Annotated in this window: 230 protein-coding genes and 2 pseudogenes (2 of these 232 cut by a window edge); 117 read left to right on the top strand and 115 right to left on the bottom strand. The window is 63.4% G+C overall.

Annotated elements, in window-relative coordinates; translation table 11 throughout:
- Positions 1–1,009, top strand: the 3' portion of a protein-coding gene (locus AB7290_RS25480; protein WP_354080438.1) for a hypothetical protein. It extends 848 nt beyond the left edge of the window; only the last 1,009 of its 1,857 coding nucleotides appear in the window; its start codon lies off the left edge, out of view; the stop codon is at positions 1,007–1,009.
- A 1-nt stretch (position 1,010) separates the two neighbouring features.
- Here AB7290_RS25480 and AB7290_RS25475 read toward each other — a convergent pair whose 3' ends face one another.
- From AB7290_RS25475 to AB7290_RS25465, 3 genes are all read right to left on the bottom strand, one after another.
- Entirely contained in the window at positions 1,011–1,865 is an 855-nt protein-coding gene (locus AB7290_RS25475) for a TorF family putative porin (protein WP_161495860.1), read from the bottom strand.
- A gap of 83 nt (positions 1,866–1,948) precedes the next feature.
- Complete coding sequence (locus AB7290_RS25470; protein WP_144030784.1) at positions 1,949–2,632, bottom strand: VIT1/CCC1 transporter family protein; 684 nt, start codon at positions 2,630–2,632, stop codon at positions 1,949–1,951.
- Positions 2,633–2,804: 172 nt separating this feature from the next.
- The gene (locus AB7290_RS25465; RefSeq protein WP_085402224.1) at positions 2,805–4,295 is read right to left on the bottom strand and encodes an MFS transporter; all 1,491 of its coding nucleotides are present in this window, start codon (positions 4,293–4,295) and stop codon (positions 2,805–2,807) included.
- 469 nt (positions 4,296–4,764) lie between these two features.
- On the opposite strand from AB7290_RS25465, the gene guaB reads away from it, so the two are divergent.
- The 3 genes from guaB (at position 4,765) to AB7290_RS25450 (ending at position 8,046) form a co-directional block, all read left to right on the top strand.
- Positions 4,765–6,258 carry an IMP dehydrogenase gene (gene guaB / locus AB7290_RS25460; protein ID WP_028150953.1) on the top strand — a complete coding sequence of 498 codons (1,494 nt, stop codon included), beginning with the start codon at positions 4,765–4,767 and terminating at the stop codon, positions 6,256–6,258.
- A gap of 225 nt (positions 6,259–6,483) precedes the next feature.
- On the top strand, positions 6,484–7,506 hold the full coding sequence (locus AB7290_RS25455) for an NADP-dependent oxidoreductase (protein WP_085402225.1): 1,023 nt from the start codon (positions 6,484–6,486) through the stop codon (positions 7,504–7,506).
- Between the two features lie 243 nt (positions 7,507–7,749).
- Positions 7,750–8,046, top strand: a complete 297-nt coding sequence (locus tag AB7290_RS25450; protein ID WP_085402226.1) for a hypothetical protein — start codon at positions 7,750–7,752, stop codon at positions 8,044–8,046.
- A 10-nt stretch (positions 8,047–8,056) separates the two neighbouring features.
- On the opposite strand, the gene AB7290_RS25445 is transcribed toward AB7290_RS25450, so the two are convergent.
- From AB7290_RS25445 to AB7290_RS25400, 10 genes are all read right to left on the bottom strand, one after another.
- A complete protein-coding gene (locus AB7290_RS25445) occupies positions 8,057–9,121 on the bottom strand; it encodes a LacI family DNA-binding transcriptional regulator (RefSeq protein WP_085402227.1) in 1,065 nt (354 codons plus the stop codon).
- A 41-nt stretch (positions 9,122–9,162) separates the two neighbouring features.
- Positions 9,163–10,191: a succinylglutamate desuccinylase/aspartoacylase family protein gene (locus tag AB7290_RS25440; protein ID WP_085402297.1), complete on the bottom strand. Its 1,029-nt coding sequence runs from the start codon at positions 10,189–10,191 to the stop codon at positions 9,163–9,165.
- 61 nt (positions 10,192–10,252) lie between these two features.
- Entirely contained in the window at positions 10,253–10,597 is a 345-nt protein-coding gene (locus AB7290_RS25435) for a RidA family protein (protein ID WP_085402228.1), read from the bottom strand.
- 58 nt (positions 10,598–10,655) lie between these two features.
- Entirely contained in the window at positions 10,656–11,453 is a 798-nt protein-coding gene (locus AB7290_RS25430) for a transporter substrate-binding domain-containing protein (protein WP_085402229.1), read from the bottom strand.
- Positions 11,454–11,484: 31 nt separating this feature from the next.
- A complete protein-coding gene (locus AB7290_RS25425; RefSeq protein ID WP_085402230.1) occupies positions 11,485–12,213 on the bottom strand; it encodes an amino acid ABC transporter ATP-binding protein in 729 nt (242 codons plus the stop codon).
- Positions 12,200–12,850, bottom strand: a complete 651-nt coding sequence (locus AB7290_RS25420) for an amino acid ABC transporter permease (protein ID WP_014495918.1) — start codon at positions 12,848–12,850, stop codon at positions 12,200–12,202. The genes AB7290_RS25425 and AB7290_RS25420 overlap by 14 nt, the downstream gene beginning before the upstream one ends.
- A gap of 10 nt (positions 12,851–12,860) precedes the next feature.
- Positions 12,861–13,520, bottom strand: coding sequence for an amino acid ABC transporter permease (locus AB7290_RS25415; protein ID WP_063983789.1), 660 nt, complete (start codon positions 13,518–13,520; stop codon positions 12,861–12,863).
- Between the two features lie 11 nt (positions 13,521–13,531).
- Positions 13,532–14,827 carry an alanine racemase gene (locus AB7290_RS25410; protein WP_085402231.1) on the bottom strand — a complete coding sequence of 432 codons (1,296 nt, stop codon included), beginning with the start codon at positions 14,825–14,827 and terminating at the stop codon, positions 13,532–13,534.
- Between the two features lie 141 nt (positions 14,828–14,968).
- Complete coding sequence (locus AB7290_RS25405) at positions 14,969–15,811, bottom strand: metallophosphoesterase family protein (RefSeq protein WP_085402298.1); 843 nt, start codon at positions 15,809–15,811, stop codon at positions 14,969–14,971.
- A 70-nt stretch (positions 15,812–15,881) separates the two neighbouring features.
- A complete protein-coding gene (locus AB7290_RS25400; protein WP_085402232.1) occupies positions 15,882–16,496 on the bottom strand; it encodes an acriflavin resistance protein in 615 nt (204 codons plus the stop codon).
- A gap of 167 nt (positions 16,497–16,663) precedes the next feature.
- On the opposite strand from AB7290_RS25400, the gene AB7290_RS25395 reads away from it, so the two are divergent.
- The gene (locus tag AB7290_RS25395; RefSeq protein ID WP_085402299.1) at positions 16,664–17,038 is read left to right on the top strand and encodes an MAPEG family protein; all 375 of its coding nucleotides are present in this window, start codon (positions 16,664–16,666) and stop codon (positions 17,036–17,038) included.
- 111 nt (positions 17,039–17,149) lie between these two features.
- Entirely contained in the window at positions 17,150–18,448 is a 1,299-nt protein-coding gene (locus tag AB7290_RS25390; RefSeq protein ID WP_085402233.1) for an RsmB/NOP family class I SAM-dependent RNA methyltransferase, read from the top strand.
- A gap of 225 nt (positions 18,449–18,673) precedes the next feature.
- Here AB7290_RS25390 and AB7290_RS25385 read toward each other — a convergent pair whose 3' ends face one another.
- From AB7290_RS25385 to AB7290_RS25375, 3 genes are all read right to left on the bottom strand, one after another.
- On the bottom strand, positions 18,674–18,883 hold the full coding sequence (locus AB7290_RS25385) for a cold-shock protein (RefSeq protein ID WP_008141931.1): 210 nt from the start codon (positions 18,881–18,883) through the stop codon (positions 18,674–18,676).
- Between the two features lie 265 nt (positions 18,884–19,148).
- Entirely contained in the window at positions 19,149–19,481 is a 333-nt protein-coding gene (locus AB7290_RS25380; RefSeq protein WP_085402234.1) for a DHCW motif cupin fold protein, read from the bottom strand.
- Positions 19,482–19,750: 269 nt separating this feature from the next.
- On the bottom strand, positions 19,751–20,122 hold the full coding sequence (locus AB7290_RS25375) for a nuclear transport factor 2 family protein (protein ID WP_085402235.1): 372 nt from the start codon (positions 20,120–20,122) through the stop codon (positions 19,751–19,753).
- Between the two features lie 148 nt (positions 20,123–20,270).
- On the opposite strand from AB7290_RS25375, the gene guaA reads away from it, so the two are divergent.
- On the top strand, positions 20,271–21,869 hold the full coding sequence (guaA, locus tag AB7290_RS25370; protein ID WP_085402300.1) for a glutamine-hydrolyzing GMP synthase: 1,599 nt from the start codon (positions 20,271–20,273) through the stop codon (positions 21,867–21,869).
- A gap of 510 nt (positions 21,870–22,379) precedes the next feature.
- On the opposite strand, the gene AB7290_RS25365 is transcribed toward guaA, so the two are convergent.
- Positions 22,380–22,886 carry a YkgB family protein gene (locus AB7290_RS25365; RefSeq protein WP_085402301.1) on the bottom strand — a complete coding sequence of 169 codons (507 nt, stop codon included), beginning with the start codon at positions 22,884–22,886 and terminating at the stop codon, positions 22,380–22,382.
- A 47-nt stretch (positions 22,887–22,933) separates the two neighbouring features.
- Complete coding sequence (locus tag AB7290_RS25360) at positions 22,934–23,470, bottom strand: carboxymuconolactone decarboxylase family protein (RefSeq protein ID WP_085402236.1); 537 nt, start codon at positions 23,468–23,470, stop codon at positions 22,934–22,936.
- 130 nt (positions 23,471–23,600) lie between these two features.
- Between AB7290_RS25360 and AB7290_RS25355 the strand changes: the two genes are divergently transcribed.
- A complete protein-coding gene (locus AB7290_RS25355; protein ID WP_085402237.1) occupies positions 23,601–24,596 on the top strand; it encodes an AraC family transcriptional regulator in 996 nt (331 codons plus the stop codon).
- A gap of 80 nt (positions 24,597–24,676) precedes the next feature.
- Here AB7290_RS25355 and AB7290_RS25350 read toward each other — a convergent pair whose 3' ends face one another.
- The 4 genes from AB7290_RS25350 to AB7290_RS25335 form a co-directional block, all read right to left on the bottom strand.
- Positions 24,677–25,774: an alkene reductase gene (locus AB7290_RS25350; RefSeq protein ID WP_085402238.1), complete on the bottom strand. Its 1,098-nt coding sequence runs from the start codon at positions 25,772–25,774 to the stop codon at positions 24,677–24,679.
- A 70-nt stretch (positions 25,775–25,844) separates the two neighbouring features.
- Positions 25,845–26,519, bottom strand: a complete 675-nt coding sequence (locus AB7290_RS25345; RefSeq protein WP_085402302.1) for a peroxiredoxin-like family protein — start codon at positions 26,517–26,519, stop codon at positions 25,845–25,847.
- Positions 26,520–26,669: 150 nt separating this feature from the next.
- On the bottom strand, positions 26,670–26,987 hold the full coding sequence (locus tag AB7290_RS25340) for a hypothetical protein (RefSeq protein WP_144030786.1): 318 nt from the start codon (positions 26,985–26,987) through the stop codon (positions 26,670–26,672).
- Between the two features lie 357 nt (positions 26,988–27,344).
- Positions 27,345–28,226, bottom strand: coding sequence for a LysR family transcriptional regulator (locus AB7290_RS25335; RefSeq protein ID WP_085402240.1), 882 nt, complete (start codon positions 28,224–28,226; stop codon positions 27,345–27,347).
- 94 nt (positions 28,227–28,320) lie between these two features.
- On the opposite strand from AB7290_RS25335, the gene AB7290_RS25330 reads away from it, so the two are divergent.
- From AB7290_RS25330 to AB7290_RS25315, 4 genes and pseudogenes are all read left to right on the top strand, one after another.
- The gene (locus AB7290_RS25330; protein WP_085402241.1) at positions 28,321–28,551 is read left to right on the top strand and encodes a hypothetical protein; all 231 of its coding nucleotides are present in this window, start codon (positions 28,321–28,323) and stop codon (positions 28,549–28,551) included.
- Between the two features lie 44 nt (positions 28,552–28,595).
- Positions 28,596–28,739 (top strand): hypothetical protein, encoded by a 144-nt coding sequence (locus AB7290_RS25325; RefSeq protein ID WP_161495861.1) that lies wholly within the window; start codon positions 28,596–28,598, stop codon positions 28,737–28,739.
- Between the two features lie 57 nt (positions 28,740–28,796).
- A pseudogene (locus AB7290_RS25320) lies at positions 28,797–29,009 on the top strand (patatin-like phospholipase family protein); the annotation flags it as partial.
- 416 nt (positions 29,010–29,425) lie between these two features.
- Positions 29,426–29,950, top strand: coding sequence for a DUF3734 domain-containing protein (locus AB7290_RS25315; protein WP_434057401.1), 525 nt, complete (start codon positions 29,426–29,428; stop codon positions 29,948–29,950).
- Between the two features lie 31 nt (positions 29,951–29,981).
- On the opposite strand, the gene AB7290_RS25310 is transcribed toward AB7290_RS25315, so the two are convergent.
- The 5 genes from AB7290_RS25310 to AB7290_RS25290 all read right to left on the bottom strand — a co-directional run bounded on the left by AB7290_RS25310 (position 29,982) and on the right by AB7290_RS25290 (position 33,239).
- Entirely contained in the window at positions 29,982–30,383 is a 402-nt protein-coding gene (locus tag AB7290_RS25310) for a hypothetical protein (protein WP_085402242.1), read from the bottom strand.
- Positions 30,380–31,303, bottom strand: coding sequence for an alpha/beta fold hydrolase (locus tag AB7290_RS25305; RefSeq protein WP_161495862.1), 924 nt, complete (start codon positions 31,301–31,303; stop codon positions 30,380–30,382). Before AB7290_RS25305 ends, AB7290_RS25310 begins: the two co-directional genes overlap by 4 nt.
- A gap of 11 nt (positions 31,304–31,314) precedes the next feature.
- On the bottom strand, positions 31,315–31,797 hold the full coding sequence (locus AB7290_RS25300) for a WD40 repeat domain-containing protein (RefSeq protein ID WP_161495863.1): 483 nt from the start codon (positions 31,795–31,797) through the stop codon (positions 31,315–31,317).
- Between the two features lie 349 nt (positions 31,798–32,146).
- Positions 32,147–32,350, bottom strand: coding sequence for a hypothetical protein (locus AB7290_RS25295; protein WP_434057402.1), 204 nt, complete (start codon positions 32,348–32,350; stop codon positions 32,147–32,149).
- Complete coding sequence (locus AB7290_RS25290) at positions 32,325–33,239, bottom strand: acetyl-CoA C-acyltransferase (protein WP_441254085.1); 915 nt, start codon at positions 33,237–33,239, stop codon at positions 32,325–32,327. The genes AB7290_RS25295 and AB7290_RS25290 overlap by 26 nt, the downstream gene beginning before the upstream one ends.
- Before the next feature lie 344 nt (positions 33,240–33,583).
- Here AB7290_RS25290 and AB7290_RS25285 point away from each other — a divergent pair, with 344 nt between their 5' ends.
- The 11 genes from AB7290_RS25285 (at position 33,584) to AB7290_RS25235 (ending at position 44,221) form a co-directional block, all read left to right on the top strand.
- Entirely contained in the window at positions 33,584–36,433 is a 2,850-nt protein-coding gene (locus tag AB7290_RS25285) for an ATP-binding protein (RefSeq protein ID WP_354080409.1), read from the top strand.
- Between the two features lie 187 nt (positions 36,434–36,620).
- Positions 36,621–37,004: a nuclear transport factor 2 family protein gene (locus tag AB7290_RS25280; protein ID WP_144030787.1), complete on the top strand. Its 384-nt coding sequence runs from the start codon at positions 36,621–36,623 to the stop codon at positions 37,002–37,004.
- A 509-nt stretch (positions 37,005–37,513) separates the two neighbouring features.
- Positions 37,514–38,089 (top strand): carboxymuconolactone decarboxylase family protein, encoded by a 576-nt coding sequence (locus AB7290_RS25275; RefSeq protein ID WP_094184169.1) that lies wholly within the window; start codon positions 37,514–37,516, stop codon positions 38,087–38,089.
- Between the two features lie 140 nt (positions 38,090–38,229).
- Entirely contained in the window at positions 38,230–38,787 is a 558-nt protein-coding gene (locus tag AB7290_RS25270; RefSeq protein ID WP_094184174.1) for a YkgB family protein, read from the top strand.
- A gap of 81 nt (positions 38,788–38,868) precedes the next feature.
- Positions 38,869–39,444 (top strand): carboxymuconolactone decarboxylase family protein, encoded by a 576-nt coding sequence (locus AB7290_RS25265; protein WP_085402247.1) that lies wholly within the window; start codon positions 38,869–38,871, stop codon positions 39,442–39,444.
- Between the two features lie 64 nt (positions 39,445–39,508).
- A complete protein-coding gene (locus AB7290_RS25260; RefSeq protein WP_085402248.1) occupies positions 39,509–40,213 on the top strand; it encodes a glutathione S-transferase N-terminal domain-containing protein in 705 nt (234 codons plus the stop codon).
- 35 nt (positions 40,214–40,248) lie between these two features.
- Positions 40,249–41,073: an alpha/beta fold hydrolase gene (locus tag AB7290_RS25255; RefSeq protein WP_085402249.1), complete on the top strand. Its 825-nt coding sequence runs from the start codon at positions 40,249–40,251 to the stop codon at positions 41,071–41,073.
- 12 nt (positions 41,074–41,085) lie between these two features.
- Entirely contained in the window at positions 41,086–42,027 is a 942-nt protein-coding gene (locus AB7290_RS25250; RefSeq protein WP_085402250.1) for a D-2-hydroxyacid dehydrogenase family protein, read from the top strand.
- A 46-nt stretch (positions 42,028–42,073) separates the two neighbouring features.
- Positions 42,074–43,219, top strand: a complete 1,146-nt coding sequence (locus tag AB7290_RS25245; RefSeq protein ID WP_085402251.1) for an SDR family oxidoreductase — start codon at positions 42,074–42,076, stop codon at positions 43,217–43,219.
- Between the two features lie 17 nt (positions 43,220–43,236).
- Positions 43,237–43,986 carry an SDR family NAD(P)-dependent oxidoreductase gene (locus AB7290_RS25240; protein WP_085402304.1) on the top strand — a complete coding sequence of 250 codons (750 nt, stop codon included), beginning with the start codon at positions 43,237–43,239 and terminating at the stop codon, positions 43,984–43,986.
- A gap of 13 nt (positions 43,987–43,999) precedes the next feature.
- Complete coding sequence (locus AB7290_RS25235; protein ID WP_085402252.1) at positions 44,000–44,221, top strand: DUF2798 domain-containing protein; 222 nt, start codon at positions 44,000–44,002, stop codon at positions 44,219–44,221.
- Positions 44,222–44,870: 649 nt separating this feature from the next.
- Here AB7290_RS25235 and AB7290_RS25230 read toward each other — a convergent pair.
- Positions 44,871–45,869, bottom strand: coding sequence for an AraC family transcriptional regulator (locus tag AB7290_RS25230; RefSeq protein WP_085402253.1), 999 nt, complete (start codon positions 45,867–45,869; stop codon positions 44,871–44,873).
- Between the two features lie 297 nt (positions 45,870–46,166).
- Here AB7290_RS25230 and AB7290_RS25225 point away from each other — a divergent pair, with 297 nt between their 5' ends.
- The 13 genes from AB7290_RS25225 to AB7290_RS25165 all read left to right on the top strand — a co-directional run bounded on the left by AB7290_RS25225 (position 46,167) and on the right by AB7290_RS25165 (position 61,174).
- On the top strand, positions 46,167–46,646 hold the full coding sequence (locus tag AB7290_RS25225) for a helix-turn-helix domain-containing protein (RefSeq protein ID WP_085402254.1): 480 nt from the start codon (positions 46,167–46,169) through the stop codon (positions 46,644–46,646).
- Between the two features lie 56 nt (positions 46,647–46,702).
- On the top strand, positions 46,703–47,812 hold the full coding sequence (locus AB7290_RS25220; protein ID WP_354080403.1) for an HlyD family secretion protein: 1,110 nt from the start codon (positions 46,703–46,705) through the stop codon (positions 47,810–47,812).
- Between the two features lie 257 nt (positions 47,813–48,069).
- Positions 48,070–48,753, top strand: a complete 684-nt coding sequence (locus AB7290_RS25215; protein WP_434057404.1) for a hypothetical protein — start codon at positions 48,070–48,072, stop codon at positions 48,751–48,753.
- A 225-nt stretch (positions 48,754–48,978) separates the two neighbouring features.
- Entirely contained in the window at positions 48,979–50,409 is a 1,431-nt protein-coding gene (locus AB7290_RS25210) for a DUF1254 domain-containing protein (protein WP_085402256.1), read from the top strand.
- Between the two features lie 296 nt (positions 50,410–50,705).
- Positions 50,706–51,887, top strand: a complete 1,182-nt coding sequence (locus AB7290_RS25205) for a helix-turn-helix domain-containing protein (RefSeq protein ID WP_349642898.1) — start codon at positions 50,706–50,708, stop codon at positions 51,885–51,887.
- A 357-nt stretch (positions 51,888–52,244) separates the two neighbouring features.
- On the top strand, positions 52,245–52,988 hold the full coding sequence (locus AB7290_RS25200) for an outer membrane protein (RefSeq protein ID WP_085402306.1): 744 nt from the start codon (positions 52,245–52,247) through the stop codon (positions 52,986–52,988).
- 80 nt (positions 52,989–53,068) lie between these two features.
- Entirely contained in the window at positions 53,069–53,785 is a 717-nt protein-coding gene (locus AB7290_RS25195; RefSeq protein WP_085402257.1) for an outer membrane protein, read from the top strand.
- A gap of 27 nt (positions 53,786–53,812) precedes the next feature.
- The gene (locus AB7290_RS25190) at positions 53,813–54,289 is read left to right on the top strand and encodes a DUF992 domain-containing protein (RefSeq protein WP_085402258.1); all 477 of its coding nucleotides are present in this window, start codon (positions 53,813–53,815) and stop codon (positions 54,287–54,289) included.
- Positions 54,290–54,374: 85 nt separating this feature from the next.
- The gene (locus tag AB7290_RS25185) at positions 54,375–54,701 is read left to right on the top strand and encodes an HdeA/HdeB family chaperone (RefSeq protein WP_245344133.1); all 327 of its coding nucleotides are present in this window, start codon (positions 54,375–54,377) and stop codon (positions 54,699–54,701) included.
- A 51-nt stretch (positions 54,702–54,752) separates the two neighbouring features.
- Entirely contained in the window at positions 54,753–54,902 is a 150-nt protein-coding gene (locus AB7290_RS25180) for a DUF992 domain-containing protein (RefSeq protein WP_414645581.1), read from the top strand.
- 4 nt (positions 54,903–54,906) lie between these two features.
- On the top strand, positions 54,907–56,244 hold the full coding sequence (locus AB7290_RS25175; protein ID WP_085402261.1) for a TAXI family TRAP transporter solute-binding subunit: 1,338 nt from the start codon (positions 54,907–54,909) through the stop codon (positions 56,242–56,244).
- A gap of 1,061 nt (positions 56,245–57,305) precedes the next feature.
- Positions 57,306–60,182, top strand: a complete 2,877-nt coding sequence (locus tag AB7290_RS25170; RefSeq protein WP_354080397.1) for an ATP-binding protein — start codon at positions 57,306–57,308, stop codon at positions 60,180–60,182.
- 2 nt (positions 60,183–60,184) lie between these two features.
- Positions 60,185–61,174, top strand: coding sequence for a zinc-dependent alcohol dehydrogenase family protein (locus AB7290_RS25165; RefSeq protein WP_085402264.1), 990 nt, complete (start codon positions 60,185–60,187; stop codon positions 61,172–61,174).
- A 66-nt stretch (positions 61,175–61,240) separates the two neighbouring features.
- On the opposite strand, the gene AB7290_RS25160 is transcribed toward AB7290_RS25165, so the two are convergent.
- The 8 genes from AB7290_RS25160 to AB7290_RS25125 all read right to left on the bottom strand — a co-directional run bounded on the left by AB7290_RS25160 (position 61,241) and on the right by AB7290_RS25125 (position 69,602).
- Positions 61,241–62,431 (bottom strand): L-dopachrome tautomerase-related protein, encoded by a 1,191-nt coding sequence (locus AB7290_RS25160; RefSeq protein ID WP_094184175.1) that lies wholly within the window; start codon positions 62,429–62,431, stop codon positions 61,241–61,243.
- Positions 62,432–62,460: 29 nt separating this feature from the next.
- On the bottom strand, positions 62,461–62,901 hold the full coding sequence (locus AB7290_RS25155) for a GlcG/HbpS family heme-binding protein (protein WP_085402266.1): 441 nt from the start codon (positions 62,899–62,901) through the stop codon (positions 62,461–62,463).
- Between the two features lie 54 nt (positions 62,902–62,955).
- Positions 62,956–63,783 (bottom strand): glycine betaine ABC transporter substrate-binding protein, encoded by an 828-nt coding sequence (locus tag AB7290_RS25150; RefSeq protein ID WP_201266200.1) that lies wholly within the window; start codon positions 63,781–63,783, stop codon positions 62,956–62,958.
- Positions 63,780–64,334, bottom strand: coding sequence for a cupin domain-containing protein (locus AB7290_RS25145; RefSeq protein WP_338699991.1), 555 nt, complete (start codon positions 64,332–64,334; stop codon positions 63,780–63,782). Before AB7290_RS25145 ends, AB7290_RS25150 begins: the two co-directional genes overlap by 4 nt.
- Before the next feature lie 24 nt (positions 64,335–64,358).
- Positions 64,359–65,372: a zinc-binding alcohol dehydrogenase family protein gene (locus AB7290_RS25140; protein ID WP_165123312.1), complete on the bottom strand. Its 1,014-nt coding sequence runs from the start codon at positions 65,370–65,372 to the stop codon at positions 64,359–64,361.
- Positions 65,373–65,408: 36 nt separating this feature from the next.
- On the bottom strand, positions 65,409–67,004 hold the full coding sequence (mdlC, locus tag AB7290_RS25135) for a benzoylformate decarboxylase (protein WP_085402268.1): 1,596 nt from the start codon (positions 67,002–67,004) through the stop codon (positions 65,409–65,411).
- A gap of 29 nt (positions 67,005–67,033) precedes the next feature.
- Positions 67,034–68,437: an NAD-dependent succinate-semialdehyde dehydrogenase gene (locus AB7290_RS25130; protein ID WP_338699997.1), complete on the bottom strand. Its 1,404-nt coding sequence runs from the start codon at positions 68,435–68,437 to the stop codon at positions 67,034–67,036.
- Between the two features lie 67 nt (positions 68,438–68,504).
- Complete coding sequence (locus tag AB7290_RS25125; protein WP_441254074.1) at positions 68,505–69,602, bottom strand: enolase C-terminal domain-like protein; 1,098 nt, start codon at positions 69,600–69,602, stop codon at positions 68,505–68,507.
- A 340-nt stretch (positions 69,603–69,942) separates the two neighbouring features.
- Between AB7290_RS25125 and AB7290_RS25120 the strand changes: the two genes are divergently transcribed.
- Positions 69,943–70,629 (top strand): nuclear transport factor 2 family protein, encoded by a 687-nt coding sequence (locus AB7290_RS25120; RefSeq protein ID WP_144030788.1) that lies wholly within the window; start codon positions 69,943–69,945, stop codon positions 70,627–70,629.
- Between the two features lie 36 nt (positions 70,630–70,665).
- Here the strand turns inward: AB7290_RS25120 and AB7290_RS25115 are convergent, their stop codons facing one another.
- A complete protein-coding gene (locus AB7290_RS25115) occupies positions 70,666–71,691 on the bottom strand; it encodes an AraC family transcriptional regulator (RefSeq protein WP_441254071.1) in 1,026 nt (341 codons plus the stop codon).
- A 102-nt stretch (positions 71,692–71,793) separates the two neighbouring features.
- Between AB7290_RS25115 and AB7290_RS25110 the strand changes: the two genes are divergently transcribed.
- Positions 71,794–72,675, top strand: a complete 882-nt coding sequence (locus AB7290_RS25110; protein ID WP_085402272.1) for a LysR substrate-binding domain-containing protein — start codon at positions 71,794–71,796, stop codon at positions 72,673–72,675.
- A 2-nt stretch (positions 72,676–72,677) separates the two neighbouring features.
- Here AB7290_RS25110 and AB7290_RS25105 read toward each other — a convergent pair whose 3' ends face one another.
- Together AB7290_RS25105 and AB7290_RS25100 are read right to left on the bottom strand one after the other, a co-directional pair.
- Complete coding sequence (locus AB7290_RS25105) at positions 72,678–73,661, bottom strand: L-dopachrome tautomerase-related protein (RefSeq protein WP_441254069.1); 984 nt, start codon at positions 73,659–73,661, stop codon at positions 72,678–72,680.
- A 1,706-nt stretch (positions 73,662–75,367) separates the two neighbouring features.
- Positions 75,368–75,637, bottom strand: coding sequence for a hypothetical protein (locus tag AB7290_RS25100; protein ID WP_441254067.1), 270 nt, complete (start codon positions 75,635–75,637; stop codon positions 75,368–75,370).
- Positions 75,638–75,810: 173 nt separating this feature from the next.
- Between AB7290_RS25100 and AB7290_RS25095 the strand changes: the two genes are divergently transcribed.
- Positions 75,811–76,650 (top strand): hypothetical protein, encoded by an 840-nt coding sequence (locus AB7290_RS25095; RefSeq protein WP_085402276.1) that lies wholly within the window; start codon positions 75,811–75,813, stop codon positions 76,648–76,650.
- A gap of 128 nt (positions 76,651–76,778) precedes the next feature.
- Positions 76,779–77,975: a hypothetical protein gene (locus AB7290_RS25090; RefSeq protein ID WP_441254065.1), complete on the top strand. Its 1,197-nt coding sequence runs from the start codon at positions 76,779–76,781 to the stop codon at positions 77,973–77,975.
- A 373-nt stretch (positions 77,976–78,348) separates the two neighbouring features.
- Here AB7290_RS25090 and AB7290_RS25085 read toward each other — a convergent pair whose 3' ends face one another.
- Together AB7290_RS25085 and AB7290_RS25080 are read right to left on the bottom strand one after the other, a co-directional pair.
- The gene (locus AB7290_RS25085) at positions 78,349–78,948 is read right to left on the bottom strand and encodes an NADPH-dependent F420 reductase (protein WP_085402309.1); all 600 of its coding nucleotides are present in this window, start codon (positions 78,946–78,948) and stop codon (positions 78,349–78,351) included.
- Positions 78,949–78,964: 16 nt separating this feature from the next.
- Positions 78,965–79,699 (bottom strand): SDR family NAD(P)-dependent oxidoreductase, encoded by a 735-nt coding sequence (locus AB7290_RS25080; protein ID WP_085402278.1) that lies wholly within the window; start codon positions 79,697–79,699, stop codon positions 78,965–78,967.
- Positions 79,700–79,989: 290 nt separating this feature from the next.
- Here AB7290_RS25080 and AB7290_RS25075 point away from each other — a divergent pair, with 290 nt between their 5' ends.
- Positions 79,990–80,886 carry a LysR family transcriptional regulator gene (locus AB7290_RS25075; RefSeq protein WP_085402279.1) on the top strand — a complete coding sequence of 299 codons (897 nt, stop codon included), beginning with the start codon at positions 79,990–79,992 and terminating at the stop codon, positions 80,884–80,886.
- Positions 80,887–81,139: 253 nt separating this feature from the next.
- Here AB7290_RS25075 and AB7290_RS25070 read toward each other — a convergent pair whose 3' ends face one another.
- A complete protein-coding gene (locus tag AB7290_RS25070) occupies positions 81,140–82,210 on the bottom strand; it encodes a phosphatase PAP2 family protein (protein ID WP_441254062.1) in 1,071 nt (356 codons plus the stop codon).
- A gap of 372 nt (positions 82,211–82,582) precedes the next feature.
- On the opposite strand from AB7290_RS25070, the pseudogene AB7290_RS25065 reads away from it, so the two are divergent.
- Positions 82,583–82,855, top strand: a pseudogene (locus tag AB7290_RS25065) (MFS transporter); the annotation flags it as partial.
- 49 nt (positions 82,856–82,904) lie between these two features.
- Here AB7290_RS25065 and AB7290_RS25060 read toward each other — a convergent pair.
- From AB7290_RS25060 to AB7290_RS25045, 4 genes are all read right to left on the bottom strand, one after another.
- Positions 82,905–83,399 (bottom strand): DUF302 domain-containing protein, encoded by a 495-nt coding sequence (locus AB7290_RS25060; protein WP_085402281.1) that lies wholly within the window; start codon positions 83,397–83,399, stop codon positions 82,905–82,907.
- 63 nt (positions 83,400–83,462) lie between these two features.
- Positions 83,463–84,338, bottom strand: a complete 876-nt coding sequence (locus AB7290_RS25055) for an alpha/beta fold hydrolase (RefSeq protein ID WP_085402282.1) — start codon at positions 84,336–84,338, stop codon at positions 83,463–83,465.
- Positions 84,339–84,513: 175 nt separating this feature from the next.
- Positions 84,514–85,284 (bottom strand): alpha/beta hydrolase, encoded by a 771-nt coding sequence (locus tag AB7290_RS25050; RefSeq protein ID WP_441254060.1) that lies wholly within the window; start codon positions 85,282–85,284, stop codon positions 84,514–84,516.
- A 166-nt stretch (positions 85,285–85,450) separates the two neighbouring features.
- On the bottom strand, positions 85,451–85,576 hold the full coding sequence (locus AB7290_RS25045; protein WP_354080456.1) for a hypothetical protein: 126 nt from the start codon (positions 85,574–85,576) through the stop codon (positions 85,451–85,453).
- On the opposite strand from AB7290_RS25045, the gene AB7290_RS25040 reads away from it, so the two are divergent.
- The 9 genes from AB7290_RS25040 to AB7290_RS25000 all read left to right on the top strand — a co-directional run bounded on the left by AB7290_RS25040 (position 85,520) and on the right by AB7290_RS25000 (position 96,273).
- Positions 85,520–86,464, top strand: a complete 945-nt coding sequence (locus AB7290_RS25040) for an AraC family transcriptional regulator (RefSeq protein ID WP_354080452.1) — start codon at positions 85,520–85,522, stop codon at positions 86,462–86,464. The two genes, AB7290_RS25045 and AB7290_RS25040, sit on opposite strands and share 57 nt — an antisense overlap.
- 259 nt (positions 86,465–86,723) lie before the next feature.
- Positions 86,724–87,020, top strand: coding sequence for a hypothetical protein (locus AB7290_RS25035; protein ID WP_085402283.1), 297 nt, complete (start codon positions 86,724–86,726; stop codon positions 87,018–87,020).
- 101 nt (positions 87,021–87,121) lie between these two features.
- Positions 87,122–89,407 carry a hypothetical protein gene (locus AB7290_RS25030; protein WP_085402284.1) on the top strand — a complete coding sequence of 762 codons (2,286 nt, stop codon included), beginning with the start codon at positions 87,122–87,124 and terminating at the stop codon, positions 89,405–89,407.
- A 184-nt stretch (positions 89,408–89,591) separates the two neighbouring features.
- Positions 89,592–90,485: an APH(6)-I family aminoglycoside O-phosphotransferase gene (locus AB7290_RS25025; RefSeq protein WP_441254057.1), complete on the top strand. Its 894-nt coding sequence runs from the start codon at positions 89,592–89,594 to the stop codon at positions 90,483–90,485.
- A 256-nt stretch (positions 90,486–90,741) separates the two neighbouring features.
- Entirely contained in the window at positions 90,742–92,661 is a 1,920-nt protein-coding gene (locus AB7290_RS25020; protein WP_085402286.1) for a Vps62-related protein, read from the top strand.
- 103 nt (positions 92,662–92,764) lie between these two features.
- A complete protein-coding gene (locus AB7290_RS25015; protein WP_085402287.1) occupies positions 92,765–94,024 on the top strand; it encodes a serine hydrolase domain-containing protein in 1,260 nt (419 codons plus the stop codon).
- Positions 94,025–94,230: 206 nt separating this feature from the next.
- Positions 94,231–95,109 carry an AraC family transcriptional regulator gene (locus AB7290_RS25010; protein ID WP_085402288.1) on the top strand — a complete coding sequence of 293 codons (879 nt, stop codon included), beginning with the start codon at positions 94,231–94,233 and terminating at the stop codon, positions 95,107–95,109.
- Between the two features lie 139 nt (positions 95,110–95,248).
- Positions 95,249–95,911 carry an SRPBCC family protein gene (locus tag AB7290_RS25005; RefSeq protein WP_085402289.1) on the top strand — a complete coding sequence of 221 codons (663 nt, stop codon included), beginning with the start codon at positions 95,249–95,251 and terminating at the stop codon, positions 95,909–95,911.
- Positions 95,911–96,273: an ArsR/SmtB family transcription factor gene (locus AB7290_RS25000; protein WP_071914801.1), complete on the top strand. Its 363-nt coding sequence runs from the start codon at positions 95,911–95,913 to the stop codon at positions 96,271–96,273. Before AB7290_RS25005 ends, AB7290_RS25000 begins: the two co-directional genes overlap by 1 nt.
- A 95-nt stretch (positions 96,274–96,368) precedes the next feature.
- Here AB7290_RS25000 and AB7290_RS24995 read toward each other — a convergent pair whose 3' ends face one another.
- Together AB7290_RS24995 and AB7290_RS24990 are read right to left on the bottom strand one after the other, a co-directional pair.
- Positions 96,369–96,878, bottom strand: coding sequence for a GFA family protein (locus AB7290_RS24995; protein ID WP_085402290.1), 510 nt, complete (start codon positions 96,876–96,878; stop codon positions 96,369–96,371).
- A gap of 195 nt (positions 96,879–97,073) precedes the next feature.
- Positions 97,074–98,045: a LysR family transcriptional regulator gene (locus AB7290_RS24990; protein ID WP_085402291.1), complete on the bottom strand. Its 972-nt coding sequence runs from the start codon at positions 98,043–98,045 to the stop codon at positions 97,074–97,076.
- 150 nt (positions 98,046–98,195) lie between these two features.
- Between AB7290_RS24990 and AB7290_RS24985 the strand changes: the two genes are divergently transcribed.
- A complete protein-coding gene (locus AB7290_RS24985) occupies positions 98,196–98,621 on the top strand; it encodes a hypothetical protein (protein WP_201266202.1) in 426 nt (141 codons plus the stop codon).
- 162 nt (positions 98,622–98,783) lie between these two features.
- Entirely contained in the window at positions 98,784–99,302 is a 519-nt protein-coding gene (locus AB7290_RS24980; protein ID WP_085402292.1) for a hypothetical protein, read from the top strand.
- A gap of 147 nt (positions 99,303–99,449) precedes the next feature.
- Here the strand turns inward: AB7290_RS24980 and AB7290_RS24975 are convergent, their stop codons facing one another.
- From AB7290_RS24975 to AB7290_RS24955, 5 genes are all read right to left on the bottom strand, one after another.
- On the bottom strand, positions 99,450–99,836 hold the full coding sequence (locus AB7290_RS24975) for a hypothetical protein (RefSeq protein WP_085402293.1): 387 nt from the start codon (positions 99,834–99,836) through the stop codon (positions 99,450–99,452).
- Positions 99,837–100,196: 360 nt separating this feature from the next.
- Positions 100,197–101,621 carry a H(+)/Cl(-) exchange transporter ClcA gene (gene clcA / locus AB7290_RS24970; protein ID WP_245344136.1) on the bottom strand — a complete coding sequence of 475 codons (1,425 nt, stop codon included), beginning with the start codon at positions 101,619–101,621 and terminating at the stop codon, positions 100,197–100,199.
- A gap of 205 nt (positions 101,622–101,826) precedes the next feature.
- Positions 101,827–102,090, bottom strand: a complete 264-nt coding sequence (locus tag AB7290_RS24965) for a hypothetical protein (protein WP_085402311.1) — start codon at positions 102,088–102,090, stop codon at positions 101,827–101,829.
- Positions 102,091–102,450: 360 nt separating this feature from the next.
- Positions 102,451–104,124, bottom strand: coding sequence for an arylsulfatase (locus AB7290_RS24960; RefSeq protein ID WP_085402295.1), 1,674 nt, complete (start codon positions 104,122–104,124; stop codon positions 102,451–102,453).
- Positions 104,125–104,420: 296 nt separating this feature from the next.
- Entirely contained in the window at positions 104,421–105,422 is a 1,002-nt protein-coding gene (locus tag AB7290_RS24955) for an ABC transporter substrate-binding protein (protein WP_085402296.1), read from the bottom strand.
- A 255-nt stretch (positions 105,423–105,677) separates the two neighbouring features.
- Here AB7290_RS24955 and AB7290_RS24950 point away from each other — a divergent pair, with 255 nt between their 5' ends.
- Positions 105,678–106,661: a hypothetical protein gene (locus AB7290_RS24950; protein WP_085398141.1), complete on the top strand. Its 984-nt coding sequence runs from the start codon at positions 105,678–105,680 to the stop codon at positions 106,659–106,661.
- Between the two features lie 448 nt (positions 106,662–107,109).
- Here the strand turns inward: AB7290_RS24950 and AB7290_RS24945 are convergent, their stop codons facing one another.
- The 4 genes from AB7290_RS24945 to AB7290_RS24930 all read right to left on the bottom strand — a co-directional run bounded on the left by AB7290_RS24945 (position 107,110) and on the right by AB7290_RS24930 (position 112,576).
- Positions 107,110–107,724: a tetratricopeptide repeat protein gene (locus tag AB7290_RS24945; protein WP_085402793.1), complete on the bottom strand. Its 615-nt coding sequence runs from the start codon at positions 107,722–107,724 to the stop codon at positions 107,110–107,112.
- Positions 107,725–108,189: 465 nt separating this feature from the next.
- Entirely contained in the window at positions 108,190–109,140 is a 951-nt protein-coding gene (locus AB7290_RS24940) for a transglycosylase SLT domain-containing protein (RefSeq protein WP_354075983.1), read from the bottom strand.
- 752 nt (positions 109,141–109,892) lie between these two features.
- A complete protein-coding gene (locus tag AB7290_RS24935) occupies positions 109,893–111,635 on the bottom strand; it encodes an adenylate/guanylate cyclase domain-containing protein (protein ID WP_094184233.1) in 1,743 nt (580 codons plus the stop codon).
- Between the two features lie 443 nt (positions 111,636–112,078).
- The gene (locus tag AB7290_RS24930) at positions 112,079–112,576 is read right to left on the bottom strand and encodes a peptide deformylase (protein ID WP_085402796.1); all 498 of its coding nucleotides are present in this window, start codon (positions 112,574–112,576) and stop codon (positions 112,079–112,081) included.
- Positions 112,577–112,654: 78 nt separating this feature from the next.
- Here AB7290_RS24930 and AB7290_RS24925 point away from each other — a divergent pair, with 78 nt between their 5' ends.
- Both AB7290_RS24925 and AB7290_RS24920 read left to right on the top strand, forming a co-directional pair.
- Positions 112,655–113,239 carry a TetR/AcrR family transcriptional regulator gene (locus AB7290_RS24925; protein WP_085402797.1) on the top strand — a complete coding sequence of 195 codons (585 nt, stop codon included), beginning with the start codon at positions 112,655–112,657 and terminating at the stop codon, positions 113,237–113,239.
- 104 nt (positions 113,240–113,343) lie between these two features.
- Entirely contained in the window at positions 113,344–113,922 is a 579-nt protein-coding gene (locus AB7290_RS24920; RefSeq protein ID WP_085402798.1) for a hypothetical protein, read from the top strand.
- A gap of 17 nt (positions 113,923–113,939) precedes the next feature.
- On the opposite strand, the gene AB7290_RS24915 is transcribed toward AB7290_RS24920, so the two are convergent.
- Positions 113,940–114,401 (bottom strand): cupin domain-containing protein, encoded by a 462-nt coding sequence (locus AB7290_RS24915; protein ID WP_085402799.1) that lies wholly within the window; start codon positions 114,399–114,401, stop codon positions 113,940–113,942.
- 323 nt (positions 114,402–114,724) lie between these two features.
- Here AB7290_RS24915 and AB7290_RS24910 point away from each other — a divergent pair, with 323 nt between their 5' ends.
- The gene (locus AB7290_RS24910) at positions 114,725–115,945 is read left to right on the top strand and encodes an MFS transporter (RefSeq protein WP_085402800.1); all 1,221 of its coding nucleotides are present in this window, start codon (positions 114,725–114,727) and stop codon (positions 115,943–115,945) included.
- 6 nt (positions 115,946–115,951) lie between these two features.
- Here AB7290_RS24910 and AB7290_RS24905 read toward each other — a convergent pair whose 3' ends face one another.
- From AB7290_RS24905 to AB7290_RS24895, 3 genes are read right to left on the bottom strand one after another with little or no spacing between them, the layout of a single operon-like run.
- Positions 115,952–116,830: a bifunctional helix-turn-helix transcriptional regulator/GNAT family N-acetyltransferase gene (locus tag AB7290_RS24905; RefSeq protein ID WP_085402801.1), complete on the bottom strand. Its 879-nt coding sequence runs from the start codon at positions 116,828–116,830 to the stop codon at positions 115,952–115,954.
- A gap of 52 nt (positions 116,831–116,882) precedes the next feature.
- Positions 116,883–117,296, bottom strand: coding sequence for a cupin domain-containing protein (locus AB7290_RS24900; protein ID WP_085402802.1), 414 nt, complete (start codon positions 117,294–117,296; stop codon positions 116,883–116,885).
- Between the two features lie 32 nt (positions 117,297–117,328).
- Positions 117,329–117,730, bottom strand: coding sequence for an Ohr family peroxiredoxin (locus AB7290_RS24895; protein ID WP_085402803.1), 402 nt, complete (start codon positions 117,728–117,730; stop codon positions 117,329–117,331).
- A 147-nt stretch (positions 117,731–117,877) separates the two neighbouring features.
- Between AB7290_RS24895 and AB7290_RS24890 the strand changes: the two genes are divergently transcribed.
- A complete protein-coding gene (locus AB7290_RS24890) occupies positions 117,878–118,348 on the top strand; it encodes a MarR family winged helix-turn-helix transcriptional regulator (protein WP_085402804.1) in 471 nt (156 codons plus the stop codon).
- 78 nt (positions 118,349–118,426) lie between these two features.
- On the opposite strand, the gene AB7290_RS24885 is transcribed toward AB7290_RS24890, so the two are convergent.
- Together AB7290_RS24885 and AB7290_RS24880 are read right to left on the bottom strand one after the other, a co-directional pair.
- The gene (locus tag AB7290_RS24885) at positions 118,427–118,582 is read right to left on the bottom strand and encodes a hypothetical protein (protein ID WP_094184234.1); all 156 of its coding nucleotides are present in this window, start codon (positions 118,580–118,582) and stop codon (positions 118,427–118,429) included.
- A 100-nt stretch (positions 118,583–118,682) separates the two neighbouring features.
- On the bottom strand, positions 118,683–119,036 hold the full coding sequence (locus tag AB7290_RS24880; RefSeq protein WP_014495871.1) for an MmcQ/YjbR family DNA-binding protein: 354 nt from the start codon (positions 119,034–119,036) through the stop codon (positions 118,683–118,685).
- A gap of 70 nt (positions 119,037–119,106) precedes the next feature.
- Here AB7290_RS24880 and AB7290_RS24875 point away from each other — a divergent pair, with 70 nt between their 5' ends.
- The 3 genes from AB7290_RS24875 to AB7290_RS24865 all read left to right on the top strand — a co-directional run bounded on the left by AB7290_RS24875 (position 119,107) and on the right by AB7290_RS24865 (position 121,076).
- Positions 119,107–119,658, top strand: coding sequence for a carboxymuconolactone decarboxylase family protein (locus AB7290_RS24875; RefSeq protein ID WP_354075974.1), 552 nt, complete (start codon positions 119,107–119,109; stop codon positions 119,656–119,658).
- 127 nt (positions 119,659–119,785) lie between these two features.
- Entirely contained in the window at positions 119,786–120,412 is a 627-nt protein-coding gene (locus AB7290_RS24870) for a PadR family transcriptional regulator (RefSeq protein ID WP_085402806.1), read from the top strand.
- A gap of 19 nt (positions 120,413–120,431) precedes the next feature.
- On the top strand, positions 120,432–121,076 hold the full coding sequence (locus AB7290_RS24865) for an O-methyltransferase (protein ID WP_085402807.1): 645 nt from the start codon (positions 120,432–120,434) through the stop codon (positions 121,074–121,076).
- Here the strand turns inward: AB7290_RS24865 and AB7290_RS24860 are convergent.
- Complete coding sequence (locus AB7290_RS24860; protein ID WP_085402808.1) at positions 121,057–121,290, bottom strand: tautomerase family protein; 234 nt, start codon at positions 121,288–121,290, stop codon at positions 121,057–121,059. The two genes, AB7290_RS24865 and AB7290_RS24860, sit on opposite strands and share 20 nt — an antisense overlap.
- A gap of 117 nt (positions 121,291–121,407) precedes the next feature.
- Here AB7290_RS24860 and AB7290_RS24855 point away from each other — a divergent pair, with 117 nt between their 5' ends.
- The 11 genes from AB7290_RS24855 to AB7290_RS24805 all read left to right on the top strand — a co-directional run bounded on the left by AB7290_RS24855 (position 121,408) and on the right by AB7290_RS24805 (position 129,623).
- Complete coding sequence (locus AB7290_RS24855) at positions 121,408–122,301, top strand: LysR family transcriptional regulator (RefSeq protein WP_063983747.1); 894 nt, start codon at positions 121,408–121,410, stop codon at positions 122,299–122,301.
- Between the two features lie 250 nt (positions 122,302–122,551).
- Entirely contained in the window at positions 122,552–124,216 is a 1,665-nt protein-coding gene (locus AB7290_RS24850; protein WP_085402809.1) for an acetolactate synthase large subunit, read from the top strand.
- Between the two features lie 180 nt (positions 124,217–124,396).
- Entirely contained in the window at positions 124,397–124,744 is a 348-nt protein-coding gene (locus AB7290_RS24845) for a Lin0512 family protein (protein WP_063983745.1), read from the top strand.
- A gap of 4 nt (positions 124,745–124,748) precedes the next feature.
- Positions 124,749–125,438: a GNAT family N-acetyltransferase gene (locus AB7290_RS24840; protein WP_085402810.1), complete on the top strand. Its 690-nt coding sequence runs from the start codon at positions 124,749–124,751 to the stop codon at positions 125,436–125,438.
- A 73-nt stretch (positions 125,439–125,511) separates the two neighbouring features.
- Positions 125,512–126,696: a serine hydrolase domain-containing protein gene (locus tag AB7290_RS24835; RefSeq protein ID WP_094184236.1), complete on the top strand. Its 1,185-nt coding sequence runs from the start codon at positions 125,512–125,514 to the stop codon at positions 126,694–126,696.
- A 95-nt stretch (positions 126,697–126,791) separates the two neighbouring features.
- A complete protein-coding gene (locus tag AB7290_RS24830) occupies positions 126,792–127,001 on the top strand; it encodes a YgaP family membrane protein (protein ID WP_085402812.1) in 210 nt (69 codons plus the stop codon).
- Positions 126,998–127,519: an RNA polymerase sigma factor gene (locus AB7290_RS24825; RefSeq protein WP_071914752.1), complete on the top strand. Its 522-nt coding sequence runs from the start codon at positions 126,998–127,000 to the stop codon at positions 127,517–127,519. The genes AB7290_RS24830 and AB7290_RS24825 overlap by 4 nt, the downstream gene beginning before the upstream one ends.
- A 3-nt stretch (positions 127,520–127,522) precedes the next feature.
- Positions 127,523–127,870, top strand: a complete 348-nt coding sequence (locus AB7290_RS24820) for a carboxymuconolactone decarboxylase family protein (protein WP_085402813.1) — start codon at positions 127,523–127,525, stop codon at positions 127,868–127,870.
- Positions 127,871–127,898: 28 nt separating this feature from the next.
- Positions 127,899–128,564, top strand: coding sequence for a DUF429 domain-containing protein (locus AB7290_RS24815; RefSeq protein WP_085402814.1), 666 nt, complete (start codon positions 127,899–127,901; stop codon positions 128,562–128,564).
- A gap of 118 nt (positions 128,565–128,682) precedes the next feature.
- Complete coding sequence (locus tag AB7290_RS24810) at positions 128,683–128,826, top strand: hypothetical protein (protein ID WP_201266211.1); 144 nt, start codon at positions 128,683–128,685, stop codon at positions 128,824–128,826.
- Positions 128,827–128,918: 92 nt separating this feature from the next.
- Entirely contained in the window at positions 128,919–129,623 is a 705-nt protein-coding gene (locus AB7290_RS24805) for a glutathione S-transferase family protein (RefSeq protein WP_085402815.1), read from the top strand.
- A gap of 2 nt (positions 129,624–129,625) precedes the next feature.
- On the opposite strand, the gene AB7290_RS24800 is transcribed toward AB7290_RS24805, so the two are convergent.
- The 3 genes from AB7290_RS24800 to AB7290_RS24790 all read right to left on the bottom strand — a co-directional run bounded on the left by AB7290_RS24800 (position 129,626) and on the right by AB7290_RS24790 (position 131,630).
- Entirely contained in the window at positions 129,626–130,408 is a 783-nt protein-coding gene (locus AB7290_RS24800) for a sulfite exporter TauE/SafE family protein (RefSeq protein WP_085402816.1), read from the bottom strand.
- A gap of 3 nt (positions 130,409–130,411) precedes the next feature.
- On the bottom strand, positions 130,412–131,044 hold the full coding sequence (locus AB7290_RS24795; protein WP_085402817.1) for a TetR/AcrR family transcriptional regulator: 633 nt from the start codon (positions 131,042–131,044) through the stop codon (positions 130,412–130,414).
- Positions 131,045–131,258: 214 nt separating this feature from the next.
- Positions 131,259–131,630, bottom strand: coding sequence for a tRNA-binding protein (locus AB7290_RS24790; protein WP_085402818.1), 372 nt, complete (start codon positions 131,628–131,630; stop codon positions 131,259–131,261).
- Between the two features lie 104 nt (positions 131,631–131,734).
- On the opposite strand from AB7290_RS24790, the gene AB7290_RS24785 reads away from it, so the two are divergent.
- Positions 131,735–132,088 carry an ArsC family reductase gene (locus tag AB7290_RS24785; RefSeq protein ID WP_014495852.1) on the top strand — a complete coding sequence of 118 codons (354 nt, stop codon included), beginning with the start codon at positions 131,735–131,737 and terminating at the stop codon, positions 132,086–132,088.
- A gap of 54 nt (positions 132,089–132,142) precedes the next feature.
- On the opposite strand, the gene AB7290_RS24780 is transcribed toward AB7290_RS24785, so the two are convergent.
- A complete protein-coding gene (locus AB7290_RS24780; protein ID WP_085402819.1) occupies positions 132,143–132,835 on the bottom strand; it encodes a hypothetical protein in 693 nt (230 codons plus the stop codon).
- Positions 132,836–133,137: 302 nt separating this feature from the next.
- Between AB7290_RS24780 and AB7290_RS24775 the strand changes: the two genes are divergently transcribed.
- The 7 genes from AB7290_RS24775 to AB7290_RS24745 all read left to right on the top strand — a co-directional run bounded on the left by AB7290_RS24775 (position 133,138) and on the right by AB7290_RS24745 (position 139,631).
- Positions 133,138–133,893: an ABC transporter ATP-binding protein gene (locus AB7290_RS24775; protein ID WP_063983735.1), complete on the top strand. Its 756-nt coding sequence runs from the start codon at positions 133,138–133,140 to the stop codon at positions 133,891–133,893.
- Positions 133,886–134,632 (top strand): ABC transporter ATP-binding protein, encoded by a 747-nt coding sequence (locus AB7290_RS24770; protein ID WP_071914738.1) that lies wholly within the window; start codon positions 133,886–133,888, stop codon positions 134,630–134,632. The genes AB7290_RS24775 and AB7290_RS24770 overlap by 8 nt, the downstream gene beginning before the upstream one ends.
- A gap of 48 nt (positions 134,633–134,680) precedes the next feature.
- Positions 134,681–135,901: an ABC transporter substrate-binding protein gene (locus AB7290_RS24765; RefSeq protein WP_071914736.1), complete on the top strand. Its 1,221-nt coding sequence runs from the start codon at positions 134,681–134,683 to the stop codon at positions 135,899–135,901.
- A 72-nt stretch (positions 135,902–135,973) separates the two neighbouring features.
- Entirely contained in the window at positions 135,974–136,837 is an 864-nt protein-coding gene (locus tag AB7290_RS24760) for a branched-chain amino acid ABC transporter permease (RefSeq protein ID WP_063983732.1), read from the top strand.
- 1 nt (position 136,838) lies between these two features.
- Positions 136,839–137,807, top strand: coding sequence for a branched-chain amino acid ABC transporter permease (locus AB7290_RS24755; RefSeq protein WP_085402820.1), 969 nt, complete (start codon positions 136,839–136,841; stop codon positions 137,805–137,807).
- Between the two features lie 156 nt (positions 137,808–137,963).
- Positions 137,964–138,608 (top strand): DUF47 domain-containing protein, encoded by a 645-nt coding sequence (locus AB7290_RS24750; RefSeq protein WP_014495845.1) that lies wholly within the window; start codon positions 137,964–137,966, stop codon positions 138,606–138,608.
- A gap of 15 nt (positions 138,609–138,623) precedes the next feature.
- A complete protein-coding gene (locus AB7290_RS24745) occupies positions 138,624–139,631 on the top strand; it encodes an inorganic phosphate transporter (RefSeq protein WP_008143644.1) in 1,008 nt (335 codons plus the stop codon).
- Here the strand turns inward: AB7290_RS24745 and sugE are convergent.
- Entirely contained in the window at positions 139,624–139,938 is a 315-nt protein-coding gene (gene sugE, locus AB7290_RS24740) for a quaternary ammonium compound efflux SMR transporter SugE (protein ID WP_014495844.1), read from the bottom strand. The genes AB7290_RS24745 and sugE overlap by 8 nt on opposite strands.
- A gap of 158 nt (positions 139,939–140,096) precedes the next feature.
- On the opposite strand from sugE, the gene AB7290_RS24735 reads away from it, so the two are divergent.
- From AB7290_RS24735 to AB7290_RS24700, 8 genes are all read left to right on the top strand, one after another.
- Positions 140,097–141,716: a peptide chain release factor 3 gene (locus AB7290_RS24735; RefSeq protein ID WP_085402821.1), complete on the top strand. Its 1,620-nt coding sequence runs from the start codon at positions 140,097–140,099 to the stop codon at positions 141,714–141,716.
- 232 nt (positions 141,717–141,948) lie between these two features.
- Positions 141,949–142,527, top strand: a complete 579-nt coding sequence (locus AB7290_RS24730; RefSeq protein WP_085402822.1) for a hypothetical protein — start codon at positions 141,949–141,951, stop codon at positions 142,525–142,527.
- 166 nt (positions 142,528–142,693) lie between these two features.
- Entirely contained in the window at positions 142,694–143,278 is a 585-nt protein-coding gene (locus AB7290_RS24725; protein ID WP_063983728.1) for an NnrU family protein, read from the top strand.
- Positions 143,279–143,353: 75 nt separating this feature from the next.
- Positions 143,354–144,946: a class I adenylate-forming enzyme family protein gene (locus tag AB7290_RS24720; RefSeq protein ID WP_085402823.1), complete on the top strand. Its 1,593-nt coding sequence runs from the start codon at positions 143,354–143,356 to the stop codon at positions 144,944–144,946.
- 167 nt (positions 144,947–145,113) lie between these two features.
- The gene (locus AB7290_RS24715) at positions 145,114–145,767 is read left to right on the top strand and encodes a tetratricopeptide repeat protein (RefSeq protein WP_085402824.1); all 654 of its coding nucleotides are present in this window, start codon (positions 145,114–145,116) and stop codon (positions 145,765–145,767) included.
- A 44-nt stretch (positions 145,768–145,811) separates the two neighbouring features.
- Positions 145,812–146,363 carry a hypothetical protein gene (locus tag AB7290_RS24710; protein ID WP_085402825.1) on the top strand — a complete coding sequence of 184 codons (552 nt, stop codon included), beginning with the start codon at positions 145,812–145,814 and terminating at the stop codon, positions 146,361–146,363.
- 49 nt (positions 146,364–146,412) lie between these two features.
- Entirely contained in the window at positions 146,413–147,795 is a 1,383-nt protein-coding gene (gene der / locus AB7290_RS24705) for a ribosome biogenesis GTPase Der (RefSeq protein ID WP_085402826.1), read from the top strand.
- Positions 147,792–149,048 carry a TCR/Tet family MFS transporter gene (locus AB7290_RS24700; protein WP_085402827.1) on the top strand — a complete coding sequence of 419 codons (1,257 nt, stop codon included), beginning with the start codon at positions 147,792–147,794 and terminating at the stop codon, positions 149,046–149,048. Before der ends, AB7290_RS24700 begins: the two co-directional genes overlap by 4 nt.
- A gap of 112 nt (positions 149,049–149,160) precedes the next feature.
- On the opposite strand, the gene AB7290_RS24695 is transcribed toward AB7290_RS24700, so the two are convergent.
- From AB7290_RS24695 to radA, 6 genes are all read right to left on the bottom strand, one after another.
- Positions 149,161–150,387 (bottom strand): ABC transporter substrate-binding protein, encoded by a 1,227-nt coding sequence (locus tag AB7290_RS24695; RefSeq protein WP_063983724.1) that lies wholly within the window; start codon positions 150,385–150,387, stop codon positions 149,161–149,163.
- 166 nt (positions 150,388–150,553) lie between these two features.
- On the bottom strand, positions 150,554–151,717 hold the full coding sequence (locus tag AB7290_RS24690) for a hypothetical protein (RefSeq protein WP_085402828.1): 1,164 nt from the start codon (positions 151,715–151,717) through the stop codon (positions 150,554–150,556).
- A 78-nt stretch (positions 151,718–151,795) separates the two neighbouring features.
- The gene (locus tag AB7290_RS24685; protein ID WP_085402829.1) at positions 151,796–152,536 is read right to left on the bottom strand and encodes an SDR family NAD(P)-dependent oxidoreductase; all 741 of its coding nucleotides are present in this window, start codon (positions 152,534–152,536) and stop codon (positions 151,796–151,798) included.
- Between the two features lie 216 nt (positions 152,537–152,752).
- Complete coding sequence (purF, locus tag AB7290_RS24680; RefSeq protein ID WP_063983721.1) at positions 152,753–154,258, bottom strand: amidophosphoribosyltransferase; 1,506 nt, start codon at positions 154,256–154,258, stop codon at positions 152,753–152,755.
- Between the two features lie 29 nt (positions 154,259–154,287).
- The gene (locus AB7290_RS24675) at positions 154,288–154,917 is read right to left on the bottom strand and encodes a CvpA family protein (protein WP_063983720.1); all 630 of its coding nucleotides are present in this window, start codon (positions 154,915–154,917) and stop codon (positions 154,288–154,290) included.
- 166 nt (positions 154,918–155,083) lie between these two features.
- The gene (gene radA / locus AB7290_RS24670) at positions 155,084–156,532 is read right to left on the bottom strand and encodes a DNA repair protein RadA (RefSeq protein ID WP_085402830.1); all 1,449 of its coding nucleotides are present in this window, start codon (positions 156,530–156,532) and stop codon (positions 155,084–155,086) included.
- Positions 156,533–156,732: 200 nt separating this feature from the next.
- Between radA and AB7290_RS24665 the strand changes: the two genes are divergently transcribed.
- Together AB7290_RS24665 and AB7290_RS24660 are read left to right on the top strand one after the other, a co-directional pair.
- On the top strand, positions 156,733–157,890 hold the full coding sequence (locus AB7290_RS24665) for an ABC transporter substrate-binding protein (protein ID WP_245344182.1): 1,158 nt from the start codon (positions 156,733–156,735) through the stop codon (positions 157,888–157,890).
- Positions 157,890–159,968, top strand: a complete 2,079-nt coding sequence (locus AB7290_RS24660; protein ID WP_085402832.1) for a putative bifunctional diguanylate cyclase/phosphodiesterase — start codon at positions 157,890–157,892, stop codon at positions 159,966–159,968. The genes AB7290_RS24665 and AB7290_RS24660 overlap by 1 nt, the downstream gene beginning before the upstream one ends.
- Before the next feature lie 6 nt (positions 159,969–159,974).
- Here AB7290_RS24660 and AB7290_RS24655 read toward each other — a convergent pair whose 3' ends face one another.
- The 8 genes from AB7290_RS24655 to AB7290_RS24620 form a co-directional block, all read right to left on the bottom strand.
- The gene (locus tag AB7290_RS24655; RefSeq protein ID WP_354075950.1) at positions 159,975–160,700 is read right to left on the bottom strand and encodes a sulfite exporter TauE/SafE family protein; all 726 of its coding nucleotides are present in this window, start codon (positions 160,698–160,700) and stop codon (positions 159,975–159,977) included.
- Positions 160,701–160,804: 104 nt separating this feature from the next.
- Complete coding sequence (rpiB, locus tag AB7290_RS24650) at positions 160,805–161,251, bottom strand: ribose 5-phosphate isomerase B (RefSeq protein ID WP_085402833.1); 447 nt, start codon at positions 161,249–161,251, stop codon at positions 160,805–160,807.
- 68 nt (positions 161,252–161,319) lie between these two features.
- Entirely contained in the window at positions 161,320–162,114 is a 795-nt protein-coding gene (locus AB7290_RS24645) for a transporter substrate-binding domain-containing protein (protein ID WP_085402834.1), read from the bottom strand.
- Positions 162,115–162,133: 19 nt separating this feature from the next.
- Positions 162,134–162,892, bottom strand: a complete 759-nt coding sequence (locus AB7290_RS24640) for an amino acid ABC transporter ATP-binding protein (RefSeq protein ID WP_085402835.1) — start codon at positions 162,890–162,892, stop codon at positions 162,134–162,136.
- A gap of 1 nt (position 162,893) precedes the next feature.
- Positions 162,894–163,562 carry an amino acid ABC transporter permease gene (locus AB7290_RS24635; RefSeq protein WP_071914693.1) on the bottom strand — a complete coding sequence of 223 codons (669 nt, stop codon included), beginning with the start codon at positions 163,560–163,562 and terminating at the stop codon, positions 162,894–162,896.
- 7 nt (positions 163,563–163,569) lie between these two features.
- Complete coding sequence (locus AB7290_RS24630; protein ID WP_085402836.1) at positions 163,570–164,253, bottom strand: amino acid ABC transporter permease; 684 nt, start codon at positions 164,251–164,253, stop codon at positions 163,570–163,572.
- 10 nt (positions 164,254–164,263) lie between these two features.
- Positions 164,264–165,217: an NAD(P)-dependent oxidoreductase gene (locus AB7290_RS24625; RefSeq protein ID WP_283808582.1), complete on the bottom strand. Its 954-nt coding sequence runs from the start codon at positions 165,215–165,217 to the stop codon at positions 164,264–164,266.
- The gene (locus AB7290_RS24620; protein ID WP_071914689.1) at positions 165,217–165,957 is read right to left on the bottom strand and encodes a FadR/GntR family transcriptional regulator; all 741 of its coding nucleotides are present in this window, start codon (positions 165,955–165,957) and stop codon (positions 165,217–165,219) included. Before AB7290_RS24620 ends, AB7290_RS24625 begins: the two co-directional genes overlap by 1 nt.
- A 181-nt stretch (positions 165,958–166,138) precedes the next feature.
- Here AB7290_RS24620 and AB7290_RS24615 point away from each other — a divergent pair, with 181 nt between their 5' ends.
- The 3 genes from AB7290_RS24615 to AB7290_RS24605 all read left to right on the top strand — a co-directional run bounded on the left by AB7290_RS24615 (position 166,139) and on the right by AB7290_RS24605 (position 167,815).
- Entirely contained in the window at positions 166,139–166,456 is a 318-nt protein-coding gene (locus AB7290_RS24615) for a hypothetical protein (RefSeq protein ID WP_085402838.1), read from the top strand.
- A gap of 77 nt (positions 166,457–166,533) precedes the next feature.
- Positions 166,534–166,902: a GFA family protein gene (locus tag AB7290_RS24610; RefSeq protein ID WP_085402839.1), complete on the top strand. Its 369-nt coding sequence runs from the start codon at positions 166,534–166,536 to the stop codon at positions 166,900–166,902.
- Positions 166,903–166,999: 97 nt separating this feature from the next.
- Positions 167,000–167,815, top strand: a complete 816-nt coding sequence (locus AB7290_RS24605) for a DUF4886 domain-containing protein (RefSeq protein WP_085402840.1) — start codon at positions 167,000–167,002, stop codon at positions 167,813–167,815.
- Between the two features lie 106 nt (positions 167,816–167,921).
- Here the strand turns inward: AB7290_RS24605 and AB7290_RS24600 are convergent, their stop codons facing one another.
- Positions 167,922–168,698 (bottom strand): exodeoxyribonuclease III, encoded by a 777-nt coding sequence (locus tag AB7290_RS24600; RefSeq protein ID WP_354075944.1) that lies wholly within the window; start codon positions 168,696–168,698, stop codon positions 167,922–167,924.
- 68 nt (positions 168,699–168,766) lie between these two features.
- Entirely contained in the window at positions 168,767–169,216 is a 450-nt protein-coding gene (locus tag AB7290_RS24595) for a hypothetical protein (RefSeq protein ID WP_144030804.1), read from the bottom strand.
- Between AB7290_RS24595 and AB7290_RS24590 the strand changes: the two genes are divergently transcribed.
- The gene (locus AB7290_RS24590; RefSeq protein WP_071914679.1) at positions 169,215–169,439 is read left to right on the top strand and encodes a cysteine rich repeat-containing protein; all 225 of its coding nucleotides are present in this window, start codon (positions 169,215–169,217) and stop codon (positions 169,437–169,439) included. The genes AB7290_RS24595 and AB7290_RS24590 overlap by 2 nt on opposite strands.
- A 150-nt stretch (positions 169,440–169,589) precedes the next feature.
- Here the strand turns inward: AB7290_RS24590 and alr are convergent, their stop codons facing one another.
- Complete coding sequence (gene alr, locus AB7290_RS24585) at positions 169,590–170,867, bottom strand: alanine racemase (RefSeq protein ID WP_354076020.1); 1,278 nt, start codon at positions 170,865–170,867, stop codon at positions 169,590–169,592.
- A gap of 46 nt (positions 170,868–170,913) precedes the next feature.
- Positions 170,914–172,422, bottom strand: coding sequence for a replicative DNA helicase (locus AB7290_RS24580; protein WP_063983703.1), 1,509 nt, complete (start codon positions 172,420–172,422; stop codon positions 170,914–170,916).
- Positions 172,423–172,963: 541 nt separating this feature from the next.
- On the opposite strand from AB7290_RS24580, the gene AB7290_RS24575 reads away from it, so the two are divergent.
- From AB7290_RS24575 to AB7290_RS24560, 4 genes are all read left to right on the top strand, one after another.
- A complete protein-coding gene (locus AB7290_RS24575; RefSeq protein ID WP_085402844.1) occupies positions 172,964–173,167 on the top strand; it encodes a transcriptional regulator in 204 nt (67 codons plus the stop codon).
- A gap of 312 nt (positions 173,168–173,479) precedes the next feature.
- Complete coding sequence (locus AB7290_RS24570) at positions 173,480–174,454, top strand: hypothetical protein (protein WP_085402902.1); 975 nt, start codon at positions 173,480–173,482, stop codon at positions 174,452–174,454.
- Between the two features lie 108 nt (positions 174,455–174,562).
- Entirely contained in the window at positions 174,563–175,159 is a 597-nt protein-coding gene (locus tag AB7290_RS24565) for a TetR/AcrR family transcriptional regulator (protein ID WP_085402903.1), read from the top strand.
- Between the two features lie 10 nt (positions 175,160–175,169).
- Positions 175,170–175,637, top strand: coding sequence for a PaaI family thioesterase (locus tag AB7290_RS24560; protein WP_085402845.1), 468 nt, complete (start codon positions 175,170–175,172; stop codon positions 175,635–175,637).
- A gap of 36 nt (positions 175,638–175,673) precedes the next feature.
- Here AB7290_RS24560 and rplI read toward each other — a convergent pair whose 3' ends face one another.
- The 4 genes from rplI to rpsF form a co-directional block, all read right to left on the bottom strand.
- Positions 175,674–176,276, bottom strand: a complete 603-nt coding sequence (gene rplI, locus AB7290_RS24555) for a 50S ribosomal protein L9 (protein WP_085402846.1) — start codon at positions 176,274–176,276, stop codon at positions 175,674–175,676.
- Positions 176,277–176,324: 48 nt separating this feature from the next.
- Positions 176,325–177,302 (bottom strand): hypothetical protein, encoded by a 978-nt coding sequence (locus tag AB7290_RS24550; RefSeq protein WP_085402847.1) that lies wholly within the window; start codon positions 177,300–177,302, stop codon positions 176,325–176,327.
- 128 nt (positions 177,303–177,430) lie between these two features.
- Entirely contained in the window at positions 177,431–177,670 is a 240-nt protein-coding gene (rpsR, locus tag AB7290_RS24545; protein WP_007592020.1) for a 30S ribosomal protein S18, read from the bottom strand.
- A 5-nt stretch (positions 177,671–177,675) separates the two neighbouring features.
- Positions 177,676–178,182 carry a 30S ribosomal protein S6 gene (gene rpsF / locus AB7290_RS24540; RefSeq protein WP_014495806.1) on the bottom strand — a complete coding sequence of 169 codons (507 nt, stop codon included), beginning with the start codon at positions 178,180–178,182 and terminating at the stop codon, positions 177,676–177,678.
- A gap of 345 nt (positions 178,183–178,527) precedes the next feature.
- Here rpsF and AB7290_RS24535 point away from each other — a divergent pair, with 345 nt between their 5' ends.
- The 9 genes from AB7290_RS24535 to gmk all read left to right on the top strand — a co-directional run bounded on the left by AB7290_RS24535 (position 178,528) and on the right by gmk (position 187,133).
- Positions 178,528–179,232, top strand: a complete 705-nt coding sequence (locus tag AB7290_RS24535) for a TetR/AcrR family transcriptional regulator C-terminal domain-containing protein (protein WP_085402848.1) — start codon at positions 178,528–178,530, stop codon at positions 179,230–179,232.
- 3 nt (positions 179,233–179,235) lie between these two features.
- Positions 179,236–180,261, top strand: coding sequence for a fatty acid desaturase family protein (locus AB7290_RS24530; protein WP_441254027.1), 1,026 nt, complete (start codon positions 179,236–179,238; stop codon positions 180,259–180,261).
- Positions 180,262–180,433: 172 nt separating this feature from the next.
- On the top strand, positions 180,434–181,393 hold the full coding sequence (gene fabD / locus AB7290_RS24525) for an ACP S-malonyltransferase (protein ID WP_085402904.1): 960 nt from the start codon (positions 180,434–180,436) through the stop codon (positions 181,391–181,393).
- 12 nt (positions 181,394–181,405) lie between these two features.
- A complete protein-coding gene (gene fabG / locus AB7290_RS24520) occupies positions 181,406–182,143 on the top strand; it encodes a 3-oxoacyl-[acyl-carrier-protein] reductase (protein WP_085402850.1) in 738 nt (245 codons plus the stop codon).
- A gap of 307 nt (positions 182,144–182,450) precedes the next feature.
- Positions 182,451–182,690, top strand: a complete 240-nt coding sequence (locus AB7290_RS24515; RefSeq protein WP_008130699.1) for an acyl carrier protein — start codon at positions 182,451–182,453, stop codon at positions 182,688–182,690.
- 108 nt (positions 182,691–182,798) lie between these two features.
- A complete protein-coding gene (gene fabF, locus AB7290_RS24510; RefSeq protein ID WP_085402851.1) occupies positions 182,799–184,064 on the top strand; it encodes a beta-ketoacyl-ACP synthase II in 1,266 nt (421 codons plus the stop codon).
- Between the two features lie 125 nt (positions 184,065–184,189).
- Positions 184,190–185,467, top strand: coding sequence for an endolytic transglycosylase MltG (mltG, locus tag AB7290_RS24505; protein WP_085402852.1), 1,278 nt, complete (start codon positions 184,190–184,192; stop codon positions 185,465–185,467).
- A gap of 115 nt (positions 185,468–185,582) precedes the next feature.
- Positions 185,583–186,470: a YicC/YloC family endoribonuclease gene (locus AB7290_RS24500; RefSeq protein WP_063983695.1), complete on the top strand. Its 888-nt coding sequence runs from the start codon at positions 185,583–185,585 to the stop codon at positions 186,468–186,470.
- Positions 186,471–186,473: 3 nt separating this feature from the next.
- Positions 186,474–187,133, top strand: coding sequence for a guanylate kinase (gmk, locus tag AB7290_RS24495; RefSeq protein ID WP_085402853.1), 660 nt, complete (start codon positions 186,474–186,476; stop codon positions 187,131–187,133).
- Here the strand turns inward: gmk and AB7290_RS24490 are convergent.
- The 17 genes from AB7290_RS24490 to lptF all read right to left on the bottom strand — a co-directional run bounded on the left by AB7290_RS24490 (position 187,066) and on the right by lptF (position 201,919).
- The gene (locus tag AB7290_RS24490) at positions 187,066–188,319 is read right to left on the bottom strand and encodes a hypothetical protein (protein ID WP_085402854.1); all 1,254 of its coding nucleotides are present in this window, start codon (positions 188,317–188,319) and stop codon (positions 187,066–187,068) included. The genes gmk and AB7290_RS24490 overlap by 68 nt on opposite strands.
- 151 nt (positions 188,320–188,470) lie before the next feature.
- Positions 188,471–188,983 carry a hypothetical protein gene (locus AB7290_RS24485; protein WP_063983692.1) on the bottom strand — a complete coding sequence of 171 codons (513 nt, stop codon included), beginning with the start codon at positions 188,981–188,983 and terminating at the stop codon, positions 188,471–188,473.
- Positions 188,984–189,011: 28 nt separating this feature from the next.
- Positions 189,012–190,358, bottom strand: coding sequence for a caspase family protein (locus AB7290_RS24480; RefSeq protein WP_085402855.1), 1,347 nt, complete (start codon positions 190,356–190,358; stop codon positions 189,012–189,014).
- A gap of 189 nt (positions 190,359–190,547) precedes the next feature.
- Entirely contained in the window at positions 190,548–190,769 is a 222-nt protein-coding gene (locus tag AB7290_RS24475) for a hypothetical protein (protein ID WP_085402856.1), read from the bottom strand.
- Positions 190,770–190,830: 61 nt separating this feature from the next.
- A complete protein-coding gene (locus AB7290_RS24470; protein ID WP_166095994.1) occupies positions 190,831–191,007 on the bottom strand; it encodes a hypothetical protein in 177 nt (58 codons plus the stop codon).
- A gap of 34 nt (positions 191,008–191,041) precedes the next feature.
- Positions 191,042–191,233 carry a hypothetical protein gene (locus tag AB7290_RS24465; RefSeq protein WP_085402857.1) on the bottom strand — a complete coding sequence of 64 codons (192 nt, stop codon included), beginning with the start codon at positions 191,231–191,233 and terminating at the stop codon, positions 191,042–191,044.
- Positions 191,234–191,339: 106 nt separating this feature from the next.
- Positions 191,340–191,555: a DUF6894 family protein gene (locus AB7290_RS24460; RefSeq protein ID WP_063983687.1), complete on the bottom strand. Its 216-nt coding sequence runs from the start codon at positions 191,553–191,555 to the stop codon at positions 191,340–191,342.
- A 48-nt stretch (positions 191,556–191,603) separates the two neighbouring features.
- Positions 191,604–192,314 (bottom strand): Crp/Fnr family transcriptional regulator, encoded by a 711-nt coding sequence (locus tag AB7290_RS24455; RefSeq protein ID WP_085402858.1) that lies wholly within the window; start codon positions 192,312–192,314, stop codon positions 191,604–191,606.
- A 242-nt stretch (positions 192,315–192,556) separates the two neighbouring features.
- Positions 192,557–192,793 carry a hypothetical protein gene (locus AB7290_RS24450; protein ID WP_028157550.1) on the bottom strand — a complete coding sequence of 79 codons (237 nt, stop codon included), beginning with the start codon at positions 192,791–192,793 and terminating at the stop codon, positions 192,557–192,559.
- A 70-nt stretch (positions 192,794–192,863) separates the two neighbouring features.
- Positions 192,864–193,016, bottom strand: a complete 153-nt coding sequence (locus tag AB7290_RS24445; protein WP_085402905.1) for a Flp family type IVb pilin — start codon at positions 193,014–193,016, stop codon at positions 192,864–192,866.
- Positions 193,017–193,193: 177 nt separating this feature from the next.
- Positions 193,194–194,252: an alcohol dehydrogenase gene (locus tag AB7290_RS24440; protein WP_085402859.1), complete on the bottom strand. Its 1,059-nt coding sequence runs from the start codon at positions 194,250–194,252 to the stop codon at positions 193,194–193,196.
- Between the two features lie 22 nt (positions 194,253–194,274).
- Entirely contained in the window at positions 194,275–195,132 is an 858-nt protein-coding gene (gene rsmA / locus AB7290_RS24435; RefSeq protein WP_085402860.1) for a 16S rRNA (adenine(1518)-N(6)/adenine(1519)-N(6))-dimethyltransferase RsmA, read from the bottom strand.
- Entirely contained in the window at positions 195,132–196,166 is a 1,035-nt protein-coding gene (gene pdxA / locus AB7290_RS24430; protein ID WP_085402861.1) for a 4-hydroxythreonine-4-phosphate dehydrogenase PdxA, read from the bottom strand. Before pdxA ends, rsmA begins: the two co-directional genes overlap by 1 nt.
- Positions 196,166–197,101 (bottom strand): SurA N-terminal domain-containing protein, encoded by a 936-nt coding sequence (locus tag AB7290_RS24425; RefSeq protein ID WP_085402862.1) that lies wholly within the window; start codon positions 197,099–197,101, stop codon positions 196,166–196,168. The genes pdxA and AB7290_RS24425 overlap by 1 nt, the downstream gene beginning before the upstream one ends.
- A gap of 68 nt (positions 197,102–197,169) precedes the next feature.
- The gene (locus AB7290_RS24420; RefSeq protein WP_085402863.1) at positions 197,170–199,656 is read right to left on the bottom strand and encodes an LPS-assembly protein LptD; all 2,487 of its coding nucleotides are present in this window, start codon (positions 199,654–199,656) and stop codon (positions 197,170–197,172) included.
- On the bottom strand, positions 199,656–200,753 hold the full coding sequence (gene lptG, locus AB7290_RS24415; protein WP_063983680.1) for an LPS export ABC transporter permease LptG: 1,098 nt from the start codon (positions 200,751–200,753) through the stop codon (positions 199,656–199,658). Before lptG ends, AB7290_RS24420 begins: the two co-directional genes overlap by 1 nt.
- Complete coding sequence (lptF, locus tag AB7290_RS24410) at positions 200,750–201,919, bottom strand: LPS export ABC transporter permease LptF (protein ID WP_085402864.1); 1,170 nt, start codon at positions 201,917–201,919, stop codon at positions 200,750–200,752. Before lptF ends, lptG begins: the two co-directional genes overlap by 4 nt.
- A 341-nt stretch (positions 201,920–202,260) precedes the next feature.
- On the opposite strand from lptF, the gene AB7290_RS24405 reads away from it, so the two are divergent.
- The 6 genes from AB7290_RS24405 (at position 202,261) to AB7290_RS24380 (ending at position 211,802) form a co-directional block, all read left to right on the top strand.
- Entirely contained in the window at positions 202,261–203,760 is a 1,500-nt protein-coding gene (locus tag AB7290_RS24405; RefSeq protein ID WP_085402865.1) for a leucyl aminopeptidase, read from the top strand.
- A 6-nt stretch (positions 203,761–203,766) separates the two neighbouring features.
- Entirely contained in the window at positions 203,767–204,219 is a 453-nt protein-coding gene (locus AB7290_RS24400) for a DNA polymerase III subunit chi (protein WP_014495779.1), read from the top strand.
- A 166-nt stretch (positions 204,220–204,385) separates the two neighbouring features.
- Positions 204,386–204,874 (top strand): hypothetical protein, encoded by a 489-nt coding sequence (locus AB7290_RS24395; protein WP_201266216.1) that lies wholly within the window; start codon positions 204,386–204,388, stop codon positions 204,872–204,874.
- 483 nt (positions 204,875–205,357) lie between these two features.
- The gene (locus AB7290_RS24390; protein WP_085402867.1) at positions 205,358–208,207 is read left to right on the top strand and encodes a beta strand repeat-containing protein; all 2,850 of its coding nucleotides are present in this window, start codon (positions 205,358–205,360) and stop codon (positions 208,205–208,207) included.
- 27 nt (positions 208,208–208,234) lie between these two features.
- Positions 208,235–210,367: a type I secretion system permease/ATPase gene (locus AB7290_RS24385; RefSeq protein WP_441254018.1), complete on the top strand. Its 2,133-nt coding sequence runs from the start codon at positions 208,235–208,237 to the stop codon at positions 210,365–210,367.
- Complete coding sequence (locus AB7290_RS24380; RefSeq protein ID WP_085402869.1) at positions 210,354–211,802, top strand: HlyD family type I secretion periplasmic adaptor subunit; 1,449 nt, start codon at positions 210,354–210,356, stop codon at positions 211,800–211,802. The genes AB7290_RS24385 and AB7290_RS24380 overlap by 14 nt, the downstream gene beginning before the upstream one ends.
- Positions 211,803–211,908: 106 nt before the next feature.
- On the opposite strand, the gene AB7290_RS24375 is transcribed toward AB7290_RS24380, so the two are convergent.
- The 5 genes from AB7290_RS24375 to AB7290_RS24355 all read right to left on the bottom strand — a co-directional run bounded on the left by AB7290_RS24375 (position 211,909) and on the right by AB7290_RS24355 (position 215,892).
- Positions 211,909–213,771 carry an ABC-F family ATP-binding cassette domain-containing protein gene (locus AB7290_RS24375; RefSeq protein ID WP_085402870.1) on the bottom strand — a complete coding sequence of 621 codons (1,863 nt, stop codon included), beginning with the start codon at positions 213,769–213,771 and terminating at the stop codon, positions 211,909–211,911.
- Positions 213,772–213,828: 57 nt separating this feature from the next.
- Positions 213,829–214,002 (bottom strand): hypothetical protein, encoded by a 174-nt coding sequence (locus AB7290_RS24370; protein ID WP_166096073.1) that lies wholly within the window; start codon positions 214,000–214,002, stop codon positions 213,829–213,831.
- 216 nt (positions 214,003–214,218) lie between these two features.
- Positions 214,219–214,473: a hypothetical protein gene (locus AB7290_RS24365; protein ID WP_014495771.1), complete on the bottom strand. Its 255-nt coding sequence runs from the start codon at positions 214,471–214,473 to the stop codon at positions 214,219–214,221.
- A gap of 257 nt (positions 214,474–214,730) precedes the next feature.
- Positions 214,731–215,276 carry a hypothetical protein gene (locus tag AB7290_RS24360; protein ID WP_354115639.1) on the bottom strand — a complete coding sequence of 182 codons (546 nt, stop codon included), beginning with the start codon at positions 215,274–215,276 and terminating at the stop codon, positions 214,731–214,733.
- Positions 215,251–215,892 (bottom strand): DUF5343 domain-containing protein, encoded by a 642-nt coding sequence (locus AB7290_RS24355; RefSeq protein ID WP_085402871.1) that lies wholly within the window; start codon positions 215,890–215,892, stop codon positions 215,251–215,253. Before AB7290_RS24355 ends, AB7290_RS24360 begins: the two co-directional genes overlap by 26 nt.
- A gap of 380 nt (positions 215,893–216,272) precedes the next feature.
- Here AB7290_RS24355 and ndk point away from each other — a divergent pair, with 380 nt between their 5' ends.
- The 4 genes from ndk to AB7290_RS24335 all read left to right on the top strand — a co-directional run bounded on the left by ndk (position 216,273) and on the right by AB7290_RS24335 (position 221,457).
- Entirely contained in the window at positions 216,273–216,695 is a 423-nt protein-coding gene (gene ndk, locus AB7290_RS24350; protein ID WP_027535388.1) for a nucleoside-diphosphate kinase, read from the top strand.
- A 41-nt stretch (positions 216,696–216,736) separates the two neighbouring features.
- Positions 216,737–217,597, top strand: coding sequence for a TerC family protein (locus AB7290_RS24345; protein ID WP_085402872.1), 861 nt, complete (start codon positions 216,737–216,739; stop codon positions 217,595–217,597).
- 635 nt (positions 217,598–218,232) lie between these two features.
- Positions 218,233–220,278 carry a TonB-dependent receptor gene (locus AB7290_RS24340; RefSeq protein ID WP_085402907.1) on the top strand — a complete coding sequence of 682 codons (2,046 nt, stop codon included), beginning with the start codon at positions 218,233–218,235 and terminating at the stop codon, positions 220,276–220,278.
- Between the two features lie 12 nt (positions 220,279–220,290).
- Positions 220,291–221,457 carry a PepSY-associated TM helix domain-containing protein gene (locus AB7290_RS24335; protein ID WP_085402873.1) on the top strand — a complete coding sequence of 389 codons (1,167 nt, stop codon included), beginning with the start codon at positions 220,291–220,293 and terminating at the stop codon, positions 221,455–221,457.
- 96 nt (positions 221,458–221,553) lie between these two features.
- Here AB7290_RS24335 and ppx read toward each other — a convergent pair whose 3' ends face one another.
- Together ppx and AB7290_RS24325 are read right to left on the bottom strand one after the other, a co-directional pair.
- Positions 221,554–223,056 (bottom strand): exopolyphosphatase, encoded by a 1,503-nt coding sequence (gene ppx, locus AB7290_RS24330; protein WP_041957841.1) that lies wholly within the window; start codon positions 223,054–223,056, stop codon positions 221,554–221,556.
- Positions 223,057–223,071: 15 nt separating this feature from the next.
- A protein-coding gene (locus AB7290_RS24325; protein WP_085402874.1) for an RNA degradosome polyphosphate kinase crosses the window boundary here: on the bottom strand, positions 223,072–223,317 show its final stretch. It continues 1,947 nt past the right edge of the window; only the last 246 of its 2,193 coding nucleotides appear in the window; the start codon falls outside the window, past its right edge — the gene reads right to left on this strand; the stop codon is at positions 223,072–223,074.

Below are 223,317 nucleotides of genomic sequence, written 5' to 3'. Positions count from 1 at the left end.
CATCAGAAACGAACTCGCCGCCAACCAGAGTTATAACGGCAAGACGCTGGAAATGGCCGGGCCGGCCCTGGTCGGACTGAGCTTCAACTATTATCCGGCGGAGAATCTTCCGACGCTGGAGGAAGTCTTCCTCGACCAGACCTTCAATCCGCTGGCAGACACTTACTTGGCAAAATTCAACGCGCGGCTCGATCGTTTTTCGTTCCACTATTACGGCTCGACAGACGGCACCGGCGGTTTCGCGTTCTTCGACAATCTGGTCGACAAGGCCAAGGCCAAGCTGGACGCCTTGAAGAAGAACAATGCCAACATGCCCGACGTTAAACTGTTCCTGTCGGAATGGGGCCCTACGGCCTATGAGGCGACTGACGTCAATTATTCGCACAAGGGGGCGGCCTGGACGGCGGCGTTCCTGTCCGAAGCCGTGAAAAAGAAGATCTCGATGGGGTCTTACCTCATTATCGGCGACGGCCAGGGGGATCCGAACATCACACCTTTCCTCGGCCAGGCCAGCCTGCTGCACAAGGTGCCGCATGGCGATAACCCGGCCGATTACTACCCGAAGCCGGTCGCGAACCTCTTCAAGATGTACAACAAGATGTCCGGCCAGCGCGTGCAGGCCGCTCTCACCGGCGGGGCGGGCTCCCACCTCAACGCGTTCGCGACCTGGGATGGCGCTAACTCGACCGCGAACATCATGGTCTACAACTATGATCCGACACGTGTCTTCGGCAACAACATTTCGACCGAGACGCCGGAGGGGATTTCGCTTGAGGTCGACAACCTGCCGTTCAGCGACGGCTCGACCGTGACGATTGAGCGCTACCTGATCGATGCGAATACCAGCAACCTGGCGAAGTTCTATTCCGATCCGACCCACCCCGATCCCAACCTGCAGAGGATATTGCTGCAGCGAACGATCAAGAGCGGAAAGCTCGTCCTCACGGGCGACGCGCTCGGGTTGGGTGTCGTGCTCTACCGCATATTGCCGCCGACGGTGGTTCCCTAAGTTAGTTGAACGCAAACCAGACCTTGGCGACGAACGTCGCGCCGCACCAGTTCGAGACCAGGCCGTCCGGGTTGGTGATCGGATTGGCGCGGCCGCCCGGCCGCGCATTTGGATCGCCTGTAAAGACGAAGCAGTTTTCCTTCGACAGATTGGTGTCGTAGTAGCGCAGATCGAGGTTGAGCGCCTTGTGCGTGAACGTCACGCCGGCCTGCCAGTTGAGATAGGCGGGCAGCGGGAAGCCGCCGAGTTGCGGGGTCTGGTTGCCAAACCAGGAATAGCCGGCGGCGGTGGTGAACGACACGGTCAGGTTCTGCAGCAGAAGCCGCTCCGGCACGTCGAAGCCGACTCCGGCCGCCACATATTGGCTCCAGGCGCCGGTGTTCGAGACGTTCGGAGAATAGGCGTAACCGCCGGCGACGCGGAACTGATCGCCGATGCGTCGATCGCCGCGGACCACGATCTCCCAATAATTGATGCCGTTGGTCTCGCCAGGAAGTCTTTCACCGGGATAGGCGAAATAGGTCGCCCCAAGATCAAAATCGATCGTGGCAATCTGCGGGCGCATGCCGGCGGCAAAGGTGAGTTCGGCGGCCGGTTGGGTCGGCAGCTTGACGGTGGCGACCGTTGTGCCGGCGTAGAGCGGGCCCCATCTCGTCTCGAAGGCGGCGCCGGCTGCGGGGCCATGATCGGACAGCGTGGTCCCGCGATAGATGTAGTCGGATGCAAGCCCCGCGCGAGCGCTGAATTCGAGCTCGTCGGCAGGCGTTGCGTGGGTGGTGTCGGCCGCCGACCAACCGCGGTTGCCGAGGCCGAGCGCCCCGGCCGGGGATTGGGCCAGCGCCAAACCGCCGGTCACGGGTGCAAGCCACAATCCGGCCAGCGCGGCAAATAAGGCGCCGCTTGCACCCCGAAACGATGTTTCGTGTCGCCGCAAGTCGATCATCCTCCCAGAGCGACCGCGATGCCAACCAGCGTACTACCGACAGCCACCATCGCAAGTCCCGCCACCGAAGGCCGCAGCCCGCTACGAACCCCGAACACGTAACCGCAACAGAACAGCATCACGATGGCGACGGCGTAGGAGACGCGCAGCGCTAGTCTGGCGTCGCTCAGGAACAGGAACGGGATGACCACCGGGAAGGTCGACAGGAAGCTCAGCAGGCAAAGGCCGAGCGCTCCGACCCAGTCGCGCTTTGTCAGCCCCGGACCGGGGGCCGGCTCAGGCAATTGTTGCAACCGTTTCCGCATCGATTCCAACTGCTCTACGGGCAGCATGGCCGACAATTCCGGCGGCAGCGCGTCGGCAATGACGCGGCGCGCTGCTTCGGGATCCGGCGCCTTCCGTATCGCGCGGAGGGTCAGAACCTTGTTTCCCCGGTCATTGATGCGCGCCAGCAGATAAAGACCGCCGTCAACGATGCCCCATGCGAGATTGCAGCCGAGTGCGCCGATCAGCATTGTTTGAATATTGATATTGGTCCCGGTCGCGACACCAAGCGAGCAGATGAAGGTAAGGGCCATGATCAGCCCGAACAAAGTCTCCGAGATCCGTTCCATCGGATCAAGTATGCTCCCGAACGGCGTATCCGGTCCCAATAAAGCCATGGCTTGGTCTTCGATCACCGATTGCAGGTGTCATCGAGGCTCATGTCCGGCTTTCGCTCCTTGAGCTAGGTCAAGGTGGCTGGGCACGAGTGCTGGGCCGACCGGCCGGCGGACGCCGCCCGTGCCCGCCACATCGTGGACGATTTTACGACGTCGGGTTCTGCGGACGTCGCTCGGGCCTGATAGCGCTTTATCCCAGCCGCTGGTCCCGCACGTCCTGCGTATCCTCCGTCGCCGTCTTGACGGCGGCGGTCGCGGCGCTCTTTGCGGCCCCCTTGCGGCTGGCGATCTCCACCGCCTTGCGGCCAGAGATCTCGTGGCCGGCGTCGGCGGGCATCTGCCAGAAGAACCAGCTCGACGCCGCCGAGGTCAGCGCGATCACGACGAAGGCCGGCGCGAACACGGTGGCGTCGATCTCGCTGACATGGTTGAACCACATCGTCGTTTCCACGCAGGCCGCGCCGACCGCGACGCCGGCGGAGACCGCGAGCTGCTGGTTGACGCTGACCAGCGTGGTGGCGCGGCTCATCTGCGCGGTCTCGACGTCGGCATAGGCCACCGTGTTGATCGCGGTGAACTCCAGCGAGCGGAAGAAGCCGCCGACCACCAGGATCACCATGATGATGAGCAGCGGCGTCGTCACCGTGAACAGTGCGCAGACGCCGAGGAAGAACGCGCTGACGATCGCGTTCACCGTCATCAAATTGCGGAAGCCGAAGGTGCGGATGATGCGCGCGGCCAGCGTCTTCATGCCCATGGCGCCGAGCGAGGAGCCGAAGGTGACGAGGCCGGAACGGAAGGGCGACAGCCCGAATCCGATCTGCATCAGCAGCGGAAGCAGGAACGGTAGCGCGCCGATGCCGAGCCGGAACATGAAGCCGCCGAAAACGGCCGCGCGCAGCGTCGGCAGCTTCAGCAGCGAAAAATCCAGCACCGGCGAACCCGTCCGCCGCGCGTGCAGGACGTACAGTGTCATCGAGATCGCTCCGCCCACGACCAGCGCCGCGACCGTGCTCCAGGGCAGAAGGTTGAGCCCGGCGACGGAGAGACCGAACGCGATGCCGGCGAGGCCAACGCCCGCGAGCACCATGCCGTAAAGATCGAACGGTTCCCGCGTCTCGCTCTTGATGGGATCGATGAAACGCAAGGCCATGAAGATGCCGAGCAGCCCGATCGGAATGTTGATCAGGAAGATCCAGTGCCATGACGCATAGGTCGTGATGAAGCCGCCGAGCGGCGGGCCGATCACGGGGCCGATGAGGGCAGGGACCGTCACCCAGGCCATTGCGTTGACCAGCGCGCTCTTGTCGACCGAGCGCAGCAGCACCAGGCGCCCGACCGGCGTCATCATCGCCCCGCCCATGCCCTGAAGGATGCGCGCGAATACGAAATCGGTGACAGAGGTCGAGAGTGCGCAGCCGATCGAGCCGACCATGAACACGCCGACCGCGATCGCGAACACCATGCGCGCGCCGAACCGGTCCGCAGTCCAGCCGCTCGCCGGGATGAACACCGCGAGCGACAGCAGATAGGAGGTGATGGCAAGCTTGAGCGTCAGCGGGCTCGTGCCGATGTCGGCCGCGATCGCGGGCAGCGAGGTGGCGATCACCGTCGAATCCATGTTCTCCATGAAGAGAGCGGTGGCCACGATCAGCGGGATGACGCGTTGCTTGTCGACCATGACGGATTGGTAATGAAAATCAGAAGGAAAGGTGGACTTGCGGCTTATCACCGCCGCTCCGCCGGGACCATTGCGGATCAACGCATAGCACCTAAATCCTGCGTAACAACGGTGTGACCCTCGACGGCGGGTGCGCGCGCTCCCTCGTCATTCCGCGGCGCGCCCCTTGGCGGGCCCGGAATCCATCGGGCCCCAGAGACCGCTGCGAGATGGATTCCGGGCTCGCGACTTCGTCGCGCCGGGGAATGACGAGAGGGGCCGCCACCCGGCCATCCACGCCGAATTTACTTAAAAAGCCTGTGCATGGCTGGCCGGCGGTCCGATTTGCTTTGATTCGTCGCGTGGCCGTGCTATCGACCCGCGTCAACCCCAACTATGGGCTCCGATTCTCCGGCGATGCCGCAAGGCACGCTGAGGGCGGCGCTCATCCATAGCTATTTGCGGCAGGGCCGCAGGAAGGAGTTGGCAGATGGCCACGGTGCAACTTCAAGGCATTCGCGAAGCCTTTACGTTCGACGACGTGCTGTTGAAGCCGGGCCTGTCGGACGTCATGCCGGGCGAGGTCGACATCCGCTCCCGCGTCACCCGCGCCATTCCGCTCAACATCCCGATCATGGCCTCCGCCATGGACACGGTCACTGAAGCCCGCATGGCGATCGCCATGGCGCAGGCCGGCGGCCTCGGCGTCATCCACCGCAATTTCGATCCCGAGGGGCAGGCCGCCCAGGTCCGGCAGGTCAAGCGCTACGAGTCGGGCATGGTGGTGAACCCGCTCACCATCAGCCCCGAGGCCACGCTCGACGATGCGCTCAAGCTGATGAGCGACCACGGCATCTCCGGCATTCCCGTCGTCACCGGTGCGAGCAAGAATACGCCCGGCAAGCTGGTCGGCATCCTCACCAACCGCGACGTGCGGTTTGCCACCGACCGCCGGCAAAAAGTCTCCGAGCTGATGACGCATGATGGCCTCGTCACGGTCCGCGAGAATGTCAGCCAGGACGAGGCGCGGCGGATGCTGCACCAGCATCGCATCGAGAAGCTGCTCGTGGTCGACGAGCAATATCGCTGCGTCGGCCTGATCACCGTGAAGGACATGGAGAAGGCGGTCGCCCATCCGCTCGCCTGCAAGGACGCGCAGGGCCGCCTGCGCGTCGCCGCCGCCACCACCGTCGGCGACACCGGCTTCGAGCGCACCGAACGGCTGATCGATGCCGGCGTCGATCTCGTCGTCGTCGACACCGCGCACGGCCATTCCCGCCACGTGCTGCATGCGGTCAATCGCATCAAGCGCCTGTCCAACTCCGTCCAGGTCGTTGCCGGCAACGTCGCCACCACCGAGGGCGCGCAGGCGCTGATCGATGCGGGCGCGGACTGCATCAAGGTCGGCATCGGCCCGGGCTCGATCTGCACCACGCGCATCGTCGCCGGCGTCGGCGTTCCCCAGCTCACCGCGATCATGGATGCGGTCGAGGCTGCAAAGAAGTCCGACATTCCTGTCATTGCCGACGGCGGCATCAAGTTCTCCGGCGACCTTGCGAAAGCGCTCGCCGCCGGCGCCGACATCGCCATGGTCGGCTCGCTGCTCGCGGGCACCGACGAGACCCCCGGCGAAGTGTTCTTGTGGCAGGGCCGTTCCTACAAGGCCTATCGCGGCATGGGCTCGGTCGGCGCGATGGCGCGCGGTTCGGCCGACCGCTATTTCCAGCAGGACATCAAGGACACGCTCAAGCTCGTGCCTGAAGGCATCGAGGGCCAGGTGCCCTACAAGGGTCCGGTCGGCAACGTCATGCACCAGCTCGCCGGCGGCTTGCGCGCCGCGATGGGCTATGTCGGGGCAAAGGACATGAAGGACCTGCACGACAAGGCCCAGTTCGTCCGCATCACCGGCGCGGGCCTGCGCGAAAGCCACGTCCACGACGTCACGATCACGCGCGAGAGCCCGAACTATCCGGGCGCGGGTTAGGCGCTCCGCATTCGGCTGCGCGTCGGTTTCGGCGCGCTCGCCTCGATGACGGTGTCATTCCCCGCGGAAGCGGGGAATCCAGTACGCCGCGGCTTCTCGGTTCAATCACAGCCGCCTCTGGAATACTGGATCGCCCGCTTTCGCGGGCGATGACAGCGAGTGTTGGGATTTGCTTCATTCCCACGTACCTCCTAAATGACTGCAACAAGTAGTCAGGAGGAAGCCATGTCCCAAGCAAAACGCATCGTTCTCGCCGCGCGTCCCGTCGGCGAGCCAAAGCCATCCGATTTCCGCATCGAGGAATTCGCGATTCCGGCGCCCGGCGCGGGTGAAGTCCTGCTGCGCACGATCTGGCTCTCGCTCGATCCCTATATGCGCGGGCGCATGAGTGACGGTCCGTCCTACGCAGCACCTGTGCCGGTCGGCGGCGTGATGGAGGGCGAGGCAGTCAGCGAGGTCGCGGCCTCCAACAATCCTGATTTCGCCAAGGGCGACATCGTGCGAGCCCGTACCGGATGGCAGTCGTACGCGATCTCGAACGGCAAGGGCTTGATCAAGGTCGATCCGAAGCTCGGTCCGATCTCGACCTCCATCGGTGTGCTCGGCATGCCCGGCATGACCGCCTATACGGGCCTGCTCGACATCGGCAAGCCGCAGGAAGGCGAGACCGTCGTCGTCGCCGGTGCCTCCGGTGCGGTCGGCTCGGCCGTCGGCCAGATCGCGAAGATCAAGGGCGCGCGTGCAGTCGGTATCGCCGGCGGCAAGGACAAGTGCGACTACGTGGTGAAAGAGCTCGGCTTTGACGAGTGTCTCGATCATCGTGAAATCGATTTCGCCGCGAAGCTGAAGTTTGCCTGCCCGAAGGGCATCGACGTCTATTTCGAGAATGTCGGCGGCGCCGTGTTCGAGGCGGTGTTCCCGCTGCTCAATCCGTTCGCGCGCGTGCCGGTCTGCGGCCTCATCGCCCATTACAACGACACCGAGGCCAAGCCGCCGAAATGGGCTGCCAGCATGATGCGCGCGACCCTGACCAAGCGGCTGACCTTCCGCGGCTTCATCGTCTCCGACTTCGCCAACCGCCATGGCGACTTCCTGCGCGACATGTCCGGCTGGGTCCGCGACGGCAAGGTCAAGTACAAGGAGTTCGTCACCGAGGGCCTGGACAGCGCACCCGGCGCCTTCATGGGGCTCCTGAAGGGCGCCAATTTCGGCAAGCAGCTGGTGCGGGTCGGGCAAGATAAGGCGTAAAGCGTTTTCGAGCGAAGTGGGTACCGGTTCGCGTGAAGAAAACGCGCCAAACGAGACGCTAGAGCCCCGGAACGGGGCTCTATTTGCAAGGCCTAGTTGCAAAGGCGTCACACGCCGGACATCGATGGTTAACAAAGAGTGACCGATCGGCCACACCTGCCCGCAAAAGCCGCAGGTGTGACCGTCGGTTCATTGACGGCTGAGCGAAGGCATTGAATCATCGCGCATATTTTAGGTGCTGCGATGTTAGAGATTGGTATTTTCAGCGTAATCCTTCTGGCTGCCGGCTATTGGGCGACCCTGTTCGTCATGGGCCGTCGCGACGACGTCATCCATGGCAAGTTCGTCCACGTCGACGAGGAGGGCGATTTCACGCCAGCCGCGATGCCGGCGCCACCACCGCCATTCCCGAAACGTCCGGGCAAAGCTGCGCAGCCTGACAAGGTCCAGCCTGCGAAGGCGGAGGCGAGGCCGGTGAACAGCGATGCGCTGCAATCGCTGCTGGCTGCGATCCAGCAGGATCTCAAGACCATCGCCTGATCTGCGACGCTCAGACGCTGCCGCGCTCGACCAGGAACAGCTCGACGGCGAGCCGCTGCTCGGCGCGCGGCGTGCCTGATAGCCGCGCCAGAAGCAGTTCGCCCGCGATCCGTCCCACGGCCGCCGCATCGAACGAGATGGTGGTGAGACCGGGCGTGATCTGATCGGCGACGTCGTTGTCGCCGAAGCCGAGCAGCGCCAGATCGCGCGGCACCGAGAGGCCGCGGGCGCGGGCCTCGATCAGCGCGCCGGTCGCGAGCAGATCGTTGGCGCAGAACACCGCATCGACGTCGCCGCCGCGTTCGAGCAGGGCGGTGAAGGCGGCGCGGCCGTCGACGAGGCCCGTGATCTCACCGACGCCGATCTCGTGGACGATCTTGAGGCCGAGCTTTGCCGCTGCGTCCCGAAAACCGTCGCGGCGCAGCGCGCCACGGCCGCTGCTGCGTCCGATGAAGGCGACGCGGCGATGTCCGCCCTCAGCCAGCCTGCGCGCCGCCATCGCGCCGGCATCCGCATTGGGCAGGCCGACCAGCATGTCGATGGGGTCGCGCGGAAACGCCCAGGTCTCGATCACGGGAATGCCGAGCTCGAGCAGCGCGGCGCGATTCTCCTCGAGCTCGATCACGCCGGTGAACATCACTGCTGCGGGGCGGATGCCGCGCAGCGACTGGATCATCGCGACTTCCTTGGCATAGGAGTAGGAGGTCTGGCCGACCAGCACCTCGAAGCCTTCCGGCTCCAGCGTGGCGGCGAAGCTGCGCACCGCGAGCCCGAACTGCTGGCTGAGAATGTTGGAGACGAAGGCCATCACCACATTCGAGCGCCCCGAGCGCAGCGCGCGCGCATGCGGGTTGGAGGCGTAACCGGTCGCCTCGATCACTTCGAGGATACGCTCGCGAGTCTCGCGATTGACCTTCTCGGGGTGGCGTAGCACCCGCGACACCGTGATCGGCGCGACGCCCGCACGCTCCGCGACCTCCTCGATGCGCGGCGGCCGCCCGCTCGCGCTGGCGCGGCCGGGCGGCGCTGGAATGCGCACAACGTCGTCATAGGTCGGCTTTGCCGGATCGGTCATCGAATCCCGAGTGTAATCGCAGTCGGTATCGTCTCCAAAACTCAGCGCGCCGGCAGCTCGTCGCGCGACAGCGCGCGGCCGACCTGGACCAGGCAGTCGCCGCTCTGGCTGTCGGTGTGCAGGCGCTGCGAGATCACGATGCCGTCGGCGGGGAAGCGCAGCACCTCTTCCGGCAGCTCCGGGCGCTCGAAATCATGGTACCAGCCGGCGACGTCGCCGGCCGCAACCCGCGTGCCGACCATGACGGCGGGCTCGAACCAGCCGCGACGGGTCGCGAACACCGCCTGCGCATGGCTTTGCAGCGCCAGCAATTCGGTGGCGCGCTCGACCGGCGCGTGAGGGCCCAGCACCGGCGCCTGGACGATGCTGAGCGCGAGCAACAGCCGGTCGATCGCGCGCGCCGTGAGCGCCATGGTCTGCGGCGTGACGGTGCCGCCGCCGCCGAATTCACCGGAGAGCCCGATCGCGCCGGCGCGTGCAGCCGCGGCCATCGAGGTCGGAGCGGTCGCGCCGTTTTCGGCGACGAAGGCGAAGGGCATCCCCAACCCCTCCATCAGGCGCAGCGCGTGGCCGAACATCTCGGGCGTGCCCTGCCGCTCGATCAGCGCGCAAGGCACATGCGCCATCGAGGTGCCGCCGGAATGGATGTCGAAGACGACGTCGTGCCGCGGAAACAGCTCGTGCTCGAGGAAGTGCGCAAGCCGGAAAGTCGGCGTGCCCGCGGCATCGCCGGGGAAGGCGCGGTTGAGGTTGCCTTCGTCGAGCGGCGAGCGGCGCCGCGCCGCCATCACGGCTGGCCAATTGGCGAAGGGCAGGATGGTGATCTCGCCTTTGACGTCCTTTGCATCGAGCCGGCGATACAGCCGCGTCAGCGCGATCTCGCCCTCATATTCGTCGCCGTGATTGCCGGCCATCAAAAGCAGTTTTGGCCCGGCGCCGTTCTTGATCCGGAAGATCGGGATCTTGAGCTGGTAGTAGGGGGAGCGATCGATCGAGAATGGAATGCCGAGATGGCCCGACCATTTCTGGTCCTTCTCGAAATCGATCTCGTGGAAAAGTCCGGTATGCATGGCTTGCCTCGCGGCCGCGCCGTCGCCGGCGCCGGCCAAAGGTTGAAAGGATGGCGGCGCCCTAGAGCAAGGCGACAGCGGTCAGCTCGACGCGCAGGTCGGGATCGGCGAGGCGGGCTTCGACGCAGGCGCGCGCCGGCGGGTTGGCCGGATCGATCCAGGCATCGTAGACCGAGTTCATGGTGTCGAAGTCGGTGATATGAGGCAGGAAGACGTTGACCGCGATCAGCTTGGAGCGGTCCGAGCCGGCCTCCTTCAGCAGCGCGTCGATCTTGGCGAGCACCTGCTGGGTCTGCGACACGATGCCGGCCTTGCGGTCATCGGCAACCTGGCCGGCGATGTGCACCATGCCGCCGGCGGCGACGGCCTGGCTCATGCGCGAGCCGACGACGTAACGTTTGATCATCTCGAAATTCTCCTCGTGAAGGTTGGCTCCCGCATCGGTGCGGGAGCCGTGTGCTAGCTCACAGCGTCGGCAGCGTTTGCTCTTCCTTGAACCATTTCAGCTGAAGTGCGCCGAGCTTGCCGTTGAGCTTGTTGAAGAAGATGTCGGTGTTGATCCAGTTGAGCAAGTTCTGCTCGCCCTGACGCACGCCGACATGGGCCGGCGACTGGCGGATCAGGAATTTCAGCTCGACTTCCTTGGTCGGGTTCTGGTCCTGCACCTTCAGCGCGATGGCGCTGTTCTCGGCGAAGGTATCGGCCTGTCCCGCGAGAAACGCGGCGAGCGCGGCCGGCGTATCCTCGAAGCGCACCAGCTTCACCTTCGGCGCGTTGTCGGTGAGCCAGACGTCGAGCGTCGAGCCCTTGGACACGGCGACGCTGCGGCCGTCGAGATTGTCGGGCTTCTTGCCGGTGGCGGCCGGAATTGCCTTGGCGCCGTAGACGCCGAGGTTCACCACGGCATAAGGCTGCGAGAACATCACCTGCTGGGCGCGCTCTGGCGTCGCGCCGAGGCCCGCGATCAGGATGTCGATCTTGTCGGAGAGCAGGCTCGGGATGCGCGCTGCGCCCGTCACCGGCACGAGCTCGAGCTTGACGCCCATATCGGCGGCGATCAGCCGGGCGAGATCGGCATCCAAGCCTGCGATCTCGCCCTTGTCGTCCTTGAAGCCCCACGGCGCGGCATCGGTCAGCAGGCCGACGCGCAGCTTGCCCGCGCCGAGCACGTCCTGGAGCTTGTCGGCCTGTGCGAGGGTCGGGGCAGCGAGCACGGCGAGCGCGGTGGCTGCGATCGCAAAGAGGGACTTCAGTTGTCTCATGACTCTCTCCTGGTGGCGGATGGCTGGTTGATCATTTGGCGGACGCGATGAAGCTGGCGAGCTCGGGGGTTTCAGGATTGGCGAACAGCTTTGCCGGCGGTCCCTGTTCCCAGACGCGGCCCTGATGCATGAAGACGATGCGGTTGGCGACGTTGCGGGCAAAGCCCATCTCGTGGGTGACGAGGATCATGGTCATGCCCTGCTTCGCCATCGCCTCCATCACCTTCAGCACTTCGCCGACGAGCTCGGGGTCGAGCGCGGAGGTCACCTCGTCGAACAGCATGAGGTGAGGGGCCATGGCGAGGCAGCGCGCGATGGCGACGCGCTGCTGCTGGCCGCCGGAGAGCTGCTCCGGCCAGGCGTCGATCTTGTCGGCGAGACCGACCCTGGTCAGCACGTCGTCGGCAAGCGCCCGCGCGCGGGCCTTGTCGGTGCGGCCGGTGAGGAGCGGAGCCAGCGTGATGTTGCGCTCGACCTTCAGGTGCGGAAACAAGTTGAATGCCTGGAACACGATGCCGACGCGCTGACGGAATGCCTTCAGGTCAGGCATCCTGGCGTGGACCTTCTCGCCCTCGACGCGGATCTCGCCGGAATCGACGGTCTCCAGTGCATTGATGCAGCGGAGCAGGGTCGACTTGCCCGAGCCGGAGCGGCCGATGATCGTGACGATCTCGCCTTCCTCGACGTCGAGCGAGACGCCCTTGAGCACCTCGACCTTGCCGAATGTCTTGTGCACGTCGCGGATTTCAACGAGAGCCATCGAGGCGGGCCTCCAGAGAGCGGGACCAGAGCGTGAGCGGCAGGCACAGCGCGAAATAGATCGCGGCGACCAGCGCGTAGGTGAGCAGCGGCTGGAACGTCGCCGCGCTCACCACCTGGCCGGCGCGGGCAAGCTCGACGAAGCCGAGGATCGAGGCGAGCGAGGTGCCCTTGATGAGCTGCACCAGGAATCCGACGGTCGGCGGCAGCGACAGCCGCAGTGCCTGCGGCGCAATGATGTGGCGGAATTGCTGCCAGGCGGAGAGGCCGAGACAGCTGCCTGCCTCCCATTGCGCCTGCTTCACGGCTTCCAGCCCGCCGCGCCAGATCTCGCCGAGGAAGGCGGCGGTGTAGAGCGTGTAGGCGACGGTGACGGCAACGAGGGCCGGCACCTGGATGCCCAGGAACATCGGCATGCCGAAATAGAAGAAGAACAGCAGCCCGAGCAGCGGCACGCTTTGGACGATCTGGATGCACGCCGCCATCGTCCAGCGGAGCCCAGCGAAGCGGCTGATGCGGCCCGTGGCGAACGCCAGCGCCAGCGGCGCACCGAAGGCGAGCGCGAGCACGACGAGCGCAACTGTCCAGCGCAACGCGGCGAACAGCGAGACGAAATCGATGAGGGTGAAGGATCGCATCGCTTTCCCCTCAGCGCCGCCGCGGCCAGCGGAAGGCCGCCAGACCGATGATGGCGAACAGCGCCTTGAACGACATCGCCATCGCGAAATAGACCACGCAGATCACCGCATAGACCTCGAAGCTGCGATACGTGCGGCTCTCGATGAAGCCCGCGACGTGGAACAGCTCGTCGGCTGCGACCTGCGAGGCGAGCGAGGTGCCGAGCAGCAGCAGGACGAATTGGCTGGTCACGGCCGGATAGGCGTTGCGCAGCGCCGGCGGCAGCAGGATGTGACGGAACACCTGCCAGCCCGACAGGCCAAGGCACTGGCCGGCCTCGATCTGGTTCTTCGGCACGGAGTCGAGGCCGGCGCGGATGATCTCGACCGAATAGGCGCCGAAATAGAGCGAGAGCGCGACGGCGGCGGCTTCGAACGCCGGCAGCTTCAGGCCGAAGTTCGGCAGCACGAAGAACACGATGAAGATCTGGATCAGCGACGGCGTGTTGCGGAACAGCTCGATGTAGCCGCGCACCAGCCAGCGCAGTGGCGTGATGCGGCCGTTCAGCGCGACCGCGCCGGCAACGCCGATCAAAAGCCCGGCCAGCGCCGCGATCACCGTCAGCTCGAGCGTGACGATGGCGCCGTCGATGAGCTGGTTCTGATAGCGCCACAGCGGCAGGAAATTCATCGGGCCCGCTCTCAGCCGAACTGGGTGGGCAGGGCGCGCGTGACGATGCCGCCGGCGTCGAGGCCGAGGATCACGCGCCAGCGGTCGAGGCAGGTGCAGGGATGCGAGATGCCGAAGGCGATGACGTCGCCGACCGCAAGCGTGCCATCGGGCGCAACGGACAGGAATGCATGCTGGTCATTGAGACGGGTGACCGACAAGGTCTCGGCGAGCCCCTGCTGCGCGACGCCGTCGCGGAAGACGTGTAGCGGCACCGGCAATCCCTGATCGAAGGAGGCATCGCGCATGCCGAAGCCGGCGATCGCAAGACCTGCTTCCGGCCGCGACAGCACCTCGGCCCAGAGTTTAAGCGCAGGTTGGAAACCTTCGACCGCCGAATGCCGCGCGCCGTCGATGACGAGACCGCCGCGACGGTCGAGCTCGGCGAAGGCGCGCGCGTAAATGCCGTGATCGCCGAAGAACAGCGCGCCTGAGCGCAGCAGGACGCTGGCGTTGCCGTCTGCCTGCGCGCTTGGTACGAGCGCGCGGGCGACGACGTCGAAATAGGCCGAGCCGCCGGCGCTGACGATCAGCGGCCGGCCCGGGGCAGCATGACGTACCAGCGCGAAGGCGGCGATGGTGCGCTCCATCAGCGCCGCGATCGCGCGCATCGTCTCGTCGGCATCGGGCGTTGCGACCGCGCCTTCGTAAGTGGCGACACCGCCGAGCATGAGCCGGTCGGCCGCGAGCACGGCTGCGATCGTCGCTTCGACCGCGGCGCGATCGCGCGCGCCGGCCCGGCCCGCGCCGAGCTCGACCAGCACGGACAATTCGCTGCGGCCCGCAATCCGGGCCGCTTCAGCCAGTGCTGCGACCGCCGCCGGTGAATCCGCGAAGGCGTGAAATTCGACGTCGGGATAGGCGCCGAGCAACGCGCCGAGCCGCCGGCCGGCCGCGAGGCCGCCGATTTCGTTGGCCAGCAGCAGGCGCCGCTCCCCGCTCGCGAGCAGCACGGCGGCCTGCTGGATGTTGGCAACCGTCGTGCCCCAGGCGCCGGCCTCGCGCAGCGACCGCGCGAGCTCCGGCGACATCGGCGTCTTGGCGTGGGGCGCAACGGCAACGCCGGCGCTCTCGCACCAGCGCAGGAAGAGGTCGCGATTGGCCGCGAAGGCGGCTTCATCGAGGGTGAGGGCGGGCAGAGCGAGATCGCCGCGGCAAGGCTGCCAATTCTGGCCGGCGATCTCCTCGATCGGCAGGCCATCGACCAGGGGGATGCCCCGCGTGGTCGTTGAAAGACGTTGGCTCTCCCACCTGGACAAGAACTGCATCGTCGCTCCCTCAGCGACCCCTCGACCGCTAGGGAACGATAGGTCGGAATGACAACGTTGTCATTAGCGGATTCTAGCCAATCTTGGTGCGAATTCGATGCAGTGAGGTAATTAGGTAAGGTGTTGTGCCCGTGAATTGGGCTAGTGCTCACCGCCCATCTGGGCGAGCAGCTCCTCGATATCGACATCGACCTGGCCCGCGGCCCTGACGTGACGAACTTCAAAACTGTTCGGCTGGAAGCGGTATTCGACGAGCCCGACTTCCTTGATCGCGATCCGGTCCTGGCGCGCGTCGTTGATCCTGAAGCCGGCCGACGGCGCCCAGACATGGCGGGTGTGGCGGTAGGTGAAGTCGCGCCGCTGGTGCACGTGCCCGCTGGCGATGAGCCGCAGGTCCACAGTCGAGAACATCTCGATCAAGCGCGCGCGTGCCGGCTGCGGCACGTAGCGAATCGAGGTCTCCGGCGTCTCGGGGTCGTCGGGCAGGTTGAGAAACATCGGCTTGTGCACGAACAGCGCGACCGGCCTGCCGTTGATGCGCGCCATTTCCCGGGACAACCAGTCGAACTGCTCGGCCTCGAAGGCGAGCCCTGAATTCATCACCAGCGAGTTGAGGCCGATGAAGTGCCAGCCGGCCGCTTCGAATGACCAATGGTCTTCGCCGATGATGTCGCGGAATTGTTGGCGGTGCTTTTCCTCAACCGGCGGCTTGGGCGCAGGCCCGATCGCGGTCGGATTGTCGCCGATGTCGTGATTGCCGGGGAGGTAGCGGCAGGCGACGGGCAGGGCGGCGTGCCGGCTCTTGGCGAATTCGACATCGTCGCGACTTGTCGGCCCGTCGAAGGAGACGTCGCCGGTGTTGACGACGAGGTCGGGCCTATCAGCGTCGATGTGTTCGCTGACGCGATCGAAATTGGCGATCAGGCCGGGGAAGCGCCGGCCGAGATGGGTGTCGGAAATCTGCGTGAGGCGAAATTCGGACATGGGATGAGCATACGCGTTGTCGCACGTCGGAACGATGACGGCGCGCGCATGCATCGCCATGAAACAAAGTTTAAAGCACGCGATAGCGGATCGTGTAGGCGTCCTGCGGCGCGACGCTGCCGGTTGCCGGCGAGGCGATGCGGTCGGCGAGGTGCCAGGGCCCGAACTGCTCGGACCGATGCGGCTCGGCGGGCAGGCGGAGGCGGAATTCGAACGTGCCCTTGCCGGGCAGGTTCACGACCAGCACGCGGTCGGCGGTGCGGTGGTTGAGCGCCACGGCGCCGCGCAGCACCGAGCGGCCATCACCGAGCTCGCGCACGCCATCGACCAGCGCCAGCGTCTGGTTGCGATCGGTGTGCAGCTCGATCTGGCTGTCGGACACCGCTGTGAGCGTTTCCCTCGGCATCCGGATCTCGAACTCGACCGCCGGCTTGGAGGGATTGAGGCCAAGATAGGCCAGCGCGGCGTGGCGCATGTCGTAGGCGGCGAAGGCCAACAGAGCGAGGGCGGCGAGAGTGGCGAGGCCATGCCTGACGACGTCGCGCCAGCTCCGGTAGCTCAGGCGGAAGTACACCGTCATCGCCAGCGCGACCGCGAGCGCCGCCGCCATGCCTGAGAGCGCCGACATCAGGACGCCGAGCCGGCCGTCCGCGGATTCGGTCAAAAGGCTGGAGAGGGTGTTCATGTCAGCCTCTTGGCGCTAGCTCGCCTTGCGGCCCCGGGGACCGAAATCGCTTTAACTATCGGCCTTTGGTCGCGGGACCGGGAACACCGGTTCAACTCGTTGATTGTCAGCGCCAGCAGTCGCGGCTAATGACGGTCCGCGGTGTTCCGCCTGACGGGAAAGTTCCGATGTCCATCCAAATGGTTTTGCTGCCTGTCTTCGTGCAGGTCGGTCTCACCTTCGCACTCCTGATCGGAATGGCGCTGGCGCGCCGGCGCTCGCCGGTTTCCGGCGAGACCAAGAGCCGCGACATTGCGCTCGGCGAGCAGTTCGACTTGCCGGTGCTGTTCTACGCGCTGATCGCGCTGGCGCTGCCCTTGCGCCATGCCGATCTCTTCATCGTGCTCATGTCCTGGGTGTTCGTGGTGACGCGGTTCGCCCATGCCGGCGTGTTCGTCTCCTCCAGCGATCTCGGCCGGCGCTCCACGATCTGGCTCGCGGGCGTGCTTGTGCTGCTCGCGATGTGGATCTACTTCGCGCTGAAGATGCTGTTGCTGATCTAGGCGCGCGCATGATCCGGACCCGGAGGGCCGCGTTAGCGCAAAGTGGATACCGGTTTTCCGACAAGTTCATGCGCAAAACAAAACTAGCCAATCCTGACCTGAAAGATTCAAATGACTCCCGCTGCCCGGCTGTCCGCAGCCATCGAACTGATCGACACCATCGAGAAGGACCGCGTGCCGGCGGCCAAGGCGCTCAAGGAGTGGGGCACCGCGCACCGCTTCGCCGGCTCCGGCGACCGCGCCGCCATCGCCGGCCTCGTCTGGGACGTGCTGCGCCGCTATGCCTCGAGCGCCTTCCTGATGGATGCCGATACCGCGCGCGCCCGGCTGATCGGCATGCTCCGCCTCGAGCGCAACATGGACGCGGCCACCATGGGCGCGCTGTTCGACGGCAGCCGGTTTGCACCGGCGCCGCTGACCGAGGCCGAACAGGCCGCGCTGGCCTCGCGTTCCCTCAAGGACGCGCCAGCTGCGATCGCCGGCGACTATCCGGACTGGCTCGACCCGTACTTTACGAAAGTGTTCGGCGAGGAGCGCGCCGCGGAGGCGGCTGCGATGGCGAGCCGGGCGCCGCTCGATTTGCGCGTCAACACGCTAAAATCCAATCGCGACAAGGTGCTGCGCGGGCTTGCTCATCTTCATGCGGAACCGACGCCATGGTCCGCAAACGGCCTGCGCATCGAGCTTTCGGCCGATGCGCGCAACCCCGGCCTCCAGGCGGAGGAGGATTTCATCAAGGGCGCCGTTGAAGTTCAGGATGAGGGATCGCAGCTTGCGGCCAGCTTCACCGCGGCAAAACCCGGCGAGCAGGTGATCGATCTCTGCGCCGGCGCCGGCGGCAAGACGCTGGCGCTCGCAGCCATGATGCAGGGCAAGGGACGGCTGATCGCCACCGACAGCGACAAGCGCCAGCTTGCCCCGATCCACGAACGCCTGTCGCGCGCCGGCGTCCACAATGTCGATGTCCGCACGCCCAAGGGCGAGGCCGATCCACTGGCCGACATCAGCGGCACCGCCGACCTCGTCGTAATCGATGCGCCCTGCACGGGAACCGGCACTTGGCGCCGCAACCCCGACGCCAAATGGCGCATGCGCCCCGGCGCGCTGGAGATCCGCCTGCGCGATCAGGCCGAGGTGCTGGCGCGCGCCGTGCCGCTGGTCAAGGCCGGCGGCCGCATCGCCTACATCACCTGCTCGGTGCTGGCGGAAGAGAACGGCGAGCAGGTGAGGGCGTTCACCGCCCGCCATCCCGAGTTCGCGGTGGTGCCGCCCGAGCAGACCGCAAGCGTGCTCTGGGACAAGGCGGAGGATTTCGCAAAGGCCGCGCTGCAGTCGGACGAAGGCTGGCTGATGACGCCGCGGCGAACGGGGACGGACGGGTTTTTCGTGTCGGTGTTGAAGAAGACGTAGCTCTCGTAGTGACCCTCGTAGGGTGGGCAAAGCGAAGCGTGCCCACCATTCGTAGTGTGAAAGATGGTGGGCACGGCGCGCGAAGAGCGCGCCTTTGCCCACCCTACGGCACCGCGTGTGCCGCGCCGCAGTTCCCCAAAACAAAAGCCCCGCGAACCGAAGCTTGCGGGGCTTTCTAACTCGACGTTCTGCCGGTACGTCCGTGGTCAGTACGGTGCGTGGGCGTTAGCCGACGCGGAGATTGTCAGCCGACGACTTGCCGCTGCGGCGGTCGGCGACGATGTCGAACGAGACCTTCTGACCCTCGTTGAGGGAGGAGAGGCCAGCGCGCTCGACGGCGCTGATGTGAACGAACACGTCCTTCTGGCCGTCATCCGGCTGGATGAAACCATAACCCTTTTGGGTGTTGAACCACTTCACGGTGCCCATAGCCATGGGAATTTCCTTTAGTTAGTTAGAGAGGATACGCACGTGGACCGGTACGCAAAATGGCGCCCATGATCCTGTTCAGTCGATGTTTGGGGAAGTCATCTGAAGCGTGCGCGCCCGTCTGCAACGAAGCGAAGCGGCCCAGTCGTTCGGCCAAGTATCGATGATCACAATATAGCGAGAATTTGGGGCTACTTCAAGGCACCACCCGTGGGCCGGCATGTGGCGCGGCTTTGCTATTTTGCGGTGCAAATGAGCCGCCCGACAGCCCTCAATCCACGATGAAAAGCGTCTCCCCCGTGGCCGTCGAGGACCGGTGCGCGGCGTCGCCGAAGTCCGAGACCTGGTAGCTCATCCCCGCGGTGAGCTTGAATTTCCGCCCGTCGCGCAGCTCGCTGTCGAGCTCGCCTTCGAGCACGTAGAGCACGTGGCCGCGGTCGCACCAATGGTCGGCGAGATAGCCCGGCGAATACTCGACCATCCGCACCCGGAGATCGCCGATGTTGAGCGTCCGCCACTTGGCCTGCCCGGTCTCGCCGGGATGCGTGGTGACCTCGACCTTGCTCCCGTCTGTGACGGTGAAGGGGGAGGCGGGGAGTTTCATGGGGAATCCTATGTCAGAGCCGGCGGGCGCAGTGTTAGCGCACGCCCGTCCGGCCGTCTCCGTCCTTGCGAGCTTGGGGCATGCGCGTCCCTCACTCTCGCTGTCATCGCCCGACTTGATCGGGCGATCCAGTATTCCAGAGGCCGCGCCGTGATGCGGAAAAGCCGCGGCGTACTGGATTCCCTGCCTGCGCGGGGAATGACAGCGGCGGATGAGGCGGCACCGTCTGCACACAATAAGCGCGTGGCCGACAGCAATGCGCGCAAGCGTCACTGCGCCAAATGGTTCGCCGACCCCTGCACGATCAGCCCCGCATCATTCACCCGCAGATACTCGCAGATCTTCTTCCCCCGCTCGTTCTCGTAAAACACCACGACGCTATCAGGGCTGACGAACAGGTCGATCAGCGCAAAATGCAGCTCCGGCAAAAGCCCGAGCGCCTTGCCCCAATACGCCCGCAAGGCGTCCTTGCCGCGCACGGTGCCGCTGGCGTCGAACCCCATCGCGGGGATGCGGTCGGAGGTCATCACGGTGTCCTCGTCGTAGAGCGTCAGCACGCGCTCGAGATCGCGCGCGTTCCAGGCCTCGACCCAGGTCCGGCCGAGCGCGGCAAGCGTTGATGGCTGATGGTGCTGTGACATCGCGTTCTCCCTGATTGGCCCTGTTTGACGCGTGGGCCAAATTAGGTCAATAATACTGACATATATCCGTTTGTCCATGCCCAAAGAAGAATGTGGGCGCGCGCATCGCGCGGTTGCGGGCAGGGGCACGGTCGCGTATTTGCTGGCCATGACAGCAGCACAGAACGACCGCTCCGCGTCGACGCCCCCGGTGGCCTCGGCGCACGACAAGATTCTCATCGTCGACTTCGGCAGCCAGGTGACGCAGCTGATTGCGCGTCGCGTGCGCGAGGACGGCGTCTATTGCGAGATCGTCCCGTTCAACAAGGCCGAAGAGGCCTTCAAGGAGATGAAGCCGAAAGCGGTGATCCTCTCCGGCGGGCCTGAGTCGGTGCATGAAGCGGGCTCGCCCCGCGCTCCGCAACCGATCTTCGCCTCCGGCGTGCCGGTGCTCGGCATCTGTTACGGCCAGATGACCATGGCGGAGCAGCTCGGCGGCACCGTCGAGGGCGGCCATCACCGCGAATTCGGCCGCGCCGATGTCGAGGTGAAGGCGCCGAGCAAGCTGTTCGAGGACGTCTGGTCGCCCGGCGGCAAGAACCAGGTCTGGATGAGCCATGGCGACCGCATCACAAAAATGCCACCGGGCTTCTCCGTGGCCGGCACCTCGCCGAACGCGCCGTTCGCGATCATCCAGGACGAGACGCGCAAGTACTACGGCCTGATGTTCCACCCCGAAGTGGTGCACACGCCCGATGGCGCAAAACTGATCCGCAATTTCGTCCGCAAGATCGCCGGCCTCTCCGGCGACTGGACCATGCGCGCCTTCCGCGAAGAGGAGATCGCAAAGATCCGAGCCCAGGTCGGCAAGGGCAAGGTGCTCTGCGGCCTCTCCGGCGGCGTCGATTCAGCCGTCGCGGCCGTCTTGATTCACGAAGCCATCGGCGACCAGCTCACCTGCGTGTTCGTCGATCACGGCATGCTGCGCCTCGACGAAGCCAAGACCGTGGTCGATTTGTTCCGCCACCACTACAACATCCCGCTCGTGCATGTGGACGCCTCCAAGCAGTTCTTGGGCGAGCTCGAAGGCGTCACCGACCCCGAGACCAAGCGCAAGACCATCGGCCGCCTCTTCATCGAGGTGTTCGAGGCGGAGGCGAAGAAGATCGGCGGCGCCGACTTCCTGGCGCAGGGCACGCTCTATCCTGATGTGATCGAGAGCGTCTCCTTTACCGGCGGCCCCTCGGTGACGATCAAGTCGCACCACAATGTCGGCGGTCTGCCCGAGCGCATGAACATGAAGCTCGTCGAGCCCCTGCGCGAGCTGTTCAAGGACGAGGTGCGCAAGCTCGGCCGCGAGCTCGGCCTGCCCGAAATCTTCGTCGGCCGCCACCCGTTCCCGGGCCCCGGCCTCGCCATCCGCTGCCCCGGCGACATCACCAGGGACAAGCTCGACATCCTGCGCAAGGCCGACGCCGTCTACATCGACCAGATCCGCAAGCACGGCCTCTACGACGACATCTGGCAGGCTTTTGCCGTGCTGCTCCCGGTGAAGACGGTAGGCGTCATGGGCGACGGCCGCACCTATGACTATGTGGTCGGCCTCCGCGCCGTCACCTCGACCGACGGCATGACCGCGGACTTCTACCAGTTCGACATGAAGTTTTTGGGCGAGACCGCGACGCGCATCATCAACGAGGTGAAGGGCGTGAACCGGGTGGTGTACGACGTGACGAGCAAGCCGCCGGGGACGATTGAGTGGGAGTAGTGTGGCCGGCTGCTATCGCGCAGTTTTGCGTAGTCTGGTGGAGTTGTTCTCGCTTCCTTTCGCATTGAGGACGCCGACCGAAGTAGTGAGCCGGCTTATCCCGGCTGAGGCCGGTAATCCAACGCGTTTTCGCTAACGGAGCATTGCAGCGTACTTGATCGTACAGAGGGGCGGGGCGTCCAAAGCTCCAGCTTCGAGCACCGCCAGGATTTGGCGGCAAAGGCGGACATTCGGCTGGAGCCGCTCGTCTCAGAAGGGTCCAGAATGTGACTTGGCGCGAGGGCCGCTTGTGGCGGCGCAAAGCGGACATGCCTCACATGGCCGATCGCTCGTATCCTCGTCAGTTTTCTGTTTGCGCCTTGGCTCGCCAGGTGCATCAGACCGTCGGGCACAAACAGTTTGATTGCCGCAGAATTTTCCGCAGCACTTCTGCGGCATTTTTGGAACGCACAATCGCCGGCGAGGTGGGACTCTCGCCGGCGATGCCTCGCCATCAGCAGGGTGCCACCCTTATTGCCGCGTCAGGCGAACCACGTCCTGCCTCAGCAGGTAGAACGAGACGGCGAGCAGGACGACGTCCTTCATCAGGAAGGGCACGTTGCCCGTCATCGCAGGGAAGCCTCCGGCAGCGACGTCCCAGCCCTCCGGCATGAAGGGAATGATGGTGACGGTCGCGATGAAGGTGCCGGTCGAGCCCAGGGCGCCGAGAACGCCGAGCCGCTTGTCCCAGAAGCCTGCGAGCAGCAGGGTCCCGAACGTCCACTCCGATGCGCCCAGGAAGTAGCTGGCGCCGGCATGGCCGAAGACCGGATAGAGCCACCAGATCAGCGGCCCGTTGCTGATGAACGGGACCAGTCGTTCGAATTCGTACGGAAACCACTTCTGGTAACCGAAGAAGGCGAACATGATCACCATCGAGGCCCGGACGACGTGGTAGTCGAGGTCCTCCGCCAACAGGCCGGACGTATGCAGCGCACGGACGATCGGGTTTTGAGCAGTAATGGAAAGCGTAGTCATGGTCGTGATCCTTTCATGTTTGAGATCTGACGGATCGCTCGATCGCTTCACGCGATGGCGGGGAAATCGATCTCGGTGTCGTTGATGCGGTTGAAAACGTTGGTGAAGACGGTGGTCGCGAAGGCCAGGCTGATCTCGACGAGCTGGGCGTCGCTGTAGCCAGCGGCCTTGATCGCCGCGAACTCCTCGTCGCTGACGGTGCCGCTGGATTGCGCGAGCTTGCGGACGAAGCGGGCGAGCGCATCGCGCTTGGCGTCGCCTGTGGGCTTGCCGTCGCGGATGTTCTTCAGTTCGTCGGGCTTCAATCCCGCGAGCTTGCCGAGCAGGCTGTGCGCGGCCACACAGTAATCGCAGCCGGCGACACCGCTAATGATCAGTTTGATGGTTTCCTGGTCGCGCTTGCTGAGCGAGCCGGACGCGAGCACCGTATCTGCGGCGAGGACGGACTTGAGCGCAGCGGGGCCGTGGGCGGCGATGGCCGCAAAAGTGTTCGGCACGCTGCCGATGGCTTTCTTGATCTGGGCGTAGACCTGGCCGGACGGACCGGCGTCGGTTTCGAGGTTCGGAACAGAAAGACGGGACATAGTGGCACTCCTTTGTTGGGTGGTGAACGATTGCGGAGTGACAGTACGATCCGTTTACGAGACTTTAAATGTCGTTTAGGCTCGACTATATGCTCAAACGTCTCACATTTAGTCCGTTCAGGAGGTGGCCATGGACTGGCTGAGCAGGGTGTTTGAGATGATGCCGGTGCGCGGGCGGCTGGATCTTCGCTGCTCCTACGGCGCGCCTTGGCGGATCGATCAGGGGCCGGGCGAGGCGAACGAGATCCCCTATCATGCGGTCGTCGGCGGCTCGGCCGTTTTGGAAGATTCGGCCGGCGGCAAGCCGCTGCGGCTGGAGACTGGAGACATCCTCCTGCTGCCGGGCAATCCGCGACACGTCATGCACGACGGGAGCGGGAGCCGGCCGAAGCCGGCGCGCAATCGCCCGGAGCTCAATCTCGTCATCAGTGAGAACGCCGGCAGGGGAGACCGATTGGATCTGCTCTGCGGGCACTTCGCGATCGCGCCCCCGCACGATCGCCTGCTGCGCAGTTATCTGCCGGCCCGGTTGGTCGTGCATGCCCGCGGTCAGGACGAAGGAGAGAACGCCACGCAGCTCGCGGGTCTGGTTGCCCTGTTGCGCGGCGAGTCGGCGGACGATCGCCTCGGCGGTCGCGCGATGCTGAATGCGTTGTCGACCGCGATGTTCGCGCTGGTGCTGCGGTTCGCCAGCGAAACCGAAGATGCGCCGCGCGGTCTTCTGGCGCTGGCCGGGCATCCGCGCCTGGCGCCGGCGGTGGCCGCAATGTTCAACGAGCCAGCGCGCGCATGGTCGCTGCCCGACCTGGCGCGCCTGTGCAACATGTCGCGTGCCACACTCGCCCGCCAATTCCAGGAAAAGCTGGGGCGATCGGCCTCCGATCTTCTGGCTGACATCCGGATGACGCTCGCGGCGAACGAGCTGAGGAGCTCGTCTCTTTCGACGGGTGCTGTAGCGGAGGCGGTGGGGTACCAATCAGAAGCCGCCTTCCAGCGCGCATTCAAGAGTCACATGGGCGCTACGCCGGCGCAGTGGCGCAAGATGCTGGAACCGTCGGGTCGGGACATATTCGCAAAGCCCGCGGCGCATGCGGACGCTGATTCCGCGAAGGTCGCTGCGGACTGATGCGCCCACGAACGAGGGCCAGCGAGGCGCGCGACGTGCCCTCGCTGGCCCTGTTACGCGGCTGATGAAGCGAGCTGCGTTCAGGCCGCCGCCTTCGCGGTCGGGTAGTCCGTGTAGCCGCGCGCGTCGCCGCCGTAGAACGTCGAGCGATCGTAGTGGGCAAGAGGCAAGCTCTGCCGGATCCGCTCCGGCAGATCCGGGTTCGAGATGAAGTGGCGCCCGAACGCGACCAGATCGGCGTCGCCGAAGGTGACGATGGCTTCCGCGGAAGCCGGGGTGAAGCCGCCAGCCGCGATCAAAGTTCGCGAGAACTTCGGCCGCAGATGCTGAGACGCGATCGGTGCTCGGCCATGCGAGATCTCCTCGGTGCCCTTGATGCGCGGCTCGACCACGTGAAGGTAGGCGATGCCCAGGCGGTCAAGCTGCGTCGTCACGTAGCCGAACGTCGCCGCCGGATCGCTGTCCGACATGGATCCGTAGGTGCCGCTCGGTGCGATGCGCACGCCGACGCGATCGGCTCCCCAGACCGAGATGGCGGCCTGCGTCACCTCCAGCATGAAGCGGGCGCGGTTTTCGATCGGGCCGCCGTATTCGTCAGTCCTCTTATTCGTTCCGTCCTGCAGGAACTGGTCGGGCAGGTAGCCATTCGCGCCATGGATTTCGACGCCGTCGAAGCCCGCCCGCAGTGCCCGCTCGGCGCCCAGCCGAAACTCTTCGATGATGCCAGAGATCTCATGCAATGCGAGAGCGCGCGGCATCGAGAACGGGACCTCGCCGCGCTTGGAGTACGCGTAGCCCTCGGCCGCGATGGCGGAGGGCGCAACCGGCGCGTCTCCATTCGGCTGCAGGTCGACATGCGATTGCCGGCCAACGTGCCACAACTGCTGGAAGATCCGGCCGCCCCTGGCGTGGACCGTGTCGGTGACGCGCTGCCATCCTGCGATCTGGCTGTCCGAGTAGATGCCGGGCGCGCCGGCATAACCGTTGCCGCGGATCGAGACCGGCGACGCTTCGGAGATGATCAGGCCGCCCTTGGTGGTGCGCTGTTTGTAGTATTCGACCATCAGCTCGCTCGGGATGTCGCCGGGATTGGAGCGCATCCGCGTCAACGGCGCCATGGCGACGCGATGGGATAGACGGTAGGGGCCGATCAGGGTCGGCGTGAACAGCTTGGACATGGGTATATTCCTTTGAGTTGAGAGACAGCGGCCGGTGGTCATTGCGCCCCACCGGCCGCCTCATGTGCCGTCACGCCTTGACGGCCGCCGCCCGCTGGAGGACCGGGATCATGTCTTCAGGCTCCGGCCGGCGGGTGTAGTCGGGGTTCACTTCGGAATAGAGGATGACGCCGTCCTGTCCGATGACGTAGCGGGCCGGCATCGGCAGCGTCCAACTCGGGTCGTCGTTGAACGTCGGCAGATCGTTCTTGAGCTGCTTGTAGAGTTCGACCAGATAGTCGGGCAGGTTGAAGCGCAGGCCGAACGCGGCGCCGACCTTACCCTTCGCGTCCGACAGGATCGGGAAGGACAGCTTGTTCTGACGCACCGACTTGCGGCTGTTCGGAGCGGTCTGGGGTGAGATCGCGACCAGTGAGGCCCCGTACTTGTCGAACTCCGGCTTGACGGACTCGAGCGCCTGCAGCTCCATGTTGCAGTACGGGCACCAGACGCCGCGGTAGAAGCTGAGCACCAGCGGGCCGCGCGTCAGCAGGTCGGCCGAGCTCACGACGTTGCCCTCCGGATCCGTGAGCGAGAAGGTCGGAGCGAGGTCGCCCGCCTTCTTGGCGTGCTTGGCCGCGCCGGATTCGATCAGTTCTGCGGTGGCGCGGTGCATCGTCTCGATGACGGGACGAGGAACGCTGTAGGGCGGCTTTCCGGCCTCGAAATCGGCTTTGAAGGCATCGAGCTTGGCTTGAAGCGACATGTCGGTCTCCTTTGGCGTCTGCGTGGAGGACGGCGGTGCCGCCCGTTTCGTGGAAGTCACGTGCAGAAAGCTAAAGGAGGCCGCCGTTCGAGGTAGCGGGCACGTCCGACTAGAGCTTATTCCGCTTGGGAATGACCGCCGCGCAGCGGGTCAACATCCCTTGCAGATGATCAGCTTACGGTCCAATTCCTGGTCGAACTGCTGTTGCTGCTGCTCCCATGCCGAGACCGCTTCGTGCTGGGGAACGTCGGCCTGGTGAGGTTGCCGATGACCGACCGGAGCGAGCCAGGGCATGCGCGAGGTCAACAGGATCGGGGTGCGAGCTGCTGCCGCGCTCGTCGACACATCGGGGAAAATGGCGAGGGCATCTTGGCGGTCGGCTGCTTTTGCCGGTGAGAGCAAGGCGGAAAGGACAACAGCGACGGCCGCTGCGCGTACTGAGCGATTCAGGATCGAGGTGCGGGACATGGTGACACTCCTTTTGGGAGGGCTCGGGATGAGCGACTCCATGGATGTCACCGTACTCATTCGCCTGAGACGTTGAATGCCATTCTGGCGCTAAAAAATGCTCGTTCGTCTCACGCATTTGCGCTCGCTGCGCGGTCGTCGGGGATGCGATCGCCGGATGTGGGGCCCGCGAGGGTCACATCCGGCCTCGTCGGAGAAGCGATCGAATGGAGCATTTCCGGAACTTGCGAGACGAAGTTGCCCGATTGAGCAAATTCCCGCCTCGGGGCCGCGTCTGCGCCGACGAGAGCCATCATGCGGCCCACGACGTCGAACGCGTCGCGCCACGCATCCAGCCGACTTCGACAGTCCCGGAAGTTAAGGGTTGAACGAACGCTCGAAGAACCCGACGAACGCTCGCGCCTTTGCCGTTGCGGCACGGCCGCTCGGTAGGGCTGCCCACAGATCGAGCGGCGGGAGACTCCATTCAGACAGAGCCGTACGGACGGCGCCCGATCGCAGTTCGGGGCTGAACATCCATTCCGACGCGATGGTCAGTCCTGCATCGGCGAGCACGGCGGCTCTCACGCCCTCCGCGGCGCTCACCCGCAACCTGCTTTGAACGCTAACGGCCAATTCCGTACTCTCGCGCCTGAATGACCAGACGCTGCCTTCTCCCTGCAGATAGACGACGGCCTGGTGCTTGCTCAGCTCGCTCGGCGTCGACGGCGTGCCCGCCCGATCGAAGTAGGCGGGCGTCGCGAGCACGAGCCGCTTGCACCTTGCGACGCGGCGAGCGGTCAGGGTCGAATCCATCATCTTCCCCATCCGGAGCGCCACATCGATCCCTTCCTGGACCAAGTCGATTTGACGGTCGTCCAGGATCACCTCGAGATCCAGCTCCGGATGCTGAGCCATGAACTGCGGCAACATCGGAATGAGATGGATCCGGGCGAACGTGACGGCGGCGCAAACACGCAGGCGTCCCTTGAGGCCTGCTCCAGCTCCGCGCGCGGCGAGCTCGGCCTCAGCCGCTTCCTCGAGAGCCCGTCTGGCGCGCTCGAGATAACCGAGCCCTGCTTCGGTCGGCGTGAGCCCGCGGGTCGACCGGGTCAGCAGCTTGACGCCGAGATAGTTCTCGAGCTGAGCGACCGACTTGGATACGGCCGGCTGCCCAACGCGGAGCTGTCGGGCCGCTCCGGAAAAGGAGCCCGTCTCGACCACGCGCACGAATGTTTCCATCGAAGCCAGACGATCCATCTTGCTTATTCTCCGCAGGAATGAGCGATATCGCTTCGCCCTATCTGCCATGCCTCGGAAGAATTGGCCACTCTCCACGCAAAGGAGAGACGCAATGAGCACGAATGAATTCCAGAGCGCCAGCTTCCGGACCGCAGGTGCGGTCTGGATTCGCTCCATCCGCGCGAAGGCGGTCGCAAGCGAGACGGTTCAGATCATCAGCGCGACGGCGAGGGATGCGCTGTTCGCCTATGCGATGACGGGCAGCGCGCTGGCCAGCCTGGCCATTGTCGTCGCCCCGCATCTCGACATGCTGCTGCGCTGCGCCGCCCACGGCCGCGGCTAAGAGCATGCCGCTAACCATCACCTACCGAGGAAGAGGAGAGTACGATGTTGCAGTTGTTGATTTCCGTGTTGGCGATTGCGGCGACGTCAACCCCAGCCGTGGCGTCGCTGCATTCCGGCGAAACGATACTGTCGGAAGCCAAGGTCAAGGCAAACGTACAATGCGGTAGCGGCCGGCACAGCGATTGACAGCAGGCCGGCACCGTCTTGAATCGGCGAAGAGTTCCTTGAGAGCAGGAGGTCCGCATGAACCGACCGATCGAACGTCTTGAGGCCGCGGATGGTTCGCAGCGCCGCCGGTCGGACCGCAGCGACCTCCCGGGTCAGATCGTCCTAGTACTGCAGGGCGGCGGCGCTCTTGGGTCGTACCAGGCTGGCGTCTATCAGGCGCTGCAGGAAGCCGGGATCGAACCGGACTGGATCATCGGCACCTCGATCGGCGCCATCAACGCAAGTCTGATCGCTGGAAACGAGCCGCAGCGACGGTTAGCGCGGTTACGCGAGTTCTGGGGTCGCGTGCAGCGCGCCCCGGAGTGGGGCTTTGAGGGCGCTTTCCCTGCATTGGACGGACGCTGGTCGCACTGGAGCACGGTGACCCAGGGCATTCCGGGCTTTTTCACGCCAAACCTGCTTGCCCACGTCGGGGACGCTTTCCCGCTGGGCGCTGATCGGGCCGGCTACTACTCGACGGCGCCGCTCGAACACACCCTTGGCGAGATGGTGAATTTCGACCTGTCAATCAGGGAAGGCCGCGCCTGTCGGTTGGCGCAGCGCATGTGCGAACCAGCCAGATGCGCTATTTCGACAGCCGCGATGGCAGAATCGACGTCAGGCATATCATGGCTTCGGCAGCTCTTCCGCCCGCGTTTCCGCCGGTGCGCATCGACGGCGAACTCTACTGGGACGGCGGCATCCTTTCCAATACGCCCACCGAGGCGGTGTTCGACGACAATCCGCGAAGGGACTCGGTGATCTTCTCGGTCCATCTGTGGAATCCGATTGGGCCCGAGCCAACGACGATGGCCGATGTTCTCAACCGGCACAAGGACGTCCAGTATTCGAGCCGGATCGCGAGCCAGATCGCGCGCCACCAGCAGACGCACCGGTTGCGTCATGTGATCAACGAGCTCGCATCGAAGCTGCCCGAAAGTGAGCACAGCAATCCAGAGGTCCGGGAATTGCTGGGCTATGGCTGCCAGACCCGCATGCATGTGGTCCAATTGCTCGCGCCGCAGTTGGACCATGACGATCACACCAAGGACATCGATTTCAGCCAGGCCGGCATCCGGCGGCGTTGGGAAGCAGGGTACGCGCACACCAACGCGGTGCTCGCGCGCAAGCCTTGGGAGGGCCAGTTCGACCCGTTGTCAGGTGTCATCCTTCACGAAGCCAAGATCTGACGGCGCTCGCCGCCGAATGAGCGGCCGCGAGTCACGCGTCCGCGGCCACGCTCAACTGGTATAGCCGACCGGTGGCATCTAGATCCTCCACCCGCCATGGGCCGCCGACGCCGGCGATCATCCACCTGAGCAGCGCCCAAAGATCGGCGTCGATCTCCGGATCGTTCAACGGCTCCAACGCGTCGGGCAGGGCGTAGACCTCGACCCCGTCGGGAAACGGATCTCCGCTGCGGCCGATGAAGACGAGCGTGTAGACCATTCCCGAGGGCGCCCGCACGTAGCCGGGACGTGATAAGGCGCTCGCGTCCAAAGAAAACTGCTTGACGAAGAATTCGCGGAATTCCGGGTAATGTCCGACGCGGTCTTCGGCGAGCACAAACGCTCTCCTCTTGCCTTCGAGTGTCGGATTTTCGATGACGTGGATCGTTGTCATGACTGCCTTCCCTCGATGCGGTCCAGGAAACCGTTGATCTTGCCGGCGATCTCCTCGCCGGAGTCCTCCTGCAGAAAGTGCCGGCCCGTCACCAGCTCGGGTCCTTCGGCATGCGGCAAGAGCTCTTTGAAGCGCGTCGCGAACGTCTTGTGGTCGAAGACCTCGTCTTCCCGACCCCAGACCAGCAGCGTCGGGAGTTTCGACTTCCTCAGTTCGCGCTCGAGCCACTCGAAGCGGGCCAGGCCGCGTGCGCTTTCGTCGAGCGGGATCCAGCGCGGCCAGGTCCATGTGAGTAGGCGCGATGCGGGATCTGGCAGGATGCTCTCATAGACGCTCTGGGCCTCCGCCCTGAACTTCTTGCGGTCGACCACGGAAAGATACATTCCGCGACCTGCAAGCGCATTGTGACGTCCGAGAAGATAGGGGCCGACGAGGGGCGCGTGCATCATGCGCCAAGGAAAAATCCGCTTGTGGAAGTCGGCCGGAGGCAGCGGCCAGGCCCAGGTGCTCATGATGACCAGAGCGCGGACCCGGTCCGGATTGGATAGAGCGAACCCGAGGCCACTGGGGCCGCCCCAATCGTGACAGACGATGGTCGCGTTGCGCACGTCGAGCTGTCGCAGGAGGCCGGTTAGATTGGCGATGTGGCCGTCGAGCGTGTGGGCCTGTTCGCGGACGGGCTTCTCGGACAGCCCGAAGCCGACCATGTCCGGAACGATCACGCGCCTTCCTGCCTCGGTTAGCGGCTGGATAAATTTCCGGTACAGAAAGCCCCAGGCCGGGTTGCCATGCAGGAGAACGACCGGATCGCCGGTGCCCTCGTCGACGTAGTGCATGCGCCAGCCGTTGACTTGCTTGAATCTCGGATCGTACGGCCATTGGCCGTGCTCGAACCTATGCGTTGCTCCCGATGCTTCCATTATTTTCCTCCCTAGCCAAAGAAGATCACGGCCTGGCCGTTGAGACCTGGCAATGTAACCACCGGTCCCAAGGATTCGCCGGTCGTGAAATCGAACGCGACGACCTCGTCCTGGGCGACGCAGTACAGCTTCCCGTCCGGTCCGAAGCGTAGCCCGCGCGGCTTCCTGAATCCGACCCGGCGATCCGGAGTCAGGACGCGAACGAGACGGCCGTCGGATCGGTCGTATTCGCGGATGGTCGTCACCGCGTCCGGAGCACCGAAGGGATGTTCGCTGCTGACGAGCACGTTTCCGTTCGGCGCGATCGTGAGATCCAGCGGACTGAGGTCCGGATCCTGGACATTCCAGGAAGGCTTGACCGCTCGCTCCGGATCGAAGGCCAGAATGGTGTTGTCGCCTTCGCCGCCCGGGCCGATGCCGGACGCGAGAAAGAGGGTGCCATCCGGGCCGAAGGCAAATCCGCGTGGGAACGGTACCACGGAGGATGGAAGCACGGCTTCTGCAGCTCCATCGAGAGATCGTCCGCGCGGCTCGCATTCCTACATGGTACCGGCCGTCGGGGCCGAAATTACCGCCGCCTGGTTTCAGCCAAGGTATCACGCCGGTCTCGCGCACCACACGCCCATTGTCGTCGAGCGCCAGAATGCGGTCCGAGCCGCTGTTCACGAAGAGGAGTGATCCGTCGCTGCCGAGTCCGCGCGGGTCGACGATCCGGACTTCGTCACTGAAGGGGCCGAGCGCCTCGCCGTCCGCATCGAACGCCAGGAGCTTGCCGTACCCCGAGCCATTCGCGTCCGATGCGCTCGTTACAAGAAGGACCATCGAAGGCTCCTGTGGTTATCCTCAAGCGATCATCTCGAGGGCGAGAGCGATTCCTTGCCCGCCGCCGATGCACATCGTGACGACGCCCTTCTTGAGGTCGTCTCGACGCATCGAATGGAGCAGCCGGGCCGTCAGCACGGCGCCGGTAGCACCGATCGGATGTCCGTGCGCGATGGCGCCACCCTCCACGTTCACGATCTCAGGCGGCAGCTTGAGCTCCTGCATGACCGCGAGCGCTATTGAACATACCCGGCTCGACGGCCGCGATGCCGTACGACACCAGCCGGGCAACCGGCGCCAGACCGCGTTTGTCGGCCCAATCCTCGCTCGCGAGCACCATCGCCGCAGCGGCCGTGTTCAGGCCGGGGGCATTGCCGGCGGTGATCGTGCCGCCCTCGCGGAAAGCCGGCTTCAGCTTGGCGAGCGTCTCGATCGTCGCGCCCGGACGGTTATGCTCGTCGGTCCGGAACGTGTTCGCTCCCTTTCGCGCGCGAACTTCGACCGGCACGATCTCGCCCTCGAATTTGCCGGCGCTCTGCGCGGCGGAAAAGCGGCTGTGCGAACCCAGGGCCCATTCGTCCTGCGCTGCCCGGCTGATCTGAAACTTCGCGACCAAGTCTTCCGTGTGCCAGCCCGAGTGCGCGTCCGAGAAGGCATCGTTGAGCCCGTCGCGCAGCACGCTGTCGTAGAGGGTCCCGTCGCCCATGCGGTAACCCCATCGGCCGCGCGTGTCGAGGTAGGGGGCGGCGTCCATGTTCTCCATACCGCCGGCGACGGCCGCATCGACAGAACCTGTCAGGATTTCGTGCGCCGCGGAGACGATGGCCTGCGCACCCGAACCGCAGACGCGATTGACCGTCATCGCAGGTACCTGGACGGGAAGCCCCCCGTGAATCGCGGCCTGGCGCGCGGGATTCATCTTGTTGCCGGCCTGCACCGCGTTTCCCATGACCACAGTGCCGATCTCGTCGGGTCGCAGCCTGGACTGCTGGAGAGCGGCATTGATGGCCGCTGCAGCCAACTCGACGGCCGGAATATCCTTCAAGGTCCCGCCGAACGTCCCGATGGCCGTTCGAACAGGCTCAGCGATCACTACCGAGTGCTTCGATGCCATGAAAAAATCCTCCGCCGAGTTGACGCGCAGGGAACGCGTGCCGACAAAATTGCGGTGCCGGCTACGATCTCGGCAGTGCGCTTGTCGCAATAATGCTTATTCCCGCGTGGCATATATGGACCAACGGCTATGTGGTCTGCTAACCCAAGCCGCCCGTCGACCGTCGAATTTGGGCTATCAACGTATGGACTAATTGTTTACGCTGGATTTTCTAGCCGTGACGGGCGCCGGTGGTCGACTGCCCCCTGAGGCATCGCGCGGTAGACTAGGGCGGATCTGGCACGGGTACTTGCTGTCCCGAAAGAGAGAGCCGCGATGTCGAGCCACGACCGCGGAATGCGTGTATGAACCGTCGTCACGATGGCCGGCCCGGTGACGTGCTTTGCTTTGGGCCGTTCAGTCTGTTCGTGGCGGCCAGGCTGCTGAAGAGGGCCGATGAGACGATACCGCTTGGCGGACGCGCTCTCGACGTTCTGATCGCGCTGGCGGAGCGGGCCGGCGAGACCGTCAGCTACGATGAGTTGATATCGACTGCGTGGCCGAGCGTGACGGTGGATGAATCCAATCTCCGCGTTCAGATTGCATCCCTGCGGAAGGCACTCGGCGGGGAGGATGGGGGTCGTTACATATCGAACGTTGCCGGTCGCGGTTATTGTTTCGTGGCGCCCGTGTCGCGTTCGACGGAGCGGCTGCCTATTGCGGAAAGCGAGCGGCCCAGAAAGCTACCGCCCCCATTGGGGCGGATGGTCGGTCGAGATGACGTCGTGCGAGCCGTATCGGAGCAGCTCCTGACAGCGCGGTTCGTCAGCATCGTCGGCCCCGGCGGCATAGGCAAGACGACGGTAGCCGTTTCGGTGGCGCACGCGTTGTTGGGGGGCTTCAGTGGTGCCGTTTCCTTTGTCGATCTGAGCGCGCTGACGAATCCGCAACTCGTTCCAACGGCAGTCGCGTCGGCACTTGGTTTGATTCTTCAGTCCCCCGATCCGTTCGGCAGCCTTGTGTCTTTTCTCGGTGACAAGAAGATCCTTCTTGTTCTCGACAACTGCGAACATGTGATCGAATCGACGGCGGTGCTGGCCGAGCGGGTCGTCAGCGAGGCGCCACAAGTACATATCCTTGCGACCAGCCGCGAAGCGCTACGCGTCGAAGGTGAGCGCGTCCATCTGCTCTATTCGCTCGACTGCCCGCCTGATCAGGTCGGTCTGACCGCCGCAGAAGTGCTGAAATTCCCTGCTGCGCAGCTTTTTATGGAGCGGGCGGCCGCCAGTGGCTACAGCGTAGCGTTGGGCGATGAAGAGGCGCCGATCGTCGCCAACATCTGCAGACGGCTCGACGGGATCGCGTTGGCTATCGAGCTCGCCGCAAGCCACGCCGGCTCTCTTGGGATTCGCGGAATTGCGGAACTTCTCGACAATCGCTTCAGCCTCCTCTGGCACGGACGCCGAACCGCGCTGCCCCGGCACCAAACTCTGCACGCGATGCTCGACTGGAGCTACAACCTCCTTCCCGAACACGAAAGGGCTATTCTGCGCCGACTATCGGTGTTCGTGGGGGATTTCACGTTTGAGGCAGCCAGCGCCATTGCCTACGCTGCGGAGCCGGACGAGGAGGGCTCTACGGGGGCCTTCGAGAACCTGCTTGCGAAATCGCTTATCTCCACGACGCCGGTACACGGGCCGACGTATTACCGGCTGCTCGACACGACGCGCGCCTATGCCAAGGCAAAACTAGCCGGGCGAGGCGAGCTGGATCATGTCGCCCGCCGGCATGCGAATTTCTTTTCCGACTTTCTCCGGGATGACGAGCTCGTTCAGTCGAGGTTCGGGGAGTGGGATCTTTCCGGCTATGCCTCGCATATTGGCAACGTGCGGGCGGCGCTCGAATGGGCGTTCTCAGACGACGGTGACGTTTCGATCGGTGTGGAGCTCGCTGCCTGGGCGGCTCCCCTGTTTGTTGGACTGTCCTTGCTTGAAGAGTGCGCTCGGTGGTGCGAGCGGGCGCTTGCGTGTCTTGAGGACGCTGCGCGAGGCACAAGACAGGAGATGATTCTGCAGGAAGCTCTGGCGTTGTCCGCAATGTACACCAGCGGAAACTCGGAACAGGTTCGTGCCGCGATCGAGCGTGGTCTCGCGATCGAGGAGAAATTCGGTGACCGGCGCCACAAGTTGCAGCTTCTTTACGGTCTGTATCGGCTTCTCATGAGGCTGGGGGATTTCCGTGGCGCGCTCGATACCGTGCGGAAGGCCGCAGCTTTTGCGGAGGATGCGCAGGATCAGGCGGGTCTGGTGGTGGCCGATTTCATGCTTGGTGCCTGTTACCACTTCATGGGCGACCAATCGGCAGCTCAATTCCACGACGAGCGCGGCATGACCCGCGCGGCCAACACCGGCACGGTCATCCCTAACTTCTTCGGGTTCGACTATCGGATCTACGCCCCGATCAGTCTCGCGCGGACCCTATGGTTGCGCGGTTTTGCCGACCAGGCGCGCCAGCTCGCAAAGACCGCCATCGATGGAGCCGCACATGACAACCCGCTTTCGATGTGCGTCGCGCTTGCCTACGGTTCGGCGGTCTTTGTCTGGAGCGGAGATTTCGACATGGCAGCCGAGTACGCCGAGCGGCTCGTCAAATATTCGGACCGATATTCGATGGAACCATATCGCGCCGCCGGAGATGGGCTTAAGGGTACGATTGCTATCGCGCGCGAGGACTTGGTTGCCGGCGTTGACTTGCTACGAAGTGCGATAGGCACTTTGTCGGCGGGAAGGCCAAACCACCAGCTAACGCCCTTTGCGGGAGCACTGGCCGAGGGCCTCCACATGATCGGGCAAGTGGAGGAGGCCCTGATCACGGTCGACGGGGCGATCTCTCGCGCCCACGATTGCGGATCGACCTTCGATTTGCCGGAACTCTTGCGGGTCAAAGCCCAGATTCTTGCGGCGATCCCGCGTTATGGCTCTGGGCCTGCTATAAATTGCCTGTCCGAGGCCATCCAAGTCGGACGCAAGCAGTCTGCGCTCGCCCTGGAGCTCAGATCGACGATGAGCCTGGCGCGCTTGTTGGCCCAAGAAGGACAGCGCGATCAGGCCGGTCATGAACTCGGACTCGTTCTGAATCGTTTCACGGAAGGATTCCAAACCAGAGATCTCAAGCTGGCGCGCGCCCTCCTGGACGATTTGCTGACGTCATCGTAGGTCAGATCACCCGTTCGGAGATGCCACCATCCGGACGCGTCCGAAGCGGTGACGCCGACGAAGCGCTGAGCGCGACAACCATCGATTCTGCCGATTTAATAAATTTTTACATCATACAATGATCCGTCGGTCGGAAGATGATGCACCCTGTTGAGGTGGCGCAAATTCGTGATGGCGGTCCTTCCGCATGCCAAATCCAGGTTCTTCGACTAGCGGTCCGATTAGCCTTCCACCCCTCATAGCGGCTTTCGTAGAAGCCACGAACGGCTTCGACCTGGATCGGATGATGGCTACCTTTGCTGACGACGCGCTCGTCAACGATCAGCTGCGTGACTATTGGGGCAAGGCGGCCATCAGGCGTTGGGCAGAGCGTGATCTCATCGGCGAAGAGCTGACGATCGCAGTCACGAAGGTCTTGAAGCACCACGACAACTTTGTCGTGACCGCCAACGTCGATGGAAATTTCGATATGCGTGGTTTGCCGGATCCGCTGATTCTGGCCTTTTATTTCACGATCGATCGTGACCTCATCGCCCAGTTGATCATCTTGCGCAATCGTCAGGATATTTGACGTATCGTCAGGCGCATCTTCCGCGCCCTTGATCCACTACCCCGGGCGCGTCTTCAGCCCGTCCGATTCACAAAATATTAGAACGTTTAACTGGCCTCCGAGGAGGAGCTGCGTGACGCTAGGACCCGCAACAGCGTTATCGGGTCTACCTGCGGGAGAGCGCACATGTGCGAGACAAGAAGCCGGGTCGGTGCCGCGGTAGCCAGTCGAACATTCGGCAGCGGTGAGCCGTGTCCGGCCTGGAGTATGACCCGGCCTGGCCGCGCACGGGACGGTCTCGGAATTGGCCTGTTCATCGCCGGCAGGCGCTCGGGATGCTGGGGTCACCGCATCGACATCGTTTCCACGCCCTGCCCCGGTTCTCGTTTTTCCGTTTTCGTCGCGCGTTTCGATGCGATGGCACCATATTCCAGACCGGAATGAACCATATCGCCAGCCCGCATCTGCCGCAGCGCAGGGGAATGGGTGAGGGTGCGGTCCTAGAGTTCACATGAAGAAGGAGAGAGAAAATGATAAACGGCTTCACGCTTCACGACACGAACACGGCGCCGGCAGCGTCCGGCGAATTGCTAAACGGGATCCAGAAAAGCTGGGGCTTCGTGCCCAACTTGCATCGCATTCTCGCGCAGAGCCCGGCGGCGCTCGAGGCTTACAGCACCCTCTGGGGGATCGCCGAAAAGACGAGTTTCACCCCGCAGGAACGCAACATCGTCTATCTCGCCATCATCTATGAGAACGAGTGCACTTATTGCATGGCCGGCCACACCAATCTGTCGCGCATGGCGAAGGTGGAGCCGGAAGCGATTTCCGCCGTCCGCGAAGGACGTCCGATCGCCGACGCGAAGCTCGAGGCACTGCGCCAGTTCGCGGCCAAGGTCACGCGTCAGCGCGGCGTCGTGAGCCAGGCCGAGGTCGCCGCCTTCAAGGCCGCGGGCTACGACAATCAGGCGGTGCTAGACGTGCTGGTGCTCGCCGCCACCAAGCTGATCTCCAACTACACCAATCATCTCGCCGAGACCCCGAACGACTCGTTCATGAAGGGGGCCGAGTGGAATCCTCCCGGCAAACTGAAGCCCGCGGCCTGACCACGCTGCGATGAGCCGCCCTCGCGTGAAGGCGGGAGCGGCCTCTTCTTCGACACCGAAATCGACTTCGCGATTTCCGCGGTCGTGTGATGCGGCTGCGCAACGGCGCTCGACACAACTCGACACAAGGAGTGGCGAAAATGAATGCAATTCTAAACGCGGCAATGAGTCCGCTTACCATGATCATGCGGCGGTCCGGCCTGCTTACTGAGGACCTCGACTACCATCTGGTGCGCGCGTCGATGGTGATCATGTTTCTCTTCTTCGGTTACCAGAAGTGGTGGCCGTATGAGGCCGAGCGGCTTGTGCCGTTCATCAGCAACGGCCCATTGATCTTTTGGCTCTATCCGGTTTTCGGCCATCAGGGCGCGAGCTGGTTTCTCGGCGTCAGCGAATGGACATTCGGTACGCTGCTGTTCGCGGGCTTCTGGGACAAACGCCTCGGTGTTCTTGGCGCCCTGGGGTCGACCGGCACCTTCATCGCCACCGTCACGATCATCCCCTTCATGCCCGAGGGGTGGGATCCCGCGGCTGGATTTCCGGCGATGACTGGCAACGTGCCGTTCCTGATGAAGGATGTGGTTCTGCTGGCGGTTTCCTTCTACCTGCTGCGACAGGACGTGGTGCGTGTCGCCCGGCATGAGCCAGCGCGGCGTCGCGTGAAAGGCATGGAATTCGTCCATTCCGCGCGGGAATGAAAGATATTGCTCTGACCTGGCTGCCCTTTGGGCTCGCGGACCCGCATTTTTGTCGCCGTCACATCGTAAAGGAGACGAGGGATGATCAACGGTTTCACACTTCACGACGCGTCCTCGGCGCCGGCGGACTCGACGGAGATCCTCGACAGCGTTCAGAAGTCCTGGGGCCTCGTTCCGAACCTCCACCGCGTACTGGCGGAGAGTCCCGCCGCCCTGGAAGCTTACGCGACCCTGTGGAGCATCGCGGAGAAGACGGGCTTCACGCCGCAGGAGCGCAACGTCGCCTATATCGCGATCATCTACGAAAACGAGTGCACGTACTGCATGGCCGGCCACACGAACCTGTCGCGCATGGCGAAGGTTGAGCCGGAGGCCATCGCGGCTGTACGGGAAGGACGGCCGATCGCCGATCCCAAGCTCGAGGCCTTGCGTCAGTTCGCGGCCAAGGTGACGCGAAGCCGCGGAGTCCTCAGCGAAGCGGACGTGTCTGCATTCAAGGCGGCGGGCTACGACACCCGCGCGATGCTGGACGTGCTCGTCCTCGCCGCGACCAAGCTCATCTCGAACTACACAAACCACCTGGCGCAGACACCGCTCGACCCTTTCATGAAGGGAGCCGAGTGGAACGCGCCGGGCAAGCTGAGACCCGCCGCTTGACGCGCGAAGGCCGCCGTTCGCCTCTGCGTGGCGGCCTCGCGCTTAGCGCACAGAGAGATCGCAGATGATCGAGCTCTACTACTGGCCTACTCCGAACGGCCACAAGGTTACGATGTTCCTGGAAGAGGCCGGGCTGGATTATGCGATCCATCCGGTCGACATCAGTGGCGGCGATCAATTCAAGCCCGAGTTTCTGGCGATCTCGCCGAATAACCGCATGCCGGCGATCATCGACACCGCGCCGGCCGACGGCGGCGAGGCGATCAGCGTATTCGAGTCGGGCGCCATTCTGCTGTACCTGGCCGAGAAGTCCGGTCGCTTCATTCCCAAGGATGTGCGTGGCCGCAAGACCGCGGCGGAGTGGTTGTTCTGGCAGGTCGGTGGGCTCGGACCGATGGCCGGTCAGAACCACCATTTCGGCGTCTACGCCCCGACCAAGATCCCGTACGCGATCGACCGCTACGTCAACGAGACGAACCGGCTCTACGGCGTGCTCGACCGGCACCTGGAAAACCGCGCCTTCATTGGCGGCGACAGCTACAGCATCGCCGACATGGCTTCGTATCCCTGGGTCGTTCCCTGGAAGCGTCAGCAACAGAATCTGGAGGACTTCCCTAACCTCCGGCGCTGGTTCGACTCGGTGCGCAGCCGCCCCGGCACGCAGCGGGCCTACGCCAAAGGCGAGCCGTACTCGAGCCGCCCGGCCGTCACGGAGGAGGGGAAGAAGATCCTGTTCGGACAAACCGCGACCAGGGCGTCGGTGGCGTGACGGTTCAGGGAGAAACACGTGGAGAGGATAGTGCGATGACAAGACGCGAAACCGTCGATGTAGGCGGTGTTCCGATCAGCTATCTGACGGCCGGCAAAGACGGGCCGTTGGTTCTCCTGCTTCATGGTACCTATTGGAGCCGTGTCTGGCTGCCGGTGCTCGACGACATCGCTGCTGCGGGTCTCCGCCCGGTGGCGGTGGATTTTCCCGGCTTCGGTCGCTCCGGAGGGGAACTCACGGTTGCCGAGGCTTCGGTGCCGCGTCTCTCGGCCTGGCTCGTCCGTTTCCTCCAGGCGCTCGGACACAAGGACCCGGTCATGGTGGCCGGTCATGACATCGGCGGAGGCGTCGCGCAGCACTTGATGCTCGCGAAGGCGGTGGAGGTACCGCGCGTCGCGGTCGTGAACGGAACCATGTACGACTCTTGGCCGATACCCGGCGTCGCCCGCTTCCGGGATCCGGCGGTCGCTGCGGCCACCACGCGCGACGACATTCTGGCCGCGCGTCGCGTATCCGTCGTGAAGGCGCTTGGACGCCCGGCAAGCGAGGCCGAGATTGCGGAATATCTCGACCCGTGGACGGACCCGCGGGTCGCCCGATCCTGGCTGGCGCTCGCAGGCGCTGCCGACCATCGCTACACTATGGAGATGCTGCCGGCATTGCTGCACTCCAAGACCCCGAAGCTCCTCGTCTGGGGCGAGGACGACGGCTTCCAGACGGTCGACTACGCCGAACGCTACGCACGCGAGATTCCGCAAACGCGGCTCGTCCGGATCAAGTCGGCCGGCCACATTCCGATGGAGAACGACACCAAGGCGGTAGCTGGAGCTCTGGCCAAGTTCTTCGCCGCCGAACGCTGAGGGAGGGCTGCAATGAAGGTTGCGATCCTCGACGACTACCAGAACGTGGCGCTGCGGCTCGCTGACTGGTCTGACGTCCGTCGGCACGCCGAGATCGTCGTGTTCAATGACCACTTGGCCGACCCCTCGGCCGTCATCGAACGGTTGCGGCCGTTCGATGTGGTTTGCGTCATGCGGGAGCGCACTCCGCTTCCCAGGGAGATTCTGCAGCAGCTACCGAACCTGAAGCTGATTGCTTCGACCGGGCCGCGAAACGCGTCCATTGACAGTCCGGCCGCGACCGATCTCGGGATCGCAGTCACCGCGACAGGATACGACGCGACGCCCACCATCGAGTTCACCTGGTCGCTCATCCTGGCGAGTATGCGGGGCATCGATCACGAGGCCGCCTCGCTCAAGGCGGGCGGGTGGCAGACCGGCCTCGGCTCGAATCTGCGAGGTAAGACCCTCGGGGTCGTGGGCTTGGGCAACATCGGAAATGAGGTCGCGCGCATCGGACTTGCTTTCGGCATGAAGGTGATCGCCTGGAGCCAGAACCTGACCGCGGAGAAGGCCAGTGCCGCCGGTGCCGTCCTCGTCGACAAGCAGACGCTGTTCCGCGAGGCGGACGTCGTCACGATCCATCTCGTTCTGAGCGGGCGCACCAGAGGCCTGGTCGGCGGGTCCGAGCTTGCCTCGATGAAGCCGACGGCGAGGCTCGTCAACACGTCGCGCGCTCCGATCGTGGACGAAGCGGCTCTGATCGAAGCGCTGCAGGCGCGCCGAATCGCCGGCGCTGCAATCGACGTGTTCGACGTGGAGCCACTGCCTCCGGATCATCCGTTCCGGAAGTTGCAGAACCTCCTGGCGACCCCTCACATCGGCTACGTGACCGAAGATCTCTATCGGACCTTCTACGGCGATGCCGCGGACAACATCGCGAAATGGCTCGAGGCCAACGCATCGGCCGCGTGAGCTTCTTCACGCGCGACAATCATCCACAACAACGAGGATTGAAATCATGAATACGACCAATCAAAGCAAGATCGCTCCGCAGAAGGTCCTGATCACAGGCGCAAGCGGCCTGCTGGGCGTCGCGGCCATCGAGAGGTTTCTTGATGCGGGATGGGACGTGGTAGGCGTCTCACGCCGCAAGCCCGAACTGCCGAGCGGCCGCGACGTCGATTTCCTGTCCGTCGATCTGCGGGATCGGGAAAAGGCCCGCGCCGCATTCGAGCCGCTGACCGACGTCACGCACGTCGCCTACACGGCCCTGCACGAAAAGCCCGAGCTGGTCGCCGGATGGTCGAGCAAGGACCAGATCGATACCAACAACGCGATGCTGCGCAACGTGGTGGAGCCCATCGTCCGCAGCGCGAAGAATTTCCAGCACATCAGCGTCCTGCAGGGGACCAAGGTCTACGGCGTGCACTTGCATCCGATCCCGATCCCCGCCCGCGAGCGTGATGCCCGCAAGGATCACCCGAACTTCTTCTTCGATCAGGAAGCCTATGTGGGTGAGATGGGGGCCAAGCACGGTTTCAGCTATACGGCTCTGCGTCCGCAGCTCGTCACCGGTCCCACCCCAGGGGCGCTGAACGTGCTCCCCGCCATCGGAGCCTACGCGGCAATCCGTCGCGAGAAGGGTGAGCCGTTCGGCTTCCCGGGCGGCCCGTCGTTTGTCTGGGAAGCGGCCGATGCAGATCTCGTCGGGGACGTGGCGGTCTGGGCTGCGCAGTCGCCTCAGGCAGCGAACGAGGCTTTCAACATAACCAACGGCGACGTGTTCGAGTGGCGCAATGTGTGGCCGGGGATCGCCGAAACCCTCGGCGTCGAGGCCGGACCGGACACGCCGATGAGTGTGACGGCGTACCTCGCGGAACACGCCGACGTTTGGGGCAAGATCGTCGCGAAGTATGGTCTTCGCTCGCGGAGTCTGCGGGATCTCGTCGGTCAAGGGGACCAACATGCCGACTTCGCTTTCGCCTATGGCGCCCCGGCGGGACCGAGGGCCTTCGTGAGCACCGTCAAGCTGCGCCAGGCCGGCTTCGTAACGGTGGTCGACACGGAGGTGTCGTTCCGCAAGGCCCTGCAGTCTCTGATCGACAATAAGCTCTTGGCGCCGGCCTCGAAGCAAGCGGCTGCCCGGCTCTCAGTCGCATCCTGATTGGAAGGAAGGGAATGATGCCAAGACTGCAAGGTAAAGTGGCGCTCATAACAGGCGGTAGCAGTGGTCTCGGACTCGCGACGGCCCAGCGGTTTGCGAGGGAGGGGGCATTTGTCTACATCACAGGCCGCCGCCAGGACGAGCTCAAAATGGCGGTTGCCCTGATTGGAGAGCGCGCAGCGGCCGTTCGAGGGGACGTCCAGAACCTCCAGGATCTCGATCGGCTCTACGAGAGGATCCGGAGCGAGAAGGGAAGGATCGACATCCTGGTCGCAAATGCGGGCTTCATCGATCCGGAGCCGTTCGTCGAAGTGACGGAGAAAAATTTCGACCAGACCTTCGGCATCAATGTGCGCGGGCTTCTGTTCACGGTTCAGAAGGCGCTGCCTCTCTTCCGTGACGGAGGCGCCATCGTCCTGATTTCGTCTATCGCCGCCTTCAAGGGCATTCGGGGCTACACTGCCTACAGCGCCACCAAGGCAAGCGTTCGTTCGTTTGTGCGAACGTGGACCGCTGAACTCAAGGACCGCGGCATCCGTGTCAACGCGATCAGTCCGGGCGCGATCGACACGCCCATCATCGACGCGCAGGCGGCAACGGAAGAAGGCGCCGACGCGATCAGGGAGAGCTTCAAGGCTGCCACCCCGCTCAACCGCCTTAGTCGCCCGGAGGAGATTGCTGCGGCAGCGCTGTTCCTGGCTTCTGACGAAAGCAGCTACGTGGCCGGAGCTGATCTCGTCGTCGATGGCGGACTGAGCGCGCTTTGAGTTTGGAGATGCTATGTTGGCAATCCCGCGTCGCTACAGTCACTTCATCTTTGGCGTTATCCAATCGGGATTGACTTCCTTTGCTGCTGCAGGCATCGCGAGCCTTTCCGCGTCCGCAACCGGCCATTTCCCGTGGAATTGGCTCGGCTCATGGCTGGTTTCGTGGGCCGTGATGTCGCCTGTTGTCCTGCTCGCCGCGCCAATAGTAAGATCATTATCAATGGCTCTTACATGAGAAGAGTCGACGGACTAAGGGCGCCAGCGCTGCAAACGCGTGATCGCATTCAGTTTCGACCCCCTGGACTGAAAGACTTCTAACTGCAGTCCTTCAGTAGTCGACAATTACGCCGAAACATGTGCTGGCGAAGTCATGCGGTGCAGACTTTGCGGGAGGGCAGCTCATCGCGCAAACCGGACCATCCATACCCAGTTCGACTGACTATAGACGGTATCGGGCGGAAATTGGCGAGAGGCCAAGAGGAGGCCGTTCCGACTTTGTATACGTCTACTGCGTCGATTGATTCCGATACTTGCCGAAGTCGCCATGCCTCCGAGCCGCGCAAATTTTACTGTGAATTCAAGATCGAAAAGTTGGGACGGGATTTGTCCGTCAGCTTTGAGAGATTGTGCTTGCGAGGTTGACCTCCATCGACGCGACCAAATGGTCCCACCAGTCGAGGTCTTACGGGAACGTTGAGCCCCACTTGATATTGCCGGTGGCCGTCCACCAAGCCGTCGGTTCGCAACTGTAAAATCTTCGGTTTTGCATGCGGCGACAAACCGAGGCCCACGCTCAGCAGCGGACATATGCTGCCGAAAATTACCAATATACGCCAATCGAAAGCCGAGCTTCGCGTTGGAAGCTCATATCACGAGACCGACACTTATTGCGGCTTCCATTTGCCGCGAAACTCTCTCGGTGTAATTCCGGAAAATCGTCGGAAAGCGCGTGTGAAGTGCGCGGGGTCAGAGTAGCCCGATGAAAATGCGACATCGATAATTTTGGCATTCGTGTCGCGAAGAAGTTTAGCGGCATTTTCAAAGCGGGCCCCGTCAAGGAGGTCAGAATATGAAACGCCCGCGCCTGACAGTTTGCGCTGAAAGCTTCTGATGCTGATGCCAGCCATCTCTGCGATTTCTGCGATAGTTGGAATTCTATCGTCCAGGTAGGATGGCAGCATCAATTTGACTGCTGAGACGATTTCGTGGCCGGACGGCCCAACGTCGTCGCTATGTGAAGGCGCCGGCGTCTCGACGGCGAGATTGGGGAGATCCAGGAATGAAACGGGAATATCGATCCACGAGGAATTCTGATCCGATATAAAGCGGGTATTTTGCCAGAACGATCGAGTCTCAAGGCTCGGTTCATAGCGGGCTTCGAAGGCCATCGTCGCCGGAACCCAGTGGGGGCCGGAAAATTGCCTTACGATATGCATCACGTAAACGTTCTGAAGCCACTGCGAATGCTCAAGATGCGGCACCCCGGCCGTGTCCGCGAGCTTGCTGCAAATTCTCACGTGATTGTCGTCGCGCTCCAGCCACACACTCACGGTCGTGTCTTCAATCGACGCCCATTTGCACAATTGCTGCAAGGCAATGAACAGTGTCGGGGAGAAGCGGATGATGGCGCGCATCTTCTCGCTCAGGTGGCCGAAATGCAGTTGGCGAGCAGCTTGAAATCCAATGTCTGTGATGCCTTGCGACCGCTGTGCGGCTTCCGCGAAACGTATGGCTAGCAGGATCGGGATATAGTGCTCAGGCTTTTCCTCTAAAGAAGCCGGAAGGCGAAACTTGGTCAGCAACGCCTCCGTTGGAGCACCGATCGCATCACAAATGGCAGCAAAAGGAATAATGAATTGGCAACGGGTCAAAGGAATGGTCATTTTTCTGTCTCGTGCAGAATTTGAGTTTCGGCGGCCTCTCCCGTTTCGGGATGCGGCTTGGCTGAACTGTCGAAAGCCTAACAGTTCTCGGTTGGCGCGTATTGCAAAATGTTGCCCGATGCATTTGGAGGCCGAAGGGGGGAGGGTCTGGGTTGACCCGCTGGGAGCAGGCGCGCTGTTCGTTTTCGGCTTGGCGGCTTATGGCAAGACCGCTCACGATTTCCCACTCATGCTCCAGCAAGATGAAGGCTAGACGAGGCGTCACGGCGCTGCTCTTCACCAGATGTCTTCGGTCCTATGAAGCCAGTTCAAATACCTTCCCGATACTCGGTGCGGGCAGCGATTGCTGCCTCACTGTGTCACGGTGACGCAGCCCTTCTACACACAGCACTCCAGCTGGGGTTGAGCCCGCGCTCGTTGCAGCGTCATCTCGCCGGAATGGGCACCAGCTACAGTGACATGGTTGCGGAAGTGCGCCTCGATACGGCCTGCTACCTGCTTCTAGAATCCAACGAGCGTATATCGGACATCGCCTTGCGCCTCGGCTATGCGGGAACGAGCAGCTTCAGCCGTGTCTTCATGCGTTTGACAAGGATGCAACCTGTCATCTATCGGCGGCAGCGAACTGTTCAAGGAAATGACAAGTCCCGTCTCGTGAAGGAGCCGCATACGGGCAATCCGCAGAAGCCGTCGCGATTGGCGCGAAATGGCAAGACATCTTCCCAGCCAAGCGGGAGTAACGTCGTGCGCCCTAGACAAGGGAAAAAACCGTTCTAACGGCACTGACCGAAGAACGTTTGCCTCAGCCTGCCACCGCTGCGACAGGACAAACGATGTTCATCATTCTCGTCAGCTACCTTGTCTTGATTTGGCTGGCATTTTCAAAGTTCAAGCTGATACGCTTGAATTGGTCGTCCGGAGCCGTCGCGGCCCTTGCAGGCATTGCGATTCTCGCCGTCTTCATGGCGATGCTGAATTATCTCACCCCCAACGGGCGCGTCGTGGTCGTATCACGTGTCGTGGAGGTGACGCCGAACGTCAGTGGCGAGGTGATTGCGCTCCCCGTCAAACCAAACGTGCCGATAAAGGCCGACGAGGTCTTGTTCGAAATTGACCCGACGCCGTTTCGATACAAGGTCCGTCAGCTTGAAGCTGCACTAATCGCCGCTCAGCATCAGGCCGAGGTGCTGAAGGCGAATTACGATCAAGCCAATGCCGACGTGACGGGTCTTGAAAAGCAGGTCGCCTTTCATGAAAAGAGGCTGAACGATATCGCCTCCCTGACGAACAGCGGAGCCGCCACCTCGTTTCGTGAACAGGACACGCGCGAGCAACTCGATATTACGATTGCCCAGTTGCAGTCCGCAAAGGCGCAACAGCGGAGCGCGAGGGCCTCGTTCGAATCGTCGATCGGCGGTGTCAACACCACCGTGGTGCAGACTCATGCGCAACTCGATGACGCAAAATGGGAGCTTGAGCAGACGACCGTCAAGGCGCCCTCGGACGGTTACGCCAGCGTCGTGGCGCTCGCGGTCGGTGCGCGCGCCCTGCAGGCGCGTGCGGCGATGTCCTTTATCGTAGAGTCCGACATTTCCATTGTCGGTGTGTTTTCGCAGAATGGCTTTGGCACCATCAAGCCCGGCGCGCGGGTGAGACTCGTTTTCGACAACGACCCTGGACGCATCTACGAGGCCAGGATCACGGAGATTCCGGAGGGCGTCGGTCAGGGGCAGATTGCGGTATCAGGGATGCTCGCTCGTGTCGGATCAGTCGGCGGTACGAGCGCGTATCCCGCGGTGATTTCGCTTCCAGCGGACGCCAACCGCTCCATCTTGCGCCTCGGTACGTCGGGCACGGCGACAGTGTTCGCCGAAAATGCGGGTCCCATCGGGCTCATCGCCCGTATCGTGCTCTGGGTCCAGTCCTATGCGGCTTATCTGTAAGAATTCGATAGCGATCCGGCAGCAAGAATTAGCGAAGGCCGCAGCCATTGGCGTGAAATGGCAAGATATCTTCCCCGGTTGCCGCGAAATGGCGGCGTGAAAACCACTTCCCGGTGCTCACCGGATGCCAGCGACGATGGTCTGAGTTGGGGCGGAGAGCATGACACGGGACACAGGGATCTGGCAGCCGAGGTGCCCCGTTTGAGGGCACGACTTCGGCCTGCCGCCGTGCGGACAGGATATAGAAAGGTGAACCAATGACAATACTGCGTGCCGCTCTTCTCGCCATTGCCGCTGCTGGCATAGCGTGTGTGCCGACGATCCTTTCCGCTCAATCGGCAGCCGAGCCGAAGCCGCACATGCCGTTGGAGAAATCCATCGGACAGTCGAAGCCCGAGGTCGTTCCGTCGTTGTTTGTTCTCAACTCCAAGGGCGCCAGCCTCAAGGACGGAAAGCTCGTTCTCGCCGGAGTTTCTCCGAATGCCATCGTATTTGCGGATCGCCCTGTGCGGTCTGCCGGGCATGATCTGACGACGCGGATCGTCGAGGATTGGGGCAGCGGCAGCGACAATTTCGCAAAGGATCCGCCGAACGCTACGGTGTCCGGATTCAAGAAGGACGGATCGGCTGTCTTCGACGCGGTGGTTGTGCTGAAGTCGCCGAAGCTCGAAGGCGACAAGCTGACTTTCGATGTCGATGTGCTCGAAGGTGATCTGGCAGGAGCCGATGGACCGGCATCGATCTTCATCGACATCATTGGCCGGCCGCTGACGCCGCTGTCGTTTGCTGGTGTCGCCCGCAGAACGGCTTGGCGCGGCGCTTACTATCGCGGCGCTGCTGTTGCCGGGGCCGCGGCTGTTGGAGCGGCTGCTGTGGCTGCCTATCCTTATTACTATGGGCCGCCGCGCTGTGGCTATTACCCCTATCCGCCTTGCTACTAGCGAGCCGCGCGGCAGTTCGAACGACCTTATGGCAGGAGCAGGCCGGGCGTCGCGATCATGAGTATGTGACAATCTTGCAGGCTGGTCGCTGTCGCGTCGCTGGCAAGCCGGAGGCCGCGGTCAATGTGTCGGTCGGTGTATCAACCAATAAACTGCAATGGGTGTTCCGAGATCCGAATGCAGATCGATTCGATAACTCAATCGAACAATAATGGAGTACGGCAAATGTTGACGAAGCGAGACTTACTTCGCTCCACCGCGGCGATCGCCGCCGGCGCCGCGATTGCGAGGCCAAGCCGCATGATGGCACAGAGCTACCCTGGCATTATCGAGGCCAAGGACATCGCCGAAGCCGGATTCATCTACGGCCTGCCGATCGTGATGAACTACGGCATCATGTACGAATACGCCATTGACCGCAACTCGGGACAGTTCAAGGCGCCGTTCAATCAGATCAAGAACGAATCCCACGTCTTTACTTATAAAGATACCGCCGTCATTTCACCGAACAGCGACACGCCCTATTCGGTTGTGTGGATGGACCTGAGGGCGGAGCCGATGGTGCTTTCGGTCCCGGCGGTGGATCCAAAGCGCTACTACTCTGTCCAGCTTATCGACGGCAATACCTTCAATTACGGTTATATCGGCAGCCGCGCCACTGGAAGCGATGCTGGCGACTACATGGTCGTCGGACCGGAGTGGAAGGGGACAACTCCCGCCGGAATCAAGAAGGTGTTCCAGTCGGGCACGCTGTTCTCGCTCGCCCTGTACCGCACCCAGCTTCTTGATCCGGGCGACATCGACAACGTGACGAAGGTGCAAGCCGGTTACAAGGCGCAGCCGCTTTCCGCCTATCTGAAGCAGCCGGCGCCGCGCGCTTCGCCGGCCGTGAGTTTTCCGAAGATCGACAAGGAACTCGTGAAGACGAACTTCTTCGAGTATCTCGATTTCTGCTTGCAGTTCGCGCCGGCGCTCGAGAACGAGAAAGATATCCGGGCGAAGCTCGCGCGCATCGGTGTCGGGAGCGGAAAGACCTTCAGCTTCAGGGATCTCCCGCTTGAGCACAAAGCCGAGATTCTCATTGGAATGAAGCAAGGAGAACGAAAAATCGACGAGGCCATCGACAAGGCCGGCGTGTCGGTCGACGGATGGCGGCTCAGCTCCCTCTTTGGCGACGCCGCATTCTTCAATCGCGACTGGCTGAAACGCGCCGCAGGCGCCAAGGCGGGCATCTATGGAAACGATGCGGTGGAAGCGACCTATCCGCTCGGAAAATTCGATTCGGAAGACAGGCCGCTCGACGGCAGCCAGCATAACTACACGCTGACTTTCCCGGCCGGTCAATTGCCGCCGGTCAACGCCTTCTGGTCGGTGACAATGTACGATGGCAAGACCCAGTTGCTGATCGAAAATCCGATCGACCGCTATCTGATCAATTCGCCGATGCTGCCGACCTTGAAGAAGAACGCCGACGGGTCGCTGACGCTTTACATCCAGCACAAGTCGCCGGGTGCGGACAAGGAATCGAACTGGCTGCCGGCGCCGAACGGCCCGATTTATACGGCGATGCGGCTCTACTGGCCGAAGACAGAAGCGCCTTCGATTCTTCCGGTCGGCAAAGGGACGTGGCAGCCGCCTGGCATCAAGCGGACTTGACGGCACTTGGACCAATCATGCTGCGCGGAAAATGTCTTGAGCGCGCGAACTCGTGCCGGCCTTTTTTGGCGGGCGCGAGTTCGAGCGTGACTCACAGGTTCCAAAGCAGCAATCGGAAAATGTTGAGCAATTGCACACAGAGCACTGATCCTCTCGCTGCAATACTCCGCCTGGCGGCAATACAATCGGCGCGCGCTCAGACCAACCTGAGCGCCTGCGTAGATAGCGAAGGACATGTCGACATTCAGGCGCTGACCTGCGCTTAACTTGCGGGCACCTGGCAGGAAGACGCGGATATGTTCCCAAGTGGTTGGTACGACGGTCTCGCCCGTATGCATCGTCTCAACGTCAGGAGAGCGAAAGAAGCGGAGCACGAGGTCATACCGTACTGCAAGGCCAAACCCAGCAAGCCGGTCGTCGAAGCGATTGCTGTCGTGTTCAAGGATATGCGCGCGATGCTTGGTATCAAGATGACACCGCGAGCCGATAGAAAGCCGAGTGGGAGGAGTTTTCCGTTGGCGGCTGTTAGCGACGTACCATTGCTCAGCCTTAGCTTTGACCAATATTCTGACATGGTTATTGGGGCGACGGTGGATTTCCTGCTGACTGGTCCCAGTCAAGCCCCTTGGTCGGTTGGTCATTGCAAATTGGGTTCGATCGTCTTGCAATTTGGCGTGGAGGGAGGCTCCAAGATTTTGCACGGCGTTTCGCGTCCGGATACTTTGAGCTTTATTTTCCAGGGCGAGCAAATTGCCGATCGTCTGATTTTTGACGGTCAAGTCCTTCAGCCTCGGGACTTTGTGGTGCTTCCGCCTGGGAGCGATTTTACGTTCGCGTCGTGCGGCATCCATCGTTGGATGTCGATTTCGATGCGTGTTGGGTTTTTTGAAACATTGTCTATTAAGACCGGCAGAAAACGTCTCGCATGGCTCGAGAAGGAAAAGCGCGTCATTTCGCCCCCGGAACAATTGTTCGAATGTTTGACTGCGGCAGCCGCGAGCACCGCCGTGCTTATGCGCGAGAAGCAAACGTCGACGCTCCATGGATTTGGTGTCGCCAGTTTAAATGCATTGATCACCGCAATTGCGGATTTGGATAGCGAAATGCGTCCCCCAACAGAAAAGTCCCGATTGCCCAGCGACACCGTGGCAAAAGCTTTGAAGTATGCCCGTGGTCAGAAATGGGGAGGGCTTCAGGTTGCTGACTTGGCCCTCGCTGCTGACGTAACAAGCCGGACACTGTTGAGGACGTTCCGGCAGCAGCTGGGCGTCGGGCCGGCAAGCTATCTTAAGCTACGTCAACTCAACATGGTCCGCCGTGCACTCCGCGGAAAATGTGTGCCGTCAAGTAAAGTCACAAACATCATGAGCGAACACGGCGTTACTGAATTCGGTCGTTTTGCCTCGGAATACAAGGCCCTTTTTGGCGAGCGCCCATCAGAGACGGTGGCGAGGTCGCGGGTACAAAGAGCGGGATGACGCGATGCGCTTGAGCCGGCGTCATCGGCCGCAGCGCGCAAATTCACTAAGTGCAATTCGCGCCTCCGAGCGCGCCTAAAAGAAGCGCGGACGCAGCCGCCTGCGAAATGGCATTCGGCACGTGGTAGGCCGCCTTGTTCAGTGAACGGTTTCCGACGAAGCATTTGGCTTCAAGACTGGCCTTGAGGTCGGTTGATGCTGCCGAAACGGAAGCGTCGCACTGCAGTGTACCGAATTTGCAACGGGCCAACTTCTTTCTTCGGTTGTCCGATTTTACATAGCGACCGGTAGTTGACCCAAATATTTTCGGTACAGGCCCTCGAACTTGCGGCTGATGTGTTTCCAAAGGATTCAAAAATGAAGAAGATCGTACTCGCGGCTGCTGCGTTCGCTGCATTCGCAGCCCCTGCGTTCGCTGCCGACCTGCCGCAGCGAACTTACGCCCCGGTCAAGGCCCCCTTGATGGCTGCAGTCTACGACTGGACCGGCTTCTACATCGGCGGTAACGGCGGATATGGAACGAGCCGTAATTGCTGGGGCGTCGTACCGGCAGGTGGCGCGGTCATTCCCGACGGTTGCCACAGTCAGTCGGGAGGCGTCATCGGTGGACAGGTCGGTTACCGTTGGCAGGCTGGTCAGTTTGTGTTCGGTCTGGAAGGCCAGGGCGACTGGGCAAGCATGCGCAGTTCACACGTGAGTGTTGTTAATCCGCTTCTTACCGATTCTTCCAAGGTTACTAGCTTGGGCCTTTTCACCGGCCAGGTTGGCTACGCCTGGAACGCAGCGTTGCTGTACTTGAAAGGCGGCGCGGCGGTGACGAACAACAACCTTCTTCAAGCGACCACGTTTGGAGGCGTTGGCCTGAACTATGCGACCTCAACCCGTTGGGGCGGCGCCATCGGCGTTGGGTTCGAATACGGCTTCACGCCGAACTGGTCGGCAGCCATTGAATACGATCGCTTGATCATGGGGAATGCCAACAATTCCTTCTCGGTACCGGCAGGCGCTGCTGCTGTGGTCAATCAGATCAGCCAAGATGTGGATCTGATCACAGTGCGCGTGAACTACAAATTCGGTGGACCCGTCGTTGCGGCATACTGATCTTTGCTGGCTAACGCAAAGGCCGGCTTGGCAGCCGGCCCTCGTCGGCCTCTTGGCCCTTTTGGAGCGGAGTTTTCGTGATGAACGACATGAAGAAGTCTATTATTGGAGCAGCATTTGCTGCAGTCAGTTCTACCAGCGCCTTTGCGGCAGACCTTCCTGTGCAGGCCTATAAGAGCGCGCCCGTGGTGGCCCAGGTCTATAACTGGACCGGCCTCTATGTCGGCGTGAACGGAGGTTACGGCTGGGGCTCGCAAGATCCGCTGACGCTCGTCTCTAACAGGTTCGACCGTACAAGCTTCAATATCAGTGGCGGGATGCTCGGCGGCACCATGGGCGCCCAGATCCAGCAGGGGTATGTGGTGATCGGCCTCGAGGGTGATCTTGATTGGGCGAACATCAAGGGCAACGGCATCTCAAATCCGGCTATTGCTGGCATTGGGCAGGGTATTGCGCTCGATATCGCGTCCAAGGTCAGCGCCATTGGAACGGCAAGAGCACGCGTTGGCGTCGCTTTGAATAACTCGCTGCTCTACGTAACCGGCGGTGCGGCATTTGTGAAATCGAGCGCCAATGGCACCTCAATTGCGGGCTTGCCTTGCGGTACGCTTGGTGTGCTCCCGAATTGCGCGGCCTCCGCCTGGCGCCCTGGCATCGTTGCAGGCCTGGGCATCGAATATGGCTTCACACCTAACTGGTCCTTGAAGGGTGAATATCTTTTCACGCAGGTGGTCGGCACGGGCGCAAGCACGGACAAGCTCAACACCTTCCGCGGCGGCATCAATTATCGATTTTGAAATGGAAGATGCGGGGAGGGCGTTATTATGAGTCCTAAGGCATTGGCTCTTTGCGCAACGTTGGTTGCACTTGCCGGTCCTGCTTCGGCCCAGACGCCAACATGGACCCAGACGGGTATGCTTAGCTGTAAGCTTAACCCGAGCATTGGCTTCATTATCGTCGGACACCAGTCGATGGAGTGCCGCTTCGTGCCATCCATGCCCGGTCCCCCACAACTTTACGAGGGTGCCCTCAACACTGTGGGAATTGATATTGGGATAATCGGTGGCGGCGCTTTGGCGTGGGGCGTTCTGGCGCCCAGCGCCGGCGTTCCTGCCGGCGCTCTGGCTGGCACCTATGTTGGTGCAAGCGGTGATGTGGCGTTGGGCGTTGGTGTTGGGGCAAACGTTCTGGTCGGCGGATCCAACAGAAGCTTCGCACTGCAACCGGTGTCGGTCGAGGGCTCGGTCGCGCTGGATGTCACACTTGGGCTGTCAGCGCTTCAACTGCGATCGGTTCCTTGAGCAAAGCGCGCCTGCCGCGGAACACCCAAGTCGAACAAGAGATAGAGGATTTATGATGCGGTATTGTTACCTTCTTGCAGTTGCCATGACAACCGCTTGCTCCGGCGCTCTCGCCCAGACGCCGCTGTCGACCTACGTCGACAGCAACGGCTTCATCGATGTGCAGAAACTGACATGCGCCCAACTCGCGGGTACCTACCAGGAAGACGCGGACGCTCTGACGTCCTGGTACAGCGGTTGGTACAACGGTCTGGCCAAGAAGCACTACCTGGATCTCAGGAAGGGAAAGGTCGTGGAGCATGAGGTGATCCAGTACTGCAAGGCAAATCCTGACAAACTCATCATCGAAGCCATCGCTGTCGTATTCAAGGATGAGCGGGCGAAACTGGGAATTCGGATGAAGGCCGATTGAGAGAAGAGCGCCATTCGTTAGGTCTGGTGTTCGATGATAGGAGACCTGCTGATGTTGCCCATTGCGAAGCGTACAGTTGCCAACGTGCTGTTTGGTGGTTCAAACCGCACCATTGCACTGCAGCCACTCTCGGTGGAGGGGCAGGCGGGCATCAATGTTTCCTTGGGGGTATGCGGCCTGATCCTGGCGTTCGTATCGTGATGCCATGAGCACCCCCGCAATAAATCTGTGGCCACGATGGCTCAGGATATTGATTGTCGGAGCAGCCACGGCCACGGCGATTGGCAGCGGATGGTTCGCATATCGCTACTTCGCAAAGCCTGTTGTGCTCACCGTGGCTGCCGGGTCGGCCGATGGCGAGTCGCTGGCGCTGATCTCGGCGATATCAGCGCGCCTGTCGGCGTCGAACTCTCATGTCCTGTTGAAGGTCAGCGATGCCGGAAGTTCAGCGAAGGCCGCCGAATTGTTGGCGGCGGGCAAGGCCGATCTTGCAGTCGTTCGCGGCGACACCAGAGGCCTGGCGGACGCGCGGAGCGTTCTGCTCCTGACCCATGGGGTGGTCCTGATCGTGACGCCCGCGGCTGTCAGCGCCGACAGCCTCGGTGACCTACACGATACAACCATTGGCGTCGTCGGCGGCGCCATCAACGCTCCGACAGTTGAGGCCCTCAAGCAGGTGTATCAATTCGACCGCGCCAAGGTCACCTTTAAGAATGTTGCCATCAACGACGCTGCGGCGTCGCTCGCATCAGGAAAAGTTCACGCGTTGCTGGCCGTTGTTCCGCTAACGGAGAAATACCTCGCCAAAGTTAGGCAATTCTTTCACCAGGAACGCGCCAAAGGGGCGGGGCTAAAACTGATCGAAATCGAGTCGGCTGGCGCGGTCGCCAACGTCGCGCAGTATTACGAGAGCTATGAGATCCCGAAGGGCACCTTGCGGGGCGCTCCGCCGGTTCCGTCCGATGACCTGACGTCGCTGCGCTTGTCGTATTTTCTCGTCGCCAACAAGTCAGTCAATGCCGACGCCATTACCGATCTGGCGCAGTCGCTGGTCGATGCAAAACGGGATCTGCTGTCACAGTTTCCGATATTGGCCCAGGCCGCGGCGCCGAGCACGGATGCGGACGCGTTGATCCCGATCCATCCGGGGGCTGCGACCTATTACAATGGCAACCAGCAGAGCTTCTTCGACAAATACGATGACAAGCTTTACTACGGGTCGCTGCTGCTCGGCTCTCTGATCTCCATCCTCGTGGCAGCCTGGCGTTTCGCCCGCTCAGGCCGCGGACCGGAAAGTATGCTGGAGCCGCTTTACGAGCTTGGCAACGAAATCAGGATGGCGAAGAGCGAGGCCGAACTGGACCAAATCGAACGGAGAATTGACAGCATCCTCAAGGCTGAACTCGCCAGAAATGCTGGCGGTGAGGGCGCCGACGGCGCCGAGATGGCCGCGCTAGGTCTTGCCTCTCAACGGCTCCAATATCTGATGAGCCATTGCCGGACCCGGCTCGGCCACACATTGGCTCGCCCGGCGAGCAACTAGCGCGTGCACGAACACTCACGCTGCTGGGCAAGCGCCGCATCCTTGATCTGGATCAGCGCGGGCGGCGACTATACTCCGGCCGCCTTGTCGGCTTGCTCGATGCACGAGCCGTGCCAGGCATACTTCCCCGTCCGTGCAATAGGGATCGCTTCGCCGTTCCGGCCATCAAGCGTGGGATCGATCCCGTCCATAGATGACCGTCCGTTCCGAAAAAGCGGCGGTATCTTCAGCGTTTGATGGACGATCGATAAAGGCATTCCGACAAAGAGAAATTCTGTAGTGATCTCAATCGCCCGAAAAGCAGGCAAAACGTCCGAATGAGTGCTGAAAGCACTCTGGAAATTCGAAGACTTCCAAGCTGAATACCGCAAGTCGTAGGGGTCTCAAGCCGCTGACTCGAAGAGTAATTTGAGATGGTTGCAGGTCCAGGATTCGAACCTATCGCGGCCGTCTCGTCGGTGTACCTACGTGATATAGTACGACGTCCGATGACACTTCCTGAAACTAGCTCAAACTTGCCCATGATGGATTGGAGCGAGAGTTCAAATGTTTCAATTGGTTAGAAGGCGACGTGTGGGCGACGTGTGCACCGGGAGATCAAAAAAATACTTTGGCAACCAACGTCAACTGTCGTTCTGCGGCTAACCGGATATCGGCGAGGCGGAGCGGCGCGCACAAGCAAACGCTGGCCGAACACGGGGCCGCCTAGGGAAATCTAAACTTCAACTATGAGAGTAGAGAATGCTGAGGACGCTCGACGCGTTGCGCTGAACGCCGGCAACTGGGCTCAACTCGCTACCCCTCTATCTTTTCCGCGATCAGCGCGATCTTCTGCCGCGTTGTTCTTGAGACGGAGCGATAACAGAGCTTTGGACGTTGGGAGACGATCCTTGGACCCTGAGAGACCCGGGCGCCTTTGGCTCTATGACCTGGAATAATACTTAGCACGCTAGGACCACTTCGTGCCGGATGACAAAGCGCAACATAGCCGAACCAGGTGCAACTTCTCGGCCGAGGTCTCGGTCATATGAGCATGGTACGACCCGCGCAGGTGAACGTTCATGGCGGATAATTCGGTTATGGGGGCAGAGGAATTCTTGTCCTTTGGGCCGTTTCGACTCTCGTCCGTTGGACGCATCCTGTACCGAGACGATAAGCCCGTGGCACTTGGCAGTCGCGCGCTCGATATCCTGATTGCACTGGTCGAGCGCGCTGGGGAGACCGTTTCTCGGCGAGACTTGATGAATCAGGTGTGGCCGGACTTGTTGGTGGAGGATGCGAACCTTCGCGTTCACGTCACGAATCTTCGCCGGGCGCTGCTTGATGGCCGCGATGGCGCTCGTTACGTGACGAACATTCCTGGCAGAGGCTATTGCTTCGTAGCACCTGTTAGGCGAACCACGGCGCCGCAACCGCATGCCGCCCGCGCTCTGCGCCATTTCTCGGCGCCGCCTTGCAATTTGCCACCGCGTTTGGAGCGCATGGTCGGGCGCGACGAGACTGTCTCTGAGCTCTCAGGGCTCCTTCTTCGGCACCGCTTCGTCAGCGTGGTGGGGGCGGGAGGCTTAGGTAAGACAACGGTCGCAACGGCCGTTTGCCACACGCTCCGCCAGAAATTCGACGGAGCGGTCTACTTCGTCGACCTCAGTGCGATTTCGGATGGCTCGCTCGTCGGGAACGCGGTGGAGTCAGTGCTTGGTCTGTCCACAGGCTCACAAGACTGTTTCGAAAGCCTTGTCTCCGTTCTCACCGGCAAGCGGACGATGCTCGTCTTGGACAATTGCGAACACGTGATCGACAGGGTCGCGCCGCTGGCCGAGAGAATTTTCGCCAGCGTGTCGGACGTGTTCATCCTTGCGACCAGTCGCGAAACGCTTCGTGTAGAAGACGAGCATGTCTATCTGCTGCATCCCCTTGATGCACCTCCCGCCGGCGCCGACCTGACGGCGGATTGCGTAGTTGGTTGGCCTGCCGCCCAGCTTTTCATGGAGCGGGCGGCGGCTGGAGGATATCGCTTTCAGCTCAACGATAATGAAGCGCCGGCCGTGGTGAGCATTTGCCGACAGCTCGACGGGTTGGCGCTTGCGATCGAGTTGGTCGCCAGCCGGGTCGGTGCATACGGGATTCAGGGGACTGCCGACCTCCTGGAAAACCGATTCAAGCTGCTCTGGGAAGGTAGGCGTAGTGCTTTGCCGCGGCACCAGACCATGCGCGCCTTGTTGGACTGGAGCTACCATCTCCTGTCCGAAAAGGAGCAGCGCGTTCTTCGGAGATTATCCGTCTTTGCCGGGTTCTTTTCGCCCGATGCCGCACAGAGAGTTGTGGCCGACGAGGTGGTATCGGAACAAGATGCCGCCGAGGCGCTGGCAGGCCTGATCGACAAGTCCCTGATCGGGATCTCGACGGTCGGCGGAAAGATCTACTATCGTCTGCTGAATACGACGCGGTCCTACGCGATGCTCAAGATTGAGGAGACGGAGGAGCGCGATATCGTCGCCGGTCGGCACGCCCTATACTATTGCGACATGCTCCGATCGAGGTCGATCCGCGACTTCGACCGACAGGAACCAGGTTCGTACAGACTCCATATGGGCAACATTCGGGCGGCGCTTGAGTGGTGCTTTTCCTCTGGCGGAGACAGCAGGATCGGAGGCGAACTCACGGTCGGTGCTGCACCGCTATTTCTGTGCATGTCGCTGCTGAGCGAGTGTCGGCATTGGTGTGAACATGCGTTGGCCGCGCTGGAGACCTCCGATCGAGGAGGCGTGCCTGAACTCGTGCTCCGGCGATACCTGACAGTCTCGATCATGTTCACCAGGGGAGAACAGCAGGATATTCGTCATGCCCTCCAACGAGGGCTTGATCTTGCCGAAACGGTAGGGACGCCCGAGGATCAACTGTATTTCCACGCCGGGCTGCATCTCTTTCTGATCCGCGTTGCCGAGTTTTCCGGCGCCGCGGAGGCGGCCGAACGAAGCGCCGTCCTGGCGGCGGACCTTGACCGAGCGGACGCCATGGTGGCGGCGGAATGGATGCGCGGCGCTGCCTACCACCTGATCGGCGACCAGCGGAGAGCACAACACCACTGCGAGATCGGATTCAGACGGGCAGCCTCGCTCGGACAGCTTGAGGTCAATGTTTTCGGTTACGATTATCGTGTTCGCAGCCTCGCGGTCTTTGCCCGTGTCCTGTGGCTGCGTGGGTTTCCGGAACAGGCCGAACGGACAGCGCGCCAGGGAATCGAAGAGGCAGAGCGCTGCGGGCATCCCGTAAGCCTATGCGCTACCTTGTTCTATACGGTATCGGTTGCATTATGGGATGCGGACTACGAGCTTGCCAATGGGCGTGTGGAGCGCCTTGTCGCTCATGCGGCGAGACATTCGCTTGCTTCCTACCATGCTATCGGGCTTGGGTTCAGGGGGGAATTGGCGGTGTGCCGGGGAGGCGCAGCATCCGGGGTCGCCATGCTACGTGATGCTCTTGCCGCTCTCCATCAGGAACAGCACCATATGTTCATGACGGCGTTTCAACGTGCGTTAGCTGAGGGCTTGGCGCTCAGCGGCCAGGCGGAAGAAGCGGCAAATATGATCGATGGTGCTCTCGTCAGGGCGACGGAGCGGGGCGAGACCTATGAGCTTCCGGATCTCTTGCGCGCGCAAGGAGAGATACTCTTGGCTCTGCCGCGCCCTGATGCGACCCTTGCCGAGGAGTCGCTGTTGCGCTCGTTGGCGATGGCGCGCGAACAATGCGCTAGAGGCTGGGAGGTGAGGACAGCCGTTCCGTTGGCACGGCTTTGGCTCGCCCAGGGACGCAACCACGAAGCAGACGAACTGCTCGCCACCACGCTGCAACAGTTCAGCGAGGGATTGCGAGGCGCGAGCCTCGTGGAAGTGGCCAAGCTACGGCGAGAGGTTCAACGCCCAATCGGTCGCAAGTAAGCATGACAGGCACAACGCAAGCCGCGATCTTCGAGAAATATGGCCGCCCGTTCCGCGTGACGACGATACCGCGTCCCGCGCCAGGGCAAGGTGACGTGCTGGTGCGAATTCGAGCCAGTGGCATTAATCCGCTAGATCTCAAGATTCTCGACGGCGCAGCCGCCCATGCACGTCACCTCCCGCCCGCGGTTCTCGGGCTCGATATGGCCGGCATCGTTGAGGCACTCGGGCCAGACGTCACCAAGTTCAAGGTAGGCGACGAAGTCTACGGAATGGTTGGCGGCGTCGGCGGAATCCAGGGAACGCTCGCGGAGTCTGCGGCAGTCGATCCCGATCTCCTCGCTCTCAAACCGACCAATCTTTCGTTCCGCGAGGCGGCGGTGCTGCCTTTGGTCGTGATCACGGCTTGGGAGGGGTTGGTTGACCGGATGCAGGTCAAGCCTGGCGACAAGCTTCTTGTCCAAGGCGGCGCCGGCGGCGTCGGAACCGCGGCGATCCAGCTCGCCCGCCATTTCGGGGCTGACGTGTTCGCTACGGGTTCGACATCGAGCCGTGAGGTCATCGAGCACGCTCGCGCGACATTTATCGAATCCAGCGAAGCAGTCGTCGACTACCTTGGCCGACTGACGGGTCGGCGCGGCTTCGACATGGTCTATGACACGGTAGGCGGAACGGGACTGGACGCGTCATTCGAGGCGGTAAAGAAATTCGGTCACGTCGCGAGCGCTCTGGGCTGGGGCAATCACCTGCTCGCGCCGCTTTCGTTCAAGGCGGCGAGCTATTCGGGCGTGTTCACGTTGATGCCGTTGCTCACGGGGGAGGGGCGCCGCCATCATGGCCGGATCTTGCGTGAGGTGGCACGAATGGTCGAGGCCGGGAAACTGAAGCCGCACATCAGCGGGGAGCGCTTCACGCTCGAAACCGCATTCGATGCCTACCAGGCGATCGCGGAGCGCCGGTCGCGCGGCGAGTTCGCTGTCGATATCGGTTGACAGAAATCCATTCGGGACGGCGGCATTCGGCCGTCCCGATCGTTCCGTGTGTTCGCTGCTCGTCTGCTACTTGAGGAGCACCGGTCCCGCGTCGATTTTTACGCGAAACAGGGAGTAGGGCTTCTCGCGCAGGTCCCTGCCTTCGTGGAATTGGGGTTGCCGATGCAATTGATTGGCCGTGAAATAGAGATACCCGTCGCCGGCGACAGAAAGTGTGTCTGGCCATAGAATGCGCGGATCATGGGCGATGGTTTTCCATTCGCCGTCGGTCTGACGCTGTCGGATGCTGTTACGTTCGTAGTCTCCGGCATAGATGCGGCCCTTGTCGTCCGCTTCGAGGCCGTCTGACGCGCCTTTCTCGCCGAGGTCGATGACGGCCTTCGCCACGTCGGCCTCGGAGACCGATCGGTCGAGCAACAGGGCGGTCGGGACTGAGAACAGATGCCGGCTCGACAGCGAGCAATAGTAGAGCGTCGCGCCATCCGCGGAGAGGGCAATGCCATCAGATGCCACGGCGAAGGGGACAGGCGGCTTTCCCGTTTCGCGAATTGCAAGGGTCTCGCCCTCGACCACGGGAACGAACGCGGGGTCGGCCGACGTTGAAGCGTGGCCGTTCAGCTTACGCCAGCTTTCACCGCTGTCGAGGTCGACGACGATGATTGCGCCCGGGCCCGAAACCGAGGAGTCGGTGATGTACGCCAGGCCAGCTTTGCCCTTCCGCAGATCGAAGCGCACATCGTTGATGTAGGTGGTGTTCAGCACGGAGGTCGGCGCCAGCACAATGGTCTTGACCACTTTGTCCGTCGCGAGATCGACGGCGACGAGCTTCGCGCCGTCAGGCACGGGCGTGCTGAAGGAGGGCGCCGCGGTGTCGAGGATCCAGAGCCGGTTCACCGGGTCGACGACGACGCTCTGCACGCTGCCAAGCGTCTCGCTCGGACGCTTTGGATCGAACTTATTTATCGTCGCGTCGGGATATGGAACGATCTTTCGGTCGCGGATTTCCGCGACTGTAAAGGGGACCTCACCGCCCCATCGTGGGAAGTTGATGAAGATCCGACCGTTGTCGGCGACGGTCACTCCGGTGGGCATGTCGTCACGAAATTCGAAAACCGGCTCGATGTCGCCGATCGGACGATCTGTTGGCACGCGAGTTGACGTATTCATGATCTCTCCATGGGTTTGGGCGCATACGGCGACAGGCAACGCAAGAAGGAGAGCGAAGCATGCTGCGGTTGGGCGGGGAAGACGGCTCATCATCGGCTCCGGAATGGGTGGGCCGCCTGTCAATCGGTTTGGGCTGAGAGAGCAGCGAGCACGGCATCGCGGCCGGCTTCAGCCACCGCTACGTCCTGCTCGGTGGTGCCGGAGCCGACGCCGATGGCGCCGAGGACGTGGCCATTGAAGATGATAGGGAAGCCGCCGCCGAGATTGACGATACCGCCTTGGCTCGCGAAGCCGAGATTAGCACCAAACTCGAACGGTATGCCACCTGTCGGCATCGCCAGAGAAGCTGCCGTGGCAGCCTTGGCGACAGCGGGCTCGCGGGCAAGCACTGCGGCACCCTCGACCCTTGCGAAGGCCAGGAGGTTGCCGCCAGCATCGACAACAGCGATGCATTCCGGCGCTGCGATTTTCTTCGACCTTGCGACTGCGGCCTCGATGGCGATTGCCGCGCCGGCATAAGTCAGTTGTCGTGTATCCTGGAGAAGCTTGGAATGGGTCATGTGTCGGTTCCTGAGTGGGGCGGGCGAGAAACTACTTTCGTCGAGAGAGACGTGTCATCCTCCACGTTTACGTGGCTGGGAATCCAAGCCGGCGTTGCGGCGCAGCGCATCGTCGAGCGCGCTCATGCGCGTGTTTCCGATAGTTAGGCGCGACAATTCAGCGAGCGCAGGCGCGCCGATCCGAACCTCGGCATCGTGACGCACGATCAGGGTAGCCTTGTCGGTTCCGCCGAGCAGCCCCTTTGGCTCCTCGAGCGCGCGAATCTTGTGACGATGATGCAACGCCTGCGGATGCCAAAGCGGAATGACGACCCAGCGGCGTTCAGCCACCGCATCCTCGAACCGGCCGAAGCAGTCTTGCTCCGTCCCAGCCTCGAAGTGATAGCCCGCGGCCGCCAAGCCATATTGCTCAATGATGGCCTTCGAGAAGCGGCTTATGCCGGCCCCCGGATTGATACCCTGGATCAACTTTTCCATTCGGGCCGAAACCTCTGGCCTTAGGAGGTCCGCAACCCCGGCGACGTCGGCCGGGACGTATTCCGGCACGCCCCAGATGCAGTAGGGTTCATACAGGACGGTGACCTTTCGCACCGCCTGCTCGAATGGTCTGAGGTAGCCGCCGTGACTTGTCGGAAGCCACGCCGAAACAAGCATATCGATCTTGCCGCGGCGCATCCGCTGGAACATCTCCCCATGCGGTGCTGCCGAGCGCTCGACGTGATGGCCGTGAGACGTCAAGATCGCCTCGACTTCCCGCGCACTGGCGTCGTGGAAAGATAGGTCGATGTGACCGACTCGGACTACGCTGCCTGTACTGTCCGTCATTTCACGTCCTTGCTGCTCTTGTTGCCCGTGCGTGGCGATGGAGAGGGGACGGGTCATCTTCCCGCTGCGACGGAAGGTGCGCCATCGAGCCAGTCCTGGCGTTGCGGCGCGAAGAAATCGATATCGATTGTGTCCTCGGTACAAACGAACTCGTGCGGCGTATTCGGCGGTATGACCAGAACAGTGCCAGCCGTCATCACGAACTTTCTGCCCTGGGAGTAAACCTCGCAGCGCCCTTCGGTGATCCACGTGATCTGCTCGCTGGCATGATGATGCAGCGGAAATACTCCACCTTTCTTCACCGTCCATTTGACGAAGGTCGACTGCGTGCCGTTCAAATACTGGCGCTGGACGAGCGGCGAAATCTGTTCGATTGGTTGTGCGTCCAGTTGGTAGAGCGTCGGCACGATGGCGGTATGGCCGCTCACGGTCGGCAAGGTGCCACGACCACGGGCGTCCGTGACGACCGGAGGTCCCGACAAGGCAGGGGCAGGCATGTCCTGGGCAGATGCGGCCGCGCGTGCGGCTAGGGCCAGGATGGCGGTAACGAAGACAGCCGTTTTGGAGTTTTTCATTTCGATGAGGCTTCTTTGATATGAGATTTGCATTTCGGGTGATCGTGGCTGGTTGCCTCAGAAGCCGGAAAGCACCGTCTTTCCGATCGCGCGACCGCTCTCGACCAGCGCGTGCACGCGCTTCAGATTCGCTACGTTGATGGCGCCCTCATCGTCCGTCATCGTGGAGCGGAGCACACCATCGTCGACGAGAGCGGCGACTTCATTCAGAAGGCGGTGCTGCGCAATCATGTCCGGGGTCTGGTAGAGCGATCTGGTGAACATCAATTCCCAATGCACTGATATGCACTTGCGCTTGAGACCGACGATGTCCAGCGCGTCGGGATCGTCGATCAGCGCCAGGTGACCCTGCGGTGCCATCACTGCCTCGATAGCCTGGAGATGCTTTCCGGTTGCAGTCAGACCGGCGACATACTCGACCTGCGCAACCCCAAAGCCCAGCAACTGTTCGGGGAAAGGCTGGTGGTGGTCGATCACGTGATGTGCACCCATTTTCCTGCACCACGCGATCGTCTCCGGTCGAGATGCCGTTGCGATAACGGTAAGTCCGGTGAGGCGCCGCGCAATCTGGGTCAGGATCGATCCGACGCCGCCGGCACCGTTGATGATCAGCAGCGTGCCGGATTGCGTCTTGACGCCATAGGGAACGCCCAGGCGGTCGAACAGCAACTCCCATGCGGTGATCGAGGTGAGCGGCAACGCGGCTGCCTCGGCGAAGCTCAGTGTCTTGGGTTTATTGCCGACGAGGCGCTCGTCGACCAGATGCAATTCGGCATTCGTGCCGAACCGATCGATGGCGCCTGCATAGAACACTTCGTCGCCTGGCCGGAACATCGTCACGTCGGAGCCAATAGCCTCGACGACGCCCGCCGCGTCGTAACCCAGGATGCAGGCCTCGCCCTTGGGGGGCGGGCTGCTGGCACGACGCTTGACGTCGGCCGGGTTGACCGAGATCGCCTTTACTGCCACGCGCAGGTCGCGTGGCTTCGGTGCTGGGATAGGCAGCTCGAGCTCGATGAGAGCGTTCGTTGCCGTGATTGGCTGCGGAACAAGATAGCCGATTGCTTTCATGCTGACCTCCTGGGATGGACTTCGCGGGGTGAGAAGTCAGATGAGCGGCGGGACGGCCGGGTCGATCTCCACTTCGATCAGGTGCGGAGTTTCGCTCGCCATGCCACAGCGCAGGGCGCTTGCCAGCAACGCCGGATCGGATACCCGCTCGGCGATGACGCCATAGCCGGCAGCGAGCGAGACGAAATTAAGACCTGGCAGATCGAGACCGGGAACACCGGGAGTCTCGAGCAGATGCGCGAACGACTTCAGAATATTGTAGGCGCCGTTGCGAGGGATAACGAACAGGATCGGCAACCTGTGCTGTGCAGCCGTCCAGAGGGCCTGGATGACATAGTTGGCGGCTCCGTCGCCGACGATACAGACGATCTTGCGGTCGCCGCCCTTGTCGCGCTCGGCAAGCGCGACCCCGACAGCGGCGGGCAGACCGTAACCAAGAACTCCGCTCGACATCGAGAAGAACGAGCGCGACCGGCTCGTCGGCAGGCGCTGACGCAGCATCTTCAGGGTCGAAAGCGATTCCTGGACAAGAACACTGTCCTGCGGTCGAGCCTCGTTGATCGAATGATAGAGGAAGTCGGCCGTGATCTTCGTCGCGCTCTCCGGTTGCGGCAGCTTGCTCCGTGCCGGTGGTGGCGCCCGATCCGGCGGTGCGACATAATCCGCCAACACCGCGCAGGCCCGTCCAGGATCGGCAAGGACGCTCTCTCCCACCGGTGCACGGCCAGCCTCGGCCGGGTCATCGGTAATGTGAAAGAGGCGAGATCCCGCGGGGATGTAGTCGCCGGGAACGTGGGGATAGTAGCGAAAGACCGGCGCGCCGATCACGACGATCACATCATGGCCTGTCAGTTGTTTCCCGAGTGGGCCGATCGCGCTGGTCAGCATGCCCTGATAAAGTCGATGGGTCTCGGGAAAGCCGGGCCGGCCTTCGGCCGGCGCCGCCCACACCTCGCAACGCAGCTTCTCGGCAAGCCGCACTGCGTCATCCCAACCGCCGCTCTGGTCGACGGCGCCGCCGATCACGAGCGCGGGCGACCTGGCGGAGGAAAGCGCTTCGATTACCGAGGCGAGGTTTTGTGGATCCGCCCCCAGGCGACGGCTGAGCGTCCGGATTTGCGGTGGGTGCGGACAGGGCTTGTCGACATCGTCCATCGGGATCGACAGGAAGACCGGCCCGGCTGGTGGCTGCACCGCCATGGCGTAGGCACGCATCAGAGCTGCTGGCACGTCTTCCGCACGGGCAGGCTCATAAGCCCACTTGACGAACGGCTTCGGGATTTCGAGCGGCTGCACGTTGGTGAGATATGGCTCGATCAGCAACATCTCGCGGGTCTGTTGACCGGCAGTGATGATCAGTGGCGCGCGGTTGTACCAGGCGCTCTCGATATTGCCCAACGCATTCCCCATGCCCGCCGCGGTGTGCAGGTTGACCAGCACGGCCTCACCCGTCGCCTGGGCATAGGCATCCGCCATCGCAACGGCGGGCGCTTCCTGCAGCGCGAGCACGTAGCGAAAATCGGAAGGAAAGTTCTTCAGCAGAGTTTCTTCGGTGGATCCGGGGTTGCCGAAGATCGTGGTGAGCTTCAGCTTGCGGGCGACATCGAAGAATGCTTCTTGGACCGTCTTCATCGTGGGATCTCCTGGTTGATGCGCTGTGATTAGCCGCCCTGGTTGACGCCGGGTGGTGGCGCCCCGACGGGAGAGACGTTGATGAGCCGCCGGTTGACGAATTCTCCGAAACCCAGCTCCGACAGTTCACGGCCGTATCCGGATCTCTTGACGCCGCCGAAGGGAAGTTCCGGTGCGGTCCACGTCGGATGATTGACAAAAACCATGCCGCTTTCGATCCGGGCCGCTAGCCGTCGGCCGCGCGTCAGGTCCGCCGTGAAGACGGAGCCGCCGAGGCCATACGGCGTCGCATTGGCCAGCGCGATCGCCTCTTCCTCGCTGTCGACAACGTAGAAGCTCATCACCGGCCCGAACAATTCCTGCCGGAAGATCGGATTGTCCCTGCTGATGCTGGTCAGGATCGTCGCCTCGACATAGAAGCCGGGCCGCTTTACCCGGCCGCCTCCGAGAACGACCTCGGCGCCGCCGTTCCTGGCGGCTTCGATTTGCTCGAGCAGCCGGTGCATGGCCTGCTCCGAGCAGACGGGGCCGAGCGTCGTGTCAGGATCGAACGGATCGCCGGTCTTGAGTGCGCCCATGCGCGCCTTGAGTCCCTCGAGGAATGCGGCGCCCCGATTCTTCCCGACCACGATGATCCGCTTGGCGGCGACGCAGCTCTGCCCGGTGTTGTTCATGCGGCCCCAGAGCGCATTATCGAGCGTCGGCTCGAAAGGAGCGTCCTCGAGCACGATGAGCGGATCGCTACCGCCGAGTTCCATGACGGATTTCTTGAGGTTACGGCCGGCGCGCTCCGCGACGATCGCGCCGGCACGTTCGCTGCCGGTGAGGGTGACGCCGCGGATGCGCGGATCGTCGATGAGCCGTGCGACCTGCTCGAAATTGGCGAAGAGGTTGGTGTAGAGCCCCTTGGGCGCTCCGGCGTCTTCAAACAGCTGCGCGAATGCCAGCGCCGATTGCGGGACATTGCTCGCATGTTTGATCATCACGACGTTGCCGACCATCAGCTGTGGACCGGCGACCCGAGCGAGCTGATAGTAGGGAAAGTTCCAGGGCTCGACGCCGAAGATGATGCCAAGTGGCCGCGCTTCGACGATGGAGCCGGGTGCCTCTGGCAGCGGCTGCGGCTTCAGGTATGCCTCCGCGCGCGCCGCATAGTAATCGATGATGGCTGCGGAGAGAGCGACCTCGCCACGGGCCTCAGCAATCAACTTTCCCATTTCGAGGGTGAGGTATCGCGCATATTCTTCGGCGTTCTCGCGCAGCTTGGCCGCGACGGCGTTGAGAACTTTTGCTCTGTGCTTGACAGGTTGCTGGCGCCAGGTCTCGAAGGCAGCCTGAGCTTCGGCCACGGTCGCATCAAGGTCCGCATCCGAGATTTCCGTGAAGCGCTTGATGACTTCGCCGGTGGATGGATTGATTGTCTGGTAGGCCATTTATCGTTCTCCGTGCGCCGGAAGGGTGGTGGATCGGAAGATCTCGCTCGATCTGCGGGAGAAGCCATCAAACCTTGACGGCGTATTTCGCGACGGCCTTTTCGTTCCAGCTGATGCCGATGCCGGGCCGGTCCGGGGCATGAACGCGGCCTTCACGTGGCTGGAGCGGTTCCTCGAGAATCGGGTTCGCCCAATCGACCCACTCGAGCCAATGCGCCGTCGGCGTCACGCGCAGCAGGTGGGCAGAAATCTCGGGATACAGATGATTGGAGAGCTGGACGCCCGTCGCTGCTGCGATGCTCGCTGCGCGCAGCCAGCCGGTGACGCCGCCGATGCGCATCAGGTCGGCCATGGCATAATGGACCGCGCCGGCATTCAGATTAGCGAAGAAGTCGCGAGGACCGTAGAAGTTCTCGCCCATCTGCAATGGCGTGCGCACTTTGGCGGCAAGCTGGGCATATCCGCGGGTGTTGTCGTACGCGATCGGTTCCTCGAACCAGTAGAGGCCGGTCTCATCAAGCTCGTGACAACGTCGAATGGCGTCGCCGAGGCCGAGGGCCTGATCGAAGTCGACCATCAGATCGATGTCTCTGCCGACACCCTCGCGGACTGCGTTGATCGCGGCGACGTCGTCTTTCAGGTGCTCGTTGCCGAGCCGCAGCTTCATGGCGGAGAAGCCACCCTCTCGTTGAAGCTCGCGCGCCTCGGCAGCCAGCGTACTCACTTCATGCCGCCATAGGCCGTTGCTGTCGTAGCTGCGAACGGGACCGGGAGTGCCGCCGAGAAACCTGACCAACGGCTGGTTGGCCGCTTTCGCCAGCGTGTCCCAGATCGCCATGTCCACCGCAGAGGCCGCGATCATCGACATGCCGGCCAAACCGACGACGTTCAGGGCCTTGGCTGCGGACTCGAATGCATCGAACGGCGCCACCGGCGTGCCCTTCAGCATGTCGTGCAGATCTCTCAGGGCGGCAACAACGACCGGTATGGCCGCCGCGCGGTACGGCGCCACATAACTGTGCCCAATGATGCCGCCGGTGGTTTCGAGATCGACGAGCACCAGTGGCCACAACTCGAACCGCCCGATGCCGGCAATCACCGGACGCCGCAATGGCACGAGTACAGCCCGCGTCCGGATATCCTTGATCAACAGTGCAGATGTCATCACGCAAGCTCCTGACAGATGTCTATCGGAGAGCCTGTTCCGCCCGAAACGAGCGTCCAAGCTCTTCGCCTGCAATGTCGCAGAGTGCAGCGTCGATTGCTCGCTAAGCTACGCAAAGGGACGCTAAGCGCTGTCAGTCTGGCGTGATCTTCGTGTTGGCAGGGGGAGCGGCTTGGTGCGTTCTTTCCGATGCCGGAGCCGCGCGGTGCTTAGCCGAATGGCCGGTGTCGATGCGCGGCTTTGCAATGATTTGCACCGATCAGCGCGACCGTGGGACTTCCACCTGCGATAAGGAGAGGGAGGAAGCTTGGTGGCGCGGAATCTACCGATGGGGCGGACAATGTCTGGTTGGAGCCTTCCCTCGCGCGTCGACAGGTTTCTTCGCGCGGCTCAGGTCACCGACGTTGATCGAATGGTCTCGGCGATGGAGAGCGATTGCATTCTCGTGGACGCGGGACGCGAACTTCGAGGCGACGAGAGAGCTGCTTGGCTGCGTGACTTTCTAGGGCGTGGAGCTGTCCAGATTCGCCCCGTCAGTTGCCGGCGGGAGAAGGGGGGTGTCGTCTTGACTGTGCTGGTTAGACGCGGCGAACTCGGAGAAAGCATCGCCTTCGATTGGATCTTTCACTTGGAGGATGAACGGATCCGACGGGCGTTGATCGAACTCCATCAACTTTCGGCGCTTCCGCTCCCAGTGGATACATTCGTGCGTGCGACGAATTCCGGAAACCTGGAGCTGCTGCTGGACACATTCGTCGATGACGCGCTGGTGAATGACCAGCTTTGCGATCACTGGGGAAAGGAAGCAATTCGCGAATGGGTGATTCGTGACGTTGTCGGCGAACAGCTTGCCATCCACGTGGTCAGTAACGTTGACCACTACGGACATTGCATTCTGACGGCGCATGTCGACGGAAATTTTGACAGGCGCGGCCTTCCAGAACCTCTTGTTCTGGTATTCTACTTCTCAATGCACCGCGACAAGATCGCCCAGTTGATCATCTTGCGCAATCTGTCGGGTACCTAGCGGCTCAACCTTCAATTGGTTACTGAAGGTTGACGCCTACAGCGAAAATGAATCGTCGCTTGGCTCTGACAGCGGCGGCCGTGCACCGTCCGCTTGCGAAAGCGTGAGTTTCTGTTCAGCACGAAGTTCGCTGGGCGAGTAGCCGAAGACCTGCTTGAAAGCATGGCTGCAGGAGGTGCGGGAGGCGTAGCCATTCCGATAGGCGACGGTGGCAAAGGGCAAGCTCGTGGCCAGCAATTCTCGCCGCACCTTGTGCATCCGCCAGCGCGTGACGTAGTCGAGAGGTGAGAGTCCCACTCGGCGGCGAAATCGCTCGGCGAAGGATGAACGCGACATTCCCGCCGCCTTTGCCAGCGATGCCACTGTCCAATCAGCCGCGGGATCGGCGTGAAATTTCTGTATGGCGCGACCGAGCTGCCGGTCGGTGAGTGCCGCAAGCCAGTTGGTTGCTTCGGGATTGTCCGCGAGATGAGTGCGGATCGTCTGCACGAGGAGCACATCCGCCAGACGGCTCGTGATCAGGCGCCTACCCGGAGCATCGGCTTCGCTTTCAGACCTCAGCAGTTCGATGATTGAACCGGTCGGCTTCGCTGCGGCAGCCTCGGCGGCGAGACGAATAACCGGCGGCGGCGCTTCCCTGAGCCAGGCGGCGCCTTCCTTGTCGAGAGTGAGACGTCCGGCGACGACAACGTCATTCATCGATCCGGTTCCGACGCGCATAACGCCGCCCGAACCGCCGCTATAGTCCGAGCAGTAAATCTCTCGACCGCCTTCGACGTTGAAGGCGCGGCCAGCGCGTGCGCCGGTCAGCAAAAAGCAGTCGCCGGCTGTCAGGCGAACTGGCGCCGTTTCTCCGTCCAGCCATATGTTGTGGCTGCCCGTGATCACGACGCCGAACGTGAAGCGTTCGTCCGCATCGAAGCGCGTTTCAAAGGGAACGCTGCTTTCAAAGCGCACAAGCTCAGTGCCGACGACCGTGAACGCGCTGAGGGTGTCTGCCAGCGGGTCAGTCAGCATCGAATCGATGCGCAAATGATCAAGTGGGTGTTGGGCCATGGTCATGAAAATCTTTGTCAGCAGCAGCGCCACAAATGTGGGGACTTGCAGGAATAAGGCAAGCGCATAGTTATGATTGCATCTATTGGATAATCAAATGGGCAGCCAATGCGCTATCCCGACCTGGAAATTGAACTTCTCCGTGCCTTCGTGGCTGTGGCCGAATCCGGCGGTTTCACGGCAGCCTCTGGTGTCGTCGGCCGATCGCAATCCGCGGTAAGTCAGAAGGTCGGCAGGCTTGAGGACCTTGTTGGGTGCAAGCTCTTCGAACGGACGAGCCGCTCCCTGAGCCTGACACGGGACGGAGAGCGGCTGCTGGTCACCGCGCGGCAGATGCTCGAACTGAACGATCTCACCGTCCGCAGCATGCGCGAACCGGCAACTGTCGGCTCACTTCGCCTCGGTATCTCCGAGGATTTCATTCCGCGCCAGTTGGCGGCGTTGCTTGCACGGTTTCGGCGTCTCTATCCTGAAGTGCAGCTTGAACTCATGACGGGGCTGAGCTGCGATCTCCTCGATGTGTACGATGCTGGTGGCCTCGATGTGGTGATCGCGAAGAAGGATGGTACAGCCCAGCGAGGACGCGTGATCTGGCGAGAGCCGCTCGTTTGGCTCGCTGCGGCTGATTATCAGCCGGACTTTAGTAAGCCGACGGAGTTGGTCCTGCTGAAGCCGCCCTGCACCTATCGAGAGTTAATGGCGCGCACCCTGGATTCGGTTCGACAGCCATGGATAGCATCCTGCACGGCGCGTAGCTTGATGGGGGTGCAGGCGGCCGCCGCCGGCGGCCTGGGCATCACAATACTTGGGCGGTCATTCGTTCGGGATGGCCTGCAAGTTGTGCCGACGCCGGACTCCTGGCCGGCATTGCCGATGACTGAAATCGTGCTGCTTGGGGAGGAGACGGCGGAAGCCGACCTGGTGCGTCCGCTGGTCTCCTTCCTTACCGAGACTCTCGCCGGAATGGGTGCGCTAGCGCTTGTGGCTTAGCTTCACTTTGCCTGAGCATCCAGCCCGTACCGGTACAGACGGATAGGCCACGCGATCCGGGAGGTGCCGCTGTTGAAGAGCGACACACGGTCGATCCGCGGTACGGGCAGCCAGATGAAGCCGTCCGCGAGAGCAGGTGCGTCGCACCAGTGCAGGCGTGAATCCCGGATGATGGTTGTGATCGTGCCGTCTGGCGAGCGCTTCTTCAGCGCATCGCTTGCCAATTCGGTGAAATAGAGCGTTCCGTCCGAGGCCATCGCCGTTCCGCCGACTGGCGGAAGATCCGCCCAAGCTTCCACCTTACGCGCGAGTTCGGTTGCGGGAACACCGGGATCGTCGAGCAGCCGTGTCTCGACCCGAGACCAGGGCCCATGCAGACTGCCAAAATAGAGATAGCGTCCATCGGGGCTGACCTCGAGCGGGTCGCTGTTGACCCGCAGTGGGAAGCCGTCCGGCGCGCGGACGATCTCGCCGTCGATCACGATCGGTCGGTCGGTAGGCGCCGTGACCGAGGGGGCGCCGTCGAACACCCGACGTGTTTCTCCGTTGCGTAAGTCGAGCACGATCAGCCCGGCGCGCCCGGCATCCGTGAAATAGGCATGGTCGCCATGGAAGCGGATGTCGTCGATATAGCTGCCGGGAAGAGCGGCTGGAGGTCCGAAGGGATAAATCCGCTCGACGCGATTAGTGGCGAGATCGATACGCACCGCCTTGGCAGCACCGGGCAATGGATCGCCGCCAAAGCTGGGTGAGCCCGTGTCGATGATCCACAGGCCACCGTGGTTGTCGCGATGGATCGCATTCACGTTGACGAAGGTGTTGGTCACGTCGGCGCCGGGCTGCCACGCGTTCCATGACGCATCGGGATAAGAGATCAAGCCGTCCTTGCCATCAATCAGTGCGACGGCGGGGCCGTTGGCGCCGGCCCAGCGCGGTCCGGCGACAAAGACGCGATCGCCATCAACCGCAACCGCGTTCCAGATCATACGCCTAGTCTCGGCGGCAACTATGAGTCCGTCAGGTCGTTGCATGTCATCGGAGGTCTGCGCCTGCATTCCTGTCGCGAGTGAAGTTCCCGCCAATGCAGCGGCGGTGGATGCCTGAAGCATGCTCCTGCGGTTCATAGGTCCCATCCCTTCCTTAGGTCTGCTCGGTGGTATCGATCACGATCTTGCGGCGGTTCATGCCCGAGGCGCTGTAGCGCTTGCCGTCGGGAGCAGCGTCAAGCGTAGCGTCTGGTTGACGAAGCTCGACACTAAATGGCTCGATAGAACTCGAGGCAAGTTAAGGGACGCAATTTAGCGCGAATCGAAGCTAAAATGTGTATATTCGATAACCCGTTCTGAGGCCGGAGTGGCCCCGAGGGAAGCTCAGTCGAAGGCGGTGTGTGGGCGACGTGTGCACCGGGAGCTCAAGAAAAATCTCACCACAGCCAGCGTGAGCAGGCTTGTGGCGCATGTGTCGGAGAGGGGAGGAGGCCGGTGCGTGCTAACGAGTACTCTTAGTTGCTCGAAGCGGATGGTCGAAAATCGCGAGTTCGACTCCCACTCTCTCCGCCTCACTGCTTGTCTACTAGATTAGTTCACCACGCAAGTCGTAGGACGGACTGCGCATAGCACGCAAAGCCCAAGCATCTTGAGCAGGCTTCACGATTTGAATGTCGGGCTCATTGGGCAGGGTGCAAGACGGTCTTCTTTATGTCTTGGTACGAACCTTGCGATGATTTGGCTCCAATCGGACATCAATTGCTGGAGCTAGCGCAAACTTGCCCATGATGGACTGGACCGACTGACGTGTCGCGGTGAGAAAGTGTCAGTCTACAACGCGGGGCGTTTCAAACCGATCCGCATGCGAGGCCCAGATCTCCGATCTTGCTGTCCCAGCCGCGACATCGTCACGAATGCGTTGAACCGGCTGATCGATAAGGCCTCGGTCGCAAACTGACTCAAGGAGCACGGCCCCACACACCTCGATAGCCGGCGCCTCATGGGCAAGGCTGAAGGTCGTTGGGCCCCTTGGGCGGTGTAGGGAACGATCGGGCGACGAAACCAGCGTTTTCCTCATCGCTGACGGTATATGAAGCTACGCTGTGTCAGTACGAGCGGTGGCGATGTCCGCTAAGAGTGCGGAGCTATTCAGTCGATTGACTCCAATAGATAGCGGAATCGCCAGTATTCCGAGCGGCACAAATTATTCTGTGAATTCAAGACCGAAAAAATACGGCGGGTATACCGTCGGGATTTGTCCGTCAGACTTGAAGATTTGTGCTTGTAGATCAACGACGAAATGTCGTCCTAAATGATTGAGTGGGAGTAGGGCCTTAGGATACTTGGTACCTAATCTCCATTTTCATGGAGGATAGCTCGACTTCCTTAGACCCATTCAATGCACAACATCGCAAGGGTTCATTTCTGTTGGTGAGCTAAGCAGTCGTTAGGTTGTCTTGCAGGCTATCGAAGGTGCGAATGGACACTTGGCCGCCAAGACTGCGCATCAATGGTCGATTCCGATAGTTGATCTCTTGGCGTCGGCCAATAATTAGCGTCAGTTGTGGTTCGGCTAGGCCGAAGCGCGCTGCTCGGTTGCCGTGTGGGAAGTATTTGGCGACATAGTCCCGGTTTTCTTGGAACCATGCGCTCCAGTCGTGCAATTGCCGAAGCGCATGGGTTAGCCTAGTTGCGGGGTCGCCATCTCACTTAAATAGAGGGTCCTTGGGACGCTCGATCTTGATGAAATGCCACAAAAATCCTGGAGAGTCGTCGCGACAGAATGCAAAATCTGCAACATGCTGGCTTCCGAGCCGGAACTTAGAACAGACCACGTTGTCTTGCGGCAGCCAAATTGGAATGAGCGCCGGATATTTCACCATGTATTGGTGAAAGTCCTCTTCGGAAGAATCGGATCGATCCATCAGGCTGACGAAACCATCCCAGATGTCATCGATCGCGACTTCTCTCAGCATTCGTGCCTCGTCGGTAGGCGACATAGCAATTTTCAAGACACATCTCGGAGCGTCTCATACCACGAGATTGTGAGAGAGGTGCGGTATTCCCAACACAAGCCGTGGCTTTGTATGGTCAATACGTAGGTTGTTTGGCCAGAGGCTCCAGGGGGGTGCCATTGACTGGTACGAGGTTGGTCATCGACAGCAGCAAATTGCAGTCGTCTGAGTTGCGCGAGTTCCTCCGCGGAAGCACGGCAAACCTGGCCGTGCTTCCAGACTTCGCGTGGTTCGAAGTCTATAAGCAGGAGACCGTGGATGCTGTTTTCGCTCTCCTCTCTGTTATCGGCGATTTCCCCGAGCAGATCACTGTTCTGAAGTCTGGAGGAGAGATCGCGAGACTGAACCTTGGCCTTCCTGGCGAGCTCGCAGCTATGGAGCAGCAGGACGTCGCACCTTTGATCCGCGAAATGGCTGACATCATGAACGGCCCTCGACGCTTGGATCCAATCGTCCTGCAGCAACTGAGGAATCTGTGGAGCTCCGCTGCTGTCAGTCTCGCGGGCATGCATGAGGGAGCGATCGACATCGTGACGTCGTTGCCAGAGATGTCTGAAAAGATGTTTTCTGAGCATGAGATAAGAACCATCCGCACCAACGGGCGCTACACCGAGGAGATGTTCGCCAGCATTTTCGGCGCCGCCGAGCAGATATGGGAGACATTGGCGGAGGGATACGGTCTACAATGGCGATCGATGCTCCGGGACCATACCATGAGCGCCTACCTTTTCCGGTATGCCCTCGGAATCATTATCTATCTCCTTTGGTGGATAAGGACTGGCAGCCCGAAGCTGGAGCGCGTCGATCGGATACGGAACGATCTCATTGACTTGAGCTTCGTGGTGTACGGGACGTACTACGACGGGTTTCTCACCGCCGACCGCAAGGCGGAATGGATGTTCCTGAATCTGTCACGGGCACTTGAGGCGGCAAGAACGTCAGAGTCGCAGTGGACAGCGAGTAGGGCGGATTAGCCAACGGCGTAATCCGGCGCACTCTCGTATTCGGTTTGCCGAAATGGCAGGTTACGCTTCGCTAGTCCGTTCTACGGGCTAGCCGCCGCGCGTTCGGCGGCGTCCGACTCGGGCGGGGAGGAAAAGAAATGCATGCCGAGTTCTTAGAAGCGCAGGTCGTCCAGCAGCGGCTGAAGCAGTACATGGATCACTATGACGAATTCCATTGGGCCGTCGCTTGGGGTACGGACGTTGATCTGTTGGAACAGCTTTTCGGGCATCGAGCGAAGTTCACGAACGTTACCTTTGGGGTCGCGTTCAGCCAGACCGATCCTGCAGTCGTCGATGCCCTCGTCGGTGTTGCCAACGGCTATATCGCGACCAAGTTCAAGGGCGGCACCTACCATCCCAAAGTGTACGGCTTTCGTAGCGGAAAGCAGGTCGCGGCGATCGTCGGCAGTGCCAACTTCACCCATGGCGGCCTTGGGAAAAATTTCGAGGCGGCAGTGGCACTGACCGGTACGATCGACGACCCTGCACTCGCCAACATCCTCGCCTTTGCAAGGACTAGCGCTAGATACGGGCAGGAGGTGACCCAACCCTACGCCGATGCGTACCGCGCGAGCTACGTACGGGCGGCAAGACTGCCGAAACCGCCCCGCGATCCAGTGCAGACGGCACGGATCGGCGCTGCCGGCAAGGTCATGGCCATGAACTGGGACGAATACTCGCGCCGGGTGCGATCGTCTAGACATCACAATGTAACGAAGAGTCTGGAGCTGATTGCGGTTGCGCGACGCTGGTTCGCCACGGAAGCGTCGTTCGCGAGCTTCTCGCCCGCGCAGCGCAAGGCCATCGCTGGAATCCTCGGCAAGTATCAGAAGTACGATTCGGACCTGGAACGGGAATGGGGTTGGTTTGGGTCGATGGGTGCCGCGGGCGACTTCGCGAATCGCGTTGCGGACAACGATCCATCACTCGCCAGGGCGCTTGATGGAATCCCATTGAGTGGCGAGGTCACACGTGCACAATACGATCGCTACTGCACGCTGTTTCGGCGGGCGTTCGCGCGATCATCGCGCACCGGCGGCGTGCCTTCTGCGACGCGGCTGCTATCGATGAAGCGCCCGGACACTTTCCTGTGCGTCTGTAAGCCCAATGTCGTCGCGGTCGCGAAGGCGCTGGGCTTTGCCCGCACGACGCTGGATCTAGACAATTACGGGGAGCGGGTGGTCGAACCGATCAAGCTGTCCGTTTGGTACAATGCAGACAAGCCCGACCATCCTGATGGCGAGCTCTGGGAAGCACGCGTGGCCATGCTAGATGCACTATTCTATCATTCATAGTCGAGCGTGTTGGTCCTGGTAGCGTTAGGTCAGCGAAGCGAGAGGTGTCCTGCGACTGGCGGTCCTTCGCAGCGCTAGCTCATTCACCGCTTCTCGAACTACGGTGACGGTGCATAAAACTCCCCATGCCTCAGGTAGGACACTTGTGGGAGCCGATAGAGCGAAACGGCGCGCGAGGCTTCTCACTGCTCGTTTTGCATGCTGCCGTCAAGGTCCCGAGCGTTAATCCGAACGTGCGCGTGACGCTGGACCTCGTCATTGACATACGCCGTCAGGCCCACCCGAACCTTCGCAACTTTGTGGCCTTCAAATATCCGGCCGCGCGCTGCTCGCGCGGCCAGTTCTCGGCGTCGATCACACGGTCGTAGATCGACTACTGCTCCTTCCTGAACAAATCCTGGAAGATCAGCCGACCCCAGACGCGGCCGCGTGCGTGCACCAGCGCGCCACCCTCGGTGAGCTTTCCCAGCTTGACGGGTGCGAAGCCGAGTTGTTTGGCCAAGGCCGCCACGGGAGCGGTCGCGTCCTCGTCGTCGCTGGACAGAAAGACGACCCGGTGGCCGCCCTCGACGACCGGATCGGCGGCCAGGGTGGCCGCAACCAGGTGATTGAAACCTTTCACGAGCTTGGCGCCGGTGAACGCCTTCGCGACAAAGGCGGAGGACGGGAGACCGTCCAGCTCCTCAGGGGGAACCAACGCGTTCATCGCGTCGATGACCGTCTTGCCTTCCCAGCTCGGCAGGGCCTTCGCAACCTCGCGATGCTCCCCGAACGGGACCGCCAGGATGATCGTGCCGGCCTCGAGTGCTTCCCGCAGCGACTTGGCGACGACCGTGGGGCCAATTGCCCGAGCCTGCGGCGCCAGCGCCTCGGGCGGCCGGCGGCTCGCGACGGTCACGTCGATGTTTTTGCGGGCGAAGGCGTGGGCGAGGGCCTGGCCTATCTTGCCGAACCCTATAATCGCATAGCTCATCATGCGTCTCCGATTTTCAGATGACTGAGAAGCCGCCGTCGACAGACAGCTCGACCCCGTTCACGAAGCTCGAATCGTCTGAAGCAAGAAACAGCGCGACCGCCGCAATTTCCTCCGGACGACCCATCTTTCCCCGCGGGATCAGGGATTCGAACATCCGCTTGGCCTCCTCGGTGAGAACCTGGTCCTGCATCGGTGTGGCGATCGGCCCCGGGCTCAGCACGTTCACCCGGATATTCCTGCCCTTCAGTTCGTTGAGCCATGTGCGTGCGAATGAGCGCAACGCCGCCTTGCTCGCTGCATACACGCCGTAACCGGGAAACCCTTTCACCGAAGCGACTGACCCGGTCATGAAGATCGATCCGCCATCGCTGAACAGCGGCAACGCCTTCTGAACCGTGAACAGCGTGCCGCGCGTATTCAGGTCGAAGGTCGCATCGAAATGCTGCTCGGTAATCTCACCCAGTGGGACGGCTTCGCCCATGCCGGCGCTCGCATACAGGACGTCGATCTTGCCCTTGTCCCGCTTGACCGTATCGAACAGACGGTCGAGGTCGTCGAGATTGGCCGCGTCGCCGCGCACGCCGGTCACGTTCCGGCCGATCAGCCTGACGGCCTCGTCGAGCGCCTCCTGCCTTCGGCCCGTGATGAAGACATAGGCGCCTTCTTCAACGAACCGCCTGGCGCTCGCCAGCGCCATGCCGCTCGATCCACCCGTGACGACTGCAACCTTACCTTCAAGCTTTCCCATGACTTTTCCTTTGAGACTCCGTCTTTGGTCGTTCGGGGAGGCCCCCCGAGGACCTCGACATAGGTCCGCCGGCGTCAGGCGTTGAGTGCGGAAGCGCGCACATCGGTGGTGCGAAATCGATCCGGCTGGACGATTGACGCCAGCCGTGACGATCGCTGTCCGCCGTCCGGAATTGGGCCGCGCTTGGCGGCATAGGCTGCGATGACCGCCCGTGCTACCCACATACGAGATGCTGTTCGATGTGTTTGACGGGCTTTGGAAGGCGCACCCCGGCGGTGCTGGATTGCACCATGATCGACTGGGATGACGTTCGTTACTTTCTTGCCGTCGCACGCGGAGGTTCGGTGCGGGCTGCCGCCGAGCACCTCGGTGTGAACCACTCGACCGTGCTGCGACGCGTCGCCCAGCTGGAGGAACGGCTCGGGGCGCTCATGTTCGAGAAGCTGCCTTCGGGCTACCGCCTGACGGCTGCAGGGGAGGAGGTCCTCGAGCTCGCGGACCAGATGGAAGCGTCGTCGCACCAGCTGGAGACGCGCGTCTTCGGCCGCGACCAGAGCGTACGCGGGCTTCTGCGGGTGACGCTGGCACCGCCCCTTGCGACACACCTGCTTATGCCTGATTTCGCCGAATTCGCGCGTCTGCATCCGGACATCGAGATGGACATCCTGTCGTCCGGCGAGCTGGTAAATCTGACCAACCGCGAGGCCGACGTCGCGATCCGCGTCGTCTACGACCGCAAAACCCTGCCGCTCAATCTTCACGGCCTGAAGGGACCGGAGCTGTTCGGCGGCGTCTACATGTCCAGGGATCGACTAGCCGCGTGGCGTGCGGGCGCGCCTGATCCTATCAGGTGGATCGTCATAAGCATTCATGGAATTCCGGATCGGGCCCACGAGGGTGAGGTTCGCACCGTTGAAGTTCCGTTCAGGGTCACAGATGCCGGAGCGCAGATCGTTGCCGCACGGCAAGGGCTCGGGATGACGACACTGCCGTGCTTCGTCGGCGATGCCGACCCCCTGCTGGTGAGGGTGCCGGGCACCGCCCTGCACATGTACGGAACGCTCTGGCTTCTCAAACAGGGGGAGACACGCAAGACGAAGCGCGTGCGGCTCTTTACCGAGTTCGTATCCCGCCGGCTTGCCGCGTACGCTCCGCTTCTCGCGGGGCTGTCCATATCGGGCGACTGATGTGCGTCAGGCCGCCGGCGACGCTTGCCGCAATCCGGTCGGAAGCCGGGCCGCGATCGCTTGAATCGGCGTCGTTCAATCCGCGAATGGTGCGCCGTATCGCAACCGGATGCGAATGTCGCAGAACGGTCAGAAGCGGTCCTTGCAGAGACCGTCGACAGGTCAGCTGCATTTCGATGCTTCTGTGATGAAGCCATCGCTGCCGACATGTTGGCAAGCCAGGCCTTGAAGAAACACACCACCAACTTCCAACTTAAGGCAAGAGTGTCTGGCTGCCGTTCGCACAATTGACGAGCTTTTGCGGCCAGTCGGGTGCTGACGCGGCGGATGTCCTCTGGGTCCGCTTGAGCCATTTGAGATAACTCGTCGCCGCCAGGATTGATGCTACGGCGAGCAGAATGCCGCCAACAAGATCGATCAAATAATGTGCGCCGATCACGGGGGTCGCCGCCATCATCAGGATATTGATAGTTGCCGCGATGCCTCCCACGGCGCGTACCGGCCACAACGCCCACATGTAGAGCACGGCTGACGCGGCATGGAAGCTCGGGAATGAAACGATACCGGCCAGCTTGAAAAGTCCGAGTTCGCGCAGGCTGCCGTCACGCAAGGCCAGGATGTCCCGCAATTGTCCGGCATAGACCGATGTGTCGATGTTCGGGTACCGAGCCGGTGGCAGCTGCAATCCGTAGTAGGTGCCGATGGCAGGTACGAAAACAGAGATGGCAATTGCGACCGCGAGCGCAACACTCATTGCGAGCATGAACAATTGCAACCGTGCGTACCGCGCCGTGAGGACGAGTACAATGGGAATGCCAAGCAGTGGCCATTTGATCAGCCCATATGCGCGCGACAAGATGATCGCAAGCCATGGGTGGTCGTTGACGTACCGAACGATAGGCTCGGGATCCAAACCAAGTGCGCGATCCACAGAGAGCAGCGCCTGATCCTGGAGAGGATACCCTATTGCTCCCGCGACATAACTAAGCGGTCCTACGATGGCGCAGGTGAGAATGACCTGTCCAATCGTTCCGAGCGAGAAAAAGAGCTTCGGATCGGTGCGATCACCCCTGGTCAGCCGATGATGATAAGAGACAGCGAGCAGTGCCGCCGCGATCGCCAGCGTTGTGCCAAACGCGATCGGTTCGAGACGAAGATTGGTGGACGTCAGCCCTAACGCGAGCAGACTCCCCATAACGGCAATGATCAACCAGTTTGCGTTGAACAGCTGCCAGGCGGCTTGAGGATCCTCGTCGATTTTATGTGAGTTTCTCGGCGGCTCGGCGCTCCCCTTGACCGCCGTCATTCTTGCGTCGGATTTCATTCCCAGCGAACCTTGCAATCAAAACGAACCGATGGGTTCGCATGAGCGTCATGATCAACCTAAAGTCGATCATAATCAGGGGTTGCGCAAGACGTGTCGCACAATCGAAAGAAGTTCCAGGTTAACGGCGGGTGAACGAGAGCCATTATCCTCGTTTGTCGAGCGCCCATCAGGACCATTCACAAAGCGAACCGACGAGGAGGGCGGATTCTGGGCGCAAAGCGAACCGGCATTGCTGGTGCGCCGCGCTGGGATTTGCCTTCGCGCGTGCTGTGCGGGCCATCATGACGGGCGACGCCGCCGGCCTCTCGACCGAACTCGCGATTACGGTGACGGTGCACTCAATGTGCGAGGCTATCCGCTCCTTGCGCGTGGACGGGCGTCGGCCCGCTGGTCGCGGGCGCGGTCGCCGAGATGTTCGGCCTGCGCTGGCAGGCGATGATCCAGGGCCTCGCCTTCATGAGCCACCAGATCGGCAGCTTCCTCGGCGCCTACGGAGGAGGGGTTCTCTACGACGTGCTCGGCTCCTACACCATGGCCTGGCGCACCGGCGTGGCGCTGGGCTTGGCCGGTGGCATCATCCAGGTCGCGTTCGCGCTGATCCGGCCGTCGCAGCCGCCCGCGCCGGTGCTGCGGACGGCGTAGCTGGCGAGCCGGTCATCGCACTTCCATCGGCCGAAGACGTCGAGGGCGTTCAGCTTGCACATTCGCGTAGCAAGGTTGTGATTTTCGCATCGAGATTTCGGGCAACGGTGAGGGCTTCTGAGCTGCCATAATGCAGCAAATAACTCTCCATTTTGTCATAAGAGACGTGCACACCATCGGAACGCTCATCAATGAGCACTGTGACCGGAGCGTAAGATCCAGCATCGGGCACGTGCTTGACCATTTCTTTCATGATGAGTGGATTGCCGATCACAAGCCGGATGATTTTAGGCGTCTTGGATCCGGCCTCGCGACGCAGAATGTCGCCCAGGTCAAATTCCGCGAAGAGCATTAGGTCCGTTCGGCCGAGGCCGCTTCGTACAACGCGCTCCAAATCCGGGAAGGAATTTGTCGCCCTCGTTTCCTTGAAAAATTCGACCATGTTGGGCTGCCCGACCGCCGACTTGAGCGCCGCCACAATAGTGTCGAATGATTTTAAGCTCGTGAGGCTGAAGCGCTCCACTTCGATTTTAGCGATTGTCATTTTGTCCTCTGTAACAATTCTCATGGATAAAGTGCGCCTGATCCCGTCAGAACGCGCCTTGTGTCATGCGGCCGCGGGTTGGGCATCCAGGAAGGTCCGGACGTGGCTGACGAACGTTTCGTGGTGCTGAAACAGCGCGCCGTGCCCTGAATCGGGATAGAGGACCAACTGAGCGTCACTCAGTTCCCTAGACATTGCGTAGGCGTTGTTCGCAGGCAGCATGGTGTCGTGGCTGCCGCTGACCACAAGAGCGGGCTGGCGGATAGCGCGCAGAATGGCGTGCCCGGGATCAGGTGTGGCGCACCAGGTGATCAGCGCCTTGGCCTGTGGATCGGTTACCGCGTTGCCGTTATCGGTGTCCCGATCATCCTTGCGCACCTTGGTCCTCTTCAGGAAGGCCAAGCCGGACGACCGACTGGCGGATGAATTCGTGAAGAACAGCGGCAGGCGGGGGTCCGGCGCATCGGTTTGGGAAAACGCTTCCTGCAGAACCGCTAACAGGTGTTCCTCTCCGCCTTTCGGCGCGGTACCGACGAGTATGAGCTTGCGGACCAGCTGTCCATGCTCGGCGGCGATCTGCTGAGCGACGCAGCCGCCGAGGGAAAAGCCAAGCAGGTCCACTTCGAGGAGGCCGAGCAAGTCGATGAAATCCACGGCGTCTCGTGCCATCGCCGCGACGTTGTCGGGCGTTTGACCGGTCGACCGGCCGACCCCTGCGTTGTCAAAGGCGATCACGGGGCGATCAGCGGCCAGAGCGTTGACGACGGCGGGATCCCATCCGTCGATGTTTCCCGAGAAGTGCTGCAGAAGAACCAGCGGTGTTCCAGTCGCGGGGCCGAGACGGCGATAGGCGAAGCGGATTCCCTGGCCTTCGATGTAACGGGTTGGCGCCGTTTCGAGTGTGAGGGCGTCCTGGTTCGCGATGTCGAGTTGAGTCATATCGTACTCCGGATGCTTGGCATGAAATGATCGAGCGGGTGAGGCACGTAGCGCGGCGACCGAAACCTTCCTCCAGGATGTCGCTGGCGCTTCGCGCCATCGCGGTCCGAGGCGTTCCGCATTCCTCCGAGCGAGCGTGTGCGCTCCCGACACCGAAGCGCCGGGAGCAGGTTCGTCACTTCGCGAGCGCGGCCTTTTCGATGACCTCAGCGACTTCCTTCGCATGGACCACGAGCGAGGCATGGCTGCCAGCGACTTCCGTCGTCTGAGCCTTCATCCTGGCTGCGAACAACTTCTGGACCTCGGGCGCGATGACCTTGTCCTTCGTGGTGATGACGTAGAACGTCGGCGTGTCGCGCCAGGCCGCAATGCTGACAGGCGCCTCGAACGCAGCGAGGCTCAGCGGAAGCTGCGAGTTGGCCAGGTGCTCGGCGATCTCAGGAGGAAGGTCAGCCGCGACGGCTGACGGAAACAGCTTGGGATCGATATACAGATTGCCCTTCGCGTCGGGATGGATCGCCTTGACGCCTTCGGTCTGCGGGCCGTCTTTGGCCAGCAACGCCAGGGATTGACCGACCTCGGGCGCGAACGCGGAGACATAGACCAGCGCCGAGACCTTGGGATCGTTGCCGGCTTGCGTGATCACCACGCCGCCCCATGAATGGCCGACCAGAACGGTCTTGCCGTCCTGTTTCGCGAGCGCCTGCTTGGTGGCATCGACGTCAGCGGCGAGCGAAGTGAGCGGATTTTCCACGAGCGTGACGTTGTAGCCCTTCTTCGAGAGAATATCGGCAACGGGCTGCCAGCTCGTCTGGTCCACGAAAGCGCCGTGCACGAGCACGATGTTGTGGGCTGCTCCCTTGGGCAGCTCAGCGGAATGGGCGGGGCCGACCCATGCCGTTCCGGCCAGGAGTACGGTGGCGGCTGAGAGAAGGATATTTAGCATTGATTGTTCCTGTTGATATGTCGGACGGAATAGGGTCCGGGGGAATGGACAGGCGTTTCCTGCCTGGTCGCGGTTTCTTCCATCCGCCGTTGGCGAAATGGTTGCCGCACATGACGTCGGCCCGCCGCGACATGACCTAGTTCGCAGGCTTTTCGGACGGTAGGGATCAATCGTCCGGATGTTGTGTCCGACCGTCCACCGGACTAACTTCGGCGGCATGGACATCCTTGCCCAAGTGCTCGATCGCGTTCGTCTCGGTGGGACGCTGCTGTTCCACTTCGAGCTCGGTCATCCCTGGAATCTGGCGCTGCCGGCGCGTCCCTACGCGCTGTTTCACTATCTCAGTCGGGGCTCCGCTACCCTCGCGCTCGAACTCGGACAGGAAATCCAGATGACCGAGGGCGATTTTGTCGTCATCACACGCGGCGAGCCCCATGTGTTTTATTCGGACCGCCGGGCCAAGCCTTTGCAGATTGTGGACCTCGATCGATCGTCGGCACGTCTGGGCGTCGTTCGTCACGGCGGCCGTGCAAAGCCGCTCTCGACCATGATCTGCGGCAATTTCACCGTGTCGCGGCCCTCGTTCAGCAGCGTGCTGGAGATGCTTCCGCCCGTGCTTCTGCTGAAGCCGACGGCGGACGGTGGCTGGCTCGAAGCCATCCTGCGGCGCATGGTCAGCGAGTCTGCGCTCGAGCGTCCCGGCCAGCGCGTCGCGCTCTCACGACTGACGGAAGTGCTGTTTGTCGAGGTGCTCCGAAGCTGGATCGCGTCTCTCAGTCCCGGACAAGGCGGCTGGCTCGGGGCCATATCGGACCCGCATATCGGACCGGCGCTCAAGTTGATCCACGAAAACCCGGAGCGGCCCTGGACCCTGAGCGACCTCGGCCATCGCGTGGGGCTCGGCCGCTCGGTATTTTCGGCCCGCTTCACCAAGCTCGTCGGCCAGTCGATGCATCGTTATGTGATCGAACGCCGGATGGCGGAAGCGGCGTTCCTGCTCGAAACCAGCGATGAGCCCATCGCACGGATCGCGAGCCAGGTCGGGTACGAGACAGCGGCGGCGTTTTCGAAACTCTTTCATCGACATCATGGCATGTCGCCCGGCCGCTACCGGACCTCTCAGCGCCTTGATGGACACCAAGGTCAACCGCACGGTTCGGAAGTGAACGTCTCCGATTGAACGTGCGTCAGTTGCTCCGCCGCGCTTTCATCTCGCTCTCATCGCCGGTGCTCAATTGTCGCACCTTCGGTGTGAAGCATCTCACACGCACGCTTGCGTCAATGCTGCGATAGAGTACCTGTTGTGATTGAACGTGGTGAATTTAGTCGATTTGACACACCCGCCATCACATCAGCCTCAAATGAGCTGCACACGCCAGAACGGCATGTTGAAATAGCCTCCAATCGGCCGCTCGGGCGATGAGAGCTATGGAGACACTATGGCTGACAAACACGAACAGAGCATGGTCGGTACGTGGACCAAATCCACGTCGGCTGCGTGTGCGGACAAATACCCCGCCACTCTCACATTCTCGACCGGCACCTACCGCGGCATGCGCGGACCAGGGCAGGGCATGGTGTGGTGGGACGCGGGAATCTACCGTCTCGAAGATTCCAACACACTCGTCGTCGGGACGGCGACTGATGAACTTGTGACCTATCGCATTTCACTCAAGGCCGACCGATTTGAGTTTACGGATTCAGATGGCTGTGTCGTGACCTATCGGCGCGCGTAGGACTGCGCACGCCACAGCTGACCGAAATAACGCGGCTGTACCCGCGAACGAGCCCGATGCTCACGTCGATCGTCTCACCCTTTCAACGAGGAGAAGACGACATGTGCAATTGCTCAGAGCATGAATCGAGTGGCAGCCTTTCCAAGATGACCGCGGCATCGGTCGAGCCCGCGATGAAGCCGCAAGTCCCGCTGTCGCGCCAGATCAGCTTCAGCGATGAGGAGTCCGGCGATCAGCCGGCCTCAACCGATCTGCAGCCGTTTCCGCCGTTCAGGCTCTGCAGGCTCGACTTCCGCGAAGGCTGCTACCAGATCAACTTCAGGCCGACCGCGGGCTTCGTGACCTTCGAAGGTACGCTGCGCGTCGATCGCTCGGCGCCCGACGGCGGCGCCGACCATTTGATCGTCAGCGGCGATCTCTACTCGCGCCGGCCGGTGATCGGTCCGATCCCGCCGGTGGGGCCCGTGGTGCCGGTGGGCGACGCGGACGAAGATGAAGCGGCGGCGGGCTCGGGATTGACGAGCCTGGCCGGTTCGCTCAGTGCGCTCGATGACCCCCTGATTCCGTTTCCGATCCGCCGGCCGCGGATCCCCATCTTCCCCCGCGCGCGCTATCATTCCTATCTCAGGGTGACCAGCGTGTCCGCGCCTGTCGCGGTCCCGCCGCCGAAGAAGTGCGAGCTGACGATCACAGCCGAGCAGTTCAATTACACGCAGCCGCCGGCCGGCCAGTTCAAAGGCACGTTCCCGGCTTCGCCGTCGCGCACCGTGACGATGAAGCTTTCAAAGGTGCCGGCGCCGTTTCCGTTCTCCCTGACCGGCGGCCCGTTCTACCAGGGCCGGCTGTTCGAGGGCGGCGTGGACAAGGGCAGCATCACGCTCGCCTGGGTGTCGAAGTTCTTCCGCCGCGCCACGCTGGAGATCGACACGCTGGTCGGAGCCGTCCGGCCCGCGCCGGTGCCTGACGGTGCCGGTGGCACCGAGTTCTTCGACACGGTCTTTGCGAAGACCGGCTGGCAGCTGTCGGTGGTGCAGGACCAGCTCAACGTTCCGGTGCCATCAGGCGTGGTGGCGACCAATTGCTGGAGCTCAGCGGATCTGCATGCGCTGATGACGACCGTACGCAATCCCGCGACGAATCTGGACACCGAATGGCGCGTGCACATGATCGTGGTGCCCGCCAAGCTCGGCTGCTCGCGCGGCATCATGTACGACCAGATCGGCGTTCCCCGCGAAGGCTGCGCCAGCTTCTCCGATGACGGCTATCCCGTCTCGGACTCCTCGAACTTCGGTCTCGCAGCGAACAAGAAACAGCGCGACGTGCCGCGCGCGTTCCTGCGCAGCGCGACCCACGAGCTGACGCATACGCTGAACCAGATCCACCAGGAGCAGGAGACGGCGGCCGACAACTCGATCATGACCACGACGCCGAGTGTCGCGGACGTGCTCGGCGGTCCCGCGACCGGCGCACCCGGCGTGTTCCCGGATCAGATCGCGCTCGCGCACAACACCAACGTCCGTCATCACCTCAACCACATGCCCGATCCGGTCATTCGTCCGGGGGGATGGCCGTTCGCAAGCTGGTTCCCGACCGGTGCGCCGCAAGCCGCCGACCGGCACGATTTCGAACCTTCCGAGCTGGCGCTGACGGTGACGGCCACGACCGACCGCGTCGCGCTCGGCCAGCCGCTGGATCTGACCTGGACCATGACGAACACCAGCGGCGTGTCGCTGCGCGCGCCGAACGATGTCAGCACCGAGGCCCTGTTCGCATCGATCACCGTCACCGACGGTGAGGGGCACGAGCGTCCGGTCAGGCCGTTCGTGATCCTGTGCGAGCACGCGAAGCTTGGCGAGCTCGAGCCCGGCAAGAGCGTCACGGCTTCGGCGAAGGTGTTCTGGAGCACGGCGGGCTTCGCCTTCGAGAAGCCGGGCCGCTACCGCATCGACGTCGCGGTGTCATGGTCGGCGCAGGGCGTGATGGTGGGCGTGCAGTCGGGGATCGACGTGTTCGTCGATTATCCGACCAGCGCGAGCGACAACCATTCGGCCAATCTCGTGCTGCATCCCGAGGTCGGCAAATGGGTGGCGCTCGGCGGCGATGCCTATCACCTCGGTGAAGCGTGCCGGCGGTTGCAGGCGCTCAGCCAGACCGCAGCGCCGTCAGGCGCGCGCGCCGCAACGGCTGCGGCCGGCGACGATACGACCGCGCCGCGCGCGATCGACGGTTTTGCCGACATGCTGCCGGACCGCGCCAAGCTCGCCAGGTTGCGTCCCGAACTGTCCACTGAGACCGGCGGCCGTACGCCACGCGGACCCGCGCGAGCGGCCGCGCCAGGGCGCAAACGCGCGGCGAAGGCAAAGGGTCGCGCTGGGCGAAAGCGGTAACGGTTTCGCCAGAGTCCGGTGAAGACCATCGGTGTCATGGGCGAGCGCACCTGCGACCGTGTCGTCGCAGGTGCGCCGTCACCTTCGCCGACCGCGACGCGAAAGCGCGACTCTTTGGCCACGGGAAAGGAAAACGAAAACGTGGAAGGGGTATCGCTGCAACGAAACGGTGGCGGCCGGCCGCATGATTGATCAAGTCCCGGCAGACAGAGCGCCGGACATGATCCCTGGTGATGACCCCATGGACTCGCATCCCCATATTCCAGCGCCAGTCACAACGTGGCTAGAACGATGGCGTCTGGTTCCGGACGGGGCACTGCTGACCACCCATTCCAGCTGGGTCCTGCCGGTCCGACATGAGGGCCGGCCTGCAATGCTCAAGGTTGCCCGTATTCCCGATGAGGGGGCGGGCTATCGCCTTCTGACCTGGTGGGACGGTCAGGGCGCAGCCAGGGTCTTTGCCTCGACTGCGGACGCGCTGCTGATGGAACGGGCCTCGGGAGCCGGTGATCTCGCGCAGATGGCTTGGTCGGGCCGGGACGAGGAGGCATGCCGGATCCTCTGCGACACGGCGGCGCGGCTGCACGCGACGCGGTCTGGCCCGCTTCCCGACCTGCACCCGCTGGAAGACTGGTTTCAGCCGCTCTTCCAGCTCGCCCCGGACCACGCGGCACTCGCGCCCGCCGCCGACATCGCCCGCCAACTCCTGGCCGCGCCACGCGCCATCGGTCCGCTGCACGGCGACCTGCACCACGAGAATGTGCTCGACTTCGGTGAGCGGGGATGGCTGGCGATCGACCCGCATGGGCTCGTCGGCGAACGAACATTCGACTATGCCAACATCTTCACGAACCCCGACCTCAGCGATCCCGGCCGTCCGCTTGCGACCCTGCCGGGTCGACTGGAGGCCCGGCTGGATATCGTGGTCGCCGTGACGGGACTTCAGCCCGAGCGGCTGCTTCGCTGGATCGTTGCGTGGACGGGGTTGTCGGCAGCCTGGTTCATTGGCGACGGCGACGAGCAGGGCGCCGCCATCGACCTGACCATCAATACAATAGCTCGCCGCCTGCTCGACTAGCCTCGGCGCGCGAGTGCTCGCTCATGACGCGCACCCGCGCGAGCGGCCGCGCCAGGACGCAAACTTCACAGACGAATGACAGCAGTGTGAAATTCTCCATCGCTGCCGCGCTGTTTCATCTGCGCTCAGTTTCAGCATGATGTGATCTCGCTTTAAGCGTGTATTGTTGTAGGCTATCGCGCAGGGGCTGGCTCGCGTCCAATATCGGTTGTTCGAAGCTCCCGACCGTCGATCTACGACCAGCAGGGAGCAAATCATGGCCTGGCCTACGCTTGCCGAACTCGTCTCGAACTTCGCGCCGATCCTTCATCTCGACAAGGACGAGGTCAATCTGCCCTCGTCGACCGACTGGTACATCGGCCAGGTCGGCTATCAGGCCGCCGGCGGCATCTATTCCGGTCCCGGTCAGTGGAATTGGGGGACGGCCGAGCAGAGCAGCCCCGACGACTATCTGGTCGCGCCGCAGGCGATATGGGCCTCGCTGATGAAGGGCTATATCCCCACCGCCACCAGCTATGTTCACGTCCTGCCGGTCGACGACCGCACCGACATGGTCGATCTCCAGTACTGGCTGTTCTATCCCTACAACGGGCAGGAGACCTTCGAGGTCACCGGTTGGACCGGCAGTACCGGTCAGGCGCTGATGCCGCTCTCGATCCATTGGGGCGACTGGGAATGCGTCACGGTGCGCGTCAATATCGACCAGCAGGTCGTCGGCGTATTCTTCTCGCAGCATTCGGGCGGACAATGGTGCTCGCCGAACGACGGCTTCCTGTCGCTCAGCGGTACGCACCCGAACGTCTATGTCGCGAGCGGGTCGCATGCCAACTATCCGGCCGCGAGCAACAGCACCTATGAGATCGGCGGCGTCGACGTGTGGGACGTGCGCTTCGCGGTGGCCGACTACGCGCGCGGCGGCGGTCCGACCGTCAATCTGTCCGCGCCCAATCCGCCGGTCGTGATCCAGAACGATGCGCAGGCGATCCTTCCCACGCCCGTCACCTCGCCACCCTGGCTCGCCTTCAGGGGACGCTGGGGACAGCCGATCGAGCCCACGCTGACCGACGCGGAGATAGGCTCATTGGTCGCCGCCGCCGCCAGCGGCATGCAACTGAACGTGCTGGTCGAGGACGCCGTGCAGTACGTGGCAGGCTCGACCACGCTGCAGGCCTGGCTTTCGGAAGTGATCCTGCCGATCGCGAAGGGCGACCTGACCGGCCCAACGGGACCATCGCAGAAGGGCTCCTGGGCCGTCACGCCGACCTTCCTGCCGTTCGGCACCGACGCGCCGATCGCTTCGAGCGTCAGTCTCGTTCCGGTGGCGCTCGCGACGATGCCGGGATCGCAAATCCTCTGCATCGGAATGGGGAGTCCCTTGCCCCCGGCGATGCGTGCGTGGAGCCTCAATCAGGGTAAGTGGTCCAGTGCGAAGTCGCCTACCATGAGCCCGTTCGGCGGACTGGCCGCCTGCGCGACGCCCTCGGGCGGACTGGCGCTGCTCGGTCTGGGCAAGACCAGCCTTCTCGCCTTCATCTCGTCCTCTGGGGCATCCGGAGGGCCGTGGAGCGCAGCGGGGCTCTGGCCCGCACCGCCGGCCACGACCGGGGCCAGCATCGGCCAGCTCAACGGCGTCTGGTATATTGCCTGGGGCGGCGCCGACGGCAGCATCCAGTATCTCAGCACGACCGACTGGGTGCATTTCGGGTCTCCGCAAAGCGTGATGATTCCCAGCGTCGACGGCCCGGTGCCTGCGACGATCGCGGGCGGTGGGCTGGTGGCGCCTGCGGTGGAGAGCTGCGGGGGCGCGCTGGTGATCGTGGCGCCGATCGCCGGTCTCGAAAAGGGGATGCCGACGGTGCTCGGCGCCTATGTGTCGTCCGACGGTTCGAACTGGACCGGCCCCAATCTGCTGCCGAGCATGTCGCTCTGTTCGAACACCAGCGGCGCGCTCGCCGCAGGGCCGAACGGGACGCTCTATTGCTTCTATGCCGACAACAACAAGAAGGTGCGTTACTCGGTCACCAGCGACGGCGCGGACTGGAGCGATTCAGGCACGATCGCTGGCGCGTTCACCCAGCGGACGCCTAGCGTGGTCCCCTGGCAGGGCGGCTTTCTCGTCGTGCATCCCGGCAAGTCGTCACCAACGGTGTACTGGAACAGCGCGACCTTCGAGTAAAGCGCGGCGGGATCACTGCACGGCCCCCCGGCGCAAACGCGGGATGTAGACGGCGCTGTCCCATGATACGCCGACTACATCGTCGCCTCCGGAGCCCGCCTTCATGCCCGCTGCAACCGCCCCCAACCAACAGCCCGCGACCGCAACCGAGACCGACCCCGAAGCGCTCGGCTGGATGCGCGGCTTCCCGCCATCTCCCGACCGCACCATCACCTTCCAGAACGGCTCGTTCCGCAATTTCCCCGAATTGCGCTGGGCCTGGAGCAACGTCCGCCAGCTGGTGCCGACCGTGAATGTCTGGCGCGGAGCAGGGCCTGCGTCGGTGCTGCCGCGTGAGGACCACGACATCGGCGCGGTCGCCTCGACCACCATGGACGGGCGCCCGATGACGTTCGCAAAGATGCTGGAGGAGACCTACACCGACGGCATCGCGGTGCTGCATCGGGGCAGGCTGATCTATGAGCGCTATTTTGGCGTGTTGAAGCCGCACAAGCCGCATATCGCGATGTCGGTGACGAAATCCTTCACGGGCGTGCTCGCCGGCATTCTGGTCACCGAGGGCAAGATCGATCCGCAGGCACAGGTCACGGATTATGTGCCGGAGCTGAAAGCCAGCGCGTTCGGCGATGCGCGCGTGCACGAGGTCATGGATATGACCACGGGGCTCGAATACACCGAAGTCTATACCGACAAGAACTCCCACGTGTGGGGCTTGCGGCGTGCCAACGGCATGGCGCCGATTCCGCCTGACTATGACGGCCCGACCAATATCTTCGATTTCCTCGTCGCGCAGAAGAAGCAGGGCGAGCACGGCAAGGCCTTTGCCTACAAGACCGTCAACACCGATGTGCTCGCCTGGATCTGCCGTCGCGCCAGCGGCCTGACGTTGTCCGAGCTTCTCTCCGAGCGCATCTGGACGCCGATGGGCGCGGAGGAGGACGCGCATTATCACGTCGATCGCATCGGCACCGAGAGCGGCGGTGGCGGCCTCTCGACCACGTTGCGCGATCTCGCCCGCTTCGGCGAGACCATGCGCAATCACGGCCGCTTCAACGGCCGCCAGATCGTCCCGTCACAGGTGGTCGAGGACATCGCGCGCGGCGGCGATCCCGAGAAATTCAAGCCGGCCGGCTACACCACGCTGCCCGGCGCGTCCTATCGCAACCAATGGTGGGTCACGCACAATGCCCACGGCGCCTTTATGGCGCGCGGCGTTCACGGCCAGGGCATCTACGTCGATCCCAAGGCCGAGATGGTGATCGCGCGCTACGCATCGCACCCCGTCGCGGGCAACGCCGCCAACGACCCCGCGACGCTGCCGGCCTATATGGCGCTGGCGAAGGAACTGATGGCCGGCGGGTAGGGCGTGGCGGGGGGCTGATGGCGTAGGGTGGATTAGCCGAAGGCGTAATCCACCACCTTTCATCGAGCCGCGTTGAAGATGGCGGATTACGCTTCGCGAATCCGCCCTACGGGGCCGACGAATTCGCGACAACTTCCAAACCGCAAGATCGGTCGAGCAAATGATCGCCTTCAGCGGCTATCTGGAACCGCCACGGAGGAGGGACGATGAAGGCGGCGCTGCAAAACTATCAGGACCGGATGCGGCGGGTGCTGGACCATATCGACCGGCATCTCGACAGCGATCTGGACCTGGAAACGCTGAGCAGCGTTGCGGCCTTCTCGAAATTTCATTTCCACCGGCAGTTTACGGCGACCTTCGGGTTGTCAGTGCATCGCTATGTCCAGCTGGCCCGTATGAAGCGCGCTTCCTACATGCTGGCCTACAGTGACGCCCTTGGTGTCACTGACATCGCGATGAACGCCGGTTACGATGCACCGGACGCCTTTGCCCGCGCCTTTCGGCAACGGTTCGGGCAATCGCCGTCGTCGTTCCGCAACTCTCCCGATTGGGAGCCGTGGCTTGTGGCCTTCGGGCCTCTCGACAACGCGAGGAGCAAGCTCATGAAGACTTTTACCACTGACGACGTGACGATACGCGATGTGCCCTCCACGAGGGTGGCGATCATAGAGCATCGGGGCGACCCGGCGACGCTCGGCGACACCATCCGGCGGTTCATCGCGTGGCGAAAGAAAGCCGGCCTGCCCCCCAGGACAAGTCCGACCTTCAATGTCTGGCGGTCCGAACGCCGTCCTTCCTCGCCCGCCACTTACAGCACGGACCTCTGTGTCGGGACCGACCAGCCGATCGAGGCGAATGGCGAAGAGATCAAGGCCGGCGAGATCCCCGGCGGACGCTGCGCGGTGCTGCGGGTCGTCGGCTACACCGACAATCTGGAGCCCGCCGCGCTCTACCTTTATCGCGACTGGCTTCCGGCCAGCGGCGAGGAAGCACGCGACTTCCCGATCTACTGCCAGCGGCTGAGTTTCTTCCCGGAGGTGCCGGAGCATGAGACGGTTGCGGACGTGTTTCTGCCGCTGAAATAGCGCCCTCCGACGGCGGACGAACTGGCATCAATCAATATCGCGCGCTCCACACGGCGGCACGGTCTCACTAATATAAGAGTTGACTTATATTAGTGAAGGCCGATACTCGCCATTGCGCGAAACGATACGGAGGGATGCAATGGAAATCGACGTCGCCAGGGTCTTGGGGCTTGTCACGCGTTCGGTGAAGAATTTCGAGAAGGATGGAAAAGCAGCCAGCACGGTGACGCTGACGCGGCTTTATGAGACCAGTGTCGACGATCTCTGGGACGCAGTGACCAGCCGGCAACGCATTCCGCGCTGGTTCCTGCCGGTCGAGGGAGACCTCCAGCTGGGCGGAAGGTACCAGCTGAAGGGGAACGCGGGCGGCACCATCACGGCATGTATGCCGCCGACACATTTTGCCGCGACGTGGGAATTCGGCGGCGGGATGAGCTGGATCGACGTTAAGCTGGCAGCAGAACGAGAGCAGGCGCGTCTGACGCTGGAGCACACCGCAATTATCGAGGACCATTGGAATCAGTTCGGTCCTGGTGCGGTGGGTATCGGTTGGGATCTCGCCATTGCGGGATTGGAGCGATATGTTGCGACCGGCGCATCGGTCGACCACGAGACGGCCGAGGCTTGGATGAGCTCTCCTGCCGGCAAGGAATTCATGACGACAAGCGGTGAATATTGGTGCGCGGCGCATATCGCAAGCGGGGTCGATCCTGACGTGGCGAAGCAACGCTCGGACCGCACCATCGCCTTCTATCGCGGCGAGATGCCGCCTGACGTCGCACATCCGGGCACAGGAAGCTGATGCACGTCTTCGAGGTCCTCGCCGATCCCGTGCGCCGTCGAATCCTCGAGCTGCTCGCCCCGGGGGAGATGGCGTCCGGTGAGGTCGTTGAAGCGATCGGGGCCGAGTTCGGGATCACGCAGGCGGCCGTGTCGCAGCATCTCAAGGTGCTGCGCGAGAGCGGCTTTGCGACGGTTCGGGCGGAGGCGCAAAGACGGCTCTATTCGGTCGACGGTGCGGGGCTTCGGTCGGTGGATGCGTGGATCGGTCAGTTCAGGAATTTCTGGGAGCCGAAGCTGGACGCACTGGCGACGGAGATCGCGCGCGGCAAACGGGAACGTCGCAACGCGCCGATGACCAAGCGCAGCGGGAAGAGGGCCTGAGCTTCATCATGTAGGATGGGTAGAGCGAAGCGAAACCCATCAATGCCGCGCGTTGAACCCGGTGGGTATCGCTGCGCTCTACCCATTCCACGCGCTCATCTTCCCAGCGTCATCGCGATGCGCGAGGCCAGAAGCTTGACCATGAGACCGGGCGGATAGCTTCGATAGCTCGGCACATCGTCCGACAGCACGACGCCTTCCGGTTTGAACTTCGTGCAGATCCGGGCCTGCAGGGGAGGGAGCTCGCCGTGAAATCGCGCCCGGTAGGCCGAGACCCAGTGCGGACCGCGATCGAAACTGACGAACATCGCCGAGTTGCAGCAGGTCGCGACAACCCTGTTGGTCGGCGAAATGTCCTTCAGCTTATGAGACTTCAGGAGCTCGGCTCCCTTGGAGCATTCGAAGCGGTCCTTGCGATAAAGCACATAGGCCGTCCCGCCGCCGGGATCGCGGACGGCAGGCGCATTCGGCAGAGCCTCGAGCTGCGCCGCACCCTTCTGGCAGTCGTCGCAATAGCAGGCGGCGCTGACAATCGGCTTGCCGAGCGCTTTGACTTCGACGCTGCCGCAGGCGCACGACGCGATCATGACGGGAGAGTGGGTCATCTGCCTGCAATCACCATGGGGTTGTTCTCGCCGTTGCGGAACTCTGGCGTTACGCGGAAGCCGGTACGCGCAGGTTCCTCGCATCATACGGCAAAGCACGCAAGCGAAAGCGGTGACACCGCTTTGCTGCGGTGTCTCCCTCACCCCCGCGACATCTTCTCGAACTGCTTGATCAACCGTTCCGCGCTTTCGATATCAGCGCGTTTTCGTCCCGCGCGTTCGCTTGTCATCAACGTGAACGCGCGTTTTGCCGGCAGCAACCTGACGGCCCTTCACGTGGTCGATGAAGGCTCTCAGTTTCGGCATCGTTTGATGACGGCTCGGATAGTAGAGAAACACGCCCGGCGCCATTGGCGCGAAAGACTTCAGGACCTGTACGAGCTTTCCCGTCTTCACCAGGCTGGTGGCGATCGGCGCGGGCACTTGCGCAAGTCCCATGCCTTCCACGGCGGCGCCGAGCATGGTGGGAAAGTCGTGGGCAATCAGCGGCCCCGAGACGATCGCTTCGACTGTCTTGTTGCCATCGACAAGAGACCAGGGCGCGATCGATCCGTTGCTGCGGCGAATGCGCAGGCATGCGTGCCGACGCAGGTCGTCAATACGCTCGGGGCGCCCGTGCCGGCTTAGATAGTCGGGGCTGCCGACCACCACGAACGGGAAAGGGGGCGTCAGCCGGACCGCGACCATGTCGGTGGCGATGAACTGGCCCATCCGGACGCCGGCATCAAACCCCTTGGCCGCGAGGTCGACCAATTCCTCGCCAGCGGCGATCTCCACTTCGACCTCGGGATAGGCCTGGCAGAAGGATGCGATCAGCGGCTCCAGCAGGATCGGTACCACCGCGCGCGGCACGGTGAGGCGCAAAAGTCCAGTCGGCCGCTGCCCAAGATCGCGCGCAACCTCGCTTGCGGCGACGAGTTCCTCGAAAGCGGGCTTTGCGCGCGAGAGGAACCGCGCGCCGGCCTCGGTCAGGCCGACACTGCGTGTTGTGCGTATGAACAGAGCTGCGCCGACACGTGCCTCGAGCGCACGGACCGCCTGACTGATGGCCGATGGCGTGACCCCGAGCTCCGCGGCTGCCCGGCGGAAACTGCGGTACTGGGCGACGCGCAGGAACGCTTCCACGCCATCGAGCGCGCCTTGTCTGACTGTGAAGTTCTGCTTCATAGCCCATCAACATTATCCCGAATAGTCGCTCGCGCCAATCGATCGTATGTCTCGCTCGCAGATCGGAAGCATCGCTGATGGCGGACATCTGCGACGTCAGCGCGATCTCAGAGAACCAAGGAGACCGCCGTGCTCCGGGAAACGAAACCGATGAAAGTCATCCGTAAATTTGTCGTCATGCTCACCCTAACCCTGATGGGAGCGACTTCCATGACCGATCCATCCGTTGCCCAGGCACAAGCCATCTCGCAGGCCATTTCGCCCGCGACCACCGGGGTGATGGTCATCCTGACCGTGAAGGCGGGCGTCACGCGCGAGCAGGTCATGGCCGTCATGCCCGCTGAAATCCAGCAGACGGTGCAGCTCTATCTCAATGGGAAAATTCGCGAGTGGTATTCGCGTGGCGATGGGCGCGGAGCGATCTTCCTCGTCGATGCCGGGGATGTCGCCGGGGCGCAGGCGATCATGGGGGATCTCCCATTGGCCAGGCAAGATCTGATGGACCACGAGTATATCGCAATCGGTCCGCTTTTGCCGCTCCGCTTGCTCATGGCCAATCCCGAGCGTCGGCAATAAGGGCGAGACTCGGATGGAGGACGGCCGATGACCGCCGATGCTGCTCCCGCTGCGATCGTCCCGCCGCTTCGGGCCTGGCATGGCCTGCTTTGGACCGTCCCATTCACGGCAGTATGGACCTGGTTGCTCTACGCGCTAGTCGCGATCTGATTGGAGGCCAAAATGACGACAGAAACGCTGTTCCAGATACATCTTGTCCTCGGTTATGTCGCGTGGCTGCTCTGCTTCGGCACGTATGTCTGGCCCCGGCTCAGGTCGATGGACGGGCGCGACGCGCACCGTGCCATCGCCACTCTGCACAGCTTCCGCTTCTTCGGGCTCGTCTTCATCCTTCCCGGCATCGTGAGCCCGGACCTGCCGGCTGGCTTCGCGGTGTTCGCCGCTTGGGGCGACTTCGCGACCGGGGTGCTGGCCATGCTGGCGCTTCTCACGGTGAGGATACGCACGCTCTTCTGGCTGTTCGTCGTCGCCTTCAATCTCGCGGGCACGGTCGATCTCGTCGTCGACTACTATGACGCCATCCAGGTCGGCCTTCCCGCGCATGCGGAGTGGCTTGGCTCAACCTACGCGATCCCGATCATCTACGTGCCGCTGCTGATGATCACGCACGTCTCCGCATTCTATTTTCTGACACGCCCTCGGCTCGGCGCCGATGCGGTGGCACTGGCCGGCGCGGGCTGAGACGAACCGCTAAAGTAGTAGTACCCTCCGACAGAGGCCTCGCCCTCCGTACCAATCGGCGGCTGCCTCGAGCAGCCGTTGGCGCATGAAGGCAACGCGCGGCCGTTTGCGTTCCGGTCTGCGTATGAACGGTGAGGATTGAGCCGATCAGGTCACGCAACGGCCGGGCTGCAGAAGCCTTGCGACTTCCGTGAGCGCGCTGACCACGGGCTCGCAGGCAAGTGTCGGCTTACGGCTCTGATTTCGCAGCAGCGTCGGCGGCTTGGTGGTGCGGGCCTGTGCAGCCGGAATACGCAGCAAGACCGAGGTATCGGCGAGATCGTTCAAGCGCAGCGAAACCGTTTTCGTCGGAACTGCGAAAGGCTTGCGGTCGGCAAGATGATCTGCCTTACCGGCGCGATTGACGATGTGGCTTGGCTGTTCGGAGACCGCCTGCCAGCGGTTTACGAGGTCGTGACCTGAAGCGTACTGCACTGCACCGAGCGTCAACGCGGTCGCGACAGCGCCTAGAAGAGCTTTGCGAATCTGTGACATGGCTTCGCTCCTCGCCCCACGGCGATTGTCGTTCCCTACGCAGCGCCCCCTCGGCCCATCGCTTCCTGTGGTCGCTTTCTAATGGCCGGCGGTTTCACCATTCCTTCGTGAACGTCGGAAAATGGTTTCATCCCGGCAGGTTTTGTTTCGTCGCATTGAAGGAGGTCTTGGTTCCCGCCTGCGCACAGCGGTTACGTCCGCGTTGGGTCACAAGCCGACATCTGAGCAAAGACCACAAAGCGTCCGCCAGGGGCCCACATGCGGAAATGAACGCTGCTCAAGAACAGAATTTCCGATGGGGAAGTCGAACGCCCAAAACGTTGCAACGCATCGGCGTCGTTGGGGTGGGTGACACCGATCTCATCTCTGTCTGATTTGCCGCTCCAAGCGCAGCGTATGCTCACGCAGGGAATCGTAAATCGGCGCATTACCCAACAGCGTGGGCAGCAGCATCGCCATGAAGCAAGCTCCCAGCATCGGCAGCAGCATCGTCACGTTACCGGTCATTTCAGCGACGAGAACGATGCCGGTCACCGGCGCGCGCGCAACGCCGGTGAAGAGAGCGGCCATGCCCACCAAAGCAAATGCTTCCGGCTGGATAGAGAGCGCCGGGAATGCAAGACGGCAAGCCGCCCCGAACAGCAACCCAGACTGGGCTCCCAGCACGAGCAAGGGGGCGAACAGGCCGCCGGGCGTGCCGGCAGCGTATGAGAGAGCGCCGAGCCCGAATCGGATCAGGAATGCGCCCCCCAGGATCCCGACACTCTCGTGGCCGATCAGCGCCCGCTGCGTGATCTGATCTCCGCCACCGACCAGTTCGGGCGCGAACCAGGCCAACATGCCGACGCTTGCGCCGATCAATCCGGCGCGTAGCTCGATCGGTAGCCCTCCAAATCGGTCGCGAAACGCGATGGTCGCGAGCAGGGTACGATTGTATGCGACGGCCAGCAGGCCCGCGATACCACCGAGAGCAAGGAAGAGCGGGGCGGACTCAGCGCTGGGATAGCTCAGCGGCGCGACCTGGAAGTCGGGCGCGTCGCCGAGAAGCAGCCTTGCGACCGGGATCGCCGTCGCCAGCGCTGCAAGGGCGGCGACGGCAACACGGTGTTCGAACTTCTGCACCAGTTCCTCCAGAACGAACACGAGCCCGGCAATCGGCGCATTGAAGGCCGTTGCAAGGCCGGCGCCGGCGCCGGCCGCCAGAAGCACTCGCGAGTCCGCCCAACAGAGCCGGCAGACGCGCGCAGCGAAAACCGCGATACCGGCGCCCATCTGGACGGTCGGCCCCTCGCGGCCCAGCGCCAGCCCGGAGCCGATCGCCAGTATTCCGCCGAAGAATTTCACTGGCACCAGGCGAAACGGAGCCGGCGGGATCTCTTCGCGCAGAACAGCTTCGACATGCGGAATGCCGCTGCCCGAAGCGTGTGGCGAGAATTGCCGCACCATCCACGCGGCAACCAGGGTCGCGACACCGCACGCGCCGACGACAGTCAAGAACCCCCAGATTGCGTGGCCATGGGCCCAGGCGATCATCGCATCGCGCAGACGATCGGCATGCGCGAGCAAAAGCCGGAAGATCGCCCCAACACATCCAGTCGCCGCTCCTACGATGAGAGCCATCGCCGCGAGCCCCAACAGGCTGCGACGTTCGTCTGCGACTTGCCGGTCGTCGTTAGGGTTATGGTCCACGGCTGGTCGATGATCCCGAGGCCTTCGCAAGGGATAATCTTTGCCAAAATCGCTGGCGAATGTCCGGAAAAGAATGCTTCCAACTTGACCGAACAACTGCCTCTCCGACCGATATGCTAGGGACCTCACCGCACGTCCCAACGATAAGGTGCGCCGAACCAAGGCCCCGCTTTGGGTCACAGGCTGACTTCGACAACCTGCTTGACCTGGTTCGCTTATCTCCTGAAAGCAGACATTGCAGCCCTCTGAGCAGAGGTCAGCCACGGGCCAAAAACAGACAACTGAAACAGCCGCGACCTGATCAGCCGCAGATGCGCACGCGGCGCTCGCGCCAGCCATGCCCGTCCCAGAAGCGCTGGGTTATCCAGTGGCAGGGCGGGATCGGCTCTCCAACCGGGGCATCGACATAGCCCGACCAGTACGGATAGCCGCCGGGTCCGGGATAAGTGCGCGGATACGGATTGCCGCCGGGGCCGTAATCATAGCGCTGACCAGCATAAGCGGGCGAGGCTGCTGAAACGACCAAAGTCGCGACGGCAGCGAGAGCCAACAACGTCTTCCTCATGGTGATACCTTTCCAACGCTGCGAAGGCTGCAAGACGATCGCCGAGCAATGCAGCGTCAGCGTCGACAAGCTGAAATGTCAAGGAGAGTGATCTCAGCAAGGCTATTGTCTGGCGACCTCCTCGGATGTCGCCTTCGGGTCAAAATGCGAAGAACACAGAGTGAGCAAAGTCAGTCCGCTCTACCCCACCAAGCGGACCTCAATGAAAGGTGTCGTCACTTCGCTGATGGGCCAAAAGGCGACGTTGGCTCCCGCCGGGCAAGCACTCGATGCGCGACGGCGAGCCGCTCGTGAAAGCCGACCCGCCGTATGCCGCTTGATGCAGCCCGTCAGCCAATGGCTTCACGGGACGTCGCGATATTACCCACCGCTCCCCTTGATATTCGGCAGGTTTTTCATGTCGAGCATCGGGACCGGGTTTTCCGGGCGCTGCAGATCCGGTCTCCAATCGTTCGAGGCTCCGCCCGGCTTACGCTTGATGCTTGGATAGTCGGCAATCGATTTGTTGAATTCCATCACGACCGGGAAGATTAGTGCCAAGACCCAGCCGTTGTCCTGTCCGGTGTACTTGCCCGGCGACTGCAATGGCATACGTGCCGACATCGCGCCGTTGAACACCATGTCGTATTTCTCGAATGGGTCCATCGTCAGATTGTAGACCGAGCCAATCGCGCCGAGATTTTGCTCCGGACCGAGCCAAGTGTCCTTGGCCGTCCAGAGATACTTCCACGCGATGCTGAGATCGGGGTTGGTTGGATCACCGCCGACATCCGCCCGCGCTCCCATGAAGCTTTCGCCGTCGATGTAAATCCACGACCTTCGTGCCGAGTGCTTCGCGCGGCCGAGGATGTACTCGCTGTTGTCGATGCTGTCGAAGTAGATTGGCCTGCCATTATCGTCGGTCCATGCGCCGTGCGGCGGCGGGCTCAGGCCGACCATCTTGGCGAGCGTTGCCCAGCAGTCGATATGGGACATCATTTCATGGTAATTTGCACCGGCGGGAATATGTTCGGGCCACCACATTAACCCGGGTACGCGCCAGCCTCCTTCAAATGCTGAACCCTTTTCGCCGCGGAAAGGCGTGGTGCCCGCATCAGGATAAGCATCCTGCCACGCCCCGTTGTCTGCCGTCACGATCACAATCGTATTCGGCGCTTCGGCACGGATCGCGTCCATGACCCGGCCGATGTCGTCATCGAGTTCTATCACCGAGTCCGAGTAATCGCCCAACCGCGACTTCCCGGCGAATTTTGATGATGCGTTGGTCGGGTTGTGCATCTTCATGAAATTGACGTCCATGAAGAATGGCTTGGCGTCCTTGGCGTGCTTCTTGATGTAATCGATTGCGTAATCAGCCTGCCGGACGTCAAAGTTGGCGAGGTAATCGTACGTAATGTACTCGCCTCTCTTCGCCGGTTGTCCAGCAACTCCCTCCCACTCGTACATGTTTACGACATCAAAATAGGCTTTCGCGATCTCTGGGTTGTACGAGGGAAACCATGGATGAAACCACTTGGACGTATCGGCATAGGTGTAGACGCCCGGATAGTATGCGGCGAACGCCTTCATCTCGTCGAACCCGTGCTCGATCGGATAGGACTCCGGCTTATCACCGAGATGCCACTTGCCAGAAAAGTAGGTGGAGTAGCCGTTCTTTTGAAAAAATTCGGCTATGGTCGGCGTCTCCTTTTTGAGCGCATTCTCATCGCCCGGAGCGACCACGATGGAGAGCGCCGAACGGATCGGAATACGTCCGGTTATAAACGAGGCGCGGCCTGCCGTGCAGCTTGCTTGCCCGTACCAGTTCGTGAACGTCGCGCCTTCCTTAGCGATCCGGTCGATGTTTGGTGTTGGATGGCCGAGCGCGGCGCCACCCCCGCTATAGGCACCGAAATCGTTCCATCCAGTGTCATCCGTCATTAGCATGACGACATTTGGCCGCTTCCGCTGCTGTGCGGTCGCTTGAGGTACCGCAACCAACATCGCGCCGAACAGTGCGAACATGCCGTGCGCAACACTCTTTCGGATACTCATGACTGCTTCCTCCGATTTCAAAGGTCGGTCACTTGTGCCAAACGAATGGATATGTCGCAGTCGTGCTTTTTAGCTCTGCGCCACAGCGTGTTCAATGTGCGATTGTTTGATTTAGATCAAGACACCGATTGTGACGGGTCTATGCCGCTTGCTAGGCGTCGCTCCACGATGTCCGCTGCGGGTCAAAAGCGACGGTTTGGCGATGTCCGCGCTACTTCCGCTTTACCCCCGAAAACCGACATTCATCGTGAGGGGCGGCATGTCTCAAAGGGGCCAATCGCAGACATTCTGCCTGCTCATTCGAACACTTCGTCGGCGGTCAGGAGAGCGTCTCGACCAGCCGCCAAACCAAGCGCCTTGGCCGCTTTAAGGTTTACAACCAGCTCGAACTTGGTTGGCTGCTGTATCGGCAACTCGGCCGGCGTTGCGCCTTTGAGTATTCGGTCCAGATAGATAGCGGTCGCGCGTGACAGGTCAGGCAGGTTGACTCCGTAAGAGACAAGGCCACCGAGCTCCACGCCCTCTCTGGCGGCGTAGATCGTCGGGAGGCGGTTCTTCTCGGCAAAGGGTACAATCCGAGAGTACTGGCTGTACAGCATCGGACTAGGAAATACGACGAGACCATCCGCTCGCGCTTTGGCCAACTCCGCAAACGCGCTTTCGAGATCGGCGGGGCTATCCGCCGGCACAAGTTGAAGGCTTGCTCCGAGAGATCGGGCGGCGCTCTCAATCTCGTTCAGCATCCCCTTCATTGTGCGCTCACCGTATGCACGAGGGTGCCACAAAACGACAACGTGAGAGAGACCGGGAACGATCTCCTTAAGCAGTTGAAGCCGTTTGGACACCAACTCCGGGCCGAGAAATGCCGTCCCGGTGACATTGCCGCCCGGCCGCGCCAGGCTGGAAGCGAGTTCGTCGTCGACGGGATCTGCCATGCCTATGCCGACAATCGGAATGGTGGAAGTCGCTTTCTTGGCTGCGCGGACGGCCGGGGTAGCCAAAGCAACAATTGCGTCGACGCGGTGCGTCACGAATTCCTGCGCGTACTCGTTGAGCTTGTCCTCATCGCCGTCTGCGAATTTACGGTAAAACGCGACATTCTTTCCTTCAGTATAGCCGAGCACACGCAATGCCGGCACAAACGCATCGAGAGTCTTTAGACTTGCGTCGGACTTGTCACCGCGGCCGAGTGAAAGCACACCGATCTGATGAAGCTTGGTCGATTGCTGAGCATGACCTGCGAACGGCCACGTTGCAGCCATACCCCCAACAACCGTGATAAACTTGCGCCGTTTCATGCGGCCCTCAGCCAAGCCGAACTATCGTACAGACAAAAGGTGGCGCCTTGGAAGTGTAATCAGGCCGGTGAAAGTCTGCTTTGGGTCAAAAGCGACGGTTTGGCGATGTCCGCGCTACTTCCGCTTTACCCCCGAAAACCGACATTCATCGTGAGGGGCGGCATGTCTCAAAGGGGCCAGAAGCTGACATCCCGACATGCGACAGATGGCCCCAAGCCACGGAACGACGTTGCCGGAGAGATTTAGGGTGACACTATGCTTGCAATTCCTCCGCCGCAGGAAGAGTTTGCAAAGTTACTCAAGGAAAATGACGCAGGCGTTTGGGAACGTTGGAACAAAGCGTCGGGCGGAAAGCAGCTTACGAGCATCGGGACGAAGCAGCTCACGGCGATTGTTCTTCCGATTTTTAAGACAGAAAAAATAACGCCACATCAGGCTAAGGCCCTCTCGCTGCTCTTCCGTATCAATTTGAGCAACGGCGCGCACGCGACACTCAGCCAGGGGATCGCAGATGCTTACGAGAACGATTTCTTTTTCAGGGGCTCGAAAAGGGCCCTGACTACGGTCAAAGAGTTGGAACCATTAAACGGTGCCCTAGGAATGGGAAGCGTCGGCAAGATCAATTTCGTCAGTCCCGAAACAGGGTTGGAATACGCACCTGATCTATACAGCGCAATCAGATCGCTCGTGCACCAGGAAAAAATCCGGGTCTTCGAGGTAAACGCCGCAAAGCTGAAGGGCCACGTTGGCCTCTATCGCAGTGATAGCAAGCGTTTGATCTTGTACGAAGGATTTGAGCCTGAACGTTCCAAAATGTACATGGTGCACGAAGCTACGCACGCAATTCAGGACTGGAAAGATCTCGCCTCCAAGAAGGTCAAGTACAAGGAAACTGACGCCTTTATTGCAGGCGCTGTAGCTGCCGTGACCGTAAACAAGGATACTAATGTTTTGGAGCACCCGAAGGCGGAAAAACCTGCGGTAGAGTTGGTCCTAGCCGGACAAGCCACGCGAGGGAATGCGGCTTGGACTCAAGCTTATGCTGATGTGGTGAAGGCAGTGGAAGTCGACGAGTCGTACAGTGCGATAGCTGAGAGGGTTGATGATTGGAATGAGAAGAAGGGCGAGGAAGCAGTTCTGAGAGCGGCGTTAGTTCATTTCAAAGTGGCCGAGTTTCTCGCGACAATGGGCGTCGACATCTTCACGAAGGTCTCTCGGTTCATTCCAGGGCAGCGATAGCAAGACCACGCGATTCGCGAGCACAATCCCAGCGGGGAGTCCTGTGATCATGATGATGTTCCGAATGAAGGGCGCGGAATTGCTGTTCGGCCATCTCCAACCTTTGTCTCCAGCGCGCTTTCCAGACAGATCGGGCTCAACGTCGAGAGTCCGCAAAGGGTCGATATTGTTGCAAAAGTCGATTTTCGCCGATGACCAAAATTCTGCGGGCCGTGGGCGCGACTTTCGCGTACAAGATGCGAGGGACCTCACGGCCTCACGCAAAATTCACAGGCGACTTCGGTAGCGCGATTGAGGTCATACGAATCAGCGATCGCTCGCTGCTTAGTGTTTTCGCGAAAAATCTTGAGCCCTGCAACTTTCGACTTTTGCAACACAATCGGCCATGAACAGACATAGCCTCACCCGTCGCGTTAGCGCCGAGCTCTGACCGCCGCTGCAAAGCGTCCTAATAAACCAGGCTAGTGCCGGTCGGCTTCTCTAGCGCGGCGGCCAACGACCGGTACTCCTCGCAGCCAGTCCCGCAAATCGCCGCGATCCGACTCAAATGATATTGGGCCTGCTCGCGGTTGCCCTGCTCGAGCTGCCATAGACCGTAATATTGCCAGGTCAGCACATGGTTCGGATCGGCCTTCAGCGCGCGCTCGTACCAGAGCTGCGACTGCCTGTAGTCGCCGAGCTTGCGATATGAGTAGCCGATGAGGTTGGCCACATTCGGGTGATCGTCATGGCCGAGCGTCTTCAACTGCTCAATCGCAGAGGCATAGTCAGTGCGGTCGTAGACCGCCGAATAAGCTGCGCGGTACCCATGAGCAAAGGCGGGGTCGTCGAACAGGGACTGCTTGGCTTTTTTGGCCTTGGGCGCGTGGTTGGCCTTGTTGCCCGACCGCTTCGGGTATGACGAAGGCGGATAAGCGGAGCGTTGCCCCATCCCGCTATAGTCTGCCTCACTGCCACCTGGCTCAGTGCCCGGGGCCGCAACAGCCGGAGTGACCGAGAACGCAGCGATCAGCGCAATCGAACACGTTGTCAGCGTCACAATCCTGATCATCAAGTTGGCCATAGGAACCTCCTGCAAGCTACGCCTTCGAGCTCCCAATCCAGCCGAACATGTTAACTCCGGCTTACCTCAAACATTCCTGGAAAGGTATTTAGAAAAACGAGATTTGGTGTGACAGCAATGTTGTCTTATGAGCCGGTCAATGCCCGCAGCGGGTCAAAATGCGAAGAACTCAGAGTGAGCAAATCCAGTCCGCTTCACCCCACTAAGCGGACCTCAACGAGGAGTGTCGTCACTTCGCTGATGGGTCATCAGCCGACGTGATTGCCTGTGAATAATCTAGGAGTCCGGGCCGCGGAGCGGCACTGGTCGAGGGATTGGGTCAATCCGGCCGCGGGAGCCGAACAACCACCCAGTCTCTAAGCGGAACGCAAACTTACCTGGCGCGGGAAACTAGATTGCCGACACAGCTTCTCGACGAAACGTATGTCGACCCAGAGGTGTGCGTGTGGGCAGTCGCAAGCTGTTCTATCTCGAGCGTTCGGCCGCCGCCGTTAGCACAGGATAGCGGGCATAGAGCGTGTCGACGCGGTCCCGCCACATCGCCACGAACGCACCCGAGGTGAGATCATCGACCGACTTCCATTCGCGTTTGACCGCAGGCAGCGTATTGCCCCAGATAGCGCGCTTGCACCATCGCTCGCCCTTTGCCGAGCCCTCCCGGGTTGCGCACATCGACTTCCAGGCAATCCGCTGCGGACGGCCGATGTGTTGGGCGGCTCCTTCCCAGCCCTGCTGGTGGATCAGGTAGAGGTCGGAAAGGGTCGGCTTTTTCTGCGTCATGATTTCGAATAGAGCAGCCTCGCTGAGAAACTTGTAGGCGGCACCTACAGCGTTGTCGCGAGGATTGAGGATGTCGCCCGATCCGTATTTGCTGAACTCATACTTGCTCAGCTGGAACAGGCCAATATAGGAGCCGGTGCGTTGCCTGGGATTGAAATCGGATTCGATTTTGGCGACCGCCTTCATGAAGTTGACATCGACACCGAACGCTTCGGCTGCACGTTCGATCTCCTGGACGGGTGTTCCGAGCGGAACGTCGCTCAACGCCGACAAGGCGATCTTTGCGGGTTTTTCCGGCGGCGGAATTTCCGAGTAGACGTAGTATTTGAGATACGACGGTTTGCCTTCGCCCGGATTGGGCGAAGCAACGGGCGGACGGTCCTGCTGTAGCGTTGCCGAGTTCTCGGGCGACGCTGCCTCAAGGCTGGCGACCTGCACCATTGGCTCTTGCGAAGTGGTTACATTGGACGGCGGCACCGAGTCCGGCGCCGCGGCGCTGAATCCCGCCGCAACGATCGCATTAGCCGATAATCCTGTATCGAATTTCGTCTCGATCGCCGGGGCCGGAAACGCGGCGCCAGCATTTGACAGAACCGTCGTCACATTCAGCGGGATGCCGCTGAATGCATCAGCCACTCTTGCATTCGGCGTTGCGATGCTTGGGCGCGGTACCGCGATCTGACCAATCGCGACAAGCGAAGTCGCTGTCAGCGCGCCGGCAATACAGCTTGTTTGCCAAATCTTCAATGTCGCCAGCCGCGCGGCCGCGGTCCCCCCATTCACATCCCCGACTTGGCACGCAGATTAAGGAGGTGAGGGGATGACAATGGGGCGCACCTGTGGCGCAGGTGCGGCCGGTCTCGGTCGCGTCGCCAAGATTGCCTAAATTGAAAGTTGCGGTCGTGATGCGCCTCCCGCCGAGGAACAGGACGGGCGCCATATCGCGCAACCATCGCTAAACAAGGCATCTTCGTGCGTTAGCGCATCGAGACCGGCGCCCGCGCGCACACCGCTCCCAAGCATCTCGAGGCCGCGACGTCGCAAGACCCGAGGACGGTTCGCTGGGAATGGACGATCGCGATCCGCTTTATGACGCGCTAGCGTCGGTCTCAGCGGAGCTGGTCTAGCCAAGCTCAGGTCTGCCGTGACCGTTGTCTCCGCTCGGGCCGGAGCGTTGCGGCTTACCACAGCGCCTGCCGCATTCTTGCACAACAGTAAACTAGTGCGCCAATGTCTCAGTTGGGTCAATCGCGTCGGTTGGCCCGTAGCTCGACGACTTCCGGTCTACTCCCCGCTCCGGACATGTCGCAAACTGAAGCGACGGGCCATAACCGGACTCATGCGTCGCAGCAGAGTGCCGCTATTCAATCGCCTCATGGGATGGAGAGCTAATCGGGCAACCCCGCTTTCCGAAGACCCTCAATAAACAGCTTTGCGTTTGATAGTCCGGCCCGGGCGATAAGCGCCGATATTGTAAAGGCGGGATCGATCTCAAGCACACGCGCCGCCGCGTCGTGCGCCTCAGCGTCACGTCCGAGATGGGCGAAGGCGGACGCGAGCCATTGGTAAGTTGCCAAATAAAGGTTCTGACGAAGGGCTTTCTTCAATACGACGATGGCTTCGTCAAAGCGGCGAAGCTCGATAAGGGCCTGCCCAATGCCAGTAAGCGTCATGTATAGTAGCGGGTCTACTGGGCTCATGCGAACGGCACGTTCAAAGCTCCAGATCGCTTCCTCCGGCAGCCCCGCAATTCTATAGACATGGCCTCTGCAGCTCCATGTGAGCCATGAATTTGGGTTGAGCCCGACCGCCCGGTCAGCCATTTCGATCTCGGCTTCACGATCGCCGACCATGAACGCCGAGATTACGGCAGCCCTTGCTAACGTGTCCGGATCGCCATCGTCGATGCTCAATGCCAAACGAGCAAGCCGAACCGCTTCCTTGCGGTCGAACTGAGGATCGTTGGCATAGCCCAAAAGGACGTTGAGCATGTGGCAGACACCTGCCAGAGCCGCGACAGCGCCGAACCGAGGGTCGAGCTCCAAGGCGCGGTGGAACAGTCGGATTGCCTCGGCCAACCCTTCGCGGGTCCTTAGGTAGAACTGCGGCATGGCACGGAGATAAAAATCATACGCGGTGAGGTTCTCTGGCCGCCGCCGCGTCGCCAATTCAATTTCTGTTTGAAGCATCTTTGGCTCAATGGCCGACACAACGGCGAGCGCTACTTCGTCCTGAAGAGCAAAAACGTCGGTCAGGTCACGCTCAAACCTGTCCACCCAGATGTGCGCGCCTGTAACCGCATCGATTAACTGCCCTGTGATGCGAACTTTCCCCGACGCCTTCCGCACAGACCCCTCGAGGACATAGCGCACGCCGAGCCTTCGCCCGACTTCCTTGATATCGACCGCTCGACCCTTGAAGGTGAAGCTCGAATTGCGCGCGATCACGAACAGCGACTTGAAGCGCGACAGCGCGGTGATGATCTCCTCGACCATTCCGTCCGCAAAGTATTCCTGTTCGGGATCGCCGCTCATGTTCTCGAACGGCAGTACGGCGATGGAAGGCTTGTCCGGGTGTGGCGGGGCCGCACTCAGCCCCTCTGTCAGCGCCCCTGGCGCTCCGGCGCGGACAGCGTAGGCGCGGACCGGCTTGGAGATGTTCTTGAGCTGCTGCTCGCCACGATCCTCGAAGCCAGCGTCTAGCTTGCCCTCGACTTCGTTGTAGACCTTGTCGGAAATCAGGATACCGCCCGGATCGGCGATCCCCTCCAGCCGAACAGCAATGTTGATCCCGTCGCCGTAGAGGTCGCCGTCCTGTCCAACGATCACGTCACCAAGGTTGAGCCCGATGCGTAGCTTGAATGGACCGCTACCCTCGGCGAGATGATCCTGTATCTCAACCGCGCATCTTATGGCGGCCAGGGGACTGGCGAACTCGGCGAGTGCGCCATCACCCGTTGTCTTGATTAGACGGCCTTCGTGGCGGGAGAGGCTCGGCTCGATCAGTTCTCGCTTGAGCCGCTCGAACTCGGCATAGGTAGCTTCCTCAGCGCGTTGCATCAACGCAGAGTAACCGACCACGTCGGCAGCCAAAATCGCCGCTAATCGCCTTTGAACCCGCTGCTCCGTCACAGCGCTCTCCGAACGGCCAGCCAAAAATTCGTCGCTGGGGCCAGGAGGAGCCTAGCATTTTGTTGCGGACCTGTGAGCGGTAATCGCGGGAGGGCCCTGTTGCCCCGAGGCGGCATTTGCTGTTGCACGGCGGCAGTAAGCGTGCGGCAACTCGGATGGTCCGAGTTGGGTCACGACCGGTAAGGCTTGGATCGAGCACGTGAGTTCTGCTTCGCATCCGAAAGCGGACATCTCGCCTCAATGAGTACACGCCCTCTGGAAGCACAACGCCAATCGGCTTGAATTTCGTGCAAACCTGGAGCTGCAGTGGCGGGAGTTCTCTCTGAAATCTCGCTCTGTATGCCGAGACCCAGTGCCGACCTCTATCGAAATCCATGAGCATCGCCGAATTGCGACACGCGGCCACAACCCCGGCTGTCGGTGAGCCTGCACTGGCGATGCGCTCAATCCCGCGACATCTTCTCATACTTCTTCACCAGCCGTTCCCGCTTCAGCCGCGACAGCCGCTGAATCCAGAACATGCCGTCGAGCTGGTCGATCTCGTGCTGGTGACAGACGGCGCGCAAGTCGTCCGACTCCTCGCTGTGCGTGTTGCCGTCAACATCCTGATAGCTGATCCGCACCCGTGCGTGGCGCTGGACCTCGTCGTTGACGCCGGGCATCGAGACGCTGCCTTCCTTGTGCAGGATCATCTCGGGCGAGGCCCATTCGATTTGCGGATTGACGTAGGTCTGCGGACCCGCCTTGGCGTCGAGCTCGAGCACGACGACGCGCAAGGGCACGCCGACATGCGACGCGGTGATGCCGATGCCTGGCGCGGCGCGCATGGTGTCGAGCAGGTCGGCTGCAAGCTCGCGCAAGGCGCCGTCGAATGCGGTGACGGGATGGGCCGGCATCGCGAGCCGGCGGTCGGGATAGCGGAGGAGGGGGCGAATGGTCATGCAGGCTCCCTACCACTCACGGATGGTTGAAGCATCCCGTTCTTGACGACCTACCAACTGGAAGGTAGCTAATCCGCCATGACCAACGTTTCCTCGACTGCCGACGACATCCTGGCCTGCGCGCGCACCCTGATCATCGCGGGCGGCTATAACGGCTTCAGCTACGCCGACGTGGCCGAAATCGTGGGCATCCGCAAGCCGAGCATCCACCATCATTTCGCCAGCAAGGTCGATCTGGTCCGCACCCTCGTGTCGCGCTATCGCGCGGAAGCCGAGGCGGGACTGTCCGCGCTCGAACGCAATGTCGCGGACCCCCGCGACCAGCTCAAAAGCTATGTCCGGTATTGGGAGGCGTGCATCAATGATGCGACGGCGCCTTTCTGCGTGTGTGCGCTGCTTGCCTGCGAGCTACCGATCCTGCCGGAGGAGGTGGCGCTTGAAGTCCGCGCGCATTTCCGTTCGCTGGCGTCGTGGTTGACCTCGGTGATGGAGCGCGGCAAGCGGAAGGGGCAGCTGCATCTCTCCAGCGCAGCGAAGATCGAGGCTGAAGGCTTCATGGCGACCGTTCACGGCGCGATGCTTTCGGCGCGTGCCTATGGCGATCCAAAGATGTTCGGTGTGATCACCGGGCCGCTGCTGGATCGGTTGTCCGCCAGGCACTGAAACATTTCGACGAGACGACAACGACACGCCCGCAGGCACGCTGGGGGCGGAGGGCGACCTGTTGCGCGTAAGACTACCAACTAGTAGGTAAAGGAGAGAGTGCAGTGACGCATCATCAATTGGATCTCGTTCGGGCCGACCGCGAGCAATGGCTGAAGCTCTACTACTTCATCCGGGCGGCGTTCTCCGTCGCCTGGGTCGTTGCCGCCTTTGCCGTCGGGCCGTCATCCGCGGCGATTGCCGGAGCCTTGCTCGTGCTCTATCCGGCATGGGATGCGGCGGCGAACTTGGTCGACGCGTTGCGCAGTGGCGGGCTCGCTCAAAATCGCACGCAGGCGCTGAACGTTCTGGTCAGCCTGGTGACCACTGTCGCGGTCCTCGTCGCCATGCAGATGAGCATGAACGGGGTGCTCGGCGTCTTCGGGGCCTGGGCGATCCTGTCCGGATTGCTCCAGCTGGGGACCGCGATTCGCCGCTGGAGAAGTTTTGGCGCGCAGTGGGCCATGGTGCTCAGCGGCGGTCAGTCGGCTCTGGCCGGTGGCTTCTTCATCTTTCAGGCCACGACGCCGATGTCTCCAACGATCGCGAATGTCGCGGGCTACGCTGCGGTCGGCGCGATCTACTTCCTGGTCTCGGCGGTATGGCTGACCGTGACCGAGTGGCGGCGTGGCGCAGCGATGTGAGGCGTCGCCGTTGCCGTTCATTCGTGCGGATAAGGCGTGCCGTCCTTGTGCAGGAACCGGCCGCTGGAAGCCGGGCTCATCATGTCAACGTCGGAGCAGGTGATGAGGTCATCGGGCGAGCGCGAGCCGACTTCGAGGTAGACGGCCGTCGCATCGGATCGGTTGATCATGTGATGGCCGTTGCCGCTTCCCTTCGGGAAGGCGGCGCAGTCGCCGGCGCTCAGCACGGTTTCGCCCTCGTCCTCGACAAGCGTCAGCTCGCCTTCGAGCACATAGACGAACTCGTCCTCATGCGAATGCCAGTGCCGCTGGCTCGACCAGCTGCCCGGCGGCAGACGCATCAGGTTGACGCCGAAATCCTTAAGCTTTCCGGCATTGCCCAGCCGTTGGCGGATGCGCTCGGCGCAGGGCGCGTCGAGCGGCGCGGGATAACCGGAGCCTTTCCGGCCCGGCACGGTGGCGATATCAATCTTTGGCATGCAAGCATTCCCTCCGAAATCGGAGCATTGACGGCGCACCGGATCGGTGGCGTGCGCCAGATCGGCGGCGTCCGGAGCGTGATCAGATCGCGTTGGCGGGATGGTGACATTGTGCCGGTGTTTTGCCCGACGTGTCAAACGCGCCCCTCGCGTTGCAGGGCGTTGGTAAGTCCTTGATCCGGCAGCGGCCGGCTACTGTGCATGGGGTTGTTTTCGGGGTTTTTGTTTGGCGGCGCCAAAAAAATCTGGTGTCCTCGATGCCGTTGTCGGCCGGCGCAGTTCCCATTCGTCTTCCACCCAGACAGATCTGACGGGAGACCCAAATGAACGCTTCCTCCTATCGCTGGGTGATCGTCGCCGCCGGCGGCTTGCTCGGCTGCGTCGCGATCGGCGGCATGTTTTCGCTGCCGGTGTTCCTCCAGCCGATCGCCAAGGACACCGGCTGGTCGGTGACCGGCATTTCCAGCGCGATGACGATCGGGTTCCTGGCGATGGCCTTCACCAGCATGGCCTGGGGCACCGCGACCGACCGGTTCGGGCCGCTGCCGGTGGTGCTGACGGGATCGATAGTGCTGTCGCTCAGCCTGTTCGCCGCAAGCCATGCGACCTCGCTGCTGGCGTTCCAGGTCATGTTCGGCCTTCTGGTCGGTGCCTCCTGCGCGGCGATCTTCGCGCCGATGATGGCGACCGTCACCGGCTGGTTCGACACCCATCGCAGCCTGGCTGTGTCGCTGGTGTCGGCCGGCATGGGCATGGCGCCGATGACGATGGCGCCGCTCGCGGCCTGGCTGGTCTCCGGCCATGACTGGCGCACCTCGATGCAGATCGTGGCGCTGGTGGTCGGCGCCATCATGATCCCGGTCTCGTTCCTGGTGCGACGCCCGCCCGCGCTGGCGCATGCCGTGGCCGCGCCTGCGGGCGAGAGCGCGCCGCAGGGGGAGATGTCGCTGGGCGAGGCACTGCGCTCGCCGCAATTCTTGATCCTGCTCGCCACCAACTTCTTCTGCTGCGCCACCCATTCCGGCCCGATCATCCACACCGTCAGCTATGCCGTGAGCTGCGGCATCCCGCTGATCGCGGCGGTGACGATCTACAGCATCGAGGGTTTTGCCGGCATGGGCGGCCGTATCGCCTTCGGGCTGCTCGGCGATCGTTTCGGCGCCAAGCGCGTGCTGGTGACGGGCCTGCTGTTGCAGGCGTTCGGCGCGCTCGCCTATGTCTTCGCGCAGCAGCTCGCGACGTTCTACGCGGTCGGCGCCATCTTCGGCTTCATCTATGCCGGCACGATGCCGCTCTATGCCGTGCTGGTGCGCGAAAACTTTCCGCTACGCATGATGGGCACGGTGATCGGCGGCACGGCGATGGCCGGCAGCCTCGGCATGGCGACCGGCCCGCTCGCCGGCGGCCTGATCTACGACGCCTTCTCCAGCTACGCCTGGCTCTATATCGCCTCCTGGGCGATGGGCCTCGGCGCCTTCCTGATGGCGATGAATTTCAGGCCATTCGCGAAGCCGCAAGGCGAGGCCGCGGCGGCGGCGGCGTGACGAGGTCTACGACTGGATGTGCTTTTCGAAAAAGAGATCCGGGTAGGGATCATCGTTGAAGCGGGGGATCTCGCGCCAGCCCGTGGTGCGGTAGAGCTGGCCGGCCTCGGCGAGCGCGCTGTTGGTGTCGAGCCGCAGCAGCGTGATGCCGAGGTCACGTGCGGCGTTCTCGGCCGCGTCCATCAGGCGCCGGCCGAGCCGCAATCCGCGCGCTGCAGGGGCAACCCAGAGACGCTTGATCTCGGCATAGCCGTGATCCGTTCCCTTCAATCCGACGCAGCCGATCGGCAGCGTGTCGGACATCGCCACGATGAAGGTGCCGCGCGGCCGGCGCATGTCCTTGGCGTCAGGATCGCGCGACAGCGAGACGTCAAAACCCTGCTTGAAGCGGCGGCCGAGCTCGGAATAGTACTCGCGCAGGCAATAGCGTGCTGCTTCGCTCCGTGGATCCATCTCCTCCAGCTCGACGCGCTCGCGCGTCAGCGCGGAGGCGATCAGGTCCATCGCCGCCAGCAGCGCCTCGCGCTGCGAATGTTGCGCCAGGAAGCCTTCGGCCTGCGTATTGGACAGCGCCTCGTAGGCCGCGAACTCGCGCCGTCCCGCACGCGTCAACGTCGCGACACGGCGGCGCGCATCGTCCTCATGCGTCGTGGTCTCGACCAGCCCTTCCTCCTCGAGGCCGCGGAGCAGCCGGCTCATCAATCCGGAATCGAGCCCGAGATAGTCGCGAATCTCCGCCACGTCCGAGCGCCCATGTCCGATCGCATTGAGCACGCGCGCCGCCCCAAGCGGCCGGCCGCGCCCGAGAAACGAGGTGTCGAGCGCGCCGACGGCGGAGGTCACGGCGCGATTGAAGCGGCGGACGCGGGAGATGGGATCGAGCATGATACCTGACTTTAGTCAGATATCTTGTGCGGGTCAATCGAGACGGCTGGTCTCACTTCACCAGCGTCAGCAGCGGCTTGTTTTTGGCGACGATATAGGTCGCAAGCTCGCTCGCGGTGTCCTGGCCGACGTTCTTCGCCGCATGAACCGCTCCCGCTGGAATGAACAGCACGTCGCCTGCCCTGAGCGTCACCGGGGGCTTGCCTTCGACGTCGTATTCGATGGCGCCTGTCAGCAGATAGATAATCTCCTCGCCTGGATGCGTGTGCCGGCCGAACGCAACTCCGGGCGCGAGGTCGACGCGGACCTGGACCGCCTCGCGACCGGGCGCGCTGAGATCATGGCGCTGGAGGTCGGTGCGCGTGACGCCGGCCGGCTGGGCTGCCGCCGGCAGGGTGAGAAGGTTGGTGGCGAGCACGGCAGCGCTCGCAAGCATGCGCAGGGTTCGTAATGGATAGGGGCTCATGGTCGGCTCCTGATTGTTCGCTTGATGGCGGGTCAGACGAGGGTGGTGGTCACCTCGATGTTGCCGTGGACGGCCTTGGAGTAGGGGCAGATGCCGTGCGCCGCCTCGATCAGCTCCTGGGCGACCGTGCGATCGACGCCGGGAACGCTGACGTCGAGACGGGCCCGCAGGAAGAAGGCGCCATTGGCGTTGCTCAGGTCGATCGTGGTGTCGACCGACGGTTCGCTTGGCAACTTGACCTTGCGTTGGGCGGCGGCGAGGCCGAGCGCGCCGAGGTAGCAGGCCGACCAGGCGGCGGCGAACAGGTTCTCGGCGGCCGGGTGCGGCTGGGCCAGCTTGATATCGAGAGAGCCGTCCTTCGCGTGCGCGGCGCCGTCGGGGCCGGAGGTGACGTGGGTCGTGCCGGTGAAGAGAAGCTTTGCAGCGGTGGTCATGGCAGATCCTTTTGGCTCGACGTAGATCGTATCCGATCTAATCGGATGCGTTCTGAAATAAACCCGTCGCTCTGTCCGGTCAAGCTCTTCCGATTTAATCGGATACGATTTATATTGACGCGGAGATCACGAATTGCGGAGGTTCACGTGTCCCGTCCCGCCAAAGCCGCCGGCAAAGGCCGAAAACTGTCGAATTTCCTGTGCTTTGCCGTCTATTCGGCCAATCTGGCCTTCGGCCGCGCCTACAAGCCCCTGCTGGACAAGGTCGGGCTGACCTACACCCAGTACATCGCCATGGTGGCGCTGTTGGACGAGGACGAGCAGACCGTCAGCGCGCTCGGCGACAAGCTGTTCCTGGAATCCAACACGCTGACGCCGATCCTGAAGAAGCTCGAGCAGATCGGTTACATCAAGCGCCACCGCGATCCCGCCGACGAGCGGCAGGTGCGGGTGAGCCTGACGCCGGGCGGCCGAAAGCTGATCGAACAGGATCTCGGCAACTCCGTGATCGAGGCAACTGGCCTCGGCGACGATTTTCCGGTGGTGCAGAAGACGGTGAGCCGGCTGCGCGACAACCTGCTGCGCGCGACCCAGGCGGCCGCAGAGAAGAAACGCTGAGCGGGCAGCGTCGTCCCGCTGGGAAAGTCGGAGGCGGCGTCCGCCTCCGATACAAGCACGAAGGAAAAGCGCGCGGCTCTAGTTGCAGACCGTGCGCGGAATCATCCAAGTCGCAAAAGTCTGCCAGAACCCGTCTTCGCGACGGCGCTGGTAAGCGACGAAGTCGGCGTCATCATCATCATGCACGAGTTCATAGCGATAAGTGTTGGCTGCAGTGGTGTTGGGCTTGCTCATGGAGCACTCCATCTCGAATGGGCTTTGCTTCGAGCTAGGTGCGGTGCAGCAAAAGTCCAATGGGAGTATGATGATAAGCGCATCACGTTGTGGAGAGTACTCAGTCCAGCCCGAGCGCTTTGCGCGATTTGCGCGTGAGCTTTGCGACGATCAGGGCATGGGCCTGCGCCAGATAGGCGGTGAGTTCCGCATCGGGAAGTGCGTTGTTGCTGGCGAGCTGCACCCATTTGGCGCGCGCCAGATAGGGCGCCGGTCGTGCCACGCCGTGCTCGATCAGCATCGCATAGGCCATGTCCGAGACCTTGAACATGTAGCCGCCAGAGCCCGCGGCAAAGCCGCCGCCGAGCGCGAACATCTTGCCGCCGACCTTGAACACGGAGGTGCCTTCCCACTGCACCACCTTGGTGGCTGCGGGCAGGCGCAGGCAGCGGGCTTCGAAAGTCTTGGGTGTCATGCGCTCGCAATTGAGACGAAAGCCCTGCCGTTATGGCAACATTACGTCTTCCAACCAGGGATGAATTGCCATGTCGCGCGTTTCGATCAAGACCAGGGACGATCTGCCGGAGACGCTGAGGCCGTTGTGGGACAAGATGACGACCTACGGCGCGTTCGAGAACCAGGCCGGTGTCATGGCCCACCGCCTGCCGATCTTCAAGCATATGTGGTCGCTGCTGGTCGATCTTGCTGAAGAAGGCAATGTCTCGAAGCGCCATCTGGAGCTCGCGCTGGTCACGGTCTCGCTGCTGAACAAATGCGACTATTGCGTCTCGCACCACGCACCAAAGCTGGCGGTGCAGGGCGTGTCGGAGGAGGGCGCCGCGCGCCTCGTCGATTACAAGGACCATCCCGAGCTCGATGAGCTCGACAAGCTCGTCGTCGAATATTCCATCGCCGTCACCAACAACTGGAACAAGACCCGCGACGAGATATTCGCCCGCCTGCGCGCGCATTTCTCGGAAGCCCAGATCGTCGAGCTGACCTGGCGCATCGCGCTCTGCGGTGCCTTCAACCGCTTCAACGACATCCTTCAGCTCGAGGTCGAGCAGGGCGTTCCCCACAGCGAAGCCGCGGAGTAATCGGTCGCCGGCGGTGCTGGTCCCCCGAGCCGGGACCAGCGCCAAGGCGCCGATCACAGACTTGTGGGTTGCGGGTCGCCTATCTCAAATTATATCGTACGATATGTTTTACAAAAGGACGTACGATATGCACCACGGACGAGACCACAGAGACTTCCACTTCGGGCATTTCGCCCATTTCGTCATGGGCCGGCACGGCGGCGGTCGACGCTTCGGCCGCGGCGGGCATGGCTTCTTCGGGCGCGGTCCGGGCGGCGACTTCCCCGGCGCAAGGCGGCTGTCCTCGCAGGACCTCCAACTCGTGATCCTGGCGTTGCTCGCCGAAAAGCCGGCTCATGGGTACGAACTGATCAAGATTATCGAGGAGCGGTCCGACGGCTTCTACACGCCGAGCCCGGGCGTGATTTATCCGGCGCTGACTTATCTGGAAGAGGTCGGCCACAGCAGCGTCGAGCAGGATGGCGGTCGAAAGCTCTACAGCATCACGCCGCAGGGCGAGGCGCATCTCGCCGAGAACCGCGCCACTGCGGACGCGATCCTGCAAGCGCTGTCGCGGATCGGGCGCCGCATGGACGAGGTGCGCGAGGCCTTTGCCGGCGTCAGCGATCTCGATGCCGACGCCTCCGACGAATTGCACCGTGCCCGCCACAACCTCAAGCGCGCGCTGCGTTCCAGGCTTGGCAGCGACCCCGCCGAGGCGCGCCGCATCGCGGCGATCCTGGATCGTGCCGCCGCGGAAATCCTCGGCAAATAACTGAGAGGCGAAGCAACACATGAATGATCGGCCCCACAGCCCGATTCAAGACCCACGCGTCAACGCCGTCCTCGCGCGCCTCCAAGGCGCGCGGCAGCGGCCGGCCGGCGGCGGGCCGCGCGGCTCCTTCAACAGCCGTGATCCCCACGCCTATGCCGAGCAGGGCTTTTCGATTCATTCCGAGCAGGGCGAACTGATCTATCTGCTGTGCCGTGGCTTGCGTGCTACGCGCGTGGCCGAGTTCGCCACCTCGGTCGGCATGTCCACGCTCTATTTCGCGGCCGCTATCCGCGACAATGGCGGCGGCACCGTGATCGGCTCGGAGATCGTGCCGGCCAAGGTCGAGACCGCCAAACGCAATCTCGCCGAGGCCGGCCTTGCCGATTATGCCGAGATCCGCGAGGGCGATGCGCGAAAAACCTTGCGCGATCTCGGCGGTCCCGTCGACTTCGTTCTGATCGACGGCTGGCCGGGTGAGAGCGGTCCCTCGCTGGCGCGCGAGGTGATCGGGATCGTCGCGCCGCAGCTGCGCGTCGGCGGCTACGTCATGAACGACAATGCCGAGCCCGACTATCTCGATTTCATCCGCGATCCCAAAAACGGTTTCGTCTCGATGACGTTGCCGCTCAAGGGCGGCACCGAGCTCAGCCTGAAGCTGAGGTAGCGGCGTCGCTTGCGCGATAGGCGTCGGGAACCACGAACACCTCGTCGGCGCGGCCATAACCGCCATCAGGCACTTCCTCGATCAGCACCATGGTGTGCGTCCGCGCCGCTTCGCCGAAATAGTGCGCGAACAGCGCGGTGAGGTTGTGCACGATCTCCGCCTTCTGCGCCCGCGATAAGGCGGCCTGGGGGATCTTGATATTCGCGAAGGGCATGATGGGTCTCTCCGTGTGATGGGGTGTGGTTGCTCCTGTTCGAGAATGCCCGATCGCCGCGACCGGATAATCGCGAAAAACTTGTCATCACTTGTCGGCTGTGGTGAACAATCGGCTATGGACCGGTTTGACGCCATGCGCCTGTTCGTCCGCCTCGTCGAACGGCAGAGCTTTACGGCTGCGGCTGCCGACCTCGGCATTCCCCGCTCGACGGCGAGCGAGGTTTTGCGCGGGCTCGAGGCGCGGCTGGGCGCGCGCCTGCTCGAACGGACGACACGGCATGTCACGCCGACGCTCGACGGCGAGGACTATTACCGCCGCTGCGTCGCCATCCTCGCGGAGGTCGAGGAAGCCGAAACCACGATGCGCGATGCGCGACCGCGTGGCTTGCTGCGCATCGACGCACATCCTTTGCTGACCCGCACCTTCATCTTGCCGCACCTGCCGGAATTCCTGGCGCGCCATCCGCAACTCGACTTGCAGATCGGGCAGGGCGATCGGCTGGTCGATCTCGTGCGCGAGGGCATCGATTGCGCGATCCGGTCGGGAGAGCCCGAGGACAGCGGGATGATTTTGCGCCGTCTCGGGACGGTCGAGGAAATCACGGTAGCGAGTCCGGGCTATCTCGCCAGCCACGGCTTGCCCGCGACGCCTGATACGCTCGACGGCCATCAGATGGTCGCGTTCATCTCATCGCGCACCGGCGATGTTTTGCCGCTGGAGTTTTCTATCGCCGGCGGGCTGCGCAATGTCGTGCTGCCAAGCAGGGTTCGCGTCAACAATTCCGACACCATGGCCGATCTCGCGCGGCTCGGCTTCGGCCTCACGCAGGCGCCCCGCTATCGCTTCGCAGCGGATCTCGCCAGCGGTGCGCTGGTCGAGGTGCTGGCAGGCTATCCACCGTCGCCGACGCCGCTCTCCGCGCTCTATCCGCAAAACCGCCAGCTCGCGCTCCGCCTGCGCGTCTTCCTCGACTGGATATCAGGCATCTTTGCCGAGGCGAAGCTGTAGAGCTTCGTAGCCCGACAGGCAAAATGTCCGAACAGTCGGTCAATCCGCTCTACCGGAATTCGGAAACGGCGTCGTTGCGAGCGCGGCGGAGCAATTCCAGAAATTCCGCGGAAAGATTCTGGATTGCTTCGCTGCGATCGTATTGACGATGTTGGAACAATCGCCCGCCTCTTTGTGAGTTGTGCCTGCGCCACGAGCCGCTACCATGTGACCGCTCCCGACCACGGGACGCACAGCGAGCGGAGGCGACATGAGCGGGCAGGAACGCAAGGCAAAAGGATCGGACCTGTTTGTCGCGGCGCTGGAGAACGAGGGCGTCGATCGCATCTTCGGTATCCCCGGAGAGGAAAATCTCGACCTGGTCGAATCGCTGCGCACCTCCAAAATCGAGCTGGTCCTGACCCGTCACGAGCAGGCCGCGGCCTTCATGGCCGCCACGCACGGACGGCTCACCGGCAAGCCGGGAGTGTGTCTCTCGACGCTCGGCCCGGGCGCGCTCAACCTGTCCACGGGCGCGGCCTATGCCCATCTCGGCGGGATGCCGATGATCTTGATCACCGGCCAGAAGCCGATCATGAGCAGCCGGCAGGCGCGTTTCCAGATCGTGGACGTGGTCGCGACCATGAAGCCGCTGACGAAGCTCTCGCGGCAGATCATCAGCGCTTCGAGCATTCCGACCGTGGTGCGCGATGCCTTTCGCGTGGCGATGGAGGAACGGCCGGGGCCGGTGCATCTCGAGCTGCCCGAGGACATCGCGGGCGACGAGGTGCCCGCCGTCCCCGTGATCCCGGTCCATCCGATCGAAATTCCGGTCGCCCATCGCGCCGCCCTCGACCGCGCCGCCGAGATGATCCTGGCCGCAAGACGTCCATTGGTGATGATGGGAGCTGCGACCAGCCGGCCGCACTCGACCCACGGCATCGCCAGCTTCGTGCGGCGAACCGGCATTCCGTTTTTCACGACACAGATGGGGAAGGGCACGGTGCCCGGCGGCACCAATCTCTACATGGGCACGGCGGCGCTATCCGAGCGCGACTACGTCCACGACGCGATCGACGCAGCCGATCTGATCGTGGCGATCGGCCATGACCCGATCGAGAAGCCGCCCTTCATCATGGGGCCGTCGGGACCGAAGGTCATTCACGTCAGCTACACGCCGGCGAGCGTCGAGCTGGTCTATTTCCCCGATGCCGAGGTCGTCGGTGACGTCGGCCCGAGTCTGGAGCTGCTCGCCGACCGGCTCGAAGGCAAGCTGCCGCAGGCGGCGGCGCTGTTGCCGTTGCGCGAGGAGATCCTCACGCACATCGCAGATCGCGCCACCGAGGCGCGCTGGCCGCCGACACCGCAGCGCATCGTGCACGACATCCGCCAGGTGATCCCGGAGAATGGCATCGTCGCGCTCGACAACGGCATGTACAAGATCTGGTTCGCGCGCAACTACCGAACCCGGGTCGCCAACACGCTGTTGCTCGACAATGCGCTGGCGACGATGGGCGCCGGCCTGCCGTCGGCGATGATGGCCGCGATGCTTTATCCCGATCGCCGCGTGCTCGCGGTCGCCGGCGACGGCGGCTTCATGATGAACAGCCAGGAGATGGAGACCGCCGTCCGCCTCAAGCTCAATTTGGTCGTGCTGGTGCTCGAGGACAACGCCTACGGCATGATCCGCTGGAAGCAGGCCGTCGATCACTTCGCCGATTACGGCATGACCTTTGGCAATCCCGATTTTGTCGTCTATGCGAAGGCCTATGGCGCCAAGGGCCATCGCATCGAGAGCATCGACAGCTTCGGCCCGACGCTCGATGCGGCCTTCAAGGAGGGCGGCGTGCATCTGGTCGTGATCCCGATCGACTATTCGGAGAATGTGCGCGTGCTGGTAGATGAACTGCGGGCGCACGAGAAGTCGAAGGCGTGATGTGGTCGATGCTCTCGCCACATCGTCATTGCGAGCGCAGCGAAGCAATCTAGAATCTTTCCGCGGAGGCAGTCTGGATTGCTTCGTCGCTTTGCTCCTCGCAATGACGGAGTATGCTGATCAGCCAAAATCCGATAGCAACCTGCATCAACGTAGCTCAACCAACCACAGGAATAAGACATGACTCGCGTTCGCTGTATCACCGAGATGGGCATGGGCGTCGACGTTCACGGCAGGGACGCCACCAAGGCGGCGAAGCGTGCCGTATCGGATGCCATCAGGCATTCGAGCCTCGGATTCTTCCGGATGATCGGCAAGACCGCGAACGATATGTTCGTCGACGTCACGATTGCGGTGCCCAACCCTGAGGCGGTGGACAAGGACGCCGTTGCGAAGGAGCTGCCTTACGGCACGGTGACCGTGACTGCGGTCAAGGGCGGGCTGGAGATTCCCTCGGCCACGGAAGTGGCCAACGATCCCATCCTCATCGCCAACGCCGCCGTCATCGTCAGCTTCGACAAGGACTAGGCCGGTGTCCGACGGCGATGAGCGGCTACTGGATCGTCCGATCTGGAGTGCGCTGACGACGAGCCAGAAGCATCTGGCGGAGGGCGGCCCGCGTGCGCGACGCTATCCCGTGGACATGACACCGTTTGCCGACATGGTCGACATGTCCGAGGCGAGCTTCGCCGCGCTCGGTGATCTCCTGGCGGGCTCGCAGGTTGCCGCGCTGTTCACGCCGGAGCCGGTCGACGTTCCCGCCAATTTCAAGGTCGTTCTGGCCGAGACCGGCGAGCAGATGATCGGCTCGCCGGCCGACAGTCCGCTTCGCGATGCCGAGATCGTCAAATTGGGCGCGGCCGACGTCGCCGCCATGATGGCGCTGACGGAGCTGACCAAGCCTGGTCCGTTCGCGTTGCGCACCCATGAGCTCGGCACCTTCCTCGGCATCCGCGTTGGTGGAGAATTGGTCGCGATGACGGGTGAGCGGATGAAGCCGGGCAAGTTCGTCGAGATGACCGCCGTGTGCGTGCATCCGGACTATCGTGGGCGCGGCTACGCGCAGGCGCTGCTCGCGGCGGTCGCGCGCCGGATCGAGGCGCGCGGCGAAATTCCGTTCCTGCACGTGTTTTCTCATAACGCCTCGGCGATTGCGCTGTACGAACGGCAGGGCATGAAGATCCGTCGCCGGCTGCACGTCACGGCGCTGATGAAGATTTGAGGGCCGATCGGACGGTCTTCATTTCCCGCGAAAGCGCGCTATATCCATCCCAACCATAATTTGGGGGAAACACATGGACGTCAGGACAACGGATTTTTCCGCCGCACGGACGGCGATGGAACGCTATGTCGATCAGGAGATCATTCCGGGTGTGTCCTGGGCCGTGCTCCGTGGTCATGAGGTGGTTGACCAGCAATGCGTCGGCTTTGCCGATCGCGAGGCGAAGACGGCGCTCCGGTCTGACCATATTTTCCGCGCGTTCTCCAACACCAAGATCTTCGTGACGTGCTCGATCATGCTGCTGGTCGAGGAGGGCCGCATCGGGCTTGATGACCCCGTCGAAAAATTCCTGCCGCAGCTCGGCAATCGCAAGGTGCTGAAGCAGGGTGCCTCGAGCCTTGCCGATGTCGAGCCGGCGAAGGGCCCGATCACGATCCGCCAGCTTCTGACCCACACCTCGGGCCTCAGCTACGGCATCTTCGATCCCGGCACGGTGCTGTTCAAAGGCTATAACGAGGCGCGCGTGCTCAACCCGCTCACGCCGCTGACCGACATGATCGACAAGCTTGCCGATCTGCCGCTGTCCTATCATCCCGGCGCGGGCTGGGAATATTCGGTGGCGACCGACGTGCTCGGCCGCGTGGTCGAGGTTGTCTCCGGCCATGCGCTCGACACCTTCCTCAAGGCGCGCATCTTCGATCGCCTCGGTATGGTCGATACCGGCTTCTCAGTGCCCGAGGCGCAGCAGGGCAGGCTGGTTGCGCTCTACACCGGCGCCGACGTGCTCGATCCGATGAAGCCGGGCCTGACGCGGGCCGACAATCTGCCTTATCCGGGGGCCTATCGGCAGCCGTTTCCGCGGCTCTCGGGCGGCGGCGGTCTGGTCTCGACCTTGCCCGACATGCTCGCGCTGGTACGCGCGCTGCTACCCGGTCCGGATGCGCTGCTGAAGCCGGACACGCTGCAGCAGATGATGACGAACCAGTTGCCCGCGGGCCAGACCATCCGATTTGCCAATCTCGGGCCGATCCCCGGCAAGGGCTTTGGTCTCGGCGGCGCCGTCACCTTTGCGCCGACGCCGTTCGATCCCCCGAATTCGACCGGCGAATTCCAGTGGGGTGGGCTTGCCGGCACCCATTGGTGGATTTGTCCGCAGGCCAACGCCGCCGGCGTGCTGATGGCCCAGCGCCATATGGGCTTCTGGAACCCGTTCTTCTTCGAGTTCAAGCGCCTGGCCTATCAGGCGGTCGGGGGCTGACCGCGAAAAAAGTTCACGCCCCCGCGAATCCTTTCCGGTCTTCGCGTCCTCTTGATGGTCGAGGCATTTTGCTTCGGCTCATTTCGGAGGATGTGATGGCATTCTACAGGAAGAATATCGGCGGCCTGCATCAGGCGGTGCGGCTTGCGCTCGGAATTGCGGTTGCGATTGCCGCATTCGTGTATCTCGCCGGCGTCACGGCGTGGCTGGTGGCGCTCGGGGGCGCAGGCTTCGCATTGACCGGGCTCGTCGGCTATTGCCCGATGTGCGCGATGGCCGGGATGGGACGAGGAGGCGTGTCGTGAGTGCGGCGGCGATCTCGCTAGACCTGTTCGAGGCGGCCCGGCTCGGCGATCCCCAGGCGATCGCGTCTCTGCTCGAGACGGCGCAGCCGGATATCCGCCGCTACGCACGCGCCACCTGCCGCAGCTCGGCGGATGCCGAGGATGCAACCCAGGAGGCGATGTGGATCCTGTTCCGCCATGTCGGCACGATCCGCTCGCTCGTCGCCTTTTCCGCGTGGCTGTTCAGCGTGGTCCGCCGCGAATGTCTGCGGCTCGCGCGCAAGGCGGGGCTTGCGCCATCGATCGACGACGGCGAGGCGGAGACTCTGCTGCTGTCGCGTTCCGAAGCGGATTTGCGGCTTGATGTGGCGGCTGCGTTTGAAGCGTTGCCGGCGCATTATCGCGATGTCGCGCTGATGCGGGACGTCAAGGAAATGACCATCGACGAAATCGCCGCCGCGCTCGGTGCGTCCAGGCAGACCGTGAAGGCGCGCCTGCATCGCGCCCGCGCCCTGATGCGCGAATATCTGACGAGGTGAGACATGACCGGTTATCAAACGCCTGACGATCTGAAGTCTGTCCCCGCTTTCGTGGCGCTGGCGCCGGTGGAGGCCAACGCGTTCCTTGCCTTCAACCACGCGGTCGAGCGCAAGGACGGTTTGATCCCGCCGAAATATCGCGAGCTGATCTCGCTCGCGGTGGCACTCACCACGCAATGCGCCTATTGCCTCGACGTGCATACGGCGCAGGCAGCGAAGGCCGGCGCGACGCGGGAGGAAGTCGCGGAAGCGGCGTTGATCGCCGCGGCCGTGCGCGCCGGTGGTACGCTCGGCCATGCGCTGCTGGCGCAGCGGCTATTCGAGCAGCATCGAGACGAGGGAGAAGCATAGATGTCTTGTCGACGTCGGGACGCATGATTTGCCAAACTATCTCGGTCTCGATGGATTCCGCTTCGGCTGGGTCGCAGCCTGGATCGACGAGCACGGCGATCATGGCTTTGATTATTCGCCGGGCCTGACGCGCTTGCTTGCGTTGCCGAATGCGCGTGCGATGATCGACATGCCGATCGGATTGAAGCCAAGCGGCTATCGAGCCTGCGACTTGCGCGCACGCGAGCTGGTCGGCCCTGCGGTGTTTCTCGGTGCGCGCCGTGACCTCTGGACATTTCCCGACATGGCGGCAGCCAATCGCTACTATTGGGAGCGGGAAGGCAAGGGCAGGGGCGTGTCGGCGCAGCTCTGGAACATCAGGGACAAGATCAGGGACGTCGACGAGATCATGACGCTGGCGCGGCAGGCGACAATTGGCGAAGCCCATCCGGAGTTGATTTTCTGGAATCTGGCAGGGCGCGTCCTTCTCCCGAAGAAGACGTCGGCGCGAGGTCGTGAGCATCGCATCTCGCTGCTGGCGCAACGCGGCTTCACGCGCCTGGAGACATGGCTGACGCAGCGTCATGGCACCGGCATCGGCCGCGACGATCTCATCGATGCCTGTGCCTGCGCGGTCGCGGCCCGCGACAGCACAGAGCGTGTCGGCGGCGAGGAGGTCGATCCGCGCGGGCTGCGGATGGAGATCAATTATTGAGGTCGCGGCCTCGCGCGTCTCGATTTGGGATAAAGTGGCAATTTATTTGAAGCGTGTAGGAACTGTCGATGGTCGGCCCGCGTTCCCCGTGCGAACCGATGACGGAGAAGCTCGCGCGATGAAGGATGCCAGTCAGTTCGCGACCGCGATGCTCGCGCTCGTTTTCACCGGGGCGTTGCTCGTCACCGGGCAGCTCTTCATCGAGCAGCGCGCGCAGCGCGATTTCGCGTACGCCGCCAGGCATCTGCTGCGGCCCTTGTAGTCCGGCTTCGATGCATGATCACGGCTCGGCCTTGCGCCGTTCGACGGCTCGCCTAGATTAGGCGGCATCTCACGAACGAAGCCGGGGTCCCGATGCCTGATCTGTCCGCCTTTCCCATCACCAAGCGCTGGCCTGCCAGGCATCCGGAGCTGCTTCAGCTCTATTCGCTGCCGACGCCGAACGGCGTCAAGGTGTCGATCATGCTGGAGGAGATCGGTCTGCCTTACGAGGTCCACCTCGTCGACTTCGGCAAGGACGACCAGAAGACGGTGGAATTCCTCTCGCTCAATCCGAACGGCAAGATTCCGGCGATCCTCGATCCCAACGGTCCCGGCGGCCGGCCGTTGCCGCTGTTCGAGTCCGGCGCGATCCTGCAATACCTCGCCGAGAAGACCGGCAAGCTTCTGCCGGAGGACGCCGCGCGCCGCTACCAGGCCATCCAGTGGGTGCATTTCCAGATGGGCGGCATCGGGCCGATGTTCGGCCAGGTCGGCTTCTTCCACAAATTCGCCGGCAAGGATTTCGAGGACAAGCGGCCGCTCGAACGCTACGTCAGCGAGGCCAAGCGTCTGCTCGGCGTGATGGAGACGCATCTTCCCGGCCGGCAGTGGTTCATGGATGACGACTACACCATCGCAGATATCTCCATGCTCGGCTGGGTGCGCAATCTCATCGGCTTCTACGGCGCCGGCGATCTCGTCGAATTCAGCCAGTTCAAGTCGGTCGGTGCCTGGCTCGAACGGGGGCTGGCGCGTCCTGCCGTGCAGCGCGGGCTGAACATTCCGAAGCGGCCGTAGAATCAGGTCAGCGCCTTATGCGTCATGTAGAGCGCCATCACCGAGATGAGGGCGATCATGACCCTGTGCAGCACCGCTTTGCTGACGCCGTTGGCCGCGCGTGCGCCGAGATCGGTGCCGATCCAGAGGCCGGCGAGAATCCCGACGATCGCCGGCCAGCCGACCATGAGCCCCTTGCTCCAGTAGATCCAGGCCGCCGGAATGTTGGTCGGGATGACCGAGAAGATGAGGCTGACGAGTTGCGCCTGGTGCTGCGGGACGCGTAGGCCCGCGGCGAGGCCGACGGTGATCGCGAGCCCGCCGCCGATGCCCATGAAGCCGGAGGAAAATCCGGCAAGCGCGCCGATGAGAAGCAGGGGGAGCCAAGGCAGTTCGTCTCGGTCGGCGGCCGCGTGGCTCCCGTCCTTGCGGTCGCGGCGCAGGATCAGAAGGGCGATCAGCGCGACGAGATAGACGACGTAGGTCCATTGCAGCACCGAGTCGGAGACCGCCGCCGCGGCGTAACCGCCGCCTGCACCGCCGACGAGAAATCCGAGGCCGATCCAGGCGATCCATTGCAGCGGGCTGCGATTGCCGCCCTGCCAGTAGCGGCGTACGCCGGCGAGGCCAGTGGGCGGGACCTGCGTGATCAGCGAAGTCCCCTGGGCGACATGCTGCTCCGCGCCGAGCAGCAGCACGGTGAAGACGACAAGCCCGCCGCCCGGGCTCGTTCCCATGAAGCCCGATGTCAGCCCGCCGACGAGACCGACGCCGATGCCTGCGAGGAGATCGTGAATCCAGGACATCGCTTACGTCCTGGTCCGCCGCTTGATGTCAGGCCTGGTCGTGCGAAATCCCTCGATCACGCCGCCCACGGCCATCATGCAGGCCTCAACGTCAAAATCCTCACCCCAGCATTTCTGCAGCACGAAGCCCTGGAAGATCGCGATGAGCACGCGCGCGATCGCATCGGCGCCGAGGTCGCGCTTGATCAGGCCGTCATGCTGGCCGCGCTCGACCAGCGCCACGATCAGCGCGCGCGGCATGTCGATGCCTTCGACGACGCTGGTGCGGACGCGGCGGTTGCGCAGGGCCTCCGCCCAGCCGTGGATGCCGACGCGACGCCGCGCTTCGCCGGCGGGATCGGTGAGCCATTGCGCGTAGACGCGGATCAGCGCGTGGAGTCCTTCGATCGGATCACCCGATCCCTGCGCCACCGAGTTGAGCACGGCCTCGCGACGATGCCGGTCGTCGGCGAGCGCCTCGATCAAATCGTCCTTGCTCTGGAAGTAGAGATAGACCGCGCCGTGGCTCAAGCCCGACCGTTTGACGATGTCGGCCATGCCGGTCTGGTGAAAGCCTTGCTCGGCGAAGCAGGCAAGCGCCGCTTCGAGGATCTGCTGCCGCCTACCTTCGCGTTGCTTGTCGCTGATCTTGGGCATTTTGGCAGTCCATAAATAACTGACAGATCGGTCGTTTTGACTGTTCGCCTGATGGGGCCGCTATATAGTGGGGCACCAATAAAAAACGATCAGTCAGTCATTTTTATTACCAAAGGCGATCTTGGTCAAGTCCAGACGGTCGGGAAACAGGAGGATCAAGCCGCCGCCGGGGGTATGGCGGGAGGTAACGGCGGCCCGGCCCGCAATCGCGCGGCTAGAACAGTCGTCCGCCGTTCGGCACAGGCTTGCTCGGCTGCACCAGCACGACCTTGCCCTCGGCATCGGGGAAGCCGAGCGTCAACACCTCCGAGACAACAGGACCGATCTGGTGCGGCGGGAAGTTGACGACGGCCGCGACCTGCTGCCCCACCAGCGTCTCGAGCGGATGATTTTCGGTGATCTGGGCCGAGCTCTTGCGCACGCCGATCGCGGGACCGAAGTCGATCCACAGCCGCCAGGCCGGCTTGCGCGCCTCCGGGAACGGTTTTGCATCGACGATGGTGCCGACACGGATATCGACCGCGAGGAAGGCGTTGAAGTCGATGGCTGGCGACGCGGCCGCGGCGGGATCGTGAGTGGCGTGCATTGATGTATCCGTTCGGAGAGCGAGGTTCGTTCGCAATGTTGTCGCGCGAACCGGAGTTTCGTACAACGCTGCAGTCATCCAACGACGCATGCGCGAGGAAGGTCTTGCCCAACATCATCTACGGCATCAAGAACTGCGACACCATGAAGAAGGCGCGCGCATGGCTCGACACCCATGGCGTCGCCTACGAGTTCCACGACTACAAGGCGGCGGGCGTCGAGAAGGACAAGCTCAAGCAGTGGAGCGACAAGGCTGGCTGGGAGACGCTGCTCAATCGCGCCGGCACGACCTTCAAGAAGCTGCCGGATTCCGACAAGGAAGGCCTCACCGAGAAGAAGGCGCTGGCGCTGATGCTAGCGCAACCATCGATGATCAAGCGGCCGGTGCTCGAAGTCGGCGGCAAGCTTCTGGTAGGCTTCAAGCCGGATATCTATGCCAAGGAAGTCAAGGCCAAGTAGGTCAAGGCCAAGTAGGTCAAGGCCAAGTAGGTCGGCGCCAGATCGCGCTGGCCTCTAATTCAGCTCGACGATCTCGGTGGTGACGCCAGGCTGATCGGCGAACTCGACGACGTCGGCGGCAGCGATCCGGCCGGGAGCGCGATGGAAGAGATCGCGGTCGATCACCGTGCGCAGTTTCGGGCGCGGCAGCGCGTCATTTCCGCGCATCAGATTCTTGATCTCGAAGCCGCCGTCCTCGCAGAATGTCTTGAGCGAGGCGATGACGTGGCAGACCTTGCCGTCGGTCTGGAACGGCAGCAGCAGCCGTTCATAGGCAACCACGCGGCCATAGATGTCGTCGACGTCGGCCACGCTGTAGACCGGAAGCCCACGTGCCACGCATTCATAATAGATCGGCATCACGAAGGGTGCGAGGCGCGGTCCGATATAGTCGTCGAGCAGAACGCCCTTGCCGGTCTGTCCATAGGCGCGCGAGATGCGCGTGCCTTCGCTCTGGATGATGAGGCGCGGCGTCGGCGCCGAGATGTCGACGGTATAATAGATGAGATCGGACAGCTCTTCCTCGAGCCGCGCGGGCTGATACTCCCAGATCGCCGGCACCATCTGCCCGCGCGCATAAAGTCGCAGCCACGTGTTCAGGAGATCACGCTGCCTGATCGACTTGACGACAGAAGGAGCGGCGCTTGCAAAATCCAAGGCAATTTCCAAGACAATATTCCCGACGCATAAAACCCGCGCATGATCCATGCGGCGGGAAAATTTTCTATGAAGGCTGGCGCGCGGGATGAAAGACCGTTAACGACGGCTTGATGACCGGTGCCTTGCGAACCGGGAGGCCGGGCAGGCGACATCAAAACGCGTCCGACTAAGGGAGCATAAGCCTCCCGGCCGGAGACCTGATCTGCTCAGCTTTCCGCCTTGCCTAACCCCCGTCACCTCCGGCATATTCCGCGCCCGGAGGCGACGTTCCGGGACAGGCTCCAAGGCCCCCGGAAAGCCGAAGTAACTAAGGACAGCCACGCGTATTGTGCGGGCAGGGGGAAATCTGTTTGGCCGATGAGTTCATTCTCGAAACGGAAGGCTTGACCAAGGAGTTCGCGGGCTTCTTCGCCGTCCGCGACGTTGCGCTCAAGGTTCGCCGTGGGAGCATTCACGCGTTGATCGGCCCGAACGGGGCGGGCAAGACGACGTGCTTCAATCTTTTGACCAAGTTCCTCAAACCGTCCGCCGGCAAAATTCTGTACAAGGGGCAGGACATCACGGCGATGGCGCCGGCCGATGTGGCGCGCCTGGGACTGGTCCGTTCATTCCAGATCTCGGCGGTGTTTCCGCATCTCACCGCGCTGGAAAACGTCCGCGTTGCGCTTCAGCGCCAGCACGGCAGTTCCTTCGATTTCTGGCGCTCCAAGTCCGTGCTCAACCGCTTCAACGATCGCGCGCGTGAACTGTTGAACGATGTCGGCCTCAGCGAGTTTGCCAATACGCCCGCGGTCGAGATGGCCTACGGCCGCAAGCGCGCGCTCGAGATCGCAACCACGCTCGCGCTCGACCCCGAGATGATGTTGCTGGACGAGCCGATGGCCGGCATGGGCCACGAGGACATCGACAAGATCGCGGCGCTGATCAAGCGCATCTCGGCGAAATACACCATCCTGATGGTCGAGCATAATCTGAGCGTCGTGGCCAATCTCTCCGACATCATCACCGTGCTGACGCGCGGGCAGGTGCTGGCGCAAGGCCATTACAGCGAACTCACCAAGGACGAGCGCGTCAAGGAAGCCTATCTGGGAGCCGGTCATGCCTGAGACTGCAACCGCGGACGCTCCCGCAAAGACCGCAACCGGCGGCAACATCCTCCAGGTCCGCAACCTGGAAGCATGGTACGGCGAGTCCCACATCCTGCACGGGATCAATTTCGACGTGAACGCGGGCGAGGTCGTCACGCTGCTCGGCCGCAACGGCGCCGGCAAGACGACCACGCTGAAGTCGATCATGGGCATCATCGGCAAGCGGACCGGCTCGGTGAAGTTCAACAACCAGGACATCATCCGCGCGACCTCCGACAAGATCGCGCGGATGGGCATCGCGTTCTGCCCGGAGGAACGCGGCATTTTCTCCAGTCTCGATGTGCGGGAGAATTTGCTGCTGCCGCCGGTGGTTCGCCCGGGCGGATTGCCGCTCGAGCAGATCTTCGATCTGTTTCCGAATCTGAAGGAACGTCTCAACAGCCAGGGCACCAAGCTCTCCGGCGGTGAGCAGCAGATGCTCGCGATCGCGCGCATCCTGCGCACCGGCGCGAGCTTCCTGATGCTGGACGAACCGACCGAAGGTCTTGCGCCTGTCATTATCCAGCAGATCGGCCACACCATTGCACGGCTCAAGAAGGAGGGCTTTACCATCCTCCTGGTCGAGCAGAACTTCCGGTTCGCATCCACCGTCGCCGACCGCTATTACGTGGTCGAGCACGGCAAGATCATTGACGGATTTTCCAATTCGGAGCTTGCCGCCAACATGGACAAGCTCCACACCTATCTAGGCGTCTAAGACGGCCAAGCGTCAAACGGCCACGAGAAAATTCACGAGGGAAGTAGCATGAAAAAGTCGATTGCGTCGTTTCTGCTCGGCACGGCGTTGGCCGTCACCACGGCTGGCGTAGCCTTTGCGCAGGACAAGACCGTCAAGATCGGCGCGCTGTCCGATCAGTCCGGCCTCTACGCCGACCTCGGCGGTCCCGGCTCGACGCTCGCCGCCCAGATGGCCGTCGAAGATTCCGGCCTTGCGGCGAAGGGCTGGAAGATCGACATCATCTCCGGCGATCACCAGAACAAGCCCGACATCGGCACCGCGATCGCGCGGCAATGGTTCGACGTCGACAAGGTCGACATCATCGTTGACGTGCCGAACTCCGGCGTGGCGCTCGCCGTCAACAACGTCATCAAGGAAAAGAATGGCGTCTACATCAACTCGGGCGCCGCGACCTCGGACCTCACCAACGCGCAGTGCTCGCCCAATACGGTGCATTGGACCTACGACACCTACATGCTGGCCCACACCACGGGTCAGGCTCTGGTGAAGGCCGGTGGCGACAGCTGGTTCTTCCTGACCGCGGACTACGCCTTCGGTGCGGCGCTCGAGCGCGATACCACGGCCGTGGTCACCGCCAACGGCGGCAAGGTCGTCGGCGGCGTCAAGCATCCACTCAACACGCCCGACTTCTCGTCATTCCTGCTGCAGGCGCAGGCGTCCAAGGCCAAGATCATCGGCCTTGCCAATGCCGGCGGCGACACCACCAACTCGATCAAGCAGGCGGCCGAGTTCGGCATCGTCAAGGGCGGACAGAAGCTCGCGGCGCTGCTGCTGTTCCTCACCGACGTCAAGGCGATTGGCCTCGAGACCGCGCAGGGCCTCAACTTCACCGAGACGTTCTATTGGGACATGGACGACAAGACCCGGGCCTTCTCCAAGCGCTTCTCCGACAAGATGAAGAACAACGCGCCGCCCACCATGGTGCAGGCCGGCGTCTATGCGGGCGTGCGTCACTATCTCAAGACGCTGGAAGCGCTCGGCGGCAATCCCCATGACGGCGTCAAGGTCGTCGAGAAGATGAAGTCGTTGCCGACGGAGGACGACCTGTTCGGCAAGGGCGAGATCCAGCCGAACGGCCGCACCATCCACAGCGCCTACCTGTTCGAGGTGAAGAAGCCCTCGGAGTCCAAGGGGCCGTGGGACTTCTACAAGCTGGTCGGCACCGTGCCGGGCGACCAGGCTTTCACGCCGCTGTCCGAGAGCAAGTGCGCGCTCTTGAAGAAGTAAGATAACCGCCCGCAGGCGATCAGGCCTGCGGGCGATTTTCAGGCAACGCCGAAGGGACCGGGTGCGGGATCGATGCAGGCTCTTTACGCTCAGCTACTGGTGGGATTGATCAACGGCTCGTTCTACGCGCTGCTCAGTCTCGGGCTTGCCGTGATCTTCGGCATGCTCAACATCATCAATTTCGCCCACGGCGCGCTCTACATGATGGGCGCGTTCGTTGCCTATTTCCTGCTGAGCCTCGGCGGAATCAACTACTGGTGGGCGCTGCTGATCGCGCCTGTTATCGTCGGCATCTTCGGCATGATCCTGGAACGGACCATGCTGCAATGGCTGACCGGGCTCGACCACCTCTACGGTCTGCTCCTGACCTTCGGCATCGCGCTGATCGTGCAGGGCGTGTTCCAGAACTATTTCGGCTCCTCCGGTCTGCCTTATGCCATTCCGGACCAGCTCAAGGGCGGCATGAATCTCGGCTTCATGTTCCTGCCGATCTATCGCGGCTGGGTCGTCATCTTCTCGCTGGTGGTGTGTATCGCCACCTGGTTCCTGATCGAGAAGACGCGGCTCGGTGCTAACCTGCGCGCTGCCACCGAAAATCCGACGCTGGTGCGCGCTTTCGGCATCAACGTGCCGCGCATGATTACGCTGACCTACGGTCTTGGCGTCGGCCTTGCCGCGCTCGCCGGTGTGCTCTCGGCGCCGATCAACCAGGTGCGGCCGTTGATGGGCGCCGACCTCATCATCGTCGTGTTCGCGGTGGTCGTGATCGGCGGCATGGGATCGATCATGGGCTCCATCATCACCGGCTTTGCGCTCGGTGTGATCGAGGGCCTGACCAAGTATTTCTACCCCGAGGCCTCGAACACCGTCGTGTTCGTGCTGATGGTGCTGGTGCTCTTGGTGAAGCCAACGGGACTGACGGGAAGGGCGGCCTGATATGACAGCCTTGACGGACGACACGCTGCCGGTAACCCCGCGCGCGATGCGTGACGAGATGGTCGTGTTCGTGGTGATGGCGCTGCTGCTGGCGTCGGTGCCCTTCACGGGCGTCTATCCGTTCTTCGTGATGCAGGCGCTGTGCTTTGCGCTGCTTGCCTGCGCCTTCAACCTGCTGATCGGCTATGGCGGCCTGTTGTCGTTCGGCCACGCAATGTTCATGGGCACCGCCGGCTATTGCAGCGCGCACGCGCTGAAAGTGTGGGCGTTGCCGCCGGAGCTCGGCATCCTCGTCGGAATCGCCGCGGCGTTCGGGCTGTCGCTCATCACCGGCTATATCTCGATCCGCCGCCAGGGCATCTATTTCTCGATGATCACGCTGGCGCTGTCGCAGCTCCTGTACTTCATCTACCTCCAGGCGCCGTTCACCCATGGTGAGGACGGCATCCAGGGCATTCCGCAGGGGCGGATGTTCGGTTTGCTCGATCTCTCCAAGCCGACGGTGCTTTATTACGTCGTGCTGGTCGGCTTCCTCGCCGGCTTCCTGCTGATCTACCGCATCATCAACTCGCCGTTCGGTGAAGTGCTGAAGTCGATCCGCGAGAACGAGCCGCGCGCGATCTCGCTCGGCTACCGGACCGACCAATATAAATTCCTGGCTTTCGTCCTGTCCGGCACGCTGGCCGGCTTTGCCGGATCGCTGAAGGTGTTCGTGGCACAGAATGCCTCGCTCACCGACGTGCACTGGACGATGTCGGGCGAGGTCGTGCTGATGACATTGGTCGGCGGTCTCGGCACCATCTTCGGCCCCGTGGTTGGTGCCTTCGCGATCATCGCCATGCAGCAATATCTGGCCGGCTTCGGCCAGTGGGTGACGGTGATCCAGGGCTCGATCTTCGTGGTCTGCGTGCTCACCTTCCGCCGCGGCGTCATCGGCGAAATCGCTCATTACTTCCGGCGCTCGCTATAAGCCTTTGATATCGCACCAATTTCATTGGTGCGCGAATCCGGTGGATGATCCTGCTCCGCGGGCGTGAGATGACACGCGCGCGGAGCGGAAATGGTCTATGACAGTTTTGTGACGGCCTATTCGGGCCGGGCCATTTCCAACCGGTAGCCTATCCCCATGATGCGATGGTTTCGCGCTTTCCTGCCCAAGGAAGAACGGTTCTTCGACCTGTTCGACCGCCATGCACAGACGGTGATCCAGGGCTCGATCGCGCTCCAGGGCATGCTCAACGGGGGAGAGGAGACGCCGGTCTACTGCCAGCGTGTCAACCAGTTCGAGAACGACGCCGACAACATCACCCGTGAGGTGCTGACGGCGGTGCGCCGCACCTTCATCACCCCCTTCGACCGCGGCGACATCAAAAATCTCATTACCTCGATGGACGACGCCATCGACCAGATGCAGCAGACGGCCAAGGCCGTGATGCTGTTCGAGGTCCGCACCTTCGAGCCGCCGATGCGGGAGATTGGCGGGCTCCTGATCGAATGCGCCAATCTCGTGGGGCGCGCGTTGCCGCTGATGCAGTCGATCGGCCCGAACGTCGCGATGCTGACCGCGATCACGGAGGAGCTGGGCAAGCTGGAGGGCCGGGTCGACGATCTCCATGACATCGGGCTGAAGGAGCTGTTTCTCAAGCACCGTGATGGCAGCGCGATGGATTTCATCGTCGGCGTCGAGATCTACGACCATCTCGAAAAGGTGGCCGACCGTTTCGACGACGTCGCGAACGAGATCAACAGCATCGTCATCGAGCAAGTTTAGGGCAGGGGTCGCGCCGTGGATGCTGCGCTCGGACTTCCTGTCCTCGTCGGCTTGATCGCCGTCGCGCTGCTGTTCGACTTCCTGAACGGCCTGCACGACGCCGCCAATTCGATCGCGACCATCGTGTCCACCCGCGTGCTGCGGCCGCAATTCGCGGTGCTCTGGGCCGCGTTCTTCAATTTCATCGCCTTCATGGTGTTCGGGCTGCATGTTGCCCAGACCATCGGCACCGGCATCATCGATCCCGCGGTCGTCGACGCCCAGGTGATCTTCGCGGCGCTCGTCGGCGCGATCGTCTGGAACCTGGTGACCTGGGGGCTCGGCATCCCATCCTCCTCCTCGCATGCGCTGATCGGCGGTCTTGTCGGTGGCGGCATGGCCAAGGCGGGGATCTCGGCGGCGGTGTGGAGCGGCCTGTCCAAGGCGGTGCTGGCGATCGTGCTGTCGCCGCTGGTCGGTTTCTTGCTCGCGATGATGCTGGTCGCGATCGTGTCCTGGCTCTCGGTGCGCTCGACGCCGTTTGCGGTCGATCGCGCGTTCCGCATCCTGCAATTCGCCTCCGCCTCGCTCTATTCGCTCGGCCATGGCGGCAATGACGCCCAGAAGACCATGGGCATCATCGCCGTGCTGCTCTATTCGCAAGGGCATCTCGGCGGTGAATTCTCGGTGCCGTTCTGGGTGGTGCTGTCCTGCCAGGCCGCGATGGCGCTGGGCACGCTGATGGGTGGCTGGCGCATCGTCCGCACCATGGGCCTGCGCATCACCAAGCTGACACCGATGCAGGGCTTTTGCGCCGAAACCGGCGGCGCCGCGACCCTGTTCATGGCGACCTTCCTCGGCGTTCCCGTCTCGACCACCCACACCATCACCGGCGCGATCGTCGGCGTCGGCGCGGCCCGCCGCGTCTCGGCGGTGCGCTGGAACGTCGCGAGCTCGATCGTCTATGCCTGGGTGATCACGATCCCGGCCTCGGCCATTGTCGCGGCGCTGACCTGGTGGGCGGTCCAGATTTTCGTCAGGTGACGAATTTCAGCCCGGCGATGCCGGCAACGATCAGCCCAATGCTGGCGAGGCGGAACGCGGTGGCCGGCTCGCCGAACAGGATGATGCCAAGCGCGGCGGTACCGACCGCGCCGATGCCGGTCCAGACCGCATAGGCGGTTCCGACGGGCAGCGATTTGAGGGCTAAACCGAGCAGGATGACGCTGCCGGCCATCGCCGCGAGCGTGATGACGGACGGAACAAGCTTGGTAAATCCCTCGGTGTATTTCAGGCCGATCGCCCAGGTAATCTCGAGAAGACCGGCGACGAACAGGATGCTCCAGGCCATGACGACCCTCCATTCAAGGCAGGGTCGTCCCCGCGGCGGATATGCTGATGAGGGGGGAGGCCGTCCTCCCCGGGAGCGGATATGGGGCTGGCCGAGGGGCTCCGCAATCACCACATGAGGCTTGATCAGGCCCATTTTCCCTGCCAAACGCTCCCGCCATGTCCGACATCGCCATATCAGCCGACTCGCCGGCCCGTTCCCCGCTTGCCACCGAGGTGGCGCGGCGGCGCACCTTCGCGATCATCTCCCACCCGGACGCGGGCAAAACCACGCTGACCGAGAAGCTGCTGCTGTTCGGCGGCGCCATCAATCTCGCCGGCCAGGTCAAGGCCAAGGGCGAGCGGCGCAACACCCGTTCGGACTGGATGAAGATCGAGCGTGAGCGCGGCATCTCGGTCGTGACCTCGGTCATGACCTTCGAGTTCGAGGGTCTCGTGTTCAACCTGCTGGACACGCCGGGCCACGAGGATTTTTCGGAGGACACCTACCGTACGCTCACGGCGGTCGACTCCGCTGTCATGGTGATCGACGCCGCCAAGGGCATCGAGGCGCGCACCCGAAAGCTGTTCGAGGTCTGCCGCCTGCGCGACATTCCGATCATCACCTTCATCAACAAGATGGACCGCGAGAGCCGCGACGTCTTCGAGCTGCTCGACGAGATCGAGAAGACGCTGGCGCTCGACACCACGCCGATGACCTGGCCGGTCGGCCGCGGCCGCGATTTCCTCGGCACCTATGACGTCGCCAATGGCGGCGTGCGCCTGCTCGAAGGCGGCGGCGCCAAGACCGGCGCGGCCCAGCAGATCGAGATTGCGGAACTGGCCAAGCTCAACGCCAATCTCGACGTCTCCGCGGTGAAGGACGAGCTCGAGCTCGTCACCGAGGCTTCGAAACCGTTCGAGCTCGCCGCGTTTCGCGAGGGCCATCTGACGCCGGTCTATTTCGGCAGCGCGCTGCGCAATTTCGGCGTCGGCGACCTCCTGCAAGGTCTCGGCAAGTTCGCGCCGGAGCCGCGCGCGCAGGAGAGCGATCAGCGCAAGGTCGAAGCCACCGATCCGCGCATGAGCGCCTTCGTGTTCAAGATCCAGGCGAACATGGATCCGAACCACCGCGACCGCATCGCCTTCGCACGCCTGTGCTCCGGCAAGCTCAGCCGCGGCATGAAGGCCAAGCTGGTGCGCACCGGCAAGAGCATGCCGCTGTCGAGCCCGCAATTCTTCTTCGCGCAGGATCGTTCGGTCGCGGACGAAGCCTTCGCCGGCGACGTCGTCGGTATTCCCAATCACGGCACGCTGCGCATCGGCGATACCCTGACCGAGGGCGAGGATTTCACCTTCGTCGGCGTGCCGAGCTTCGCGCCGGAAATCGTCCGCCGCGTGCGTCTCACCGACGCGATGAAGGCGAAGAAGCTGAAGGAAGCGCTTCAGCAGATGTCGGAAGAGGGCGTGGTGCAGGTGTTCCGCCCGCGCGATGGCGCACCGGCGCTGGTCGGCGTGGTCGGCGCGCTGCAGCTCGACGTGCTGAAGGCACGGCTCGAGGCGGAATATTCGCTGCCGGTCGAGTTCGAGGTCAGCGAGTTCCAGCTCGCGCGCTGGGTCTCATCCGAAGATCGCAAGAAGCTCGACACTTTCATCGCTGCCAACACTTCGAGCATCGCCGACGATGTCGACGGCGATCCCGTGTATCTGGCGAGAAACGAGTTCTATCTCGGCTACGCCCGGGAACGCGCCGAGGGGATCGAGTTCACGAACGTCAAGGACGTCAAGAAGAAGGGGTAGGGCGCACTCCGCGCGCGGCTGCGAGGCCACACTCCGCTGTCATTCCCCGCGAAGGCGGGGAATCCAGTACGCCGCAGCCTCTCGATTCCATCACCGCCGTCTCGGAGTACTGGGTCGCCCGGTCGAGCCGGGCGACGACACCGGAGCTAAACGCGAGCATGTGAACAGCCGCAGGCTTGACGCGTTCGTTGGCAATGCCACGTTTGTGCGTGTGACATTGTGAGCTCGCATCATGTGGCGCGGCATCCTCGTTTTGCTCCTGTTGGCGATATCGACGGTTGCCGCCGATGCGCAGCGCCGCCAGATCAATCCGATCCCGTTTTCGCATGAGCCGTGCAGCGTGCTCGCCGGCCGGCCCTGCACGCCGTACTATTGCAGCCCGCTCGAGCCCGGCCCCTGCATTCCCGAGATCGACTACCCCTACGGCCAGAATCTCCAGCTCACGATCGAAACCGTGCCGGCGGAGGCAGATCGCTCGAAATATCAGAGGCCGGATCACGATCTCGATACGATCGGCGATCTTTTCGCCGAGCTGCGCACCTGCTGGTCGCCGCCATCGGACAATGCGCGCGCGGGCATGCAGATGGCGGTGCGTTTCAGCTTCAACAAGGCGGGCGGCATGATCGGTCCGCCGCAGCTGACCTATGCGACCGCGGGCGTCCCGGCCGATACCCGAACGACCTATCTCAATGCGATCAATTCATCGCTGAAAGCCTGCCTGCCGCTCAAATTCACCAGCGGCCTCGGCGGCGCGCTGGCTGGGCGTCCGATCGCGATCCGCTATGTCGATAATCGCGAGCTTGGAAAATAGCTCTATCCCCGCATCTTGCGGACTGCGCTTGCGCGGGTCTCGCAGGATAAAGGCCGCGCTGTTGCAGACCCGAGCCTGCACGCCTCACCATGAGGCGTGAGAGTTGCGACCCGCGCCCAATCGATGATACGCCATGGGCGGGGGCGCTGGTTGAGGGGAGGATGTCGTGGGTCTGCTGGTCATGATCCTGGGGCTGATGCTGTTTTTTGCGGCCCATGTTTTCACAACGAAACGAGAGGCGCGCGCGCAGGCGATCGCGAGACTGGGCGAGGGGACCTACAAGATCCTCTATGCGGCCGTCTCGCTTGCGGGACTGGCGCTGATCATCTGGGGCTTTGCCCACTATCGCGCTGCCGGAATGATCCCGGTTTGGGAGCCGCCGGTCGCGTTCAAGCACATTACAGTCGCGCTGATGCTGCCCGCTGTCATCCTGGTGGTGGCGTCCTACTTGCGCGGGCGCATCTATGCGACGCTGAAGCATCCGATGCTGGCGGGCATCAAATTGTGGGCGGCCGCGCATCTGCTCGCCAATGGCGATCTCGGCTCCATCATCCTGTTTGGCTCGTTCCTGGGCTGGGCGGTGTACGACCGCATCTCGCTGAAGCATCGCACCGATGGCGGCGGCCCGCCGATTCCGGTGGGTGGGGTCACCAATGATCTGATCGCCGTTGCAGTCGGTGTCGTCGCTTATCTCGCGCTGGCCTTCGCATTCCACCCGGTTGTGATCGGCGTTCCCGTCATGGGAGGCTGACGACAGCCGATCAGCGCAAGACGGTTCCGCGCAGCCGTGCGCGGAACGTGACAAGCAACAGCCGAGGGCATCCCGATGGACTGGTCGCAATCTCAGATCCCGCCGATGCGGTTCGAGGCGCGCTTCGGCGATCGGGTGGTGCCGGCCTTCTGCGACCGGCCGGCGAGCCTGTGGGCGATGATCGCGGACGCCTGCGCCCGCAATCCGGACGGCGAAGCGCTGATCGCAGGCGATGTCCGGTTGAGCTGGCGACAGGCGGTGGAGCAGGCAGCGCGGATCGCGGCGGGCTTTCGCAAGCTCGGTCTGCAGCGCGGCGACCGGGTCGCGATCCTGCTCGGCAATCGTATCGAATTTCCGCTGCTGCTGTTTGCCGCCGCGCATGAGGGGCTGGTGACGGTGCTGCTCGGCACGCGCCAGCAGAAGCCCGAGATCGCCTATGTCCTCGCCGATTGCGGCGCCAAGATCCTGATCCATGAAGCAGGGCTCACCGGGCGGCTGCCCGATGCGCTCGACGTCCCCGCTGTCATCCACCGCATCGCCGTCGACAGCAATCAGGCCCTGTCGCGTTTCGCCGTGCTCGCCGACAACGTCCCGGCATCGGCGCCGGTCGAGATCGGCGAGGAGGACACCGCGATGATCCTCTACACCTCGGGCACGACGGGCAAGCCGAAGGGCGCGATGCTCGCCCATTGCAACATCGTCCATTCCTCGATGGTGTTCGTCTCCTGCCTGCAATTGACGGAAGCGGACCGCTCGATCGCGGCAGTGCCGCTCGGCCACGTCACCGGCGTCGTCGCCAACATCACGACGATGATCCGCTGCGGCGGCGCGCTGATCATCATGCCGGAGTTCAAGGCTGCCGATTATCTCAAGCTCGCCGCGCGCGAGCGCGTCACCTACACGGTGATGGTGCCGGCGATGTACAATCTCTGCCTGCTCCAGCCCAATTTCGAGGGCTACGATCTCTCGAGCTGGCGCATCGGTGGCTTTGGCGGCGCGCCGATGCCGGTCGCGACCATCGAGAAGCTCAAGGCGACGATTCCCGGCCTGAAGCTCGCGAACTGCTACGGCTCGACCGAGACGACATCGCCCTCGACGATCATGCCGGGCGAGCTGACTGGAAGCCACATCGACAGTGTCGGCCTGCCGTGTCCTGGTGCCCGCATCGTCGCGATGGGGGCGGACGGGCGCGAGCTGCCCCCTGGCGAGATCGGCGAGCTCTGGATCCAGAGCGCCTCCGTCATCAAGGGCTACTGGAATAACCCGAAGGCGACGGCCGAAAGCTTCACGGGCGGATTCTGGCATTCCGGCGATCTCGGCTCGGTCGATGCGGAGGGGTTTGTCCGCGTGTTCGACCGGCAGAAGGACATGATCAATCGCGGCGGCCTGAAGATCTATTCGGCCGAGGTCGAGTCCGTGCTGGCCGGCCACCCCGCCGTGGTCGAGAGCGCGATCATTGCCAAGGCCTGCCCGGTGCTGGGCGAGCGCGTCCACGCCGTGGTGGTGACGCGCGCGCCGGTGACCGGCGAGGCCTTGCGCGCCTGGTGCGCGAAGCGGCTGTCCGACTACAAGGTCCCCGAAACCATGGCGATCACCCCCGAGCCGCTGCCGCGCAATGCCAACGGCAAGGTTCTGAAGCGGCAGCTGCGGGAGCTCCTGGGAACCTGAGCTGGGCAGGCCGGCTCCGGGGTATCCCGGGTGGTTAACGCCTTGATTGGGCTCGCTTTGCCTTGCCACCGCCATATCGTTAGGGTACCCCGCCGCCACGTGGGGGACGGGATTCCTGACGCGAACGCATTGGCGCGCGCACCCGGACGGGCATGGGATTAGCATAAGTGTCTGAATTATTTGACGAAGTCGACGAGGAAGTACGTCGCGAACAGCTCAAGAAGCTGTGGGACAAATATTCGATTGTCTTCATCGCCTTGATGGTGCTGATCGTGGCTGCCGTCGGTGGCTGGCGCGGCTACCAGTATCTGGAGGGCAAAAAGGCCGCCGAGGCCGGCGCCGCCTTCGAGAAGGCCGCTGAGCTGTCCGACCAGGACAAGCACGCGGAGGCCGAGGCCGCCTTCACCGCGCTCGCCGCCAAGGCTCCCTCGGGTTATCGCACCCTGGCGCGGCTACGTGCCGCGGCCGAGGCAGCGCCCCGCGATCCCAAGGCGGCCGCCAAGATGTTTGACGACATCGCCGCCGATCGCAGCATCGGTGGTGAGTGGCAGGATCTGGCGAAGCTCCGCGCCGCCGGCTTGCTGGTCGACAGCGCGTCCTATGCCGACATGCAGCAGCGGCTGGAGTCCTCCGCCGCGCCCAAATCCACGTTCCGCCATAGCGCCCGCGAGTTGCTGGCGCTGTCGGCCTGGCGCAACAACGACATGACCGCGGCCCGCAAATGGCTCGACGCGATTGCCGAGGACGGCGAAACGCCGCCCGGTTTGCGCTCACGCGCCGAGGCGCTCCAGGCCCTGCTGCCGCCCGTCGCCAAAAGCTGACCAAGAGCTGACCTTCGGGCTCTCTGACGTAGACGAGACACAAGATGCGCCGCACGCCACGCTTGATCGCAGCCGCCGTCCTGATCGCCTTCACAGGCGTCCTGGGCGGCTGCTCCAGCTTCGATCCAAGCGACATGCTCGACTTCCTCGACACCAAGAAGAAGCTGCCGGGCGACCGCAAGCCGGTCTTCCCGGAGGGCGTTCCGGGCCTCGAGCAGGGCGTGCCGCGGGAGATGTACAAGGGCGCAGCACAGCAGCAGCCGGATCCGAATGCACCGGCCGTCGCGGCTCTGCCCGCCGAGCCGCCGCCCGAGGCCAAGCCGGCGAAGGGTGCCAAGGCGAAGAAGACTAAACAGCCTGCCAGTGCCGCGACAGCGCCCGCTGAGGCGCCGGCGGGCGAGGTTGACGGCGAGGCCCAGCCCGAGGCCGCGCCGCCCACGGCCGCTCCGCCGCCCAAGCAGAAGATCGTGCGCAAGCGCACCACCGCCCCGCCGCCGGATCAACCCGTCCAGCAGGCGCAACCGACCCAGACCACCCAGCAGCAATCGCAGGGAGCTTTCCCGGCACCGATGCCGAGCGGCAGCTTTTCGCGCTGATCCCTTCATTACATTGACAGGCGCGGCCTTCGCAGCGCACGAATGACCGATGTCCTTCACGATTGCTATTATCGGCCGGCCCAATGTCGGCAAATCGACGCTGTTCAACCGCCTGGTTGGGCAGAAGCTCGCGCTCGTCGATGACCTGCCGGGTGTTACCCGCGACCGCCGCGAAGGCGAGGCCAGGCTCGGCGACCTCGAATTCACCATCATCGACACCGCCGGCCTCGACGAGGGCGCCAAGGGCTCGCTGACCGCGCGCATGCAGGAGCAGACCGAGGCCGCGATCGCACAGGCCGACGCGCTGTTCTTCGTCATCGACGCCCGCATCGGCCTGACGCCCACCGATCGCGCCTTCGCCGATTTCGCCCGCAAGGCCGACAAGCCGGTACTGCTGGTCGCCAACAAGAGCGAAGGCAAGCACGGCGATGCCGGCGCGATGGAGGCCTTTGCGCTCGGCCTCGGCGATCCCATTCAGGTCTCGGCCGAGCACGGCGAAGGCATGGGCGAGCTGTATGACGCCCTCCGCGAGTTGATGCCGGAGCCTGTCGAGGAAGATGAAGCCGAGGACGACGAGCCGCTGACCGAGGAGGAGGCCGCGACGCGTCCGATCCGCGTCGCCATCGTCGGCCGGCCCAATGCCGGCAAGTCGACGCTGATCAATCATCTGCTCGGCGAGGAGCGCCTGCTGACGAGCCCGGAGGCCGGCACCACGCGCGATTCCATCGCGGTCGAGATCAACTGGAAGGGCCGCGATTTTCGCGTGTTCGATACCGCAGGCCTGCGCCGTCGCTCGCGCATCGAGGAAAAGCTGGAGAAGCTCTCGGTCGCCGACGCGTTGCGCGCGGTGCGCTTTGCCGAAGTCGTCGTGATGATGATGGACACGCAGAACCGCTTCGAGGAGCAGGACCTGCGCATCGCCGATCTGATCGAGCGCGAGGGCCGCGCGGTCGTGCTAGCCGTCAACAAGTGGGATCTGATGGAGACCAAGGGCGGCGGCGCCATCTCGGGCCTGCGCCGGGATGCCGACCATTCGCTGCCGCAGATCAAGGGCGTGCCGATCGTCGCCGTATCAGGTCTGATGGGCGAGGGCATCGATCGTCTGATGCAGGCGATCCAGAACGCCTACGCGGTCTGGAACAGGCGCGTGCCGACATCCGCGCTCAATCGCTGGTTCGAGCAGGCCGTGCAGGCCAATCCGCCGCCGGCGGTGTCCGGCCGACGGCTCAAGCTGAATTACATCACGCAGAACAAGGCGCGTCCGCCGAGCTTCGTGCTGTTCTGCTCGCGCGCGGACGCGGTGCCACAGTCCTATTTGCGCTACCTGACCAATTCCATGCGCGAGACCTTTGAGCTGCCGGGTACGCCGGTGCGCATCACCTTGCGCGAAAAGGCCAACCCCTTTGCCCACAAGCGCAAGCGGCCGTCGTGAGCAACGATGCCGGCGAGGCGACGGCGCAGGGCGCTGCGCCGGTCCGGCGCGGCGCGGTCGCCTTCATCTTCGTCACCATCCTGCTCGACATGCTCGCGCTCGGCGTGATCATGCCGATCCTGCCGAAGCTGATCGAGAGCTTCGTCGACAACGACACCGCGCATGCGGCCCGCATCTTCGGCCTGTTCGGCACCGCCTGGGCGCTGATGCAGTTCGTGTTCTCGCCGGTGCTCGGCGCGCTGTCGGATCGCTTCGGACGGCGGCCGGTGGTGCTGCTGTCGAATTTCGGGCTCGCCGCCGACTATGTGCTGATGGCGCTCGCGCCGTCGCTGCTCTGGTTGTTCATCGGCCGCGTGATCTCGGGCATCACCTCGGCGAGCATTTCGACCGCCTTTGCCTATATCGCCGACATCACGCCGCCGGAGCGGCGCGCGGCCGTCTTCGGCAGGATTGGAGCTGCCTTCGGCGCCGGCTTCATCCTGGGCCCGGCGCTCGGCGGCCTGCTCGGCGATATCGATCCGCGGCTGCCGTTCTGGGCGTCGGCGGCTTTGAGCTTTGCCAATGCGCTCTATGGGCTCTTCGTCCTGCCGGAATCGCTGGCGCCGGAGCGGCGCGCGCCGTTCCGCTGGACCAGCGCCAATCCGATCGGAGCGCTGCACTTGCTGCGGTCCAACGCGGCGCTGGCCGCGTTATCCATCGTCAACTTCATCGCACAGGTCGCGCATGTCGTGCTGCCCTCGACTTTCGTGCTCTATGCGACCTATCGCTACGGCTGGGATTCCAAGACCGTGGGTCTGACGCTCGCGATGGTCGGCATCTGCGCCATGGTGGTGCAGGGGCTCGCCATCGGCCCGATTGTGCGCGTGCTCGGCGAGCGGAATGCGCTGGTGCTCGGTCTGTGCTGTGGCGCGATCGGCTTCGTGATCTTCGGCGCGGCGCCGACCGGCCCGCTGTTCTGGATCGGCATTCCCGTGATGTCGCTGTGGGGCATCTCGGGTGCCGCCATGCAATCGCTGATGACGCGACTGGTCGCGCCCGATCAGCAGGGCCAGTTGCAGGGCGCGACCGCGAGCGTGCAGAGCGTCTCGCAGCTCGTCGGGCCGTTCCTGTTCACGCTGACGTTTTCCTATTTCATCGGCGCCAGCGCGCCGTGGCATCTGCCCGGCGCGCCGTTCCTGCTTGCGGCGGTATTGATGGTGGTATGTGTCGCGATCGCGATGCGGTCGCTATCTGCCACGAAGACGGTCTCGTAGTATCGCAGGGTGGGCAAAGCGAAGCGTGCCCACCGCTACTTCGTCAACTCGCGGAGAGAAGGTGGGCACGGCGCTTACGCGCCTTTGCCCACCCTAGGCAGCGTCGACTCTCTTACTTCTTCACCAGCGGACACTCGCTGTCCTTGAGCGGCTTGGCCGCGTCTTCCGCCGCGATCGTGGCGATCTGCTTGTAGTAGTCCCACGGACCCTTCGACTCCTCGGGCTTCTTCACCTCGAACAGATAGGCCGGGATGAGACGGCGTCCGTCCTGGCGCAGCGGGCCATTGCCGAACAGCGGATCGTCGGTCGGCAGCTCCTTCATCTTGGCGACGACCTTGGCGCCGTCATGCGGGTTGCCGCCGAGCGCTTCCATCGCCTTGAGATAGTGCAGCACCATCGCGTAGTTGCCGGCCTGGGTCATCGACGGCATCGCATTCTTGCTGGCCAGGGCTGCGAAGCGCTTCGACCAGGCCCGGGTCTGCTCGTTCATGTCCCAGTAGAAGGACTCGGTGAAGGTCAGGCCGTGCGCGGTCTTTAGCCCCAGCGAATGCACGTCGTTGATGAACAGCAGCAGCGCCGCGAGCTTCTGGCCGCCCGATACGATGCCGAATTCGGCCGCCTGCTTGATCGAGTTCGTGGTGTCGCCGCCGGCATTGGCGAGGCCGACCACCTTGGCCTTGGACGATTGGGCCTGCAGCAGGAAGGACGAGAAGTCGGAGCTGTTGATCGGGTGCTTGACGCTGCCCAGCACCTTGCCGCCGTTCGCCGTCACGACGGCCGTGGTGTCGCGCTCCAGCGCGTGGCCGAAGGCATAATCCGCGGTAAGAAAGAACCAGGTGTCGCCGCCGGCCTTGGTCAGCGCCTTGCCGGTGCCGTTGGCGAGCATGTAGGTGTCGTAAGTGTAGGAGATCGTGTTCGGCGTGCAGGCCTTGCCGGTCAAGTCGGCAGAGGCGGCGCCGGAATTCAGCAGCACCGAATTCTTTTCCTTGACGAGGTTGCTGACCGCAAGCGCGACGCCGGAGTTCGGCGTATCAGCGATCGCATCGACCTTCTCGTTGTCGATCCACTGCCGAGCGATATTGACGCCGACGTCCGGCTTGTTCTGGTGATCGCCGCTCAGAACGTCGATCTTCCAGCCCTTCTTGAGCAGGCCGGAATCCTCGACGGCCATCTTGATCGCGACCACGGAGTTCGGGCCGCCGATATCGGCATAGAGGCTCGACATGTCATTCAAGACGCCGATCTTGACGGTCTTGTCCTGCGCGTAAGCGGATGTTGCAAAACCGAAGGCGGCACAGGCCAGAAGGGCCGCATAGCGGCGCGCGAGCGTCGTCGTCATAAAAGGTCTCCTCCATTTTCAATATGCGGACGGCTCTCTTGCGGAGCCTTGTTCCGGCTGATCGCTCTACCGTGTCCCACGGCTGGCGGCAATGCGCCTAAAGCCGGATGACGCTGCGGCGTAGCGTCATCCGTCGGTTAACCTTTGGGCAAAGTGTGTTGAGACGCTATTTGAGCGCGTCCGAGGTCAGCTTGAATTTCTGGATGCGCTTACCGGTGTCGACCTCGGCGGTATAGACGTTACCCTTGGCGTCTATCGCCATGGCATGCACCCAGTGGAACTGCCCGGCATTGCGGCCGTTGTGGCCGAAGCTGCCGACCACGCTGCCGTCCTCGCGCTTGATCACCCGGATCTCGTTGTTCTCGCCGTCGGCGCTGAGCAAATAGGTCTGCTTCGGATCGGGCCAGATCGCGACGTCCCACACCGCGCCGTTGCCGAGGGTGTTCTTCTCGAAGAAGAACTCCTTCACGAAGGTGCCATCCTTTTTGAACACCTGGATGCGATTGTTGATGCGGTCGCAGACGTAGACGAGACCGTCATTGGCGAGCTTCACGCAATGGACGGGATTTCCGAATTGTTGGGAGACGGGCGCCTTGGGATCATACGCCGCCTGCTTGTTGTCATCGGGCTTGTTGCCATAGGCGCCCCAGTGCCGCTTGTAAGCGAGCGTCGTCGCATCGAACACGATGACGCGGCGGTTGCCATAACCGTCGGCGACGTAGATTTCGTTCGCCGCCTTGTCGATCGCGGTTTCGGCGGGCTTGCCGAGCTGCGTGGTGTCGTTGCTGCCGAGGCTCGGCGCGATCTTTCCGATCTGGGCGACGAACTTGCCGTCGAGCGTGAATTTCAAAATGGCATTGTCGTTGTCGGCGTTGCCGCCGACCCAGACGAAGCCGCGCTCGTCGACCTCGATGCCGTGCTCGCGGCCGACCCATTCATAGCCTTCGCCCGGACCGCCCCACGACCGCAGCAGATTGCCGTCGGTGTCGAATTCGAGCACGGGCGGCGCCGAGACGCAGCACTTCGAGCGCGGCGGGTTGAGGCTCGCGCCTTTCTCGTCATCGGTGAGCGAGCGCGGGCGATGGATCACCCAGATATGGCCCTGCCAGTCGACGGTGATGCCGCCGACCTGGCCGAGGATCCAGTTGTTCGGCAGCTGTTTTGGCCAGGAGGCATCGACCGCGAAGGTCGGGACGTCACCCGCAGTCGCCGTGCCTGGAAGCACGAACGCGATGGCTGCAATAAGGATGGAGAAGGCGTGAGAGACTCGTACGAGCGCACGGCCGAGCCTTGTACAGACAAGCCCTGCGCGATCATGCCACGGCGCCATGGCAACCTCCCTTTTTTGGCTTGCGGCTTGCTGCCGCTTGAGCGCGGGCAGTCAATCGCGGGGAGGCACGCGAGTCAATCAGGCCGGCGAGCGGAAGCTCATCAGTGTGCGGGTCTTGTAGTCGTAGAACTTGCCGGTTTCGGTCCAGTCAGGCGCGCACATCGGGACGATGAATTCGGCGACCTGCTCGGGTGTCTCCAGCGTCGCCGGATCTTCGCCCGGCATCAACGTGGCCCGCATGCGGGTGCGGATCGGGCCCGGGTTGAACAGGTTGACACGGAGCGGCGTGTTCGCGGTTTCCTGCGCCCAGGCGCGGGCCAGCGTTTCCAGCGCGGCCTTGGAGGCGGCGTAGGGGCTGACATAGGCGGTGGCCTTGTTGGCGGCGCCCGAGGTGATGAACACGGCCCGGCCGGCATCGGACTGCCTCAGCAGCGGCTCCATGCAGCGGATCAGCTGGAAGTTCGCCGAGACGTTGACCGCCATCACGTCGGTGAAAGTTTTCAGTTCGATGTGGCCGACCGGCGAGGAGGGGCCGAGCACGCCGGCATTGCCGACGAGGATGTCGAGCTTGCCGTAGCGCTCGTGCAGGCCGGCGCCGAGCCGCGCGATGCCGTCGGAATCGGTGAGATTGAGCGGCACCAGCGTGGCGCTGCCGCCGTCTTTCCGGATCTCGTCATCGAGCTCTTCGAGCCCGCCCTGCGTGCGCGCCGTCGCAACGATATGCGCGCCGGCCTTGGCCAGCGCCTTGGCCGTGGCAAAGCCGATGCCGCGCGAGGCGCCGGTGACGAGAGCGATGCGGTTGGCGAGGGGATTTGTCATGGCGGGGTTTTACAGGCGTGGATGGCCGGGACAAGCCCGGAATTTCTGCCCTCGCGCTCCCGCCGCAGCCCTACTGGATATTGGTACTATTGTTCGGGCCGTTCCCCGAGCTGTCAGGCGGCACCTTCATGCCCTGCCTGAAGGCAAGACGATGAAGCCGACCAAAAGCCCTCCGCAGAGAATGGCGATGGCCAGCTGCATCGTCGCGGTCTTTCGTCAGCTCGCTTCCGCCAGCAGCGACAATTGCCGCGGCTGCTGCTCGGTCTGGGTCTGGTCGGTGAGGTGGGTCGGATACGCCCCGGTGAAGCAATGATCCGAGAATTTCGGATTGGCGGGGTCGCGGCCGGGCTCGCCCATGGCGCGATACATGCCGTCGATCGACAGGAAGGCGAGCGAGTCGGCGCCGATGATCTCGCGCATCTCCTCCAGCGAATGCGTCGCGGCCAGGAGGCCGCCGCGATCCGGCAGGTCGATGCCGTAATAATCGGGATAGAGGATCGGCGGCGAGGCGAGGCGGAAATGGACTTCCTTGGCGCCGGCATCGCGCATCATGCGCACGATCTTCTTCGAGGTGGTACCGCGCACCAGCGAGTCGTCGATCAGGATGATGCGCTTGCCTTCGATCGCGGCGCGGTTGGCCGAATGCTTCATGCGCACGCCGGACTCGCGGATCGCCTGCGTCGGCTGGATGAAGGTGCGGCCGACATAGTGGTTGCGGATGATGCCGAGCTCGAACGGCACGCCGGAATGCTGGCTGTAGCCGACCGCGGCGGGTACGCCGGAATCCGGCACCGGCACGACGACGTCGATCGGCACATGGCTCTCGCGCGCGAGCTGCGCACCAAAGGCCTTGCGCACTTCGTAGACCGAGCGGCCGTGAACGATGGAGTCCGGACGGGAGAAATAGATGTATTCGAAGATGCAGGGGCGTGGCGCCATCGGTGGGAACGGCTTGTGGATGTCCTGGCCGTTCTCGTCGAACACGATGACTTCGCCGGGCTCGATGTCGCGAATGAAGCGCGCGCCGATGATGTCGAGCGCGCAGGTCTCCGAGGTCAGGATCGGGCAACCGTCGAGCTCGCCGAGCACCAGCGGGCGGATGCCGCGCGGATCGCGCGCGCCGACCAGCTTCTTGTTGGTCAGCGAAACCAGCGCATAGGCGCCCTCGATCTCGCGCAGGGCGTCGATGTAGCGTTCGATGAAACGGCTGCGCCTGGAGCGCGCGACGAGATGCAGGATCACCTCGGTGTCGGTGGTCGACTGCATCATCGCGCCGTTCTTCACGAGCTCGCGGCGCAGCGTCAGGCCGTTGGTGAGGTTGCCGTTGTGGGCGACCGCAAGGCCGCCGGCATTGAGCTCGGCGAACAGCGGCTGCACGTTGCGCAGGATGGTGGCGCCGGTGGTGGAGTAGCGGACATGGCCGACGGCCATATTGCCGGGCAGGCGGTCGATCACCTCGCGGCGGGAGAAGGTGTCGCCGACGAGGCCGAGGCGGCGTTCCGAGTGAAAGCGGCTGCCGTCGTAGGAGACGATGCCGGCGGCCTCCTGGCCGCGATGCTGGAGGGCGTGGAGGCCGAGCGCGGTGATGGCCGCGGCGTCAGGGTGGCCATAGATGCCGAAGACGCCGCATTCCTCGCGGAGCGTATCGCCCTCCAGGTCGTCCTGAAGCTCTAGCGCGGCTGGGCCGAGATCAAGTTGGGCGTCCTGGTCAGGGTGTCGCATCTCGTCCGCGCCTCTCTTTTAGGGCCTAATCAACGCGCCGCAGGTTTCTCGATCAGCTTCTTGAGGCTGTCACGAGCAGGTTTACTGTATCCGTCGCCAGTGCCCGAAGGCTGCGGTTCGGAATCAGCTTGATCATCATCTGGTTTGTTTTTCTTGAATCTCTTCAAGATGGTGTTCTCGGGGTCGTCAGGCAAGAGGGCCATCAGCCAATCCCCGGTTCCCTGGAGCACCACGCGGGATTTGGCCCCCGTGACCCAGTCCGGGCGCTGCTTGTCCGGCACCAGCCAGGTGAAGAACAGGAACGCGACCACGACGATCAAAAGCCCGCGAGCGAGGCCAAACAGGAAGCCCAGAGTGCGGTCCAGCGCGCCGATGCGCGAATCCAGGATCATGTCGGAGATCCGGACCGTGATCACGGAGACCACGACCAGGGTGCCGACGAACACACCGGCGACCACGACGACGCTCGCCACCGTGTCGTTGTTGAAATAGGTCTTTGCGGTCGGCAGCAGCTTCGAGAACGAGTACAGCGTCACGATCGCCGCGGCGCCCCAGGCCGCGATCGACAGGATTTCACGCATGAAGCCGCGGACCATCGCGAGCAGGCCCGAGATCAGCATCACACCGAGCAGGATCAGGTCGAGGAGTGTTACTGGCATCGGCTGGTCGGGTCCGCTCGTACTTCAAAGGTGCTCAGCGAATCGGTGTTTGGCCGTGGCCCTAAGTGAGGGCCAGACGGCGTTCCCGGCAAGGCCGCAACCACGCAATCCCATGCTGCTTTTGTGACGGCTGTATAGCGGTGGGGGCGGAGGACGTCACCTCCACCTAACCCTCTCCACGGCGGAATCTTGCCGGTGTGGCATTTTTCTCCGCCGAAGCGCTCTGTTCGCCGCGGCGGGAGCCCCGGGCCGCGATCTCGGCCACCAGTGTCGTCAGGCTGTTGATCGCGTTCAGGGACAGTCCGGCGTCGCCGCCAGCATCGCCGCCCCGGGCCGATTCGGGCAGCACGGCGCGCTTGAAGCCGAGCTTGACGGCTTCCTTGAGCCGGGCCGGGGTTTGCGCCACCGGGCGGATGACGCCGGAGAGCGAAATCTCGCCAAAATAGACGGCATCGGTGGGTAACTGCGCATTAACCAGGGATGAAACCAGTGCGGCCGCGGCGGCCATATCGGCCGCCGGCTCGTGGATGCGCAGGCCGCCCGCGACGTTCAGATAGACGTCGTGGCCGGACAGCTTGACCCCGCAATGGGCCTCCAGCACTGCCAGCACCATGGAGAGCCTGCTCTGATCCCAGCCGACCACGGCCCGGCGCGGGGTGCCGAGCGAGGTGGGGGCCACCAAGGCCTGCAATTCGACCAGAACGGGCCTCGTACCCTCGATGCCCGCGAAGACTGCGGTGCCGGGCGTGCCGAGATCGCGCTCGGACAGGAACAGCTCGGAGGGATTGGTGACCTCGCGCAGGCCAAGGCCGGTCATCTCGAACACGCCGATCTCGTCGGTCGGGCCGAAGCGGTTCTTCACGGCGCGCAGGATGCGGAATTGCTGCGAGCCTTCGCCCTCGAAGGACAGCACCGCATCGACCATGTGCTCGACCACGCGGGGGCCGGCGATCTGGCCGTCCTTGGTGACATGGCCGACAAGGATGATGGCAGCACCCGTCTTCTTGGCGAAGCGGATCAGCGCTTGCGCCGAGGCGCGCACCTGGGTGACCGTGCCGGGCGCGGATTCCACCGTGTCGGTCCACATGGTCTGGATCGAGTCGATCACGATCAGCCGCGGCACCGCGCCTTCCGACAGCGTCGAGACGATGTCCTCGACCGAAGTCTCGGCGGCGAGCTGCACCGGCGCATCCGACAGCCCGAGCCGCTCGGCGCGCAGGCGCACCTGGGCGACCGCCTCTTCGCCGGAGATGTAGACGATGCGGTGGCCGGCGCGCGCCATCATGCTGGTGGCCTGCGTCAGCAGTGTCGACTTGCCGATGCCGGGATCGCCGCCGACCAGCAGCACCGAGCCGCGGACGAAGCCGCCACCGGTGACGCGGTCGAGCTCGGTCATGCCTGAGGACAGGCGAGGAGCGTCCTGGGTCTTCCCCGACAGGCTCTCCAGCGCAAACGTCCGTCCCTTGCGCTTGGAGCGGATCGAGACCGGCACGCTGCCGGTCGTGTCCTCCTCGGCAAGCGTGTTCCACTCGCCGCAGGATTCGCACTTGCCCTGCCAGCGGTTATAGGCCGCGCCGCAGTTCTGGCAGACGAAGGAAAGCGTGTTCTTGGCCATGGGGACAGCGAGTCGGGGTTTTCAGGTTTGCTGATAGCACGGAATGACGGGCGAGACGGCGATCGCCGTCACCCCATTAGCCCAATTCACCGCAGCCGATACACCCTTTGTTAGCTCTACGCCGCCGCGCCGTTCCGGACTTTGCCAAATGTTAGCGGACGCGGGTCCAGTTTCGAAACCGATACGGGATGGCGAAACGAATGACGGTAGTCTTGCGGATAATGCTCGCCGTGGGCATGGCCTGCGGCCTTCTTATGCCGATTGGCGGCGCCGTTGCGGCCGACGCCGGGCGTCTCAATATCGTTTTCGTCAACCCCGGCAAGACCGGCGAGGTCTACTGGGACATGGTCGCGCAGACCATGCAGGCCGCGGGCCGCAAGCTCGACGTCCATGTCGAGGTGCTGACCAGCGAGCGGAATTACCGCACCATGCAGGAGCTTGGCTTCGGCGTGGTGGCACGCGCCGACAAGCCGGACTTCCTCATCCTGTCGAACGAGGAATCCGCTGCCGTTCCCATCCTGGAGGCGGCCGAGGCCGCCGGGGTCAAGACGCTGCTGCTCTCGAACACGCTGATCGGCGACGACGCCGCGCGCCTCGGACCGCCCCGGCAAAAGCTCAAGACCTGGCTCGGCGACATCACGACCGATCTCCAGACCGCGGGTGCGAGGATGGCCAATGCCTTGATCAAAGTGGCGCGCGCCGAGAAATGGCAGAGCCCGGACGGCAAGATCCACATTCTCGGCATCGGCGGCGACGAGATCACGCCGGCCTCGATCGCCCGTAACGCCGGTCTCAAGCTCGCGGTGGACGCCGCGCCCGACGTGGTGGTGGACCGGATGCTGTTCGCCAACTGGACCCAGTCGGAGGCGGAGCAGGTCACCAGGAATTATCTGGGCTGGGCTGCGCGCAAGGAGATCCGGCCTGCCGGCATCTGGGCCGGAAACGATCCGATGGCGCTCGGCGCGCTTCGCGCGGTGGTCGCGGCCGGCCTCACGCCCGGCCGGAACATCCAGCTGGTCGGCCTCAACTGGTCGGAGGACGCGCTGCGCGAGATCAAGGCGGGCCGTCTGCTCATGACCGATGGCGGACATTTTCTGCTCGGCGGCTGGTCGATCGTCCTCCTGCGCGACTACGCCGACGGCTGCGATTTCGCGACCGCATCGCCCCGCGTCGAGGCCAGGACGTCTGCGATCACGCGCGACAATCTCGCTTCGGTCGGAGACCTCATCAAGACGCGCGCCTTCGATCGGATCGATTTCGCGCGCTTCAGGGCGAGGGCAGGGCGCTGCGGCCAGTACGATTTCTCCATCGATGCGCTCATCTCTTCGCTGACGCTTCCGGAAGGCGCTGCTGACTGATGCGAAACGGTGACGACATGACCGATCGGGATCGCAAGCAGCAGGCGACGGCGCCGTCGCGCTCGCGCTCGGTGGTCCGCGCGATGATCTGGGCCACCGTGCCCGTGCTGCTGGTGGTGCAGCTGCTCGCCTCCGCCGGCGTCGAGGCATCGAGCTTCTGGTCGCAGATCAGGCAGCTCGACGCGCGCATTGCCCGCACGGCCGAGAGCCGCGCCGAACTGATCGCCGAGCCGCTCTGGAAGATGCGCTACGATCAGGTCACGAGCGTCCTCAACGAGATCATGCACGACGAGACCATTGCCGCGGCGGCCGTTTATGACGACACCGGCGTCGCGATCGCGCGGGTGGTGGCGCGGCCGGCGGACCAAGCGGTATCGGAAGTCTCGCGTCCGATCCGCTACAGCAACGGCAACATCGCCGTGCAGGCCGGTCGTATCGCGATCGCCTATTCCTATGCGACGGTCTACACGGACACGGGCAGCCGGCTGCTGCTGCTGCTGGTGGTCGGCCTGCTCGCAACATTTGCCACCCTGATCGCGATGCGGATCTCGGCCAACATCTTCATCGGCAAGCCGCTTACCGCGATCATGTCGGCGATCCAGCGCAGCAAGCAGGACGGGCGAGCCTATCCGGCCGACATCAAATCGACGAACGAATTCGGCCAGCTCGCGCGTGCCTTCAACGCCATGCAGCACACGACATCGGGCGCGCTCGACCGGCTCGGGCACATGGCCGCGCACGATCCGCTCACGGGCCTGCCCAATCGCCGCTCGCTGTCCGAGCATCTGGTGACCCTGAGCGGCGATGCCGGCTCGCCGGACTCGCTGATCGCCTTCTGCTTCATCGATCTCGACGACTTCAAGGGCATCAACGACACCTTCGGCCATGATGCCGGCGACAAGTTCCTGGTGCACATCTCCGAGCGCCTGCGCGATGCGGTCGAACCGCAGGATTGGGTCGCCCGGCTCGGCGGTGACGAATTCGTCGTCATCCGCCCCGAGGTCAGCAATGAAGCGACCGCCCAGGCGTTCGCGCGCCAGCTGTTAGATGCGATTTCCGAGCCGATCCGGCTGCACGACAAGCAGGTCGTGCCGCGCGCCAGCATCGGCCTTGCCGTGCGCCGCGCCGGCGATCCCGAGCTGTCGCATTTGCCGGCGCTCGCCGACATCGCGCTCTACCATGCCAAGAGCAAGGCGCCGGGCACCGTCGCTGTGCTCGACGAAGCGCTTCAGCGCGACTATCGCCGCCGCCGGGACCTCGAGCTCGCCATTCCCGCAGGCTTCGCCGAGGGGCAGTTCGAGGTCTGGTATCAAAGCCAGGTCGACCTCGGGAGCCAGGCCGTTGTCGGCCTCGAGGCGCTGATCCGCTGGCGCCATACCGAACTTGGCTTGATCGGTCCCGGCGAATTCCTGCCGCTGATCGAGCGCAGCGGCAACAATGCGCGGCTGACGCGCTACGTGCTGACCGATGCCTGTCGCGCGTTGCAGCGACTGGCGTCCGCCGGCAGGCCGCAGATCCGGATCGCGATCAACCTGCCACCGTCCGAGCTTGCCGACCATTCGCTCGCTGCCGAGCTGCGTGCGACCTGCGCGCGTTTCAACGTTGCGGCCTCGTCGCTGGAGCTCGAGATCACCGAGGGCTCGCTGATCAACAACATTGCCAGCGCCTCCGAGACGCTGCACCGCCTGCGGCGCCTGGGCGCAACCATCGCGCTCGACGATTTCGGCACCGGCTATAGCTCGCTCGCGCATCTCAGGCGGTTCCCGCTCGACAAGGTCAAGATCGACAAAGCCTTCATCAGCGAGATCCCTGACAGCGCGGAAGACAAGGCGATCGTCGGCGTCATCGCCTCGCTCGCCGGCACGCTGGGGCTGACGCTCGTCGCGGAAGGCATCGAGCGGCCCGAGCAGGCTGACGCCATGCGCGAGATGGGCGTGATGCTCGGGCAGGGTTATCACTACCATCGGCCGCAGCCGCTCGACGCCGTGCTGCAATGGCTCGAAAAGCAGGCGGTGCCCACTGAGACGAGCCGCGTCCTCGCCGACAGCCCGTCGATCGCGCCCGAATTCGCCGCCTGACCGCGATTACGACTGCGTTGCGTTCCAGAGCATGGAGAGGCCCGCAGCGATCATGATCGCGTCCATCACCAGGCGGAACATTTCCGGCTTGAGATGCAGCACGAAGCGTTTCGCGATGAAGGCGCCCGACATCAGCGAGGAGCCTGCGATCAGGCCCTTGATGAAGACATCCTGCGTCAGCGCGCCGAAACGTTCGAAGGTCACGGACTTCGCGAAATAGAGGCCGAGTGAGGAGGCCGCTTCGGTGGCGAGGAACGCGCCCTTGGACAGGCCGTAGAACAGGAACAGCGGCACGCTGAGCGGGCCGGTCGAGACCACGATGCCGGTGAGATAGCCGATGATCGCCCCGCCGATCGCCAGATGCCAGAGATTGGCCTTGAGATCGTGCCGCGCCAGCCAGTGCCGCACCGGCACCATCGCGATCAGGAAGATGCCGATGGCGAGATCGACGGCGTGCGAGGGGAGCGCGAGCAGCGTGCGCGCGCCCAGCACGGCGGCCGGAATGCCCGTCACCGAATAGGCCGCGCAGGCCCTCCAGTCGACCTCGCGCCACCAGGCCAGGATCCGCGAGAAATTCGCCATCACCGAGGCGACCGCCATGATCGGCACGGCTTCCTTCGGCCCATAGGCATAGACCAGCACCGGCATCAGCATGATCGACGACCCTGTGCCGACGATGCCTGAGACGGTGCCGGCGATCAGGCCGACGATGAGGACGAAGAGAAAGGCCAAGGTGCTCTCCACGAATCGGGAGAGTTTAGCCGTGGCCGGCGATGCGGGCGATCCATTCCAGGCGAGGGAACCAATCGCTCAGCGCATGCCATCCCAGCCGGCCGTCAGCCTTGCTCGTCCATGATGCGCAGCTTCTCGACGCGGCGGCGAAAATCCTCGTCCGTCGAGAATTCGGCGGAAAGGTAGGACGAGACCAGATCCACGGCGAGCCAGGCGCCGACGATCTGCGCGCCGATGCACATGACGTTGACGTCGTCATGCTCGACGCTCTGATGGGCGGAATGAACATCGTGGCAAACCGCGGCGCGGATGCCCTTCATCTTGTTGGCCGCGATCGAGGCGCCGACGCCGGTGCCGCACACCATGATGCCGCGTGCGGCTTCGCCTGACGTCACCTTCTGAGCCACGGCCCGCGCGATGTCGGGGAAGTCCACCGGCTTGTCGTCATGGGAGCCGACATCGACGATGTCGTGGCCGAGGCTGCGGATGTGATCGATAACGGTCTGCTTGAGCGGCCAGCCGGCGTGGTCGGATCCGATGACGAGACGCATGTGATGTCCTTCTTGATTTTATGTTGGTCGTGACAGCCGCTTCGCGGCTGCCACGATTTTCCCTGGTTTCAGCTGCGCATGTCGGGCGGCAGCTCGACCCCGTGGAATTTCCTGTAGATCGCGTTGAGCTTGCCGTTCTTGACGTTCTCGGTGATCCAGGCGTTGAGCTTGTCCATCAGGCGCTGCTCGCCCTTCTTCAGGCCGATCGCGAGGTCGAAGGTCGCCAGCGGGATCCGGGATTCGAACACACGCGACGGGTTCTTCACCCCGATCTGGTTGATGATCGTCGCCGACGAGGCGACGCAGTCGACCTGGCCGGAGACGGCCGCCGTCACCATCGTGGCGTCGTCGTCGTAGCGCGAGATCTTAAGGTCCTTGTCCTTCATGTTGGACAGGGTGGTGTCCTGCGTGGTGCCGCGGGAGACGCCGATCGACTTGTCCTTCAGGTCGGGCCAGTCCTTGACGGTCGAGGATTTCAGGCAACCGACGTCGGATTGCAGCGTCGCATAGCGCTTGGTGAAGTCGATGACCTTGGCGCGATCGGGCGTCACCGACAAGGTCGAGATGATGATGTCGGCCTTGCCGGTCAGGACGTTGGGGATGCGTGTCGCGCCGGTGGTCTGGATGAATTCGAGCTCGAGCCCCCAATCCTTGGCGAGCAGTTGCGCCACTTCGACGTCGGAGCCGGTCGGCTTCATGCTGCTGTCCATCATACCCGAGGGCGGAATGGCGACGTCCGTCGAGATGCGGATCTTCTTGGCCTGCGTGATGTCGTCGAGCAGATCGGCCGATGCCGGCGTGGCTGATATCATGACGAGACCGAACAGCGCGGTGGCGGTCCCCAGCAGTGTCTTGTTTGTCATCCTTGGTTCTCCTCTCCTGTTATGATTTTAAGTTTCCAGTGCCCACGAATTGCGTGAGTTCGGGCGTCGCCGGCGACGTCAGGATCGAGGCGGGGCCGGTCTCGTGGACCTTGCCGCGATGCATGAAGACGATCCGGTCGGCGATGCCTTTGGCAAAACCCATCTCGTGGGTGACCATCACCATGGTCATGCCGTCCGCCGCCAATTGCTCGATCACCTTCAGCACCTCGCCGGTAAGCTCGGGATCGAGCGCGGAGGTGACCTCGTCGAACAGCATCACCTTCGGTTGCATCGCGAGCGAGCGGGCGATGGCCGCGCGCTGCTGCTGTCCGCCCGAGAGCTGCTCGGGATAGGCGTGCAGTTTCTCGTCGAGCCCGACCTGCGCGAGCACTTTTCGGGCGAGGTCCCTGGCTTGCGAGGTGGCCATGCCCTTCACGGCGCAGGGGGCGAGCGTGATGTTCTGTTCGATGGTGAGGTGCGGAAACAGATTGTAGCTCTGGAACACGATGCCGACGTCCTGGCGCAGCGCGCGCAGATCGACATCAGGGCGGTCGACGCGATGCCCGCACACGACGATCTCGCCGCCGTCGACCTTCTCGAAGCGGTCGATGCAGCGCAGCGCCGTGCTCTTGCCGGAGCCGGAGCGGCCGATCAGTGCCAGCACCTCGCCGCGCTCGACGGCAAAGGAGACGCCATCGAGCACCCGGAGCGGGCCAAAGCTCTTCTGCACGTCGCGGAGCGACACGATCGGTTCGGAGGAGGAGGGGTTTTGCTGCATGTCAGGCTGGTGCGAGGTTGGACCTGCCACGCCCCATCCGCCGTTCCAGCTTCTGGCTGAACAGGGACAGGGGATAGCACATGGCGAAATAGACGACGGCGATGATCGCGTAGATGGCGAACGGCTCGAACAGCGAGTTGTTGACGATCTGGCCCGACCGCATCAGCTCGACGAAGCCGACCACGGAGGCGAGCGAGGTGTTCTTGATGATCTGCACCATGAAGCCAACGGTCGGCGGCGTCGCGATGCGGATCGCCTGCGGCAGGATCACCTTCATCATCCGCTGGGTGCGGCTCAGCGCGAGGCCTTCGGCGGCCTCCCATTGCGGCTTCGGCACTGACTGGATGCAGCCGCGCCAGATCTCGCCGAGATAGGCCGAAACATATAGCGTGAGCGAAGCGCCGGCGGCAGCTAACGGCGAGACCTTGAGGCCGATCGCGGCGAGGCCGAAATAGCCGAGGAACAGGATGACGAGCAGCGGCGTGCCCTGGATCAGCTGGACGTAGACGCCGCTGGCGATCCGCACCGATTTGAGCGGCGAGATGCGCGCGAGCGCGATCACGAAGCCGACGATGCCGCCGCCGATCAGCGCGATCCCGGACAGGCCAATCGTCCACAGCGCGCCCTGACCGAGGAACATCAGATGATTGATGTTGAGATGTCCGCCCATGGTCATCTCACAACGGTGTGCCGAGCCGGCGCCGGCGCGGGAACAGCACAAGGCCGAGGCCCCAGAAGCCCGCGCGCATCACCAGTGACAGGATGACGTAGAGCACGGCGACGATGATGTAGGTCTCGAACGCGCGGTAGGTGTCCGACTGGATGTAGTTGGCGACGGCGGTGAGTTCCTCCGCCGAGATCTGCGAGCAGACCGAGGAGGCCAGCATCAACAGCACGAACTGGCTGGTCAGCGCCGGATAGACCTTCTCGATCGCCGGCAGCAGGATGATGTGCCAGTAGATTTGCAGGCGCGACAGGGCCAGTCCTTCGGCGGCCTCGATCTGTCCGCGCGGGATCGCTTCGAAGCCGGCGCGCATGATCTCGGCAGTGTAGGCGCCGACATTGATCGTCAACGCGGCCACCGCCACGGTGAAGGCGGAGAATTTCAGGCCGAGGCTGGCGAGGCCGAAATAGACCAGGAAGATCTGGACCAGCAGCGGCGTGTTGCGGATGGTCTCGACATAGACTTTGCAGGCGCCCGCGATCAGCGAGCTTCGCGAGCCACGGCCGACGGCCGCGAGCGTGCCGAACAGGGCGCCGAGCACCGTCGCAAAGGCCGCCAACTCCAGCGTCAGCGCCGCGCCGGCCAGAAAATTCGGCCAACGCTCCAGCACCGCGGGAAAGTCGAGTTGGAGGCTCATCGTATCGGCTTCAGCCCGTCACCTGGTTGGTCATGCGGTCATAGACGCGGAACAGCGCTTGATTGCCGTTGCTGCCTTCGCCATGGGCGCGCGCATCGACATATTGGCTGGTGACGAGCGCGGTGCCGGGCAGCGGCACGCCCAGCGCCTGTGCGTGCTCCTGCACCAGGCGGAGATCCTTGAGTTGGAGATCGATCCGGAAGCCGGCGGAGACGTCGCCCGCGATCATTGCGGGGCCGAGCTTGTCAAGCATCCAGGACGCGGCGGAGCCGCCGAGCAGAACGCGACGCAGCAGATTGAGATCGATGCCGGAAGCGCGCCCGAGCGCTAGTGCCTCGCAGATCGCCTGGATGTTGATGCCACAGATCAACTGATTGCAGAGCTTTACGGTCTGGCCCGCGCCGGAGGCGCCGACATGCGTGATGGTCGTGCCCATTGCGCGGAAGAACGGCTCGGCCTGCGCGAAGGCCGCCGCATCGCCGCCGGCCATGATCGAGAGCGCAGCGTTCTTGGCGCCCACCGGTCCGCCCGAGACCGGCGCGTCGATGAAGCTGACGCCGGCCTTTTGCAGGTCGGCATGGATGCGGCGGACGGCGACCGGCGAGATCGTGCTCATGTCGACGATCAGCTTGCCGGGTGGGGGAGACTTCAGGAGACCATGTTCGCCGTAGACGGTCGCCTCGACGTGGGGTGTATCGGGCAGCATGGTGATGACGATGTCAGCGCCTTGCGCGGCGTCGGCGGGGCTGTTGGCGCCGGCCGCGCCTTCCTTGACGCTGTCGGCCAAGGCGGCTTCGTTGAGATCGAAGACGCGAACCGCATGCCCGGCCGCCAGGAGGTTGCGCACCATCTCGCGGCCCATCGTGCCGATGCCGATGAAGCCGACATTGCCCTTGTCGTTCCGTCCCATGTCAGTCGTCCGTTTCTTGGTTGATTGGTTTCTTGCTTGTTGGCCTGCCGCGATCAGCCTGAGGCGCTGGTCTTGTCGATGTCGCCGACGACGGCGCGCCTGCGGTATTCGTCGCCAATAGCAAAATGCTTGCGCAGCGTCGCATCCGCTCGCTCGGGGTCGCGCGCGATGATCGCGTCGAAGATGCGCCGGTGGTCGTCGATCAAATACGTCTTCATCGACGGGAAGGCCTGCACCAGTTCGCGGCGGCTGCGATGCGAATGCGTCAGCAGTCCCGCCAGCGAGCCGTGCAAGACCGTCAGCGTTTCCGAATGCGAGGCCACGACGATGGCGCGATGGAATTCGAAGTCGGCCATGCCGCCGGCATCCGCCTCGTCGATCGTCTCTCCGATCTTCGCGAGCGCACGCTGCAGGCGTTCGAAATCGGCGATGTTGGCGCGCTCGCAGGCGAGCCGGATCGCCTGACACTCGATCGCGACACGCGCCTGCATGACGTCATCGAGCATGTCCGCCTGCTGGGCGAGCGCGAAGGTGAAGAAGTCGTTCAGCACGGAGACGTCCGGCTGCGTCACTACGGTGCCGATGCGGTCGCGGATCTCGACGATGCCGAGCACTGTGAGGGCGCGCAGCGCCTCGCGGACGATCGGCCGGCTGACGCCGAGGAGGGTTGCCAGCTCGCGCTCAGAAACCAGGCGGTCGCCGGGCTTGAGCGAGCCCGCAAGCAGGCGTTCGCGCAGGAAGGCGAACACCTTCTCGAACCCTTTTTCGCCCTCGGTGGCCCGCTTCACTTCCATCCCGGTCTCTTCTTTGGTCTGATCTTGGTCAGACCAGTAGGCTAACCAGCGCGTCGGCGTCAAGAGCCTTGGTTAATTGCGGGTGTCGCAGGCGCGGCCAATCCGATCAGTTCCCCGGCCGGGTCCTTCAAATTTGAGGCGTATTGATCGGAGCGCTCACTCAAAGAATTTGAGGTCCGCGATGCCCGATCATCATTCTTTCTCCGCCCTCGACCGCCATGCGGCGCTCAGCGGATCCGATAACGGCTTTCCCTGGTATGCGGGCGCGATGCTCGCGGTCGAAGCGAGCGAGGTGGTGCGGCTGCGCTGCGAGACGCTCAGCCACGGCGACGAGGGCGCCCGGCAGGAGGCCGCGCTGATGGTCAGCGAGAAGATCGCCGCGGCTTTCGAGGCGGCCGCGAGCCTGCTTGCGGGAGCAACGCCGGCCACGATCGTCCAGCGCTACCGCGAGCACGTGGCTGCGAACGCCAGGCGGCTGTCCGCGAACGAGGCTCCATGACCGAGTTGCGCTGCTGACAGCATGTTGGCAGCAGGGGCAGGCTACGACCATCTCCTGACAAAACGGAGAGCGGGTCGATGCCGATCGAGGCAAGCTGTCATTGCGGTGAGACGGTGTTCGAGGTGACGGAGGTGCCAGCGAGCGTGACGCGCTGCACCTGCTCCCTCTGCGCCAAGCGGGGCGCGTTGTGGGCCTATTACACGCCGGCGCAATTTCGCCTGCTGTCGCCGCCGGAAAGTGTCGCGACCTATCTCTGGGGCAGCCGCACGGTCAAACATCATTTCTGCGCGAGCTGCGGTTGCGGCACCTATTCGGAGTCGCCGGACTGGTCGACCGGCAAGGCCGATTTCGACAATCCCAAGGTTGCGGTGAACGCTCGCCTGTTCGACGATTTCGATCTCGATGCCGTGCCGGTGAACATGATCGACGGCAGGAATTTGTGGTGAGCATGCAGGGCGCGCGCATGTCCGCTGCGCGTCTGTGACCTTGAGGCGATTTTGAAAAGCTGATTTGGTCCGGCCCCAGAGAAAAAGGGGGGAAGCCATGATGCGTCTTTTTGCGCGAGTGATGCTCGCAATGTGTCTGGCCGTTGTAGCCGGCTTCAACGCGCAGGCGCAGACCAAACCGAAGGTCACGACATCAGGACCTGACTTCCCCAAGGCCGCGCTGTTCGTCGGCAACAGCTTCTTCTACTACAACAACGGCATGCCCGGGCATCTCTCCTTTATGGAGCGCGCGGCTGATGCTGACAACAAGGCGGCGTACCGCAACACCATGGCTACGATCGGCGGCTCCGGCCTCGATTGGCACGACATGGACAATCTGCTGCGGCCGGGCGGCATCGGCGCCTATTCCTTCGACGAGCAGAACAACGTCGTCTTCAACAAGCCGGGCAGGCAGTTCGATGCCGTCGTCATGATGGATTGCAGCCAGTGCCCGATCCATCCGCAACTCAAGGACGCGTTCGCGACCTTCGCCAAGAAGGACAGCGAGATCGTCCGCGCCCACGGCATGCGGCCGGTGTTTTTTATGTCCTGGGCCTATGCCGACAAGCCGGAGATGACGGAAGCGTTGGCCGAGGCCTATACGATCGCCGGCAATGCCAATGATGCGCTCGTGATTCCCGCAGGCCTCGCCTTCGCGCGCGTGCGCAAGCTCCAGCCGGAACTCAATCTGTATGCGCCGGACAAGCGGCACCCGAGTCCGGCGGGCACGTATCTGGCAACCTGCGTGACGCTCGCCGCGCTGACCGGGCGCTCGCCGGTCGGCAATTCCTACAACATGGGACTGGATGCGGAGACGACCCAACTGCTGCAAAAGGCGGCGTGGGATACGGTGCAGGAGTATTACGGGCGTTGATCTGGCGCGATCTCGTAGGGTGGGCAAAGCGAAGCGTGCCCACCACCTTACTCGCGATAGAAGATGGTGGGCACGGCGCAAGAGCGCCTTTGCCCACCCTACGAGATCAACGCTCCTTCAGCACCACCCACGCCGGCGCGTGATCGCTCGCCCCGTCCTCGCCGCGCACCTTCTTGTCGACACCTGCCTTGGCCAGCCGCGAGACGAGGGCAGGGCTGAGCAGGAGATGATCGAGCCGCAGGCCCGCATCGCGCGGCCAGCGGTTTCGCTTGTAGTCCCAGAACGTGTAGATGCGCTTTTCCGGATGCAGCTCACGGATCGCATCGCACCAGCCTTGTTCGACCAGCGAGGCAAACGCAGCGCGGCTCTTCGGCTGAATCAGCGCATCCTTGTCCCATGACCGCGTCGGATATATGTCGATCTCATCAGGCGCGACGTTGTAGTCGCCGGCAAGCACCACGGGCAGATCCTGCTTGATGAAGGTCTTGGCGTGGCGCTTGAGGCGCGCGAACCAGTCGAGCTTGTAGTCGAATTTCGGCCCCGGCTGCGGATTGCCGTTCGGCAGGTAAATGCTGGTGACGATGATTCCGCGCACGGCGGCCTCGATATAGCGGGCCTCGTGATCACCTGGTTTTCCCGGCAAGCGGTCGCGCGTGAGAATGGGTTCGGCATTGCGGGCGAGGATGGCGACGCCGTTCCACGTCTTCTGTCCACACCACACCGCGCCGTAGCCGGCCTGTTCGATGGCCGCTGCCGGAAATTCGCCGTCGGCTGCCTTCAGTTCCTGGAGCGCGACGACATCAGGCTTCGCCGCGCTCAGCCAACGTAACAGGTTGGGCAGGCGGCGGTTGACATTGTTGATGTTGAACGTCGCGATCCTCATGGGCCCAACGACTGGAAATCTTCAGAAATGACTCGCAACCGTTGTCATCGGCGTTCCATGATGTATGCTTACAACCCAAAATTGCCGATCGACACGATGGAGGTTCGACGATGACCAAGCTTTGCCTTGCCGTAGTCGTGGCCGCAACCGCATTTTCCGGAGTGGCTCTTGCTGCCGAGAAAATGGAAATCGCCTGTAGGGTGGAATATTTCAAATATTGCCCCAGTGTCGTGCCGGGGGGCGGGCGCATTGTTGCTTGCCTGAACAGGTACAGGAGCCATATCGGCAACGCGTGCAAAGAGAGCATGGATGCGTGGGTTATCGATAACAAGGCGCGCGGATAATAGAGCGCGATGAGATCGATGAAGCATCATCGCCCCTAGGACCACGGGCGAGGCAGCGACATCAGGCTTCGCCGCGCGGTCGTAGGACAGATTCGGTTGACGTTGAGTGCCGCAATCTTCATGTAGAGATTGCGGCCGCGGTCGTTTGCGCCGCCACCGGAGATCCAAATCCATGTTGAAGTCCAGTCTGAGCCTCGCCATCGTCGCATTCGTCGTCGCGTTCTCCGGTGTCTCGTCGGCACAATCGTCCGATCCACGCGGCGCGTGCAAGGCGGACTATGACAAATTCTGCGCCGGCATCGCGCCCGGTGGCGGCAAGATCATCGCCTGCCTCAACGCCAAGCGCGATCAGCTCAGCGCGTCCTGCAAGACGGCGCTCGACAGCCGGAAGAAGTAAGTCTCGTGTCCCGGACGCGGCGCAGCGTGTGACGCTGCTCCGCAGAGCCGGGACCCAGAAAGCGACAGAGTACGGTGCGAGGAGATGGCCCCGGCTCTGCAGCGCATTGCTGAAGGAGCGCTGCGCCGCGCCCGAAGAACGGGCGCGTCCCTAACTCGGCAGCGGCGGCGGGCTCGCGGGCTGCTCGATCGGCGGCGGGGAGGGCGACTGCTCGGCCGTCGGCGCGGGCTCCGGCTTGACCAGCGGCTCCACCTCATTGCCGCCCTTGTAGACGCGGGCGTAGCGGTGGCCGAGGCTGGTCAGCACCTCGTAGCCAATGGTACCGAAATGATGCGCGAGCTCGTCGACGGTGATGCCCTCGCCGAGCAGCGTCACCAAGTGGCCGCGCCGCGCCGCATTCGGGGCCAAGTCGGTGATGTCGATCGCGATCAGGTCCATCGAAACGCGGCCCGCGACCGGGCAGCGCTTGCCGGCGACAACGACCTCGGCGCCGCGGGTGCCGTCATTGGAGCTGGCGGCGCGGAAATAGCCGTCGGCATAGCCGACCGCGATGATTGCGAGTTTTGTCGGCCGCCGCGCGGTCCAGGTACCGCCATAACCGACGCTCTCGCCGCGCTCGACATTGCGGGTTTGCACGATGCGCGCCTTGAGGTCGACCACGGGCTGCATCGGGTTGTCGGCCTCAGGCGTCGGGTTGACGCCGTAGAGCGCTGCGCCCGGCCGCACCAGGTCGAACTGGAAGGGCGCGCCGAGGAAGATTCCGGAGGAATTGGCAAGCGCAGCCGGCACGCCGGAAAATTCGCTGGCGATACTGCGGAAGGTTGCCAGCTGTTTTGCATTCACGGGACTGTTGAGCTGCTCGGCCGAGACCAGATGGCTCATCACCAGCGTGATGCCGTGATCGCCGGCGTTGATGCGGGGGATGATGGCCTGCGCGTCCGCAAGCGTCAGCCCGAGCCGGTTCATGCCGGTGTCGATGTGAACAGCGGCGCCTCCGGTCCAGCCGGTGCGGCGGCAGAACACGTCCCATTCGGCAAGCTCGTTGAGATCGCCGATCACCGGCCGGCAATTGATCCTGGCGTAGTGCTCGCCGGTGTTCTGGAAATAGCCGCCGAGCACGTAGATCGCGGCCTCCGGCACGGCTTCGCGCACTGTGCGCGCTTCCTCGATGGTGGCGACGAAGAAGGTCTTGCAGCCGGCCTTGCTAAGGGCCCGCGAGACCTGCGCGGCGCCGCAGCCATAGGCATCGGCCTTGATCACGGCCGAGCATTCGGCCGGCACGGCCGTCTTCTCGAGCTTGCGCCAATTGGCGATGATGGCGTCGAGATCGACGGTGAGCACGCCGCCATAGGCTGCGAGCGCGGCAGCCTGATTGGCCTCCGCGGAGAGGAGGCCGGATTGCGGGATCATTTTCGGGTCGGACGCCATTGTCATGGCGCCGTTTTACGCAAGAGGCCGGTCTGGTTCAAGGAACTCAGTAGTCGTTGCCGCTGCGAACCGGCAACTGACTGTCAGGCGCGAGGTCGCCGAACCGCGTGACCGAGGCTTCGAACGCCAAATCGACGGTGCCTGTCGGGCCGTGGCGCTGCTTGCCGATGATGACCTCGGCCTTTCCGTGCGCAAGACTCATGTCAAGCTGCCACTTCTCGTGTTCAGGCGTGCCTGGGCGGGGCTCCTTCATGGCGAGGTAATATTCCTCGCGGTAAACGAACAGGACGACGTCGGCGTCCTGCTCGATTGATCCGGATTCACGCAAGTCGGAGAGCTGCGGCCGTTTGTCGTCGCGGGATTCGACCTGGCGTGAGAGCTGGGACAGCGCGATCACGGGAACGTTGAGCTCCTTGGCCAGCGCCTTCAGGCTGGTCGTGATCTCCGTGATTTCCTGTACTCGGTTGTCACTCCGCTTGCCGGATCCGGAGAGCAACTGGATGTAGTCGATCACGAGGAGATCGAGGCCCTTCTGCCGCTTCAGCCGGCGCGCGCGTGCCATCAGCTGCGCGATCGACAGGCCGCCGGTCGCGTCGACATAGAACGGCAGCGACTGCAGCTCGATCGAGACTTCCCGGATCTTGTCGAAATCGGCTTCCGAGATGCCGCCGCGGCGGATGTGGGAGGAGGGAATGCCGGTGCGCTCGGCGACGATACGCGTGGCGAGCTGGTCGGCCGACATTTCGCAGGAGAAGAAGCCGATCACGCCGCCATTGGCGGCCTTCATGGTGCCGTCAGCCTGGACCTCGCCGACATAGGCCTTGGCGACGTTGTAGGCGACGTTGGTCGCCAGCGAAGTCTTGCCCATGCCCGGGCGTCCGGCCACAATGATGAGGTCGGAGTGCTGGAGGCCGCCCATCTTGGTGTCGAGGTCGCGCATGCCGGTCGAGATGCCGGACAGCTTTCCATCGCGCTGGAACGCTTTGGCCGCGAGATCGACCGCGACCGCCAACGCCTGCGAGAATTTCTGGAAGCCGCCGTCATAACGGCCGGATTCGGCGAGTTCGTACAGGCGGCGCTCGGCGTCCTCGATCTGCGCCCGCGGTGCGAAGTCGACCGGCGCGTCATAGGCGACATTGACCATGTCTTCGCCGATGCCGATCAGGTCGCGTCGCAGCGCCAGATCATAGATGGTACGGCCGTAGTCCTGGGCGTTGATGATGGTGGTCGCTTCCGCCGCGAGCCGCGCCAGATATTGCCCGATGGTCATGCCGCCGACATCGGTGTCGGCCGGGAGGAACGTCTTCAGCGTGACGGGCGTGGCGATCTTGCCCATCCGGATCAGGCTGCTGGCCGTCTCGTAGATGGTCTGATGCAGCGGCTCGAAATAATGCTTCGGCTCGAGGAAGTCGGAGACGCGGTAGAAGGCGTCGTTGTTGACCAGGATCGCGCCGAGAAGGCTCTGTTCCGCCTCGATATTATGCGGCGCGCTCCGATACGCCGGAGTTCCGGGCTCGGGCGCGAGTTTGAGGACGTTCGAATCAGTCAGGGCCATGGTCGAGCGTTAGCAATTTTCTGGGGCGGATACGGGGCCGGGATAAAGCGCCGCCTCAGGCCAAAGCGGAAGCAAAAGCTGACCGCTATCAACCGCTCAGTTAAAATGGTGGATGATTGGCAGCCGCGGCACGCGCCGCGCTTGACGGTTTTTGCGGAACTCGCCCGTCCCGGAAGCGGCCGTGACCGCGCCACGGAAAACTCCGGGTGACATGAACCTAATGGATTGGCGCGCAGACGTATCAAGAAGCGCGCGAAATGACGCACGCCGGGAGCTTTGGGCTCGGATTCAGACCAGCAGGAGGTAGACCAGCGCAACCAGGGCCGCTCCGACGCCGGTGGCGATCAGGGCGTAATCGGTGCGGAGGTCGTCCTGCACGTCGAATGAGGTTTGGGTCCGCTTGCTCATGGCGAGGGTCTAAGCCGGGCCCGACGAGACTTATGTGAAACAGATCACATCTCCCCGGATTCTTTCGGGGTACGACCCGGAACAGGAAGGCGGGCGGGGGGTTGTCTCCCGCCACCAGGGAACGAGGCGAGCGATGCGGCCAGAACGGCAGCAGAATTGGCGAAGCGAGGCGGCCAGCCGGCTTTGGCTGTCGGGCCTCATCGCGGCCATGCAGCACGCCGAGCGGCCCGAAGTGCGGCGCGAGCCGGTCTCGCCCGAGATCCTCGCGGACCTGCGGGCGCAACTGGCGTTAACAGCCTCGTTCCGATCGTCCCAGATCTCGACCCTGCGTCATTAGGATTTATTCACCAACCAGCGTCAGGCCCGGGTTCGGCGCCGCCTTCGCGCGCACGATGACGGGTGTCTGCGGCGTCGTGACTTTGCGACGATGTGCCGCTTCCGACAGGCGACGCGTCGTCTCACGAGGCCACCGGCACTCGAACAAGCTGCAGCGCTATTGCGCTGTGATCACAGCCGATATTCCAAAAGCGCTTAATCACATCCTTGCGTGTGGAGGCTGCTTCCATTCGCGGCTCAATCCGCTAAAAGGTGACCCGCCGCCGCGCCTTATGCCGGCTGCATTCGCGTAAATTCAATGGAGATGATGGGAATGTCGAGCCGAGCGCTCAGCCTCGCGACGGTATTGCTTCTGATCGGCTTCGGCGCGACCGATACCGTTCTTGCGCAGGCGACGAACCTCGAGGCCGGCAAGGCCCCATCCCAGCTTTTCGCGCAGACCTGCAGTGCCTGCCACAAGAGCCCGCGCGGCCTGTTGAAGACGGTGGCGCCGGGCTCGCTGCCGGGCTTCCTGCGCCAGCACTACACGACCAGCTCCGACATGGCCGGCGTGCTCGCGTCCTATCTCGTCTCAAACGGTGCCACCGACACCCGCTACCAGGCCAAGGACGGCAAGGACAAAAAGGACGGCGCCAAGGAGAAGGAAGCCAATACCGCGCCGGACCATCAGGGGCGCCGCCAGCGCTCCCAGGACGCCGCCAAGCCGGACGGCGAGGCTGCCGCTCCCGCGCCCGAGGGCGCCCGTCAGAAGCGCGCGGCACGGCCACCCGAGGAGGGATCGAAGGAAGGTGCGAGGCTCGAGGGCCAGGCAGCGCCCGAGGGACGCAAAGCTAAGCGTCGCGCCAAGCCCGGGACCGAGGAAGCACCGAAGGTCGACGCCGCCGCGCCGGCCATTGAAGACAAGAAGAGCGAGCCGAAGGCCGAGACCAAGTCCGACACCAAGCCCGACACGGCCAAGGTCGAGCCCGGCCGTGACGAGGCGAAGCCCGAGAACAAGCCGGCGGAGAAGCCGGCTGAAGCCAGGCCTGATAGTGCCAAGGTCGAGCCGCGCGGCAGCGATACGCCGGCGCTGCGGCCCGATCCGGTACCGCAGGTCACGCCGGCTGCACCGTCTGCCGCCGCGAAGCCCGCCGAGGCCAGGCCGGCGGAGGAGGCTGCTCCCAAGCCTGCCGCGAGCTCCGAACCGGCAACCAAGCCGCAGGAGCCGGCACCGCCCGCGACCGCTGCGGCCCCGCCCGCGGCGCCAGCCGACTCGTCCGGTCCGCCCACACCGCCGATTTCGCGCTAAGCGAGCCAGATTTTCCGTCGATTTGCGAAGGCCGCACGCATCGCGGCCTTCGCATCGTCTTGACCGCATTTAGAGCGTTACTCTAGAGTGATGCTCCAGGAGGTGTCGATGACGACGAGCGTGCGTGACGACCTGTTGGCGGCCGGGCTTTTCGTATTCGACCGCGTCGGCTTCGAAGCCGCGACGGTGGCAGCGATCCGCGCCCGGGCACGCGCCTCCAACGGCAGCTTCTTTCATGTCTTCGGATCGAAGAAGGAACTGGCGGGTGCGCTGTTCCTGGAGGTGCTGCGGCACTATCACGCCGCAGTGCTGGCCGCGCTCGATCCGATGCCCAGTGCCGGGCAGGGCATCGATCGGCTGATCCGGGCCCATCTCGACTGGGTGGTGTCGAGCCGGCGCGAGGCCCGCTATCTCTTCGAGATATCGCGCAGCGAATGGAGCGAGGACGTCCGCGACGCTCAGCGCGCGCAGAATGCGCGCCTTGCCGAAGGCATCGAGCGCTGGCGCGCGCCGTTGGTTGCCGGTGGCGAGCTTTTGCCGATGACGCCGGTGATGTTCGTCAGCCAGCTCATCGGCCCTGCCCAGATATTCTGCCGCGCCTTTCTCTCGGGACGTGACCGCGCCGATCCCCGCAGCGAAGCCGACACGCTTGTCGCCTGTGCCAACCGTGCGCTTCGCCCGCCCGATCGCATCCACAAGCAATAGGAGAAGCCGCATGCGAGCCGAAGCAGATCCCGAATTCGGTCCGATCGCCGAGCGCATCCACGCCAATGTCGGCCGGCAGGGGTTTATGAACCTGGTGGGCGCCGAGCTCTCGGAATTGTCGCGCGGCACCTGCACGATTGCGGTCGCGCGCCGGCCCGAGCTGCTCCAGCAGCACGGCTTCTTCCATGGCGGCGTCACCGCCTTCCTGGTCGACAACGCCACGACGATCGCAGCGGCGACCTCGCGCGGCCAGCCGGCGTTGACGGCGGAATACAAGCTCAATCTGTTGTCGCCGGCGGTCGGCGAGAAGCTGATCTGCCGGGCCAGGGTGATCAAGCCGGGCCGCCAGGTCTCGGTGGTCGCGGCCGACGTGTTTTGCGTCAACGACGGTGTCGAGAAGCACACGGCAACTGCGCTCGCTTCGATCGCGATGCTGAGCGAGGACGTCGCCGCGAAAACGAAAAGCCCGGCCGCCTGAGGCGGCCGGGCGTCGCAACCTGCGCGAACGCGGGTCTTACTTCTCGGTCTCGTCCGCAGCCGGCGCCGGCTCGTCGTCCTGCTGGGCTTCCGCATCGAAGAACTCGCCGGCGGCGGCGATCGCTTCGGCGGCCGCATCGCGGTCCTCGTTGCGGGTCGAGATGTCCTCGCCGCGGTTGATGCGCTCGGCCTCGTCCTGGCTGCGCGCAACCGTGACGGAAACCTCGACCTCGACCTCGGGGTGAACGGCGACGGTGATGGTGTGCTTGCCGATGGTCTTGATCGGCGCGTCGAGCTGCACTTGCGGGCGCTCAAGCGAGACACCGTCGGCTTCGAACGCAATGACGACGTCGCGCACCGTGACCGAGCCGAACAGCTGGCCGGCTTCGGAAGCCTGACGGATCACGATGATGTTCTTGCCTTGGATCTTCTCGGCGACCTTGGACGCCTCGCCCTTGGACTGGAGGTTGCGAGCCTCGAGATCGGCCTTCATGCCGTCGTACTTGGCGCGGTTGTCGGCGGTGGCGCGCAGCGCCTTGCCGCGCTTGAGCAGGAAATTGCGGGCATAGCCGTCGCGAACCTTCACGACTTCGCCCATCTGGCCGAGCTTGCTCACGCGTTCCAGCAAAATGACTTCCATATTCGTTCTCCTTTGAAGTGTTGAGTGAGTTGGGTTTTGGGGTTGAACTTAAGAGGTTGGCAGCGGCGGTGGCTGGCGGCTGCGCAGGAAGCGCTCGCGGAAGCCGAACACGGCATCCGCGAGGCCGAGGATCACCATCGCGATGACGGGCCAGCCGAACACGACGACGACGGCATAGGTCGAGCCGAGCCAGAAGGTGCGGCTCTTCAGCGCCAGCGTCAGCGTATGCAGCACGGCAAAACCGGTCAGCGCATAGCCCATCATCAGCGCCGCCGTCGTGATCTGCGCGACCATCGCGAGCAATCCGCCGGTGAAGCAGAACGCGAGCGCGATGCAGAGCGCCACCAGCGTCATCGGCGGCAGCTCGGCCGTCATCATGTCCGGCCACGGACGCAGCAGGCGGCCAGATGTCGCCGTTATCTTGCCGCTGAGCCAGAGATTGAGGGTGAGCGTCATCATCGCGACGATGGTGGCAGCGGCCGGAGCGATGAGCACCAGCGCGTCGACGAACTGACCGGCTTCGCCTGACGTCTGCGGGTCGGCGGTGCGGAGCAGGCGCATCAAGCCGCGCCGCAGCGTGCCGGTGATGGTCTCGGCGTCGGTGCCGAGGGTGAGCAGGGCGGCGATCGTGGTCAGCGCGGCGAAGCCCGCGATCCACAGCAGGATGCGGCCGACCGGATACCATTCGAGCTCGGGCTCGGCCGGCGGCTCGGTGGTGGCTTCCGGCGCGACGGGTCCAAGGCGCCGGCTGAGCAGGACGAGATGGCCGAGCCACCACGCGGGCAGCGCGACGGTGACGGCAAACGCGATGCAGTAGGGCAGGCCGAACAGGGCCCCGAGGCCGATCGCAGCGGCGATGCCGCCGAGGCTCGCGCAAAGCGGGCCCCAACCGATCGAGGCGACCATCAGCGGCAGCGGCGCGAGATAGAACAGGACGAGCGAGATCAGCGCGCCCGATACGATCGAGGCGAACATCAGGGCCGACGCAGCGCCGGCGATCAGGGCTATCAATCCAAGAGTCATCATCAGCTGTCCCGCTCCCTTCGAGCGGTTAGAGGCATCTCGCCCCAACCATCGGCGACCGGACGACCCGGAAGCCTTATGAAACCAAAAAAGCGCGGCCGGCGGCGATGTCGCCGCCGGCCGAATTCGTCTTAGCGAATGACGTAGGGCAGCAGGCCCAGGAAGCGCGCGCGCTTGATGGCGCGGGCGAGCTCACGCTGCTTCTTGGCCGACACCGCGGTGATGCGGCTCGGCACGATCTTGCCGCGCTCGGAGACGTAGCGCATCAAGAGCTTGGAGTCCTTGTAGTCGATCTTCGGAGCATTTGCGCCCGTGAACGGGCAGCTCTTGCGACGACGGAAAAACGGACGGCGTGCACCAGCTTCAGCCATTGATCTTACTCCGCATCCGGCGTTGTCGTTTCAGCTTCGTCGCGCGGACGGCGCGGACCGCGGTCACCGCGGAAGCCACCACCGTCGCGATCGCCGCCACGGAAACCACCCTCGCGGTCGCCACGGAAGCCACCGCCTTCACGATCGCCGCGGAAGCCGCCGCCACGGTCGTCACGCTCGCGGTCACGGTCAGCCTTGCGCATCATCGCCGACGGGCCTTCCTCGAGCTCCTCGACGCGAACGCTGAGATAGCGGATCACGTCTTCGCTGATGCGCTCCTGGCGCTCGATCTCGGCGATCGCCGCGGACGGCGCGTCGATGTTGAGCAGCACGAAGTGCGCCTTGCGGTTCTTGTTCATGCGGTAGGTGAGGGAGCGAACGCCCCAATTCTCGGTCTTGGTGACCTTGCCGCCGAGACCCTCGACGATGCCGGTCATCTGCGCAGTCAGCTCTTCGACCTGCTGCGTGCTCGCGTCTTGGCGCGCGAGAAAAACATGCTCATAGAGAGCCATAATCGTCCTTTCCTCATGTTGGCGCATCGCCCGGCGTCAAGCCCTTAAGAGGCCTTCGGAAAGGACTCTGGGATTAAGCTCAGAAGGCGGAAACACGGGACGACGGGCCGACTGGCCCTGCCACACCAAAATCACGAATGATTTGCTGAGACCGTCCGTTCAGCTCCCGGCCGGGGTCTGCGGATGGCGCGCTTATACGGATTTTGGCCGGCTTTGCAAGGTTGGAGGCCGTGCTTTCGGCCCCGGATGGTTCCGGTGCGGGCAGCGGGACCGGTCCTCCCGGACCATACCAGCTTGATTTATTTGTTTGTATGGCATACAAGTAAATCAACGCAGAGGACCCCAATGGCGGAAAAGTCGGTCCATGAGCCGTTAGAGGCGGCTGGCGACCCCAAGCATGCGGCCCGGGCCACACGTTCGGCCGGTCGCAAGATGCGGTCGCTGCTGCTGGATGCGGCGAGCCCGCTGTTCAGGGAGCGGGGGCTGTCCGGCACGGCCATCACCGACATTGCCGCCGCCGCGGACGCGTTCCCGAGCCAGATCACCTATTACTTCCGCACCAAGGAGGCGCTGTTCGTCGAATGCGCCTGCCGCGAGCTGCTGTATCTGGCGCGGGCGACGGAGCAGGCAGCGCTGAAAGCGCGCACGCCGCGGGACTATACCCGCGCGCTGGCCGAGACCGTGACGGCGAGCGATTCGGTCGCCTTCTTCGCAGAGGCGCTGACGCTGACCCGGCGGCGCCAGGATCTTGCGCCGCTGGTCGAGCGCACCATCGAGCGCCTGCACGGTGAAGGCGCACGCGCCTATGCGAGCCAGGTCGCGCGGCACGGCTGGCGCTCCCTGCGTGCGCCCGACGAAAGCTCGCGGCGGTTCTGGGCCGTCGCCATCGGCGTCATTCTCGAGGGGTACGCGATGGGCCGGTCGCCGGATGAATTGTGCGCCGAGATGCTGCGTGTGCTCGGCGAGCAGGCGAAATCAGCCAGCGACACGGCGCGGCTCCGTCTGGTCGACGAGCGCGACGCATCTGGCAGTTCGAATGAGGAGGGTTAGGTCATGACCGCACTTCGCATGCGTGCCCGCGATTTCCTGACCGACGACCAACTCGCGGACGTGCGCCAGCGCGTGACCTGGAAAGGCGTCGCGCTGATCGCCCACGCCTGGGCACTCATTGTCGCAGCGATCGCTTTGGTCGCGTGGTGGCCCAACCCGATCACCTACATTCTCGCCGTTGCCATCATCGGTTCGCGCCAGCTCGGGCTTGCGATCCTGATGCATGACGGCGCGCATGGCTGCCTGTCCGCTGACGAGAAGACCAATCTGGCCCTGAGCCAATGGCTCTGCGCCTATCCTCTCTTCGCGGAGACGCGCAGCTATCGGCGCTATCACCTTCAGCATCACGCGCGCACCCAGCAGGAGGATGACCCCGATCTCGTGCTGTCGGCGCCGTTTCCGATCACCAGGCTGAGCTATCGCCGCAAGTTCATTCGCGACATCACCGGACAGACCGGCTACCAGCAGCGCAAGGCGCAACTGCTCAATGCGCTCGGGCCGAAGGACTGGACGTTGCGGCAGCGCGCGGCGCATTTCTGGGAGAAACTCGGCCCGCAATGTCTCGCCAATGCCGCGATGTTCGCAGCGCTCGCGGCGGCCGGCGTGTGGTGGGCCTATGCGCTTTTATGGCTGGTGCCGCTGTTGACCTGGATGATGGTCATCACCCGCATCCGTAACATCGCCGAGCACGCCGTCGTGCCCGACAGTAGCGATCCCTTGCGCAACACCCGCACCACGCATGCGAATTTCCTCGAGCGGCTGTTCATCGCGCCGTACTACGTGAACTATCACCTCGAGCATCATCTCCTGTTCTACGTGCCCTGCTACAATCTGCCGAAGGTGCATCGCCTGCTGAGTGCGAGCCGGCACGCCGGCCGCATGGAGGTGCAGCCGGGCTACGCCGCGGTGCTGCGGCTGGCGACCGCGAAGCCGGACCGGGATGACCGTCCGGGTCAGCTCGTGAACAGCGCGCGCCGCGCGCAGGCAGGGGCGGCGGTCGACGCCAATCAGACCAATGGTGGATTCTAGGGCCAGCATTCCCCGTTGAATCCCGGGCGAAGTTCCTATCTTGGCTTGACATTCCGGCCCCGGACAGTGTCTACGGCCCCCTTTGGAGCATGATCCGGAACCATGGCGTAAGGCCGTGCGTCATCGGCTGCCGGTTCTCGCAGGGATCACGCCCGACAAGCAGGGAGCGCCGATGACGGCAGCATTCACATTTCCAGGGCAGGGGTCCCAGGCGGTTGGCATGGGCAAGGCCCTGGCCGACGCCTTTCCGGTGGCGCGCGCCGTGTTCGACGAGGTCGATGCCGCGCTTGGGGAGAAGCTGACGGCGATCATCTGGGATGGTCCTGCAGAAACGCTCCAGCTTACCGAGAACGCCCAGCCGGCGCTGATGGCGGTATCTGTCGCCACGCTGCGTGTGCTGGAGGCCGAAGCCGGGTTTTCCGTGGGGCGGGATGCGGCCTTCGTCGCCGGCCACTCGCTCGGTGAATATTCGGCGCTGGCCGCGGCCGGCAGCCTGACGATCTCGGATACCGCGCGGTTGCTTCGCACCCGCGGTCTCGCAATGCAAAAAGCCGTGCCGGTCGGCGCCGGTGCGATGGCCGCTCTTCTTGGTCTCGACTACGAGGCCGCCATGGAGGTCGCAGGCGAGGCGGCACAGGGCCAGGTCTGCCAGGCCGCCAACGACAATGGTGGCGGGCAGGTTGTCGTCTCCGGCGACAAGGCTGCGGTCGATCGCGCCGTCGAGATTGCCAAGACCAAGGGTGCCAAGCGCGCAATGCTGCTGCCGGTGTCCGCACCGTTCCATTGCAAGTTGATGCAGCCCGCCGCCGACGCCATGGCGGAGGCGCTGGCGAAGGTCACGATCAAGGCGCCGGCGGCGCCGCTGGTGTCGAACGTGCTGGCGAGCGCCATCAGCGATCCCGACGAGATCCGTCGCCGCCTGGTCGAGCAAGTCACCGGCACGGTGCGCTGGCGCGAGTCGGTTGCCTATATGGCAGGGCAGGGCGTCAACCGCTTCTTCGAGATCGGCGCCGGCAAGGTGCTGTCTGGTCTCGTCAAGCGCATTGCGGACGGCGCCGTCGGCGTGTCGGTCGGTGGTCCCAACGACATTGCCGCTGCCAAGGATGCATTGGCCTCTGCGAAGCAGGCCTGAAGGAGTTTTTCAATGTTCGACCTGACTGGCAAAAAGGCGCTCGTCACCGGCGCGACCGGCGGCATCGGCGGCGCGATCGCGCAGGCGCTGCACGCGCAGGGTGCTACCGTTGCGATTTCCGGAACGCGCGAGGAAGTGCTGGATGAACTTGCCGGCAAGCTCGGCGAGCGTACCCATGTGCTGCCCTGCAATCTCTCCAAGGCCGACGAGGTCGAGGCGCTGGTGCCCGCTGCGGAAGCCGCGATGGGGCAGGTCGACATTCTCGTCGCCAATGCCGGCATCACCCGCGACAATCTCTTCGTCCAGCTCCGTGACGAGGACTGGGAGGAGGTCATCAACATCAATCTGACCTCGACCTTCCGTCTGGCGCGCGCCGCGACCAAGCTGATGATGCGCAAGCGCTTCGGCCGCATCATTGCCATCACGTCGATCGTCGGCGTCACCGGCAATCCCGGGCAGGGCAACTACACGGCATCGAAGGCCGGCCTGATCGGCATGATCAAGACGCTCGGTGCCGAATACGCCAAGCGCGGCGTGACCGCGAACTGCATCGCGCCGGGCTTCATCAAGACGCCGATGACCGATGCGCTCAACGACAAGCAGCGCGAGACGATTCTGGCCAAGGTTCCGGCTGCCCGCCTGGGGACGCCGGAGGACATCGCAGCCGCCGCCGTCTACCTGAGTTCGAACGAAGCGGCCTACGTCACGGGACAAACCATCCACGTCAATGGCGGCATGGCCATGATCTGACGTCTCCTTCCGCACTGCCCACATGGGCGGTGCGGGATGCGGCAAACGGCCGTTTCCGGTGCGAAATGAGGCTTGTAGTCAAGGCAGTTGAAGTATGATAACCGGACGCTCAACGGATGGGCAAAGAACGCCATTGCAGGTTTTTGAAACCCTGTATATTGGCGATGCGGAGCCTTGGCCGTCTCGCCGGGCCTGCATCGGTTAAGATGGGGCCAATCAAAGTTCGTAAGCGAAGGCAGTCAACGACCACGACGGCTCGTATCGTCCCGGGGGGTCGGGTCTACAGGGAACAACACGAGGTTATGCAATGAGTGACATTGGCGAGCGGGTTAAGAAGATCGTGGTCGAACACCTTGGTGTTGAACCCGAGAAGGTTGTCGACGCTGCGAGCTTCATCGACGACCTCGGCGCCGACAGTCTGGACACCGTCGAGCTGGTGATGGCGTTCGAAGAAGAATTCGGTTGCGAGATTCCGGACGACGCCGCGGAGACGATTCTCACCGTCGGCGACGCCACGAAGTTTCTCGAGAAGAACGCGAAGAGCTAAGGCTCTTCATTTTCGCGGGGACAACATTGAAACCGGACGGGCCGCTGACCAGCGGTCAGCCGGTTTCTTGTTATTGGCCGTGAATCTTTCGATGCGGAGTTTTCGAACATGAGGCGGGTTGTCGTCACTGGTCTCGGCATGGTGTCGCCGCTCGGCTGCGGCGTCGAACCGACCTGGAAACGCATCCTCAACGGCGAAAGCGGCGCACGCAGGATCGAGAGCTTCGATGTCTCCGATCTTCAGACCAAATACGCCTGCACCGTCGTGCGCGGCGACGGCACGAACGATACTTTCAATCCCGATACCTGGATGGAGCCGAAGGACCAGCGCAAGGTCGACGACTTCATCATCTTCGGCATGGCCGCAGCCGGCCAGGCGCTCGATGATGCCAACTGGCATCCCGAGACCGAAGAGGACAAGTGCGCGACCGGCACCATGATCGGTTCCGGCATCGGCGGCCTCACCGGCATTGCCGAAACCGCGATCCTCCTGAAGGAGCGTGGACCGCGCCGGGTGTCGCCGTTCTTCATTCCGGGCCGCCTCATCAATCTTGCTTCCGGCTACGTCTCGATCGCGCACGGTCTGAAGGGGCCGAACCATTCGGTGGTCACGGCCTGCTCGACCGGTGCACATGCGGTGGGCGACGCCGCCCGCCTGATTGCGCTGGGCGATGCCGACGTCATGGTTGCCGGTGGCGCCGAGTCGCCGATCAGCCGGATCGGCATTGCCGGCTTCAACGCCGCGCGCGCGCTCTCGACCGGATTCAACGAAACGCCCGAGAAGGCATCGCGTCCCTACGACAAGGACCGCGACGGCTTCGTGATGGGCGAGGGCGCCGGCGTCCTCGTCCTGGAAGAACTCGAGCACGCTCAGCGCCGCGGCGCCAAGATCTACGCCGAGGTGATCGGCTACGGTCTTTCGGGCGATGCCTATCACATCACCTCGCCGTCGCCCGATGGCGATGGCGGCTTCCGCAGCATGTCGGCAGCGCTCAAGCGCGCCGGCCTCACGGCATCCGATCTCGACTACATCAACGCCCACGGCACCTCGACACCGCTCGGCGACGAGATCGAGCTCGGTGCGGTCGAGCGGCTGCTCGGCAACGCCGCTTCCAAGGTCGCGATGTCCTCGACCAAATCCTCGACCGGCCATCTCCTCGGTGCCGCCGGCGCGATCGAGGCGATCTTCGCCATTCTCGCGATTCGCGATAATGTCGTGCCGCCGACCATCAATCTGGACAATCCGTCGGTCGAGACTGCGATCGATCTCGTGCCGCACATTGCGAAGCAGCGCGAGGTCAACGTCGCGTTGTCGAATTCTTTTGGTTTTGGCGGTACCAACGCGTCGGTGATCTTCCGCCGCCTGGTTCATTAGTTTGCGTTTGAAACGAATCCACCGTTTTGCCGTATTCGGCGATAGTCATACCCCGTGGGCGCGTGCATTGGCTCGACAAGCGATTGTCTGGCCGCGATTGAACCGGCAGGATTCAGGTTGCTTCGATGAGTGAAAGGCCGCCCATTTCGCCCCGGAGTCCGCGGGCAGCGCTGGAGCCCGAGCAGGTTCCGCCGCCGCCGAGGCGATCGGACCGGGCGCGCAATCCCTTCGTGATTGTCGGCAACGCCATCATCACCCTTCTGCTGATCGCCATGCTGGGCGCCGGCGGCGTCTACTATTACGGCCGGCAATTGCTCGAGGCGCCGGGGCCGCTGAAGGAAGACAAGATCGTCAACATCCCGCAGCGGGCCGGCAAGCGCGACATCGCCGAGACGCTGAACCGGGAAGGCGTGGCCGACGTCAATCCGTGGGTGTTCATCGCCAGCGTCGCCGCGCTGAAGGCGAGCTCGGACCTCAAGCCGGGTGAATATTCGTTCCAGAAGAACGCCTCCTTGCGCGACGTCATCGCCACCATCGTCGAGGGCAAGGTGGTGCAGCATTCCGTCACGATCCCGGAAGGCCTGACCTCCGAGCAGATCGTGGCGCGGCTGTCCGACAACGACATCTTCACCGGCGGCGTTCGCGAGTTGCCGCGCGAAGGTACGCTGCTGCCAGAGACCTACAAGTTCCCGCGCGGGACCCCGCGCGATCAGGTGATCCAGCGCATGCAACAGGCGCACAAGCGCGTGCTGGCCGAGATCTGGGAGCGCCGCAGCCAGGACATTCCGGTGAAATCGCCGGAGCAACTGGTGACGCTGGCTTCGATCGTCGAGAAGGAAACCGGCAAGCCGGACGAGCGCAGCCGTGTCGCCGCCGTATTCGCCAACCGGCTCAAGCAGAAAATCAAGCTGCAGTCCGATCCGACCATCATCTACGGCCTGGTCGGCGGCAAGGGTACGCTCGGCCGTCCGATCAAGCGCAGCGAGATCACGCAGCCTTCGCCCTACAACACCTATGTGATCGAGGGACTGCCGCCCGGTCCGATCTCCAACCCCGGCCGCGCCTCGCTGGAAGCCACCGCCAACCCGGCCCGCACCCGTGACCTCTATTTCGTCGCCGACGGCACCGGCGGGCATGCCTTCACCGAAACCTACGACGCGCACCAGAAGAACGTCGCCAAGCTGCGCGCGATGGAGAAGCAGATCCAGAACGACACGGTCGAGCCGGCCGAGGATGCGCAGCCGCCGGCGGCCGCCGCGCCCGGCGCTGCCGCGGATCCGCCGACCGCGACCACGCCGACGCGGCCCAATCAGCAGAAAAAGCCGCCAGCCGCTCGCCCCGCTGGTCCCGCGCCCGCCCGCCAGGGCGCGGTGCAGCCGTCGCCGCCGGTGGTCCAGCGCTAGTTCGCGCAGACCTGCCTGCGGGACTTTGCGGATTCCACTTTCCTGCAAAATAGTCTTAAGATTCGCGTGGCCTGATGGGCCTCGCGAATCCTGAGTTTCCGGAGAAATTGACCTGATGGCGCTGTCGTCCATGACCGGCTTTGCCCGAAGCCACGGCGCTAGCGGGCCGTATACGTTCGAATGGGAATTGAAGTCGGTCAACGCCAAGGGCTTTGACCTCAGGGTGCGGTTGCCGCAGGGGTTTGACGAGCTCGAGGCTCACGCCAAGAAACGCGCCGGCGAGCTTTTGTCGCGCGGCACTGTCTACGCCAATCTCAACGTCAAGCGCGCCAACGCCGCAGCTTCCGTCCGCGTCAACGAGGACGTGCTCAACGCCGTCCTGAAGGCCGCGGCAATGATCGCCGGCAAGGTCGACGCGGTCGCGCCGAGCGTCGACGGCCTGCTCGCTATCAAGGGTGTCGTCGAGGTCGCCGAGCCCGAGGGTGACGAGGAGGAGGACAAGGCCGCGCGTGCGGCGGCTGCGGAGGCCTTCGACAAGGCGCTCGCCGATCTCGTCGAGATGCGCAAGCGCGAGGGCACATCGCTCGGGCAGATCCTGACCCAGCGGGTCGACGAGGTCGAGGTGCTGGCGAGGAAGGCGGAAGCCGCGCCGGGCCGCAAGCCCGAGGCGATCAAGGCGAGGCTCGCCGAGCAGATCGCAACCCTGCTCGACACCTCCGACCGTTTCGATTCCGACCGCCTGATGCAGGAGGCGATCCTGATCGCCACCAGGGCGGACATCCGCGAAGAGCTCGACCGTATCGCCTCCCACATCGCGCAGGCGCGCGAGCTGATCGGCAAGGGCGGCCCGATCGGCCGCAAGCTCGACTTCCTGGCGCAGGAGTTTCACCGCGAGGTCAACACCTGCTGCTCGAAGTCGAACGACATCGAGCTGACCAATACGGGCCTGGCCATGAAGAACGTGGTCGAGCAATTCCGCGAACAGGTCCAAAATCTGGAGTGATCGATGACGACGGGCGGTCACGGAACTGACGGTGTCGAGCGGCGTGGATTGATGTTCGTGCTGTCCTCGCCGTCGGGCGCGGGCAAGACGACGCTGTCGCGTCTACTGATCGACCGCATGCCCGGCCTTCGCATGTCGGTCTCCGCGACCACGCGGGCGATGCGGCCCGGCGAGGTCGACGGCCGCGACTACCTGTTCGTCGACAAGTCCAGGTTCGACGCGATGGTGAAGGGCGACGAGCTGCTGGAATGGGCGACGGTGTTCGACAACAGCTACGGCACGCCGCGTGCGCCGGTCGAGGCGGCGCTGTCGGCCGGGCAGGACGTGTTGTTCGACATCGACTGGCAGGGCACGCAGCAGCTCCGCGAGAAGGCACGCGCGGACGTCGTCAGCGTGTTCATTTTACCGCCCTCGGCCGCCGATCTCGAGAAGCGGCTGCATTCGCGCGCGCAGGATTCCGACGAGGTGATCCGCAAGCGCATGAGCCGCGCCAGCCACGAGATGAGCCACTGGGCCGAGTACGACTACATCGTCATCAACCACGCGGTCGACGAGGCGTTTGCCGAGGTGCAGTCGATCCTGAAGGCCGAGCGCCTCAAGCGCGAGCGGCGGACTGGCCTCGTTGGTTTCGTACGAGGTTTGCAAGGCCAGCTTCAAGGTTAGGCTTCGCGAGGCGCGGTCCTTCCTGCGCCAGCCGTTCCAGCATCGCCGTGATCACGTCGACGTCGACGGCATCCTCGATCTGCACATCGTCATCGCGATCGGCCGCCCCCTTGTCATTGATGTCGTTGGCCGCGAGCCGGGGGGCCGATGCCTCGATCTCGAACTCTCCGTTGAACATGTTGGCCTCGTCGAGCTCTGCGACCTCGTTGCTGGCTTGGGGCGCCCGCTGATCGACGGCATCGATCGCGTGATCGATCGCCTCGAGCTGCGCGGCTTCGCGCTGAGTGGCTTCGCGTTGGGGGGCTTGGCGACGCGCGGCCGCCTGGGGACGGGCGGCATCGAAATCCACCGGGCGCGGCTGCTGCGCACGCGGCGCGGCAGCTGGCGTCGCCTCGAGCCAGGGCGCGCGACCGTCGTCGTGCGGCTCCCGATTGTCCCAATTGACGCGACGATCCTGGACGCGGACGCGTCGTCCGCCTGCGAAGCGATAGATGATGCTGGCGAGGAGGCCGGCGAGCGCCAGCGCGCCACCGATCACGAGCAGCAGCGTCTGGAGCGAGCCGGTCGCTTTATCGGTGGTGGCATCTGCTGCGGCAAGCGCGACCGGGGCAGGGGATTTTGACGGCTTCACGCTCGGCGGTGCGGGCGAGGCGACAGGAGCGGGCGCAGCCTGCGGTGCGGGCGACGGAGCCGCGGCGGAGGCATCGGGCCAGCGCGTGGCGACCGGGGGCTGTTGCGCGTTGTTGTCGGCGGAGGGAGTGGCAGCTTGTTGCATCGGCGCCGGTTTCGCTGGTGCGGGCGCATTCGGCGTCGTCGGCGCGGTATTGCCCTGCGGCGTCAGATATTCGGCGCGTGCGTCCTGCACCGGGTGCTGCTGCGGCGCTGCTGAATCTGCCGTCGGTGCATCGGGCGCAGCCTGCGCGGTCTGCACGGTCTGCACGGCCTTGGCGCTGTCCTTGCTGCCTTCGGCGCGCAGATACCAGCATTGCCGCTTGCTCCCGCGCTCCAGGCGATAGTACCAATGCTGCCCCTGCGGCGCGACGCCCTTTGGCGAGGCGAGGCAGTCGCTGGCGGCATTTGCCGAGCTCGTTGCCTCCGGCGCATTCTGCGACACGGCGGCCAGTGGTGCGCCGGCGATGATGCTGCCGACAAGCGCAGATATGAACTTCGCGGTGCGGTTGCCCATCCTGGTCTCCCGATTACGCATAACGCAACTCTTTACCTTCCCTTTGTCATCAAAGACTTGGGTGGCAATGAGCCGCAAATCCGGAGAGGATGTGGCTTGAATCGGGCCTGCGCGGTGTTCGTTCCGCCGCGAATTCAGGCGTTTTCGAGGGCTATTGCTTCGCCGAACTCCAGGTTCCGCCGCAGCCGTCGGAGCGGCGCCACGTTCCGGAACCACTGCGGCCCGAGAGCCGGCCCGTGCTGGTAAAGGTCACGCCTTGGCCCTGGCCGAACGTGCTGACCGAGCCGCCCGTGCTGACGGTTCCGCGAACGCCTTCGCCGATGATCTTGCCCGAGCTCACGACGACAGCGCCGCTCGTGCTGCCGCCGCAACCAACGCTGACGACCGCCCAGGCACCGTCGAAACCACCGCCGCCACCTCCACCGCCACCTCCGCTTCGCCGAGGCGACGAGCGTTCCTCGGTCGCCGGCTTGCTCCGGCGTGAGGGCGCGGCCGGTTCGGCCGAGCGGCCTGAAGAAGTATCCTGGCGCGAGCCGGACAGCGACTTTTCGTCGTTGCCGATGGAGCCGCCGGCGCTGCCGGACTGCGCGAAGGCGGACGACGAGGCGAGGGCGAGGTTGAGGAGGGACGCAAGGGCGATCGTACGGACGACGGCATTGGGCATGAGGAAACAATCCGAAATGAAAAAGGTATCAGCGGCCGGAGCCGTCGGCGCAGACGGATCCGATAATGCGGCAAGCTTTGCCAGCCTTGCCGCATTCGTCAAGCGCGGCATCCCTGGCGTGCTGGATGCTGTCGCGCTGGACCAGCGACCAGGATTTGTCTGATATCGCGAACGCGCCGCAGCGGTTGCCGTAGAAGGAGAGCTCGATCGGACATTTGGCACCGGCGCAATTGCCGCGCGCATCCGCCACCGCCGCGCGCCGCGAGGCGTGGTTCCACGATATGCCCCATTTGCTGCTGTCGGGCCCGTACACGATCGAGCCCCACGGCTTCAGATCCTCCATCTTGCGCATCCGCAGCAGCAGGCCTTCGGTTGCCTCGCCCGTCGGCGCCATCGAGATCCTCTGCTGGAGCTTGGTGATCGCACGGGTCAGTCCATCGGGCGTGTCAGGATCGAAATTGAGCTCGTAGAGCCGCTCGCTCAATTCGCTCAGCAGCGCGGCATCGCGCAGCGGCACGCGATCGGGATCGGCGCGCAGCCGATCCGCCGGCAGCGGATCGGGCTGCATCGCCGCGACCTGCGGCGGCGGGCTTTGCGTCGGCGGCACGAAATAGAAGGTGCCGTCGATCGGCGAGGACGACACCCAGGGCTGCTGCGCGCCTGATGTGGCGCGCTTCACGGCGAGGCCGACCTGGTTGAAGGTCTGGAACACGTCGAGGCCCGCGGTCCGGACCGTCGCCGCCAGCGCCTTGGTGTAGGGGCTGTGGCCGTCGCTGCCGTCCTGCGCGACGTTGCCGGGCTGCGTCGCGTAGGAGATCAGCGTGCCCTCCGGCGCGCGCATCTGCGCAAGGCCGCCGTCGGAGGATCGCAGGCCGCGCGAGCCAAACGGGTTGTTGCGGCAGGCGTCGAGGATCACGAGGTTGAGGCGCGTACCCGATCCCTGCATCTGCCGCAGCACGAGGTTGACGTCGGTCATCTGGAAGTCGACATCGGCCTCGCGCGTCGGATTGGCGCCGACAGGCACGAGATAGTTGGAGCCGGCGACTTGCACGCCGTGGCCGGCATAATAGAACAGCGCGACGTCGGCGCCCTGGACCTGCCGGCCAAAGCTCTGCACCGCGATATCCATCGCGCCCTTGTCGAGATCGAGCTGGGCGCGCCCGCCGACCAGCGTGAAGCCGAGCGCGCCAAGCGTCTCCGCCATCAGGCTCGCGTCCTTGGACGGGTTGTCGAGCGGCGTGATGTTCTTGTAGGCGGAGTTGCCGACGACCAGCGCAATGCGCTTCTCGGCCGAGGCCGGCGCCGCCCCGGCGACAAGCAGGGCTCCGGCCAGCGCCGCCAGCCCCACGACGCGATTGAAAATCCTCGCGCGCATGAAAACCCCCAAAGCGAAAACTCTTCAAGGCAATGACGCCAATCTACCAGCCCGGCGCCCCGGCGAAAAGCGGTGCGACATTCTGCGCAGGGCAATCGCATGGGAGCGTTACAGGCCGTCATGCCCGGGCTTGTCCCGGGCATCCACCCCGGGCCACGCACGCCGGAATGATGAGGGATGGATCGGTGTTTACTTCCAGACCCGCGCCAGCGTCAGCGCTAGACACCCCAGCGCAGTGCCGATCAGCCCCACCATCGCGTAGGACTGCGCGAACACGCCGGTCTGGATGAAGACCTGACAGGCGATGGCGATGCAGATCGCGGCCAGCAGCAGGCAGGCGCAGCCGACGATGGTCGACAGATAGCGCATCGCGGTTGCGACGGGCCCTGCGGGTGACGCGGGATCGTTCATGCAGGGTTACAACGGCGCGGCCGGCGGCGGGTCGATCCGCCGCGGCGTGCGCGCAAGACCATCAGTCGCGGGCGCAGCAATCGACAAGTGCGCGCCAGATGCGCTGAACTTCGATGGTCCGCTGCAGCTCAAGGACGTGGTTCTCGCTTGCATGAGAGGACTTTTCCTCCAGTCGTGATTCACGCGGTGCGATCCAGCGCTCGGATATCGGATCGTACCATTTGCCGAGATCGACCAAGTTCGTGTCTCCTCTCTTCGATCCCCCTGGTCTTTTAGCCCATGCGCCTGTTCGTGGTGTTCTGGGTGATGTTGCCGTGCTCGGCCTGTTCGCGAATGTTCTGCTTCTCATCGTCGCGATGGCCCTTGGTGGTGTCGAGCGGAATTGACGGCGTGCTGCCGGGACCCTTGTGGCTCTGGTTCTCCGCGGGAACAGGCTTGACCGCTTTCGTCAGCGGCTTCGTCATGGGCTTTGACTCCGTCGTTGCCTCACGAGATGCCAACGCATGGGACATTCGCGGCGTTCCAATTGGTGGTCTGATGTGATCGGTGCGGAGGCGACGGGAAGGGCTGTCAGCGAAACCGCCGTGTCACCATTGCAAGCACGAAGACAGGCTCGCTTCCGTCAAACACGCTGAGCGTCCAGCTGTCGCCGGGGCGCAGCGCATGCTCGACGTCGCGGGAGAGGCGGACGGCTTCGCGCCAGGCGGCATCGTCGTCGAGGAGCGTTTCACCGGTCGTGTCGGTGTGAGGTTGCTGGCCCTCGAAATGAAAGAAGTACCGCGCCATGTCGGGCAATGCAGGCCACGCGAATATGTTCCGGCTGCGCGGATCGTTCTAGCCCGCCGAGCGTCCCAGCACTTCGCGAAAGTGCTTCTTCACCGCACCGTTGCAGGTGCAGGCGCTTGTCTCGAGCGCCGGCGCATCGAGGATCAGGATGGCGCCGCGGCGGGTCGCGAGGATGCGCCTGGCCTTGAACGTCTGGATGACGCGGCTGGCATAGCTGCGGGAGACGCCGAGCATGCCGGCGAGCTGCTCATGGGTGAGGCGGATTTCGTCGCTGCCGATATGCTCTCGGGCCGCGATGATCCATTTCGCCGCGCGTTGTTCGATCGAATGCGCCGCGTTGCAGGCCGCTGTCTGGAGCAGCTGTGCGAACTGGCAGGCTGCGTAGCGCGAAAAGATCTCATGCATGCTGGGCGATCGCTGCTGCGCCTGCTCGAGCGCGCGCAGCGGCAGGCGGACCAGCGTGCCGCCGACCTTCACGACGACGCGGGAAAAGGCCGGCGACGGGCTGCGGCCTGCGGAAAGACCGACCCCGCCCTCGCGGCCCACCAGGAGACTTTCGACCTCGCGGTCATCCTCAACCGGCACCGCGAACGACACGAACGCAGGGCCGCAGGGGAAGTGGACCACGGAGATGCCGTCGCCGGCGTGATGCAGAACGTGGTTCGCGGCGACCTCGACCGATTGCAGGTGCGGCGCGAGCAGCTCGAAATCCTGGGCGCTGAGCCTTCGCAGCAGATCGTTCCTGGGCCGGCCGGTCACTCTTCTTGTCTCTGGGCTCTTCGTTGGCCGGGAATCGGCGTCTCCAGGAAAAACCCTACGTTTCCGCGCAGGAACCGACAGTTCCAAAGTGAACACAAGTGTTTGCGGGAAACCGAAAAGTTCGCAGCAGCGAGGCGTCGCGCCGTCCGGCGTTGCCCGCAGGACACGCTGCGAACTTTGTTCTCATCCGGAGAACTACGGAATTTCCAAATGAGCCAGCGCTTGTGGGGCGCCGCGGGCTCTTATCCGAGACGGATCTGGCGTTCGGCCAGGAGGCGGCTTTGGGCCACCTGCTTGCGGTAGGCACCGATCGCCTTGTTGGCGAGCATCAACTGCCGGCGCTCTCCGGTCCTGAGCTGCGCTTCGATGGCATCCAGAATGGTGTTCGCGGTCTCGTCCGGAGGCCCGAGCTCGCCGCTCTGCTCCAGGAAGCTCCAGGCGATGAAGAATGCGCTTTCGACGGTGCAACGAATGGACATGCGCTGCCAACGCGGTGTGGTCGCAGCCGTTCCGCGCGGCGACGTACCTTCAGCGCGCGCAGGTCTCGCGCTACTTCAGCGAGGTGCTGATCGAGCCGAACTTCAACTTCAACGACGAGCCGAGATTGTTGACCACGGCGATGATCGCGAGCGCGATGCCGGCTGCGATCAGGCCGTATTCGATCGCAGTGGCTGCGGTTTCATCGGCCAGGAAGCGGCGAATGGTCTGCGTGGCCTCACCAGAATTCCAAAGACAAAGCTGACGAGGACTTTAGTTCGCGACGTGTCGGTTCCCCTATTTGGAACCGGGGTTTGCGTCAATTCCGGGTTAATTTGGCGGAGGAAAACGCGGCGGCGAGACCTCATCTCGCCGCTAAGCCGGCCTGGATTTTCCCGCGCATCAGTTCTTCAGCACGATGCGGCCGACGACCTTGCCGGCGCGCAACTCGTCGATCCATTTCTGGACGTCGCCCATCGGCTCCTCGCGCATCGGCGTCGGCTTGATCTTGCCGGCGCGGGCGAGCGCCATCAGCTCCTGGGCTTCCGCGAGCGTGCCGACCATGAAGCCTTCGACGGTCAGGCGCTTGTAGACCCATTGCACCATCGGCAGGGTGAATTGGCCGCCCATCAGGCCGGAGACGACGACCTTGCCGCCGCGCGCGGCGACCGCCACGGCAAAGGCCATCGACTTCTCGTTGCCGGCGAAATCGACCACCTCGTCGAAGCCGCCCTCGGTTTCCTTCAGGATGCGCTTGATCACGTCGGGCTCGGACGGATCGTAAGCGTTGGCTGCGCCGTTCTTCAGCGCGGTCTCGCGCGCTGCCGGAGAGAGATCGGCGACGGTGATCGGCTGCTTGAACATCGCCTGCGCAAACGACAGGCCCATCATGCCGACGCCGCCCAGCCCGATCAGCAGCAGATTGCGCTGGCGCGGACGGTCGACGAGGCGCTTGAGCGCGCCGTACGCGGTCACGCCGGAGCACATCAGGGTCGCGGCCTGGTTGACGGGCAGGGGATCGTAGTCGAGCAGGTACTTTGCGTCGGGCACCAGCACGTGGGTGGCAAAGCCGCCGTCGATGGAGACGCCGAGGAAGCGCTGCTTCGCGCAAAGGTTCTCGTCGCCATTGGCGCAGTCGCGGCACTGGCCGCAGCCGATCCACGGGAACACCGCCTTCTTAGCTCCGACAAGGTTCGCCGGCACGTCCGAGCCGACTTCGTCGACCACGCCCGCGATCTCGTGGCCGAGCGTAAACGGCAGCGTCATGCCGCGCGTGGTGTCGAGCTTCTTGCCGCCGCCGAGATCGGCATAACCGTCCTGGATGTGCAGGTCGGAATGGCAGAGGCCGCAGCGCTCGATGCGCACCAGCACCTCGGCGCCCTGCGGCTTCGGCGTGTCGACGATGGTCTCGCACAAGGGCGCATCGAATTTGACCAGGGACTGCCGACGCATCAACGCCATATTCCTTCCTCCGAAATTCCTGTTATCCAGCTTGCTTTCGTATATCCGCCAATTCACGCGCCATGGCAACAAAGCCTGATATCGGGATGGTCTCGGCACGCCGCGTCGCATCGACACCTGCGGCCGCGGCAAGGCGAGCGGGATCCGCTTGAAGCGATTTCAGGCTTTGCCGCAGCATTTTTCGGCGCTGCCCGAAAGCGGCGGCTGCGACCTGTTCGAGCAGCTTGCGATCGCAAGGCAGGGGCTCTGCGCGCGGCACCAGCCGCACGACGGAGGAGGTGACCTTCGGCGGCGGCACGAAGGCCGAGGGCGAAATGTCGAACAGGATCTTCGTCTCGCAGCGCCAGTTGGCGAGCACGCCGAGGCGGCCATAGGCCTCCTCGTCCTCGCGTGCCACGATGCGCTCGCCGACCTCGCGCTGGAACATCAGGACCATCATGTCGTACCAGGGCGGCCAGGGGTCGGTCGTGAGCCAGCCGATCAGGAGTTGGGTCGCGATGTTGTAAGGCAGGTTCGCGACGATCTTGGCTCGTTCGCCATTGAGCAGCGGACGCGGGTCGAAGGTCATGGCATCGCCATGCACGATCTCGAGCCTATCAGGGTAGCGTGCGGAAATATCCTGCAAGGCAGGGATCGCGCGCTCGTCATGCTCGATGGCGATGACGCGTTTGGCGCCGAGCGCGAGCAACGCGCGCGTCAACCCGCCCGGGCCGGGACCGATCTCGACGATGGTGGAGTCCTCGAGCGGCGCGGCGGCACGCGCGATGCGCGCGGTGAGATTGAGGTCGAGCAGGAAGTTCTGGCCCAGCGATTTGCGTGCCGACAGTGCGTGCTGGCGAATGACCTCGCGAAGCGGCGGGAGGTCGTCGATCGCGCTCATCAGCTTTGCGCAGCCGCCATGCGGCTTGCGAGCTTGAGCGCCGCGATCAGGCTTGCCGGATTGGCCTTGGCCGTGCCGGCGATGTCGAAGGCGGTGCCGTGATCGGGCGAGGTGCGGATGAAGGGCAGGCCGAGCGTGACATTGACCGCGTCGTCGAAGGCGACCGTCTTGATCGGGATCAGCGCCTGGTCGTGGTACATGCAGACGGCGCAGTCATAGGTGCTTCGCGCGGCTTCGTGAAACATGGTGTCGGCAGGGAGCGGTCCCTTCGCCTCGATGCCGTCGCTACGCAACGCCTTGAGCGCTGGTGCAATCACGGTCTGCTCCTCGTGGCCGAGCGAGCCGTCCTCTCCGGCATGCGGGTTGAGGCCGGAGATCGTGATGCGCGGCCTTTCGATGCCGAAGCGGGATTTCAGCTCGGTCGCGACGATGCGCACGGTCGAGACAATGAGCTCGCTGGTGAGCTGGGCCAGCGCATCGCGCAAGGAGACGTGGATGGTCACGGGCACCACGGCGAGCCGCGGCGACCACAGCATCATCACCGGCTGCGGCACGCGGCCGTTCTCTGCGGCGAGCTCGGCGAGGTATTCGGTGTGGCCGGGATGGCGGAAGCCTGAGCGGTAGAGCACGCTCTTGGCGATCGGGTTGGTGACGACGGCGCCGGCGCGGCCTTCACGGACGTCGGCGACCGCCTGCCGGATCGAAGCGAGCGCGGCCGGCGCGCTCGCTTCATCGGGCTTGCCGGGCTCGGCTGTTGCACTCTCGCCCGTTGCGACCACGGGCAGGGCCTCGGTGAACGCGGCTGCGGCCTCGCCGGCGCTTACCGAGGCAATCCGGATATCGGCGCCGAGGGCCTTGGCGCGGCGAGCGACGAAGGCCTCGTCGCCGAGCAGATAGAAGGCGGGCAGGTTCAGTTCGCGGCGTCTGAGCCAGGCTGCGATCGTGATGTCGGGGCCGATGCCGGCGGGCTCTCCCAGGGTCAGGGCGAGGGGCTTCGAAGGCTTGATGGAAGGTTCTAAGGCGAAGTTGGCCATCAGCGGTTGCGATATTCGATCATCGCCGCTTTCCGGAGATCATCGAGATAGGCCTTCTGGGTCTTCTCGTATTTCTCCGAATACATCTTCTCGCGGACCTCGCGCTTTTTCGGCGTGTCGATCATGGTCGGCTTGCGCGAGCACAGCACGACCATCTCGATGCCCGCCTTGGTGACCTCCGGCGCGGTCAGGTGGCCGATCTGGGTGTCGTCGAGCACCTTGCGAAGCGCCTCGGGCAGTTCCGCGGTGGTCTTGGTGACGGTGTCGCGGATGGTGGCGTTCGGCGTTGAGCGGAACAGCGAATTGGCTTCCTCGCAGCTTCCGACACGCGAGCGATAGGTCTCGGCTTCCTTCTGCCGCGTCTCCAGGAACGCCGGGGACGAGCCGCGCGGCACGATCAGCACGATCGGCTGCATCTTGTACTCGGTGCCCTCGATCTGGAGCTTGTCGCCGGTCTCGGCCTGCACGGCCTGCGCGACGTCGCGCTCGCCGACCATCAGCTTCTCCTTGAAGCGTCCGCGTACGAGGCTGGTCCAGACCATCTCGGCCTTCATGCGGCCCTTCAGCGTCTCGGGGCGGACGCCCTTGACCTCGAGCGACTTGGTGAGCTGATCCGGCGTGATGCGCATGCGCTGCGCCATGCCCTCGTAGGACTGGTTGATGTCGGAGATGCCGGGGTCGACGCCGTATTTCTTGCCTTCCTTGAGCTTCACCTTGTCGTCGATCAGCTCGTTGATGACCTCCTGCCGGCTCGGGGTCTTCTGCGTCGTCAGCTGGTCGAGCTTGGAGCGCTGCTCGATGTCGAAATCGGTGATCGGGTCGCCGTTGACCATCACGACGATGTTCTGCGCGCGCGACGGCGCGGGCAGGCCGGTGAGGATCAGCCCGGCACCGATGGCGAGGAGGAGGCGAAAAACAGGCAATTGGGTCGTCATGATTATCGCTCGCATGTCAGCCGGGATGAGCTCGCGATCGGGAGAGCCCGGCCGTCATTTCAGACGGTTCATTGGTAGCCGGCGGACGAGCTGGACCCGGTCGAGGTCGCCAGCGTGCGCAGGCCGATCTGGAACATGAACGCGTGGTTCAGCACGGGCGGCGCCGTGCCCGCAGAGTAACTATACGAAGTTACATAGTTCACGCCGAGCACGAAGCAATCGTCGACATAGCCCGCTCCGAGCACATACTGGTTGATCTTGTTGGCCTCGAGGTCCCAGCGCGCCGAGCCGGTCACCACCCAATTGGCCGCGACCTTGATCGAGCCCGAGGTCAGGATGCCCTCGCGCCGCGTCAGATAGCCGAGCTCCGGCTGCTCGGCGTAATTGCCGTACATCATGCTGACCGACCAGCGATTGAAGTTGGCGCGGCCTTCCGCCTCGAAGCGCTGCACGTTCCAGGTCTGCTCGTCCATGCGGGAGCGGACGCTGAACGTGTAGGTGCTGTTGGGTGAGTAGCTGGCGCTCGCCACGTAATCCGAGCGCGGCTTGTCGAGGCCGGAATCAAGGCCGGTGTTGATGGTGTCCTGGACCGTGTAGGAGTTCAGGCCGAACAGCTGGTAGGACTGGCCGAACAGCACCTTGACGGCGCCGCCCTTGTCGAACTGCGTGGTGGACTGCACGCCGACATTGGCGCGGCCGCCGCCCTCGGCGCGGTCGTAACCGGAGAACTTGTCGACGCTGAACAGGTTCGAGGTGTCGAACACCATGCTCTGGGCGTCCTCGTTCGGGAACTTGCCGGCATAGGGCTCGTTCGGCCGGATGATGACCTGCGCGATCGGCTCGATGGTGGTCGAGCCCCAGGGCTGAACGTTGATGAAGGGATAGCGGTATTCGAGGCCGACGGTCGGCATCAGGCGGAACGCCTGGGTGTCGCCGACCGGCAGGTAGTTCGACACGCCCGGCTGGTTGGAGATCGAGGCGTTGATCGCGTCGGCGCGGAGGCTGGCGAACGGCGTCCAGATCTCGCCGAACGGGTCGGTGTAGGACTTGCGCCACTGCGCTTCCGCCGTGAGGCGGGTGTAGGTGCCGGGGACGCCGCGCAGCAAGCACTGCGACGGCGTGCGCGCGAGCGGATCGGCCGACGTCGTCGTGCACAGGCTGGCGGTATTGGCGAGCGTGGTGATCGGATCGAACACCGCCGTGTCACGCGACAGGTTCGTGAAGTTGGTCTTGTAGCTGAACTCGCCGCCGAACACCGGATAGTTGAGCACGTTCGAATAGTCGATCACGGGATAGACGATCGGCACCTGGCTCTGGTTGCCCGAGTAGCTCAGCCAGTACATCGTGCGCGCATCGAAGAAGCTGCGATTGCCGACGCCGGTCAGATAGAGCTGCGACAATGCGTCAGTCGGCAGATACAGGAACGAGCCCAGCGGATCGCGGTATTGCGACAAGCGGTAGTCCGAGAAGAAGTAGTAGTCGGACATGACGACGCCGTCCCAGCCCCAGACCCACTTGTCGTTCAGCGCGAACTGACCCTTGGTGTCGACGGCGCCGCGGAACTGGCGGTCGCCGGGCTGGCCGGCGAGTGCGCCGGGGTCGAGTTGGTCGATGCCGTAGACTCGGATCTGGTAGGCGCCGTCCATCAGGCGCTGGCGGTACTCGGCCTGGAACAGCACGCCCTGCCTGGAGGTGATGCGCGGGCTGAAGGTCATGTCCATATCGGGCGCGATCGCCCAGTAGAACGGAACTTCGACGCCGTAGCCGAACGGCGTGTTCGACGTGAAGCCCGGCATCAGGAAGCCGGTCTTGCGCTTCACGGTCGGGTCGGGCGTCGAGAAATAGGGCATGTAGGCGATCGGCACGCCGAAGAATTCGAGCTGTGCCGTCTCGAAATACAGCATCTTCTCCTGCTGGTCGTGGATGATGCGCGCACCCTTGACCTGCCACAGCGGCGGCTTCTTCGGATCGTCCTTACACGGCGCGCAGGCCGTGTAGACGCCGTTCTCGAACACCGTGTAGTTGCCGCTGGAGCGGTCGGCGCGGCTCGCGGCCATGCGGGTCTGGTCGGCGGTGTCGACGCGCAGCGAATCGACGAAACCGTCGCGGTAGTCGTCGGAGAGATCCAGGATCTCGGCATAGGTGATCTTGCCGTCGGCATCCGTCATGCGGACGTTGCCTTCGGCATGCAGCCGCTTGGTCTTCTGGTCGTAGATGACCTTGTCGGCCTCGACGCTGGTGCCGTTGTAGAACAGCTGGACGTTACCGACCGCGGAGACGCGCGAATTGTTGTAGTCGTAGTCGACCTCGGTCGCCTGAACCAGCATCTGGTTGTCGTTGGCGACCTTCGGCGGCTTCGCACGCGGCGGCAGCGGATTGTAGGTGAAGCTCTGAGCGGAGGCCGGCGTCACGGCCGCAACGTCCATCAGCCCGCCGAGCGACGCCACGGCGGCGACAGCCAGCAGGAGCCTGCGAATGGACAAGCCGTATCCGTTCGCGCGCACCACAGTACGCTGCGTCAAACGAGACACGAGCCCTCGATGGACGGCAGTCACTAACCGTCCTCCTGATACAACAAGGCCAAAAAGCCGGTGAGGCCGCCCACCACCGCGGGCAACCACGCCGCAGCGATCGGATGCATCAACTCAGCCTTGCTCAAGTCTTCAGTCACTTTCGACAAAACGTAGAGCAGAAAGCCTGCGCCCACGCCACTCAAAACCATCTTCTGCACGCCGCCCATCCGGAAGAAACGCAACGACACGGAAGCCGCCAGCATCACCATGGCGGCCAGCAAAAACGGCTGTGCCAGGAGCTTGTGATACTGGAGTCGATAGCCGGCTGTCGCGAAGCCCGAGCTCTCGGAGGAGCGGATGTAGCTCGGTAGTTGCCAAAAGGACACAGTCTCGGGTGTGGAAAAGCTGTTGCGGATCTGGGCTTCGGTCAGGGTCGTCGGAATCTCCAACGTCGCCTGGTCGATCGGCGGCGAATCCAGCGAGAAGCGGCGCACCGATTTGAACAGCCAGTGACCGGACTCCAGCGCCGCCTCGCGCGCCTCGATCCGCTCCTTGAAATGCCAGTCCGTATCGAATCGGAACAGGGTCAGGCCGGTCAGCCGGACGCCCTGCTGCTCGCTGCGCGCCGCGTTGATGATGACCTGGCCGTCATTGGTGACCTGGTTGAGCCAGAAGCCGGAGGCGTCCTGGATGCCGCCGCCGGGGGCCGAGCCGAACAGCTCGGCTTCCATGCGCTTGGACAGCTCGCGCAGGTTCGCCGACATCGGATTGTAGGCGACGGTGGCGATCACCCCGATCAGGAGCGCGCTGCCGAGAGCCGGCGAGATGAATTGCCACGCGGAGATTCCGGCGGCGCGCGCGACCACGAGCTCGAGCCGGCGGGAGAGGGCGAGATAGCAGGTCATGGCGCCGATCAGCATGCAGAACGGCGTCAGCTTCTCGAGCAATTGCGGGACCCGGAACAGCGAGGTCTCGGCCACCATGATCGCGGAGGCGGATGCGAGCCCTGAGGTCTTGCGCACCATCTCGATGTAGTCGACCAGCACCAGCAGCAGGAAGATGCCCGCGAACACGCCGAGCGCCGCGACGACGAAGCGTCCGGCGAAATAGCGCCCGAGGGTGTTGGTGAGCATGCTCATGCGGCGGCCGGCCGTCCGAACAGCCGCGCGATGCGCGCGTTCGACCTGTTGATGGCCTCGATGAGGCGGGGCGGCGGCTCGACCACGATGCCGCCGATGATCAACCACAGCCCGACGCCGATGGCGCCAAGGACCATCGCGTACTGGAACAGCACCGGGCCAGGCGATTTCACCGCCATCACCGAGCAGGCGAATCCTGCCATGCGCAGGCCGAACACGGCGATCACCGAGCCGCCGATCGAGAAGTTGCGGCTTTGGCGCGTGGTGCGCGGCGCGCCGAGGAAGGCGAAGGTGAGCACGGCAAAGGCGAAGGGATAGATCGGCGCCAGCAGGCTGTCGTGCAGAGCCGAGCGGAACTGGCCGGGAATCTGCTTGTAGACCGGATCGTCCTCGGACGGGGAGAACAGCTCCCAGAGATAGCGCTCGCGGATGCCGAGGGTGACGTCGTGACCCTGGCCCGAGAATTTCGACATGTCGAAGCCGTAGCGGCCGAACGCCACCAGCGCGGGATCGCGCTTGCCGGCCTCGAAGCGCTGCAGATTACCGTCCTTGAGCACCAGGAACGAGCCGTTGTCGTTCTTCACGACCTCGCCATGCTCGGCGACGATCGAGACGCGCTCGTTGGGATCGCGGCGATCGTCGATGAAGATCCCGGCGAGGATGCCACCGGGCTGGCGTTCGCGGATCCGGATCGTCAGGTTCTTGTCGAGCTGGGCGAACCGGCCGGGCTGGAGGATGTTGGTGAGCACGTCGGCGGTGATCTCGGCGTCCCACTGCTTGATCCGCCGCATGCCGTCGGGGGCGAGATAGGCCGCGATGAAGGCGACCAGCAGCGCCACGACACAGGTGGCGTAGAAGAACGGATAGAACAGCCGGAACGGCGAGAAGCCGGCGGCATTCATCACGATGATCTCGGAATCGGTCGCGAGCTTGTTCAGCGTGTGCGAGATCGCGATCATCAGCGCGATCGGCGAGATGATCAGGACCAGTGCCGGCACGACGAGGCTGGTGATGCCGAGGAAGGTCAGGATGGTCTGACCCTGGCTCGTCATCAGGTCGATGCCGCGCAACGCCTGCGTAATCCAGATCACGCCGGTGAGGCTGACCAGGACCAGCGCAAACGACGCCAGCGTCGTGCGGAAGATATACCTATCGATTGACCCCATGCGCTACCGCACGAATCCCCACCAGCGCCCCAATGCAGGCCGGAAGTCCGGCTGCCCAACCAATCCCCGATCAGGGGATCCCCAAGGTCGGCCAACCACCTCTACCACCGGCTTACTCTCTCACTACCATCCCTTTGATCCATCAACAAAATGGCTGCCCCGTGGCGCCGTCAATATATGGTTAATATTTCCTTCGTTGTGGCCCGGCGGCCACGGGGGTGCTTGGCAGCTGCCGGGCCGGTGGCCCATAGTGGGGAAAGTCCAGTGAATCGTCGTTCAGCTCCGGCCCGTGGCCGGGTCCGCCCAGCGACGAAAAGCCCGATGTTTTGAAGGAGTTACCCATGTCCGATGCCATCAAGGTCGGCTTTGTCCCGCTGTCTGCTGCCGCCCGTGGCATTCTGGTCGTGTTCTGCGACGACACTCTGAAGCTCGGTCCGGCGACGGCCAAGGCACTCGGCGGCGCCACTGAGCTGGTCAAGCGGGCGGCCTCCGCCGCCGGCTTCAAGGGCAAAAGCGGCGCCGCGCTGGACGTCCTGGCACCGGAGGGGCTGAAGGCCTCCCGCCTGGTCGTGATCGGCGCCGGCAAGGCGGCGAGCCTGAAGGCGAACGACTTCCTCAAATTCGGCGGCGTGGCGGCGAGCAAGCTTTCGGCCGCGGCCGCTGCCATGACCATCATCGCGGAACTTCCTGATGGCGCCATGACCAGCGAGCAGGCGGTTGCGATCGCCTCGGGCCTGCGGCTGCGCGCCTACAAGTTCGATCGCTACAAGACGAAAAAGAAAGACGGCGAGGAGGGCGGCTTGCGCGCCGACGTCTCGCTTGCGGTCGGCGATGCCACCGCGGCGAAGAAGGCGTTTGCCTCGGCCGGCCATGTCGTCGACGGCGTGATCATCGCGCGCGACCTCGTCAACGAGCCGCCGAACGTGCTTTTCCCCGAGGAGTTCGCGCGCCGCGCGGGGCTGCTCCGCAAGCTCGGCGTCAAGGTCGAGGTGCTCGACGTCAAGGCGATGGACAAGCTCGGCATGGGCGCGCTGCTCGGCGTCGGCCAGGGCTCGTCGCGGCCGAGCCGCACCGTGATCATGCGCTGGGACGGCGGCAAGAAGGGCGAGGCACCGGTCGCCTTTGTCGGCAAGGGCGTTTGCTTCGACACCGGCGGCATTTCGATCAAGCCGGCCGGCAGCATGGAGGACATGAAGGGCGACATGGGCGGTGCCGCCTGCGTCGTCGGCCTGATGCACGCGCTCGCCGCGCGCAAGGCCAAGGCCAACGTGGTCGGCGCCATTGGCCTCGTCGAGAACATGCCCGACGGCAATGCGCAGCGGCCGGGCGACATCGTCACCTCGATGTCGGGCCAGACCATCGAGATCATCAACACCGACGCCGAAGGCCGCCTCGTGCTCGCCGACGTGCTCTGGTACGTGGCCAAAAAGACCAAGCCGAAATTCATGGTGGATCTGGCGACGCTGACCGGCGCGATCATGGTCGCGCTCGGCACCGAGCATGCCGGCATGTTCTCCAACAATGACGAGCTCGCCGACCGTCTGCTCGCGGCCGGCATCGAGAGCGGAGAGAAAGTCTGGCGCATGCCGCTCGGCCCCGAATATGACAAGCTGATCGATTCCCAGTTCGCCGACATGAAGAACACCGGCGGCCGCCATGGCGGCTCGATCACCGCGGCGCAGTTCCTCCAGCGCTTCGTCGACGGCACGCCCTGGGCGCATCTCGACATCGCCGGCACCGCGATGGGCGTGCCGAAGACCGACATCAACCAGAGCTGGGGAAGCGGTTACGGTGTGCGTTTGCTCGACCGTCTGGTCGCCGACCACTACGAGCGCAAATGATCTGAGATGACCGAAGTCCTTTTCTACCATCTGCAAAACATGACGGTGGAGAACGTGTTGCCGCCGCTTCTCGAGAAATCGCTCGAGCGCGGCTGGCGCGTCGTGGTGCAGTCGACCTCGCCGGAGCGCGCCGACGCGCTCGACGCGCATCTATGGACCTATCGCGACGATTCCTTCCTGCCGCACGCGACATGGCGCGTGAACGATGCCGCCGATCAGCCGATCGTGCTGGCGATCGAGGAGGACAATCCCAACGGCGCCAATGTCCGCTTCCTGGTCGACAACGCCGCGCTGCCGCAGGACGCGCAGGGCTATGAACGCATGGTGCTGCTGTTCAACGGCGACGATCCGGATGCGCTGGCGTTTGCCCGGAGCGCCTGGACGGATTGCAAGGCGCGGGGATTTGATGTCACCTATTGGCAGGCCGACGAACGGGGCCGTTGGCAGCGCCGGAATTAGCGGTCGTTTGCAATTAATGATAATTTGCACTTTTCGGGCGATGCTGGCTTTTGTCACCTTCGTGCCGCAAAGTGATGTTGGGACAATCGCTTAGGGCCGGTCCTTCATGCGGGGAATTTAGTTTATCGTGCGACATCAAAAGCTTCCCAGCTCGCTCATAGTTGCGTTGGTTGCCGTAGCACCGCTGCTCGCGGGCTGCTCGGGGACCGACCTGTTGTCCAAGGATGCCCAGTGGTTCAACACGCCGAGCCGCCTGTTCATCAAGAGCATCTCAATCGAATCACCACCATTGACCCCCGACAAGCCCGTGACGGCCGAGGATCTGGTCAGCGCCGACGGCGCCTGTCCCGGCATGACGCCGCCCCCCGGGCCGGCTGACGCCAATGCTTCGACGACGGCGCCGGCGCCCATGGGCGGCACGGTCGCCCTCGGTCACACCGAATGCGATGTGGTGCGCGGCATCGGGGCGCCCTCGACCGTCAACCTCTCCAGTGATTCCGCCGGTCGGCGCGTTGCCGTGGTCACCTGGAGCACCGGTCCGCGCGCGGGCATCTACACCTTCACGTCCGGCCGTCTGTCCTCGATCGAGGGCACGCCGGAAGCGCCTGTCATGCCGAAGGCGACCAAGCCGAAGCCGAAGAAGAAGTCGGCGTAAGCCGAACTCTCGCGTCCCGGACGCGCTGCAGCGCCATCAGCGCGTCCACGCGCGTCTTCGGCGCGCTATGCGCTGCTGCGCAGAGCCGGGACCTGGTCTCTCTCGATCCAGTCTCTCTCGATCATGAGCCCCGGCTCAGCAGCGCACCACTATCGTGCTGCGCTGTGTCCGGGGCACGAGAGCAACGATCGAATTCGCCATCTCATCAAAACGAATGCGTCGTCACTTCGAGCTGTGGCTTCTGCGCGCGCATCAATGTGTTGGTGGGACTCGCGCGCGCCTTCGAAAGTCACGCTGCCGTTATACGTGATCGGCAATTCGTGATGTGAGAGCGTTTGCATCCGCTGTCGAAATCAGCCCGGAGGAAAACTGGAGGAAATCTCCAGAATAATCACGCGTGTCTAAAGCAGTGCTTCAAGTAAGACATCCGCACCACTGCTACGCATCGAGAGGAGGGGCTAGATCGATCGAAGGAATATTTGGATGTCTACTACCTCTGTTTTCTCCCCGGTTACGGGCCAGCTCACCATTTTCGGCGATAGCGCCAATAACGGCGTCGTGATCAGCCGCGACAAGTCGGGCCGCATTCTCATCAATAACGGGCAGGTGAAGACGATCGGTGGCGATCCCACTGTGGCCAACACCAATGAGATCGACATCTTCGGTCAGGGCGGCGACGACACGATCACCGTTAACGAATCCAACGGCCCGATGCCCGCGGTGCACATTTTCGGCGGCGACGGCAATGACAGGATCACGGGCGGCTCAGGTGCCGATTTGCTGTTTGGGCAGGCCGGCGACGACACGATCAAGGGCGGCGGCGGCAACGATCTGCTGTTTGGCGGCGCGGGGAACGACACGCTGGACGGCGGCAGCGGCGACAACCAGTTGTTCGGCGAAGCGGGCAACGACCTCATGATCTGGAATCCGGGGGGCGGCACCAACCTGTTCGAGGGCGGTGACGGCAACGACACCGCGCAGGTCAACGGAAGCAATGACCCGGAGACGTTCACGATCACGGCGAACGGCACGCGCGTGCGATTCGACGGGACAGGCGCCGCGCCATTTTCGCTCGACATCGGCACGACGGAGAATCTTGTGCTGCACGCCGGCGGCGGCGACGACGTCATCACCGCAAGCAATGGACTCGCCAGCCTGATCTCGCTGACGCTCGACGGCGGCGCCGGCAACGACAGGATCACCGGGGGCGACGGCAACGACCTCCTGATCGGCGGCAGCGGCGACGACATCGTCAATGGCGGACGCGGCAACGACGTCGCGCAATTAGGCACGGGCGACGACACCTTCATCTGGAATCCCGGCGACGGCAGCGACACGGTCGAAGGCGGATCGGGCAACGACAAGCTGCTGTTCAACGGAGCCAACATCAACGAGACCATCGACATCTCGGCCAATGGTGGCCGGGTGCGCTTCACCCGCGACGTCGCCAACATCACGATGGACCTCAACAGCATCGAGCAGATCGAATTCGATGCACGCGGCGGCGCCGACAACATCACCGTCGGCGATCTCTCCGGGACCGGCGTCAAGCAGGTGCTGGTCGATCTCGGAGCCGTTCCCGGCGGCACGCAAGGCGACGGCGCGGCCGACACGGTGACCGTCAACGGCACTAACGGCGGCCAGCACATCGAGGTCACGTCCAACGGGACGACCGTGACGGTGACGGGCCTGCCCGAAGTCGTGACGATCGCGAATGCGGAAGCTGCCAACGACCGGCTGGTGATCCAGGCGCTCGGCGGCAACGACGTCATCGATGCATCGCTACTTGCTGCGGCGATTGGGCTGACCATCGACGGCGGCGCGGGCAACGATACCATCACCGGCAGTCAGGGCGCCGACACCCTGATCGGCGGCGACGGAAACGATAAGGTCACCGGTGGCCGCGGCAACGACGTCGCTCTTCTCGGCGCAGGCGACGACCTCTTCACGTGGAATCCCGGTGATGGTAGCGACACCGTCGAAGGTGGCGCGGGAACGGATACGCTGGTGTTCAACGGCTCCAACGTCGCCGAGAACATGTCGATCTCGGCGAATGGCGGCCGCGCGCTTCTCACCCGCGACGTCGGCGCCATCACCATGGATCTCAACGGCGTCGAGCATGTGCAGATCGCTGCCGCCGGCGGCGCCGACAACATCACCGTCAACGATCTCTCCGGCACCGGCGTCACGCAGGTGGCGATCGACCTCAGTGCCGGCCCCGGCAGCCAGAGTGGTGACGGTGCGGCAGATCGTGTGACCGTGAACGGCACCGCAGGCGATGACAATATCTCGATCACGACCTCTGGCGGATCGATCGTTGTCAACGGCCTTGCGGCGCAGGTGACCATCGCTCACGCCGATGCCGGTGACGTCCTGACCGTCAACGGCGGAGGCGGTAACGACGTCATCAATGCCTCGTCCATCAAGGCGGGGCAGCCGTTCAGCCTCAACATCAACGGCGGTGACGGCAACGACACCATCACCGGCAGTGCCGGCAATGACATTGTGAACGGCGGCCGTGGCAACGACGTTGCCAATCTCGGCGCCGGCGATGATACCTTCGTCTGGAATCCCGGCGACGGCAGCGACATTGTCGAAGGCGGCAAGGGCACCGATACGCTGTTGTTCAACGGCGCCAACATCAACGAGAACATCAACATCTCGGCCAATGGCGGCCGGGTGCTGTTCACCCGCGATGTTGCTGCCATCGCGATGGACCTGAACGGCGTCGAGCATATCAACTTCAACGCCCTCGGTGGTGCCGACAACATCACGGTTGGCGACCTCTCCGGGACCGGCGTGAATCAGGTCAACCTCGACCTCGGCGCCAATGACGGCGCCGCGGATACGGTGACGATCAACGGAACCAGCGGCAGCGACGTCATCACGGTGACCGAGCACGACGGCATCATTACGGTGTCGGGGCTTGGCCAGGACATCAACATCACCGATGCCGGCACAGGCGACAGGATCGTGATCAACGGCCTCGATGGCGACGACGTCATCACGGCCTCCGGTCTGCACGGAGGCATCCAGCTCGTCGCCAATGGCGGCAATGGCGATGACGTCCTGATCGGCAGCCCCGGCAACGACACGCTCGCGGGCGGTGCGGGTGACGACGTGCTGATCGGTGGCGGCGGACAGGACGTCCTCGACGGTGGCCCCGGCAACAACGTCGTCATCAACGGGGGCGGGGCGATGGCGGCCGCGATGCTGCTCAACCAGGCCATGGCGGCAAACCTCGTTCCGGCAGGTGACGGTCACGGCGAGATGCCATTGCCCGATCCGCACGCGGCACAGAGCCAGACCCTCGCACCGCCGCAGCACGCCTGACGCTTAACTCCGGCCCGGAGAACGCCCATGACCACGAACGCGGTCTCGACCGATACGGGGTTGGACGCGCTGCTCACCCTGCTGCATTTGCAGGGTGTTGCGGCCGACCGCGACCAGCTCAGGCACCGGACCGGAACGGCTATCTTTGGCGCAGCAGAGATCATCCGCTGCGCCAAATCTCTCGGCCTCAAGGCACGAACCTATCGAACGCAGTGGAGTCGTCTTTCGGGGAGCCCGCTGCCGGCGATCGCGATGCTGCGCGACGGCAGCTTCATGGTCATCGCGAAAGCCTCCGCCGACAAGGTGCTGGTGCAATCGCCGCAGGCACAGCGCCCGGTGCTGATGGAGCGCGACGAGCTGTGCGCGATCTGGGACGGCGGACTGATCCTGATGGCCCGGCGCGCCGGGCTCTCCGACCTCGGACGCCATTTCGACATCACCTGGTTCATCGGCGCGATCGGCAAGTACCGGCGGCTGTTCGGCGAGGTGCTGGCCGCCTCGTTCTTTCTGCAGCTCTTCGCGCTGGTCTCGCCGCTGTTCTTCCAGGTCGTGATCGACAAGGTGCTGGTGCATCGCTCGCTGTCCACGCTCGACGTGCTCGTCATCGGTCTCGTCGTCGTCTCCCTGTTCGACACGGTGCTGGGTATCCTGCGCAATTATCTGTTTGCGCATACGACCAACCGCATGGACGTGGAGCTGGGGGCGCGGCTGTTCCACCACCTTCTGGCATTGCCGATGGCCTGGTTTCAGGCGCGGCGCGTCGGCGATTCCGTGGCGCGGGTTCGCGAGCTCGAGAACATCCGCAATTTCATCACCAGCTCGTCGCTGACGCTGCTCATCGACCTGTTCTTCACCTCGGTATTCCTGGCGGTGATGTTCGCCTATTCGCCGTTGATGAGCTGCATCGTGCTGGCATCGTTCCCGTTCTACATCGCGATCTCGGCGGTGGCGACGCCGCTGTTTCGGCGCAAGCTGGACGAGAAATTCCGCCGCGGCGCCGAGAACCAGGCCTTCCTCGTCGAAAGCGTCAGCGGCATCGAGACGCTTAAGGCGATGGCGGTCGAGCCGCAGATGCAGCGCCGGTGGGAAGAGCAGCTCGCCGGCTATGTCTCGGCGAGTTTCGGCGTCACCAGCCTCGGCAACACCGCAAGCCAGCTCGTCCAGTTCGTCAGCAAGGTCGTCACAGCCGCCATTCTCTATGTCGGCGCGCGCCTCGTGATCGGCGACGCATTGACCGTCGGCGAGCTCGTAGCCTTCAACATTTTTGCGGGGCGCGTTTCGGCGCCGGTGCTGCGGCTGGCCCAGGTCTGGCAGGATTTTCATCAGGCGCGGCTCTCGATCGCGCGGCTTGGCGACATCCTCAACAGCGCGGCAGAGCCGGCTTATTCGGCGGCGCGCGCGGGGCTGCCGCCGATCCGGGGCAATATCCGGTTCGAGCACGTGTCGTTCCGCTACCGGCTCGATGGGCCGGAAATCCTGCATGACGTCTCCTTCGATGTTCCGGCCGGGCAAACCGTCGGCATCGTCGGATCGTCGGGCTCGGGCAAGAGCACGTTCGCCAAGCTGGTGCAGCGGCTCTACGTTCCGCAAGGCGGCCGCGTGCTGATCGACGGAATGGATCTTGTGATGACCGATCCGGCCTGGCTCCGCCGTCAGATCGGCGTGGTGCTCCAGGACAACATGCTGTTCAACCGTTCGGTGCGCGACAACATCGCGCTGGCCGATCCGACCCTGCCAATGGACCGCGTCATGGACGCAGCAAAACTTGCTGGCGCGCATGATTTCATTCTGGAGCTTCCAGAAGGCTACGACACTGTCGTCGGCGAGCGCGGCTCGACGCTCTCGGGCGGGCAGCGCCAGCGCATCGCGATCGCCCGCGCATTGGTGACCAATCCCCGCATCCTGATCTTCGATGAAGCGACCAGCGCGCTCGACTATGAAAGCGAGCGGATCATCCATGAGAACATGAAGGAGATCGCGAGGGGCCGCACCGTTCTGATCATCGCGCATCGGCTGTCCACCGTTCGCGGCGCCGATCGCATCTTCACGCTGGAGCGCGGCCGTCTGGTCGAGGACGGCACGCATGACGCGTTGATCAAGACCGGTGGCCGATACGCGGCCCTGCATCGTCTCCAGGGAGGGATCTATGAGGTCGGCTAGCGCGGTGCCGGCCCCGCGGCCGGAGCAGACCGTCGTTCCCTTCCGGAAAGCGAAGGGGCGGCGCACGGAAGAGATCGCCTTCCTGCCCGCGGCGCTGGAGATTGCCGAGGCGCCACCGTCACCGATCGGCCGGGCCATCGCGATCGCCCTGATGCTCCTTGTCTGCGCGGCACTCGCGTGGTCGGCATGGGGCACGATCGACATCGTGGCGTCCGCTACCGGGAAGGTGGTGTCGAGCGGGCGAAGCAAGGTGGTCCAGCCGTTCGAGACCGGGGTGGTGCGCGCCATCCACGTGCAGGACGGGCAGGCGGTCAAATCGGGCGACGTGCTGATCGAGCTCGATCCGACCGTGAATGCCGCGGAGCGCGATCACCTGCATGACGATCTCATGGCCGAACGGCTCAATATGGCGCGTCTCCGCGCCGCATTGGCAAGCGGCGAAGATGCCTCCACCGATCTCGTCCCGCCTTCGGATGCCGATCCCTCGCTGGTCGCGACACAGCGGCAGCTTCTTGCCAATCAGGTCAGCGAGCATCGCGCCAAATTGGCGTCGCTTGCGCGCCAGCAGGCGCAGAAGGAGGCCGAGCATCAGACCATTGCGGCGACGATCCACAAGCTGGATGCGTTGCTCCCCGTCACCCAGCAGCGCGTCGATATCCGCAAGATTCTGATGGAGAAGGAAATCGGCTCGAAGCTGACCTATTACGAGACCCTTCAGCTCCAGATCGAGCAGCAGGAGGAGCTTCGCGTCCAGAGCAGCCATCTGAAGGAAGCCGAGGCAGCCGTCGCCGCGATCCGGGAGACCCGCACCCAGGCCGTGGCGGAGTATCGCAAGAGCCTGTCCGACGAACTCGCCAAGAGCGAGCAGAAAGCCAATGGCGTCGCGCGCGATCTGATCAAGGCGCAGCAGCGGACCCGGCTGCAGCAGCTGACCTCGCCGGTCGACGGCGTCGTGCAGCAGCTTGCGGTCCACACCGTGGGCGGCGTGGTCACGCCCGCGCAATCGCTGCTGGTGATCGTGCCATCGGATACGCGGCTCGAGGTCGAGGCGATGATCTCCAACCGCGACATCGGCTTCGTCGAGGCCGGGCAGGACGCCGCCGTAAAGATCGACACCTTCAACTTCACCCGCTACGGCCTGCTGGAGGGACGGGTGCTGAGCGTCTCGCAGGACGCCATCATCCGCGACCGTCCGCCGGGAAGCGACCGCGGCCTCGGGACGCAGCGCGACAGCAGCGAGCCCAACGGCCAGGAGTTGAGCTACAGCGCACGCGTCTCGCTCGATCGCACGCAAATGCAGGTGGACGATCGCCTCGTCAGCCTGTCACCGGGAATGGCCGTGACAGTGGAGATCAGGACCGGCTCGCGCACCATTTTGAGCTACCTGTTATCGCCATTGCAGCGCTACCGGCACGAGATCATGCGGGAACGCTGATGTTTGCTGATTAAGCTAGGCGTTTCAACGGCTTGAGTGGTCTCGCCGACGCTCCGGCCGCAACAGCCCCGCTACTGTGCATGGGGTTGTTTTTCAGATTTTGAGTCTAGCCCGCCGCTTCGTCGAACTGCGTGCTCGCCTCCAGCCACTGTTCCTCCGCACGTGCCAGCGCGTCGGCGGCGTTGGCGCGCGCCTTCGACAGTTGCGCGGCCTGCTTGGGATCCTTGGTGAAGATGTCGGGCAGGGCGAGCGCGGTGTCGATCTTGGTGATGATCTCGCTGACGCGGGCGATCTCGCTCTCGGCTTCCGCGATGCGCTTCTTCAGCGAGCCACGATTGTCCGATCTCGGGCGCTGCGGCTTCTCGCTCGCGGCGCTACGCTCGCGCGGGGCGGGCTCGCCATTGCGCGCCGACAGCACCAGGCGGCGATACTCGTCGAGGTCGCCGTCGTAATTGGTCACGGTCCGGTCGGCGACGATCCAGAGTTGGTCGGCGCAGGACTCAATCAGATAGCGGTCGTGCGAAACCATGATGACGGCGCCGGGGAATTCGTTGATCGCCTCCGCAAGCGCAGCGCGGCTGTCGATGTCGAGATGGTTGGTCGGCTCGTCCAGAATGATCATGTTGGGGCCGAAGAAGGTCGCCAGCCCCAGCAGCAAGCGCGCCTTCTCGCCGCCGGACAATTTCCCGACCTTGGTATCGGCCGCCTTGCCGGAGAATCCGATGGCGCCGGCGCGTGCGCGCACCTTGGCCTCGGGCGCTTCACCCATAAGCTTGCGGACGTGGTCGTAGGTCGAGGCATCCTCGTTCAATTCGTCGAGCTGGTGCTGGGCGAAATAGGCAATCGAGAGCTTGTCGGCACGCGTCACCTTGCCCGAGAACGGTGCGAGGCGGCCCGCGAGCAGTTTCACCAGCGTCGACTTGCCGTTGCCGTTGGAACCAAGGAGCGCGATGCGGTCGTCATTGTCGACGCGCAAGGTGACGCGGTTAAGCACGGGCGTGTTCGGATCGTAGCCGACCACGACGTTGTCAGCGGCGATGATCGGCGGCGACAGGATTTTCTCTGGCGCGGGAAAGCTGATTTCGCGCACGTCCTGGGTGACCAGCGCCGTGATCGGCTTCAGCCGCTCCAGCATTTTTACGCGAGACTGCGCCTGGCGCGCTTTCGAGGCCTTGGCCTTGAAGCGGTCGACGAAGGCCTGCAGCCGCGCGCGCTCGGCCTCCTGGCGCTTGACCGCCTTGGCATCGAGCAGCTCGCGCATGGCCCGTTGCTCCTCGAAGGAGGAATAGGTGCCTTTGTAGAGCGTGAGCTTGCCGCGCTCCAGATGCAGGATCTGGTCGACCGAGCTTTCCAGCAGGTCGCGGTCATGGCTGATCACGATCACCGTGCGCGGATAATGCGCAAGGTGATCCTCGAGCCACAGCGTGCCTTCGAGGTCGAGATAGTTGGTGGGCTCGTCGAGCAGCAGGAGGTCAGGGGCGGCGAACAGCGTGGCGGCGAGCGCGACGCGCATGCGCCAGCCGCCGGAGAATTCGGCGCAGGGGCGAAGCTGGTCGGTGGCGGAGAAGCCGAGGCCGGACAGGATCGCGGCCGCGCGGCTCGGCGCCGAATGGGCGTCGATGTCGACGAGGCGGGTCTGGATCTCGGCGATCCGGTGCGGGTCGGTAGCGCTCTCCGCTTCGTGAAGCAGCGCGTCGCGTTCGAGATCGGCCTTGAGCACGACGGAGATCAGGCTTTCGGGCCCGTTCGGGGCCTCCTGCGCGAGGCTGCCGACGCGCCAGCGTGGCGGCAGGGTGACCGTGCCGTGCTCGGCCGCCAGCTCGCCGCGGATCACCTTGAACAGGGTCGACTTGCCGGTGCCGTTGCGCCCGACCATGCCGACGCGCGCGCCGGGCGTGATCTGCACGGAACTCTGGTCAATCAGAAGGCGTCCGGCAAGGCGGATGGAGAGGTCGGTGATAGCAAGCATGCGGCCTTGTCACCGCAAGGCGCGTCGAACGCAACCCGTTTTTGCGTGAGCCTCACGTCAGTGCGAATCGCGGTCGCGCTGCTTCAACTCGTCGAGGAGCTGTTCGAGATGCGTCGGGAGCCGTGGTTCGGGGCGCAGGCTCTGCTGAAGCCGTTCGCCCACCGCATCGCAGATCGAGCGGCTGGTGCGCCGGTCGATCTGTTCGCTGTCATTGGCAAAAAGGCCAGCCATTGTGGGGTTCCGTGTTCTCAAAGTGATGACACGGTACCAAGTCCTTGGCCCCCCAAATGGTTTCGCCGCTCGCGGACATTGCCCGGCACTCTAGTAAAAATTGCATGAAGCCGGGCAATAGCCGCCCAAATACAAAGCCCCGGCGCAGGGGAACGCCGGGGCTTCGCTTGGAAGGTACCTGGGGGGCCTAGGTACCTCAGGAAGGTGCTGTCGGGCTCAGTAGCAGCGGTTGATCAGCCGCCAGCGGGGTCCCCAGGGGGTCGGGACCAGCCGGCGCACGTAGCAGCCGCCATAACCGTAGGAGACGGGGCCGCCGGCATAGAAGCGCGGTCCACCCCAGCCGTGATGCCAGCCACCGCCGCCGCCGTGCCAGCCCCAGCCGCCATGCCAGTGAGCGGAGGCGGAGGTCGGCGCCAGCGCGGCACCCAGCGCAACCGCGGCGACAGCGGCAAGCGAAAGTTTCCTCAACATGGTGATCTCCTAAAGACTGCCGGCGCGGGGCTATCGCGTCGATGGAAAGGCCGCCGAAACGGTCTGCCTGATGATCGGGCTTTCGGTTTCGATAGGCCCGACCTTACGCCGGCGAAGCTGAACCAAGCCCTGAACGGAGCCTTCAGATTGGGTTCATTTGGATGAACCGTGCAAAAACTTACTTAAGGCTAAGGTATTGGTTTAAAAGAGATTTACTTGGAACGTTTAGGGGGCAGCAGTGCTGGTGCTGTATGATATTAATTTTTCAAGCCGCTCTGATAGAGAAGCTCTTGCACCACGATCCGGATGTCGCCGAGCAGGGGCTGTATGTCTCCGCGCTTTGCCACGAAAAATCGATTATGAGCGGACTTGTCTCCGATGTCCTTGAGCTTCGGAAGCGCCGCTTTGAGATTTCTGCTGGGGCTCCACGAGCTGGTCGAAAGGGTGGCGTTGATCAGCTCTCTTAGAAATACGTAGTCTCCCGTCGATCCTTTGATTTCCGAGGAGGCTCCATGTTTTTCAAAAGTCTCGATCAGAAGCGTCTCGATCAAACGTCTGATCATGACGGCGCAAGCATCGTACCAACCCTTGTCGAAAGTTCCGTTGATCTGGTTCGCGATCAGAGAAATGTATGTTCGAGTACCTTTCGTTAGAGAGGTCATTAGAACGAGATGAGATTGAGCCTGCGCACCTTCCTCGGGCGGCCCGATTTCTCGATCGACATCGTCCCGAATTGCCTTTGAGGCTGCCAGCGCGTTCCGTAGAAAATTAGACAACTCAGCCCGCCGGGTTGCTCGCGCCATACAAATGCTTGGCCATGCTCTCAAATATCTTATCGATTTGTTCGGCCGAAGATTCTGGCGAAATGTGAATTTGAATGTCGATGTGCACAGCGGGGTGTTTCGCGCTGGGCGAGTTATGAGCAGCGATAGGGGGCGCCGCTGCTGGTGCGGCATGAAGCGGTCCTGTTGTCAGAACACTTGCGGTGCCACCGGAGGCGCCCAGATTTGATAAATCTGCTTCGTCCACAAGAGCTTTGAACGTTTGTACGGTTTGCTTCACTACCGCTTCGCCAGCTGTCGAGCTCGTACTGAAGACGTGGGTCAGGTCAGCTACGGATCGAGCATTTGCGTCCGGGTAGATCGCGAAAAGGTCCGCGTATCCCTGTCGGATAGCTTTTCCCAGTACGACGCGGTGATCTTGCCCTCGATACTCACTCCAAAGCGGCGTTGGGATGCCAGAGCCGTCCGTAAGTCCTATGAACTTAATCACGTTAATCATTCCGGCATCATTGCTCGACGTGAAGCCCAACGTCTTTAGATGCGCCGCCGTGAGTTTGGGCGGAATGCCAGTTGACCGGATCTTTTGAAGGAGACCTTTCAGCTTCCCTGTGACGAGCGTGTATGGATAGGTTGGCAACTTCGCTACTCCCCCAAGTTCGCTGCAAGAAAAATGCAACTTGCAGTGAGTTGCAAGGAAGTGAACGGGTATTTCGCGATTATCAACAGCGGGTTCGGTCGGTTACGGCAATGCGGCCGTTCAGGGGCGTTCGGCGGAGGGCCTTCTCCGGGGAGTACTCCAACGGCCAAGCGCCCACAGCGCGTCAGGAGAAACAGACCCATTTCGGCTTCCAGACTTAGTTCGATTGGGTGAAATCTCGGCAATCCATGACTAGATCCGGCGGGGCATCCTGCGGCGAAGCGTCCGGGGGCGGTTTTGGCGGTCGCTTGCCGTCCGGCAAAGGCGCCGATATAAGCCCGGCAACTCCGAACCACCGCTTTCTTCTCAAGGACAAGATTATGGCCATCGAACGCACTTTCTCGATCATCAAGCCCGATGCGACCGCGCGTAACCTGACCGGTGCGGTCAACGCCGTGATCGAGAAGGCGGGCCTGCGCATCGTCGCGCAGAAGCGCATCCGCATGACCAAGGAACAGGCCGAGACCTTCTATGCCGTGCACAAGGCGCGCCCGTTCTTCGGCGAACTCGTCGAGTTCATGACCTCGGGCCCCGTGGTGGTCCAGGTGCTGGAAGCCGAGGGCGCCATTGCCAAGTACCGTGACGCGATGGGGGCGACCGATCCGTCCAAGGCCGCCGACGGTACCATCCGCAAGCTCTACGCGAAGTCGATCGGCGAGAATTCCGCTCACGGCTCGGATGCGCCGGAGACCGCCGCGATCGAAATCGCGCAGTTCTTCTCGGGCAACGAGATCGTCGGCTGATCAGCCGATAGGTTAATATCGACGGGGCGAAAGGACGTATTGTGAACTGGCTCTGGCAGGTCTTCGATCCCGCTACGATCGGGGCATTCTTCACCCAGTTTCGCAACGAGATGGCCGAACCGACCTTCTGGATTGCGGTCGGCAAGATCATCTGGATCAACATCCTGCTCTCCGGCGACAACGCGCTGGTGATTGCGCTCGCCTGCCGCGGACTCAAGCCGCGGCACCGGCTGTGGGGCATGATCTTCGGCGCCGGCGCAGCCGTGCTGCTGCGGATCATCTTCACCGGCATCGTCGCGAGCCTGATGGAGCTGCCGTACCTCAAGCTCGTCGGCGGTCTCGCGCTGATCGTGATCGCGGCGAAGCTCCTGGTGCCGGAAAACGAGGACGAGGAGGGCGTCGAGTCCGCCTCGCATCTGTGGCAGGCGGTGCAGATCGTCGTCGTCGCCGACATCGTCATGAGTCTCGACAACGTCATTGCGGTCGCCGCCGCCGCCAATGGCAGCGTACCGCTGCTGATCCTCGGCCTCGCCATCAGCGTGCCGCTGATCGTCGCCGGTGCGGCGCTGATCATGGCGCTGCTCGCAAAGCTGCCGGTCCTGGTCTGGGCGGGTGCAGCACTGCTCGGCTGGATTTCGGGCGACGTGATCGCGACCGATCCCGGCATCGCGCCGAAGCTGCACACGCTGTTCGACGGCCCGCTCGGCGCCTCGCTGGACAGCATGCTCGGCGCACTTCGCATCCCGCCCCAATTCGCCCATGGCGGCGGAGGCGGCGAATATCTCTGCGCCGCTCTCGGCGTCGTCGTCGTGCTGGTCGTCGGCAGCATCTGGCGCCGGCGCAGCCTGAGCGCGGCCGCGCTGGAGTCCTCAGAGCGCCACGCCAAGGCCTCGGCGGAGTAATCTCCACGGCATGATCTGGTTTTGCTTGCCTCTTCCCGGCGGGGAGAGGTCTTGCGCGCGATCATTCTGACAGGGGTTCCGACAGCCGCCGTCCCCACTGAACCGGTCATCTTAGCTCCGCACGCCGGCGAGCATTGCCGCCTTATGGCGAACTCGCGCGTCAGGCGGTCACGCACAGTGCGGTCCGGCACTTCGTGGGTGACCCACAGCGCTCTCAACCTCTGCGCGATTTAGACTTTGACTTATTATAAACTACTGAAAATAAAGGCGTTTTTATTGACTTGGCGGCTCATGCCGCGGCACGTCGCTCCGGTATTTATTCCTGTCAAACCGGAAGCTGTTGAGAGATGCCTTCGAGAGCCACCTGCCGCCCTGCTGCTATTCTTGCCGCTACCGTCAAATCCCATTCGAAGTTCTCCAGACCGACGGCCTTCGCGGCCTCTCTGGTCTCCATCGCCTTGTTCGGCGACGGCTTCCTTCACCGCACCAGCGCGCAAAGCGCTGCGCCGGAGACGGCGACAGCCTTGCCGGCGGTGACCGTCACTGCCGACGTGCCGAAGCAGCGTGCACGCCCGCGTTTGAACCCAAGTCGAAGGGCGGGCCGTCAAAGCGCGCCCGCGAATGAGCGGGCCAGGATGCAGGCGGAAGCGAAGCCCGCTGCCGCAAGGCCCGGCGCACTCCCGCCCTCCTACCCAGGTCGGCAGGTCGCCCGCGGAGGCCAGATCGGCTTGCTGGGCAACAGGGATTTCATGGACACGCCGTTCAACATCACCAGTTACACGGCGAAGAAGATCGAAGATCAGCAGGCCAGCACGATAGCCGACGTCGTCAGCAACGACCCTTCGGTCCGTTTCACCGGTCAGACCGGCGGCATTCTCGACTCCTTCTTCATCCGCGGCTTTCCGATCGGCGAGGGGAATGTCGGAGAAATTGCCTTCAACGGTGTCTACGGTGTTGCGCCGAACTACCGTGTCTTCACCGACTATGTCGAACGGATCGAGATCATCAAGGGCCCGACGGCGCTACTTTACGGGATGGCCCCGAACAGCAGCGTCGGGGGCACCATCAATATCGTCCCGAAGCGTGCCTCTGATGTCGATCTCACACGGGTTACGACCGACTACGCGACGAACAGCCAGTTCGGCACGCATCTCGACGTCAGCCGACGGTTCGGCGAGAACCGCGAATTCGGAATTCGCGTCAATGGCAGCTATCACAATGGTGATACGCCGCTGGACAACCAGAACCGGGAGGCCCATGTCGGCGCCGCGGCATTCGATTATCGCGGTGAGAAATTCAGAGCTTCGCTCGACTTCATCGATCAGGAAGAAAAGTTCGACGCGCCCACGAGACCGTTTCTGGTCGCAACAGGTGTAGCTGTCCCGACCGCGCCGGTCGGGAGGCGCAATGTCACGCAGGCCTGGGAATGGGCCAAGGTTCATGACAACTCGCTGCTGGCGCGCGCCGAATACGATGTGACGGAATCCGTGACGGTGTTCGCCGACGGCGGTGGCGGCAGGACCCAGGTCGATCGCTTGTTCGGCACGCCGACGATCCTGAACGCGGCCGGCAACACCACGTCGATACCGGGACGCTTCAAATTCGATATCGACCGGAATGTCGCCGACGCCGGTGTGCGCGCCCGGTTTGAGACCGGCGCGATCAGTCACGCCGTGAGTTTCCAGGGCAGCTACTACACGGATCAGATCTCACGGGGCTCTGTGTCCGGGACGCCGGTTCTGTCCAACATCTATGCGCCGATCGCCCGTCCTGAGCAGCTCGTTGCTGCTCCCGCGACTGTTCCGAAGCTTTCGGATACCGAACTGACCGGCCTGGCGCTAGCTGACACTTTGTCGGTTTTTCAGGAGCGCCTTCAGCTGACCGTCGGCGTGCGCCAGCAGGGGGTGAAGTCCAACAACTTCAATACCACCACGGGAGCGGTCACGTCCTCCTATAACCAGACGGCGCTCACGCCGATGGTCGGCCTCGTCGTCAAGCCCTGGAGTAACGTTTCGCTCTACACCAACTACATCGAAGGGCTCAGCAAGGGCGACGTCGCACCGACGACCGCGAGCAATCAGGGGGAAGTTCTTGCGCCTTACTTCAGCAAGCAGCACGAGGCAGGCGTCAAGGTCGACTTCGGAATGCTGGCCACCACGATCAGCGTGTTCCAGATCACCAAGCCGTCGGGACAATTGGGTGTCGACAAGATCTTCCGGGCCGACGCCGAACAGCGCAATCGCGGCCTGGAGTTCACCGTATTCGGAGAGGTGCAGCCGGGCATACGAGTCCTTGGCGGCGTGACGTTGATCGATGCAGAGCTGACAAAGACAAGCACGCCAACCAATCTCGGCAAGACGCCGATCGGTGTGCCTCAGGTGCAGGCAAACCTGTCCGCCGAATGGGACACGCCGTTCGCACCCGGACTGACGTTGGTCGCAAACACCATCTATACGGGACACCAATATCTGGATGCGGCGAACACGCAGGTCGTTCCGGCCTGGACGAGGCTCGACCTGGGTGCCCGCTACAACACGCGGATCAACAACCGGCCGGTGACGCTGCGGGCCCTGGTTCAGAACGTGTTCGATACCAATTACTGGGCTGGCGTGGCGAGCTTCTCCGCATTGTCGCAAGGTGTCCCGCGAACCCTGCTATTGTCGATGTCGACGGATTTCTGAGGCGGGTCGGCTTTGACGCGTGCAACGGCGATGTTGCCGGCCCCGAACCTCACCGGACGCGCACGGCGCGGGCTTCTGTGGTTTCATCGATGGCTCGGATTGCTCGGCGGCATCGTCGTGGTGCTGATCGGCCTCACGGGAAGCTTCATCGTCTTCTATCGGGAAATCGACGCCGCCCTGAACCCGGCGCTTTACACTCCCGCCGGTCGGGAACGAGAGGCTACGTTGAGCGAGGTGATGCGCGCGGCCGCGGCAGCGGATCCCGCGCCGATAGCCACGATCCTCGCGCCGGATCGGACCTGGCCGGTCTGGGTCGTGATACATGCGCATGAAACTGCGAAAGGCCGCTACCCGAATCGCTGGACGACCGTGGTCGATCCTTCGAACGGGAAGGTGCTCGGGCGGCGTGACTACGTCAACGCGTTCTCCCTTAAGGTTTATCGTCTGCACTACACGCTGCTGCTCTACGAGTGGTGGGGCAAAGAGCTGGTCGGCGTTGTCGGGTTCATGCTGCTCGGCCTGGCCATGTCAGGCGTCATCTTGTGGTGGCCGAGGCCGGGTCGATTCTGGCGATCGGTGTCGGTCCGGAAGGACGTTTCGCTGCTTCGATTTGTTTTCGACGTCCACGGCACGGCCGGCTTTTGGGCGCTGCTCGCGCTCACGGTGATCTCGATGACCGGCGTCGGGATCATTTTTCCCGACGTCGTGCGTCCCATCGTTGGCCTTGTGTCGCAACCGACAGCCGATCCGTCGCCGCGGATCGAAGCGCCGCCCCCGACGGGGACACCGCCGCTATCACCCGACGCGATCATGCGGAGCGCGCAAGCGGCCAAGCCGGGCATGGCGGTTGCCATGCTGAGCCCGCCCACCGAAACGCGCAACACGTGGCGGGTGCAGTTGCGGGCCGCGGGTGCCGATCCCGCGGTACGTGCCCGGGGGGCGATCTGGCTCGATCCATGGAGTGGCGCAGTGGTGCACGATCGCACTTCGGCCGCGATGTCGATGGGGGATCGCTATCTGGCCGAACAGCTCTGGATCCATAACGGCGCGACGTTCGGGCTGATCGGGCGCCTGTTCGTGTTCGCAACCGGCTTCGCACCTCTCGCCCTGTTCATCAGCGGCGGGATCATGTGGCTCAAGAAGCGTCCGGGAAGGATCAGGACCGGCCAGCTGGTCTAATGCGCGACGAGATTGGAATGAATCGTTATCGCGCTTTAGGTTGTTGTTTGAGCATGATCTTTCGGAAAACCGCTGCGCACTTTTCCGGATCATGCTCTAGCGTCGCACGATCGAGCCGGAGCGGCCGATCAGGCGGGCGAGGGCGCGGAAGCGGCTGCCGACGCGGTCGGCGACAAGGTCGACGAGCCGGTGCTCGAACACCAGCATCAGATTGCGGCCCTGGCTGCGGAAATGCGTGGCCGGCAGCACACCCGGGCGTGCCGCCGAGATCAGATGGGCGACGCGGAACGCCGCGCCCAGCAGACGGGCGCGTTCGAGCTGGGCCGGTGTCAGCAACTCCTGCATGGTCACCGGCGGCTGGTTCTCCTCGCTCAGGCCCGCATAGCGGTAGAACACGGACAGGCCGACGAAGGCGCGCTCGGTATGGGTGATTGCGCCGAAATTGCCGTTGACGACCAGGCTCAGCGTCTGCTCGCCGCGATGGTCGGGATGCACGCGCCAGCCGATGTCGGAGAGCAGGCACGCGGTGTGGCGCAAGCGGCGGTCCTCCTCGGTCTCGCGCAGCTTCACCACGCGCGCGAGGCGGTCGGTCCAGGCGATCAGCTCGCGGGCGTGCTTTGCCGAACGCGACAGCAGCTGATTGAGCTCTTCCGCGGCGCAGATCAGCCCGTCCTTGTTGCGCTCGGATTCCGACAGCTTCTCGTGCAAGAGGCCCTCGCGCACGCCGAAGGTCGAGAACACGATGGACTTGGGTTTCGCCACGCGGATGATGTGCTCGAGCACCAGCGCCGCATAGGTGAGGAGCGGGCGCCTGGCATCCGCGACGATCTCGATGTCGGCCAGCATGTCGGCGGCCGCAAGCCGGCGAAGCCGACGCGAAAAGTCGAGCGCTTCAGCTGCGGAAATGGAGTAACCGTGCATCACCTGGAGCGGATAGCCGCTCTGGATGATGTGGATGCGCGCAAGCGCGCGCCAAGTGCCGCCGACGGCGTAGAAGGTGCGGCCGCGGCCGGCGGTGAGCTGCGGCACCTCGTCGAGCTCCTCGCGCACGATACGGTCGGCGCGCTTGAGCGATTTGTGCGCGAGGTCCTGGAGCGCGAGGCCACCGAGCGGCAGCGTCACGCCGCTGCGCACGCTGTTCTTGCGCACGTCGATCAGCTCAAGCGAGCCGCCGCCGAGATCGCCGACGATGCCGTCGGGATGGTGGATGCCGGAAATCACGCCGAGCGCCGACAGCCGTGCCTCGCGCGGGCCCGACAGGATTTCGATCTTCACGGCGCAGATGCGCTCGGCCTTCGCGATGAAGTCGGGGCCGTTGGAGGCGTCGCGGCAGGCTGCGGTCGCAATCGCAAACACGCGACCGACCTGCATGACGCGGCACAGGGCCCGGAACCGCTTCAGCGAGGTCAGCGCCTTGTCGACGGCATCGGGCGCAAGCAGGCCCGTGCTCTGCACCTCGCGCCCGAGGCCGCACAGCGTCTTCTCGTTGAAGATCGGAATGAGGCTCCGCGTCAGTCCCTCGTAGACGACGAGACGGACCGAGTTGGAACCGATATCGATGACCGCGACGCTCGAGCCGCGCTTACGCGGCCGCTTCACGTCCTCGATCCCGGATCAAGAATGATGACGTTCATTACGGCGCGTGAGACGGCGCGGCGAGGATTCCTTGAGCGACTTTCCACGGCCAGATAGACTCGGATTTGTCATGAAGTAGTTGTGGACGTTGAAAGGCTCCTCGCCCTTCGCGGTCTTCATACGCGTCGAGGACCCGTCCGGCAACAATTGCCAGCTCTGCTCATTGTCCTTCAGATTCGCGACCATGATCTGTTCGAGAACCTGCTGATGCACCGTGGGATTTTG

The sequence above is a fragment of the Bradyrhizobium sp. 613_E4_N2_2 genome, from assembly GCF_052075995.1.
GTDB lineage: Bacteria > Pseudomonadota > Alphaproteobacteria > Rhizobiales > Xanthobacteraceae > Bradyrhizobium > Bradyrhizobium barranii.
The sequence above is the reverse complement of the archived record's forward strand: the minus strand, read 5'-3'. Positions and strand labels throughout refer to the sequence as shown.

What these genes read in the sequence shown, in the direction of transcription:
- AB7290_RS24440 (WP_085402859.1), bottom strand. Translation starts at nt 194,252, where the DNA reads ATGGCGTTGATGCGTCGGCAGTCCCTGGTCAAATTCGATGCGCCCTTG.
- AB7290_RS25125 (WP_441254074.1), bottom strand. Translation starts at nt 69,602, where the DNA reads ATGACATCTGCACTGTTGATCAAGGATATCCGGACGCGGGCTGTACTC.
- AB7290_RS25415 (WP_063983789.1), bottom strand. Translation starts at nt 13,520, where the DNA reads ATGAATTTCCTGCCGCTGTGGCGCTATCAGAACCAGCTCATCGACGGC.
- AB7290_RS25310 (WP_085402242.1), bottom strand. Translation starts at nt 30,383, where the DNA reads ATGACAACGATCCACGTCATCGAAAATCCGACACTCGAAGGCAAGAGG.
- AB7290_RS24685 (WP_085402829.1), bottom strand. Translation starts at nt 152,536, where the DNA reads ATGACAAATCCCCTCGCCAACCGCATCGCTCTCGTCACCGGCGCCTCG.
- AB7290_RS24380 (WP_085402869.1), top strand. Translation starts at nt 210,354, where the DNA reads ATGAGGTCGGCTAGCGCGGTGCCGGCCCCGCGGCCGGAGCAGACCGTC.
- fabF (WP_085402851.1), top strand. Translation starts at nt 182,799, where the DNA reads ATGAGGCGGGTTGTCGTCACTGGTCTCGGCATGGTGTCGCCGCTCGGC.
- AB7290_RS25215 (WP_434057404.1), top strand. Translation starts at nt 48,070, where the DNA reads ATGACAATACTGCGTGCCGCTCTTCTCGCCATTGCCGCTGCTGGCATA.
- AB7290_RS25220 (WP_354080403.1), top strand. Translation starts at nt 46,703, where the DNA reads ATGTTCATCATTCTCGTCAGCTACCTTGTCTTGATTTGGCTGGCATTT.
- AB7290_RS24340 (WP_085402907.1), top strand. Translation starts at nt 218,233, where the DNA reads ATGCAGGCGGAAGCGAAGCCCGCTGCCGCAAGGCCCGGCGCACTCCCG.
- AB7290_RS25465 (WP_085402224.1), bottom strand. Translation starts at nt 4,295, where the DNA reads ATGGTCGACAAGCAACGCGTCATCCCGCTGATCGTGGCCACCGCTCTC.
- AB7290_RS24830 (WP_085402812.1), top strand. Translation starts at nt 126,792, where the DNA reads ATGGCATTCTACAGGAAGAATATCGGCGGCCTGCATCAGGCGGTGCGG.
- AB7290_RS24635 (WP_071914693.1), bottom strand. Translation starts at nt 163,562, where the DNA reads ATGGGCGGACATCTCAACATCAATCATCTGATGTTCCTCGGTCAGGGC.
- AB7290_RS24605 (WP_085402840.1), top strand. Translation starts at nt 167,000, where the DNA reads ATGATGCGTCTTTTTGCGCGAGTGATGCTCGCAATGTGTCTGGCCGTT.
- AB7290_RS24900 (WP_085402802.1), bottom strand. Translation starts at nt 117,296, where the DNA reads ATGAGCCCCTATCCATTACGAACCCTGCGCATGCTTGCGAGCGCTGCC.
- AB7290_RS24370 (WP_166096073.1), bottom strand. Translation starts at nt 214,002, where the DNA reads ATGGCTGGCCTTTTTGCCAATGACAGCGAACAGATCGACCGGCGCACC.
- rpsF (WP_014495806.1), bottom strand. Translation starts at nt 178,182, where the DNA reads ATGGCTCTCTATGAGCATGTTTTTCTCGCGCGCCAAGACGCGAGCACG.
- AB7290_RS25240 (WP_085402304.1), top strand. Translation starts at nt 43,237, where the DNA reads ATGCCAAGACTGCAAGGTAAAGTGGCGCTCATAACAGGCGGTAGCAGT.
- AB7290_RS24630 (WP_085402836.1), bottom strand. Translation starts at nt 164,253, where the DNA reads ATGAGCCTCCAACTCGACTTTCCCGCGGTGCTGGAGCGTTGGCCGAAT.
- AB7290_RS25420 (WP_014495918.1), bottom strand. Translation starts at nt 12,850, where the DNA reads ATGCGATCCTTCACCCTCATCGATTTCGTCTCGCTGTTCGCCGCGTTG.
- AB7290_RS24930 (WP_085402796.1), bottom strand. Translation starts at nt 112,576, where the DNA reads ATGACCATTCGCCCCCTCCTCCGCTATCCCGACCGCCGGCTCGCGATG.
- AB7290_RS25075 (WP_085402279.1), top strand. Translation starts at nt 79,990, where the DNA reads ATGATCGACTGGGATGACGTTCGTTACTTTCTTGCCGTCGCACGCGGA.
- AB7290_RS25335 (WP_085402240.1), bottom strand. Translation starts at nt 28,226, where the DNA reads ATGGATCGTCTGGCTTCGATGGAAACATTCGTGCGCGTGGTCGAGACG.
- AB7290_RS24530 (WP_441254027.1), top strand. Translation starts at nt 179,236, where the DNA reads ATGACCGCACTTCGCATGCGTGCCCGCGATTTCCTGACCGACGACCAA.
- AB7290_RS24860 (WP_085402808.1), bottom strand. Translation starts at nt 121,290, where the DNA reads ATGCCCTTCGCGAATATCAAGATCCCCCAGGCCGCCTTATCGCGGGCG.
- AB7290_RS25245 (WP_085402251.1), top strand. Translation starts at nt 42,074, where the DNA reads ATGAATACGACCAATCAAAGCAAGATCGCTCCGCAGAAGGTCCTGATC.
- AB7290_RS25440 (WP_085402297.1), bottom strand. Translation starts at nt 10,191, where the DNA reads ATGCATACCGGACTTTTCCACGAGATCGATTTCGAGAAGGACCAGAAA.
- AB7290_RS24925 (WP_085402797.1), top strand. Translation starts at nt 112,655, where the DNA reads ATGACCAACGTTTCCTCGACTGCCGACGACATCCTGGCCTGCGCGCGC.
- AB7290_RS24845 (WP_063983745.1), top strand. Translation starts at nt 124,397, where the DNA reads ATGACTCGCGTTCGCTGTATCACCGAGATGGGCATGGGCGTCGACGTT.
- AB7290_RS24765 (WP_071914736.1), top strand. Translation starts at nt 134,681, where the DNA reads ATGAAAAAGTCGATTGCGTCGTTTCTGCTCGGCACGGCGTTGGCCGTC.
- AB7290_RS25405 (WP_085402298.1), bottom strand. Translation starts at nt 15,811, where the DNA reads ATGTCCGAATTTCGCCTCACGCAGATTTCCGACACCCATCTCGGCCGG.
- lptG (WP_063983680.1), bottom strand. Translation starts at nt 200,753, where the DNA reads ATGAGCATGCTCACCAACACCCTCGGGCGCTATTTCGCCGGACGCTTC.
- AB7290_RS24885 (WP_094184234.1), bottom strand. Translation starts at nt 118,582, where the DNA reads ATGAGCAAGCCCAACACCACTGCAGCCAACACTTATCGCTATGAACTC.
- AB7290_RS24975 (WP_085402293.1), bottom strand. Translation starts at nt 99,836, where the DNA reads ATGTCACAGATTCGCAAAGCTCTTCTAGGCGCTGTCGCGACCGCGTTG.
- AB7290_RS25380 (WP_085402234.1), bottom strand. Translation starts at nt 19,481, where the DNA reads ATGAAACTCCCCGCCTCCCCCTTCACCGTCACAGACGGGAGCAAGGTC.
- AB7290_RS24580 (WP_063983703.1), bottom strand. Translation starts at nt 172,422, where the DNA reads ATGGCCCTGACTGATTCGAACGTCCTCAAACTCGCGCCCGAGCCCGGA.
- AB7290_RS25435 (WP_085402228.1), bottom strand. Translation starts at nt 10,597, where the DNA reads ATGATCAAACGTTACGTCGTCGGCTCGCGCATGAGCCAGGCCGTCGCC.
- AB7290_RS24550 (WP_085402847.1), bottom strand. Translation starts at nt 177,302, where the DNA reads ATGATGACTCTTGGATTGATAGCCCTGATCGCCGGCGCTGCGTCGGCC.
- AB7290_RS24730 (WP_085402822.1), top strand. Translation starts at nt 141,949, where the DNA reads ATGTGGCGCGGCATCCTCGTTTTGCTCCTGTTGGCGATATCGACGGTT.
- AB7290_RS24750 (WP_014495845.1), top strand. Translation starts at nt 137,964, where the DNA reads ATGATGCGATGGTTTCGCGCTTTCCTGCCCAAGGAAGAACGGTTCTTC.
- AB7290_RS24995 (WP_085402290.1), bottom strand. Translation starts at nt 96,878, where the DNA reads ATGACCCACTCTCCCGTCATGATCGCGTCGTGCGCCTGCGGCAGCGTC.
- AB7290_RS25185 (WP_245344133.1), top strand. Translation starts at nt 54,375, where the DNA reads ATGACAACCGCTTGCTCCGGCGCTCTCGCCCAGACGCCGCTGTCGACC.
- AB7290_RS24735 (WP_085402821.1), top strand. Translation starts at nt 140,097, where the DNA reads ATGTCCGACATCGCCATATCAGCCGACTCGCCGGCCCGTTCCCCGCTT.
- AB7290_RS25395 (WP_085402299.1), top strand. Translation starts at nt 16,664, where the DNA reads ATGTCCATCCAAATGGTTTTGCTGCCTGTCTTCGTGCAGGTCGGTCTC.
- AB7290_RS24615 (WP_085402838.1), top strand. Translation starts at nt 166,139, where the DNA reads ATGCCCGATCATCATTCTTTCTCCGCCCTCGACCGCCATGCGGCGCTC.
- AB7290_RS25195 (WP_085402257.1), top strand. Translation starts at nt 53,069, where the DNA reads ATGAACGACATGAAGAAGTCTATTATTGGAGCAGCATTTGCTGCAGTC.
- AB7290_RS25015 (WP_085402287.1), top strand. Translation starts at nt 92,765, where the DNA reads ATGCCCGCTGCAACCGCCCCCAACCAACAGCCCGCGACCGCAACCGAG.
- lptF (WP_085402864.1), bottom strand. Translation starts at nt 201,919, where the DNA reads ATGGGGTCAATCGATAGGTATATCTTCCGCACGACGCTGGCGTCGTTT.
- AB7290_RS25290 (WP_441254085.1), bottom strand. Translation starts at nt 33,239, where the DNA reads ATGGCATCGAAGCACTCGGTAGTGATCGCTGAGCCTGTTCGAACGGCC.
- AB7290_RS25205 (WP_349642898.1), top strand. Translation starts at nt 50,706, where the DNA reads ATGTTCCCAAGTGGTTGGTACGACGGTCTCGCCCGTATGCATCGTCTC.
- AB7290_RS24835 (WP_094184236.1), top strand. Translation starts at nt 125,512, where the DNA reads ATGGACGTCAGGACAACGGATTTTTCCGCCGCACGGACGGCGATGGAA.
- AB7290_RS25200 (WP_085402306.1), top strand. Translation starts at nt 52,245, where the DNA reads ATGAAGAAGATCGTACTCGCGGCTGCTGCGTTCGCTGCATTCGCAGCC.
- AB7290_RS24990 (WP_085402291.1), bottom strand. Translation starts at nt 98,045, where the DNA reads ATGAAGCAGAACTTCACAGTCAGACAAGGCGCGCTCGATGGCGTGGAA.
- AB7290_RS25055 (WP_085402282.1), bottom strand. Translation starts at nt 84,338, where the DNA reads ATGACTCAACTCGACATCGCGAACCAGGACGCCCTCACACTCGAAACG.
- AB7290_RS24450 (WP_028157550.1), bottom strand. Translation starts at nt 192,793, where the DNA reads ATGTCCATTCGTTGCACCGTCGAAAGCGCATTCTTCATCGCCTGGAGC.
- AB7290_RS24375 (WP_085402870.1), bottom strand. Translation starts at nt 213,771, where the DNA reads ATGCTTGCTATCACCGACCTCTCCATCCGCCTTGCCGGACGCCTTCTG.
- AB7290_RS25105 (WP_441254069.1), bottom strand. Translation starts at nt 73,661, where the DNA reads ATGATCTGGAACGCGGTTGCGGTTGATGGCGATCGCGTCTTTGTCGCC.
- AB7290_RS25400 (WP_085402232.1), bottom strand. Translation starts at nt 16,496, where the DNA reads ATGAACACCCTCTCCAGCCTTTTGACCGAATCCGCGGACGGCCGGCTC.
- AB7290_RS25425 (WP_085402230.1), bottom strand. Translation starts at nt 12,213, where the DNA reads ATGGCTCTCGTTGAAATCCGCGACGTGCACAAGACATTCGGCAAGGTC.
- AB7290_RS25115 (WP_441254071.1), bottom strand. Translation starts at nt 71,691, where the DNA reads ATGACCATGGCCCAACACCCACTTGATCATTTGCGCATCGATTCGATG.
- AB7290_RS25145 (WP_338699991.1), bottom strand. Translation starts at nt 64,334, where the DNA reads ATGCAAATCTCATATCAAAGAAGCCTCATCGAAATGAAAAACTCCAAA.
- AB7290_RS25085 (WP_085402309.1), bottom strand. Translation starts at nt 78,948, where the DNA reads ATGAGCTATGCGATTATAGGGTTCGGCAAGATAGGCCAGGCCCTCGCC.
- fabG (WP_085402850.1), top strand. Translation starts at nt 181,406, where the DNA reads ATGTTCGACCTGACTGGCAAAAAGGCGCTCGTCACCGGCGCGACCGGC.
- purF (WP_063983721.1), bottom strand. Translation starts at nt 154,258, where the DNA reads ATGCGACACCCTGACCAGGACGCCCAACTTGATCTCGGCCCAGCCGCG.
- AB7290_RS24645 (WP_085402834.1), bottom strand. Translation starts at nt 162,114, where the DNA reads ATGACAAACAAGACACTGCTGGGGACCGCCACCGCGCTGTTCGGTCTC.
- AB7290_RS24755 (WP_085402820.1), top strand. Translation starts at nt 136,839, where the DNA reads ATGACAGCCTTGACGGACGACACGCTGCCGGTAACCCCGCGCGCGATG.
- AB7290_RS24780 (WP_085402819.1), bottom strand. Translation starts at nt 132,835, where the DNA reads ATGGATCATGCGCGGGTTTTATGCGTCGGGAATATTGTCTTGGAAATT.
- AB7290_RS24710 (WP_085402825.1), top strand. Translation starts at nt 145,812, where the DNA reads ATGCGCCGCACGCCACGCTTGATCGCAGCCGCCGTCCTGATCGCCTTC.
- rpsR (WP_007592020.1), bottom strand. Translation starts at nt 177,670, where the DNA reads ATGGCTGAAGCTGGTGCACGCCGTCCGTTTTTCCGTCGTCGCAAGAGC.
- AB7290_RS24870 (WP_085402806.1), top strand. Translation starts at nt 119,786, where the DNA reads ATGCACCACGGACGAGACCACAGAGACTTCCACTTCGGGCATTTCGCC.
- AB7290_RS25110 (WP_085402272.1), top strand. Translation starts at nt 71,794, where the DNA reads ATGCGCTATCCCGACCTGGAAATTGAACTTCTCCGTGCCTTCGTGGCT.
- AB7290_RS25225 (WP_085402254.1), top strand. Translation starts at nt 46,167, where the DNA reads ATGAAGCCAGTTCAAATACCTTCCCGATACTCGGTGCGGGCAGCGATT.
- AB7290_RS25160 (WP_094184175.1), bottom strand. Translation starts at nt 62,431, where the DNA reads ATGAGCCGTCTTCCCCGCCCAACCGCAGCATGCTTCGCTCTCCTTCTT.
- AB7290_RS24760 (WP_063983732.1), top strand. Translation starts at nt 135,974, where the DNA reads ATGCAGGCTCTTTACGCTCAGCTACTGGTGGGATTGATCAACGGCTCG.
- AB7290_RS24960 (WP_085402295.1), bottom strand. Translation starts at nt 104,124, where the DNA reads ATGAGTATCCGAAAGAGTGTTGCGCACGGCATGTTCGCACTGTTCGGC.
- AB7290_RS24810 (WP_201266211.1), top strand. Translation starts at nt 128,683, where the DNA reads ATGAAGGATGCCAGTCAGTTCGCGACCGCGATGCTCGCGCTCGTTTTC.
- AB7290_RS25345 (WP_085402302.1), bottom strand. Translation starts at nt 26,519, where the DNA reads ATGTCGCTTCAAGCCAAGCTCGATGCCTTCAAAGCCGATTTCGAGGCC.
- AB7290_RS24720 (WP_085402823.1), top strand. Translation starts at nt 143,354, where the DNA reads ATGGACTGGTCGCAATCTCAGATCCCGCCGATGCGGTTCGAGGCGCGC.
- AB7290_RS25390 (WP_085402233.1), top strand. Translation starts at nt 17,150, where the DNA reads ATGACTCCCGCTGCCCGGCTGTCCGCAGCCATCGAACTGATCGACACC.
- mdlC (WP_085402268.1), bottom strand. Translation starts at nt 67,004, where the DNA reads ATGAAGACGGTCCAAGAAGCATTCTTCGATGTCGCCCGCAAGCTGAAG.
- AB7290_RS25235 (WP_085402252.1), top strand. Translation starts at nt 44,000, where the DNA reads ATGTTGGCAATCCCGCGTCGCTACAGTCACTTCATCTTTGGCGTTATC.
- AB7290_RS25430 (WP_085402229.1), bottom strand. Translation starts at nt 11,453, where the DNA reads ATGAGACAACTGAAGTCCCTCTTTGCGATCGCAGCCACCGCGCTCGCC.
- AB7290_RS24910 (WP_085402800.1), top strand. Translation starts at nt 114,725, where the DNA reads ATGAACGCTTCCTCCTATCGCTGGGTGATCGTCGCCGCCGGCGGCTTG.
- AB7290_RS24475 (WP_085402856.1), bottom strand. Translation starts at nt 190,769, where the DNA reads ATGAACGATCCCGCGTCACCCGCAGGGCCCGTCGCAACCGCGATGCGC.
- AB7290_RS25280 (WP_144030787.1), top strand. Translation starts at nt 36,621, where the DNA reads ATGCCAAATCCAGGTTCTTCGACTAGCGGTCCGATTAGCCTTCCACCC.
- AB7290_RS25305 (WP_161495862.1), bottom strand. Translation starts at nt 31,303, where the DNA reads ATGGAAGCATCGGGAGCAACGCATAGGTTCGAGCACGGCCAATGGCCG.
- AB7290_RS25285 (WP_354080409.1), top strand. Translation starts at nt 33,584, where the DNA reads ATGAACCGTCGTCACGATGGCCGGCCCGGTGACGTGCTTTGCTTTGGG.
- AB7290_RS25410 (WP_085402231.1), bottom strand. Translation starts at nt 14,827, where the DNA reads ATGCAGTTCTTGTCCAGGTGGGAGAGCCAACGTCTTTCAACGACCACG.
- fabD (WP_085402904.1), top strand. Translation starts at nt 180,434, where the DNA reads ATGACGGCAGCATTCACATTTCCAGGGCAGGGGTCCCAGGCGGTTGGC.
- AB7290_RS25170 (WP_354080397.1), top strand. Translation starts at nt 57,306, where the DNA reads ATGGCGGATAATTCGGTTATGGGGGCAGAGGAATTCTTGTCCTTTGGG.
- guaB (WP_028150953.1), top strand. Translation starts at nt 4,765, where the DNA reads ATGGCCACGGTGCAACTTCAAGGCATTCGCGAAGCCTTTACGTTCGAC.
- AB7290_RS24690 (WP_085402828.1), bottom strand. Translation starts at nt 151,717, where the DNA reads ATGGCGCCGTGGCATGATCGCGCAGGGCTTGTCTGTACAAGGCTCGGC.
- AB7290_RS25130 (WP_338699997.1), bottom strand. Translation starts at nt 68,437, where the DNA reads ATGGCCTACCAGACAATCAATCCATCCACCGGCGAAGTCATCAAGCGC.
- AB7290_RS25035 (WP_085402283.1), top strand. Translation starts at nt 86,724, where the DNA reads ATGGCTGACAAACACGAACAGAGCATGGTCGGTACGTGGACCAAATCC.
- AB7290_RS24595 (WP_144030804.1), bottom strand. Translation starts at nt 169,216, where the DNA reads ATGGATTTGGATCTCCGGTGGCGGCGCAAACGACCGCGGCCGCAATCT.
- AB7290_RS25060 (WP_085402281.1), bottom strand. Translation starts at nt 83,399, where the DNA reads ATGACAATCGCTAAAATCGAAGTGGAGCGCTTCAGCCTCACGAGCTTA.
- AB7290_RS24425 (WP_085402862.1), bottom strand. Translation starts at nt 197,101, where the DNA reads ATGACGACCCAATTGCCTGTTTTTCGCCTCCTCCTCGCCATCGGTGCC.
- AB7290_RS25210 (WP_085402256.1), top strand. Translation starts at nt 48,979, where the DNA reads ATGTTGACGAAGCGAGACTTACTTCGCTCCACCGCGGCGATCGCCGCC.
- AB7290_RS24400 (WP_014495779.1), top strand. Translation starts at nt 203,767, where the DNA reads ATGACCGAAGTCCTTTTCTACCATCTGCAAAACATGACGGTGGAGAAC.
- ndk (WP_027535388.1), top strand. Translation starts at nt 216,273, where the DNA reads ATGGCCATCGAACGCACTTTCTCGATCATCAAGCCCGATGCGACCGCG.
- AB7290_RS24460 (WP_063983687.1), bottom strand. Translation starts at nt 191,555, where the DNA reads ATGGCGCGGTACTTCTTTCATTTCGAGGGCCAGCAACCTCACACCGAC.
- AB7290_RS24880 (WP_014495871.1), bottom strand. Translation starts at nt 119,036, where the DNA reads ATGACACCCAAGACTTTCGAAGCCCGCTGCCTGCGCCTGCCCGCAGCC.
- AB7290_RS25350 (WP_085402238.1), bottom strand. Translation starts at nt 25,774, where the DNA reads ATGTCCAAGCTGTTCACGCCGACCCTGATCGGCCCCTACCGTCTATCC.
- AB7290_RS24590 (WP_071914679.1), top strand. Translation starts at nt 169,215, where the DNA reads ATGTTGAAGTCCAGTCTGAGCCTCGCCATCGTCGCATTCGTCGTCGCG.
- AB7290_RS24620 (WP_071914689.1), bottom strand. Translation starts at nt 165,957, where the DNA reads ATGGAAGTGAAGCGGGCCACCGAGGGCGAAAAAGGGTTCGAGAAGGTG.
- AB7290_RS24640 (WP_085402835.1), bottom strand. Translation starts at nt 162,892, where the DNA reads ATGCAGCAAAACCCCTCCTCCTCCGAACCGATCGTGTCGCTCCGCGAC.
- AB7290_RS25385 (WP_008141931.1), bottom strand. Translation starts at nt 18,883, where the DNA reads ATGGCTATGGGCACCGTGAAGTGGTTCAACACCCAAAAGGGTTATGGT.
- AB7290_RS25265 (WP_085402247.1), top strand. Translation starts at nt 38,869, where the DNA reads ATGATCAACGGTTTCACACTTCACGACGCGTCCTCGGCGCCGGCGGAC.
- AB7290_RS24465 (WP_085402857.1), bottom strand. Translation starts at nt 191,233, where the DNA reads ATGACGAAGCCGCTGACGAAAGCGGTCAAGCCTGTTCCCGCGGAGAAC.
- AB7290_RS25175 (WP_085402261.1), top strand. Translation starts at nt 54,907, where the DNA reads ATGAGCACCCCCGCAATAAATCTGTGGCCACGATGGCTCAGGATATTG.
- AB7290_RS24820 (WP_085402813.1), top strand. Translation starts at nt 127,523, where the DNA reads ATGACCGGTTATCAAACGCCTGACGATCTGAAGTCTGTCCCCGCTTTC.
- AB7290_RS25025 (WP_441254057.1), top strand. Translation starts at nt 89,592, where the DNA reads ATGATTGATCAAGTCCCGGCAGACAGAGCGCCGGACATGATCCCTGGT.
- AB7290_RS25100 (WP_441254067.1), bottom strand. Translation starts at nt 75,637, where the DNA reads ATGCTGAGAGAAGTCGCGATCGATGACATCTGGGATGGTTTCGTCAGC.
- AB7290_RS25050 (WP_441254060.1), bottom strand. Translation starts at nt 85,284, where the DNA reads ATGCTAAATATCCTTCTCTCAGCCGCCACCGTACTCCTGGCCGGAACG.
- AB7290_RS24895 (WP_085402803.1), bottom strand. Translation starts at nt 117,730, where the DNA reads ATGACCACCGCTGCAAAGCTTCTCTTCACCGGCACGACCCACGTCACC.
- AB7290_RS24365 (WP_014495771.1), bottom strand. Translation starts at nt 214,473, where the DNA reads ATGTTGAGGAAACTTTCGCTTGCCGCTGTCGCCGCGGTTGCGCTGGGT.
- AB7290_RS25000 (WP_071914801.1), top strand. Translation starts at nt 95,911, where the DNA reads ATGCACGTCTTCGAGGTCCTCGCCGATCCCGTGCGCCGTCGAATCCTC.
- AB7290_RS25450 (WP_085402226.1), top strand. Translation starts at nt 7,750, where the DNA reads ATGTTAGAGATTGGTATTTTCAGCGTAATCCTTCTGGCTGCCGGCTAT.
- AB7290_RS25295 (WP_434057402.1), bottom strand. Translation starts at nt 32,350, where the DNA reads ATGCAGGAGCTCAAGCTGCCGCCTGAGATCGTGAACGTGGAGGGTGGC.
- AB7290_RS25180 (WP_414645581.1), top strand. Translation starts at nt 54,753, where the DNA reads ATGTTGCCCATTGCGAAGCGTACAGTTGCCAACGTGCTGTTTGGTGGT.
- AB7290_RS25340 (WP_144030786.1), bottom strand. Translation starts at nt 26,987, where the DNA reads ATGTCCCGCACCTCGATCCTGAATCGCTCAGTACGCGCAGCGGCCGTC.
- AB7290_RS24805 (WP_085402815.1), top strand. Translation starts at nt 128,919, where the DNA reads ATGCCTGATCTGTCCGCCTTTCCCATCACCAAGCGCTGGCCTGCCAGG.
- AB7290_RS25010 (WP_085402288.1), top strand. Translation starts at nt 94,231, where the DNA reads ATGAAGGCGGCGCTGCAAAACTATCAGGACCGGATGCGGCGGGTGCTG.
- AB7290_RS24985 (WP_201266202.1), top strand. Translation starts at nt 98,196, where the DNA reads ATGAAAGTCATCCGTAAATTTGTCGTCATGCTCACCCTAACCCTGATG.
- AB7290_RS24565 (WP_085402903.1), top strand. Translation starts at nt 174,563, where the DNA reads ATGACGACGAGCGTGCGTGACGACCTGTTGGCGGCCGGGCTTTTCGTA.
- AB7290_RS24390 (WP_085402867.1), top strand. Translation starts at nt 205,358, where the DNA reads ATGTCTACTACCTCTGTTTTCTCCCCGGTTACGGGCCAGCTCACCATT.
- AB7290_RS24500 (WP_063983695.1), top strand. Translation starts at nt 185,583, where the DNA reads ATGGCGCTGTCGTCCATGACCGGCTTTGCCCGAAGCCACGGCGCTAGC.
- AB7290_RS24945 (WP_085402793.1), bottom strand. Translation starts at nt 107,724, where the DNA reads ATGGCCAACTTGATGATCAGGATTGTGACGCTGACAACGTGTTCGATT.
- AB7290_RS25030 (WP_085402284.1), top strand. Translation starts at nt 87,122, where the DNA reads ATGTGCAATTGCTCAGAGCATGAATCGAGTGGCAGCCTTTCCAAGATG.
- rsmA (WP_085402860.1), bottom strand. Translation starts at nt 195,132, where the DNA reads ATGAGCGCGATCGACGACCTCCCGCCGCTTCGCGAGGTCATTCGCCAG.
- AB7290_RS25230 (WP_085402253.1), bottom strand. Translation starts at nt 45,869, where the DNA reads ATGACCATTCCTTTGACCCGTTGCCAATTCATTATTCCTTTTGCTGCC.
- guaA (WP_085402300.1), top strand. Translation starts at nt 20,271, where the DNA reads ATGACAGCAGCACAGAACGACCGCTCCGCGTCGACGCCCCCGGTGGCC.
- AB7290_RS24855 (WP_063983747.1), top strand. Translation starts at nt 121,408, where the DNA reads ATGGACCGGTTTGACGCCATGCGCCTGTTCGTCCGCCTCGTCGAACGG.
- AB7290_RS25165 (WP_085402264.1), top strand. Translation starts at nt 60,185, where the DNA reads ATGACAGGCACAACGCAAGCCGCGATCTTCGAGAAATATGGCCGCCCG.
- AB7290_RS25275 (WP_094184169.1), top strand. Translation starts at nt 37,514, where the DNA reads ATGATAAACGGCTTCACGCTTCACGACACGAACACGGCGCCGGCAGCG.
- AB7290_RS24790 (WP_085402818.1), bottom strand. Translation starts at nt 131,630, where the DNA reads ATGCACGCCACTCACGATCCCGCCGCGGCCGCGTCGCCAGCCATCGAC.
- sugE (WP_014495844.1), bottom strand. Translation starts at nt 139,938, where the DNA reads ATGGCCTGGAGCATCCTGTTCGTCGCCGGTCTTCTCGAGATTACCTGG.
- AB7290_RS25150 (WP_201266200.1), bottom strand. Translation starts at nt 63,783, where the DNA reads ATGACCCGTCCCCTCTCCATCGCCACGCACGGGCAACAAGAGCAGCAA.
- AB7290_RS24480 (WP_085402855.1), bottom strand. Translation starts at nt 190,358, where the DNA reads ATGCGCGCGAGGATTTTCAATCGCGTCGTGGGGCTGGCGGCGCTGGCC.
- AB7290_RS24490 (WP_085402854.1), bottom strand. Translation starts at nt 188,319, where the DNA reads ATGGGCAACCGCACCGCGAAGTTCATATCTGCGCTTGTCGGCAGCATC.
- AB7290_RS25070 (WP_441254062.1), bottom strand. Translation starts at nt 82,210, where the DNA reads ATGAAATCCGACGCAAGAATGACGGCGGTCAAGGGGAGCGCCGAGCCG.
- rpiB (WP_085402833.1), bottom strand. Translation starts at nt 161,251, where the DNA reads ATGCGTCTCGTCATCGGATCCGACCACGCCGGCTGGCCGCTCAAGCAG.
- AB7290_RS24915 (WP_085402799.1), bottom strand. Translation starts at nt 114,401, where the DNA reads ATGCCAAAGATTGATATCGCCACCGTGCCGGGCCGGAAAGGCTCCGGT.
- AB7290_RS24660 (WP_085402832.1), top strand. Translation starts at nt 157,890, where the DNA reads ATGCGAAACGGTGACGACATGACCGATCGGGATCGCAAGCAGCAGGCG.
- AB7290_RS25005 (WP_085402289.1), top strand. Translation starts at nt 95,249, where the DNA reads ATGGAAATCGACGTCGCCAGGGTCTTGGGGCTTGTCACGCGTTCGGTG.
- AB7290_RS25330 (WP_085402241.1), top strand. Translation starts at nt 28,321, where the DNA reads ATGAGCACGAATGAATTCCAGAGCGCCAGCTTCCGGACCGCAGGTGCG.
- AB7290_RS25325 (WP_161495861.1), top strand. Translation starts at nt 28,596, where the DNA reads ATGTTGCAGTTGTTGATTTCCGTGTTGGCGATTGCGGCGACGTCAACC.
- AB7290_RS25190 (WP_085402258.1), top strand. Translation starts at nt 53,813, where the DNA reads ATGAGTCCTAAGGCATTGGCTCTTTGCGCAACGTTGGTTGCACTTGCC.
- AB7290_RS24850 (WP_085402809.1), top strand. Translation starts at nt 122,552, where the DNA reads ATGAGCGGGCAGGAACGCAAGGCAAAAGGATCGGACCTGTTTGTCGCG.
- AB7290_RS24695 (WP_063983724.1), bottom strand. Translation starts at nt 150,387, where the DNA reads ATGACGACGACGCTCGCGCGCCGCTATGCGGCCCTTCTGGCCTGTGCC.
- AB7290_RS24575 (WP_085402844.1), top strand. Translation starts at nt 172,964, where the DNA reads ATGCGGCCAGAACGGCAGCAGAATTGGCGAAGCGAGGCGGCCAGCCGG.
- radA (WP_085402830.1), bottom strand. Translation starts at nt 156,532, where the DNA reads ATGGCCAAGAACACGCTTTCCTTCGTCTGCCAGAACTGCGGCGCGGCC.
- der (WP_085402826.1), top strand. Translation starts at nt 146,413, where the DNA reads ATGTCCTTCACGATTGCTATTATCGGCCGGCCCAATGTCGGCAAATCG.
- AB7290_RS24610 (WP_085402839.1), top strand. Translation starts at nt 166,534, where the DNA reads ATGCCGATCGAGGCAAGCTGTCATTGCGGTGAGACGGTGTTCGAGGTG.
- AB7290_RS25250 (WP_085402250.1), top strand. Translation starts at nt 41,086, where the DNA reads ATGAAGGTTGCGATCCTCGACGACTACCAGAACGTGGCGCTGCGGCTC.
- AB7290_RS24980 (WP_085402292.1), top strand. Translation starts at nt 98,784, where the DNA reads ATGACGACAGAAACGCTGTTCCAGATACATCTTGTCCTCGGTTATGTC.
- AB7290_RS24675 (WP_063983720.1), bottom strand. Translation starts at nt 154,917, where the DNA reads ATGCCAGTAACACTCCTCGACCTGATCCTGCTCGGTGTGATGCTGATC.
- gmk (WP_085402853.1), top strand. Translation starts at nt 186,474, where the DNA reads ATGACGACGGGCGGTCACGGAACTGACGGTGTCGAGCGGCGTGGATTG.
- AB7290_RS24600 (WP_354075944.1), bottom strand. Translation starts at nt 168,698, where the DNA reads ATGAGGATCGCGACGTTCAACATCAACAATGTCAACCGCCGCCTGCCC.
- AB7290_RS25445 (WP_085402227.1), bottom strand. Translation starts at nt 9,121, where the DNA reads ATGACCGATCCGGCAAAGCCGACCTATGACGACGTTGTGCGCATTCCA.
- AB7290_RS25120 (WP_144030788.1), top strand. Translation starts at nt 69,943, where the DNA reads ATGTCTGGTTGGAGCCTTCCCTCGCGCGTCGACAGGTTTCTTCGCGCG.
- AB7290_RS24360 (WP_354115639.1), bottom strand. Translation starts at nt 215,276, where the DNA reads ATGGCGCGAGCAACCCGGCGGGCTGAGTTGTCTAATTTTCTACGGAAC.
- AB7290_RS24950 (WP_085398141.1), top strand. Translation starts at nt 105,678, where the DNA reads ATGCTTGCAATTCCTCCGCCGCAGGAAGAGTTTGCAAAGTTACTCAAG.
- AB7290_RS24560 (WP_085402845.1), top strand. Translation starts at nt 175,170, where the DNA reads ATGCGAGCCGAAGCAGATCCCGAATTCGGTCCGATCGCCGAGCGCATC.
- AB7290_RS24800 (WP_085402816.1), bottom strand. Translation starts at nt 130,408, where the DNA reads ATGTCCTGGATTCACGATCTCCTCGCAGGCATCGGCGTCGGTCTCGTC.
- AB7290_RS25140 (WP_165123312.1), bottom strand. Translation starts at nt 65,372, where the DNA reads ATGAAAGCAATCGGCTATCTTGTTCCGCAGCCAATCACGGCAACGAAC.
- AB7290_RS25355 (WP_085402237.1), top strand. Translation starts at nt 23,601, where the DNA reads ATGGACTGGCTGAGCAGGGTGTTTGAGATGATGCCGGTGCGCGGGCGG.
- AB7290_RS25270 (WP_094184174.1), top strand. Translation starts at nt 38,230, where the DNA reads ATGAATGCAATTCTAAACGCGGCAATGAGTCCGCTTACCATGATCATG.
- AB7290_RS24865 (WP_085402807.1), top strand. Translation starts at nt 120,432, where the DNA reads ATGAATGATCGGCCCCACAGCCCGATTCAAGACCCACGCGTCAACGCC.
- AB7290_RS24515 (WP_008130699.1), top strand. Translation starts at nt 182,451, where the DNA reads ATGAGTGACATTGGCGAGCGGGTTAAGAAGATCGTGGTCGAACACCTT.
- AB7290_RS24875 (WP_354075974.1), top strand. Translation starts at nt 119,107, where the DNA reads ATGTCGCGCGTTTCGATCAAGACCAGGGACGATCTGCCGGAGACGCTG.
- AB7290_RS24665 (WP_245344182.1), top strand. Translation starts at nt 156,733, where the DNA reads ATGACGGTAGTCTTGCGGATAATGCTCGCCGTGGGCATGGCCTGCGGC.
- AB7290_RS24535 (WP_085402848.1), top strand. Translation starts at nt 178,528, where the DNA reads ATGGCGGAAAAGTCGGTCCATGAGCCGTTAGAGGCGGCTGGCGACCCC.
- AB7290_RS25155 (WP_085402266.1), bottom strand. Translation starts at nt 62,901, where the DNA reads ATGACCCATTCCAAGCTTCTCCAGGATACACGACAACTGACTTATGCC.
- pdxA (WP_085402861.1), bottom strand. Translation starts at nt 196,166, where the DNA reads ATGGCCAACTTCGCCTTAGAACCTTCCATCAAGCCTTCGAAGCCCCTC.
- AB7290_RS24770 (WP_071914738.1), top strand. Translation starts at nt 133,886, where the DNA reads ATGCCTGAGACTGCAACCGCGGACGCTCCCGCAAAGACCGCAACCGGC.
- AB7290_RS24795 (WP_085402817.1), bottom strand. Translation starts at nt 131,044, where the DNA reads ATGCCCAAGATCAGCGACAAGCAACGCGAAGGTAGGCGGCAGCAGATC.
- AB7290_RS24955 (WP_085402296.1), bottom strand. Translation starts at nt 105,422, where the DNA reads ATGAAACGGCGCAAGTTTATCACGGTTGTTGGGGGTATGGCTGCAACG.
- AB7290_RS25045 (WP_354080456.1), bottom strand. Translation starts at nt 85,576, where the DNA reads ATGACCGAGCTCGAAGTGGAACAGCAGCGTCCCACCGAGACGAACGCG.
- AB7290_RS24485 (WP_063983692.1), bottom strand. Translation starts at nt 188,983, where the DNA reads ATGCCCAATGCCGTCGTCCGTACGATCGCCCTTGCGTCCCTCCTCAAC.
- AB7290_RS25260 (WP_085402248.1), top strand. Translation starts at nt 39,509, where the DNA reads ATGATCGAGCTCTACTACTGGCCTACTCCGAACGGCCACAAGGTTACG.
- AB7290_RS25020 (WP_085402286.1), top strand. Translation starts at nt 90,742, where the DNA reads ATGGCCTGGCCTACGCTTGCCGAACTCGTCTCGAACTTCGCGCCGATC.
- rplI (WP_085402846.1), bottom strand. Translation starts at nt 176,276, where the DNA reads ATGGAAGTCATTTTGCTGGAACGCGTGAGCAAGCTCGGCCAGATGGGC.
- alr (WP_354076020.1), bottom strand. Translation starts at nt 170,867, where the DNA reads ATGGCGTCCGACCCGAAAATGATCCCGCAATCCGGCCTCCTCTCCGCG.
- AB7290_RS24405 (WP_085402865.1), top strand. Translation starts at nt 202,261, where the DNA reads ATGTCCGATGCCATCAAGGTCGGCTTTGTCCCGCTGTCTGCTGCCGCC.
- AB7290_RS25080 (WP_085402278.1), bottom strand. Translation starts at nt 79,699, where the DNA reads ATGGGAAAGCTTGAAGGTAAGGTTGCAGTCGTCACGGGTGGATCGAGC.
- mltG (WP_085402852.1), top strand. Translation starts at nt 184,190, where the DNA reads ATGAGTGAAAGGCCGCCCATTTCGCCCCGGAGTCCGCGGGCAGCGCTG.
- AB7290_RS25090 (WP_441254065.1), top strand. Translation starts at nt 76,779, where the DNA reads ATGCATGCCGAGTTCTTAGAAGCGCAGGTCGTCCAGCAGCGGCTGAAG.
- AB7290_RS25360 (WP_085402236.1), bottom strand. Translation starts at nt 23,470, where the DNA reads ATGTCCCGTCTTTCTGTTCCGAACCTCGAAACCGACGCCGGTCCGTCC.
- AB7290_RS24965 (WP_085402311.1), bottom strand. Translation starts at nt 102,090, where the DNA reads ATGAGGAAGACGTTGTTGGCTCTCGCTGCCGTCGCGACTTTGGTCGTT.
- AB7290_RS24905 (WP_085402801.1), bottom strand. Translation starts at nt 116,830, where the DNA reads ATGCTCGATCCCATCTCCCGCGTCCGCCGCTTCAATCGCGCCGTGACC.
- AB7290_RS25365 (WP_085402301.1), bottom strand. Translation starts at nt 22,886, where the DNA reads ATGACTACGCTTTCCATTACTGCTCAAAACCCGATCGTCCGTGCGCTG.
- AB7290_RS24570 (WP_085402902.1), top strand. Translation starts at nt 173,480, where the DNA reads ATGTCGAGCCGAGCGCTCAGCCTCGCGACGGTATTGCTTCTGATCGGC.
- AB7290_RS25455 (WP_085402225.1), top strand. Translation starts at nt 6,484, where the DNA reads ATGTCCCAAGCAAAACGCATCGTTCTCGCCGCGCGTCCCGTCGGCGAG.
- AB7290_RS25255 (WP_085402249.1), top strand. Translation starts at nt 40,249, where the DNA reads ATGACAAGACGCGAAACCGTCGATGTAGGCGGTGTTCCGATCAGCTAT.
- AB7290_RS24385 (WP_441254018.1), top strand. Translation starts at nt 208,235, where the DNA reads ATGACCACGAACGCGGTCTCGACCGATACGGGGTTGGACGCGCTGCTC.
- AB7290_RS25375 (WP_085402235.1), bottom strand. Translation starts at nt 20,122, where the DNA reads ATGTCACAGCACCATCAGCCATCAACGCTTGCCGCGCTCGGCCGGACC.